Origin of the sequence: Sinorhizobium fredii USDA 205, from assembly GCF_001461695.1 — a bacterium.
Taxonomy (GTDB): Bacteria; Pseudomonadota; Alphaproteobacteria; order Rhizobiales; family Rhizobiaceae; genus Sinorhizobium; species Sinorhizobium fredii.
The window spans coordinates 1-222,395 of the sequence record NZ_AUTC01000024.1 but is presented as its reverse complement, the minus strand read 5'-3'; the positions used below and the strand labels follow the sequence as shown (position 1 = coordinate 222,395).

Sequence of the window (222,395 nt, the reverse complement as noted above, 5' to 3'; positions counted from 1 at the left end):
GATGCCTCCGGTAAGCTCAGCGTCTCGGATGTCGACGCCGGCGAGGCGGCGTTCCAGGCCCCGGTCTCGCTTGCGGCGATCTACGGTAGTTTCAGTTTCGATGCAGCGACGGGCGAATGGGATTACATACTCGACAACGAGCGGGCGGCGACCCAGGCGCTGAGCGCGGGCCAGGCCGTCAGCGACACGCTGACGGTCACCTCGCTCGACGGCACCGTCAACCACGCCATCGTCGTCGACATCACCGGTGCTGATGATGCGCCGCCGAGGCAGGCGCCGGTCGATATTAAGCTGACGCCGGTCGCGCCAACGGATGACGCACCCAACTTCAACGGTTTTCAATTCAGCGGCTCGTTGAGCGCGACTGATCCCGATGCGGGCGCATTCGTCTTCAGCATCGCTTCCCAGTCGCATGCCGGCTTGTTCTCAATCAGCGGCAATACGCTCAATTCCGGCGGACTTGCCCAGAACGGCACCTTTTCGGTAACGGTAAAGGCGACACAGATCGGCGATCCCACTGGACCGGCGTTCGAGAAGACTGAAACTTTTACGATCATCACTGGCCGCAACGGCAATAACGAAGATACCCGAACGGGGGTGTCGGGTGATGATGTGCTCTATGGCGGCGGCGGCAACGATACGATTTACGGCCTTGGCGGAGATGACTCTCTTTTCGGCCAGAGCGGAGATGACACGTTGAACGGAGGCGCTGGCAACAATGTGCTGAACGGGGGTGGAGGAAACGATACCTTTGTCTTCCAGAAGCTCTCCGGCACCACCAATCATGTCACCGATTTCAGTGCCGGGGCGAACAACACAAGCGTCGACAAGCTCCAGTTCGACGTCGGCAGCGGGACGTTTGAATTCGCCGTCGGCAACAACAATACAGCAGTTGACGGTTTCAAATCGGGGAGCAACGGGACGATCAATGCAACCGGCACGGAACTGGCGGTGAAGACGGACGCAGATGTGTCCAATGCAACGGTCCAGAGTACGATCGACGGCTACGGCAACATAACGACCGGCGCGTTGTTCGTGTTCTACAACACCGATCTCGGCCATGCAGCCGTCTACTACGATGCGAATGCAAGTGTGGCCGGCGGCGCGGTGCTCGTCGCTGAACTGGACAACATCACGCCGCGTAACGCTCTCGGAAGCTTCAATTTCGGCGACTTCCTGTTTGTGTAGTCGCAGTTGGCGGGCGGCGAGTCCTGTTGCTGATGATGGAAGCCAGCGTTCGCCTGGCTCCCTCTTTTTCGACCGAGGGAGAAGTGGAGCTGGCGTATCGATGCTCATCCGGGACGCCAGCCGGCGGAGACTTTCCGGTTTCAGAGGCCTTGTTCGGCGAACCAAGGGCGAATCACTGCGACGTCTTCCGGGCCGATGCCGTGCCCCGTGTCGAGATCGATGGCCTCGAAATTCGCGCCGCTTTCGCGCAGCTCCGCCTTCAACTGCGGCGCGTGCTTGCCATAAAGGTCGTCCTTGCCGGTCAGCATCAGCACGTTCGTACCCGCAAGATCAGCCTTCGGCGCATCTTCGAGTGCCGCCATCGCGCGCATCAACACGGCATTCTTGATGGTGCCCGGGTGAAGCAGCATGACAGCCGCCAGCAGATTGGCGCCGTTCGAATAGCCGATGAACACCGTCTTGCCGAGATCGAGCCCGTAGGCGTCGCGCGCCTCGTCGACGAAGGCGGCGAAGGCCTCCGCTTCCGAGCGGATGTCCCGCTGGTCGAAGGTGGTCATCGACAGGCGGCGAAACCAGCGGGGGAAGCCCTCCTCGGTGCTGCGTCCGCGCACGCCGACGAGTGTCGCGCGCGGATCGAGCTGGTGGCCGAAGGGGAGCATGTCGGTCTCGTTGCCGCCGCTGCCGTGCAGCAGCACGAAGGTCCGGTCGTTCATCCGATCCGGATGGTAGAAGCGGTGGACGAAAGGCAGGTCGCGAAGCGTCAGCCGCGGCTCACCCGGCAGCGCGAATTGCGGCAACCGGACCACCGTCGCGGCGGGATCGCTGCTGAGATGCGGTGGAAGGAAAAGCTTCGAACCGAGCGCGTCCGGAAGTTCATCGACCGCAAAGCCGGGGCCGTCTGTGGCCAGCTCGTAGAGCGAGCCGCCGGGCTCACGCACATACAGCGAGAAGAAATATTTCCGGTCGTGCGCGTTGGTGGCGCCGGCGTGCTCCTGCTCGAGATCGGCGCGCACGGCAAGCACCGTCGCCTCGTCCGGGGCGCGAAAAGCGATGTGATCGATCGTGCCGGTGCCGGGTGCGGCAGCCCAGAAGCCGGCCGCGTCGCGCACGTCGACGACGTCGCCGGATGACGAGACGAGGCGATGAATCGTCTCCGTCGCGGCCGCCTCGCGGTAACCGAAATGGCTTTGAAGAAAATGCGCCGTTTCCTTGGGCTTCTCGGTGAGCATCGTCGTGCCGCGCATGCGCCTGATCGAGTCTGCTTCGGGTATATCCCGGTTCGCCCAGGGCGCCGGCTCGGCAAGCGCGTCGGTGCCGACGAGCTTGACGATGACCCCGTCCGGGTCCTTGAGCCGCAACACGGGTTCACCGAACTCCTGCGCCGGGCCGGTCGCCTGGATGTTGAACTGCAGGGCGCGCGTCAGCCAGAAGCCGATGCTTTGCGGCGGGATGGCGAAGGCGATCTCGCTCGGCTGGCCGTAACCGACGCGCCCCGGCGAGCCATCCTCCCAGATCAGGAAGGAGACGAGCGAGCCGGGCGATCCCGACGCATCCCCGTAAAAGAGATGCAATTGATTGGGATCCTCGAAACCGCCGGTTCGCTTGACGAGGTGCAGGCCGAGGAAACCGACATAGAAGTCGACATTCGCCTGGACCCTGCGGCTGATCAGCGTGATGTGGTGAATGCCGCTGGTCACGGTCTTAGCCCTCCTGCCGCCGTTGAAGGCGGTTCATGCTTGAAGATCGATCAACTCGGAACGTCGATCAATCCCGTTTTCCGGCGAGGAAGGAGCGAAACGCCTCGCCGTGGTCCGGGTGCCAGCGCGAGAGGGGAGGACGGTTCTCGACGATGTCGCCGGCGGCCCACAGGATGCGCTTTTCGTCGGTGGATCTTTCCACTTCGTTATCGGGGCAGAGGATGTAGAAATCGCCGCCGGCGAGGCTCTCCAGCATGAAATCGACTGTCTGCTCCGCCGTCCAGGCGCCGGCCGGCTTTTCGGGGCGGCCGTGGGCTGTCAGCGCCGTGTGGACGAATCCGGGTATCAAGAGATGCGCATTGACCTTGCAGTTCTCGGTATTGCGCAATTCGTGCTGCAGCGCCTCGGTGAAGACCTTCACGCCCGCCTTCGAGACATTGTAGGCAGGATCGCCGGGCGGCGTGGTGATGCCCTGCTTGGAACCGGTATTGATGATCAGCGCCGGCTCGCCATGCGCGATCATGGCGGGCGCGAAAATGCGCGCGCCGTTGATGACGCTCCACAGATTGACGCCGATCACCGCTTCCCAGTTCTCGAGCGGGCCGAACATCGAGCTGCCGGGCTGGATGCCGGCATTGTTCATCAGCACATGCACATGGCCAAAACGCTCGCGCGTGGCCCGCGCCAGCGCGACGAGCTCGTCGGCCCGGGAGACGTCTGTCGCGATCGCGGCGATATCGGCCGCTCCGCCCGGGGCAAGCTTCGCCACTTCCGCGGCGGCCGCCCGCAGCCGCTCGCCGGCGAGATCGGCAAGCACGACCTTCATGCCGCGATCGGCGAAACGCTTTGCGGCGGCAAGCCCGATGCCGGAGGCGGCGCCGGTGACGACGGCGACATTGTTTTTGGCGATGGCGGAATAGGACAACATGGTTCACAATCCTGCTTGCGACGGACGACCGAGGAGAGATAGGGCTCGGCGGCGCACAAGTCCATGAGGGGCGAGCGCCGACATTTCTTCGAAGCGTCATCTTCGTTGTTCGATCGCTGAGTGAGTGCGTTCACCCCGCCGCGAGACATTCCATGGCTGTTGAAGGCAAGTTCGGCAAAGGCACCCCCTGTCAGGACTGTCCCCTGCGGCCGCTCGCCGTGTTCCGTCCGTTCACGCCCGAGGAACTCGACTTCGTATCGGACTTCAAGATCGGCGAGCAGGCGGTCGGAAGGGGCGGGACCATCCTTGCCGAAGGCGAGACGAGCGCGCATCTTTTCACCGTGCTTTCCGGCTGGGGGTTCCGCTACAAGATGCTGGACGACGGGCGCCGGCAGATCCTGAACTATGTGATGCCCGGTGACATGGTCGGGCTGCAGGGGAGCCTCATGGGCGAGATGCAGCACTCGATCGAGGCACTCTCGCCGGTCACCCTGTGCGTGTTCAAGCGAAGCAGGCTCGGCCAGCTCTACCGGCGCTATCCCGATCTCGCCTATGACCTGACCTGGATTGCGGCCCGCGAGGAGCGCATATTGGACGAGAACCTTTTAAGCATCGGTCGGCGCTCGGCGATCGAACGGGCGGCCTATCTCCTCGCCTTTCTCTATCAGAGGGCGGAGATACTGGACCTGTTCCGCGGGGGCCGCATCGCCATTCCGATCACCCAGCAACATCTTGCCGACACACTCGGCCTGTCGATCGTCCACACCAACAAGACACTGAGGAAACTGGCCGCGCTGAAGCTCATTCGCTGGGCCGAAAAGGGATGCAACGTCCTGAACATCGACGGCCTATTGGAACTGGCCGGGTGGGAGGGGTTCAGGGAACCGAAGAGGCCGCTGATTTGAGCCGCAATAGGCCGGCTCAAAGGAGCGCAACATGTCTTATTTAAATGCCACGATTCTCCGTCTGGCCTAGCGTGCACGAAATGGTCGGATCTGGGCAGAACGAAGTGACCGAGGGATGCAAATATAGATGACAGATCAGATTTCGCCGGCGATCGAATCCGTTCTCGTTGTCGAGGACAATTTCCTCATCGCCATGGATATGGGGGAAATCCTCAGTGCTCTCGGGGTTAAGGGCGTGCATATCGCCGCGACCGTCGAGAAGGCGATGGAAATCGTCGCGGCACATCCGATCGACTTCGCCATCCTCGATATCAATCTCGGCGACGAGACGAGCTTCACCGTGGCCGAGTCGCTGATCGCACGGGGCATCCATTTCGGCTTTACCAGCGGCTACGGCGATTTGTTGGCCCTGCCCGGCCACCTGCGCGGTATCCCGCGGATCGAGAAACCCTTCAGCGAGGGGAGTCTCAGCAGTCTCATAGCGGCCGCGTTCCGGCCGGGAGATCCTGAGATGTCGAGCGGCTAGCCCTTGCCGCGCGCGATGAACCAGGGATTGGCGAAGTCGCTGTCGTTCGGCTGGTTGCGCTTCCCATAGGCGAAAGGGTTGCCGTCGACCAGCAGCGTTTCGCCACCCGCCGCCCTGAGGATCGCATCGCCGGCGGCCGTATCCCATTCCATCGTGCGGCTGAAGCGCGGATAGATGTCGGCATACCCTTCGGCAAGCAGGCAGAACTTCAGCGACGAGCCGATGGCTTCGCAGTCGGTGATGCGGTGTTCGGCGAGATAGGCGAGGGTTTCGGCGCTGTTGTGCCAGCGGCTGATTAGGGCAACCGGACGGTGGCTTGTCTTGCGGCATTCAATCGGCTGCCACGATCCTGCGATCCGGCCGGCTTCGACGACTGCCTTAACAGCCATTTTGCCGGTGCCGGCATAGATCACCCCGAGCGCCGGCGCATGAACGACACCGGCGACGGGAACGCCGTCTTCGATGAGCGCGATGTTGACCGTGAAGTGGCTGTTGCGCTCGACGAACTCCTTGGTGCCGTCGAGAGGATCGACGAGAAAGAACCGTTTGCCGGCAATGTCGGGGACATGCCCGGCGGCAACGGCTTCCTCGGCGATGACCGGAATATCGGGAAACGCATCGGCAAGATCGTCAAGGATGATGCGCTCGGCGCGATGATCCGCGTCGGTCACCGGCGAGGTGTCCGCCTTGTAGGTCACGGCCGGTCCGGCATTATAGATCGCCATGATCGCCCGCCCGGCCGCGATCGACGATCGTTGCAAAATCTCCAGCATCGTTCCTTGTTCTCTAAGGTCCTTACGGCATCGACTCCTGGGTGATGCCTCAGGCTTTAGATCACGATGATTTCTCGCGAAGCAACCGAAAAACTACTGCCCGGGACGTCATACTTTTTCGTCATGGGTTGATGACGCAGGGGGCCGCGGTTTTCGCGTTTCCGGGGTGAAATTTGATCATTTTCCAAGCGAAGGCTGCAAATTTTTCGATTATTCTGGCACGAAAAGCGTCAAATCGATTTTATCTTCCGAAGAATCGGTAGGCGGCGCAATTTTTGACTTTCATTTTCGCTTGAAAGAGGTATGAAATCGGCTCAGAGGACGCTCGTGAAGCAAAACTAATAAAAAGAGATCGGACCAACAGGATCCGTTCCAGGGGAAGATTGATGGAGTATTTTATCCAGCAGCTCGTCAACGGGCTGACGCTTGGGTCTATTTATGGTATGATCGCGATCGGTTATACCATGGTCTACGGCATCATTGGCATGATCAACTTCGCCCACGGCGATATATTCATGCTGGGCGGCTTTGCCGCGTTGATTGTCTTCTTGCTTCTCACAACATTCATGGCAGGCGTGCCGGTTGTGCTGGCGCTTCTGCTTATGATGATCGTCGGGATGCTGACGGCGGCACTTTGGAACTGGACTATCGAGCGGGTGGCTTACCGTCCGCTGCGTGGATCCTTCCGCCTCGCGCCGCTGATCACCGCGATCGGCATGTCGATCGTCCTGTCGAACTTCATCCAAGTGACGCAGGGACCGCGCAACAAGCCGATCCCGCCGCTCGTCTCGTCGGTCTACGAGCTGTTCGGGATCACGGTCTCCCTGAAGCAGATCGTCATCGTGGTCATCACTGCCGTCCTGCTCTCTGTTTTCTGGTATATCGTCAACCGGACGCCGCTCGGTCGTGCCCAGCGTGCTACCGAACAGGATAGCAAAATGGCGGCGCTGCTCGGCGTCGACGTCGACCGCACCATCTCGGTGACCTTCATCATGGGCGCAGCGCTGGCGGCCGTCGCCGGTACCATGTATCTCATGTATTACGGCGTCGTCGTCTTTACCGACGGTTTCGCTCCGGGGGTCAAGGCGTTTACCGCCGCCGTTCTCGGAGGCATCGGCTCGCTGCCGGGCGCCGTTCTCGGCGGACTGCTGATCGGCCTCATCGAGTCGCTTTGGTCGGCCTATTTCACAATCGACTACAAGGATGTCGCGACCTTCTCCATTCTCGCGATCGTCCTGATCTTCAAGCCGTCGGGTATTCTCGGACGACCGGAAGTCGAGAAGGTATAGTTCCATGGCAAATGTTGCATCTACTACCGCAAGCGCCGGCAGTGAGCTGACGGCGCGGGCCCTGCGCGAGGCTGTCTTCTCGGGGCTCATCACGCTCGGGCTGTTCGTGCTGTTCGTCGGTCTCAAGAGCGATCAGAACATCCGCAACGAGCTGATCCTTACCCAGCGCTGGGGCCTACTGGCGATCTTCGTGATCGTCGCCATGGTCGGCCGCTTCCTGATGGTTGCCTATGCCCAGCCGTGGCTCGCCCAGCGCAAGGCGGCGAAGGCTGCTGCTCCTGAAGTGGCGAAGGAGGAGACCTTCTTCAGCCGCAACTTCTCGAAGATCGCGATCCTCGCGCTGGTGCTGTACCCGCCGGTCATCGTCGCGCTCGTCGGCGTCCAGGGTTCGCTCAAATGGGTGGACAATTTCGGCGTCCAGATCCTGATCTATGTGATGCTTGCCTGGGGTCTCAACATCGTGGTGGGCCTCGCCGGTCTGCTCGACCTCGGCTACGTGGCCTTCTACGCGGTGGGTGCCTATTCCTATGCGCTGCTCTCCAGCTATTTCGGCCTGTCCTTCTGGGTGCTGCTGCCGGTCGCCGGCATTCTCGCCGCCTGCTGGGGCGTGGTGCTTGGCTTCCCGGTGCTGCGATTGCGCGGTGATTACCTGGCGATCGTGACGCTCGCTTTCGGCGAAATCATCCGCCTCGTGCTGATCAACTGGACCGAGGTCACCAAGGGCACGTTCGGCGTGTCGGGCATCGCCAAGGCGACGCTGTTCGGCATCAAGTTCGATGCCTCGAAGGACGGCTTCGCGGCGCTGATGGGGCTACCGATCTCGTCGGCCTACTACAAGATCTTCCTGTTCTACCTGATCCTTGGCCTCGCGCTGTTGACGGCTTTCGTCACCATCCGGCTGCGCCGTATGCCGGTCGGTCGGGCCTGGGAAGCGCTTCGCGAGGACGAGATCGCCTGCCGTTCGCTCGGCATCAACACGACGACCACGAAGCTCACTGCCTTTGCCACCGGTGCGATGTTCGGCGGTTTTGCCGGATCGTTCTTCGCGGTGCGCCAGGGGTTCGTCTCGCCGGAATCCTTCGTGTTCCTCGAGTCGGCCGTCATCCTTGCCATCGTCGTGCTCGGCGGCATGGGCTCGCTGACCGGCATCTTCGTCGCTGCGGTAGTGATGATCGGCGGTACGGAGATTCTTCGCGAACTCACCTTCCTCAAGATGATCTTCGGACCGAACTTCACGCCTGAACTTTATCGCATGCTGATCTTCGGGCTTGCCATGGTGGTCGTCATGGTCTGGAAGCCGCGCGGCTTCGTCGGATCACGCGAACCGACCGCATTCCTCCGCGAGCGTAAGGCCGTCTCCGGCAGCTTTACCAAGGAAGGGCACGGCTGATGGTCATCGAGACAACGACAATGACAAAAGACCCCATTCTCAAGGTTGAGCACCTGTCGATGCGCTTCGGCGGTCTGATGGCCATCAACGACTTCTCCTTCGAAGCGGCGCGCGGCGAGATCACCGCGCTGATCGGCCCGAACGGAGCGGGTAAGACGACGGTGTTCAACTGCATCACCGGCTTCTACAAGCCGACGATGGGTATGATCACCATGAAGCAGAAGTCCGGTGATGAGTTCCTGCTGGAACGTCTTCCCGATTTCGAAATCACCAAACGCGCCAAGGTGGCGCGAACCTTCCAGAATATCCGGATGTTCTCGGGCATGACGGTGCTCGAGAACCTGCTGGTCGCGCAGCACAACAAGCTGATGCAGGCGTCGGGCTATACAGTGCTCGGACTGCTTGGATTTCCCACCTATCGGCAGGCCGCCAAGGATTCGACGGAACTCGCCCGGCATTGGCTCGAGAAGGCGTCGCTGATCGATCGCGCCGACGATCCGGCCGGGGACCTCCCCTACGGTGCACAGCGGCGGCTGGAGATCGCCCGGGCGATGTGCACCGGTCCGGAGTTGCTCTGCCTCGATGAGCCTGCGGCCGGTCTCAACCCGCGTGAATCGCATGCGCTCAATGACTTGTTGCAGAGCATTCGCGCCGAAACCGGCACATCCATCCTGTTGATCGAGCACGATATGTCCGTGGTGATGGAGATTTCCGATCACGTCGTGGTGCTCGAATACGGTCAGAAGATTTCCGACGGCAACCCGGATTTCGTGAAGAACGATCCAAGGGTCATCGCGGCCTATCTGGGTGTCGAGGACGAAGAGGTTGAAGAGGTGATCGAACAGATCGAGGAAATCGAAGGCGAGCACGGAGGCACCAAGCAATGACCGCTCCGCTGCTGAATGTAAGAGGCGTCGAGACCTATTACGGCAACATCCGGGCGCTGAACGGCGTCGATGTCGAGGTTCACCGTGGCGAAATCGTTTCGCTGATCGGTGCCAACGGCGCCGGCAAGTCGACGCTGATGATGACGATCTTCGGCAAACCGCAGGCACGCACCGGTTCGATCTTTTTCGAAGGGAAGGACATCACGCGCCTGCCGACGCACGAGATTGCCCGGCTCCGGATCGCCCAGTCTCCTGAAGGACGCCGCATCTTCCCGCGCATGACGGTTCTTGAAAACCTGCAGATGGGCGCCAGCCTCGACGACCTGAAGCACTTCAAGGAAGACGTGGAGAAGGTCTTCACGCTGTTCCCGCGACTCAAGGAGCGGCAGGCGCAGCGCGGCGGGACGCTGTCCGGCGGTGAACAGCAGATGCTGTCGATCGGCCGCGCGCTGATGGCCCGTCCGAAGCTGCTGCTGCTCGACGAGCCGTCGCTCGGCCTTGCGCCGCTGATCATCAAGGGCATTTTCGAGGCGATCAAGAAGCTCAACAAGCAAGAGGGCCTGACCGTGTTCCTGGTCGAGCAGAACGCCTTCGGGGCGCTCAAGCTTTCCGACCGGGCCTACGTCCTCGTCAACGGCCGGGTGACGATGAGCGGATCGGGCAAGGACCTGCTCGCCAATCCGGAGGTCCGCGCCGCCTATCTCGAAGGCGGCCGCCATTGATGCGTGCTGGAGTTAAGTGACATGCAGGGAATTCTCTACGAAGAAGCCTCCATCTGGCAGTTTCTGTTCATCACCTGCGTTCTCGGCGGCTGGACCGCGTGGCGCACCGGAAAGAGCGTTGCGGAAAGCTGGGGACAGGTTCCGCGGCTCATCGTCTACGTGGCGCTGCTGGGACTTGCTATCCGCTTCGTGCACCACGCACTTTTCGAAGGCACGATGTTCAGCCCCCAGTACTATGTCGTAGACACGCTCGTGCTTTTGTTGTTTGCTACCGCCGGTTACCGGTACTACCGGACCAAGCAGATGGCGAATATGTACTACTGGCTCTACGAGAAGACCTCACCTTTCTCCTGGAAGGCCAAATAAGGGAACAGCGCGTGCCGGTCGGGTGCGGCCGGTGCGAAGGAACACCGGCGCAATTATGGTGGGCATTGCGCAGGCTTATGAAACGAGACCCGCTCGAATAATTGGGAGTAACAAAATGAAAAAGTCTCTCCTGTCGGCTGTGGCGCTGACAGCAATGGTCGCCTTCAGCGGCACCGCATGGGCTGATCTGCTGGTCGGCGTCGCTGGTCCGCTGACCGGCCCGAACGCCGCGTTCGGCGCCCAGCTCCAGAAAGGTGCTGAGCAGGCGGTTGCGGACATCAACGCAGCAGGTGGCATCAACGGCGAACAGATCAAGCTCGTACTCGGCGACGACGTCTCCGACCCGAAGCAGGGCATCTCGGTCGCCAACAAGTTCGTTGCTGACGGTGTGAAGTTCGTGGTCGGCCACTTCAACTCAGGCGTGTCGATCCCGGCATCGGAAGTCTATGCCGAAAACGGCATCCTGGAAATCACGCCGTCTGCGACCAACCCGCAGTTCACCGAGCGCGGCATGTGGAACACGTTCCGCACCTGCGGCCGTGACGACCAGCAGGGTGCAGTTGCCGGCGCCTACCTCGCTGCCAACTTCAAGGACGCGAAGATCGCCATCATTCACGACAAGACGCCTTACGGCCAGGGTCTTGCCGATGAAACCAAGAAGTCGACGAACGAAGCGGGCCTCACCGAGGCTCTCTACGAAGGTATCAACATCGGCGACAAGGATTTCTCGGCGCTGATCGCCAAGATGAAGGAAGCCGGCGTCTCGGTCGTCTACTACGGTGGTCTGCACACCGAAGCCGGCCTCATCATGCGCCAGATGAAGGACCAGGGCCTGAAGGCAACCTTCATGTCGGGCGACGGCATCGTTTCGAACGAGCTGGCTTCGATCGCCGGCGACGCCGTCGACGGCACGCTGATGACCTTCGCTCCGGATCCGCGCAAGAACCCGGCTTCCAAGGAACTCGTCGAGAAGTTCCGCGCCGCCGGCTTCGAGCCGGAAGCCTACACGCTCTATTCCTACGCGGCCCTGCAGGTGATCGCGGATGCCGCCAAGGCTGCCGGCGGCAACGATCCGCAGGCCGTTGCCGAAGCGATCAAGGCCAAGGGTCCGTTCAAGACGGCGATCGGCGAACTCGGCTATGACGAAAAGGGCGACATCACCCGCCCGGACTACGTCATGTACACCTGGAAGAAGGGTGAGGACGGCAAGTTCAGCTACTTCCAGAACGAATAGTTTCGTTCCGACGCTTTGACATCGAATGCAGGGCCCGGCGTGCAAGCGCCGGGCCTTTTGCTTTGCGCGTCCAATTGGACGGGCGGCGCTGTAGTGCCGGCGACATGAATGCTGAATATCTCCGATAGGCGGTTGCGCCCCTCTCACTTAACAAACTATAGATAAAATCAAATTCTATCTATATTGGTGTTCGACAACAGAGGGGATAGCCACGAATGCGGGACGCGATCGTAACGAGCGGAGCTGATTCTGTGAACTCCGGAGCCGGTGGGACACGTTGGAATCTCGCCGAGGCAAGAAAAATCTATAATTCGCCGTTTAACGACCTCCTGTTCCGTGCCCAGTCCATCCACCGCGCCCATTTCGATCCGAACGCCGTGCAGATGAGCCGGCTGCTGTCGATCAAGACCGGCGGCTGCGCGGAGGATTGCGGCTATTGCAGCCAGTCGGCGCATTATCCGACCGGCCTCAAGGCGTCGAAGCTGATGGAGGTCGAACGGGTGATTGCGGAGGCGCGCAGGGCCAAGGAAGGCGGAGCGACGCGCTATTGCATGGGGGCCGCCTGGCGCAGCCCGAAGGAACGCGACATGGAGGCGATCGTCGCCATGGTCAGCGGCGTCCGGTCGCTCGGCATGGAAACCTGCATGACCCTCGGCATGCTGTCGCCACAGCAATCGAAGCGGCTCGCAGAGGCCGGGCTCGATTACTACAATCACAATGTCGATACCTCGGAGCGCTTCTACAGCGAGATCATCACCACCCGCACCTTCGCCGACCGGCTGGACACGCTCGACAATGTCCGCGAGGCGGGCATCAAGGTCTGCGCTGGCGGCATATTGGGGATGGGCGAAACGGTCGACGACCGGATCTCGATGCTGGTGACGCTCGCCAATCTTCCGGCGGCGCCGGAAAGCGTGCCGATCAACATGCTGATCCCCATCCCGGGGTCGAAGCTCGCCGACGCAGCGCCCGTCGATCCGATCGATTTCGTCCGGACGATCGCGCTCGCCCGCATCCTGATGCCGCAGTCCCATGTCCGCCTTTCGGCCGGCCGCACGGAGATGAGCGACGAGATGCAGGCGCTCTGTTTCTTCGCCGGGGCGAATTCGATCTTCGTCGGCGAAACGCTGTTGACTGCCGACAATCCCGGTGAAGACCACGATGCGGCGCTGTTCCGCCGCCTCGGGCTCAAGCCGATGGCACTGGAACGGGCCGAGATGGAGCCCGCCGAATGATCTCGCACGGTCTCGGCCGCTACGAGAAAACCCTGACGGGACTCGAGCGCAAGGAGCGACGACGAGGGCTCGTCGCCCAAGGGGGGCTGGATTTCACCTCGAACGACTATTTGGGCCTTGCCAACTCGCCACGCCTAAGGGCGGCGATCGTGTCGGCGCTCGAGCGCGGCGTTCCGGTCGGGGCGGGCGGATCCCGACTGTTGCGCGGCAACCACCCCGAGCACGAAGCACTCGAGGCGGAGGCGGCCGAATTCTTCGGTTCGGATCGGGCACTGTTTTTCGGCAGCGGCTATGCCGCCAATGTTGCGCTGTTTTCAACCCTGCCGCAACGCGACGATATCATTGTCCACGACGCGCTGATCCATGCGAGCGCCCATGAGGGGATCGCTGCCAGCAAGGCGCCGGCGGTCGCCGCAAGACACAACGACGTCGAGGCCTTCGCCGACGCGATTCGCAGGTGGCGCGGCGCCGGCGGAACGGGGCATCCATGGATTGCCGTCGAAAGCCTCTATTCGATGGACGGCGACCGGGCGCCGCTCGTGGAGCTTGCCAGGCTTGCCGAACAGAACGACGGCTTTCTGGTCATCGACGAGGCGCATGCCACGGGCGTTTTCGGTCCCGGCGGCCGCGGGATTTCTGCGCCGCTCGAGGGCCGGGAAAATGTGGTCGTGCTGCATACCTGCGGCAAGGCGCTCGGCGTCTCCGGCGCGTTGCTCGGTGCCAGCGCAATCCTGTGCGACTATCTCGTCAACCGCGCCCGCGGCTTCATCTATTCGACCGCGCCATCGCCGCTGACCGCGGCGGCAGTGCGCGAGGCGTTGCGGATCGCCGCGGACGAGCCGCAGCGCCGAACGGAATTCGATGTGCTCAGCACCTTTGCCAATGCGGCGCTTGCGGCAACGCTCGGCGTCGAAGGCAGCGGATCGCAGATCCTGCCGGTGATGATCGGCGACAATGGCCGGGCCGTGAAGATTGCGGATCGCTTGCGCGACGAGGGCTTCGACATCCGGGCGATCCGTCCGCCAACCGTCCCCGAAGGCACGGCGCGGCTCAGGATCGCCATCACGCTGAATGTCGACAGGGCGGCGATCGCGCGGGTGCTGGAAAGCCTGAAGGTGGCGATGGCGGAGGAACGATGATGACATCCCGCATCGTCATCACCGGCACCGACACCGGTATCGGCAAGACCGTCTTTTCCGCCGCACTCACCGATGCGCTTTCGGGCTGCTACTGGAAGCCGGTGCAGGCCGGGCTCGACGGCGAAACGGACAGCCAAGCTGTCCGGCGGCTCGGCCGGATAGAGGCTCGCCACATCCTGCCGGAGGCCTACAGGCTCGCCACACCGGCTTCGCCGCATCTCTCTGCCAGGCTCGACGGCGTGACGATCCTGCCGGATAGCCTTTCTTCACCCCCTCTGGTCGATGCGCCGCTTGTCATCGAAGGGGCGGGCGGGTTGCTGGTGCCGCTGACGGAGCGGACCGTCTTTGCCGATGTCTTCCAGCGTTGGCGAATCCCGGTTGTTCTCTGCGCCCGCACAGAACTCGGCACGATCAATCACACGCTGCTGTCGCTCGAAGCGCTGCGGGTCCGATCGATTCCGATTGTCGGCGTCGCCTTCATCGGCGACGAACGGGCGGACACGGAGAGTATCATCGGAAAACTGGGGCATGTCCGAGTGCTCGGGCGGCTGCCGCGACTCGATACGCTAAACCCGGACACTCTTCGGCATGCGTTCCGCGAGCATTTTGAAATCGACCAAATCCGCGAGGCGTTGGCATGAGCGGTTCTCCGGTCTGGCACCCCTTCACCCAGCACGCGCTGGAACCGGTGATGAAGCGTATCGTCCGCACAGAGGGCGCCTATCTCATTGACGAGGATGGAACGCGCATTCTCGATGCGATCTCGTCCTGGTGGGTGATCACCCACGGTCATCGGCACCCGTCGATCATGGAGGCGATCCGGCGCGCGACCGAAACCTATGACCAGGTGATCTTTGCCGAATACACCCACGCGCCGGCGGAGGACCTGGCCAGGGGGCTGATCGAGATCGCGCCCGCCGGCTTGAGGCATGTCTTCTATTCCGACAGCGGCTCGACCGCAGTGGAGGTGGCGCTGAAAATGGCGCTTGGCTTCTTCCACAATATCGGCGCGCCGCGCAGCCGCGTCTGCGTGATGGAGCACAGCTACCACGGCGATACGATCGGCACGATGTCGGTCGGCGAGCGCGGTGTCTTCAATGCCGCCTACGAGCCGCTTCTGTTCGCCGTCGACCGCTTACCGTTTCCCGAAGCCGGTCGCGAACAGGAGACGCTCGACGCCTTCGAGGCGTGCTGCGCTTCCGGCCAGGTGGCGGCGTTGCTCGTCGAGCCGCTGATTCTCGGCGCCGGCGGAATGAAGATCTATCCGGCCATCGTCCTTGCCGAGTTGAAGCGGATTGCCGAACGGCACGGCAGCCTACTGATAGCCGATGAGGTGATGACCGGCTGGGGCCGCACCGGCCCGCTTTTCGCCTGTGAACAAGCGGGGATCGCGCCCGACATCCTCTGCACGTCGAAGGGCTTGACCGGCGGCGCGCTGCCGCTGGCGGCAACGCTTTGCACGGCCGAGATATTCGACGCGCATCTGTCGACCGACCGGCGCCGGACGTTCTTCCATTCCAGCTCCTATACGGCCAATCCGATCGCCTGCGCGGCGGCCGTCGCCAATCTCGCCGTCTGGAAGGCGGAGCCGGTCGGCGAGCGCATCGAAGCGCTCGCCGCGAAACAACGGCACCACCTGCAGCGCTTCGGCGCCGATCCACGCTTCAGGAATGTTCGCCAGGCCGGTACGATCGCCGCGCTCGATCTTTGCGTGCCGGCGGGCGGCTATCTGTCGGAGGTCGGACCGCGGCTCCGGGCGTTCTTCCGCGAACGCCAGCTGCTCATCCGCCCGCTCGGCAACGTCATCTATCTGATGCCGCCCTATTGCGTCACCGATGCCGATCTCGACCGGGCCTATGACGCGATCGACGCGGCGGCGGCAGCCTTCAATGCGGGGCGGCTATGAGCATCGTCCGGTCATCCCGCCTTGCCGGCTTCGGCCACTCAGTGCCGGCGCGGCGCGTCGACAATGCCGAAATCGAAGCGCAACTCGGCCTCGAGCCGGGCTGGATCGAGCGCCGCACCGGCATCCGCGCACGGCGCTGGGTCGAGGAGGACGATACGCTGAGCGGCCTTGCGGCCAAGGCCGGCGAAGCGGCACTTGAGGATGCGGGGATTTCGCGGGGCGATATCGCTTTGACGCTGCTAGCGACCTCGACGCCCGATCATCTTCTGCCGCCTTCGGCGCCGCTGCTCGCCCATCGCCTCGGACTGGCCAATTCCGGCGCGATCGACCTGGCCGGCGCCTGTTCGGGCTTCCTCTACGCGCTGACGCTCGCCGACGGTTTCGTTCGCGCGCAGGCAAAACCGGTCCTCGTCGTTGCCGCCAACATTCTGAGCCGCCGCATCAACCCGGCGGAAAGGGCAAGCGCCGTGCTCTTTGCCGATGCGGCCGGCGCCGTTGTTATTGCGCCTTCGAACGATCCGGACAAGGGGCTCGTCGGCGTCGACCTGGCGTCGGACGGGAGCGGCTACGATCTGATCACGATTCCGGCCGGCGGCAGCAGCCGGCCGTTTGCGTCGGGCATGCCGGCGGAGGATGTGCTGATGACGATGCGCGACGGGCGGGAGGTGTTCGTCCGGGCCGTCGAGATGATGTCGACTTGCGCTACGCGCGCGCTCGCCGCGGCGGGCCTTGGCCCGGCGGAGGTCAGCCGCTTCGTGCCCCACCAGGCGAATGTCCGGATCTTCGATGCTGTCTGCGGCAATCTGGACATCGATCCGTCGAAGACCGTGCGGACCATCGAGGAATACGGCAACTCATCGGCAGCGACGATTCCGCTGTCGCTCTCGCTCGCGCGCAAGGCAAACCCCTTCGCTTCCGGGGAAAAGCTTTTGCTGACGGCGGCCGGCGCGGGGCTGACCGGAGGGGCGGTGGTCGTCGGACTTTAGAGCGCGCCCGTATTCCGTTCTCGCCTACCGCAGCAGCGAGGCGCGGAGTGCTGCGATTTCCTGCTTGAGTCGGCCGATCTCCGTGGGCTGCATTCCGATCGCATCAATGATGCCACACGGAACGGTGCTGGCCTTTGCCTTCAGCGCCAGGCCAGTCTCGGTCAGGCGCACGCGCACTTGCCGCTCATCAGCCCGGTCACGGACCCTCGAAACGTACCCTATGGCCTCGAGTCGCTTCAGCATCGGCGTCAGCGTGCTCGACTCAAGAAAGAGTTTCTCGCCGAGACTTCCGACGGTCTGGTCGTCTTTCTCCCAAAGGACAACCATCACGAGATATTGTGGGTAGGTGAGGTCCAGTTCGTCGAGCAGCGGCTTGTAGACCCGCGTGAACGCATGATTCGCGGAATAGATCGCAAAGCACAGGAAATTATCCAGCTTCATCAACTCTTCGGGGGAGGGGGTGTCTGCTTTCGCCATGGCCTTTTCCAACGTTCCGTTAAAACACAATAAATCGTTCGCGATATAATCGCAAGATATTGACATGGCCAATCAACCGCGATAAATATCGTGCACGATTGAATCGACAGCGATGCAAGCCCGTCACTATCCCACGAAGAGATTCATTGACGTCAATTTATATCGTGCACGATTTAATAGCGGTCTCGCGAAAGGAGCAATTCGATGACGAAGGTTCAGAACAGCACAGCCACCGTTTCCAGGAGAGAGATTCTGGCGGGAGCACTCGGGGCCGCCAGCGCAGCCGCCACACTCTCCGTCTCCCCGCCGGCTGCCGCAGCGGATAAGGTGAAGCCATCGACAACGGAAGGAGCAAGGACCATGGGAAGCAGGATCACCACTCGCGACGGCGTTGAAATCTATTACAAGGACTGGGGGCCGAAGGATGGTCCGGTCGTCATCCTCAGCCACGGCTGGCCGCTGTCATCCGATAGCTGGGAAGCTCAGGCCTTTCATTTGGCCAACAACGGCTTCCGCGTCGTCACGCACGACCGCCGCGGCCACGGCCGGTCCAGCCAGCCCTGGGACGGCAACGACATGGACCACTATGCCGACGACCTTGCCGAGCTGATCGAGCAACTGGATCTCAAAGGCATCTTCCTCGCCGGCTTCTCGACCGGCGGCGGCGAAGTCGCTCGCTATATCGGTCGCCACGGTACCGGCCGCGTTGCCAAGGCCGGCTTGATCTCGGCAGTGCCGCCGCTGATGGTCAAGACCAACAAGAACCCCGGCGGCCTGCCGAAGGACGTGTTCGATGGTCTGCAGGCGGCAAGCCTCGCCGACCGCTCGCAACTCTACAAGGATATCGCTTCGGGGCCTTTCTTCGGCTTCAACCGGCCGGGCGCAAAGCCGTCGCAGGGCATGATCGACAGCTTCTGGCTGCAGGGCATGACCGCCGGCCACAAGAACACTTACGATTCGATCGTCGCCTTCTCCCAAACCGACTTCACCGAGGATCTGAAGAAGTTCGACGTGCCGACGCTCATCGTCCACGGCGACGACGACCAGATCGTGCCGATCGACGCCGCCGCCCGGTCATCGAAAAAACTCGTCCCGCATGCGGAACTGAAGGTCTATCCGGGTGCGCCGCATGGCATCACGGACACCCACAAGGAGCAGTTGAACAAGGAGCTGCTGGAGTTCGCCCGGTCCTAGCGCGGCGCGTGTCAGAGTGGCTGATGGGAGGGCGCTGCATGCCGGCGCTCTCCCTCTCTTTGGTAAAGCCGCCCGCCCCGCTCAGCCTTCGTTTCTGTCGGAAAGCCAGATTGTGCTTGCAAAACAGAAGCTTGACTTTCATCATGCCATTTCAGACGATGCCGCATCACGATGCACGTCGCAGGGGCGTGGCGGCAGGGACATCTGAAGACCTTGAGTGACGCAGCGATCATCGCTCCTCAAAGGGCGTGGGGTAAGGGGCGGCTGGTTGCCAAATCCGAAAGGGGGGGCACGCGCATCGCCGAGCTCTATCAGGAAGGCTGCGCCAAGATCCGTCTGCCGAAGACCTTCGATGCCTCAATGGAAGCCGTGCTGATCAACTCCTCGGGCGGCGTCACCGGTGGCGACCGGCTCGAATGGAGCTTCGCGGCTGGCGCGGGGACGAGCCTGACGCTGACCACGCAGGCCTGCGAGAAGATCTACAAGGCGAGCGCCGGCACGGCCTCGATCACGACACATATCTCTGTCGCCGCCGGGGCTCGCGTCGACTGGCTGCCGCAGGAAACGATCCTTTTCGATCGCGCCTCGCTGTCTCGCTCGCTGGAGGTAGATCTGGCGCCCGACGCGAGTTTCCTCGCGGTCGAGGCGGTCCTCCTCGGCCGCAAGGCGATGGGCGAGGCGGTGCATGCTGGCCTTTTCCGTGATCGCTGGCGGGTACGGAGTGGCGGCAAACTGGTTCATGCCGAGAACCTGACGCTTGCCGACGATATGGCGAAGCTTGCCGCGAGGCCTACAACGCTCGGCGGCGCGGCGGCCTTCGCCACGCTTCTCTATGCCGCGCCAGACTGCGAAGCGATGCTTTCGAAGCTGCGCGGAATGCTCGCACCGGTCGTGCAGGCAGGCGTCAGCCACTACAAGGTCGGCGGTCGCGACAAGCTCGTCGCCCGCCTCGTCGCTGCCGATGGCTTCGAGCTTAGAAAAATCCTTGTTCCGCTCATTTCGCACTTGCGTAAGGACGCGTCTGTGCCGAAAGTCTGGACTCTCTGACCCCGCAATCAATCCGGATAGCGACGCATGAATCTGACCCCGCGCGAAAAAGACAAACTGTTGATTTCCATGGCGGCGATGGTCGCGCGCCGGCGTCTGGAGCGCGGCGTCAAGCTCAACCATCCCGAGGCGATCGCCTTGATCACCGATTTCGTTGTCGAGGGCGCACGCGACGGTCGGTCCGTTGCCGAGCTGATGGAGGCCGGCGCGCATGTGCTGACCCGCGACCAGGTGATGGAGGGCATCGCGGAAATGATCCATGACATCCAGGTCGAGGCGACCTTCCCGGATGGGACGAAACTCGTCACCGTTCACGAGCCCATCCGCTAGGAGACTGACCATGCTGAGCCTGCGCCCGAACTGTGAATGCTGCGATCGCGACCTGCCGCCCGAAGGCAGGGAGGCGATGATCTGCACCTTCGAATGCACCTTTTGCGCCGATTGTGCCGAGGAAAAGCTTGGTGGGATCTGCCCGAACTGCAGCGGCGAACTGGTACGCCGCCCGGTGCGCCCGGCTGCAATGCTGAAGAAATATCCGGCCTCGACCGAGCGCGTGTTGAAGCCGCAAGGCTGCGCGCCAGACAAGGCCGCGTAAGGAGACACGAACATGATACCGGGCGAGATCATCGCGGCCGCTGGCGACATCGAACTCAATGTCGGCCTTCCGACTGTCACAATCGAAGTCTCCAACTCCGGCGACCGGCCGGTGCAGGTCGGCAGCCACTATCATTTTGCGGAAACGAACCCGGGACTGATCTTCGACCGCGAGGCGGCACACGGCAAGCGGCTCGATATCCCGGCGGGCACGGCCGTGCGCTTCGAGCCCGGGCAGACGCGGCAGGTCACGCTGATCCCGCTTTCCGGCAAGCGCGAAGTCTTCGGCTTCCGCCAGCAGGTGATGGGCAAGCTATGAGAGTGGTCGCACCCGCCATCGGGCTGCTTCTCGTTCTTGCGACGTCCGGCTTCGCTCAGGAGCCTGAGGTAGACTGCCAAAAGGCGGAGACGCAGATGGATTTGAACATGTGCGCCGATCAGGAGTACCAGGCGGCGGACGCGGACCTCAACAAAGCCTACCGCAAGGCGATCGCCGCGATGCAGGAAACCGACAAGGAGCTCGGCGGTATCGACGCCGCCTATGTCGGTGCGGTCGAAGCCCTGAAAAAGGCACAGCGGGCCTGGATCGGCTACCGCGACGGCCAGTGCGAGCTCGCCGGCTCCGAGGCGCGGGGCGGATCGATGGAGCCTATGCTGGTCTCGGGGTGCCTCGCCGAGCTGACACGCAAGCGCACGGCCGAACTCAAGGAACTCCTCGAGGCTCAAGGGAACTGACCGTTGCAAAGCCGGCGCTTCATCATGATCGTTGGCAATGGCGAGGTGCCGAAAGGCGCTGCCGCGACGATCGATGCCGCCGACCTGGTGATCCGCTTCAACGATTGCCGTTCGGTCGGCCGAGGCGGAACCAGGACCGACGTGGTCGCCGTCTGCAACACCGGTCGCCCCGCCTTGTCGATGCTCGGCGGCGGGCGCTGGAAGACGAGCGAACCGGTGCGGCAGGCGCGCGAGTTCTGGAGCGTGCGCTCCGGCGCGAAGTTCGCCGCGATGCGGGCGGCGCTTGCCAAAGCCCATCCGGATCTCGACGATTTCTGCGACGACTACACCGTCGGCTTCGAGAGTTTCGCGCGGGCGACGGGACGGCATCACCGGATCGTGCCGGCCGCGACGCATGAGTGGCTAGAGCAAGGCCTCGCTCGGTTCGCGCCGGCGCCCTACGTCGTCCCGTCGAGCGGCCTCCTGGTGATCGCCGAGGTCCTGTCCGGCATCGCTTCCGCCGGCGACGACATCGTGCTCACCGGCTTCGGCCATAGCGGCTGGGAGTGGCACCCCTTCGCCGCCGAGCGACGCTATGTCGATGCACTTGCCGCCGAGCGGCGGCTGCGTCGCCTCGATCCATCGCCCTCGTCAGACTTGTCCCAAGGAGCCTGAACCTATGTCCTACAAAATGTCGCGTGCGGCCTATGCCAACATGTTCGGACCGACCGTCGGCGACAGGGTGCGGCTTGCCGATACGGAACTCTTCATCGAGGTCGAGAAGGATTTCACGACCTATGGCGAAGAGGTGAAGTTCGGCGGCGGCAAGGTCATCCGCGACGGCATGGGCCAGAGCCAGGTGACGCGCGAGGGCGGCGCGGTCGACACGGTCATCACCAATGCGCTGATCGTCGACCATTGGGGGATAGTCAAGGCGGATATCGGCTTGAAGGACGGCCGGATCGTCGCGATCGGCAAGGCCGGCAATCCGGACACGCAGCCTGGCGTGAATATCATCGTCGGCCCGGGCACCGAGGCGATCGCCGGCGAGGGCAAGATCGTCACGGCCGGTGGCATGGACAGCCATATCCATTTCATCTGCCCGCAGCAGATCGAAGAGGCGTTGATGAGCGGGTTGACCTGCATGCTGGGCGGCGGCACGGGGCCGGCACACGGCACGCTGGCGACCACCTGTACGCCGGGACCGTGGCATATCGCCCGGATGATCGAGGCGGCCGATGCGTTTCCGATGAACCTTGCCTTCGCCGGGAAGGGCAACGCCTCGCTGCCCGGCGCGCTCGTCGAAATGGTGCTCGGCGGCGCCACCTCGCTGAAGCTGCACGAGGATTGGGGCACGACCCCCGGGGCGATCGACTGCTGCCTCTCGGTTGCCGACGAATACGACGTGCAGGTGATGATCCACACCGACACGCTGAACGAGAGCGGCTTCGTCGAGGACACGATCGCAGCGATCAAGGGGCGGACCATTCACGCCTTCCACACCGAAGGGGCCGGCGGCGGCCATGCGCCAGACATCATCAAGATCTGCGGCCAGCCGAACGTCATCCCGTCGTCGACCAACCCGACGCGGCCCTACACGCAGAACACGCTGGCCGAGCATCTCGACATGTTGATGGTCTGCCATCACCTGTCGCCGTCGATCCCCGAGGACATCGCCTTTGCCGAAAGCCGCATCCGCAAGGAGACGATCGCCGCGGAAGATATCCTCCACGACATTGGCGCCTTCTCGATCATCTCCTCCGACAGCCAGGCGATGGGTCGCGTCGGCGAGGTGGCGATCCGCACCTGGCAGACGGCCGACAAGATGAAGCGGCAGCGCGGCCGGTTGAAGGAAGAGACCGGCGACAACGACAATTTCCGCGTCAAGCGCTATGTCGCCAAATACACGATCAACCCGGCGATCGCCCACGGCCTCAGCCACGAGATCGGTTCGCTCGAAGTCGGCAAGCGTGCCGACCTGGTCATCTGGAACCCGGCCTTCTTCGGCGTCAAACCGGACATGGTCCTCTTGGGCGGCACGATCGCGGCCGCGCCGATGGGCGACCCGAACGCCTCGATCCCGACGCCCCAGCCGGTGCACTACCGGCCGATGTTCGGCGCCTATGGCCGGAGCCGGACCAACTCCTCGGTCACCTTCGTCTCGCAGGCGTCACTCGATGCCGGGTTGGCGGGAAGGCTCGGCGTCGCCAAGGAACTCGTCGCCGTCCAGAACACCCGCGGCGGCATCGGCAAGGCGTCGATGATCCACAATAGCCTGACGCCGCATATCGAGGTCGATCCGGAAACCTATGAGGTGCGCGCCGACGGCGTACTGCTGACCTGCGAACCGGCGACCGTGCTGCCGATGGCGCAGCGCTACTTCCTGTTCTAGACGGCTCAGGTTTTCTCTCAGTCTCTGCAACTGATTGCCGGCCACGGGCTCCGACCCGAAGGAGCCATGCAGCGACCGCAAGGCTGCCATGCGACGCCGACTGAATCGGCGCTTTGATGCTGCACCGCAGCGGAATCTTCGGTAGAAGGGGCCTTCCCTTTCGCCGGCTGTCGTTTCCTCCCACGACTGACGCGGCCGGCAGCCCCACTCGAAGGAGATGATCATGTTCGGCAGAAAAGTTCCCGTTGTAACCTTCCGTACCCGCATCCGCGACGAATCCGTCGGCGGCCCTAATCCGTTCCGCTGGCAGGACGTCTCGTCGAACGACTATTTCGCCGGCAAGCGCGTCGTGCTGTTCTCGCTGCCGGGCGCCTTCACGCCGACCTGCTCTACCTATCAGCTGCCGGATTTCGAGAAGCTCACGTCCGAGTTCCGGGCGCTCGGCATCGATGAGATTTATTGCATCTCGGTCAACGATGCCTTCGTCATGAACGCCTGGGGCAAGTCGCAGGGGCTCGAAAACGTCAAGCTGATCCCGGACGGTTCGGGCGAGTTCACCCGCAAGATGGGCATGCTGGTTGCCAAGGACAATCTCGGCTTCGGCATGCGGTCCTGGCGCTACGCTGCCGTCGTCAACAACGGCACGGTCGAGCAGTGGTTCGAAGAGGAAGGCTATTCCGACAATTGCGATAGCGATCCCTATGGCGTCTCCTCGCCCCAGAACATTCTCGACGCGCTGAAGTCGCAGAAGATCGCCGCCTGATCCGGCAATGTGACCGTTAAGGCCCCGGCTGCCGCAATGAGGTTTGAAAGTCTCCGGATTTTCGCCTTCTTGCTGGCGCCGGGGCTTTTTCTTGCTAGAGTAAAGCCCGTCGGAGACATGGAATTCAATGGTTTACGTCATCGCATATCTGACAGCGCATGCGGGGAAGGGCGACGACGTCGTGGCGCTCGCCGCACCGCTGATCGACGCCACCCGCAAGGAAGAGGGCTACATCAGCTACGATCTGTATCGCAAGCCCGCCGAACCGGACTCGCTGGTTTTCGTCGAGACCTGGAAGAGCCGGGCGGCTCTCGATGTCCACTTTGCCGAGCCGCATCTGAAGACGTTCAAGGCGGCCATGGCCGATCTTCTCGTCGAAGCGCGCGTCGAGGTCGTCCATCCGGAAAAGATCGAGGTCATCTGACGTGCCCTACCGGTCGACGGAAATTCTTTCTCCCGGCCCTACCGACAAGGCGCCGCTTCACCGCGTGACGCTCACCCACGACCAGCGGCATCTGCGCCGCAAGCTCCTGCATCTCGAAAACGACGACGTCGTGATGCTCGACCTCAAGGAACCGGTGATGCTCGCCGACGGCGATCTGCTGGTGCTGGAGGGCGGCGGCTACATCGAAGTGAAAGCGGCTGAGGAGGCGCTCTACGAGATCCGTCCGCGCGACAGGCTGCATCTGATCGAACTCGCCTGGCACCTCGGCAACCGGCATCTGCCGGCGGCGATCGAGGAGGGGCGAATCTTGATCGCCCGCGATCCGGTCATCCGCGCCATGCTCGAGGGCCTCGGCGCGACGGTGAGCGACGTGGTCGAGCCATTCCACCCTCTGCGCGGTGCCTATCACGGCACCGGCGGCCACCACCATGGGCATGGTCACGACCACCATCATGGCTGAAGAGGCCGTCGTGCAGGCTCTGCTGCGCCTCGTCACCTGGCTCTCGCCAGCCTTCCCGGTCGGCGCCTATTCCTATTCCGGCGGCTTGGAGCAGGCGGTTCACGATGGGCTGGTGACGAATGCCGACGATCTGCGGCTTTGGCTGGATACGCTCATGAATCACGGCCCGCTCTGGAACGATGCGCTTCTTCTCGCCGAAAGCTTTCGGGGCCACGCCGATCCGGCACGACTGCAAGCGGTCGCCGAACTGGCCGAGGCGCTCGCCGGCTCACGCGAACGGCACATGGAAACCATGCTACTTGGCGAAGCATTTCTCGCCGCCGCCGGCCACTGGCCGCATCCGGTGCTGGAGACGCTCGGACCAACGGCCGCCTATCCGGTGGCGGTCGGCGCTGTCGCCGGCGCGCATCGGACCGGGCTCGAGCCGACGCTCGCGGCCTATCTCAACGCGACGGCGTCAAGTGCCGTATCGGTGGCCATCCGCTGCGGCGTCATCGGCCAGCGAGACGGCGTCGGCGTGCTCGCCGGTCTGGAGGCGGGAATTGCGGCGGTTGCCTCCCGTGCCGCGCGCGGCTCGCTGGACGTCTTGGCTCAGCGGCCATCATCGCCGACATTGCATCTCTGAGACATGAGACCCTGCATTCGCGCCTGTTCCGCTCCTAGCGGGGACCGCGAACGCCGCGTTTTATGCAGTAGAAAGGACACAGAAAATGCCATCGAAAAACGGTCCCCTTCGCGTCGGTATCGGCGGCCCGGTCGGGTCCGGCAAGACGGCGCTGACCGACAAGCTGTGCAAGGCGATGCGCGAGAAATATTCGGTCGCCGTCGTCACCAACGACATCTATACCAAGGAGGATGCCGAGGCGCTGGTGCGCATGCAGGCGCTGCCTTCGGAGCGGATTGTCGGCGTCGAGACCGGCGGCTGCCCGCACACGGCCATCCGCGAGGATGCTTCGATCAATCTCCAGGCGATCGCCGACCTCAACCGCCGTATCCCCGATCTCGACGTGGTCTTCATCGAATCGGGCGGCGACAATCTCGCGGCGACCTTTTCGCCCGATCTGGCGGACCTGACGATCTACGTGATCTCCGTCTGCCAGGGCGAGGAAATTCCCCGCAAGGGCGGTCCGGGGATCACCAAGTCCGACCTCCTGGTCATCAACAAGAAGGATCTGGCCCCCTATGTGGGCGCCGATCTCGAGGTGATGGAGCACGACGCGACGCGAATGCGGGCTGAAAAGCCCTTCGTGTTTTCCGACATGAAGCGCGGCGAGGGCGTCGAGAGAATCGTCGAGTTCCTCACCGTGCAGGGCGGTCTCTGAAAGGGTTCAAAACTGTTCCAGCGCTTGGCGGTCGCGAATTTCGATCATCCGGCCCTTCACCACAACGCCCGACCGGCGCAGCGTCGAGAAGGCCCGCGACAGCGCCTCGGGGGCGAGGCCGAGTTTGCCGGCGAGCACGTTCTTCTGGAATGGCAGGCGGAAGGAGAAGCTCTCTGACCCGATCGGGCAATGGCTCAGAATGTAGTTCGCGACGCGCTGGGGCGCGGTGAGCAGACGGTCTTCGGCAAGGCAGTCCTCGGCCATCTTGCCGTGATGGCAGAGGAGCTCGAGAAGCGCCTGGGCGACGCCCGTGTCTTCGGCGGCAAGCTGGCGCAGTTTGCCGCTTTCCAACCGCGCGACGATCGACGGTTCGGCGGCCTGGGCATTGGCGGTGGCGCGGCGATCCAGGAACATGGCGTTCACCCCGATCAATTCGCCTTTCTGGAAGACGGCGACATCGGCTTCGCGCCCGTCCTTGCCGAGGCGATAGAGACGGACGAGTCCTGAGAGGACGACGAGGACATCGTCGATAGGATCGTCCTGGCGGAACAGGGTGTCGTGCGCTTCGTGCGTCGAGACAGTGGCGCCCTCGAGAATTGCCTCTTGTGCGGTCCGTGGCAGCCGCGAAAAGAAGCGCAAATTGATGAGGATGGCCCGGTCACTGGAGGTTAGTCGCAAAGTCTTCATACCGCTTGTCCCGAAAAATCGTGACCAAGCTAGCGGTTTCTCGCGGGTCATGAATTGACCCGCATCAAACAACTTCGCGAAAGAGACGCTGCTGCCCGTCCTCATCCGAACCCCGCAGCAGCGCTGTTTCTCAAGGAAACGCCTATTCGGCGGCGAGCGCCGGATGGCTGATGATCTTGCGGTCGGACTTGCCGCGCCGCTCCGCCTCCAGCGTCTTGACGCGCTCCTCGAGGTTTTCGATCGTGATGCCCTGTTCGGCGGCGAGCTTGCTGAGCGCCTCGCGGTCAAGCGGCAGATCTTCCTCCTCTTTCTTGCCGACCATGCGGCCGAAGATCCAGGCGAGAAGTCGCGACAGGTCGTCCATGATCAGGAAGAAGGAAGGCACGACGACGAGGCTCAGGACCGTCGAGACGATGATGCCGCCGATAACGGCGATCGCCATCGGGGCGCGGAACGAGCCGCCTTCGCCGACGCCGAGGGCCGAGGGCAGCATGCCCGCCGACATGGCGATCGAAGTCATGACGATCGGGCGGGCGCGCTTGCGGCCCGCTTCGACCATCGCCAGCGTCCGGTCCATGCCGTGGTGCATCATCTCGATGCCGAAGTCGACGAGCAGGATGGCGTTCTTGGTGACGATGCCCATCAGCATCAGTATGCCGATCAGCACGGGCATCGAGAGCGCGTTCTGCGTCAGGATAAGCGCTGCCGCCACGCCGCCGATCGCCAGCGGCAGCGAGAACAGGATGGTGAAGGGCTGGATGACATCTTTGAACAGCAGGATGAGCACGACCAGCACCATCATCAGGCCCAAGAGCATGGCGTTGCCGAAGCTCTGCTGCATCTCCGCCTGAACCTCGGCATCGCCGCTCTCGATGAACTGAACCGTATCCGGCAGCTCGGCTTGCGCGGCGATCTCCTTGAAGCGGGCAGAAGCCGTGTCGAGGGCTACGCCCACAGGCAGATCGGCGCCGAGCTTCACAACACGATAGCGGTCGTAGCGCTTGATGGAACTCGGTCCTTCCGCATAGTTGATGTCCGCGACACTCGAGAGCGGTACCGTGGCACCGGAGGCTGTCTGGACCTTCAGGTTGCGGATTGCTGCCAGATCGGTACGGAAATCGCGATCGAGCTGGACCCGGATCGGGATCAGGCGCCCGTCCAGCGCAATCTTCGTGAGCAACGCGTCGATATCGCCGATCGTGGCGACCCGAATGACTTCGGATATCTGCGCCGTCGTGATGCCGAGACGGGACATCTGTTCGTCCCGCGGGCGGATCTGCAGTTCCGGCCGTGGCAGGGCGCCGTCAGGGCTGACATTGGCGAGTAGCGGGTCCTTGCGCAGCTTTGCTTCAAGATTGGCCACGGCCTGGTCCAGATCTGCTTCCTTGCTGGAAAGCAGGTTGAACGACAGATCGCGCTCACCGCGATCGTTGAGCTTGGTGACCCGGACGTCCGGGATCGATCGAAGCTCAGCGAGGATTTCCTTTTCGATCTGCGACTGTGGCTTGATGCGGCCCGCCGGCGGCAGCTTCGGCAGGTATTCACCGATCAGCGGCGTCCCGCCGATGACGTCGTTGACCACTTTGTTGACGAGCGAATGGTCGAGCTTCTCGAGAAGCACGGTGACGGCAGCGCGCCTGAGCTCGAGATCGCCCTTCGGCGAGGCGCCGCCTAGCACGAAGACGTTCTCGACGCCATCGATATCCTTGATGCGGTTATAGATCTCCGTCGTCGTCCGGTCCGTGTCCTCGAGCATCGCATCCGGCGGCAATTCGATCGACAGGCTGACGCGCGAATTGTCCTCCGGCGGCAGGAAGCTGCCGGGAACCTGCAACAGGAAATAGACGGAAATGGCGAGGCATCCGATGGCGGCAAGCAGCGTCGTGTAGCGCCAACGGGTCGTCACGCGGATGATGCCGGTATAGAACTTCATGATGGCGCTGTCGTCGTCACCATGATGGCCGCCGCCGACATCCGTCGGCTGCATCAGATAGGCGGCCATCACCGGCGTGATCAGGCGGGCGACGAGCAGCGAGAAGAAGACGGAGACGGCGACCGTCAGACCGAACTGGATGAAATACTGCCCCGGAATGCCCGGCATGAAGGAGACGGGCACGAAAACGGCGATGATCGTGAAAGTGGTGGCGATGACGGCGAGGCCGATCTCGTCGGCCGCCTCGATCGCCGCCTTGTAGGGCGACTTGCCCATGCGGATATGCCGCTCGATGTTCTCGATCTCCACGATCGCGTCGTCGACCAGGATACCGGTCGCGAGCGTCATCGCCAGGAAGCTGACGAGGTTCAGCGAGAAGCCGAGGAGCTCCATGATCCAGAAGGTCGGGATGGCCGAGAGAGGCAGGGCAACGGCCGAGATCAGCGTGGCGCGCCAGTTGCGCAGGAACAGCATCACGACGACGACGGCGAGAAGCGCGCCCTCGATCAGCGTGTGAATTGCCGCTTCGTAGTTGCCGTAGGTGTAGTAAACCGAATCGTCGACCATCTCGATGGTGACTTCGGGGTGCTTGGCGCGGATTTCGTCGAGCGTCTTGGCAACGGTTTCGGCGACGCTGACTTCGCTCGCGCCCTTGGCGCGGAATACCGCGAAGGTGACGCCGGGATGGCCGTTGAAGCGCGAGAACGACTTCGGCTCCTCGTAGGTATCGGTTACCTTGCCGAGCTCCGACAGACGAACGAAGCGTCCGTTCGGCAGCGAGATCATCGTATTGGCGAGCTGGGAAACATCGCGGGCATCGCCGAGCGTGCGGATCGCCTGTTCGCTGCCGCCGACCTGACCGCGGCCTGAGCCGAGATCCATGTTCATGCGGCGGAGCTGGCCGTTAACGTCGGCAGCGGTGATTCCGAAGGAGTTCAGGCGATCTTCATCGAGTTCGATGCGGACTTCGCGATCGGACCCGCCATAGCGGTCGACGCGGCCGATACCGCTCTGACCCTGGATGGCGCGCTTGACCGTGTCGTCGACGAACCAAGAGAGCTCCTCGAGCGTCATGCCGGGCGAGGAGATCGAGAAAGTCTGGATCGCCTGACCCTCGACATCGACCTTCGAGACGATCGGTTCGTCGATCGAGGTCGGAAGATCGCCACGAATACGGTCGATCGCATCCTTGACGTCCTGCACCGCCTGTGTCGTCGGCACTTCCATGCGGAAGATGACGGCGGTGGTGGATGTGCCGTCGGTGATCGTCGACTCGATATGGTCGACGCCGGAGATGCCGGCGACCGCGTCCTCGATTTCCTTGGTGACCTGGGTCTCGAGTTCGGCAGGCGCGGCTCCGCTTTGCGTGACCACGATCGAGACGATCGGCACGTCGATGTTCGGGAAGCGGGTGATCGGCAGCGAGTTGAAGGACTGCCAGCCGAGCACGACCAGCACGAAAAACGCCAGGATCGGCGCGACCGGATTGCGGATGGACCAGGCGGAGAAGTTCATGGTCTCTGTTCCCGTCAATTGGTTATCGGCTGGTCGGACTTGACCGGATTGATCCGATCGCCGTCACGCACATAGGCGCCGGCCTTTGCCACGGCCTGCTCGCCCGGCTTGAGGCCGGAAAGGATCTCGACGAACTGCCCGTCCTGGATGCCGGTCTCGACAGGGACCAGGTGTACGATGCCGTTTTCGACCTTGCGGACGATGGTCTTGCCATTTTCAGATGTAACAGCGGTTTGCGGCAAAACGACCGTCTGCTTCTCTTCGACGGTGACCACCGCGCTCGCATACATGCCGGCGCGCGCCTCGGTCGTGTCGGTAAGGCTGATGTGCACCTTGCCGAGACGCGTATCAGGATCGACGGTCGGCGCGATCAGTCGAATCTTGCCCTCGACCGTCGTGCTGCTGCCGGCGAGCTTGACTGTGGCGGATTGCCCGACGGCAAGCTTGATGATGTCCGCCTCGGCGACGTCGGCCTTCATCTCGATCGCGCCGTCGCGGATCATCGCGAAGAGCGGCTCGCCCGTGCCGCTGGCAATCGCGCCGACCTTGGCGTTCTTGGCGGAGATCACGCCGCTCACCGGCGCCTTGACCTCGGTGCGGGCGAGCCTGAGGTCGATATCGTCGATCTGCGTCTCGACAACCTTGATGTCGGCTCTGGCAACACCGACCGATTGTTCGGCCGAGCGAAGGCGGGCGCGCGTGGCGGCGGCGAGGGCCTTCAGGCGGTCCGCCTCGGCGGTCGAGACAGTGCCGTTTTCCGAAAGCCGTACGGCGCGATCGGCGACACGCGTCGCCTCTTCGGAGTTTGCCGTGGACTCTGCGAGTTGGGCGTTCAGTTGCGCTAGCGAGGCCTCCGCCTTGGCGAGATTGGCCTCGAGCTGGCTTTTCTGCAGGAGCAGCGCGTCGTCGTTGAGAACAGCAAGCGTACTGCCTTCTTCGACCTGGTCGCCGACATCGACATTCAACGAGCGTATGGACAGGCCCTCGACGAGCGGTGCGACATAGGTTTCCTCGACCGCCTCGATCGAGCCGGTGGCAAGGATGCGGTCGCTGATCTTGCGTTCTACCGCTTCCGTAACGACGATCGACGGCAGTACCTGCGATGGCTGCGGTTTTGCGGCCTCCTCGGCCGAAACGCTCGAAAATGCGCCGAGCGTCATCGCTGCACACGCGCCGAGAAGAGGGAGGAGTTTCTGAGCCATCGGCCTATCGTCCTGACACAAATAAATCATGCCGCATCGCCATTCATCAAGGGCGAAGATCCGGCTGCAATCATGCTGTTCCCGCGTGTTCCGCGCCGGTGTTGCAGGCCCGTTCGCGATCCACGCATTCGTAAATGTCCGGCGCCACGGTCTCAAACCGAGGGCGCTGGCCTGCTGCATGCTTCCTTAAATCGTAGCCGATTTAGGGATAGACATATGCAGCGCTTCAAGATGCCACAGCGCCCTTTGTGCGTCTCATAAGACGCACGGCGCTGTGGGAGAAATTTGCTCAAGGAAACGATTTCAACGAAAACCGGTTTCTCCCTGCGCCTGCTCTCCAGTCAAACGTTCCGGGCTATGTAAGCGCGGTAGCAAATGCTTACAAGAGCCCGGAAGCGATGGTGCCTCAATGTTTTTATCTGCCGTCTTTCGCGAGGCTATAGTGACGCGAGCTAAATGCAAGCTTAACAACCGGAACGGGCCGGCAAGAAGCGCGCGGCATACTGCCGCGCGCTCCTAGATTAGCCACAATGCGACGGCTTATTTCAGCGCTGCGTCCGTAACCTCGTGAGTCCAGGCGCCTTCAGGCTCCTTGGAGATGACCGGATCGGAACCGCCGGCGAGCAGCGACTGGACGGTGCGCTTGAAGTCGGCCTCGTCGAGTGCGCCGTTCGAACCCGCCGTCAGCTTGGCGATCTCGCCCATCATGCGCTTCTGGTGCTTCTCGGTCTGGGCACCGGTCGAATCGTTCTCGAGCACGAGATCGGCTGCCTCGTCCGGGTTCTCCTCGGCATATTTCCAACCTTTCATCGTGGCGCGGACGAACTTCACCATTCTTTCCTTGAAGGCCGGATCCTTGAGCTTGTCCTCAAGCACGTAGAGGCCGTCCTCGAGCGTGGCGACGCCCTGGTCTTCATATTTAAAGGTGACGAGATCCTCCGGCTTGATGCCGGCGTCGATGACCTGCCAGTACTCGTTGTAGGTCATCGTCGAGATGCAGGCGGCCTGTTTCTGGATCAGCGGATCGACGTTGAAGCCCTGCTTCAGGACGGTCACGCCATTCGGCCCGCCATCGGTCGGGATCTTCAGATGCGACATCCAGGAGAGGAACGGATATTCGTTGCCGAAGAACCAGACGCCGAGCGTCTTGCCCTTGAAGTCCTCGGGGGACTTCACGCCGGACTCCTTGAGACAGGTGAGCATCATGCCGGATTTCTTGAAGGGCTGGGCAATGTTGACGAGCGCCACGCCCTTTTCGCGCGTGGCCAGCGCGGAAGGCATCCAGTCGACGATGACGTCGGCGCCGCCGCCGGCGATCACCTGGGCCGGGGCAATATCCGGGCCGCCCGGCTTGATCTCGACGTCGAGGCCCTCTTCCTCGTAGAAGCCTTTGTCCTTGGCGACGTAGTAGCCGGCGAACTGGGCCTGCGTGACCCATTTCAGCTGCAGCGTGACCTTGTCGGCGGCATTGGCATGGAAAGCGGCAAGCGAAAAGACGCCCGCTGCCAGCAGAGATGCAAGTTTCTTGTTCATGTCAGTTCCCTCTTATCATTGCCTCATTTTCAGCCCCGGCCAATGCGGATGGACGGATGCCAGAAGGTGACGGCCCGCTCGACGAGCGCAACCATCCCGTAGAAGGCGGAGCCAGCCACCGCCGCGACGGCGATTTCGGCCCAGACCATGTCGACGTTCATGCGCCCCACTTCCGTGGAGATCCGGAAACCCATGCCGACAATGGGCGTTCCGAAAAATTCGGCCACGATCGCGCCGATCAGCGCCAGCGTGGAGTTGATCTTCAGTGCGTTGAAAATGAAAGGCCAGGCGGCCGGCAGCCGCAGCTTGACGAGCGTCTGCCACCAGCTGGCGGCATAGGTGCGCATCAGGTCGCGCTCCATGTGGCTCGCGGCGGCAAGGCCCGACACCGTGTTCACCAGCATCGGGAAGAAGGTCATGATGACGACGACGGCAACCTTCGACTGCCAGTCGAAGCCGAACCACATGACCATGATCGGCGCGACGCCGATGACGGGGAGGGCGGAGACGAAGTTGCCGAGCGGCAGCAGACCCTTCTGGAGGAAGGGCGAGCGGTCGATGAGGATCGCTACCAGGAAGCCGAGCCCGCAGCCGAGCGCATAGCCGGTCAGCACGGATTTCAGGAAGGTCTGGCGGAAATCGGCGGCGAGCGTCGGTACCGAATTGACGAGCCGAGCCCAGATCATCGACGGTGCCGGCAGCAGGACCGACGGAACGCCGAAGCCGCGGACGATGCCTTCCCACAGGACGAGGATCGTGACGCCGAAGAGGAGCGGCACGGCGAAGCGCGCGGCATTGCCCAGCGTGCGGTTTGTAAAATGCTGGCGGACCAGCCATTCGTTGAGGGCCCAGGCGATCAGCCAGAAAAGGATGGCGCCGGCGAGAGCGGGAAGGTTCATGGCTTGGCTCCCATGCGCTTCAGGACGGCGGAGTGCGCGAAGCCGACGATCATGACGAGCACGGCGGCGAGTGCGGCGGCCATGAACAGCGCTGCCCAGATCTGCACGGTCTGGCCGTAATAGGAGCCGGCGAGGAGCCGTGCGCCGAGCCCGGCCACTGCACCGGTCGGCAGTTCGCCGACAATGGCGCCGACGAGAGAGATGGCGACGGCGACCTTCAGCGAGGTGAATAGATAGGGCATGGAGGAGGGCCAACGCAGCTTCCAGAAGGTCTGGGCCGGCGAGGCATTATAGGTATGCATCAGATCGAGCTGGATCGTTTCGGGACTACGCAGGCCCTTGACCATGCCGACCACGACCGGGAAGAACGACAGATAGGTGGAGATCAGTGCCTTCGGCAACAGGCCGGCAATGCCGATGGCGTTCAAGACGACGATGATCATCGGCGCGATCGCCAGGATCGGTATCGTCTGGCTGGCGATCACCCAGGGCATCAGCGAGCGGTCCATGGCGCGATTGTGGACGATGCCGACGGCGAGGAGCACGCCGAGCGCTGCGCCGATGCCGAAGCCGAGCAGGGTGGCGGAGAGCGTGATCCAGGCGTGGTAGACGAGGCTGCGCTTCGACGTGATCGGCTTGTTGACGGTCGTGTCCCAGATCTCGGCAATCACCTGGTGCGGTGCCGGTAAGACGGGCCTTTCTTGCGCCATCGTGTTCCTGACGATGTCGGAGAATCCAATCTCGGTGCCGGCGCGTGCCGCCGTGTCGCGCTCGAAAGGCGTGTTCAAGAAGATGGCGGCGACATACCACACGACGATCAGGATCGCGACGACGGTGCTGATCGGAAGCAGCTTGTCTCGGAGGAAGCTTGGCTTATGCATGGTCGCCTCCGCCGGTCGGAAGAGGCGTTTCTCTGCGGAAACGCGCGCCCAGGGGGCGAAGATCGCGCAGCATGTTCCACATCGCTGCTTCGGCCTTGGTCATTTCAGTGCGGAGTTTCTTGGCGCGTTGTCTGATCTTCGGGTCGATGTTTGAGTGTGCCGAAGACCCCTCCCGGTTCGCTGCGCTCACCACCCTCCCCACAAGGGGGAGGGAGGCCCAAGCCGCACCGTCATCGGCAAGCCACCCAGAGGTGATACGGAATTGCTTTCCCGAAAGGCTGCGCCGCGTAAGATTGGAGTTCAAGCGAGCGGCATACGCGACCAAGCCACTCCCCCTTGTGGGGAGGGGCTGGGGAGGGGTCAAAACACAACAGCTATTCATCATAGCTATGCCCCGCTCTCAGCCCCTCGCGCACCCGATGGGCTATTTCCAAAAACTCCGGCGTTTCGCGGATGCCGAGGGGGCGTTCCCTCGGCAGCGTCGATTCGATGATGTCGGTGACGCGGCCCGGCCGAGGACTCATGACGACGATCTTGGTCGAGAGATAGACGGCCTCCGGAATCGAGTGGGTGACGAAACAGATCGTCTTGTCGGTTCGCGCCCAGAGCTTGAGGAGCTGTTCGTTCAGGTGGTCACGGACGATTTCGTCGAGGGCGCCGAAGGGCTCGTCCATCAGGAGAAGATCGGCGTCGAAGGCGAGAGCACGAGCGATCGACGCCCGCTGCTGCATGCCGCCGGAAAGCTGCCACGGGTATTTCTTGCCGAAGCCCGTGAGGTTGACGAGCTCCAGTGTCCGTTCGAGGCGAGCTTTCTGCTCGTCCTTCGCGTAACCCATGATCTCGAGGGGGAGTGCGATGTTCTTTTCGATCGTCCGCCACGGATAGAGCGCTGCCGCCTGGAACACGTAGCCATAGGCGCGGTTGTGGCGGGCCTCCTCCGGCGTCATGCCGTTGACGGCGATCGCGCCGGCGGTCGGCTTCTCGAGGTCGGCGATGATGCGCAGAAACGTTGTCTTTCCGCAGCCGGAAGGGCCGATGAAGGAGACGAAGTCGCCCTTCGCCACGTCAAGATTCACGCCCGTCAGCGCATTGACCGGCCCGTCGCTGGTCTGAAACGTCAGGCCGAGATTTCGGGCCGAGACCACGGAGGCGGGACTGGATGTCATGGATGGATTCTCATTGTCATTTGTCTGTGCCAGACTGCTATTCGGGCCGGCAACATGCAATCGCGGATTTGCCGCAGAAGGCTCTTTGTCAAGGTTTTTCAGCGAATTCTGGAGAACGGTCATGTCTCGATCATCCAATCCTGGCTGTCGCGTGGTGCGGCCGGGCAGCGGCTATGCCGGCAAGCAGGGACTCAATTATTTCGAAGGCATCGCCGCGGAGACAGTGGGCTCCACCGGCATCTGCATGCATCTCGTCACCATGCCGCCCGGCGCGCGCGCCAAGGCGCATCTGCACGAGAGCCACGAGACAGCGATCTATGTGCTCGCCGGCGAAGCCTACACCTGGTTCGGCGACCGGCTCGAAGAGCACGTGATCGTCAAGGCCGGGGAAATGCTCTACATCCCGGCTGGCGTGCCGCATATGCCCGCCAACCTTTCCGACAGTCCTTGTACGGCGGTCATCACCCGGACAGATCCGAAGGAGCAGGAGAGCGTCGTGTTGCTCCCGGAACTGGACGGGCTGGTGCCGGCCGATCCCCTCGCACATAGCGTGTGACGAATGCAGCATCTGCACTCCGTCACACTCCGGTTGCCGGAATGCCGGTGCGCTGCACGGCGCGCGGTGCCGTCACTTCCTTCCAGGCCGACAGCGCCGTGCTGACCGCCGGGAAGGGATCGCGCCGGACGAATTCGCCATGGCCTTCCTGGGTCTTCACCGCCCCTTCCTCGATCGCCACGACGCCGCGCGTCAGCGTGAAGCGGGGGAGGCCGGTGACGGTCTTGCCCTCGAAGACGTTGTAATCGATCGCCGATTGCTGCGTGTTTGCCGAGATCGTCTTCGAGCGCTTCGGATCCCAGACGACGAGGTCCGCATCTGCCCCGACGAGGATCGCGCCCTTCTTCGGATAGATGTTGAGGATCTTGGCGATATTGGTGGACGTCACCGCCACGAATTCGTTCATGGTGATGCGGCCGGTATTGACGCCATAGGTCCAGAGCATCGGCATGCGGTCCTCAAGCCCGCCCGTGCCGTTCGGGATCTTGGTGAAATCGCCGACACCAGAACGCTTCTGCGTCGTCGTGAACGCACAGTGGTCGGTCGCGACCACCTGCAGCGAACCGGAGGCGAGACCGGCCCAGAGGCTGTCCTGGTGCAGCTTGTTGCGGAAGGGCGGCGACATCACCCGGCGGGCCGCGTGATCCCAGTCCTTGTTGAAGTATTCACTCTCGTCGAGCGTCAGGTGCTGGATCAGAGGCTCGCCGAAAACGCGCATGCCCTTGGCGCGGGCGCGCCGGATCGCCTCGTGCGCCTGCTCGCAGGACGTGTGGACGATATAGACCGGACAGCCGGCCATGTCGGCGATCATGATGGCGCGGTTGGTGGCTTCGCCCTCGACCTCGGCCGGCCGCGAATAGGCGTGCGCCTCCGGGCCGTTATTGCCTTCGGCGAGCAGCTTCGCCTGAAGCTGCGCCACCACGTCGCCGTTTTCGGCGTGGACCAGCGGCAGGGCGCCAAGCGCCGCGCAGCGCTGGAACGATGAGAACATCTCGTCGTCGTCCACCATCAGCGCGCCCTTATAGGCCATGAAGTGCTTGAAGGTGTTGATGCCCTTTTCCTTGACGATCGCCTCCATCTCGTTGAAGACCTGCTCGCTCCACCAGGTGATCGCCATGTGGAAGGAATAGTCGCAATTGGCGCGGGTCGACTTGTTGTCCCACATGGTCAGCGCCTCGAGCAGCGACTGGCCGGGCGAGGGGAGCGCGAAATCGACGACCATGGTCGTGCCGCCGGCAAGGGCCGCGCGCGTGCCGCTCTCGAAATCGTCCGAGGAATAGGTGCCCATGAAGGGCATTTCGAGATGCGTGTGGGGATCGATGCCGCCCGGCATCACATAGCAGCCGGTCGCGTCGAGCGTCTCGGTGCCGGAGAGATTAGGCCCGATCTCGACGATCTTGCCGCCTTCGACCTTCACATCGGCCTTGTAGGTCAGGTCGGCGGTAACGATGGTTCCACCCTTGATGACAGTGCTCATGGTTTCGTTCCCTCGCAATGGTGCATTCGACGGACGCGGCCGCCCACGAAAAAGGGCGGAACTTGGTTCCGCCCTGAAATCTCATTCGACGACCTCTGCCGTTTCGAGAACGGCGTGGAAGAGGACGTCGGCGCCTGCGGCGGCCCAATCCTTGGAAATGTCCTCCGCCTCGTTGTGGCTGAGCCCATCGACGCAGGGGCACATGATCATCGTGGTCGGTGCGACCTTGGCCGCCCAGCAGGCGTCGTGGCCGGCGCCTGAAATGAGATTCATGTGGCTGTAGCCGAGCTTCTCGGCCGCGCCGCGCACGGTCGCGACCAGCTTCGGATCGAAGGTGACCGGATCGAAATGGCCGACCGCTTCGATCGAACAGCCGACGCCGAGTGCCTCGGCGATCTTCGGCGCCTCGGCTTCGATCCGGGCGCGCATGCCGTCCAGTTTGGCCTGGTCCGGCGAGCGGATGTCGACGGTGAAAACGACCTTGCCGGGCAGGACGTTGCGGGAGTTGGGCGAGAAGAACATCTGGCCGACGCCGCCGACGGCGCCCGGCTGGCTTTCCATCGCGACGGTCTGCACCATTTCGAGGATCCGCGCCATGGCGAGACCGGCATTGACGCGCATGTTCATCGGCGTCGAGCCGGTATGGGCTTCCTTGCCGGTGAGCGTGAATTCCAGCCACCACAGGCCCTGACAGTGGGTGACGACGCCGATCTGCTTGTTCTCGGCCTCGAGGATCGGTCCCTGCTCGATGTGATATTCGAAATAGGCATGCATCTTGCGGGCGCCGACCTCCTCGCCGCCCACCCAGCCGATGCGCTTCAACTCGTCGCCGAAGGCCTTTCCCTCCGGATCCTTGCGGGCATAGGCGTAGTCGAGCGTGTGGACACCGGCAAAGACGCCGGAGGCGAGCATGGCCGGCGCGAAACGAGCGCCTTCCTCGTTGGTCCAGTTGGTGACGACGATTGGATGCCTGGTCTTGATGCCGAGGTCGTTCAGCGTGCGTACGACCTCAAGGCCGCTCAAGACGCCGAGCACGCCGTCATACTTGCCGCCGGTCGGCTGGGTGTCGAGATGGGAACCGATATGGACGGGGAGCGCATCCGGGTCAGTGCCGGGGCGTGTCATGAACATGGTGCCCATCTTGTCGACACCCATGGAGAGCCCAGCCTTGTCGCACCAGGACTGGAAAAGCCGGCGGCCTTCGCCATCGGCGTCCGTCAGGGTCTGGCGATTGTTGCCGCCGGCGACGCCGGGGCCGATCTTCGCCATTTCCATCAACGAATCCCACAGGCGGTCGGCATTGACGCGCCTATTCTCGCCAGGTGCAGCCATGGCGCTCTCCTCTTTTTCCGGCTAGACCCTCCCCGGGGATAGCCTCATGTTCCCGTGGCCAAATCGGAGCTTTGTCTTTGTGCCCTTCGATCAGCCGTTGCCTTTGTCGGCAATCTGACTGATAATTTGACCGGTTGGTAAACATTACAACTTCCGTAGCGGCACTCAAGCGGGAAAAAGAAAAAAACCAGTTTGTTGCCCAAGTAAATGGCGCGTCCGATTTTTGGGCAGAGGGTGCTCCACGCGACCTAGCGTGTGGGCATTGGCAGGGGGCGAGATGGTACTTCCAAGAGCGGCGAAAACCCAGAGGCGCACACGCATCCAGGAGGAGAAGGAGGAGCGGATTCTCGAAGCGGCGCTCGAGGTCTTTTCGGCGAGCGGCTTCCGCGGCTCGACCATCGATCAGATCGCTGAAGTCGCGGGCATGTCGAAACCGAACCTGCTCTATTACTTCCGCACCAAGGAAGCCATGCACCGCGCGCTGATCGACCGCGTCCTCGACACCTGGCTCGATCCGCTGCGTGAATTCAATGCGGAAGGCAATCCTGTCGCCGAGATCCGCAGCTACATCCGCCGCAAGCTCGAAATGGCGAGGGACTTTCCGCGTGAAAGCCGGTTGTTTGCCAATGAGGTGCTGCAGGGCGCCCCCCATATCGAGGACGAGTTGAAAGGCCCGCTGAAGCAATTGGTCGACGAAAAGGCCGAGGTCATCCGCGCCTGGGCGAAGGCCGGCAAGATCGCCAATTGCGATCCCTATCACCTGATCTTCGCCATCTGGTCGACGACGCAGCACTATGCCGATTTCGACGTGCAGGTCCGCGCGGTGCTGGGCCAGGAGCACGCCGGCGATGGGCGCTTCGAGGATGCAGCGCGCTTTCTCGAGCGGCTCTTCGTCGACGGCTTGCAGGTCCGCGAGTAACGTCAGTCCTGCGCCGGCATGACTTCGGAAAGCCGCGTTGCATCGTCGACGATCCAGGTTTCAAGCGTCGCCTGCCTACCGCGCAGGTTTATCTCCATTCGCCTGTTGCCTTCCAGGCTGAGGCCGGCGCGTTCAACGAGTTCGACCGAAACGGCAAGCTCGGCATCGTGTTCCTTCGCAAAACCCTCCAGCCGGCTCGCCGTATTGATCGTGTCGCCGACCGCCGTCAGCGAGGTCGCCTGACCGTAGCCCATCTCGCCGACGATGGCAGGCCCGGCATGCAGCCCGATTGCAACCCTGAGCGGCTGTTCGAGTTCGTCCTCGAATGTCTGATTAAGCGTGCGAATGCCCACCGATAGGCGGGCGGCGGCTGCAAGCGCCTGGCGGCACGCTTCCGGAAGTGGGGTCTTCAACCCGAAGATCGCCAGCGCCCCGTCGCCGATGAACTTGTCGATGACGCCGCCGGAGCCCTCCACCGCCTCGCCGATCACTTCGAAATAGCGGTTGAGCAGGAAGACCGTGTCATAGGGCAGCTTGTGCTCGGCGATGCGGGTGAAATCGCGCAGGTCGCAGAAGAGCACGGCCACCCGCCGCTCGCGCCCGCCGCCGTTCTGCCGGGCAAGCTGAGTTTTGATGCCGAGACTGTCGGTGTCGAGAATGGGTACGACGGTGACATTATGGGTGGGCCGGAACTGGCAGGCCAGACGCACGTTTGCCGGAGCGCCGATCCGGCTGAGGGTCGTCAGTTCCGCTGCTTCCGGCGCCGGCTGGCCGTCGAGGCCCTCGATGACGCGCACCCGGCAGGTCGAGCAGCGGCCGCGGCCACCGCAGACCGAGACGTGGGGGAAACCGGCGGCGCGGCTTGCCTCGAGCACGCTGAAGCCGCGGCTCACCGCCGCCACTCGCCCGTCGGGATAGCGCACGCGGATGCGGCCGCGCGCCGGCATGGCGCGCAGCGCCAAGGTCCCGCCGATCAGGCCGGCAAATCCCGCATAGAGGGCGAGCCGGATGTTCTCGGCTAGGGCAGGATCGACCCGCGGCCGCATCTCACTCACATAGGCCCTGTCGCCGTAGCCGCCATGTTCCGCATAGTCGCGACCAAGAGAACGGGCGCCGTTGACGAAGCCAAGCAGCGCGAAGATGGGCACGAGCAGGGCAACGGTGTAGAGCAGGAATTCGTGGCGCGGAAACCAGTCTCGGCCGCGCATCCAGAACCAGGCGCCGAGACAGGCGTGGCTCCATACGAACAGCAGCGCGATCGTCTGGCGGGTCGTGCCCGCCGAACTCGACCAGAGCCCCCGCAGAATTTGTGGATAGTCGGCAGTGACTCCGGTCAGGAGCGGCTCCACCCGGGTGGCGACCACGTGGGGTATCAGCAGAAAGGGCAGGCTCAGGCCGAAGATGATCTTCAGCGCTTCGCCCACCGGCATGCGGAGCGTCTGGCGACGATAGAGACTATCGAGCGCCATCAGGAAGTGGAGGAGCAGGGCGCCGTAGAGCAGGATCGTGCCGGGTATGCTCTGCCAGACAAAGGCGAACACGCGCCTGCCGGACTCCATCGCGCCGATCGAGATCAGGCCAAGCGAGTGATTTGTGAAATGCGAGAGCACGAAGACGGCGAGCACGGCCCCGGAAATCAGGTGCGTCTTCTTGCGCGCATTAAAGGAAATGATCGTCAAACAGTCTGCCCGGGTCTGCCGGCGGCCGCCGGGCCGCTGCTGGATTTCCCCTTATCGACCAGTTTGCCTGCGGCGACAACTTACGTTTTCTACACAATGTGTTTAGCGGTCGGCTTCGCTGGACAATCCCCTCAATCTGAGGAATATCCAGGCGTTCTAACGCGTTAGCGTGGGCGGTGGAACTATTCCATGATGCGCGGCAGTCCCGCGGCAAGCGTGTCGATCGCCAGGCGTAGTTTTGGCAGTGGCCGCCGCGTTTGCGGCCATACCGCGTGGACCTTGAAAACGAGACCTGGCCGATCGGTCAGCACGCGCACGAGTTCGCCGCGTTGCACTCGCTCGCGCACCAGCCAGCATGGTAGCCAGGCCAGGCCGAGGCCCTCGGCAGCCGCGTCCGCGATTGCCGCAAGATCGTCGAGCCGCAGCCGCGTATTCGGCAGGATTGTCTCGCTGGTCCTGCCTTCGACAGGAAAGGACCATGGTCGCTGTTGGCCGCCGCGGTAGTAGACCACCGCATCGTGCGCCGCGAGCTCGCCCACAGTTTGCGGCGCGCCGCGCGCCGCAAGATAGGTTGGAGAGGCGCAGACTGTCATGCGCTGTTCGGCGACAGCGCGCGTCATAAGCCCTGAATCGTTACCCAATGAACCATTGCGGATGGCGAGATCGAAGCCTTCGTCGAGGAGATCGACGACACGGTCGTTGAAGGACATATCGAGCTCGAGATGCGGGTGCCTGCGCAGCAGGTCGCGAAACAGCGGCGCCACGCATTGCCGGCCGAAGAGAACCGGCATGGAGATTCGCAACCGGCCGCGGATTTCCTGTCTCCCGGATTCGAGAAGGGCTTCGGCCGTTCGGATCTCACCGAGCGCCTTCTGGCAGCTCTCGTAAAAGAGCTGGCCTTCCTCGGTCAGGCTCTGCGCTCGCGTGGTGCGATGGAAGAGGCGGACGCCGAGCCTCTGCTCGAGCCGGGCGATGGTCTTGCCCACGGCGGAGCGCGAAAGGTTCAGCCGCTCGGCCGCGGCGGAGAAGCCGCCCGCCTCCGCCGCCTCGACAAACACCGGGATGCCGTTGAGATGCTCCATTCGATTGTGTCCGTTTAAGAACCAATGATGGGAATTCTTATCGCAACTGGCGACCCATTTTCAACATTATGTTCGTTCCAGCACAACAACTGGAAAGGAACAAACATGTCGAAATGGATGCAGGAATGGAGCACCGAGGCTGTTGGCCCGCATAATCTAAAGATCGAGGAGCGCAGATTGCCCGAAATCGGCGACCTTGACGTGCTCGTGCGCACGACGGCGGTGTCGCTCAACTATCGCGACAAGCTGATGCTGGAGAGCGGCATGGGGCTGGATCTCACCTTTCCCTTCGTGCCGGCTTCGGACATGAGCGGCGTCGTCGAAGCGGTCGGCAAGGGCGTGACCCGCTTCAGGCCCGGCGACCGCGTCATCTCGACCTTCGCGCCCGGTTGGCTTGACGGCCTGCGGCCGGGAAACGGCAGGACGCCTGCCTACGCCACGCTTGGCGGCGTGCATCCGGGTGTCCTGTCGGAATATGTCGCCTTTCCGGAAGACTGGTTTGTCGCCGCGCCCACGAGCCTTGACGCCGCTGAGGCGAGCACACTTCCCTGCGCCGGCCTGACTGCCTGGTTCGCGCTGATCGAGAAGGGCCATCTGAAGCCCGGCGATCGCGTCGTGGTTCAGGGCACGGGCGGCGTCGCACTGTTCGGTCTGCAGATTGCCAAGGCTGTCGGCGCCGAGGTGATCGTGACATCGAGCAGCCGGGAAAAGCTCGAGAAGGCGCTTGCGCTTGGCGCGGCCCACGGCATCAACCGTCTCAGCGAGGACTGGGTGGAGCGCGTCTATGCGTTGACGGGCGACCATGGCGCCGACCATATTCTCGAGATCGCCGGCGGCGCCGCTCTCGGCCAGTCGCTGAAGGCGGTCGCCCCGGACGGGCGAATTTCGGTGATCGGCGTGCTCGAAGGTTTCGAGGTTTCCGGTCCGGTTGCGCCATTGCTGCTGAAATCGCCGGTGCTGCAGGGCATCAGCGTCGGACATCGCCGGGCGCTCGAGGACCTGGTCGGTGCGGTCGACCGCATCGGATTGAAGCCAGTGATCGACAAGCGCTACAAGTTCACCGAGGCCCGTGAGGCATTGGCGCATCTCGATCGCGGCCCCTTCGGCAAGGTGGTGATCGAGTTCTGAGGTCACAGAAAATGCAGAAGGCCGCCGGTGGTTTCCGGCGGCCTTCTCGTTCGTCGACTTCCCGCTTACTCGGCGGCCTGGCGAGCCATCGGGTTGTTCGGATGCGTCGTCCAGTTGGCGTAGTTCGGATCGACCGGCTTGCCGGTGCGCTTGTCGAGTGTCCCGGCGGCGAGTGGCTCCAGGGTGATGCAGTTCTCGACCGGACAGACGTTGACGCAGAGGTTGCAGCCGACGCATTCCTCCTCGATCACCTCGAAATGGCGCACGCCATTGACGAACTGGGTGATCGCCTGGTGCGACGTGTCCTCGCAGGCGATATGACAGCGGCCACACTTGATGCAGGCGTCCTGATCAATCTTCGCCTTGGCGACATAATTGAGGTTGAGGTACTGCCAGTCGGTGACGTTCGGCACGGCGCGGCCGCAGATGTCGTCGAGCGTCCTGTGACCCTTGGCGTCCATCCAGTCGGAAAGGCCGGAGATCATTTCCTGGACGATCTTGAAGCCGTAGGTCATCGCCGCCGTGCAGACCTGCACGTTGCCGGCGCCGAGCGCCAGGAATTCGGCCGCATCGCGCCAGGTGGTGATGCCGCCGATGCCGGAGATCGGCAGGCCGTAGGTCTCCGGATCACGGGCGATCTCGGCGACCATGTTGAGGGCGATCGGCTTCACCGCCGGGCCGCAATAGCCGCCATGGCTGCCCCGCCCGTCGATCGAGGGCTCAGGCGAGAAGGTATCGAGATTGACCGCGGTGATCGAGTTGATCGTGTTGATCAGCGACACCGCGTCGGTGCCGCCGGCCTTGGCGGCGCGCGCCGGCTTGCGGATGTCGGTGATGTTGGGCGTCAGCTTGGTGATCACCGGCATGCGCGTGTACTGTTTGCACCAGCGCACCACCATCTCGATATATTCGGGCACCTGGCCGACCGCGGAACCCATGCCGCGCTCGGACATGCCGTGCGGACAGCCGAAATTGAGCTCGATGCCGTCCGCCCCGGTTTCTTCGACGAGCGGCAGGATCGCCTTCCAGGCGTTTTCCTCGCAAGGAACCATGATCGAGGCGATCAGCGCCCGGTCAGGCCAGTTCATCTTCACCTGCTTCATCTCGCGCAGGTTCACATAGAGGTCGCGGTCGGTGATGAGCTCGATATTGTTCAAGCCGAGCAGGCGGCGGTCGGCGCCCCAGATCGCGCCATAGCGCGGGCCGTTGACATTAACGACCGGCGGCCCTTCCTCGCCGAGCGTCTTCCAGACGACGCCGCCCCAGCCCGCCTTGAAGGCGCGCTCGACGTTATAGGCCTTGTCCGTCGGCGGCGCCGAGGCGAGCCAGAACGGGTTCGGGGATTTGATGCCGACAAAATTGTTGCGAAGATCAGCCATTGTTCTCTTCCTCTCGATCCTGCTCAGGCAACGGCGCTCGCCAGCGGGGCGTCCGCGGCGAGGGCCTGGTTGATCGATTCGGCGCAATCGCGGCCCATCGCGACGGCGGAAACCGTCAGGTCCTCTCCGCCGAGCACGCAGTCGCCGCCCGCCCAGATCTTGGCGAGCGAGGTGCGGCCTGCTGCATCGACGACGATGCGTCCGCTCTCCATCTGCAAGGCACCAAGGCCGGAGGCCTGGAAGGTCTGGCCGATCGCCTTGAAGATTTGTTCAGCGGCAATGATACCCGTTTCCCCGGTCGTCGTCAGCTTGCCGTCCTCAAGGGCGGTGTATTCGAGCTCGATGCCGGCGACCTTGCCGTCCTTCACGGCAATACGCTTCGGCTGCAGCCAGTGGCGGATGGTGACGCCCTTGGATGCTGCCAGGTCCTGTTCGAATTCGGAGGCGTTCATGTGCTCCTTGCCGCGCCGGTAGCAGATCGTCACTTCCTCGGCACCGAGCAATTTCGCTTGGACGGCGGCGTCGATCGCGGTCATGCCGCCGCCGAGCACCACGACACGACGACCGACGGGGATGTCGGCCTTGGTCTTCGACTGGCGCAGCGCCGCAATGAAGTCGACCGCATCCTCGACGCCCTCGGCATTCTCGCCCTCGATCCGGAGCGCGTTGACGCCGGCAAGGCCGAGACCGAGAAAGACGGCATCATATTGTTCGGTCAGGTCGGCAAGCGAGAAATCGCGGCCGAGGGCCTGGCCGTGGCGCACTTCGATGCCACCGATCGACAGGACGTAGTCGACTTCCTTCTGGGCAAAATCGTCCACCGTCTTGTAGGCGGCGATGCCGTATTCGTTGAGGCCGCCGGACTTTTCGCGCGCGTCGTAGATGACGACGTCGTGGCCCTTGACGGCCAGCCTGTGGGCGCAGGCAAGGCTCGCCGGCCCCGCACCGACGACGGCGATCCGGCGCCCCGTAGCGGCGGCGCGCGCATAGAACTGCTTGTTCTCCCGCATCGCGACGTCGGTCGAATAGCGCTGCAGGCGCCCGATCTCGACCGGGCGCTCCTCCGCCGTGTTGCGCACGCAGGCCTGCTCGCAGAGCGTTTCGGTGGGACAGACGCGGGCGCACATGCCGCCCAGGATATTCTGGTCGAAGATGGTCTTTGCCGAGCCGATCGGATTGCCCGTCGCGATCTGCCGAATGAACAACGGGATGTCGATGGAGGTGGGACAGGCCGTCATGCAAGGCGCGTCATGACAGAAATAACAGCGGTCCGCGGCGACCAGCGCTTCGTGCTTGTCGAGTGGCGGATGGAGGTCGGAGAAATTGGCTTCGTACTCCGCGAGCGGCAGTCGCCCGTGAAGAATCCCAGATTGCGTCGTTCCCATTTTTGGCTCCCAATGTATCCTCAGGATAGGAAACGGTAACACGCTTTATTTTTTTATCAAACGGTAAAATTTTGGTCGCGTTTTCCGCGATTCTGCGTGCTGCGGGTGTTTTTGCCTGCGGTGTGGTTTTGCGCTTGTTTGACAGTGCAAGGCAAATAGTGGCAGCAAATCGAGGCAAGGAGACTCGGTGACGATGGCGCGCAGGGCGGAGAGCAATAACAGGCTGGACGATGCGGCTCGGGCTGGCTGGCTGTACTATGTGGCCGGACGGACGCAGGACGAGATTGCGTCGATCATGGGAATTTCGCGCCAATCGGCGCAGCGCCTCGTATCGCTCGCCATGGCCGAGCGGCTGATCAAGGTGCGGCTCGATCACCCGATCGCCGCCTGCCTCGAAGCCGCGGCGCGGCTCAGGGAGAAGTACGAGCTTCGGCATGTCGACGTCGTGCCGAGCGATCCAGGATCGAGTTCGACGACTGTAGGCATCGCGGAAGCCGGGGCGGCAGAGATCGAGCGCTGGCTGAAATCGACCGATCCGGTCGTGCTCGCCATCGGCACGGGGCGGACTTTGAAGGCGACGATCGACCAATTGCCTTCGATGGAGTGCCCGCAACACCGTGTCGTGTCTCTCACCGGCAATATTCGGCTCGACGGTTCGGCCGCCTACTACAACGTCATCTTCAGCATGGCGGACACCATCAATGCGCGGCATTTCCCGATGCCCCTGCCGGTGCTCGTCTCGTCGGCCGAGGAGCGCGAAGTGCTGCACAAGCAGAGCCTTGTCAGGATGGCCCTGGAACTCGGCGCCGAGGCCGATGCTGCCTTTGTCGGCGTCGGCGAACTCGGGCCGAATGCGCCGCTTTGCGAGGACGGGTTCCTTGCACGGGAGGAGATGGCGCGGCTAATGGCGGCGGGCGCTGCCGGCGAGATTTGCGGCTGGATGTTCGACCACGACGGTGCCTTGCTCACCGGCAGCATCAACGAGCGCGTCGCCTCCGTGCCGCTGCCGCCGCGCGACCGCGCCTCGGTGATCGGCATCGCCAAGGGCAAGCGCAAATACGAGGCGCTCAGCGCAGCCTTGAAGGGCCGGATCATCAACGGCCTCATCACCGATGAGACGACGGCCGAGTATCTGCTCGGCGCATAAGCTGGCCCTGAGGCCGTACGATTCGTCGAAACGCCCGCGTCCGCGCAAATCCTCGACTGTAGAAAAAAGTTACTCAATACAGGCGCTTAGCGTGTTCGTTGCGTCGCAGCGACGAATGCGCATTGACATTTTTCGGGGAAAAGTGAGTAATTGCCCACGAGCAAGGCAAATGCTCAATTTCTTCTGGGAGGAAGTCGATGAATTTGAGAACTTTCCTGCTGGGCACGTGCTCGGCAGTCGCTCTGGCAGGCCTGGCCCAAGCAGAGACCCTGACCATTGCGACCGTGAACAACGGCGACATGATCCGGATGCAGAAGCTGGCGGACGACTTCACGTCGAAAAATCCTGACATTCAGCTCGAATGGGTGACGCTCGAGGAAAACGTGCTGCGCCAGCGCGTGACGACCGATATCGCCACCAAGGGCGGCCAGTACGACATCATGACGATCGGCACCTATGAAGTGCCGATCTGGGCCAAGCAGGGCTGGCTTCTGCCACTCGACAAGCTCGGCCCCGACTATGACGTCGATGACCTGCTGCCGGCGATCCGCAGCGGCCTCACCGTTGACGACAAGCTCTATGCCGCGCCGTTCTACGGCGAGAGCTCGATGGTCATGTATCGCAAGGATCTCTTCGAGAAGGCCGGGCTCACCATGCCCGAGGCGCCGAACTGGGAGTTCATCGCGGACGCCGCCCGCAAGATCACCGACAAGAATAATGAAATCTATGGCATCTGCCTGCGCGGCAAGGCCGGCTGGGGCGAGAACATGGCGTTCCTCACCGCGACCGCCAATGCCTTCGGGGCGCGCTGGTTCGACGAGAACTGGAAGCCGCAGTTCGACCAGCCGGAATGGAAGAACGCCCTCGATTTCTACGTCAAGCTGATGAACGATGCCGGCCCGCCCGGCGCCTCCTCCAACGGTTTCAACGAAAACCTGGCGCTGTTCCAGACCGGCAAGTGCGGCATGTGGATCGACGCAACAGTGGCCGCCTCCTTCGTGACCAATCCGCATGAATCTACGGTCGCCGACAAGGTGGGCTTTGCTCTCGCCCCCGACACCGGCTTGGGCAAGCGCGGCAACTGGCTCTGGGCCTGGAGCCTCGGGATCCCGGCGGGCTCGCAGAAGGCGGATGCGGCGCAGAAGTTCATCGCCTGGGCAACCGGCAAGGACTATCTGAAGCTTGTCGCCGAGAAGGAGGGCTGGGCGAACGTGCCTCCCGGTACCCGCAAGTCTCTCTATGAGAACCCGGAATACCAGAAGGCGGCGCCGTTCGCGAAGATGACGCTCGACTCGATCAACGCGGCCGACCCGAAGAACCCGGCGGTCAAGCCCGTGCCCTATGTCGGCGTGCAGTTCGTGGCAATTCCTGAATTCCAGGGACTTGGCACGGCGGTCGGCCAGGTGTTCTCGGCCGCGCTCGCCGGTCAGATGAGTGTCGATCAGGCGCTTGCCAGTGCGCAGCAACTGGCCACGCGTGAGATGACCAAGGCCGGTTATATCAAGTGAGGCTCCCAAGGGGCCGGGGTGCTGTCCGGAAACGGCCGGCAGCTCCGGCCACCTCCAGAGCGGGACGAGGAAAGGGGCGTAGCCCGCCTTCGGCCCAAGTCCCGCTCTGACTTTTTTGGCTTTGCGAGCGCGTTTGGCGCGCACGATGCGCATGCCTCTTTTGGAACCAGCGTTGACACCACATGGGGGACGCCATGGCGACCTTGCATACCCGCTCCGCCGCGCGGCTGATGATCGCACCGTCTGTGCTTCTGCTTCTGGCCTGGATGGTCGTGCCGCTGGCGCTGACGGTCTATTTCTCGCTCCTGCGCTACAACCTGCTGATGCCGGGCATGGAGGAGTTCGCGGGCCTTAGTAACTACACCTATTTTCTGACGGATCCGGCCTTCTTCCAGGCCGTCTTCAACACGCTCGCGATCGTGCTCGGCGTGCTCTTCATCACGGTCGTCGGCGGCATTGGGCTTGCGCTGCTGCTCGACCAGCCGATGTTCGGGCAGGGGATCGTGCGGATCCTGGTGATCGCGCCCTTCCTGATCATGCCGACGGTCGCGGCGCTCGTCTGGAAGAACATGTTCATGAACCCGGTGAACGGGCTCTTCGCCTGGCTCGCCAAGCTCGTCGGCCTGCAGCCCTTCGACTTTCTTGCCAACGCGCCGCTCTTTTCGATCATCCTGATCGTCGCCTGGCAATGGCTGCCCTTCGCGACGCTCATTCTGCTCACGGCGCTGCAGTCGCTTGACGAAGAGCAGAAGGAGGCGGCGCAGATGGACGGCGCCGGTGCCTTGAGCCGGTTCATCTATCTCGTCCTGCCGCATCTTTCGCGCGCCATCACCGTCGTCATCCTCATCCAGACGATCTTCCTGCTGTCGGTCTTCGCGGAAATCCTCGTCACCACCAATGGCGGCCCCGGCACCCAGAGCACGAACCTGACCTTCCTGGTCTATGCGCAGGCACTCCTGCAGTTCGACGTGGGCGGTGCATCCGCCGGCGGCATCATCGCAGTCATCCTCGCCAACATCGTCGCATTCTTCCTGATGCGCATGATCGGCAAGACGCTGGAGGCTTGAACAATGGCACGCAATGTCTCGACCCAGCGCAAACTGGTCACCACGGCCGTCGCCTGGACGATCGGCATCCTGATCTTCTTTCCGATCCTCTGGACCTTCCTGACGAGCTTCAAGACCGAGGCGCAGGCGATCGCCTCGCCACCGGCCTTCCTGTTCTTCGATTGGACGACCGAGAACTATTTCGAGGTGCAAAGCCGCTCGGACTACTTCAAGCACTTCATGAACTCGGTGGTGATCTCCTTCGGCTCGACGCTGCTCGGCCTCCTGATCGCCATTCCGTCCGCCTGGGCGATGGCCTTCTCGCCGACAAAACGCACCAAGGACGTCCTGATGTGGATGCTCTCCACCAAGATGATGCCGCCGGTCGGCGTGCTGGTGCCGATGTATCTGATATTCCGCAATACGGGGCTGCTCGACACGCGCACCGGACTGGTGATCGTGCTGACGCTCATCAACCTGCCGATCATCATCTGGATGCTCTACACCTATTTCAAGGAGATCCCGGGGGAGATCCTCGAAGCAGCCCGCATGGACGGGGCCTCGCTTGCCAAGGAGATCATCTACGTGCTGACGCCGATGGCGATCCCCGGCATCGCCTCGACGTTGCTCCTCAACATCATCCTCGCTTGGAACGAAGCGTTCTGGACCTTGAACCTGAGCGCGGCAAAGGCGGCGCCTCTGACTGCCTTCATCGCCTCCTATTCGAGCCCCGAAGGCCTCTTCTACGCGAAGCTGTCGGCGGCCTCGACGATGGCGATCGCCCCCATCCTCATTCTCGGCTGGTTCTCGCAGAAGCAGTTGGTACGCGGCCTCACCTTCGGCGCGGTCAAATAAGGGTCAGACTCATGGGAAGCATTACACTCAAGAACGTCTCGAAGGTCTTCGGTGCTCACGCGGTGATCCCGTCGATCGACCTCGACATCAACGATGGCGAGTTCGTCGTCTTCGTCGGCCCTTCCGGTTGCGGCAAGTCGACGCTTCTGAGGTTGATTGCCGGGCTCGAGGACGTCAGCGACGGCACGATCGTCATCGACGGCAAGAATGCCACGGAGCTGCCGCCGGCCAAGCGCGGCCTTTCCATGGTGTTCCAGTCCTACGCTCTCTACCCGCATATGAGCGTGCGCGCCAATATCGCCTTCCCGCTGAAGATGGCGGGTGAGGACAAGGTGGTGATCGACAAGAAGGTGGCGGATGCGGCGCGCGTCCTGAACCTCACCGATTATCTCGACCGCAAGCCGCGCCAGCTTTCCGGCGGCCAGCGCCAGCGCGTCGCGATCGGCCGGGCGATCGTCCGCCAGCCGGAGGCCTTCCTGTTCGACGAGCCGTTGTCGAACCTCGACGCGGCGCTGCGCGTCAACATGCGGCTTGAGATCAGCCAGCTTCATCAGCAGCTGAAGACGACGATGGTCTATGTCACCCACGACCAGGTGGAGGCCATGACCATGGCCGACAAGATCGTCGTCCTCAATCGCGGCCGCATCGAGCAGGTCGGCTCGCCGCTCGAACTCTATCACCGGCCCAACAATCTCTTCGTCGCCGGCTTCATCGGCTCGCCGAAGATGAACTTCATATCAGGTGGCCAGGCGGCCAGCCATCAGGCTCACACGATCGGCGTCCGGCCGGAGCACCTGGTGCTTTCGAAAGACCATGGCACATGGCAGGGCACCGTCGGCGTGGCAGAGCATCTCGGTTCAGACACCTTCCTGCATGTGAACGCCGATGGCATCGGCACGATGACGGCGCGTGTCAGCGGCGACTTCGCCGTCACGCATGGCGACCGCGTCTTCCTGACGCCGGACCCGCAGCGCCTGCACAAGTTCGACGAAAAGGGACTGGCAATTCGATGAAACGTCTTGAAGGAAAGAGCGCGCTGATCACCGGATCGGCGCGGGGAATCGGCCGCGCCTTCGCGGAAGCCTATGTGCGCGAAGGCGCTACCGTGGCGATTGCCGATATCAATATCGAGCGGGCAAGCCAGGCTGCCTCGGAGATCGGGCCGGCGGCCTATCCGGTCGAGATGGATGTCACCCGGCAGGAGTCAATCGATGCGGCGATCGCCGCGGCCGTCCGGCAGGCCGGGGGGCTCGACGTCCTCGTCAACAATGCGGCGCTCTTCGATCTCGCGCCGATCGTCGAGATCACGCGCGAAAGCTATGAGCGGCTCTTCTCGATCAACGTCGCCGGCACGCTCTTCACGCTGCAGTCGGCGGCGAAGCAGATGATCGCGCAGGGGCGGGGCGGCAAGATCATCAATATGGCGAGCCAGGCGGGCCGGCGGGGTGAGGCTCTGGTCGGGGTCTATTGCGCGACGAAGGCGGCGGTCATCAGCCTCACCCAGTCTGCCGGGCTCGACCTCGTCAAGCACCGCATCAATGTGAATGCCATCGCCCCGGGCGTCGTCGACGGCGAGCATTGGGACGGCGTCGATGCGCTGTTCGCCAAATACGAGAACCGTCCCCTTGGCGAGAAAAAGCGGCTGGTAGGCGAGGCGGTCCCTTACGGCCGTATGGGCACGGCCGAAGATCTGACCGGCATGGCGATTTTCCTCGCTTCTTCCGAAAGCGACTACGTGGTTGCACAGACCTACAACGTCGATGGCGGACAATGGATGAGCTGAAACCGGTCCGAAGGATGGGTTCGAAAGGACTGTTAGGATGACGACGAAACTCTCGCTTGCGACGCTCGGCGCGATCAAGCCCAAGGCTGGCGTCCCGAACTATGATCGGCATGCTCTTCGAGCCGGCATCGTCCACTTTGGCGTCGGCAACTTTCATCGCGCTCATCAGGCCGTCTATCTCGACGATCTCTTCAATCTTGGGCGCGATCACGATTGGGCGATCATCGGTGCCGGTGTCCTTCCATCCGACGAGGTGATGCGCGCCAAGCTCGAGGCGCAGGACTTTCTGACCACGGTGGTCGAGCAGGACAACAACCGCACCGGCGCGCATGTCACCGGTGCGATGATAGCCTATCTCAAGCCCGGCGATGTTACGGCCATCGTGGCACAATTGGCGAGCCCGCATATCCGCATCGTTTCGCTGACCATCACCGAGGGCGGCTATTTCATCGATCCGGCCTCGGGCGCGTTCAATCCGGCCCACGCGGCGATCGTCGAGGATGCTCGCAACCCGACATCGCCGAAGACGGTCTTCGGTCTCATCCTGGCCGGCCTTGCCGAACGCAGGGTGCGGGGCATACCGCCCTTCACTGTCATGTCCTGCGACAATATTCCCGGCAATGGCGAAGTGACCCATGCGGCCGTTTCCGGTCTGGCACGCCTTTCGGACCCGGCTTTCGCCGACTGGATCGATGCGAATGTCGCCTTTCCGAACGGCATGGTCGACCGCATCACGCCAGCGACGGGGGATCGCGAGATCGGCTTCGTCGCTTCGGATTATGGCATCGACGATGCCTGGCCGGTCTTTTGCGAAGAGTTCAAGCAGTGGGTGCTGGAGGACCATTTCCCGCAGGGTCGCCCGGCGCTCGAGAAAGTCGGCGTGCAGTTCGTGCCTGACGTCGCGCCCTATGAGCACATGAAGATCCGCATTCTCAATGGCGGACACGCGGCGATTGCCTACCCGGCGGCGCTTCTCGACATTCATTTCGTCCATGAGGCGATGGAGGAGCCGCTGATCCGCGCTTTCCTCGCCAAGCTGGAACAGGAAGAGATCATCCCGGTCATCCCGCCGGTGCCGGATACGGACCTGAAGGACTATTGCAAGCTGATCGAGACTCGCTTCGCCAATCCGAAGATCGCCGACACGATCGCCCGGCTGGCACAGGACGGCTCGAACCGGCAGCCGAAGTTCATCCTGCCGTCGACCGCCGATCGCCTGCGCCGCGGCGAGGACGTGGTCGGGCTCTCTCTCGTCTCGGCGCTGTGGTGCCGGTATTTCGCCGGCAAGTCCGATAGCGGCAGGGACATCGTTTTCAACGATGCGAGCGCCGACCGATTGCAGGCGGCGGCGCGGGCGGCCAAGGACGATCCGATGGCCTTCCTCGCGCTTTCCGACATTTTCGGAGACGTCGCGCGTTCCGACCTCTTTCGCCGCCGTTTTGCCCATGCCTTGAAAACACTTTGGGAAAAGGGTACGCGCGCTACGCTGCAACTTTATCTGGACGACAAACTCGGGGAATAACCATGGCGGAGCACGCCTCCAGACTGGTCATTTTCGACTGCGACGGCGTGCTTGTGGACAGCGAACCGATCTCGCTCGGCGTGCTGGTCGAGGTGCTGGACGCAGCCGGCGTTTCGATGACGACGGAGGAGGCGAGCGAGCGCTTCCTTGGCCGCAGCCTCCAGAGCATGTCGGCAATCCTGCATGACGAGTACGGGCTTGCGACCGACACCGCATTTCTCGAAGCAATGCGGATGCGGCTCTATGCGCGCTTCCGACAGGAGCTGAAGGCCGTTCCCGGCATACGCCAGGCAGTCGAGCAGCTTGATGCAGCCTGCTGCGTCGCTTCTTCAAGCCAGCCGGAGCGTATCCGCCTGTCGCTGACCGTGACCGGTCTCATCGATCTCTTCGAGCCGCATATCTTCAGCGCCACCATGGTGACGCACGGCAAGCCGGCGCCCGATCTCTTCCTGCATGCGAGTGCGCAAATGGGTTACGCCCCGGCCAATTGCATCGTCGTCGAGGACAGTCCGGCCGGCATCGAGGCGGCCAAGGCGGCGGGCATGCGGGTCTTTGCCTTCGCGGGCGCCAGCCATGCCCGAAACGAGCGGCATCGGCAGGCGCTTGCCAATCTTGATCCCGACGTGCTGTTTGACGACATGGGCGAATTGATACAGTTTGTCCGGCAATAGGGAGAGCAGGGGAGGCGCGGCCCCCGGGCCGCACGGTCCTCGCAAGCTGAAAGCCCAATCATCATCTCGGGACGGGGTCATCCATTGATGCGCGAACATGTCGTGGCGGTCGATATCGGAACCGGCAGCGCCCGTGCCGGAATTTTCGATCGGAAAGGCATGCTGCTGGCCCGTGCCGATCGGGCCATTGCCATGAACCGGCCGCAGGAGAATCACGCCGAGCACGATTCCGAGGACATCTGGACGGCCGTCTGCGAAGCCGTGCGGGCGGCGCGCGAAAAGGCGGGAATAGGCGCTCAGAGCATCGCGGCAATCGGCTTCGATGCGACCTGTTCGCTGGTCGTGCGCGACCGTGACGGCGCGCCGCTCTCGGTCAATCGCCGGGGCGAGCCGCGTTGGGACACGATCGTCTGGCTCGACCACCGGGCACTTTCGGAGGCGGATTTCTGTACGGCGACCGAGCATCCGGTCCTCGATCATTCCGGCCGGGTGATGTCGCCGGAGATGGAGATGCCGAAGCTGATGTGGCTGAAGCGAAACCTGCCGCATCAGTGGGAGAGGGCAGGTTATTTCTTCGACCTCGCGGACTATATGTCCTGGCGGGCGACGGGAAGCATTGCCCGGTCGCGCTGCACGCTGACGGCGAAATGGAACTATCTCGCCCACAAGGAGCGCGGTTGGCAGCAGGACTATCTCGAACGGATCGGTCTCGCGGATCTTCTCGAACGCGGCGGATTGCCCGAGGAGTCGCTGCCGGTAGAGCAAGCCGTCGGGAACCTGACGGCGACCGCGGCAGCGCAACTGGGTCTCGACACCGAATGCCGGGTCGCACCGGGCCTGATCGACGCCTATGCGGGAGCGCTCGGGGTGCTCGGAGGTTTCGCCGGCGATCCGACAAAGCTCGAACGCCAGTTGGCGCTCATCGCCGGCACCTCGAGCTGTATCGTCGCCTTTTCGAAGGGGATGAAGCCGGGCTTTGGCATGTGGGGCCCCTATTTCGAGGCGGTTCTGCCCGGCTTCTGGCTGATCGAGGGCGGTCAATCGGCGACGGGGGCATTGCTCGATCATGTCGTGCGTCTGCATGGAGGCGGGCTGCAGCCGACCGCCGAAACCCACGGGGAGATCATCGAACGCGTGCAGGAATTGCGCAGCGAGCACGGTGACAGCTTCGCCGACCGCTTGCATGTGCTGCCCGATTTTCACGGCAACCGTTCGCCTCTCGCCGATCCGCATGCGCTTGGCGTCATTAGCGGCCTGGCGCTCGATTCGTCCTTCGACGCACTTTGCCGCCTCTATTGGCGGACCTGCGTCGCCATCGCGCTCGGCATCCGCCACATTCTCGAGATGATGAAGGAGGCGGGCTATGACCTCGATACGCTGCACGTGACGGGCGGCCACGTGCGCAATCCTCTTTTGATGGAACTCTACTCCGACGCCACCGGTTGCCGCGTGGTGGTGCCCCAGGCGCCGGATGCTGTTCTGCTCGGGACGGCCATGGCCGCCGCCGTGGCCGGCAACCTCTATCCCGACCTCGCGCATGCAGGTGGTGCCATGGCCTCGACCGGCCAGGAGCGCCGACCGAATCCGGCGCTGCGCGATCTCTACAACCGCGACTACCGACGCTTTCTGGCGCTCTATCGCCACCGTGCCGAGCTGGAGTCGATCGAATAGCGGAAACTTTGAGTCTTTCGCGGAACCTTTTTTTGTATCGGGCATTATTGCTGATAGCCGAGCGGTGACGCACATCGCCCCCAATGTGACGTCGGAGGCATACCGCCGGTTGCCAACTCACATCCCCCTCAGTGAGTTGCATAACCTCAGCCAGTGCCCTTCCCTCGGCACTGGCTGTTTTATTTGCAGGATCAAATCGTCGCCAACGGCCAACGCCCTGCCGAACCTTGTTCCGGCAGGGCGTATTCTTCAGGCGTGATCGGGATGCCCCTAGTCTAAGCAGCGGCCTTCGTCGATTCATTGAAGAACAGCGCCTGGCTGATCAGCGCCTTGACCATTTCGGGATTGAAGGGCTTCGTCACCAGAAATGTCGGTTCGGGCCTTTCGCCGGTCAGCAGCCGCTCGGGGAAGGCGGTGATGAATATCACCGGCACGGCGCTTGTCTTGAGGATTTCGTTGACCGCGTCGATACCGGAACTGCCGTCGGCGAGTTGGATATCGGCGAGCACCATTCCCGGCTCGGACGTCTTGAAAAGCGCAATGGCCTCGTCCTTGGTCCGCGCGATGCCCGTCACCCGATGGCCGAGGCTTTCGACCATCTGCTCGATGTCAATCGCAATCAGCGGCTCGTCCTCGATGATCATGACGTCGGTTGCAACCTGACGGGAGATCTCCTGCGAAGCACGGTCGAGCAGGGCGGTGAGCTTGGCGGTATCGACGTCGAGAACTTCGGCCGACTCCTGCGGGGTGAAGCCTTCGACGGATACGAGCAGGAAGGCCTGGCGCGCGACCGGAGACACGGCCGCAAGATTGACGGAGGCACGCTGCTCCCAGGCAAAAGGCGAGATGGGTTCGGGAACGAGCACCGACGAAGAGCCGAACAGCGATGTGAAGAGACGAAACAATGCCACCCTGTCGCTGCTGGCCTCGGGGAAAATGGAGGTATCGGCGATCAGCGCTTCGAGCACCGCCGCGACATAGGCGTCACCGGACGTCTGGGACCCGGTCAGGGCGCGCGAGTAGCGGCGGAGATAGGGAAGAAATGGAGCGATGCGGGTGGACAATTCATGCAGGACTCCCTCGATCCGTGTCTTTTAAACTTTGTTCCGCTGCGGAAACGTCCCGGCGAAAAAAAGGTTCCCGAGCGGAACATTTCATTTTTCCGCTGCGTTATGGTGCATGCGAAGTTTCAAGGGCGGCAGTTATAATGAGATATACTTCAGGGGCAGGGCGGACGGTCAGCATGCGTCCGAAGTCTGACGATCCGAACGCGCAGATCGCGGCGAAGTTGAAAGCACTTTACCTGTCGGTCCAGGAAGAGGGAATTCCGGCTCGCTTCCTCGATCTTCTGGAAAAGCTTGAGGTCGTGGAAAAACGAGCCATGCTGGATGGCAAGGAGTGAGCGCCGGGATGTCGGAAAACCAAGAGTTCAAGCGTGAGATGCTTGCGGCCCTGCCGAGTCTCCGCGCTTTCGCCATGTCGCTGATCGGGCGGCACGACCGGGCCGACGATCTCGTGCAAGACACCATCATGAAGGCCTGGGCAAAGCAGGACCATTTCGAGATGGGCACTAACATGAAAGCCTGGCTCTTCACGATCCTGCGCAACGAACTCTATAGCCAGATGCGCAAGCGCGGCCGCGAGATCCAGGACAGCGACGGCCATTTCACGGAGACGCTGGCGCATCATCCGGAGCAATACGGTTCGCTCGACCTTCAGGATTTTCGTCGGGCCCTCGACCAACTGCCACCCGACCAACGCGAGGCGATCATTCTCGTCGGTGCCTCGGGCTTCTCCTATGAAGAGGCCGCGACGATCTGCGGCTGCGCGCTGGGCACGATCAAGAGCCGCGTCAACCGGGCGCGCCAGCGCCTCCAGGAAATTCTCCAAATCCAGGGCGAGAACGACTATGGGCCGGATGAGACCTCGGCGCCCATTACGTCGCGTGCGTTCGTGTCCTGACGCATCCTCCTTCCCACACCACTTCCTTCCTTATTTCTGCTTTGCAATGCGCGTTTACTCGAAGCAAAGATTGCGGCGGCGTCTTGAGTTGCTGCATAGTTCCGCCGGCCAGTCCTTAAAGGGGAGGGCATCATTGCCCTTGAAGAATGAGCCCGGGCGTTCCGGACCATTCGATCCTGCTGGCGAACGCGGCTTTGGAGTTCGGGCCGAATGCAAGAGAAGGCAAGAACAATGCTTCCGGCAATGACTGAGACGCTCGGTTCGCGAGAGCGGCTCGGTGTCCTGCATGCGGCCGTGCCGGATATGGCTGTCGCCGACAGCGACTTCGAACCGCTGGCGAAACTGGCCGCCAGCCTCTTCGAGGCGCCGATCGCTCTCGTCACGCTCGTCGATCATGAATGGGAATGGTTCAAAGCGGTCGTCGGGACGACGGAAACACGTAGCCCCGCCGACGAATCCTTCTCGGCCCATGCGATTGGCGATCATGGCGCGTTTCTTGTGCTGGACGCGTCTTTGCACCCGCTCTTTCGCCACAACCGCAAGGTTGCGCAAGCGCCGCTTCTGCGTTTCTACGCTGGGGCACCGATCATCCTGGAAGGACAAGCGGTCGGCACGGTTTGCGTCCTCGATCAGGCACCACGCGCCGAGGTGGCGGCAAAACAGCTTGAGTCGCTGCAGCGGATCGCCGACGCTGCCGCCTCGCTGCTCAAGATCAAGGACGAGGCGCGCCGGCGCGCCCTGAAGGAGGCCGCACTTTCGCGCGAAGAGCAACGGCTCGCCATGGCGCTTGATGCCGCCAATGTCGGCAGCTGGCTCTGGGATATTCGCGCCGGAACCGTGGCCGGCAACGGCGCGATGATGCGCATGTTCGAGCTGCCGGCGGAGCGGACATTGACCGCCAAGTCTGTCTTCGGCGCGATCCATCCGGACGATCGCGGCGCGACCTTCTCGAAGCTCAGGCAGGCGATGGCGGCCAACGAGGAATATGACGGCATGTTCCGGATTCGCTCGAGCGGGCGCTGGCTGCTCGGCCGCGGCCGGGTGCACGATCGGGACAGCAAGGGTGCGGCGCTGACCTTTCTCGGCATGACGATCGATGTCTCCGAACAGCAGGCTTCCGTGCAACGGACCAGGCTGCTGCTGAAGGAATTGAACCACCGGGTCAAGAACACGCTGGCAATGCTGCAATCGCTCGCACGCCAGACCCTGCGCCAGACCAGCGATCCGGCCGAGTTCATGACCGCCTTTGCCGGCAGGCTGCAGGCGATCTCCGAGGCACATGGGCTGCTTTCCGACTACGAATGGGGAACGATCCGCCTCGCGGAACTGATTTCCAAGCAACTGAAGCCCTATGTCAGCGACTATGCGGAGCAGGTGGAAATCCACAAGGACGAGGTCCTGCTCGGACCGGACCAGGCGGTCGGCCTCGGCCTGGTGCTGCACGAGTTGGCGACCAATGCGGTGAAATATGGTGCCCTATCGGTACCGAAGGGCAAGATCGTGCTGACGGCGCGCAGCGTCGTCGAGGAAGGCGGGGCCGTCCTGCATCTGACCTGGACGGAAGTCGGCGGGCCGCCGGTTCGCGAACCGCGCCGGCGCGGCTTCGGCTCGCTGCTGATCGAGCGGAGCCTCGACAAGATCATCGGCAGTTCCGTCAAGGTCGAATATCTGCCGGCGGGCGTCACCGCGCTGATCCGGCTGCCGCTCTAAGCGTGGTCCAGGCGAGCCCGCCGCCAATCAACGCCGGTCGCTGCGGCGCCGCCCTTTGCCGAGGCCGAGCAGCAGCCCCACGGCGATCGCCGTGCCCACGCCGATGAGCGGCTGCTTCTTCAGGATGCTTGTGGCGGCGGCAAGCGCGAGGTTCGTCTGAAGCATTGAACGACGGCGGCGTTCGTCCAGGATACGGCGGTCGCGGGCGTTCAGCGCGGCCATTACGGCAACGACGACAAGGGCCGTCGCGAGGAGCGCGATCGCAATCGCCACGGTGGCGACGACCGGCGAATAGCGGTCGGCGAGAGTAAGGGCAATCGCCACGAGCGCGAACACATAGGCGGTGCCGAGAAGCACGGCGACGATCGCCCATAGGAGCGCGTTACGCTTGTAACGGGAGGCCGCGGCGCCGAAGTCGGCTGCAAGCAACGCGGTTAAGACGGCCCCTAAGGTCTGCATGCGATTTTCTCCCCAGCGCATCGCGCCCAAGGCGCGTGACATCCCTTCCGGCCGTTTGCCGGCTAACGCCGCAGAAGGACTGCCGCGATGAGACCGATTGCCGCCGCGGCGCCGAGCGTGGCGACCGGATGTTCGCGCACCGCGCGCCGCACCTGCCTTTCCGTGTCCGCATAACGGCTGCGCAGATCCGAAAGCAGTTCTTCCCCGCTCTCAAGCAGGTCCTGCAGGTCCGATTCGGCTTGCTTGCGGGTGCTGCGTGCCTTGGCCTTGGCCTCCCGCGACGCCGCCACGCCCCGATCGGCGATCAAGGCGACGAGTTGCGCGATGTCTTCCCGGATTTCATGGAGCTGGTCCTCGATCGGGGTGTCGGCTGCACTGCCGTTGCGTTTCCTCGTGCTTGAACTAGAAAAGAGACCCGTCGCCATCCTGTCGCTCCCTTCGCTTCGCTGTCATGTCGGCCGAAAGCCGACGCATTTTCGCTAGCGCACCCACCGGAGTTCGCACGCCGGAGATCAACGCATGAGGGAGAAATTTGTTTCGGCAAATCTTGACGTTGCCGCGCGACGCGCAGATCAGAGCGACGCCGTTTGCGGCAGCACGAAGGGGACATCGCGGGCCGGCGCGATGCCGACCTGCATCCGGCATCCGAACACCGCTTCCATGGTCTCGTCGGTGAGGACATCCTTCGGCGCGCCGCAGGCGCGGATGCGGCCGGCTTTCATCATCACCATCTGGTCGGAGAACATCGCCGTCAGGTTGAGGTCGTGCATCACCGCAATGACACCGCCGCCTTGTTCGCAGAATTGCCGTGCCAGCTGCATGATGGTCAGCTGGTGGCGGATATCGAGGCTCGACACCGGCTCGTCGAGCAGGAGGTAGCGCGGCTCGCCGTCGCTGACGGGTGCGGCGATCTGGCAAAGCACGCGAGCAAGTTGGACGCGCTGTTGCTCGCCGCCCGACAGCTCCTGGTAGAAGCGGCCGGAAAAGCCGGCGAGATCGACCGCTTCGAGCGCATCATCGACGGTGCGGTCATTGCCCGCGACTTCGGCACCGCTTGTTGAAAGGCCGAGGCCAACGATCTCCCGGACCGTGAACGGGAAGGAGATGACCGTCGATTGCGGCAGGACGCCCCTTTTCAAGGCAAGTTCCCAGGGCTTCAGCCGGGCGATGTCACGACCGTTGATGGTCACCTTGCCCTTGGTGAGGTGCAGCTCGCCGGAGATCGCCTTCAAGGTCGTCGTCTTGCCGGAGCCGTTCGGACCGACGATCGCCGTCATCCTTCCGGGCGCCGCTTCGAACGAGACGCCGTGGAGCACGGGCCGGCCGGCGAGGCTGACGGAGAGTTCGGAAGCGCGGATCATCTTAAGTCAGAGCCCCATATTCGAGCGACGGCGGAGCAGAACCCACAGGAAGAACGGCGCGCCGACGAAGGCGGTGATAATGCCGATCGGCAGCTCGGCCGGAGAAACGATCGTGCGGGCCAGCATGTCGGCGAAGATCAGCATGGTGCCGCCTAGCAGCGCCGACGCCGGCAAAAGGTAGCGGTGATCCGGGCCAATGACGAGCCTGAGGAGGTGCGGCACGACGATGCCGACAAAGCCGATGCCGCCGCTGACCGCCACGGAGGCGCCGGTCGCCGCGGCGACGCTGAAAATGGCGATGTTCTTGAGGCGCTGCACCGGAACGCCCATGTGGAAGGCGGCCGCCTCGCCGAGCGTGATCGCGTTCAGGCCCCGCGCCAGAAAGGGGACGACGCCAAGCGACAAGAGGATGATCGGGCCGGCGGCCAGGATCTTCGTCCAATTGGCGCCGGCCAGCGAACCGAGCCCCCAGAAGGTCAGATCACGCAACTGCTTGTCGTCGGCAATGAAGACGAGCACGCCGGTTACCGCACTGGCGAGTGCACCGAGGGCTATCCCTGCAAGCAGCATCGTCGCCACCGAAGTCTGACCGCTGCGCGTGGCGATGCGGTAGAGGAGCATGGTCGTGATAAGGCCGCCGCAGAAGGCGCCGAGCGGCAGCGCGTAGAAGCCGAAGATGGCAAAGACCGGACCGAACGCGGTGCTGCCGAGAACGATCAGCAGCACGGCGCCGAGGCTCGCGCCGGAGGACACGCCGACAAGGCCGGGATCGGCGAGCGGGTTGCGGAACAGCCCCTGCATGACGACGCCGGAAACGGCGAGTGCGGCGCCGACCAGCATGCCGAGCACAGCGCGCGGCAGGCGGATATCCAGGATGATGATCCGATCCCGCATGCTCAAGGCCTGGTCGGCTGCGGTCTCGCCGGCAAGCCACCGGACTACATTGCCGAGCGAAGCGTCGGCGGCGCCTGTCATGATCGAGGTCGCGAAGGTCGCAGCGGCAAGCACGGCGAGGGCGGCAATGAGCATGCGCGCCAGACCGGAGCGGTCGCCTTCGCGCCGCGCATGGGCGATGCTTGCAGCCAAGGCACGCCCTCGCGCGCCGCTCAAGGCCTCACTGCGAGGCATTGGTCTTCTTTCCGTAGATTGCCGTGTTCAGTTCGCGGATCGCGCTTGCGGTGCGCGGGCCGAAACCGAGCAAGTGCAACCCGTCCATGCGGACAAGCGCCTTGTCCTTCGCCGCCGGCGTCAAACTCAGAGCCGGAAGAGCGAAGAGTTCATCGGGGCTTGTCGCATGGCTTCCGCTCCGATCCATCATCAGGATGACATCCGGCTTTGCCTCAATGATCGCCTCGTCGGTCAGCGGCTTGTAGCCGGGGAAATTCCCGGTGGCATTGATCGCGCCGGCAAGCTCGATGATGCCGCTGGCGGCTGTGCCGGTGCCCGAGGCCATGATCTTGTCGCCCTGGGCGCTCAGAATGAAGAGGACGCGCTTGCGCTCGCTCTCGGGGCGAGCGGCGCTGTCGGCAAGGGCGGCGTCCAGATCCTGCGCGACTGACTTGGCAAGAGCTTCGGCCTTGTCGGGAACGCCGAGGAAAGCGCCGACGGCGCGAATCTTGGCAAGGATGCCCGTCTTGTCGTAGGCCTCGGCGACCGTCGTGAAGGGGATGTTCGCCTGCTTCAGCACGGCAAGCGCTTCGGGCGGGCCGCTCCCGTCGATCGCCACGATCGCCGCTGGGTTGACCGCGATTATTCCCTCCGGCGCCAATTGCCGCATATAGCCGACATTGGGGAGCTTCGCCGCGGCCTCGGGGTAGGTGCTGGTCGAATCGCGGCCAACAAGCCGGTTTTCTTCGCCGAGCGCATAGATGATCTCGGTCACCGCGCCGCCGATCGATACGACTCGGGACGTGTCCGGCTTCTCGACGGTCTCGGCCATTGCAGGGCTTATAAGAGACGCCGAACCAGGCGCGAGCGCCGGCAGCAGGAAGGGCGTCGAGAGCGCGAAAACGGCGAGCGCCGATTCCCAGCGGCGCAGGCGGCGGAAGTCGAAGCCGTTCATCCCGTGTCTCCTCAGGCTGCGGCGATGTTATCGAGGCGCGCCAGGCTCTCGGCCAGGCTGCGCCACTCCGGTCTTTCGGCAAAGCCTTCCTTCCGCTTGCCGAAGAACTGAATGACCATTTCACCCTTGGAGTCGAGCGCTTCGAGCGAAGTCACATGGCCGTCCGACGTCGGCTTGCGCACCGCCCAAAGCTCGGCGATGTGATCCGTGCGCAAATGCAGGTGGAAGGTCGGGTCCATGACATTCAGCCACGGCCCCATGGTGGCGATATTCGCGACCGGGCCGGAATGGATCTGGATGACCCCGGCACTGCCGACAAAGCACATGATGGGCAGCTCGATCTCGGCGCTGCTCCGCATCATCGTCTCGATGCCGGCCGCATCGAGCTGCCACGCCAGATCGTCTCCGACGGCATGCAAGGCCTGGCGCCTGCCGATCTTCAAGTTGCGCAACATGCCGTGGAACTGATGGGTGTCGGTCAGCTTCGTCCAATGGTCGCGCAGCACTTCCGTATCGACGGTGCCGATTGCACTGTCGCCCGCCGGCGCGGTGACCTCGGCAGCAAATTCCTGCGACTGGTCGTCGAGGCGGAGGTCCGCGACAATCCTGTCATAGGCTTCGAGGTCCGAATTGGGGCGCAGGTGGACCTTGTGAACCGCATTACCCCATTTGTCGAAGAACTGCAGGCTGCGGCGGACATCGCCATTGGCATCGGTCTTCGACACGGCAAAACCATGTGCCCAGGCGGAGGGGAAGACGCGCAGATCGATTTCGGATCCGAGCACCAGGCTTGCACCCGGGCCTGGCTTGACGTGCTCGTAGACGCCGATCTTCTCGTGGACGGCGGATTCATTGCGGGTGAGCGCCATGACCTCGCCCAGCCCCTCGGCACGCATCAGGAAGCGATTGGCGTCGGCATCAATGCGGATTGCCGTCAGCCCGCATTCGGCGGCAACGAGGGCCGCTTCGGAAATGCCGAGCTGGGCGGCGATGTCGCGCTCGCGCAGCGTCGGGTGCGCCGCGCGGTAGGCGCGGATCTCGGTCGGGGTGGGGCGCGTGCTGTCGGTCATCGGTCGTCTCGCTACTTGTTCAGAATCAACTTGCCCTGTCGGGTGATCCGCATCCGGTAGATCGCGCCGTCATGGGAAATCAGGATCTCGCTGGCGCCGCGGAATAGCTCGTGGCTGTCCACGATCGGTTGCGAGCGGTGGGTCGCTCTCGGCGCCGGCGAAGATTGGGGGGTGTCGGGGTCGTTCGGTGTCACGGTTTCGGCCAGTCCACGAGTGGCGGAAACAAGGCGATATCCCCTCATTCCTCTCGCGCATTCCAATTACTATCTTGACTCCATTACTCATATTTCTTTAAGGACGCAATACCGGATAGTTGCAGTCAAGTTAATTGATCGCTCCCGCTGCCTAGAAGATCGGCGGCTCGGATGCGGAGCATGGTGGTGTGATGATGGCCTGTCTTTCCCGTTTCGCTTTCTCGTCTGCAGCGCTGGTCCTGTCGCTAACAGGAGCGGCCGGGGCACAGGAGGCAACAGCTCCCAGCGGGCTGACGATCGAGCTCAACGAGATCGCTCCGTCCGAGAAGGGATGCAAGCTCACCTTCGTCGCCGGCAACGGCCTGCAGCAATCACTCTCCAAGGTTTCCTTCGAATTCGTGCTCTTCGACCAGAAGGGGCTGGTCGAACGCATGGCCGTCCTTGATTTTCGCGACCTGCCCGCCGGCAAGACGAAGGTTCGGCAGTTCGACCTCTCGGGAACGAAATGCGAGGCAGTCAAGAGCCTGCTGATCAACGATGCGCCGGCCTGCGTCGGCGTGGGCGTCGACAAGGGTGCCTGCATGACGGGGCTCAAGACCGGCTCCAAATCGGCGGTTGAACTCAAGGGCTGACATAGCCCGATCGCTGAAGTGCCGATGGAAGGCGGGCTCGGATGAAGCAAATCGTCAAATGGACCGGTGCGGTCGGTCTCTCGCTGCTGGCGCATGCCGGCGGAGCAATGCTGCTGGAGCCCAGCAAGGACGATTTTCAGATGGCCGGCGGGGCGGCGACCGAGGTTACGCTGCTCGGGAACGCCTTCGACGAGACGCTGCAGGCAGGCGATCCTTCGGACGTCGTCGAACCCACGGAAGACCCGCCGGAAGAGGTGAAGCCAAGCGAGGTTCCGCCGACGGAAGAGGCGGCGGAAGAGATTCCGCCAACGACGCCGGAGAGTGTCTCCGAGCAGCCGTCCGACATTGCGCCGATGGAAGCGGATGTGATCCTACCGGCTGACGAAATGCCGGTGACCGAGGTCGCCGAGGCGCCGGTCACTGCCAGTGTCGCGCCCGTCGAAACGGTCGTTCCGGAAGAGAAGCCGGAGCCGGAGAAGATCGAGAAGAAGGTCGAGAAACCGGAGCCCAAGAAGGAGCCGGTAAAGAAGAAGAAAATTGCACGTAGTAAGGCCGGCGAGCGGGGCGAGCAGGCGAATACACAAACAAGAGGCCAGGCGGACGGCGCGGAAAATGCAACGGCCAGCGTGGCCACTGGAGCAAGACAGGGCTCCGTTGCCCGTGAAGCGGGCAACGCCGCTGTCGACAACTACAAGGGCAAGGTGCAGCGCAAGCTGACTCGGGCGACACGCTATCCCGCCGAGGCCAAACGCCAGGGGCTGCGCGGCGTCGCCCACGTACGCTTTACTGTCACATCCAATGGCGGGCTCGCCGGCGTCAGCCTTGCGAAAAGCTCGGGCTCGCCAATTCTCGACCAGGCAGCGCTCGATACCGTCCGTCGCGCCGCGCCTTTCCCGGCGATCCCCGCCGAGGCCCGGCGCGACAGCTGGCCGTTTACCGTTCCGGTTACATTCAAGCGGTAATTTCCTGCGGGTACAGGGGCGGAGCTGTTGCCGATTTGCCCGAAATTAATATGATTAAAAAACTCAAGTTTATACTTTACTCTGATTATCAAGTTTAATAAGTTGCCGCCGTCGCACAACCGTTCGGTGTGTGCCAACGAATTCTGATGGCGATCAGTGGCAGCAAGCCCGCGCATCGCCGACAAGACGGAGAGACGGATGCGCGGCAAGCGGCACCAGAATGCAGGCAAGGGCGGCAAGGGAAGGGCAAGGGAGGAAGGCTCCGCAGTGCAGCCCAATGGCGGCAAGGCGACGCTCGAGGGGCGCAGCTTCCTCTATGTCGGCGGCCGCGATTGCCAGGTTGCCCACTTGCGCGAGATCGCCAGCTCCTATGGGGCGGAACTCATCCACCATGACGGCGGTTTACGAGAGGCCGTGTCGCGCATCGACCGGGTTCTTCCCTCCGTCGACTGCGTCTTCTGCCCCATCGACTGCATCAGCCACGATGCGTGTCTGCGCGTGAAGACGGGCTGCAAGAAGTGGGGCAAGGCTTTCGTGCCGCTGCGCAACGGCTCGAAATCGAGCCTGGAGCGAGCCCTTCAGGACCTGTCCACAAGCACCGGCGAGAACTGAACCTTTGACGAGAGAGCGACGGCGGCAATCTTCTCCCTGGTTGTCGCCGCACGGAGTATCGATGATGAACGACGAACGTCCCGATCAAATGATGATGATCGGTCTTCACAAGCTTGCCTCGCAGCTCGGTGATGGGCTCGTGTCGGAACTCTACGAAGTACTGACGCGCCGCACACGCCTGCTGGAGGACAATCCCAACGTGACGGAATTTCCGGCATGGCAGGCCCGCTCCCCGCTCCGCGAGCCATTCGGGCTTGAACCATCGTCGAACGCCGTTATCCTGCCGTTCCCGCGCAGCGATGCCGGGGTCTCGGAAAAGAAGGCGCGTGAAAGGTAGCCGCATGTTTGTCGCCATGAACCGTTTCCACGTTGCCGTCGGTCAGGAAGAGGCATTCGAGGCCGTTTGGAAGCGGCGCGATTCGAGCCTTGCGGACATGCCCGGCTTCATCGATTTCCATCTGCTGCGCGGCGACAGCGTGCCGGAAGAGGGCTACACGCCGTTCATCTCGAAATCGAACTGGGAAAGCCGAGACGCCTTCGTCGCCTGGACGAAATCGGAAAACTTCCGGGCCGCGCACCGCAACGCTGCCGACAACCGTTCCATGTATCTCGGGCCGCCCAAATTCGAAGGCTACACCGTCGTCGAGGGCGCCTGAGCGGTCTCTTTGCGGGGCAGGAACGCCCCCATGGCGACGGCGAGCCACCCACCCATCATCATCAGGCCGCCGAGCGGCGCCGACATCGGAAAGAGGCCGTGGCCTAGGAAATGGCGCAGGGCGAGGTCTGCCGCGAAGACGGCGGTTCCGGCTGCGAGCAACAGGGCGGAGGCGGCGGCCGTACGGAAATGCGCCCATCCGGCATGGAGCGCGACGAGTGCCGGCGCATGGGCGAGGCACATGGCGGACGCCCCGCCGAGCAGCCGCGGATCCGTACCATGCGAGGCGGCTGCAGCGGCTGCGACCCCGAAAACGCCCATCAGGCCGGCGATGAAAAGCACGCTCCCACGCATTCCGCGGTTCGGCATTTGACGATCATTCCTTGTTCTGCATGTGATGGGCGAGCCGCGTGATCGGTTCGAGGATGACTTGCCGGAGCTGCGGGTGGGCAACCGTCTCCTCGAGAGCGCGCGTGAAGCACAGCAGCCATTCATCCCGTTCGGCCGGGCCGATCTCGGCGATGAAGTGCCGCCGGCGCAGCATTGGATGGCCGCGCTTTTCCACATAGATCGGTGGTCCGCCGAGCCAGCCGGTCAGATATTCGTAGAGCTTCTCCTCGCTGCCGGAAAGGTCCGGCGGATGCACGGCGCGGCAGCGGGCCGCCTCCGGCAGGCTGTCCATGAGCTCGTAGAAGCGCTGCGTCAGGGCGCGGACCGCGGCATCGCCGCCAATCGCCTCGTAGAGCGTCGTGGTTTTCGTTTCCGTCATGATCCTGTCCTTTGCCGATTTTCGTATAGCGGCTCGGCGCCGGGCACAATGGCTGCCCATGGCTTGCGGCGTTTCATCGCGTCGCACGTCGCCTCATCTGTCAGGGCTTGACAAAACCGTCCAGACGGTATCTTTTGTGTGGCATGACGAACGCCTATCAGAGAAAGAAGCAGCCGGAGCGGGTCCGCCAGCAATTGCTGGACGTCGCGGCGCGGCTGTCGCTCGAGCAGGGGATTGCCGCGGTCACCCTTGAAAAGGTGTCGCAGGCGGCAGGCGTCAGCAAGGGCGGGCTGCTGCACCATTTCCCCAACAAGCTCGCCTTGCTGGATGGCTTGTTCGACGAACTGATCGGCCGCTTCGACCGGGCGATCGAGGCGGCGATGGCGGACGATGAGGTGGACCAGGGGCGGTTCACCCGCGCCTATCTCACCGTCTGCTTTGCGCTCGACGCGGAAGCGGAAGGGCAGGGCTGGCGCGTGCTGACGATCGCGTTACTTGCGGAACCGCATCTCAAGGCGCGCTGGCGGCAGTGGGTCGAGCGACGGTCGGCCGAGTTTGCCGCGACCGACAGTTCGCCAGACTGCCTGCTTGCCCGGTTCGCCGCCGATGGCATCTGGCTGGCAGACCTCATGCAGAGCCATGACATCGATGCACCCACGCGGGCCGCGCTGCTTCGGAAGCTCAAGGCGCTTTCACTGCAGTGAGGTCGCCGGCCGACAGGCTATCCATCTTACTCGAATTTTTCGGAGACGTGCCGTGAACCCCGCCATGCTCTACACCGTTCTGGTGATCGCCATCGTCTTCGAGGTGCTCGGCACCTCGGCCATGCAGGCGGCGCAGCATTTCACGCGGCTCGCGCCGACCGTGCTGATGGTGGTCTGCTATGCCGTCGCCTTCTTCTTCCTGTCCTATACGCTGCGCTACATTCCCGTCGGGATCGCTTATGCGCTGTGGAGCGGCCTTGGCATCGTGCTGATTTCAGGGGTCGGCTACATTACGTTCGGCCAGAAGCTCGACCTCGCTGCGATCCTCGGCCTGGCGCTGATCATCGCCGGCGTCCTGGTTCTCAATCTCTTCTCGAAGTCGACCTTCCATTGAGCCGGCCCCGGTCGCCCCAGAGCGGCGCTTCCAGCCTCACGGCGTCACGGTCGAACCGACAGTGTTCCCCACCGATTGGCCGAAACGACGGAGTTGAGCGTCGTAATTTCGCCGGGTGCGCGGATCGAAGATCATGATCGGCGTCGAAACGGCGACGCTCGCGGCGCTGCCGACGGTCTGTGCGGTGCCGAGCGCAACGGCGCCCACGCGTTCGCCGAGGCCGACATCCGAATCCGTCACGGTTTGTCCGGCGATCAGCCGGTTGCCGAGCAGCCGCACGACTTCCGGGCTTTCGGCGAACTTGCCGTGGTTGAGCCTGTCGCCGCCCTTGAGCGCCGTCAGGTCGAGCACGGTGATGCCCGCCCTCTCGAGCTGGCTCCGATAGGGCTCGACCGAGGGGTCGATCTGCCCGAGCCGGTCGATATTGCCGGAGATCCGCCGCGAGAGGGTCAAGGCTCGGTCGTCGCGAGAGACGAAGAGCGTGAACTTCGGCCGCGACTTGCCCATGGCCTGCATTTGCTTGGTGAAGACATCGACGTCGAGATCGGGCGAGGCGAGAATGACGTCGGTGATCTTGGGCGCGACGCGGCCGTCGCGGATCGCCATCTGCCGGAGCGCTTCGACGGTGACCCACGACCCCATGGAATGCGCCATCAGGGTGATCTCGCCGACCGATGGGTTCTTCGAGGCCCGCTGCAGCAGCTCTTCGAGGGCGTCACGCGAATAGTTGGTGCTTTCCTTGTCGTAGTTGTAGTCGAAGATGCTGGCGCGCGACGGCCAGGTGAAGATCACCGGTGCGACGTCGGCGCCGGAATCGTGGACGATCTGGGCGTAGCGATAGACAGCATCCTCGAAGCGGTTGTTGAAGCCGTGGACGAAGATCAGCACGCGGCGGTTCTTCGGCAGATGGCCGTGGAGCCAGGCCTGCGTCTCCGGCCCGGGATCCAGCGGCTTGACGCTGACGGTGGAAAAATCCCGGGTCGGATCGGCCGGCAATTTCTTCGGCCACTGGACCTGGCCGACCTTACGGTTCTTCTCGGGGGGAACCGAGACGACGATTTCGGTCAGCGAAAGCTCCGGGGCGCGCTCGCCGCTGAAGAGGACGCCAGGATCGTCGGACTGGGCACGGGTAGTCGCCACCAGGAGGTCCACTTCCGAAGCGCCCGCGGCGGTGCCGGAGGGAACAAGGACTCCGACCGGCCGTCCGCCGCAGCCGGAGAGGGAAAGCATCAGCCCCACGCAAAGTAAGGCGCGACCCATCCGCGCGGTCAGGCTTGCATCAGCGATCGACGGCACCCCGAGCCCCCTCTTGAGCACAACTCGCACCGGTCGTCATGACCGGCGACTATCGGACAGCGTTCGCTCTTCCCGGAAGGAATGGCAGATTTTTACCGATCAGGACACCCTGCCTGACGTTTTTTCTCATTGGCCCGGACTGCCGAGCTCCGGTCGATCTCCGTGGGCAGGCAACTTTTCGCTACAGGGCCCGACCCGGAAATCCCCCGGAAATTCATTGAAATGGCGGATGTCTTTCACTAGCATCGCCACATCCTGACCGGATGCGGCAACTGTGAATGATCCATCCGATCTCCCTGAAATGGTGAAGGAATCTTGGGAATGCAGGCGGTTTTCGACGGCCATAACGACGTGCTTTTGCGCCTTTGGCAGCATGCGCGCGGTGGAACCGACCCGATAGCCGAATTCATCGAAGGGACCGACAAAGGTCATATCGACGTGCCGCGCGCCAAAGCGGGCGGCCTCGCGGGCGGCCTGTGCGCCATCTACATTCCATCGGGCGATCTGGTCTTGAGAATGCCGGACAGGAACGGCCACTACGTGACGCCTTTGTCCGAGCCGCTCGACCGCTTGCCGTCGCTCGTTACGGCGATCGAGCTCGCGGACATCGCCATGAGGCTTGACCGGGCCGGGGCGTGGCGGCTCTGCCGCTCGACCGGCGAAATACGCCGGGCCATGGCTGACGGCATCTTTGCGGCCGTCCTGCATATGGAAGGCTGCGAGGCGATCGGGCCGGACCTCGCCGCGCTCGAGACCTTCCATGCGGCCGGCTTGCGGTCGCTCGGACCGGTCTGGAGCCGCCACAATGTTTTCGGCCATGGCGTGCCCTTCGCTTACCCCTCGTCGCCGGACACGGGTCCGGGTCTCACCGAGGCCGGGTTCGAACTGGTACGCGCCTGCAATCGGCTCGGCATCCTGATCGATCTCGCCCACATCACCGAAAAGGGATTCTGGGACGTGGCGGAGACCACCGACCAGCCGCTCGTCGCCAGCCATTCCAATGCCCATGTTCTGACGCCGGTCGCCCGCAACCTCACAGACAGGCAGCTCGATGCCATCCGCGAGAGCCGCGGCCTCGTCGGGCTCAACTATGCGACGACCATGCTGCGGGCCGATGGTCAGGAAAATGCGGCCACTCCGCTCTCCGACATGGTGCGTCACGTCGACTACATGGTCGAGCGTGTCGGCATCGACTGCGTGGCCCTCGGCTCGGACTTCGACGGGGCGACGATACCCGAGGAAATTGCCGATGCCGCAGGCAATCAGAAGCTCGTTGCCGCGCTGAGGAGCGCCGGATATGGTGACGGCGAGCTGACAAGAATATGCCGCGAGAACTGGCTGAGAGTTCTGGGAGAGGCTTGGCACGAGGCTGCCTGAACCCATGAAGAAGAGCCCGAAAAGGGCTAAAAAGAGGGAAGCGCAAAATGATGCATAAGCTCAATGGACGTTTTCGACTTCTGACTGCTTCCGCGGCGCTTGCGCTCGCGATGGGCGCCGCCCAGCCGGCATTTGCTGAAACGCCGAAGGACACGTTGGTCGAAGGATTTGCGTTCGACGACATCATCACCATGGATCCGGGCGAAGCCTTCGAGCTTTCGACCGCGGAAGTGACCAGCAACACCTATAGCCTTCTCGTCCGTCTCGACCTCAACGACACCTCCAAGGTGGTCGGCGATCTCGCCGAAAGCTGGACGGTCTCCGACGATGGCCTGACCTATACGTTCAAGCTGAAGCAGGGCATGAAGTTCGCCTCCGGCAATCCGATCACCGCCGAGGACGTCGCCTATTCCTTCGAGCGGGCCGTCAAGCTCGACAAGAGCCCGGCCTTCATCCTCACGCAGTTCGGGCTCACCGGCGACAACGTCACCGAAAAGGCCAAGGCGGCGGACGAGCAAACCTTCGTTTTCACCGTCGACCAGCCCTATGCGCCGAGCTTCGTGTTGAACTGCCTGACTGCCACCGTCGCCTCGGTCGTCGACAAGAAGCTGGTGCTCGAGCACGTCAAACCCGTGACGCCATCGGCGGAATACAAGTACGACAACGATTTCGGCAATGAATGGCTGAAGACCGGCTATGCGGGTTCGGGGGCGTTCAAGCTGCGCGAGTGGCGCGCCAACGAAGTCGTGGTTCTGGAGCGCAACGAGGCTTATTACGGCGAACCGGCGAAGCTCGCCCGCGTCATCTATCGCCACATGAAGGAAAGCTCCGGGCAGCGGCTGGCGCTCGAGGCGGGGGATATCGATGTTGCCCGCAACCTCGAGCCGGGCGACTACGAGGCGGTCGGGAAGAATGCCGATCTCGCAACGACCAGCGCGCCGAAGGGTACGGTCTACTATATCAGCCTCAACGAGAAGAACGAGAAGCTGGCGAAGCCTGAGGTGCAGCAGGCATTCAAATATCTGGTCGATTATGACGCGATCGGCGCCACTCTGATCAAGGGGATCGGCGAGATCCACCAGAGCTTCCTGCCGAAGGATGTTCTCGGAGCTTTGAACGAGAACCCCTACACCTTCGACGTTGCCAAGGCGAAGGAACTCTTGGCCAAAGCCGGCTATCCGGACGGGTTCACCGTCACCATGGATGTGCGCAACACACAGCCGGTCACGGGTGTCGCCGAATCCTTCCAGCAGACGCTGGGGCAGGCCGGCGTGAAGCTCGAGATCATTCCCGGTGACGGTAAGCAGACGCTGACCAAATACCGTGCCCGCAATCACGACATGTATATCGGCCAGTGGGGCATGGATTATTTCGATCCTCACTCGAATGCCGACACCTTCACCAACAATCCAGATAATTCCGACGCGGGTACGAACAAGACGCTCGCCTGGCGCAATGCCTGGGACGTTCCGGAACTCAGCAAGAAGACCAAGGAAGCGCTTCTCGAGCGCGACAGCGCTAAGCGGGCGGAGATCTACAAGGAACTGCAGAAGAGCGTTCTCGACGACAGCCCCTTCGTGATCATCTTCCAGCAGACGGAGGTCGCGGGTCTTCGAGGTAACTTGAAGGGCTTCAAGCTGGGTCCGAGTTTCGACACCAATTATGTTTGGAATGTCTCCAAGGAATAGTCGAAAGGACCGTTCCCTTGAGCATGAGCGATACAGTGCGAATGAGCGGGCGCCGACGCGCCCGTTCCCGCAAGGCCATTGCCGCGGTGCTGCAGTTTCTCGTCGTCGTGGCGACTACCTATCTCGGCCTTCTTGCCGTCACCTTTTTCATCGGTCGCGTGATTCCGATCGATCCGGTGCTTGCCGTTCTCGGCGACCGGGCGCCGCAGCATGTGGTCGAACGGACGCGCGAGGCGATGGGGCTCAACCTGCCCCTTTACCAGCAATTCTTCATCTACTGCCAGCAGGCGCTTTCCGGCGATTTCGGGACCTCCGTACTGACGACCAATCCGGTGATGACGGATATCCGCCGCGTTTTCCCCGCGACGATCGAGCTTGCAACGCTCGGCACGGTGATCGGCGCCCTGATCGGCGTACCCCTCGGAGTCCTTGCGGCGGTCAAGCGCGGCAGTATTGCCGATCAGATTGTCCGCGTCATCGGCCTCGTCGGCTATTCCGTGCCGATCTTCTGGCTGGCGCTTCTCGCCCTCCTGGTCTTCTATGCGCGGCTTAGATGGGTTGCATATCCCGGCCGCATCGACATCGTCTACGAGTATACCTTCTCGCCGATCACCGGCTTCTACCTCGTCGACGCGCTCTGGCAGAGGCAATGGGACGTGTTCCGCGACGTCTTCCGTCACATCATCCTGCCGGCCTCGCTGCTCGGCTATTTCTCGCTCGCCTATATCAGCCGCATGACCCGCAGCTTCATGCTGAACGAGCTGCAGCAGGAATATATCGTCGCCGCCCGGGCGAAGGGGCTTTCCGAAGCGCGGATCATCTGGGCGCACGCGCTGCGCAATGCGGCCGTGCCGCTCGTCACGGTGATCGCGCTTTCCTATGCCGGGTTGCTCGAAGGCTCGGTGCTGACCGAGACCGTCTTCGCCTGGCCGGGGCTCGGCCTCTACATCACCAATTCGCTGCAGAATGCCGACATGAACGCCGTGCTCGGCGGCACGATCATCATCGGTTCGGTCTTCATCGGCATCAATCTCCTGTCCGATCTTCTCTACCGGACGCTTGACCCGAGGACGCGCGCCCGATGAGCCTTGCCACGGAAACTCGCCCGTTGACGCGCCGCGAGTGGCTGCTCTCCGACCGGCCGCAGTCGCGGCTGCAGGCGCGCCTCGGCCGCGCCTACATGACCTGGCGCCGCTTCTCGGCCAACCGCCTCGCGGTGGTCGGCCTTCTCATTCTCCTGGGGCTATGCTTCGTCGCCGCATTTGCCGATCTCCTCGCGCCGCATTCGCCGGTGATCGGCAATCTCGCCGGCGCGCGGCTCCTGCCGCCGGGCAGCGAGGGATACCTGCTCGGCACTGACGACCAGGGCAGGGACATCCTGTCGCGGCTCATCCATGGCTCCCGACTGACGCTTGCCGTCGTCGTCCTCGTCGCCATCATCGCGGCGCCTGTCGGGCTGATCGTCGGTGCCGTCGCCGGCTATGCCGGCGGTTGGATCGACGCGATCCTGATGCGCGTTACCGATATTTTCCTCGCCTTCCCGAAGCTCGTCCTGGCGCTCGCCTTCGTCGCGGCGCTCGGCCCCGGCATCGAAAACGCCGTCATCGCCATCGCGATCACCTCCTGGCCGCCCTATGCGCGCATCGCCCGCGCCGAGACGCTGACGGTGCGCAATTCCGACTATATCGCCGCCGTGCGCCTGATGGGCGCGTCGCCGGCGCGCATCGTCTTCCGCCACGTGGTGCCGATGTGCATGTCGTCGCTGATCGTGCGCGTCACCCTCGACATGGCCGGCATCATCCTGACGGCGGCGGGCCTTGGTTTCCTCGGCCTCGGTGCGCAGCCGCCGCTTCCCGAATGGGGTGCGATGATCGCCTCCGGCCGCCGCTTCATCCTCGATCAATGGTGGGTCGCGACCATGCCCGGCATCGCCATCCTGATCGTCAGCCTCGGCTTCAACCTGCTCGGCGACGGCTTGCGCGACGCACTCGATCCGCGGGAGAGCGGCCAATGAGCGCCTTGTTGACGGTCGAAGATCTCCGCGTCCGGTTCCCAACCCGCACCGGTGTCGTCGAGGCGGTGCGCGGCGTCTCCTTCACCCTCGGACGCGAACGCCTCGGCATCGTCGGCGAGAGCGGTTCCGGCAAGTCGCAGACGGGCAGGGCGGTCATGGGGCTGACGCCTGCGCATGCGCAAGTGACTGCAAAGCGGCTCGCCTTCGACGGCATCGACCTGCTTTCGGCCCCGCCAAAGCTGCGACGCGATCTGCGCGGCAAGCGCATTGCCATGATCCTGCAGGATCCGAAATACTCGTTGAACCCGGTAATGAGCATCGGCAAGCAGATCGTCGAAACGCTGCAACGCCATGAGAAGGTCGGCCGTGCGGAAGCACGCAAGCGGGCCCTCGACATGCTGGCGGCCGTGCAGATCCGCGATCCGGCCCGCGTCTTCGATCTCTACCCGCACGAGGTTTCGGGCGGCATGGGCCAGCGGGCGATGATCGCCATGATGCTGGTCGCCGGCCCAGAATTATTGATTGCCGACGAGCCCACATCGGCTCTCGACGTGACCGTACAACTCGAGGTGCTGTCGATCCTCGACAAGCTGGTCGCCGAGCGCGGCATGGGGCTGATCTTCGTCTCGCACGATCTGAGGCTCGTCTCGTCCTTCTGCGATCGGGTGCTCGTCATGTATGCCGGCCGGATCGTCGAGGAGATTGCCGCATCCGAGCTTTCCAATGCCAAGCACCCCTATACCCAGGGGCTGTTGAACTGCATGCCGGTGATCGGCGCCGATCGCCATCCCTTGCCGGTCCTCGATCGCAAGCCGGAGTGGGCTCTATGACGGTGGCCGTTTCCGTTGAAAACCTCAGCGTCGTCTATGACGATTTCCGGGCGCTCGATACCGCCAGCGTAGAAGTCGAGGCCGGCGAATCCTTCGGTCTCGTCGGTGAATCCGGTTCAGGCAAGTCGACGCTGCTCAGGGCGATCGCCGGGCTTGCCCCGGTCAGCGATGGTGCCATCCGCGTCCAAGGCCGCGAACTTCGGGGCGCGCGCCGAAACAAGGCATTTTACCGTTCGGTCCAGATGGTCTTTCAGGACCCCTATGGTTCGCTGCATCCGCGCCAGACCATCGACCGGCAACTGGTGGAGCCGCTGGCGATCCACGGCATCAGTGACGGCGAGCGCCGCATCCTGAAGGCGCTCGACGAGGTGGGCCTCGGCTCCGGTTTCCGCTTCCGGTATCCGCATCAGCTTTCCGGCGGCCAGCGTCAGCGTGTCGCGATTGCCCGGGCGCTGATCCTCGAACCTTCGATCCTGCTGCTCGACGAGCCGACCTCGGCCCTCGATGCGTCGGTGCAGGCGGAGGTGCTGAACCTTCTCGAACAGGTGCGCCGCGACCGCAAGCTGACCTTCCTCATGGTCAGCCACGACCTCGGCGTCGTCACCCATATGTGCGGTCGCCTGGCGGTGATGCAGGGCGGGCGCGTGGTCGAGCGGCTGACCTCGGCTGACCTCGTCGCCGGCCGCATCGCCGAGGACTATACGCGCAATCTGATGGTGGCGAGCAAGGGGTTCCGGCGGAAGACGGCGTAAAGCTTCTGATTGGATGATGCTCAGACATTTGAAGCGCCGTCTCCGATCTGCCGAGGCCGGCACCCCCCTCTGCCCTGCCGGGCATCTCCCCCACAAGGAGGGAGATCGGCAAGGGTCGACGCCTTCGTCGGTCGGCAACGTCGCAGATTGGGCAAAGGGCTTATCGTGCCGCCTCTACTTCGCGCTTAATGCTGTCGGAAAGTTGAAGTAGGAGCTGGCGTCTTGCCAATCTCCCCCCTTGTGGGGGAGATGCCCGGCAGGGCAGAGGGGGGTATCGACACCCGCTTCCCGATTAGAGCAAGCTAAAGGCGCGATCGCGCTCGGACATCTGCGTCACGTCGAGCGGCCAGGCGATGGCGAGGCGCGGGTCGAGCGGGTTGAGCCCGCCTTCCGCGCCCGGCGCGTAAGGTTTGTCGTGCAGGTAGAGGAGCTCGCAGTCCGCCGTCAGCGTCTGGAATCCATGGGCGAAGCCACCCGGGATCATCATCGAGCGGGCGTTTTCGGCGCTGAGGATCTCGCCGTGCCATTGGAGATAGGTCGGCGAATCCGGCCTGATGTCGACGGCTACGTCGAAGACGGCGCCCGAAAGGCAGGAGACGAATTTCGTCTCGTCGTGCGGCGGCCGCTGGAAGTGCATGCCGCGGATCGTTCCCTTGTTGCGCGTCGAAGTGTGGTTGATCTGCGCAATCGAACCGTCGGCGCCGAAATCACGTAGCTCGTCGCGGCAGAAGAAGCGCGAGAAGAAGCCGCGCTCGTCGCCTAGCTGCTTACGCTCGATGACGACCAGACCGGCAAGAGGGGTGGGGAGGCGATTGAAGCGCGACATGACATTCCTCGACGATGGTACTTTCCCTCGGCGTTACTTGCACGATCAAGCGTTGACGCGGCAAGCGGTAACTGGAAAAGAGTGCCGAACGACATTGGAGCCACCATGATCGACGTGCATCCGACGGCGAAAATCAGCCCGCTCTCAGACATCGAGGATTCCGTTCGCGGGACCCGGATCGTCGTCGGCGAGGCGTCGGTCATCGACAGCTTCGTCAAGATCAAGCCGGCCGGTGGTTCGGGCGACCTCACGATCGGTCGCTTCTGCTATGTCAACAGCGGCTGCGTCTTCTATACCGGCAACGGCATTCACATCGCCGACAATGTCTTGATCGCCGCCAGTTGCACCTTTGCGCCGGTCAATCACGCCTTCAAGGACAAGGGTCGTCTGATCCGCGAGCAGGGTTTCGAGCCGAGCCGCGGCGGTATCGTCGTCGAGGAGGATGCATGGATCGGGGCGAATTCGGTGATCCTCGACGGCGCCATCCTCCGGAAAGGCTGCGTCATTGCCGCTGGCTCGATCGTGCGCGGCGAAGTCGAGGCCTACACGATCTGCGGCGGCAATCCGCTGCGGCGGCTCGGCGAGAGGTCGTGATGTTCACGGTTCTCGGCGGCTCTGGCTTCATCGGGCGCAACCTGGTCCGCCGGTTGCGCGAACTCGGACATGTCGTCAATGTCCCCAGCCGTGCCGAGTTGCCGCTTGCCGGCCAGGATCTCGGCCACGTCATCTATGCGATCGGCCTGACTGCCGATTTCCGCACCCGGCCGTTCGACACGGTCGAGGCCCACGTCTCGCTCGCGGCGGACATTCTGCGACGGAACGCCTTTTCCTCCTTCCTCTATCTTTCCTCGACACGGGTCTATGCAAACGGCACGGATACGCGCGAGAGCGCCCACCTGTCGGCTGCTCCACTCAATCCATCCGACCTCTATAATCTTTCCAAGCTGACGGGGGAGGCGATCTGCCTTGCCTCGGGGCGCGAAAACGTGCGGGTGGCCCGGCTGTCGAATGTCGTAGGCCCGGATGAAGCACAGGCGGATACGTTCGTCGGGGCGTTGTGCGGGGAAGCGAGGACCGGGCACATCCAGCTTCAGACGGCGTTCGAGTCAGCCAAGGACTATATCTGGATCGACGATGCCGTCGATCTCTTGCTCAGGATTGCCGAGCAAGGGCGACATTCGGTCTACAACGTGGCGAGCGGCAGGCAGACCAGCCACGCGGACTGGTGCAGGGCCATGCAATCCCGGACGGGATGCACTGTCGCCGTGAACGACAAGGCATCGACCGTTTCTCTGGCGCCGATTTCCATCGACCGGGTGCAAGACGAGTTCGCTTTTGCAGCCGCACCTGTGCTAGAGCGCATCTCTGAAATTCTAGGCATGAGCGGATCGGAGACCGATCTCGATCTGCGGCCTTCCACTTGAAGACAGGACCCGACATGGACCCTATCGAACAATTCCGCTCCGAACGGGCAGCCACGGTCGACGGCTATGGTCGCGACGGTGAATTCCAGGCACTTTCCGATCAGTGGCGCGAAGCCTCGATGGCGAAGCGCTACGTCTATAATTTCGACTGGCTCGGCCGTCCGATCATCCAGTATCCGCAGGATATCGTGGCGATGCAGGAATTGATCTGGTCGACCCGTCCGGATCTGGTCATCGAAACCGGCATCGCCCATGGCGGCTCGCTGATCCTCAGCGCCTCGCTGCTCGCCATGCTCGACATGTGCGACGCGATCGAGGCGGGCGTTTCGTTCGATCCGAGCCAATCGAAGCGCAAGGTGATCGGCATCGACATCGACATTCGCGCGCATAATCGTGCGGCGATCGAAAGCCACCCAATGGCAAGCCGCATCCAGATGTTCCAGGGCTCAGCGATCGATCCCGAGATCGTCCAGCAGGTCCGTGAGGCATCGGCAGGCTACAAGCGCGTCATGGTCTGCCTCGATTCCATGCACACCCACGCGCATGTGCTTGCCGAGCTCGAGGCCTATGCGCCTTTGGTGACACCCGGCTGCTATTGCGTCGTGTTCGACACGCTGGTGGAAGACCTGCCGGCCGGTTTCTTCAGCGATCGTCCCTGGGACGTCGGCGACAACCCGAAGACCGCCGTGCACAGCTATCTGCAGTCCCATCCGGAGTTCGACATCGACAGGTCGGTTCACAACAAGCTGATGGTCACCGTTGCGCCGGACGGTTTCCTGAAGAGGCTGTGATTGCTGATCGGCTGCTGCGAAGAGCCGGTCTCGAAACATTCAAAAGCGGCGTCCGCGAATGCGAGCGCCGCTTTTTCCATTGGGCTCGATGGCCTCTGAAAGGTCAGATCACCCGCACTTCCGGGATCGCCACGACGAAGCGGCCACCCCAGCTGCGGATATAGGAATGGGCGTTGACGATCTCGTCGGTGAGGTTCCAGGGCAGGATGACCACGAAATCGGGCTTCGCCGCTTCGAGCCTGGCCGGTTCGTGGATCGGGATATGGCTGCCCGGCGAAAGCTTGCCCTGCTTCAGGTCGTTGCGGTCGACGATGAAAGCGATGTCGGCCGCGGTGACGCCGCAGACGTTGAGGAAGGTGTTGCCCTTGGCGGCGGCGCCATAGGCGGCCACCCGCTTGCCTTCGCTTTTCGCCTTTCGCAGGAAGGCGCGGAAACCCTCGCAAACGGCGGCGATCCGGTCGCCGAAGGCGACATAGGTCGCCATGTCGGTGAGCTGCGCTTTTGCCTCGTCGGCCCTGATCTTGGCGAGCCCCTCGGTTGCTGCCCGAGTGCCGGTCAGCGGCTGGGCGTAGACGCGCAACGAGCCGCCATGGGTCGGCAGTTCTTCGACATCGAACACCTTCAGCCCGCAAGCGGCGAAGATCCGCTCGACGGCGACGAGCGACAGATAGGAATAGTGCTCGTGATAGATCGTGTCGAACTGGATACCCTCGATCAGCCGCAGCAGATGCGGGAATTCGAATGTCGCGACGCCGTCGGCTTTGAGGAGGATGGCAAAGCCGCTGACGAAGTCGGCGATATCCGGGACATGGGCGAGAACATTGTTGGCGGCCGTCAGGTCGGCGCGGATACCGCGACCGACGAGTTCGTTCGCCGTGTCGCGGCCGAAGAAGGCGATATGGGTCGGTACGTTGCGGTCCTCGGCGATCTTCGCGGCATTGGCGGCCGGCTCGATGCCGAGCACCGGGATCTGCTTGGCGGCAAAATATTGCAGCAGGTAGCCGTCGTTCGAGGCGACCTCGACGACCCGCGATGCGCCGTCGAGACCGAAGCGCTCGGTCATCTTCTCGGCATAGCGCCGGGAGTGCTCCAGCCAGCTCGTCGAAAAGGACGAGAGGTAGTGATAGTCGGCATTGAAGATCTCGTCGGCCGGCACCGTCTCGGTGGTCTGCACGAGCAGGCATTCCGAACAGACCATCACCTTCAGCGGGAAGGCTTTTTCGCGCGCAATCGCTTCCTCGGTCGGCTCGAGAAACGAGTTCGACCAGGGCGTTGCGCCGAGATCGGCGACTACGGTTTGAAGCGGGCTCGAGCAGAAGCGGCAGGAGTGGGACATCAGCGGCCTTTCGTGAATGCGTCGATCTGATCGAGCGTAAGTTCCAGCGGCGCCTTGCCCCGGCGCCAGCCGTCGTACCAGCGGGCGGTCCAGTCGATTGCCTGCTGCTGAGTGAACTGGGCGCGCCAGCCGAGGCGCTCGCCGGCAAGCGCCGGGTCCAGGCCGAGCGTCTGCATCTCGCGGGGTTGCTTGAGCGACGAGACGTCGTCCCATTCGGCTTCGAGCCCCATTGCCGCCTGGATGGCGTTCGCCACATCGCGCACCGGGACCTGCGGCTCGGCGGGCGAGGGGCCGAAGTTCAGGGCATCGACGGCGCTTGCGCCGCTATAGAGCGCTTCGGCGAAGAGGAAATAGCCGTTCAGGCAATCAAGGACGTGCTGCCAGGGACGCGTTGCAAGCGGGCTGCGGATGTTGAGCCTGGTGCCGGAAAGGGCGGCGCGGACGATATCGGGCACGAGCCGGTCGGCCGAAAAGTCGCCGCCGCCGATCACATTGCCGCCGCGGGCCGTGGCGACACGAATGCCGCGTTCGTCGAAATAGGCAGAGCGCCAGGTCGCCACCGCGACCTCGCAGGCCGCCTTGGAGCCGGAATAGGGGTCGTGGCCGCCGAGCGTGTCGCCTTCCTGAAAATGCCGGCCGCTCTCGTCGTTGCGATAGACCTTGTCGGTGGTCACGACGAGGATCGCCTTCACCGAAGGCACCGCGCGGGCCGCCTCGAGCAGGTGGATCGTCCCCATGACATTGACGTCGAAGGTCTCGGCGGGCGTCACGTAGCTTTCGCGCACCAGCGGCTGGGCCGCCATATGCAGGATGATCTCCGGCTCGCTCTTTCGTGTGACCGCGGCGAGCGCCTCGCAGTCGCGGATGTCGCCGAGCTGCCCGTCCGGCAGGCCGTCCGCATGCAGCAGCGCATGGAGCGACGGGTCGGATGCGGGCGGCAGGGCGTAGCCGGTGACCCGGGCCCCCATTGTCGTCAGCCACAGGCCGGCCCAGCTGCCCTTGAAGCCGGTATGGCCGGTCAGCAGGACGCGCTTTCCTCTCCAGAAATTCGGATCGGCCAAATGGCTCATGACCAGAGCTTCCACGGCGCGCGGTTCTGTTGCCAGAGCTCTTCGAGCTGGTTCTTGTCGCGCAGCGTGTCCATCGGGCGCCAGAATCCGTCATGCGGGAAGGCCATCAGTTGGCCGTCACGCGCCAGCCCTTCGAGCGGCGCGCTTTCGAAGGCCACGTGGTCGCCTTCGATGCGGTCGAGCACGGAGCGGTTCAGCACGAAGAAGCCGCCATTGATGCGGCCGTTGTCGCCGGCCGGCTTCTCGGTGAAGCTTTTCACCTGTCCGGACTCGATCGCCAGCGCGCCGTAGCGTCCCGGCGGCACGACGCTGGTGACGGTCGCCTCGCGGCCGTGACGGAGGTGGAAATCGGTCAGCGCGCGGATGTCGATGTCGGCCACCCCGTCACCATAGGTAAGGCAGAACGTGTCGCCGAGATATTCGCCGACGCGCTTCAGTCGCCCGCCGGTCATGGACTCAGGCCCCGTGTCCACCAGCGTCACGCGCCAGGGCTCCGCCTTGCTCGAGTGGTAGATCGTCTCGCCCGTCGCCATGTCGAAGGTAACGTCGGACAGATGCAGGATGTAGTTGGAGAAATACTCCTTGATCATGTAGCCGCGGTAGCCGAGGCAGATCACGAAGTCGGAAAAGCCGTAGTGGCTGTAGATCTTCATGATGTGCCAGAGGATCGGCCGCCCGCCGATCTCGATCATCGGCTTCGGCCTGAGGTGGCTTTCCTCGGAGATGCGGGTGCCGTATCCGCCGGCGAGAATGACGACCTTCATGCCCAACCCTGCCTCTACCAAATCTGCGGCCCATCTGGCCGGCGTTCCGGCGGTTCCTTGGAGCATTTTCAGCGCGATTGCAACAATAGCGGTGCCCATGTGGGGTTCGCAAGCTCTGCCTGGCTAACCCAAAATGAGTACCGACCCCGGCCGGCGGCGTCGCTTGCCGCACGCTCGGCAAAGGCGCAGAATGCCGCGCTGCTGGGGCATGGTTCACCGAGGGAGGATCGAATCATGAACGATATGAGCCTCACCAATCTGCAAGCAGGAAAGACAACGATCAGTGCTGCGGCCATCGAGGCCCTTGCGGGGCGGCTGCGCGGGCGGGTGCTGGACGCGCGCGACCCGGCCTATGAGGAGGCGCGCACCATCTGGAACGCGATGGTCGACCGCCGGCCCGGCCTGATCGTGCAGGCAGCCGGCGCTTCCGATGTCATCAATGCGGTTCGCTTCGCGGCGGAGAACCAGTTGCTCGTCGCGGTGCGCGGCGGCGGACACAATATCGCCGGCAATGCGGTCTGCGACGGCGGGTTGATGATCGACCTCTCGCCGATGAAATCGGTGCGCGTCGACCAGACGACGAAGCGGGCCTGGGTCGAGCCCGGCGCGACGCTTGCCGACGTCGACAAGGAAACCCAGGCTTTCAGCCTGGCGTTGCCAACCGGCATCAACTCCACCACCGGCATCGCCGGCCTGACGCTCGGCGGCGGCTTCGGCTGGACCACCCGAAAACTCGGCCTGACGATCGACAACCTGCTGTCGGCCGACGTGGTGACGGCAAACGGCGAGCTGGTACGGGCCAGCCAGACGGAGCACCGCGACCTCTTCTGGGGCCTGAGGGGCGGCGGCGGCAATTTCGGCGTCGTCACGGCGTTCGAATTCCAGCTTCACGAGCTTGGCCCCGAGGTTCTTGCTGGCCTCGTGGTGCATCCCTTTGCCGATGCGGAAAGCGTCCTTCAGCAATACAGGCAGGTGCTCGAGACCGCGCCGGACGAGCTCACTTGCTGGGTCGTCATGCGGCAGGCGCCGCCGCTACCGTTCCTGCCGGAGGAATGGCACGGCAAGGAAATCCTCGCGCTGGCGATGTGCTACTGCGGCGACCTCGAGGCCGGTCAAAAGGCGACGGCGGGCTTACGCGGAATCGGCAAGCCGATCGCCGATGTCGTCGGTCCCGCTCCCTTTGCCGCCTGGCAGCAGGCCTTCGATCCGCTGCTGGCGCCCGGCGCCCGCAACTACTGGAAGAGCCATGACTTCATGGAGCTTTCGGATCAGACGATCGGCATCCTTACCGATGCCGTCCGCCAATTGCCGGGACCGGAATGCGAGATCTTCGTCGGCCATGTCGGTGGTGCTGCCGGCCGGGTCGCCGCGGAGGAGACCGCCTTCCCGCAGCGCAGTTCGCATTTCGTCATGAATGTCCACGCCCGCTGGCGCGAACCGCAAATGGACCAGGCCTGCATCGAATGGGCACGGCGGCTCTTCGAGGCAGCCAAGCCCCATGCCGCCGGCACGGCCTATATCAACTTCATGCCCGAGGACGAGGGCGACCGGGTCGAGGCGGCCTATGCCGGCAACTACCGGCGTCTCCTCGAGGTCAAGGGCCGCTACGATCCGCAGAACCTGTTCCGGATGAACCAGAACGTCCGCCCGGCCGGGCTGCGCGGCGCGGCATGAGCGGAGAGGAGAGGCGCCGCATGGATGACGGATCAGTTCGTGACCTCTTTCGCCGCGCGGCCGATCATGCCGCGCGGTTCCGCGATACGATTTCCGATCGTCAGCAAAGGCCTGAGGTCTCCTATCTCGGCTCGCTGGAGGCGTTCCGCGAGCCGCTTCCGGAGGACGGGGCCTGCGGGCCCGCGGTGATCGATGATCTCGTCGCCAGGGCGGAACCCGGGCTTCACGCCATGACCGGACCGCGCTTTTTCGGCTGGGTGATCGGCGGTTCGCATCCGGTCGGGGTCGCCGCCGATTGGATGGCCGGCGCCTGGGGCCAGAATGCCGGCAACCACCACGCGACGCCGGCGGCCGCTGCGGCGGAAGCAGTTGCAGCCGATTGGCTGCTCGATCTACTCGATCTGCCGCGGGAAAGTTCCGTAGGTTTCGCCACCGGAGCGACGCTCGCAAATTTCGTCTGCCTGGCCGCCGCACGCGGCGCGGTCCTGAGGCGTGTCGGCTGGGATGCCGAGGCGCAGGGTCTCTTCGGGGCGCCGCCGGTCACCGTGCTGATCGGCGACGACGCGCATGCGACGGTCTTCTCGGCGCTGCAGTTTCTCGGCTTCGGACACGATCGCCTCGTCCGGCTCAAGACCGACGACATGGGCCGCATCAGCGCATCGGATTTCGGCGAGGCGGCGGGGAAAGTTTCCGGCCCGTCGATCGTCATCCTGCAGGCCGGGCAGATCAATACCGGTGCTTTCGACGATTTTGCAGCTCTCATTCCGGTCGCCCGGCGCATCGGCGCCTGGGTCCATGTCGACGGCGCCTTCGGGCTTTGGGCGCGTGCCTCCCCGGCGAAGCGGGCGCTTGCCGAAGGAGTCGATGAGGCCGATTCCTGGGCGACGGACGGCCATAAATGGCTGCAGACGCCCTATGATTGCGGCTATGCCATCATTCGCGACGAAGAGGCCCATCGCCGGGCGATGACGATCGCCGCGAGTTATCTGCCGCCGAGCTTCGAGGGCGAGCGGGACCCCAGCCATTTCGTGCCGGAACTGTCGCGCCGCGCTCGCGGCTTTGCCACCTGGGCGATGATCAAGCACCTCGGCCGCCAGGGTATCGCAGCCATGGTCGAGCGGCATTGCCGGATTGCCCAGGCGATGGCCGAGCGGTTGCGCAGCGAAGACGGCATCGCCGTTCTGAACGAGGTCGGGCTTAATCAGTTCATGGTCCGCTTCGGGGCGGGTCGGCCGGAGGAGGAAGCCGACCGGCTCACGCAACAGACGGTCGAGAGGCTGCAGGCCGACGGCGTCTGCTTCGCCGGCGGCGCCACTTGGCGCGACCGGAAGGTGATGCGCGTGTCGGTCATCTCGTGGCTGACCGACGACCGGGCGGGAGAGGTTGCCGCGGACGCGATGATCGCCGCCTGGCGGGCCGTTCGCTCTGCGGCGCCTGGTCGAAGATAAGCATGGCCGACCACCGCGACCCGGCGCGGGACGTACCTTTGCCGGATGGCGAGGTCGCTTGACCCAGCCAGCCGGACTGCATCGAACGAAAGGAGGAAATCCCATGTCATCGATGAGATTGCCAACCGCGGCCGCCCTTGCGGCGCTGATGATCGTCAGCCCAGCCGGCTTCGCCGCCGCGCAGACGCCCGCACCGATGCCACCGGCCGGGCAAGCGCCGGACCAGGACCAGGACGCGCAGGCGGATCGGCCGGATATGCAGCGCGACGACGGGATGCGCGACGGCCGGCGCGGGGAGCGCATGCGCGACCGGATGCGGCACGGCGAGATGATGCGGAGAGGGATGATGCACCGGCAAATGATGAAGATCATGTTCGCCATCACCGATGCGGACAATGACGGCGCGCTGTCCTTCGAGGAGATCAGCACCATCCATAAACGGATCTTCGACAAGGTGGACGTCAACCGCGACGGCAAGGTCACGCCCGAGGAAATCCAGGCGTACTTCCACAACTAGCGAAGGTCCGCTACGTTCGCCTGTTGCCGGGCGGTGACGACCGGCCCGGGACTTCCTTGCGGGGATCGGATGGCATCACTCAAGCTGAAACGTGTCTACGAGGCGCCGGAAGCCTCGGACGGAGCGCGCATCCTCGTCGACCGCCTGTGGCCGCGCGGCATCGCCAAGGAGAAAGCGCGGATCGACCTGTGGCTGAAGGACATCGCGCCCAGCGACGCGCTGCGCAAGCGCTTCCATGGCAAGCCGGAGGATTGGGACGCCTTTCGCGAAGCCTATGCCGAGGAGCTCGAAGGCGAGGCGGCGCAGGCGGCGGTGAAGGAACTGCGCGAACGTCTCGGCAAGGGACCGGTGACGCTGCTCTACGCGGCGCGGGACGAGAGCCACAACAACGCGGTGGCCCTGAAGCGGTGGCTGGATGAACATCGTGGAAGGGGCTCATCACCATAGACGTGCGGACCGCAGGAACGAAGCATGCGGCCGTCACATCGATGCAGCGATTCAAAGTGCGACAGCGTCCTGAGTGCGTCTGAACCCACTACACGACAATAGCGTGATTGGGCCTGGCGAAATGCGCTTTCGCCCTCATCCCTGTGCTTGTCACAGGGATCCAGCAGCGCCGCGTCCGCGGCGCGAAAGAGACTTTGCAGCCCAAGGACTTGGGCTGACTGGATTCCTGTGACGAGCACAGGAATGAGGACGGAGGAGAAGCCCTGCCGTACCGCAACCGACGAAGCGCAATACGCTTCTCTCGTGTACAGTGGCGTCTGAAGAGACGCACGGCGCTGTAGCCGGAACGACCGGAAACCAGGGAGAACCGTTCAGATGGAATCGACCGCTCGCATCTGCCGTGGCTGCTGGGATCAGATGCACGTCCCTATCCCGATCCGGGGTCCGCTGGCGCTTCCGTTTCGTGCTTTCGGCATCACCAGGAGCAAGATGAACCCGAACATCTGCACGATCTGCGAGCGTTCCTTTCGATACGTCAAGAAGCAGCGCCATATCTCTGCCACCGCAACGATCCTGTTCGCCGACATTCGCGGTTTCACGCTCCTCTCGGAGAGGATGGACCCGGTCCTCTTGAGTGAAATCGTCAGCGCCTTCCAGGACCGATGCGCTCAGGCGGTCTGGGCTCACGATGGGATAGTCAACAAGCAGATGGGCGACGGCCTGATGGCGATCTTCAACTTTCCGATCAAGATCAAGCATCATGTCGACGCGGCGCTCGCGGCTGCACTCGACATCCAGCGATCGTGCACTTCGGCCCTTACGAGCCTGGATTTGCGCCTCGATGGACCTTCGCTCGACGCGCTGGGCGTCGGCGTGGGGGTTCATACCGGTCAGGTCGAGATCGGCGAGTTCTCGACATGCCGCAGCGACTTCACGGCAATCGGCAGTGCGGTCAATCTGGCCGCAAGGCTTGAATCCCAAGCGGCCGCAGGCGAGATATTGGTCTCGGTCGAAGCAGCGGCACAGGCCCCGGACCTGATGGCCGGCACGCAAACGCGAACCTTCACGCTCAAGGGCATCGAGCATCCCGTGCCGGCGCACGTCCTGTTCAAGAGTTGATGTGTTCCGATCGCCCATGCTGCGGAGGCGCGGGGAACGGGCGGCGCTGCAAGAGCTGCTCGATTTCTATTTCAACGAAAGAACAACCGATCCCGCCACCGGATCGGTAACGCCCAACCCACCACCCAGGTCCTCGAGCGACTCGCGAAAGCTGTCGAGCGTGGCAATCATCTGCGGCCGGGCCGCGGCTAGCGCCTCCATGCTCTCCCACTCAACGATAATGCAGTAGCGCCCTTCACCGGTCTTGACGATATTGGCGTGACGCATGCCCGCCCAATCCGCCGCGACGTTGCGGTGCGCATCGAGGAAGACGTCCTCCATGCCGGGCTTTACCTTGAAACGAACGACGTTGAACGCGGTCATGATTGCCTCGGGTGAGTAAGACGGGAGCGCCAGGTGCTGTGGAACGCTGAACCAGCGTCCCCGAAATTGGTTCCGGTGCCTATTGCTTCAGATTAGCGTGACGCGGGGAGGTGGAGAAGGAGAAAAATCGCGTTGGCGCAAGGCTGGGGCTTATTTGGCGCTTCGTAGTTGTTGCGTAAGCATAGCCAAACGGGCTTCGGAGGAACGTTGGCCGACATTTCCCGTCGTGTCGAGAATCAGAGTGTAATGGTAACTATGACCAAGAAGGGACGACGCGTGAGCACACCCAAACGGCACCACTTCGTGCCACAGATGCTGCTACGGCGATTTTGCGACAATGGCGGCAGGCTTTGGTACTACACCAAGAAGGCACCGCATATTGGCGTCGCATCAGGGACGCCGGAGACACTTTTCTATCAAACGAATTTCTACACTTTGAATGAGGGTGGCGTCAGGGACTTTTCGTTAGAGAGCTATTTCTCTCAGCTTGAAAGTGAAGCAAACACCGTGATCGAGAAGATTTGCGCCGCTGCGCGCGCGGGAAAGGGCCGGGTCTGACATTTCAGGAAAAGCGGGTCTGGGACCTGTTCCTCTACTACCAATGGAAGCGTACCCCGGATTCCATCGGCTCGACGATGAGTCATGCCGAGTTCGAAGAATTACTTACAGAATCTGTAGCCGAGTTCGAGCAACGTTTTCGGCCACTCACGGATGAAGAGCGCGAGCGCTTTCTGTCCAATGCCGGTAAGAAGAACCTACGCAAGAACGCACGTGTGAAAGCCACGGGTGATCCCGGCGCTGTCGTACAATCCGTCCTGAACAACATGGGCATTGGGATCGCAGTCATACGCAAGCCCAACAAGGCCTTCGTCATCGGCAGCAAGCCCGTCGTCACACTCACGCAGCCGGGTCAAACCCGCTTTGGCAGGCCGGGCGTCGAAGTATGGCTTCCGATTGCGGCCGACATAGCGGTCTTCGTAATTGCCGGAAAGGGGAAGGAGATCGTCATCACGCTAAATGACGACACATGGCTTCGAAGCTTCAACGCAGCCATTTTCCATGAATCGACGGTGATCGGCGGACGCTCAGAAGCGCTCATCAAGTCCTTGGTATCGGCGCGATAAGTGCGCCCGGTCCGAATCCCTCGTGCCAACAAAAATTCAGGTGGCGACGTCTGGTAAGACCTCCGACCCTTTGCGATGAATGATGAACATCAGCGATCTGGCCAAGTTTCGATACAAATCTTGGATCAGTTTCGGGGCGTCGTCGTATTCGCCTACAAGCGTGAAGTCAGGAACGCGATTGGCGATAGCGATAGGGCGCGTGATGAGGTCTCGGAATACGTGCTCGGCAAGATAAGCCAAGTTGCACAGGCTCCTTTTTTCGGTAGTCAGTTCTTCGTTCGCGATGATGATGTGCCTGTCATCTAAGTCTTCCAACGCCTCGCTGATTACATCCAGCATTCGCTCCGGATTGTATTCGATTTTCTTGAAGAGAGATTGTATCGGCTGGTCAGAAAAACTTGCCTTGAACGCCCTGTGCGCGAATTCATTTCGAATCTTGCGAAAGCAGTCCAATTTCTGTTTCGTGTCTGCGCTAAGCCATCCGAGGTGGTAGGCTAGAAGAGTTCTGCCGCCGAATGTTGCCAGCGGTCCAGTCGGACCGAACAAAGCGCTTTCAGCGTTTTTGCTCTCAAGGTGACGCATTCTGACCTTGATGAGGCTGCTAATGCGATCCTCTAGGTATGATCCGAAAACCAGGACCTGCGCCGTCTCGCTTTCACGAGTAAGTCGATGGAACACATCCGGCATATCGGAAACGTCAAACTGTAATGCGTCTACCTCTCGTCGTGCGCGCGCAATAGCCTCTTTGAAAAGCGCATCGGCCACTCGTTGAACTGGCGAATTTTTGCTCACATCCAAACCCATCGGTTAGGTATGGAGTGAGAGAGCACGCGTTCGCGGACCTCAATCGACCGAAATCGTAGAGGAACGCGTTTGCGCAAGTGATACGTCACACCGCGAAGAAAAATTGCCATGCCGAATAAATATCGCTCGACAAGTGCGCTCGCAACCAGCCCATGTGCACAAAATGGCGTTGCGAATGTGTTGTAGAAATCCGCGCTGAAACACCTAAGCGCTGCTTTTATTGTTGTATTTTAGTAATGATGGCGCACCCGACAGGATTCGAACCTGTGACCTTTGGAATCGGAATCCAACACTCTATCCAGCTGAGCTACGGGTGCATCCGTTGGCGGCAGGGCCGCCGAAGCAGGCTGTGAGCGGTTCTTAGCCTAGCTTGCGTGCCGCTTCAATGGTCAATCGCAAGAGATTGTGGGGGAACCTCGCTTTCCGCCGGCGGGCTGTGGTCGCGGCGCATCGCTCGGCGTGCGGCGCTCGCCAAGAAAAATGCCGCATCCGGGGATGCGGCATCGAGGCGTGAGCGGATAGGCCGCAGCGGTGTTCGGGCCTTCGCTTCAGGCCTTGGTCGACCGCCCAGCCTCAAGCCATCTGCATGGCGCCGGGGCCGGGGATCGCCTTGGCCGGCACCTTGCCCATGATGATCATGCCGAGCACCTCGTCCTTGGTGACGTCCTCGGTGCGGGCGTGGCCGACGACCTGGCCGTTCTTCATCACTGAGACGCGGTCGGCGAGGTCGAAAACGTCGTGGATGTCGTGGCTGATCAGGAAGATGCCGATGCCCTCGCGCTTCAGCTGCTTGATGAGCTCGCCGACCTGGGCGGTCTCCTGGGGCCCAAGAGCGGCCGTCGGCTCGTCCATGATCAGGATGCGGGCGTTGAAGAGGATGGCGCGGGCGATCGCCACCGATTGCCGCTGGCCGCCGGAGAGCGCCTTCACCGGCTCCTTGAAGCGCTGGAAGTTGGGGTTCAGGCGGCCCATCACCTCGCGGGCCTTCGCCTCCATCGCCACGTCGTCGAGCGTCCCCCAGGGGGTGCGCAGTTCCCGGCCGAGATAGAGGTTGGCGGCGGCGTCGACATTGTCGGCTACGGCGAGCGTCTGGTAGATCGTCTCGATGCCGTATTTCTTGGCGTCGCGCGGATTGTTGATGTCGGCCGCCTCGCCATTGATCAGGATCTCGCCGGCATCGCGCCGGTAGGCGCCGGAGAGGATCTTGATCAGCGTCGACTTGCCGGCGCCGTTGTGGCCGAGCAGCGCCACGACCTCGCCGGGGTAGAGATCGACGGAGGCATTGTCGACCGCGTGGATGCCGCCGAAGGAGATGGAAATGTTCTTCATTTCCACGAGCGGAGTGCGTTGTTCAGTCATTGTTCGAACTCCTGATTACTTGGCGCGGGCGCGGTAGACGGTGTCGAGCCAGACGGCGGTGACGAGCACCATGCCGACGACGATGCGCTGCAGCGGGCTGTCGATGCCGAGCAGCACCATGCCCGACTGCAGCGACTGCATGACGAGCGCGCCGAGCATGGCGCCGGCGATGGTTCCCATGCCGCCGGCAAGGGAGGTGCCGCCGATGACGGCCGCGGCAATCGTGTAAAGCTCGTCAAGCTCGCCCTGCGCATTGGTGGAAGCATTGAGGCGCGCGGTCGAGATCGCCGCGGCGACGGCGCAGAGCATGCCCATCAGCGCGAAAATCCGGACGGTGACCCAGCGCGTCTTGATGCCGGCAAGCTCGGCCGCTTCCGGGTTGCCGCCGAGCGCGAAGACGTAGCGGCCGAAGCGAAGACGCGTGGCGATGAAGGTCATGATGATGCCGATCAGGATGGCGATCAGCACGGGAATGGCGATACCGTGGGCGATGAACAGGCCTCCCTCCGGCCAGGCGATGCCGTTGGCGTCGGCGTATTTGCGGGCGATGTTGGTTGGCCAGGGATAGTAGTTGGCGACCGCCACGGCGCCGAGCACGAGGGCGCAGCCGACCGTCGACAGGAAATACTCGGCCCAGATCGGGCGGCGCGGAAAGCCGAAGCGTTTGCGCTGCTTGCGCGAATGGATGATGCTGGCGACGATCGCGACGCAGGCGATGAGCCCGACGATCCAGCTCGCCGTCGCGCCGATCGATCCCTCGGTGCCGCCGCCCATCAGGCGGAAGGTCGAGTCCATCGGTGCGACGGTGCGGCCGCTCGTGACGAACCAGGTGGCGCCGCGCCAGACGAGCAGCCCGCCGAGCGTGACGATGAAGGACGGCACGTTCAGGAAGGCGATGATCACCCCGTGCAGGGCGCCGATGCCGGCGCCGAGCAACAGGCCCGCCAGCAGCGTGATGATCCAGGTGGCCGGGTGGTTGAAGCCGAGGAACTGCGGCAGCAGCTCCGCCTGCAGCACGCCCATGATCATGCCGACGAAGCCGAGAATCGAACCGACCGAGAGGTCGATGTTGCGCGTGACGATGACCAGCACCATGCCGGTCGCCATGACGGCGATCGAGGCGGTCTGCACCGACAGGTTCCAGAGGTTGCGCGCCGTCAGGAACAGACCGCCGGACAAGAGATGGAAGCCGATCCAGATGATCAGCATCGCGCCGACCATGCCGAGCAGGCGCGTGTCGATTTCGGTGGCGCGGAAGAAGCGCTTCACCGGGCTTTCCTCCGCGCTGCGGGCGCGATTGAAATGTGCGGTATGTGTTGTCGTATCGGCCATGGCCGCCGTCCCCCACTGATTTTACGTGTTACCGGTCGCTCACGAGGCGTCGCCGCAATCATACCACCCGCGCGCAGAACCGTTCCGCCCTCATGGAAACGCCGCAACGGGTGACGTTGCGGCGTTTTGAAGGTCAATGCAAAAGCCCGTCCGTCACTTGCAAGCGGCGACGGAGTCGGCAGCCACGCCCTGGCAGGCGGCGTCCTTGGAGATCCAGCCGGCGTCGATGACGAGGTTCAGATTGTCCTTGGTGATCGCCACCGGTGTCAGGAAGACCGACTTCATGGCGACGCCCTTCGGGCCACCGTTGAAGGTCTCAACGCCTTCGATCTGATCCATGGTCTTGCCGCCGGCGAGTGCCGCGGCGATTTCGGCCGCATTCTTGCCGAGATCGCGGGCGTCCTTCCAGACGGAGACGGTCTGCGTGCCGAGCGCCACGCGGTTGAGCGCCGCATGGTCGCCGTCCTGGCCGGAGACCGGAACCGAGCCGGCAAGACCCTGGGCCGAAAGCGCCGCGATCGCGCCGCCGGCGGTGCCGTCGTTCGAGGCGACGACCGCATCGACCTTGTTGTCGTTGGCGGTCAGGAACTGCTCCATGTTCTTCTGGGCGTTTTCCGGCTTCCAGCCGTCTGTATAGGCCTCACCGACATTCTTGACCTTGCCGGCGTCGACCGCTTCCTTCAGCACTTCCATCTGGCCGGCGAAAAGGAAGTCGGCATTCGGGTCGGAGGAGGAGCCCTTGATGAAGACGAAATTGCCTTCCGGCTTCGCCTTGAACACTTCGCGGGCCTGCAGGCGGCCCACTTCCTTGTTGTCGAAGGTGATGTAGAAGGCGGCCGGGTTCTCGATCAGGCGGTCGTAGCCGACGACCGGAATGCCCTCGGCAGTGGCCTTTTCGATCGCCGGCGCGATTGCGTCGGAGTCCTGCGCAAGCACGATCAGCGCATTGGCGCCCTGGGCGATCAGCGATTCGATGTCGGTGAGCTGCTTGGCGGCAGAGGACTGCGCGTCAGCGGAAATGTACTTGTCGCCGGAGGCCTCGAGCGCTGCCTTGATGGCCGCCTCGTCGGTCTTCCAGCGCTCTTCCTGGAAGTTCGACCAGGACACGCCGATGACGAGGTCCTTGGCGACCGCTGCGGAATGCATGGACGCGATGATGGCAGCCCCTGCCATCAGCTTCAAAACGGATTTCATTCTATCCTCCCAAGTGGCTCACCGCGCGTACGAACCTCCCGCACGCATCCCCAACGAGCCCGTGAATTGCTGCCGCAAACATCGCCGCCGCATCTGCAGGGCTTTTTTCTCGACAGTCGAGAAAATAAATGTCAGAGTTTTAGAAGGCTGTCAACAAGGCCTGTCCCGTCTTGTTTCGCCATGCGGCAAATGCTTTGAGAGAGTACGTGAGCGAACAATCCGCCAGGGCCGGGAACGTGCAATGCTGACCAAGTCCAGCACCGAAGTCGTGCGTCAGCAAAACAGTGCACTGGTGCTTTCGGCGCTTCGGCGAAAGGGTTCGCTCTCGCACACGGAGATCGCCGAGCAGACCGGCCTCGCCTCGGCGACCATTTCCGTCATCACGGCGGAACTGGAGCGGTCGGGGACGATCGCCAAGACGGAACAGCATGTTCAAGGCGGCAGGGGGCGGCCGCGCGTCCTCTTTGCGCCGCGGCGGGACTGCGGCTACGTGATCGTCGTGCGCATCTCCTCCGACATCGTTCAATATTCGCTGGCCGATTATGGCGGCGTCCTGCTCGATCGCTTCGAGGAGGCGCGCAGCCAAAACGTGAGCGGCACCGCGGCTTTCGGCCAGGTCTTCGTCGCGGCGCTCGAGCGCCTGCTGCAACGCTCGCGCCTCGACAAGCAACGGGTGCTCGCCGTCTCGATCAGCAGCAAGGGGCTGGTGGCCGGAGACGGAGCGCGGCTCCTCTGGTCGCCGGTCTTCGGCCGCGAAGAGCTCGATTTCGCGACACTGCTCGGTGAGGACTGGCGCGCCCGGATCATGCTCAGTAACGAGACATTGCTCGTCGCCCAGGCGCTGGCCGCCAAGGCGGAAGAGAAGGGCGACACCTTCAAGGGGCTGGCGGCCATTTCGCTCGGTCACAGCATCGGTCTCGGTCTTGCCCGAACGGGGCGGGCGGGCGAGCTCGACGTTTCCGCGCCGAATTTCGGGCACATGCTGCACGCACCGTCGGCCGGGCTCTGTCGCTGTGGCTCTTATGGCTGCATCGAGGCGGCGGCCGGTTTCTACGGCATCCTGCGCGCCGCCTTCGAAGTGCCGTCCGACACGATCCCGGCGAAGTTCGTGCCGCTTGCCGAAATGGACAAGATCGCCGCCGGCGCGCGGCAGGGCCAGCGCATGCCCGGCTACGCCTTCCGCCAGGCCGGCATCGCGCTCGGCAACGGCATTTCGCGTCTGCTCAGCCTCTATGAAGCGGTGCCGATCTACGTCACGGGCCAGGGGACGCGCTATTTCGATCTGCTCCACAAGGGCGTGGAGGAAGGGCTTGCGCAATCCTTGCAGGTGCGGCTCGAAGGCCTGCCGGAGATCACCGTCGTCGGCGACGAGCAGGGGCTTGTCTTTGACGGCCATCTCGACCGGGCTCTCAGCGCCGTCGACAGCGACATCACCGCGGCCGGGCATGCTTGAGGGTCACCACCGCATCGCCATCAAGCATTCCAGAGGCGAATTTTTGTACTAACTCAATTTACAGTTATTTAGCGACTGCTTGCCAAGCTGCTTCCGAGGCGGGAGACAGCCATGTTCTCAGTAATTTCGTGCATAAGCGATCGCCACGACTGGCGCCTGGTTGCAGTGGCGGCGATCGTCTGCCTGGCCGGCAGTGCGGCGACGATGCTCCTCTTGCAGCGCGCCGAGCGCAGCCAAGGCTGGCGGCGGCACCTGTGGACCGCGGCCTGCGCCTTCGCCTGCGGCGTCGGCGTCTGGTCGACGCATTTCATCGCGATGCTCGCCTATGATGGCGGCGTGCCGATCGCCTACGATGCCTGGGGCACATTGTTTTCCGCGCTGGTTGCGGTGGTTGCGTCCGGGATTGCTTTTGCGACCGCGCTTGTCGGCACGTCCCGCTACATTTTCCCCGGCGCCGGAATCTTTCTCGGCCTCGGCATCGCCGCCATGCATGTAACGGGCATGCGCGCCGTCGAGGTGCAGGGGCGAATCGACTTCGATCCGCAGATGGGCTTCGCCGCGGTCCTTTTCGGGCCGCTGATCGCCGCCTTAGCACTGCATGCCTTTCAGGTTCTCGAGGGCGCGCGCAAGCTGATCGTTCCGACGCTGCTGCTCGTTCTTGCAATATGCGTCCTGCATTTCACCTCGATGAGCGGCGTCACCCTGGTGCCGGACCCGAGTGTCGCGGCGACGGATGCCTTCGATCCCGTCTGGCTCGCCGGCGGTGTCGTCGTCGCTTCGACGACGCTGATCCTCACGGCACTGGGTGCACTCTTCATCGATCGACACCTCACCGACCTCCGGGGCCTCGCCAATGCCTCGCTCGAAGGGATGGTGATCGTCTGCAACGGCCGGATCATCGATGCGAACGAACGTTTCGTCGGCCTCTACGGCGCGAAGGCTGCCGATCTCATCGGCCGAAAGCCGGAGGAACTCTTCGCGTCATCGCAGGGGCGCGAGCGCCAGATCGACAATGGTTCCGCGGAAGTCGAGCTCATCGCCGCCGACGGGCGGCTTGTGCCGGTCGAACACGTCTCCAGGACGATCGAATATCGCGGCCGGCAATCCGACGTGATCTTCGTGCGCGACCTCAGCGCCCGCAAGGAGGCCGAGAGGACCATCGAGCATCTCGCCCACCACGACGCGCTGACGGACCTTTCCAACCGCAGTTCCTTCGAGAGGCGCCTGAGCCAGGCGCTGACGGTCGCCGCCGCGCGGAACGAACAGCTCGCAATCTTCTGCCTCGACCTCGATCGCTTCAAGGCCGTCAACGACATCTTCGGCCATGCCGAGGGTGACCGCATCCTGCGCAAGGTTGCCGATATTCTCCGTGCCGCCGCTGGCGATGCCGACACGATCGCGCGGCTTGGCGGCGACGAATTCGCGATCCTGCAGACCGGCGCGGCCCAGCCGGAGGCGGCGCGGCAATTGTCGGACCGCATCCTCCGGATCTTTGCCGAGGAGATGGATACGCACCGCGATCCGATGGCCGTCGGCGTCAGCATGGGGGTGGCCGTCTACCCCTGCGACGGAACGACGGCCGAGCGGCTCTGCAACAATGCCGATACGGCGCTCTACCGCGCCAAGCAGACGGGCAAGGGAATCGCCTGCTTCTTCGACGCCGAAATGGACGACGCGGTGCGCTCGCGCCGGCAGATGGAGAGCGACCTCCGGCATGCGATCCTCCGGCGTCAGCTGTTCCTCGAATACCAGCCGCTCGTCGATGTCGGTGACGATCGGGTGGTCGGATACGAGGCGCTGCTGCGCTGGAGACATCCGGAGCGCGGCCTCGTTGGACCGAACGTCTTCATTCCGATCGCCGAGGAAAGCGGCTCGATCATCCAGATCGGCGAATGGGTTTTGGAAGAGGCTTGCGCCGAAGCGGTGCGCTGGACGGAGCCGCTGCCCGTCTCGGTCAACATATCGCCGGTTCAGTTCCTCGTGCCCAGCCTCTTCGACCAGATTGCCGGCATCCTGCGTCGCACCGGCCTCGAGCCTCGACGGCTGGAACTGGAACTCACCGAAGCGGCGCTGATGCACAACAGGGAAGACGTTCTGGCGGCGCTCGTTCGGCTGCGGCTGCTCGGCGTCAGGATCGTCATGGACGATTTCGGCACCGGACATTCGTCGCTCGCCAATCTCCAGACCTTCCCGTTCGACAAACTGAAGATCGACTGCAGCTTCACGGCGGCGCTCGACAAGGATCCCGCCGCCCATGCGATCATCCGGGCAATCATCGCCCTTGGCCACAGTCTCGACCTGCCGGTCGTGACCGAGGGCGTCGAAACCGAGCGGCAGAAGCAGATCATCGTCGGGGAGGGCTGCCGGCAGATTCAGGGCTTCCTGACCGGCCGGCCGGGTGTTGCGCCGAGTGCGGGAGCGAACTCGTTGTCGGACGCCCCGGCACTTCAACACGCCGAGGCGTAGCCAGTCTTGGAAACGACAAAGGCCGGGGAAGCCCCGGCCTTTGTGATTCACTATCGCTGAAACCTCAGGCGACGCTGATCTGGCGCTTTTCCGCGACCGAGCGGACGGCCGCGTCGGCAAGGGCGAGTGCCGCGAGGCCATCCTTGCCGGACGGGGTGATTTCCGCGCCCTTCTCGATCGCGGCGATGAAGCTCTCGATCTCGTTGGCATAGGCTTCGGTGTAGCGCGTCATGAAGAAATCGTGCAGCGGCGGGCGCGTATAACCCTCGCCGGTGGCGATCTCGATCGACACGGGGCGCTGGTTCTCGGCCGCGACGGCGCCCTTCGAGCCATGCACCTCGATGCGCTGATCGTAGCCGTAGGTGGCGCGACGCGAGTTGGAGATGACCGCCTGCTTGCCGGATGCCGTCTGCAGGATCACGGAGACGCTGTCGAAGTCGCCCGCTGCGCCGATCGCCTTGTCGACCAATACGGCGGCGGTGGCCGTCACTGAAACCGGCTCCTCGCCGAGCAGGAAGCGCGCCATGTCGAAATCGTGGATCGTCATGTCGCGGAAGATGCCGCCCGACCGCTTGATATAGTCGACCGGCGGGGCGCCCGGATCGCGCGAGGTGATCGTCACCATCTCGACGTCGCCAATCGTGCCGGCGTCGATCGCCTTTCGCACGGCCATGAAATGCGGGTCGAAGCGGCGGTTGAAGCCGACCATCAGCTTCGCCCCGGTTTCGGAGACCACCTTCAGGCAGGCCTTGACGCGATCGACGTCGAGATCGATCGGCTTTTCGCAGAAGATGGCCTTGCCGGCCCGGGCAAAACGCTCGATCAGGTCGGCATGCGTGTCGGTCGGCGTGCAGATGACCACGGCGTCGATGTCGGAGGCCGCCTCGATCGCCTCGATGCTGCGAACCTCGCAGCCATAGGCCTTGGCGATTGCTTCAGCGGCGGCCGGAAAGGCATCGGCAACCGCCACGAGCACGGCGTCCGGATTGCCGCTGACGGCTTTCGCGTGAACCTTGCCGATGCGTCCGGCGCCCAGAAGACCAAATCTCACTGTCATCTTCGTCTCTCTCGAATTCCGGTTCCAGACCGGGTGGGTGCGCGATGATATTGACGCTCACCGCGCAGAGGCGTTGCGGGCGCGATTGCGTCCGCGGATTTACAGATCAATGAGAGGGTAGCGGCCGATTCCTCCCGCGCCAGGCGCCTCTCTCCCATGCCGTCACGTCCGATCCTATATCCAACCAAATCGGAATGAAACGGCCGCGGTTCGCATTTTCGGAATTTTTATTCCATTTGTCGGTCCGGCGTCAAGTCGGTGGCGGCGCCTGTCGACGGCGTTGCATCTCTTCCTGGCGCGCTCCCTCAATGCCCAGAACTGCCGGACAATTATGTCCTTTAGCCCGTATCGATTTGGAGGATTATACGATAGACGGGAGCAAGCCGCGCAGTTTCATCAGAGGCAATGCTCATGTTCAAGTTCATCGACCCGGATCACCCTTTCTATCGGCCCCTGTGGATCCGCGTGCTTATCGTTGCCCTGTGCGCGGCGTGGACGGCCGTCGAGTTCTACGGCGGCCAGACGATGTGGGCGACGATCTTTCTCGTCGTCACGGCCTATGCCGGAGCGGCTCTCCTGATCTTCTACAAGCCGAAGCAGCCGGACGAAAAACGGACTGAAGCGGGCGACCAGTCGAAATAGCGGCTAGCGCGCGGAGAGCCTTCGCGACGCTTCGTCGATCAGCATGTTGGCGAGTTTCATTCGGATGGTGGCGTTCGCGCGGAACTCCGGCGGCAGACGGTCGGGATGGTTAGCGGCCGCAAAGCGGCGGCGCTTGGCAGCGAGCGTCAGCCCGGTTTCCCGTTCGCCGAGGTCAAGCTCGGCGGCGACATCGGCCAGGCTCGTGCGCTGCAGGTGGTCGGGCATGACGCGCGGTTCTTGGGTCTGTTCGGCGGCGGCGAAATCGCGATAGGCACTCTCGACGGCGCCGAAAGTGGCGGTCGCCCGTGCCGGCGTCTCGACCAGGAAAGGTTGCGAACGGGCGAGCGGCGGTTGCAGCCCGTCGCACGCCGCCCCCACTCCCTGGGGCTGCGTGTCTTCATCGATGATCTGCTCGGCCTTCAGGCGCTCGAGCACCGATTGAAACACCGACATGCCGAACATGGCGTCTCCCGTGACCTGCGGCGCGCAACGATTCGCACGGCAACTGAAGGTCCGCGCGAGCCAAGCCGACCATGCCTATCGAGGATTATGCGGGCCTGATCACGTCCGGCTTTGCTTGAGGATCAGGTCGTAGAGCAGTTTCGCGCTCGGGGGGAGAGCCCGGCCTTCGGCGGTGATCAGGCCATAGGGCTTGATGCGGATCGGGAACTCAGTCGGCAGGATGCGGATTTCGCCGGCCTGGGTGCCATTGCTGGCAACGAGCTTCGCCACATCAAGGGCGACCGGGGCAATGGCATTCGTGTTGCGGACGATCGACAGGGTCAGGATGATCGAAGACGTGTTGATGACGGTAGAAGGCAGCCGGACGCCGGCCGAGATGAAGCTGTCCTCGACGGCGCGGCGCAGCAGCGTGCCTGGCGGCTGAAACACCCAGTCAAAGCCCGGCAGGTCGTCAGCGCTGGCGGAGGCGTGGTCGAGCAGCGGGTGGCCCTCGCGGACGATCAGGCAGACCTCCTCGAAACCGATTTCGACCAGGTTGAACAGGCGGGGATTGAGGTCGTCCGGGATACGACCGACCACGAAGTCGTGGCGCGCGGCGAGCAGCTCGCGCGTCAAGACGTTGCTGTTGTCGATCTGCACGTTGATCTCGATCCCGGGATAGGCCGTCGAAACCTGGCGGATGGCGGGCACGGCGAGGTTGAGGGCGGGGCCGGTGACGGAGCCGAGCGACACCGAGCCGCCACTTCCCGTCTTCAACTCGCTGAGTTCGCGGGCCGCCTCGCGCAGTTCGAGAAAGATCGTCCGTGCCCGGCGGGCGAGAGCTTCGCCGTAGCGGGTCAGTTCGACACCGCGGGCCACCCTCGCGCAGATCGGGGCCTTCACGATCGCCTCGATTTCGGCGAGCATGCGCGAGGCGGCCGGCTGGGAGACGCCGAGCGAATCGGCCGCGGCGCTGATGCGGCGATGATCGTCGATCGCCAGAATCAGCCGCAGATGGTTGATCTTCAGCCCCGACCGGAAGAGGCCGGTGTCGAAGGAGTCTCCCGCCGGTGTCGCGACGCTTGGCTTGCTGTCGAGGGTCATTTTCCGGCCCCAGTATTCAAGAGATTCATAAATCACACTCTTTAACAGTCGTATATCAATTTTGGTATGCATGCAAAGCGATATTGTATTTGACAGTTATGGCAATTGATTCCAGTTTCCACCCATGTGCGTCAGCGCATGCGGGAGTATGCTAAGACAGGGAGGACCTTCCTTCATCTTGAAACGCCGCCGGGGATGGTCTCTCCGGGCCGGTGAATCGCTGCGCATATGACGGGGGCTCCGGCCGCCGGCTTCAACACTCAGGGAGAGATCTGATGAAATTGATTACTTCGCTTCTCGCAGCCGCGGCTATGTCCGTCGCAGCTTTCGCTGCGCCGGTATTCGCCCAGGACAAGGGCACGGTCGGCATCTCCATGCCGACGAAGACGTCGACCCGCTGGATTTCCGACGGCGAAACCATGGAGAAGCTGTTCAAGGAAGCCGGCTACACGCCGGACTTGCAGTTCGCCGACGACGACATTCCGAACCAGCTCGCGCAGATCGAGAACATGGTGACGAAGGGCGCGAAGGTTCTGGTCATCGCCGCCATCGACGGCACGACGCTCTCCGATATCCTGCAGAAGGCCGCCGACGCTGGCGTCAAGGTCATCGCCTATGACCGCCTGATTCGCGATTCCGGCAATGTCAACTACTACGCGACCTTCGACAACTTCCAGGTCGGCGTGCTGCAGGCGACCTCGCTCGTCCAGGGCCTGAAGCTCGACAGCGCCAGCGGACCGAAGAACGTCGAACTGTTCGGCGGTTCGCCGGACGACAACAACGCCTTCTTCTTCTATGACGGTGCTATGTCGGTCCTGCAGCCGCTGATCGACAGCGGCAAGATCGTCGTGAAGTCCGGCCAGACCGGCATGGACCAGGTCGGCACGCTGCGCTGGGACGGTGCGGTTGCCCAGGCCCGCATGGAAAACCTGCTGTCGTCCACCTACACCGATGCCAAGGTCGATGGCGTTCTGTCGCCCTATGACGGTCTGTCGATCGGCATCATCTCGGCTCTGAAGGGCGTCGGTTACGGCTCCGGCGACATGCCGATGCCGGTCGTCACCGGTCAGGATGCGGAACTGCCGTCGGTCAAGTCGATCCTTGCCGACGAACAGTATTCGACGGTCTTCAAGGACACTCGTGAGCTCGCCAAGGTGACCGTCGGCATGGTCAACTCGATCATGGACGGCAAGGAGCCGGAAGTGAACGACACCAAGACCTACGAGAACGGCGTCAAGGTCGTTCCCTCCTACCTGCTGAAGCCCGTTTCCGTCGACAAGACCAACGCCAAGGACATTCTCGTCGGCTCCGGCTACTACACGGAAGACCAGATCAACAACTGATCTGGCTCAAGGGTCCGCGGCTAACCGCGGACCCTATCGCCTGATGCGACGTGCATCTTTGCAGACGCACCATGGTCGCTGTGATAATTTGAACTGCTCATCGGCTCCCCGGATCTCGACCGATCCGGGCGCCATGCAGCGGGAGGAAGCCTGCAGTCTCTCGCAGATTGCCGCTGGAATGGCTGAATATGGACAACATCATTCTTGAAATGCGGGGCATCACGAAGACGTTCCCAGGCGTCAAGGCGCTGGACAACGTCTCGTTCAAGGTCCGCGAAGGCGAGATCCATGCCCTGGTCGGCGAAAACGGCGCCGGCAAGTCGACCTTGATGAAGGTGCTGAGCGGCGTCTATCCGGCCGGCACCTACGAGGGCGAGATCCATTATGATAACGAGGAGCGTCGCTTCGGCACGATCGCCGACAGCGAAGAGCTCGGCATCATCATCATCCATCAGGAACTGGCGCTCGTTCCGCTGCTGTCGATCGCGGAGAACATCTTTCTCGGCAACGAGATCGCCGACAAGGGCGTCATTCATTGGCCGCAGACCTTCTCCCGGACGCAGGCGCTGCTCAAGAAGGTAGGCCTCACCGAATCCCCCGCGACGCTGATCACCGACATCGGCGTCGGCAAGCAGCAACTGGTGGAAATCGCCAAGGCGCTTTCCAAGAAGGTGCGGTTGCTGATCCTCGACGAGCCGACCGCTTCGCTCAACGAAAACGACTCCGACGCGCTTTTGAAGCTGCTCATGGAGTTCCGCAATCAGGGCATGACCTCGATCATCATTTCGCACAAGCTGAACGAGATTAAGAAGGTCGCCGACCAGATCACCATCCTGCGCGATGGCGGCACGGTTGAGACGCTCGACTGTCACAAGGAAGACATCAGCGAGGACCGGATCATCAAGGGCATGGTCGGTCGGGCGATGGAAGACCGCTACCCGCCGCGCGAGCCGAAGATCGGCGATACGCTGCTCGAGGTGAAGAACTGGAACGTCTTCCACCAGCATCACCGCGACCGGCAGTTCCTGCACGATGTCGGCTTCAAGGTTCGGGCCGGCGAGGTCGTCGGCATTGCCGGTCTGATGGGCGCCGGCCGCACCGAGACGGCGATGAGCATCTTCGGCAAGTCGTGGGGGCACAAGATCACCGGCGAGGTGACGATGCGCGGCCAGCCGGTGGACGTCAGCACGATTCCCAAGGCGATCAAGGCGGGCCTCGCCTATGTGACGGAGGACCGCAAGCAGCTGGGTCTCGTGCTGATCAACAATATCAAGGAGAACACGACGCTCGCCAATTTGAGCGCCGTGGCTGCGAATGGCGTCATCGACGAACGACAGGAGAGGAAGGTCGCGGGTGACTACCGCAACAAGCTCCGAATCCGTTCGCATTCGATCTATCAGGAGGCGGTCAACCTTTCGGGCGGCAACCAGCAGAAAGTCGTGTTGTCCAAGTGGCTGTTCACCAATCCCGAAGTCCTCATACTCGACGAGCCGACCCGCGGTATCGACATCGGCGCGAAATATGAGATCTACACCATCATCAACCAGCTCGCAGCCGAGGGCAAAGGCATCCTGATGATCTCGTCGGAGATGCCGGAACTGCTCGGAACCTGCGATCGCATCTATGTCATGAACGAGGGCCGCATCGTGGCGGAGCTTTCCAAGGAGGAAGCGAGTCAGGAATCGATCATGCGGGCCATCATGCGTTCAGGGGAGAAACACTAATGGTCGCCGATACGAGCACCCACACCACCAAACCGTCGATCGGGGACTACCTCAGGAACAACATCCGCGAATACGGCCTCCTGGTCGCGCTCGTGATCATCATGCTGTTCTTCCAGTTCGTCACCAGCGGCGTCCTCTTCAGACCGGTCAACCTCACGAACCTGGTTCTGCAGAACTCCTTCATCGTCATCATGGCGCTCGGCATGCTGCTGATCATCGTGGCCGGTCACATCGATCTGTCGGTCGGCTCGATCGTCGCCTTTGTCGGGGCGATTTCGGCGATCATGCTGGTAAAATGGGGTCTGCCGGCCATCGTCGTCGTTCCCGCCTGTCTTGTCGTCGGCGGCATCATGGGGGCGGCGCAGGGCTATTGGGTGGCCTATCAGAAGATCCCGTCCTTCATCGTCACGCTCGCCGGTATGCTGGTGTTCCGCGGCTTGACCTACGTCGTGCTGGGCGGACGTCCGATCGGGCCGTTCCCCAAGGATTTCCAGATTCTCTCGACCGGCTTCGTTCCTGATTTTCTCTACTTCCTCAACCCGAGCCCCGAGGTCATCAAGAACATGGTGGCGCTCGTCGCGGTCCTGGCGCTGGTCGGATATGCGATCTATGCCGGCCTGCGCAATCGTCGCATCAATGACCAGCACGGTACCGAGAACGAGCCGTTCGTCTTCTTCGCGGTCCAGATGGCGGTGATCGGCGTCGTCGCCCTGTTCATCGGTTTCCAGCTTTCGACCTATCGCGGCCTGCCGAACGTCCTCATCGTCATGGGCGTGCTGATCGCCGCCTATACCTTCATCACGACGCGCTCGACGATCGGTCGCCGGGTCTACGCCATGGGCGGCAACGAGAAGGCCACCAAGCTCTCCGGCATCAATACCGAGCGGCTGACCTTCTATGCCTTCGTCAACATGGGCGTGCTCGCGGCGCTTGCCGGCATGATCATCACGGCGCGGCTGAATTCGGCGACCCCGAAGGCAGGCGTCGGCTTCGAGCTCGACGTCATCGCGGCCTGCTTCATTGGCGGCGCGTCGGCCTCGGGCGGCGTTGGCAAGATCACCGGTGCGGTGATCGGCGCCTTCATCATGGGCGTGATGAACAACGGCATGTCGATCATGGGCATCGGCATCGACTACCAGCAGCTCATCAAGGGCCTCGTGCTGCTCGCAGCCGTGTTCTTCGACGTCTACAACAAGAACAAAGGCAAGGGCTGATCGGATTTCCGGTCAGCTCCCATTGACCACATCATGAATGGGCAGCTGGCGAGGCTGCCATAGCTGGGTGGCGCGAGCCACTCTCGAGGCGGAGCATTGTCTTTCCTCATGGAAACACATGTCCGAAGCCAACTCGATCAGGAAGGATAGAAACGTGCTGATTTCCCAAGTCAGGAAGCAAGACGGATCGATTGCAGTCGCAGTGCGGGTGCCGGGCGAAACGGCGCACGTCGTCAAGGGCGCGGAAAGCGTCTACGCATTGGCAATGGAAGCGGCAAATGGCGGCAGGAGCCTCAAGGAGGTGATTGAAGCCAAGGGTCTCGGAGAGGCGATCGATCTCGATGAGGTCTATGCCGAGGGGCGGATGCTGCCGCCGATCACCCACCCCGATCCGGGGCACCTGCATCTGACGGGCACCGGGCTGACGCATCTCGGTTCCGCCGCAACGCGCGACGCGATGCACAAGAAGACGACCGAGGCGGCCGAGGAAACGCTGACCGACTCGATGAAGATGTTCCGCATGGGGCTCGAGGGCGGCAAGCCGAAGCCGGGCGAAAAGGGCGTCCAGCCGGAGTGGTTCTACAAGGGCAACGGCACGGCCGCGGTCGCCCCGGGTGAGCCGCTGACGTCGCCTTCCTTTGCCGAGGACGGCGGCGAGGAGCCGGAAATGGCCGGCATCTACGTCATCTCCGACAAGGGCGTGCCCTATCGTCTGGGCTTTGCGGTCGCCAACGAATTCTCCGACCACAAGACCGAGCGGGTCAATTATCTGTGGCTGGCGCATTCGAAGCTCAGGCAGGCCAGCTTCGGCCCGGAAATCCGCATCGGTGCGGCGCCGAACGACATCCGCGGCACTTCGCGAATCCTGCGCGGCGGCAAGGTCCTCTGGGAAAAGCCGTTCCTCTCGGGCGAAGCCAACATGTCGCACAGCTTCGCCAACCTGGAATATCACCACTTCAAATACGGTCTCTTCCGCGCACCCGGCGACGTGCATGTGCACATGTTCGGAACTGCGACGCTGTCCTTCGGCGACGGCATCCGCACCGAAGCGGGAGACGTCTTCGAGATCGAGGCCAAGGATTTCGGCCTTGCGCTGCGAAATCCGCTGGCAATCGCCGCTGAAGAAGAGATCGCCATACATCAGCTCTGATATATCTGTTATAGCACGGCAGGCCGCGACGGGCGGCCGCTTGCGACAAGAAGACAAGGAAGGCTGAAGCCCATGACACTCCACCAGAACCTGATTGCCGGCGAATGGGTCGGCGGCGATGGTATTGCCAACGTCAACCCCTCGAACACCAACGACGTCGTTGGCGAATATGCCCGCGCCAGCGCCGAAGATGCTTCAGCCGCGATCGCCGCGGCGAAGGCCGCCTTTCCGGCCTGGTCGCGCTCCGGCATCCTCGAGCGCCACGCCGTCCTCAGGAAAACCGCCGACGAAATCCTCGTCCGCAAGGACGAACTCGGCCGACTCTTGTCACGCGAAGAGGGCAAGACGCTCGCCGAAGGCATCGGCGAGACGATCCGCGCCAGCCAGATCTTCGATTTCTTCGCCGGCGAATGCCTGCGCCTTGCCGGTGAGACGCTGCCGTCGGTGCGCCCGAATATCGGCGTCGAGATCAGCCGCGAGGCGGTCGGCGTCGTCGGCATCATCACGCCATGGAACTTCCCGATCGCCATCCCGGCCTGGAAGATCGCCCCGGCGTTGGCTTACGGCAATACCATCGTCTTCAAACCGGCCGAACTGGTGCCGGGTTGCTCCTGGGCGATCGTCGACATCCTCCATCGCGCCGGCCTGCCGAAGGGCGTGCTGAACCTCGTCATGGGCAAGGGCTCGGTGGTCGGCCAGGCGATGCTCGATAGCCCGGACGTCCAGGCGATCACGTTCACCGGTTCGGTCGGCACCGGCAAACGCGTCGCGATGGCCTCGGTCGAGCACAATCGCAAGTTCCAGCTCGAGATGGGCGGCAAGAACCCGTTCGTGGTGCTCGACGATGCCGATCTTTCGGTTGCCGTCGAGGCGGCGGTCAATTCGGCCTTCTTCTCGACCGGCCAGCGCTGCACCGCCTCGTCGCGGGTCATCGTCACCGAGGGCATCCATGACAAGTTCGTCGCGGCAATGGGGGAACGGATGAAGGGGCTCGTCGTCGACGACGCCCTGAAGGCCGGCACCCATATCGGGCCGGTGGTCGATCAGAGCCAGTTGAACCAGGACACCGACTATATCGCCATCGGCAAACAGGAAGGCGCCAGGCTCGCCTTCGGCGGCGAGCTCATTTCGCGCGACACGCCCGGTTTCTATCTGCAGCCGGCGCTGTTCACCGAGGCGACGAATGCAATGCGGATTTCCCGCGAGGAGATCTTCGGACCGGTCGCCGCCGTCATCCGGGTGAAGGACTATGACGAGGCGCTGGCCGTCGCCAACGACACGCCGTTCGGGCTTTCCTCCGGCATCGCCACGACGAGCCTCAAGCATGCGACGCATTTCAAGCGCAACTCGGAAGCCGGCATGGTGATGGTCAACCTGCCGACCGCCGGCGTCGATTTCCACGTGCCGTTCGGCGGCCGCAAGGGCTCCTCCCACGGCCCGCGCGAACAGGGCAAATACGCCGCCGAATTCTACACAACCGTCAAGACAGCCTACACGCTGGCTTAAAACCCAAGAGCGGGATGCGGAGGGCAGATGCCTTCCGCTTCCCGCTCCAAGCCGACGTGTTCCCGCCCGCCCCACGGGCCCGAAGGAAGGAAAACATGAAGAAGAAAGCTGAGTGGCCGCGCAAGCTGCGTTCGCAGGACTGGTTCGGCGGTACGGGCAAGAATGCCATCATGCACCGCTCCTGGATGAAGAATCAGGGGCTGCCCGCCGATACCTTCGACGGCCGGCCGATCATCGGCATCTGCAACACCTGGTCGGAGCTGACCCCCTGCAACGCGCATCTGCGCGACCTTGCAGAGCGCGTGAAGCGCGGCGTCTACGAGGCGGGCGGCTTTCCTGTTGAATTCCCGGTGTTTTCGACCGGCGAAAGCACGCTTCGCCCGACGGCGATGATGTTCCGCAACCTCGCAGCCATGGACGTCGAAGAGTCGATCCGCGGCAATCCGGTCGATGGCGTCGTGCTGCTCGGCGGCTGCGACAAGACGACCCCCAGCCTGCTGATGGGCGCGGCGAGCGTCGACATTCCGGCGATCGTCGTTTCCGGCGGCCCGATGCTGAACGGCAAGTGGCGCGGCAAGGACGTTGGATCCGGCACGGCGATCTGGCAGTTCTCGGAAATGGTCAAGTCCGGCGAGATGACGCTGGAAGAGTTCATGGATGCCGAACAAGGCATGGCCCGTTCGGCAGGAAGCTGTATGACCATGGGTACGGCCTCGACGATGGCGTCGATGGCCGAGGCGCTCGGCATGACGCTCTCCGGCAATGCCGCCATTCCGGCGGTCGACGCCCGCCGGCGGGTGATGTCGCAGCTTACCGGCCGCCGCATCGTCGAGATGGTCAAGGAAGACCTGAGGCCCTCGGACATCCTGACCAAGCAGGCTTTCGAAAACGCCATCCGCGTCAACGGCGCGGTCGGCGGCTCGACCAATGCCGTGCTGCATCTGCTCGCACTTGCCGGCCGTATCGGCGTCGATCTTTCGCTCGACGATTGGGACAGGCTCGGCCGCGACGTGCCGACGATTGTCAACCTTCAGCCCTCCGGCAAGTATCTGATGGAGGAGTTCTACTACGCGGGCGGCCTGCCGGTCGTCATCAAGGCCGTCGCCGAGATGGGGCTCCTGCACAACGATGCCATCACCGTCAGCGGCGATACGATCTGGAACGACGTCAAGGGCGTTACCAATTACAACGAAGACGTGATCCTGCCCAAGGAAAAGGCGCTGACGAAGTCCGGCGGCATCGCGGTGCTGCGCGGCAATCTGGCGCCGCGGGGCGCCGTCCTGAAGCCGTCCGCCGCCTCGCCGCATCTGATGCAGCACAAGGGCCGCGCGGTGGTCTTCGAAAGCATTGAGGACTATCACGCCCGCATCAACCGCGAGGATCTCGACATCGACGAGACCTGCATCATGGTGCTGAAATATTGCGGGCCGAAGGGATATCCGGGCATGGCCGAGGTCGGCAATATGGGCCTGCCGACCAAGGTCCTGAAGAAGGGCATCACCGACATGATCCGCATTTCGGACGCGCGCATGTCGGGGACGGCCTACGGGACCGTCATCCTCCATACCGCACCGGAAGCCGCCGAAGGCGGGCCGCTGGCGCTTGTCGAAAACGGCGACCTGATCGAAGTCGACATCCCCAACCGCACGCTGCAGCTCCATGTCTCCGACGAGGAGCTTGCCCGTCGCCACGCGGCCTGGGTTTCGCCGGTCAAGCCGCTCACCGGCGGCTATGGCGGCCTCTACATCAAGACCGTCATGCAGGCCGACACCGGCGCCGATCTCGACTTCCTGGTCGGGGCGCGGGGCGACCGCATTCCGATGGATCGCGACAGCCATTGATGGAGCGGACGCTCGTCCGTCTCCTCGGGTTTAACCCGAGGACTAACCCTCTCCCCGTTCTGACGGGGAGAGGGGACTGAGCGGGCGCCACGAGTCTCCTTCGCCCCGCCTGCGGGGAGAAGGTGGCCGGCAGGCCGGATGAGGGGCAAACGCTCGCGTCGATTTTCGGCGCCAATGCCCCTTCGCCATCACTGGCTCTGCGTCTGGCTCTGTTCACCTCGGCCCTGGCTTTGCGACTGCTGCTGCCCCTGCCGCTCCACCGTAACCGCCACCTTCAGAGTCTCGCTGGCGACGCCGTGGACCAAGCCGGAGACGGGCGCGGCATCGCGGTAGCAAAGGCCAGTGGCGACTCGGACATAGCGATCGTCAGGGCAGATCTTGTTGGCGGGATCGAAGCCGACCCAGCCGAGGCCGGGTAAGTGCACATCGGCCCAGGCGTGGCTTGCTGTCTGCTCGGGATGGCCTTCGACCATCAGATAGCCTGAGACGTAGCGAGCCGGCAGGCCGAGGGTGCGCGCCGCCGAGACGAGGATATGGGCGTGATCCTGGCAGACGCCCTTGCCGCGTTCCAGTGCCTCCTCGGCGGTGGTGCCGGCCTGCGTCTCACCCGGTTCATATGCGACGCTATCGTGAATGATCCCCATCAGCGCGTGCATGCGCTCGAGATCCGTTGAACCCTCTGCGGCTTTCGCAAGCTCGCGGATCAGCTTGCCCGCCTTGCTGAGTGGGGTCTCGCGGGCATAGAGCCAGAGCGGCACGTAGGACTGATGCGCCCCGAAGACGCCGGACCGGTCCTCTGTCTCCACTTCGCCGCTCGCCTCGATGCGGAAGGTCGTCCGATCCGCGTCGACACTGACGAGGTGGGTGCGGTTGCCGAAGTGGTCGTCGTAGCTGACTTCGACCGCGGCGCCTTCGACGAGCGTCCGCCAGTTCAGGACCGTCTGACCGGGCTGCGTCGTTGGGGTCAGCCGCAGGCGCTGCAGCGCATAGGGCACCGGCTCGTCGTAGTGGTACTCGGTCGTGTGGCTGATTTTCAGATGCATTCCACTCTCCCGGGCCTCATTGGTAGAACCGGTAGCCGTCGGTGATTTCCTGGCCGAGACGGTTGTTGTGGCTGATGAATTCTTCCAGATATTCGTGCAGGCCGCGGTCCATGATGTCGCTGATCGACTGGCTGCGAAGCGAAGCGAGCGTCTCTTCGGCGGTCTCGTGGGCGGCATGCCGGTCGCCGTATTCGCGCGCGAGATAGCCGAGATTGCTGACGATCTTTTCGTAGCAGTAGGCCAGCGAGCGGGGCATGCGGCCGTTCGAGATCAGGAAGTCGGCGATATTGGCCGGCCTGAGCTCCGCATCGTAGACCCAGCCATAGGCGCGGTGCGCCGAGACGGATCGCAGGATCGATTCCCACTGCAGGTTGTCCATCGACGACCCGACGGCCGAGACGGCCGGCAGCAGCACGTAGTATTTCACATCGAGGATGCGGGAGGTGTTGTCGGCCCGCTCGATGAAGGTGCCGATGCGCGAGAAGTTGAAGATTTCGTTGCGGAGCATCGTGCCGTGGAAGGCGCCGCGGATGAGACCGGCCCGGCGCTTGATGGCGTCGATGATCTCGGGCATGTCGGCCGGCCGCGCCTTCTTGGCGAGCATCGCCTTCATCTCGATCCAGCATTCGTTGGTGGCTTCCCAGGTCTCGCGGGTCAGCGCCGTGCGGACCATGCGGGCGTTGTGGCGGCCCGCCTCGATGCAGGACATGACGCTCGACGGATTGGCGCGGTCGCGCAGCAGGAAATCGATGGCATCGCCGCTCGTCAGCGTGTCGTGCACTTCGTCATAGAGTTCGCGCACACCGGCGCTCTGCAGCACGCCGTCCCAGTCCCCCTCGCTCGACTCGCTGCGGGTCAGCGACATGCGCAAGCCCGCGTCGATCAGGCGGGCGCCGTTCTCGGCGCGCTCGATATGGCGGAACATCCAGTAGAGGCCGTTAGCAGTTCTTCCCAACATGGCCTCAGTCCTCCAGTACCCAGGTATCTTTGGTGCCGCCGCCCTGGCTGGAATTCACCACCAGCGAGCCCTCCTTCAGCGCGACGCGCGTCAGGCCGCCGGGAATGATCTGCACCTTGTCGGAGACGAGGACGTAGGGACGCAAGTCGACGTGCCGAGGCGCGATGCCCTTGTTGACGAGGATCGGCACGGTCGACAGCGACAATGTCGGCTGGGCGATATAGTTGTTTGGGCGCTCCTTGAGTTTCTCGGCGAAGGCGGCACGCTCCCTCTTGGTCGCCGTCGGGCCGACGAGCATGCCGTAGCCGCCGGAGCCATGCACTTCCTTGACGACGAGTTCTTCGAGATGCTCGAGCACGTATTTGAGGCTCTGCGGCTCGGAGCAGCGCCAGGTGGGGACGTTTTCGAGCAGCGGCTTGCGGCCGGTATAGAACTCGACGATTTCCGGCATGTAGGAATAGATCGCCTTGTCGTCGGAAATGCCGGTGCCGGGCGCGTTGGCGATGGTGATGTTGCCGGAGCGATAGACGTCCATGATGCCGGGAATGCCGAGTGCCGAATCCGGACGGAAGGTGAGGGGATCGAGGAAATCGTCGTCGACGCGGCGGTAAAGCACGTCGATCGCCTCGTAGCCGCGCGTCGTGCGCATCTTTACCTTGCCGTCGATGACCCTGAGGTCCGATCCCTCCACCAGTTCGACGCCCATCATGTCGGCGAGGAAGGCGTGCTCGTAGAAGGCGGAATTGTAGATGCCGGGGGTGAGCACGGCGACGCGCGGCTTGCCGGCGCAGCCGGGAGGCGCCAGCGACGACAGGCTCTGGCGGAGCAGATAGGGGTAGTTCTCCACCGGTCGGACGCGGTTCTGATGGAAGAGTTCCGGGAACATCTGCATCATGGTTTCCCGGTTTTCCAGCATGTAGCTGACACCGGAGGGCGTGCGGGCATTGTCTTCGAGCACGTAGAACTGGTCTTCGCCGGTGCGCACGATATCGGTGCCGACGATGTGGGTATAGACGCCACCAGGCGGCCGGAAACCGATCATCTGCGGCAGGAAGGCGTCGTTCTTCTCGATCAGTTCGCGCGGGATTCGCCCGGCGCGGATGATTTCCTGCTTGTGGTAGATGTCGTCGAGGAAGGCGTTGAGCGCAATGACCCGCTGTTCGATGCCCTGGGCGAGGCGGCGCCATTCACGGCCGGAAATGATGCGGGGAATGAGATCGAAGGGGATGAGCTTTTCGGAGGAATCAGCGTGTCCGTAGACCGCGAAAGTGATGCCCGTCTTGCGGAAGATGGTTTCGGCTTCTTTCGATTTCGCTATGAGCCGGTTTCTGTCCTGGCTGGCATACCATTGATGATAGGTTGAATATGGCTGGCGCGGGCTGCTGTCCGCATTGATCATTTCGTCAAATGCCAAAGGCGTAGTCCCCTTATTTTTGCCCATTTGAGTACAACGTTTGCCGCAATGCAAGAAGCGTGCACGTTCGCCGACGAAGAATCTTGGGCCCGCCCCGGTCCGCAATTTGAAAACGCTTTCGCTCTCCCAACATACCCATTCGGCGCCAACGGATTTCTTCCCCTGATCCGTAAATAGGCAGATGCCGAATATTCGGCGCTTCACCGGGTTATCGTCGCGTCGGCGAGCGTGGCGCTTTGCCGATCTTGTTCGTCGATGGGGCAGGAGTAAAATGCCCCCGCCGGTCAGATGGTGACCCGGGCAGAAACGGCATGGACGCAATATACGAGATCGCCGAACGGCCGGCGCAACGCATCACTGGCCGGCTCTGGGATGGCACCTTCGTCGAAGCGGCCGACGGTGCCATCCATCGGCTGATTGCCGAGACGCAGGAACATCGCCGGCGCACCCACCCTCGGGATCATGCCGCCCTCATCGGCCTTTCCTGGAATGCTCGGCCGGAGGGCTTCAGCTATCTGATCGGCTATGTCGGCGAAGACCGCGCGACCTTTGCCGCGCCCGAGCACATGGACCTGCCGGCCATGCGCTTCGCCACCACGATGCATCACCCCGAAGGAGGGGATGTTTTCGTCCAATACCGCAAGATGTTCGATTGGATCGCGGCGGCGGGATACGCCGCGGATCAGACCCATCTTCACTATCGCGAGGAATATGAGGCTGGCTTCGTTTCTCCATCTGCATCGTCTCTCCGCCTGATGGTTCCGATTCGCTGATCGCAGCCATCAGAAAAATTGCTTTGACCGTATGCGGTACGCGGTCTATCGCCGCGGCGACGGCCTCGTTTCGGATCTTCGTGACCCGTCTCGCCTGATCCGTCTCACTTGGCCCGCCTCACTGGGGAAACACCGATGATGCTTGCCCGCCTGGCTCCGGCCATCTTCGTGCTGCTCTGGTCGACCGGCTGGGTGGTTGCGAAATACGCCGCCTTCTTTGCCGATCCGCTGACCTTCCTGGTGTTGCGGTACAGCGTGGCGATCCTGCTGTTCATCGGTTTCTGCGCTGCGACCGGTGCGCGCTGGCCGCGCTCCTGGAGCGTCGTCGGCCACGCGGTCGTCTCCGGGGTCTTTCTTCACGGTCTCTATCTTGGCGCGGTGTGGTGGGCGATCGGGCAGGGGGTGCCCGCGGCCATATCCGGCATCATTGCCGGGCTGCAGCCTTTGATGACGGCCGCGGTCGCGCCTTTCCTGATCGGCGAGTATCTCAGTAGGCAGCAGCGGCTCGGGCTTGTGCTCGGCTTCTGTGGTATCGCGCTCGCCGTCTTGCCGAAGACGCTGGCGATCGACACCGCCTCGACGCCCATCCATTTTTTACCGGTGGCCGTCAACGTCCTCGGCATGGCGGCGGTGACCTACGGTACGCTTTACCAGAAGCGGTATCTGCAGAACGGCGACATCCGGTCGATCGCCGCCCTGCAATATGTCGGCGCCCTGATCGTCACCGTGCCGCTTGCCTTGATGCTCGAGGATCTGCGCGTCACCTGGAACCTCCAGCTCGTCGCCGCCCTTGCCTGGTCGGTGTTGGGACTGTCGATGGGCGCGATCGCACTCTTGCTTTATCTCATCCGCCGCGGCCAGGTTTCGCGCGCCGCATCGCTCATCTATCTGGTGCCACCTCTCGCGGCGCTTCAGGCGGCGCTGTTCTTCGGCGAGGCGCTGACCTGGCCGATGATCGTCGGCACTGTTATCGCGGTGACCGGGGTTTACCTCACCAATCGCAAGACCGGGAGCGAAGCCCCTGCGGGAGGCCGTGCGAGCAATGCGGCGGCAGGCTCGGTGAAATAGAGGCGTTTCGATGAGCAAAGCACTGCTGATAATCGACCTACAAAACGCGATCCTTTCGGGAAAGGGCGCGATAGAGCGACAGCCGCATATCGATCAGGCGTTGAACGAAACGGTCGCGCGGCTCCGGGATCTCAAGGAAAGAGCCAGATCTGCCGGCATCCCCGTGGTGCTGGTTCAGCACGACGGAAATGTGGAGCATCGGCTGGCTGTCGGGACGCAGGGCTGGGCCATTCGCGCCGAAGTCGCGCCGGCCGCAGGCGACGTCGTCGTTCACAAGACAAGCTGCGACTCGTTCTTCGAAACCGACCTGGCCGAGCGCCTTAGGGAGCGTTCGATAACGCATCTGATGATCGGCGGATGCATGTCCGAGTTCTGCGTCGACACCACCGTGAGGCGGGCCGTTTCGCTCGGATATGACGTGACGCTGGTTGCCGACGGCCACACGACCGCGGATTCGGGATCCCTCTTGTTTCCCGAGATCGTTGCGCATCACAACGAAACGCTTGATGGGTTCGATGCAGGCAAAGCGAGGGTCGAGCTCCGGCCCGCTGCCGAAATAATCTTCTGAGGAAATAGGACTGAGCGCCAACTAACTTGGCGGGGACTTCATAGCAAAACTCGACCGCGGAGAAAGGTCCACGGCCGAGTTCGTATAGATCGGCATCTTATCGAAGCCGGCCTTCGACGGCCGGCCACAATGTCATCGCAGCGCGTCAGCCCTGGCGGCCGCCATTGTCGGCGCGGCGCATGCCTTGACCGCGCCCACCGCGATTGCCGGGCTCGCCGTCACCGTGGCGCCGGCCGTCTTGCTTCGGGGCTGGGCGGCCATGGTGCTTCCGGTTTTCGTGATTGCGGTTGCCTTCCGTCCGGCCGTCGTGATGGCCGGTGCCCGCGGCGCGGTGATCACGGCGCTCGTGTTTTTGCGGGCGGTCGTCGCGCAGCAGATCGTCGCCGGCAAACCCACTCGTCGGCGTCTCGTGCGCCGACCGCCTGGGCGGGCGACCTCCGTCGCGACGCTGGCCACCGCCATTGCCGCGATGCTGACCACCGCCGTTGCCGCGATGTTGGCCGTTGCCGCGACCGCCGCGACCCTTGGAGGGGCGGGCCTGGTCGGCTGGCGCCTCGCCGCTGGCGACGGCGATCTGGATGCCCATCAGCTTTTCGATGTCGCGAAGAAGACGGATCTCATCCGGCGCGCAGAAAGCGATCGCTATGCCATCACGGCCGTTGCGGGCCGTGCGGCCGATACGATGCACATAGGCATCCGGCACTTCCGGCAGGTCATAGTTGTAGACGTGAGTGACACCAGGGATGTCGATGCCGCGGGCGGCGACGTCGGTGGCGACGAGCACGCGGATTTCGCCATCGCGGAAACCTTTCAGCGCCCGTTCGCGCTGGCCCTGGCTCTTGTTGCCATGGATCGAAGCAGCCTTGAAGCCGACATGGTCCAGATGCTTCATCAGCTTCTCGGCGCCATGCTTCGTGCGGCTGAAGACCAACGACAGACCATCGGGATTGTCGGTCAGCGACCGCTTCAGGATCGTCGTCTTCAGATCCTTGCCTGGAACGAAATGGACATATTGCTCAACCTTGTCAGCGGCCTTGCCGGGAGGCGTGACCTCGACCTTGACCGGATCGGTCAGGTACTCGCCGGCAAGCTCGGCGATCAGCTTCGGCATCGTTGCCGAGAAGAGCAGCGTCTGTCGGTTCTTCGGCACCAGCTTCGAAATCTTGCGCAGGTCGTGGATGAAGCCGAGGTCGAGCATCTGGTCGGCCTCGTCGAGCACGAGGTAGCGGCCCTGCGTCAGCGTCACGGCCTTGCGGGCAACGAGGTCGAGCAGCCGGCCGGGTGTTGCGACGAGAATGTCGACGCCGCGGGCGAGCTGTTCGGTTTGCTTGTTGATCGAGACGCCGCCGACCACGACGCCGACCTTCAGCGGGCTCTTCTTCACGAAGAGCTTGAGGTTGGCGGCGATCTGGTTGACGAGTTCGCGGGTGGGGGCAAGCACGAGGGCGCGGATGTTGCGCGGGTCGGGGCGCTTGCCGTCGGCGACGAGCTTCTCGATCATCGGCAGGCCGAAGGCGGCCGTCTTGCCGGTGCCCGTCTGGGCGAGACCGATGAGGTCATGACCCTTGAGGACAAGCGGAATGGCCTGCGTCTGAATGGGCGTCGGCTTCTCGAAGCCATTGGCGGAGAGGGTCGCCAGGATGTCCTGCGAGAGACCAAGCTCTTTGAAAGTGGACAATGCATATACCTTTCGGGGCGCCAAACGCTGTCGCCGGAATCGCCTCTTGCAATTCCGGTGTCGTCTGGCGTCAAGAACCCCGCGTGAATTGGGAACTTGTGGGTTAAGAGAAAATCGTCAAGCGCCTGTGCTGCCGCCGATTGCGGCGTTGTCTCGCGCTATTCCTTCTTCACGGCTGAAGTGTCTGCCGAGGGCGCGCTCACGCGGCGGCCGGAAGGTGACGCGCTGTCCATGTCGTTGTTTTGGACCGAAAAGTCAAGCTGCATCTTTCGCGAGTGCGAAAATAAGGGTTCTGCATCCGCTTCGTCCGAAGGTGCTTCGCCGGTGAGAGTCGCGAGAGAGGCGTGTCAAGCATCCTGCATGAAAGCCTTGCAGAAGATGCGCCGGAGCGTACAATTCTGCGGCTCGGCTTCAGCGCTCTCAGGCAGCTTGGTGCGAATAGTGCCAGGAAAGAAAAGTTCCAGGTCGGCAGGAGCTGAGCGACACGAGGCCGACCCTAGTTCGATGCCTATCTCGCGCGCTTTGCAGCCAAGCCGCGCGACATTGCACAAAAAGGACCTTCGGCGATTGGGAACCTGACGCGACCTCAACCGTTCCGTCCCTTGAGTCTTCGCCGACCTATCTGCCAACCGAGACACAGGAGAGGAACCAGTGCGGAACCGGATTTGGATACTGGCAGCCGATGGCAATGCGGCGCGCATCGTCAAGGACGTCAACCTGCTGAAGGATGGTCGTCAGCAGCCGGAAGTGGAATCCTACGAGATCGAACGAAGACGCGCTCAAGACATCATGGCCGACAAACCGGGGCGCAGCCATTCGTCGGTCGGACATGGCCGCTCGGCGATGGAATACAGCAGCGATCCGGTCCGCGAAGAGCAGCACCGCTTCGCAGTCGAGATCGCCGGGAAGCTCGATCACTATGCTTTGGAAAACGCCTTCGAGAACCTGGTGATCTGCGCCGCGCCGCAGACCTTGGGCGACCTCAGGAAGCTGCTCTCCCATCAGGTCAAGGAAAAGACCGTCGCCGAGATCGATCGCAACTGCGTCGCCGTACCGACCGAGCAACTGATCGCGACGGTCAAATCGGTGGTCTTTCCGGGCTAATGCATGTCGCCCAAAAGTGTGCAGCGGTTTTGGGATGACGACATGCACAAACAAAGACCTAAAGCGCGCCGCGTGAGTTCGTTCGAACGCGACGCGCTTTAGCAGGCTTCAGGGCTTATCGCCGCGCAGCATCTCGCGCTTGCCGGCAAAGCCCGGAAGACGCTCGACGACGAAGCCGGCGGCGGCGAGATTGCGGCGGACGAACCCCGCCGCAGCATAAGTGGCGAAGGTGCCGCCTTGCACGGTCTTGTCGAAGACCGCCTGCATGAGTTGCTGCGACCACATGTCGGGGTTGCGCGACGGCGCAAAGCCGTCGAGGTACCAGGCGTCGAAGTCTTCCCGTAAGGCGGAAAGACCATGGAGCGCCGCGCCGCAGATCACAGTGAGCCGCACGTCGTTGAAGTCGATGTCGATGCGGCCGGCCTGAGCTTCCGGCCAATGGGCGACCAGCGCCTGACGCTCTGCCTCGATCTCCGGCCAATGGGAAAGTGCCCGGTCGATCTCGCCGGCACGCATCGGAAAGCGCTCGAACGAGACGAAATGGAGCTCGCCCGTAGAGATCTTTGCCTGCTTCCATTGCCGCCAGGTCTCACAGAAATTCAGGCCGGTTCCGAAGCCGAGCTCGCCGATCGTGAAGGTGCCGCCCGTGCTCCAACGCGCCGGCAGCCGGTTGCCGCTGAGGAAAACATGGCCGCATTCCAGCCGGCCATCGGTGCGGCAGTAAAAGTGATCGCCAAATTCCACCGAATAGGGCATATCGCCCGCGTGCCATTCAAGGCTCTGCTGTGCCGGCGGCTGGCTCTGGCGGCTATCAGGTTCTGTCATCGCAATCTCGTTGGTCTTGCCGCCCTGCATCGCCGCGCGTTCCTTGAATCGAATTCGATCTACGGAATTATGCAGGAGAAGGTCAATCGATGAGCGAAGTTTTGATCGTTGGTGGTGGTATCATGGGGCTCTGGGCGGCGCTCATGGCTGGCCGTGCCGGCATCGAGACGCGCCTCCTCGAGCGAAAGAACATCGGTGCAGGAGCGAGCGGCGGTCTGCTCGGCGCGCTGATGCCGCATATGCCGGACCGCTGGAACGCCAAGAAACAATTCCAGTTCGATGCCCTGGTTTCCCTCGAGAGCGAGATTGCCCGGCTTGAAGCCGAGACCGGCCTTTCGGCAGGTTATCGCCGCTCGGGCCGGATCATGCCGCTCGGCCGGCGGCATCTCCGTGAAATTGCGCTCGGTCACGAGCAGGACGCCGAGCGCTACTGGATTGCGGGCGACCGGCGTTTCCACTGGCGCCTCGGCGACGCCGGATTCGACGGGTGGCTAGCAGCGGATTCAGCACCTTTCGGGATCGTCCACGACACCCTTGCGGCACGCGTGGCGCCGCGAAACCTGCTGGCGACCCTTCGCGCGGCACTCGTTCAGTTTCCCCATGTCCAGCTCGAAGAGGGGGCCGAGGTCTCCACGATCGATCCGCAACGCGCCCGGCTGGCGCTCGCCGACGGGAGCGAGGTGACGTTCGGGCATTGTATCCTCTCCGCGGGCGTCGCGAGTTTCCCCATGATCGACCGATTGGCGGAGCGGCCGCAGGCGCCAAGCGGCGGGGCGGTCAAGGGACAGGCGGCGCTGCTTCGCGCCGAAATCGATCCGGCCGCGCCGATCATCTTCACCGACGGCCTCTATATCGTTCCGCATGAAAACGGCCATGTGGCGGTCGGCAGCACCAGCGAGAACCAATTTGCCGAGCCCTTCTCGACGGACGCGCAACTGGATGCTCTGATCGATCGGGCCGTTGCTCTGGCTCCGATCCTGCGTGACGCGCGGGTGATCGAGCGTTGGGCCGGACTGCGCCCAAAGGCCACGGGCCGCGAGCCGATGGTCGGCCGACATCCCGATCATCAAAGGCTGTCGGTGCTGACCGGCGGCTTCAAGGTCAGTTTCGGAATGGCGCATGTTCTGGCCGGCCTCGTCATCGACGAGATCACTGGGCAGACGACCATCGACCTTCCGCAATCGTTCCGATGCGAAACCCATATCGCGGGCCTGCAATAGCCCCCATTCGACTTCGTCAATCTGTCACGCAAATCACCTAAGAGGCGGCTATCGATTGAATTTCGGAGCGTCGCAATGCGGTACGCCATTTGTTTTACGCCGCCGATGGCATCCCCGTTGTCTGCGGCGGCGGCGAGTTGGCTCGGCCGCAACGTCTACTCGGGCGAGCCCATGGAGCCGCCGCCGATCGCCGGCCTTCGCGTTTCGGAGATTGCGTTCCACACGGCGGTTCCACGCCGTTTCGGCTTTCACGCCATGATCATGGCGCCGTTCCGCCTTGCTGACGGCGTCGATGAAGCGCACCTCTTGAGGGCGCTGATGCACTTCACCAGCGCCGAGACGTCGTTCGCGATCGAGCGGCTGGAGGTGGCACGCCTCAGCCAGTGTCTTGGTTTGCGGTCACCGGTGCCGAACCATCAGATGCATATGCTCGCGGCGCGGGTCCTGCAGGCGTTCGACGGGTTCCGGGCGCCACTCAGCGAGGAGGAGATCGAACGCTCCGATCCCGATCGGTTGACGGCGCCGCAATTCGCCAACCTGCATCGCTGGGGCGATCCCTACGTGATGGAAGAATACCGTTTTCACCTGAAGCTCACCGGCCCCCTGGGCGCCGATGTCGGGCAACGCTTGGAGGCGCCGTTGCGAGAAGTCTTCGAACCGCACCTGGCCAGGCCGCTCGCGGTCGATAGCCTTGCTTTGTTCGTCGAACCGGAGAAGGGGGCGCCGATGCGCGTCCATTCCCAGCATCCGCTCGGCAAGATTTCCGCCCGTCCACGCGGCGAAAGGACGGTTCGGGCCGAGGCGGAGCGCCGCGCCGCGGGCGATGCCGGAGGCTCCCTGCCGCACGTCGCCAATTCCCTTTCCGCGATTCGCTAAGCTCCTCTCCCGCCGTCATTTCATCTCGACAATCCGGTGTGCGGTGTTACCGTTTCGGAAAAATCGAAGGTGATTTCATGGCCGAGACTTCCTATCCGCGCGACCTCATCGGCTACGGGCGAACGCCGCCCAATCCCCGTTGGCCGGGCGATGCACGCATCGCCGTGCAATTCGTCCTGAACTATGAGGAGGGCGGCGAAAGCTCAATTCTCGATGGCGATCCGGCATCCGAGTGCCTGCTGTCGGAAATCGTCGGTGCGCAGCCCTGGCCGGGTCAGCGCAACCTCAATATGGAATCGATCTACGAATACGGAGCACGGGCCGGCTTCTGGCGCCTGTGGCGCCTGTTCACGAGCCGCGGCGTGACCCTGACGGTCTACGGAGTGACGCTTGCCATGGCGCGCAATCCCGAAGCGGTTGCAGCGATGAAGGAGGCCGGATGGGAGATCGCCAGTCACGGGCTGCGTTGGCTCGAATACAAGGATTTCCCGGAGGAGGTCGAGCGCGAGCACATTCGCGAGGTGGTGCGGCTGCATACGGAGCTAACGGGCGAGCGGCCGCTCGGCATCTACCAGGGCAAGCCTTCGGTCAACACGCTGAAACTCGTCCTGGAGGAGGGCGGCTTCCTCTATTCCTGCGATTCCTATGCGGATGAACTTCCCTATTGGGTCCAGGGCATGACGGCCGACAAGCCGCATCTCATCATTCCCTATACGCTCGACGCCAACGACATGCGCTTTGCCACCAATCAGGGCTTCAATTCCGGCGACCAGTTCTTCACCTATCTCAAGGACACGTTCGACGTCCTCTATGAGGAGGGCAGGGAAGGCAGTCCCAAGATGATGAATGTCGGCCTGCATTGCCGTCTCGTCGGCCGGCCCGGACGGGCGGCGGCGTTGGCCCGCTTCATCGACTACGTCCTGTCGCATGACAAGGTATGGGTGCCGCGGCGCGTCGATATCGCCCGCCACTGGTACGAGCATCACAAACCGGAAGGACCGCGCTGATGTCGGAACGCGAGGATTTCGTCCGCCGCTTCGGCGGCATCTTCGAGCATTCGCCCTGGGTGGCGGAGCGTGCGTTCGATCATGCCGCCTCGTCGGGGCTGACGGCCGGCAGCGTCCATTCGGCGCTCTGCAATGCCTTTCGGGCCGCGTCGCCTGCGGAACGTCTCGCGGTCTTGCGCGCACATCCCGATCTCGCCGGCAAGCTGGCCATTGCCGGCAAGCTCACAATCGACTCGAAGTCCGAACAGGCATCGGCCGGCCTCGACCGGCTTTCTTCGGAAGAGCATGCGCGTTTCACGCAGCTCAACGCGGCCTATACGAAGAAATTCGGCTTTCCTTTCATCATCGCGGTAAAGGGACTGTCGAAGGAGGAGATCCTCGCTGCCTTCGAGCAACGGATTGACAATTCCGCCGAAGAAGAATTTGAAGCCGCCTGCGCGCAGGTGGAGCGGATCGCCCGGCTGCGCCTCGGTTCCATGCTTCCGGGAGAAAACAATGCCTGACAAGACCGTTCTCGAACTGCCGGCCGGCGCCGTATCGCGCTTTGGTCTCAATGGCTGGAGAGCCGGGGCCCCAGCCTGATGTCGCCTCTTATTTCGATCGAGCCTCTGACCAAAGAGGCTTTCGCCCCGTTCGGCAGCGTCATCGAGGCCGACCCGTCCTCGGCGCGATTCATCAATGGTGGCAATACCGAGCGGTTTCATGCGCGTGCCGAAGTCGACGTCGTCGGGGAGGGCGCTCGGGTGATCATCAACATCTTTCGCGGCCAGCCGCGGACCTTCCCCTACCGGCTCGCCATGATGGAGCGCCACCCGCTCGGCAGCCAGAGCTTCTCGCCGCTTCACGATCGGCCCTGGCTGGCGGTCGTCGCCGAGGACGAGGGCGGACGCCCGGGCAAGCCGCGGGCCTTCCTGGCAAGCGGCCGGCAGGGGGTCAACTATGGCCGCAACGTCTGGCACCATCCGCTGATGGCGATCGATGCGGCCAGTGATTTCCTCGTCGTCGATCGCGCCGGACCGGGCGACAATCTCGAGGAATTTTTCTACGAAGAACCATTCGTCATCCCAGATCTGCCGTCAAAGGAAACAGCCCGATGAGCAAGAGCGGCCGCCTGACGACCCATGTCCTCGATACCGCCCTCGGCAAGCCGGCCGAGGGGCTCAGGATCGACCTCTTTCGGCTGAACGGGGAGGAGCGGCAGTTGATCCGCACGGTCCGCACCAACAGCGACGGCCGAGTCGACGCGCCGCTTGCGGAGGGCGAGATTTTCAAGGCGGGCCACTACGAGTTGGTCTTTCACGCCGGCGACTATCTGCGTGCGGCCGGGGTGGCGCTCTCGGATCCGGCTTTCCTAGACCTTATCCCACTGCGCTTCGGCATCGCCGACGCTGCCAGCCACTATCACGTGCCGCTGTTGCTCTCGCCCTACGGCTATTCCACCTATCGCGGCAGTTGAGCCCGGACGAAGGGATGCGGGCGGGCAATGCCCGCCGCTTGACACGTTACATCGCGTAGTCGGCGATGACGTCGCGGCCCACATCGGTGATGTTGCGCTTGCCGCAGAGCGCCATGGTGATGTCCATCTCCTTGCGGATGATGTCGAGGGCGAGGGTCACGCCATCCTTACCCATCGCCCCGAGACCGTAGAGGAAGGGGCGGCCGATGAAGGTGCCCTTGGCACCGAGCGCGACCGCTTTCAGCACGTCCTGGCCGGAGCGGATGCCGCCGTCGAGATGGACCTCGATTTGATCGCCGACGGCATCGATGATCTTCGGCAGCATGCTGATCGAAGACGGCGCCCCGTCGAGTTGGCGGCCGCCGTGGTTCGAGACGATAATCGCGTCGGCGCCGGTCTTCGCCGCCATTTTCGCGTCTTCCGGATCGAGAATACCCTTCAGGATGAGCGGGCCGCCCCAGCGCTCCTTGATCCACTCGACGTCTTTCCAGGAGAGCTGCGGATCGAACTGCTCCGCAGTCCAGGCATGAAGCGAGGAGAGGTCGGTGACGCTCTTGGCGTGGCCGACGATATTGCGGAAGGTGCGGCGGTTGGTGCCGAGCATCTTCATGCACCAGCGTGGCCGTGTCGCCATCATCCAGAGATGCTTGGGCGTCATGCGCGGCGGTGCCGACAGCCCGTTGCGAAGATCCTTGTGGCGCTGGCCGAGAATCTGCAGGTCGAGTGTCAGGACGAGCGCCGAGCATTTTGCCGCCTTGGCGCGGTCGATGAGGTTGAGCACGAATTCGCGCTCGCGCATGACATAGAGCTGGAACCAGAAGGGTTTCGTCGTGACCGACGCGACGTCCTCGATCGAGCAGATGCTCATGGTCGAGAGTGTAAAGGGAACGCCATGGGCCTCGGCCGCCTGAGCCGCCAGCATCTCGCCGTCGGCATGTTGCATGCCGGTGAGGCCGGTGGGGGCAAGCGCCACGGGCATCGACACATTCTGGCCGATCATCGTCGTTTCGAGCGATCGATTGGTCATGTCGACCAACACCCGCTGGCGCAGCTTGATCTTCGCGAAATCCTCTTCGTTGGCCCGATAGGTGCCCTCCGTCCAGGCGCCGCTGTCGGCATAGTCGAAGAAGAGCTTCGGAACGCGCCGCTTGGCGAGCGCCTTGAGGTCGCTGATGTCGAGGATTTGCGTCATGGATCGCCCTCATCGAATGGAGATGACGGACGCCTTATCATCTTTTCGAAAGGGGTGTAATAGACGCAACAAGCAAGAGGTCAAAAAAATTGACCTCTTGCATCAAGTCGTGCCGAGCGCCGATTTGGCCGGCTTGCCCGCCACATAGGTCTCGACGATCGAGCGGTCGTCGCCCATCGTCTGCAACAGGAAAAGCTCGTCGGCGAGCGAACTGACCACTTCGGCCCTGAGCGCCATGGCCGGTGTCGCCCCCATGTCGAGCACCGTGAGGTCGGCATCGGTGCCCGGCTCCAGCGTGCCGATGCGATGTGCAAGCGACAGCGCTTCGGCGTTGCCGCGGGTCATCATGTGGAAGCTGTCGAAGGGGTTCAGTCGCTCGCCCTGCAACTGCAGGATCTTGTAGGCCTCGTCGAGCGTCTTCAGCATCGAATAGCTGGTGCCGCCGCCGATATCGGAGGCGACCGAGACGCGCACCGGCTTCTCGCGCCGCGTCAGGGCGCGAAGCGGAAACAGGCCGGAGCCGAGGAAAAGGTTGGATGTCGGGCAGAAGACTGCGACCGAGCCCGTCTCGCTCATCGCGTCGGCTTCACGTTCCGAGAGATGAATACAGTGGCCGAACAGGCTCTTAGATCCGAGCAGGTCATAGCGGGCATAGACGTCGGTATAATCCTTCGCTTCCGGATAGAGTTCGCAGGTAAACGCGATCTCGTCTCGATTTTCCGAGAGATGCGTCTGCACATGCAGGCTCGGAAACTCCCGGACCAGCGATTTCGCCACCTCCATCTGCTCCGGCGTCGAGGTGATGGCGAAGCGCGGCGTGATGGCGACGTGGTTGCGGCCCTTGCCGTGCCAATCGGCAATCACCGCCCGCGTCTCGTCGTAGCTCATCTCAGGCGTATCGAGCAGGCCCTGGGGGGCGTTGCGGTCCATCATCACCTTGCCGGCGACCATGCACATGCCACGCCTCAGGCTCTCGGCGAAGAAGGCGTCGGCGGACGCCTTGTGCACCGAGCAATAGGCCGTTGCCGTCGTCGTGCCGTGGCGCACCATCTCGTCGAAGAAGCGAGCGGCGATCCGCTCCGCATGCGCCGTCTCGACGAAGCGGCACTCCTCCGGGAAAGTGTAGGTGTTCAGCCATTCGAGCAGGTTGGCGGCATAGGAGGCCATGACCTGCATTTGCGGGAAATGCAGGTGCGTATCGATGAAGCCTGGGACGATGAAATGCGGCCGATGGTCGATTTCCACCACCTCTTCCGGTGCTGCGGACTTGACCGTCGCGTAGGGACCGGCAGCCCTGATGACACCAGCTTCGACGAGGAGCGCGCCGTCGCTCTCATAGGTATAGGCGCCGCTGTCGTCGATGCTCTCCGGCGCGCGGTGGAAACTCAGCGTGCGGCCGCGGATGAGGGTGGATGTCATTGTGTCTCCCCGACGGCGCTCTCGAACCAGGCCGTCAGCAACCTGCGTTCGTCCGCCGTCATATCGGTTAGGTTGCCTGGCGGCATGGCGTGACTGCGTCCGGCCTGGATATAGATTTCACGCGCCAGGGCGGCAATCTCGGCGTCGCTCTCGAGTATGACGCCCTTCGGGGCGCGGGCAATGCCCTCGTAAACGGGCTCGGCGGCATGACACATGCTGCAGCGGGTCGCGATCGCATCCTTGACGGCGGGGAAATGTGCATTTTCGGCAAAGCGCTTGAAGGTGGGTGCGGCCTCGGCCTGCTCTCCTCCAGTCAGCACCTTCGGCACGGTCGAGAGCCATATGATCAGGATGAAGAGGATCGCCGTCGCGAGCCAGGTCCAGGTCGGTTTGCCCTTGCGCGCGTGAGTGGTGTTGAACCAGTGACGGATCGTCACGCCCATCAGGAACACCAAGGCAGCTATGATCCAGTTGAAGGCCGTCGCGAAGGCGAGCGGATAGTGGTTCGACAGCATGAAGAAGATGACCGGCAAGGTCAGGTAGTTGTTGTGCAGCGATCGCTGCTTGGCCTGGGCACCGAGCCTCGGATCGGGCGTGCGCCCGGCGATCAGGTCGGCGACGACGATCTTCTGGTTGGGGATGATGATGAAGAACACATTGGCCGACATGATCGTCGCCGTGAAGGCGCCGAGATGCAGGAAGGCGGCCCGGCCGGTAAAGACCTGCGTATAGCCCCAGGCCATGGCGACGAGTACGACATAGAGCAGCGCCATCAGCCCCCAGGTGTTCTTGCCGATCGGCGACTTGCAAAGAAGATCGTAGAGAACCCAGCCGACGCCAAGTGACGCAAGCGAGATCAGGATCGCCGTCGTCGCCGAGATGTCCAGCACATGCCGGTCGACCAGGAACAGATCGGCGCCGCCATAGTAGACGATGCAGAGCATCGCGAAGCCGGTAAGCCACGTCGAATAGGACTCCCATTTGAACCAGGTGAGATGCTCCGGCATCGTCGCCGGTGCCACCAGGTATTTCTGGATGTGGTAGAAACCGCCGCCGTGCACCTGCCATTCCTCGCCATAGGCGCCGGGCGGCAGGTGGTCGCGCTTCACGAGGCCAAGGTCGAGTGCGACGAAATAGAAGGATGAGCCGATCCAGGCAATGGCCGTCACGGCATGCAGCCAGCGAACGGCAAAGGCCAGCCATTCCCAGGCGATCGCGAATTCGTACATTCAGGTCCCCTTTCTCTCCGACGTTGCAGATTGCGAGAAAAAGCGGGAACGGGGAAGGGCCGATTTGATTGCCGGAGCGAATTCACGGGCTACGCCTACGAGCGCGAAATCGATCTTTTCCAAAAGGTTAGCGGAGCATCCTTCGTGATGTGATTCAATCTCTTCAGAGCCGGTTTGAAGACGGGTTGAGCTCGCCCAGGATCCAGTCGCGAAAGGCGCGAATCTTCGGGGCGTTTCGGCGGGCATGCGGATAGGCCAGCCAATAGTCGCGATCCTTGCAGCGCAGATCGAAGGGCTGGTAGAGCCTGCCCAGCGCGACGTCGTCGCTATAGAAATCCGGCGTCAGGATGGCGACGCCCTGGCCGGCGACCGCGGCGCGTGCCTCGAATGTCTGGGCGCCTAGCCGGCTGGCGGGGCGGCCGGCAAGGTCCGGATTTTCGACGCCGGCGGCGCGGAACCATTGCTCCCACCAGGGGTCGTTCGGATCGATGATCCTGAGCTTCAGAAGGTCGCGCGGCTCATGCACGCCGCCTATGGTCTCGGCGAGCGCCGGGCTCAGCATCGGCGTGAACTCCACCCGCATCAACGGATGGCTGGCGAGACCCGGCCAATTGCCGTCGCCGTAGCGGATGGCAATGTCTGCTGCTTCCTTGCCGAAGTCGATCACCTTGTCGGCCGTCGTCAGGCGTACCGAGATATGCGGGTGGGCGATCTGAAACGTGCCGATATTGCGCGCCAGCCATTGCGAGGCAAAAGTCGGCGTCGAGTGGATGAAAAGTGCCGTATCGGCATCGACGCGCGCCGAAGCGACGGCCTCCTGCAACAATTCGAAGGCTTCCGTGACCTTCGGCGCCAGCCGCTGGCCGACCTCGGTCAGCGTCACCTGGCGAGGACGCCTCAGGAAGAGCGGCTCGCCGACGCTCTCTTCTATGAGCTTGATCTGGTAACTGACCGCGGTCTGGGTCATGCCCAGTTCCTCGCCCGCCCTCGTGAAGCTGCCGAGCCGGGCGGCGGCCTCGAAGACCCTCAGCGCATTCAACGGAAACTGCTTCGACATCTTCATGGATAAGTTCTCTTGATGCATGCAGACGGATGTTCGATTGGAATTCGAGCACGTTCGGCGGCATGCTGCAAGTCAACTTCATCGTCTTCGAATGGATGTTCAGATGATTTGCGATGTATTGGAATATGCTGAAAGAAAGCCGCTTTTCTCATTCAGCGGCGCGATGCGGTTTGCCGCATCAGCGCTTCGCCGCGTCAGCGGGCGAAGCCGGAAACTCGACCTCGAATCGACATCCAATTACATGAAAAAAGACCTGGGTTTCCTCGACGGGCGTATGCCCCGCTGCGACGATAAGATGCTGCGATAGGTTGGCGCAGCTTGCCCCTCATCCGGCCTGCCGGCCACCTTCTCCCCGCAAGCGGGGCGAAGGAACCTTGCCGCGCCGCTTTCGTCCCCTCTCCCCGCTCCCCCGCGTGCGGGGAGCGGGTTAGGGTTAGGGGCATTCTCCACAGCGCGCCTTACCGTCCCCTGAGCCGCTCCACCGCCATCAGGATGCGCTCCGGTGTTGCCGGCGTATCGAGGCGGGGGCACTCCCTATAGTCGGCGATGCTGGCGACCGCCATCGACAGCGCCTCGAGAACCGAGATCGGCAGCATCAGGGGCGGCTCGCCCACTGCTTTCGAGCGGCCGATCGTCTTTTCGGCATTTTCCGACCATTCGGCGAGGCGCACGTTGAAGATCTTCGGCCGGTCCGAGGCGAGCGGAATCTTGTAAGTCGAGGGGGCATGCGTCCTCAGCCGCCCCTTCTCGTCCCACCAGAGTTCTTCCGTCGTCAGCCAGCCCATGCCCTGCACGAAGCCGCCCTCGATCTGGCCGAGGTCGATCGCCGGATTGAGCGAGCGGCCGACGTCGTGCAGCACGTCGACCCGGTCGACCAAGTATTCCCCGGTCAACGTGTCAATCGACACTTCGGAGACCGCGGCGCCATAGGCGAAATAATAGAAGGGCGTGCCCCGTCCGGCTGAACGATCCCAGTGGATCTTCGGTGTCTTGTAGAAGCCGGCCGCCGACAACTGCACGCGCGCCGCATAGGCCTGGCCGATGAACTCGGCGAAGGGCACGAGCTCCTCGCCGATCTTGACGTGGTTCGGCACGAAAGTGACGTTCTCGGCGGTCGTCTGCCAGCGCTCGGCGGCAAAGGCGACAAGCCGTTCCTTGATCTGGCGAGCGGCGTCGAAAGCGGCCATGCCGTTCAAGTCGGAACCGGAGGAGGCGGCCGTTGCCGAGGTGTTCGGCACCTTGCCGGTCGTCGTCGCGGTGATCTTCACCCGGCCGATATCGATCTGGAAGCTGTCGGCCAGAACCTGCGCCACCTTGGTGTAGAGGCCCTGGCCCATCTCGGTGCCGCCATGGTTGAGATGGACCGAGCCGTCATTGTAGACGTGGACGAGGGCGCCGGCCTGATTGAGATGGGTCAGGGTGAAGGAGATCCCGAACTTCACCGGGGTCAGCGCGATGCCCTTGCGGATCACTCGGCTCGATCTGTTGAAGTCGATGATCGCGGCCCGCCGCGCCTGATAGTCGGCGCTCGTTTCCAGTTCGTCGACGATCTGTCGGATGATGTTGTCTTCGATCGTCTGATGATAGGGCGTGATGTTGCGACCCGAGTTCCCGTCGCCATAGAAGTTCAGCTTGCGGATTTCGAGCGGGTCCTTACCGAGCGCATAGGCGACCTCCTCGATGATCCGCTCGCAGCCGACCATGCCTTGCGGCCCGCCGAAGCCGCGAAAGGCGGTGTTGGAAACCGTATTGGTCTTCAGCGGTTGCGAGGTCAGCTTCACATGCGGATAGAAGTAGGCGTTGTCGGCGTGGAAGAGCGCCCGGTCGGTGACCGGTCCGGATAGATCGGCGGAGAAACCGCAGCGCGCCGCATAGGTCGCGTGGACCGCCAGGATCTGCCCGTCCTCATCGAAGCCGACATCGTAATCGACGAGGAAGTCGTGGCGCTTGCCCGTCGCCGTCATGTCGTCGTCGCGGTCGGGGCGGAATTTCACGGCGCGGCGCAGCTTGCGCGCCGCAACCGCAGCGAGTGCGGCGAACTGGTTGCCCTGCGTTTCCTTGCCGCCGAAGCCACCGCCCATGCGGCGGACATTGACGGTAACGGCGTTTGACGGGACGCCGAGTACCTGCGCGACCATGTGCTGGACTTCGCTCGGATGCTGGGTCGACACCCAGACGGCCATCTCGTCGTCCTCGCCGGGAACCGCCAGCGCGATGTGCCCTTCCAGATAGAAGTGCTCCTGGCCACCGATCCGCATCCGGCCCTTGAGCCGGCGTGGTGCGCGCTCCAATTCGCCCTCCGCATCGCCGCGCTGCAGTGTCAACGGCGGCGTGACGAGCTCGCCGCCCCCGGCCATCGCATCGGCAACATCGATCATGTGCGGCAGGTCGCGATAGGTGATCTTCGCAAGCCGCGCGGCCCGGCGCGCAATGTCGCGCGTCTCGGCGATCACCGCAAAGGCCGGCTGCCCGTGGAACTGTACGCGGCCGTCGGCAAGCACCGGCTCGTCGTGCAGGTGGGTGGGGCTGATGTCGTTCGAATGCGGCATGTCCTTTGCGGTCAGCACGCAGACGACGCCGGGGAGGGCGGCAGCCGTCGAGAGGTCCATGTCCGTGATTTCGGCGTGTGCCCGGTCCGTGAGGCCAAGCGCACCGTGCAAGGTTCCGGCGGGTTCCGGGATGTCGTCGATATAATCGGCGGTCCCGGCGACGTGCTTGTGGGCACTGTCGTGGCGGAGCTCGCTGTGCATCGGGCCGGCGATGGTTTGGCGTTCTTCGAAGGTGGATTTATCCATCTAGGCCCTCCTGCCGAAGGAATTGCTGCCCCTCATCCGGCCTGCCGGCCACCTTCTCCCCCCGCGCGGGGAGAAGGGAACGCGCGGCAGCGCCCCAACGTCCAAAGTCCCCTCTCCCCGCAGGCGGCGAGAGGGTTAGTCCTCGGGTTAAACCCGAGGAGAGGGGCAATCGCGCCTCGCAAACTTCGAAGTCAGCACTCATGCCACATCCTCGAAGCGCTGAAGCTGGGCCTCCTCTCCAATGCTCTCCAGGAAGAAGCGCATCAGCAGGTTCTTTGCCGCCAGCATGCGGTAGGCGCTGGTGGCGCGCCAGTCGTCAATCGGCTGGAAGTCCGTCTCGAAGGCAGTTTGCGCCGAGCGCACCGTGTCCTCCGTCCAGGGCTGGCCGAGCAAGGCCGCCTCGACGGCCTTCGCCCGCTTCGGGGTGGCGGCCATGCCGCCGAAGGCGATGCGGGCGGTCTTCACCCGGTCGCCTTCGAGCGAGATACGGAAAGCGCCGAGCAAAGCGGAGATATCCTCGTCGCGGCGCTTCGTCACCTTGTAGGCGGCGAAGCGGTCGCCGGCCGGCAGCGCCGGCACGAAGATGCTTTCGAGGAATTCGCCAGGGCGACGGTCCTGCTTGCCATAGGCGATGAAGAAATCCTCGAGTGGCAGCGGGCGCGTGCCGTCCTTCGACCGCAGCGTGACGGTTGCGCCGAGGGCGATCAGCGGCGGCGGACTGTCGCCGATCGGCGAGCCGTTGGCGATGTTGCCGCCGATCGTGCCCATGTTGCGCACCTGCTCGCCGCCGATGCGGTCGAGCAGCGCCCCGAAAGTCGGGTAGGCGACAAGAGCCTCGAAGGCGGCCGTATAGCTGACGCCGGCGCCGATCGTCAGGCCGGCTTCAGAGCTTTCGATTTTCTGCAGTTCGGCGATGCCGTTGATGAACACTGCCGGATTGATCGGGCGCATCTGCTTCGTCACCCAGAGGCCGACATCGGTCGCACCGGCGACGATCGTGGCCGCGGGATGTTCGGCCAGCACCGTCGCAAGCCCGGCGGTATCCGCCGGAACGATAAGACAGTCTTCGCCCTTGCCGATGACGATCGTTTCCGTCGCCCGTAGCGCCTTGAGCCGCGCCGCTACCGTCTCGCGCGTCCGGGTAATCGGATCAAAAACCGCCGACGGCCGCTCCTTTGCCGCGGCCTCGGCCGCGCGGATGATCGGCTCGTAGCCGGTGCAGCGACAGAGATTGCCTTGCAGGGCCTTCTCGATCGCCGCGCGGCTCGGATTGTCTTTCGTCAGCCACAGCCCATAGAGCGACATGACGATGCCGGGCGTGCAGAAGCCGCATTGCGAGCCGTGAAAATCGATCATTGCCTGCTGCACCGGATGCAGCGTTCCGTCGCTTGCGGCCAGATGCTCGACGGTGACGGCATGCGTCGCGTTCAGTGAGCCGACAAAGCGGATGCAGGCGTTGACGGTTTCGTAGACCAGGCTCTCGCTGTTGCCGGTGAGCCGGCCGACGAGCACGGTGCAGGCGCCGCAGTCGCCCTCGGCACAGCCTTCCTTGGTGCCGGTCAGGCGACGCTCAAGCCTGAGAAAGTCGAGCAGCGTGTCTGTCGGCGCAACATCGGAAAGCGCGACCTCCCTGTCGTTCAGGATGAAGCGGATGCTGTCGGATGCCTGTGCCATGCGTCCTTCTCGATCCCGCTCTATTGCGCCGTCCAGCCGCCGTCCATCGAGACATGCGTGCCGGTGATCTGGGCGGCCTCGTCGCTGGCAAGATAGAGCGCCAGCGAGGCAACTTGCTCGACGGTGATGAATTTCTTGGTCGGCTGGCCCTTGAGCATCACCTCGTTGATCACCTGTTCCTCGGTGATGCCGCGCGTCCTTGCCTGGTCCGGTATCTGCTTTTCGACGAGCGGCGTCAGCACATAGCCGGGGCAGATCGAGTTCACGGTGATGCCGTTTTCCGCGACCTCGAGCGCCACGGTCTTGGTGAGCCCCATGATACCATGCTTGGCGGCCACATAGGCGGACTTGAAGGGCGAGGCGACGAGGCCATGCGCCGAGGCGATATTGACGATGCGGCCCCAGCCCTTCTGTTTCATCGCGGGAATCGCCGCCCGGATCGTGTGGAAGGAGGAGGAGAGGTTGATGGCGATGATCCGGTCCCATTGCTCGACCGGAAAATCCTCGATCTTTTCAACGAACTGCACGCCGGCATTGTTGACGAGGATGTCGGCACCGCCGAGGCGGGCGGTGGCGGTCGCGATCAGGTCGGCGATCTCGGCCGGCTTCGTCATGTCGGCCGGGTGGTGAAGCACCGTGCCGGCGCCGAGACCCGCCACCTCGTCCGTCACGGTCCTGATTTCGTCGGCCGAACCGAAACCGTTCAGCACGATGTTGGCGCCGGTTTTCGCAAAGGCCTTGGCGATTGCCAGGCCGATGCCGCTCGTCGAACCCGTTATGACCGCTGTTTTCGTCATTCTCGATCTCTCCCTCGGTGCCGCAGACCCGTCCCATCGTGCGATGGGACAAAGTGCAGACCGTGCCGCATTCTTATCCGCTCGGCGCCCTCGTTTTGCGACGCAACAGCCGCAGCCTACGCGCAAAAGCGCGGCGGTGACAATTGTGTTTTTCGGGGCGGCGACGCAGAGTTGGTGCCGCGGTGAAAAGGGCGGAAGAGTTGCGTTTTGTTTTCGTTTGACATTCGTTTATCCGTCGTATTCAAGTCTTCCGAAGGTTGCCGCTAGAGGAAGGGCGGCGGCTGTTGCGTGCCGAGGAGGGGCATATGGGCGGATATATTCTCGCGATCGATCAGGGTACGACGTCCACGCGGGCGATCGTTTTCGACGGCAAGCAGCAGGTCGCGGGCGTCGGCCAGAGAGAATTCAGGCAGCATTTTCCGAAATCCGGCTGGGTGGAACACGACCCGGAGGAGATCTGGGAGACAGTTCTCTTCACCGCTCGACAGGCGATCGAGAAGGCCGGCATTTCCACGAGTGAAATCGCTGCGATCGGCATCACCAACCAACGCGAGACGGTGGTGGTGTGGGATCGCGCGACGGGCAAACCGATCCACAACGCGATCGTCTGGCAGGACCGCCGCACCGCTTCCTTCTGCGATAAGCTGAAGAAGCAGGGCCTCGAAAAGACCTTCACCAAGAAAACCGGGCTGCTGCTCGATCCGTATTTCTCCGGCACGAAGCTCAACTGGCTGCTCACCAATGTGAAGGGCGCGCAGGCGCGCGCCGCCAAGGGCGAACTCTGCTTCGGCACCATCGACACGTTCCTCATCTGGCGGCTCACCGGCGGCAAGTCCTTCGTCACCGACGCGACCAACGCGTCGCGCACGCTGATCTACAACATCGTCGACAATAGCTGGGACGACGAGCTCACCGACATCCTGCGCATCCCGCGGGCGATGCTGCCGGACGTGAAGGATTGCGCCGCCGACTTCGGCGTCACGGATGCGTCCCTCTTCAGCGCGGCGATCCCGATCCTCGGCGTTGCTGGCGACCAGCAGGCGGCAACGATCGGCCAGGCCTGCTTCAAGCCCGGCATGCTGAAATCCACCTACGGCACCGGCTGTTTCGCGCTGCTCAACACGGGGAAGGATATCGTTCGTTCCAAGAATCGGCTGCTCACCACCATCGCCTATCGCCTCAATGGCGAGACGACTTATGCGCTCGAAGGCTCGATTTTCGTGGCCGGCGCTGCCGTTCAGTGGTTGCGCGACGGGCTCAAGGTCATCAAGGCGGCACCCGACACCGGTACGCTTGCCGAAAGCGCCGACCCGACGCAGGAGGTTTATCTCGTGCCGGCCTTCACCGGCCTCGGTGCGCCGCACTGGGATCCGGATGCCCGCGGCGCGATCTACGGGATGACGCGCAACACCGGCCCGGCCGAATTCGCCCGTGCCGCTCTCGAATCCGTCTGCTATCAGACGCGCGATCTGCTCGACGCCATGCACCGGGACTGGCGCAGCAACGGCAAGGACACGGTGTTGCGTGTCGATGGCGGCATGGTCGCCTCCGACTGGACGATGCAAAGGCTGTCCGATCTGCTCGACGCCCCGGTCGACCGGCCGGTCATCCTCGAGACGACGGCGCTCGGCGTCGCCTGGCTCGCCGGCAGCCGCGCCGGAGTCTGGCCCACCCAGGAGGAGTTCGCCAAGTCCTGGGCGCGCGACCGGCGCTTCGAACCGAAGATGGACGGGACGACGCGCAAGGGCAAGCTCAAGGGCTGGCGCAGCGCGGTGAAGCGGACGCTGATGGCGGCGTAGGGCGCCGCCTTTCGTCTGCGACGTTGCCCTCTAAACATGTCCTCACTGAAAGGCGCATAGCGCAGGCAACGTGGCGCGCGTCGCTGCGAGCACGCACGATCGATGACGATGATGCGTCATGCATAGCCAACTGGATATAGTTCTTCAAGAACGCGCGTTGAGGAGTGGTGCTCACGCGAAATTTCGAGATTGCTTGAAAACAGATATGTCTGGTCATTTGCCATGAAGTTTCAACGCCAACAGACGGGCGGTTCGCCCGTCTTGGCTACCGTGACGAGGACTCTCGGTGAGTCGGGGTTGACTCATTCATACCTCGTTGGCTATATATCGATTAATAGCCAACGGGGTATTGATCCCAAATGTCGGAGACTCACGATTTACTCTTCAGGACGCTTGCCGATCCGACGCGGCGTGCTCTCTTCGAGCGATTGTGCCGCGAGGGAGAAAAGTCGGTTGGCGCTCTGACGGCGCGGGCCGGGGTTTCGCAACCGGTCGTCTCAAAGCATCTCGGGATCCTACGGGAGGCTGGGTTGGTGCGCGACCGGCACGAAGGTCGCCACACCTACTACAGCGCGCAACTCGGCGCGCTTGTCCCCCTGGTCGATTGGACAAGCGAGATGGCTGGATTCTGGCAGCGCCGCTTCGACGATCTGGAAGATCTACTGAAAAGGATGGACCAATGAACGAAACGCGCGCAGTCGTCGTCGAACGTGAAATCCCGCATCCGCCCGAAAAGATCTGGCGTGCGCTCACCCAACCACACCTGATCGAGGAGTGGCTGATGAAAAACGACTTCAGCCCGGTGGTGGGTCACCGTTTCAATCTGCGCGGCGAATGGGGCGGCGTTTTGGACTGCGAGGTGCTTGCCGTAGAGCCGAACAGAAGGCTGACATACACTTGGAACTTCGCCCACGAGGATGCGGCCTTCGACCTCAAAAGCGTGGTGACGTTCATCCTCACGCCAACGACCACAGGGACCCAGCTACGCATGGAGCAGTCGGGCTTCCGGCCGGAGCAGCGCCAGGCCTTTGGTGGCGCCAAGGCCGGGTGGCAGCAGTTCCTTGCAAATCTGGAGCAGGTTCTGGCACGGCTCGATTGAAACTGGCGAGAACCGTATGTGATCGAATTTCCTGGGAGGTTTTAATGAGTGCTTGGATTCGGCAAATTCACCGCTGGCTGTCGATCATTTTCACGGCGACCGTGATTGCCAATTTCGTCGCCATGGCGCTGGGTGAGCCGCCCGCCTGGATCGTCTATTCGCCGCTGCTTCCTCTGTTCCTGTTGTTGTTCAGTGGCCTCTATATGTTCGCGCTCCCCTATGCCACGAGATGGCGGAGCGGTCGGTCCTCCGCTCAAGGGAGGTGAACACAACGGTCCGCCGACATCGATCGACTTGTTCGGGAAACGATGTGTTTCCCGGATGAGCATTTGCTGCCCGTGCGTGCGCCAACTATCTGTTGTCAAAACAGAAACAGGACGGGCAGCATGGAACTCGGGCTTTACACATTCGCGGATGTCGATCCGAACGCCGAAAGCAAGGGCAGGGAAGGGCGCCGCCGGCTTGCCAACCTCATCGAAGAGATCGAGCTTGCCGACCAGGTCGGCCTTGATGTCTTCGGGCTTGGCGAACACCACCGCCCCGACTACGCGGCCTCTGCGCCGGCGGTCATTCTGGCGGCGGCGGCGGCCAAGACGAAGAACATCCGGCTGACGAGCGCGGTGACGGTGCTGAGCTCCGACGATCCGGTCCGCGTCTTCCAGCAATTCGCGACGCTCGATCTCGTCTCCAACGGTCGCGCGGAAATCATGGCCGGGCGCGGCTCCTTCATCGAATCCTTCCCGCTGTTCGGCCAGTCGCTGGACGATTACGACCGGCTTTTCGCCGAGAAGTTGGACCTCTTGCTGGCGATCCGCGACAGCGAGAAGGTCACCTGGTCCGGCGAGATGCGGCCGCCGATCGACGATCGCGGCGTCTATCCGCGGCCGCTGCAGGATCCGCTGCCGCTCTGGATTGCCGTCGGCGGCACGCCGCAGTCGGTCGCCCGCGCCGGCGCGCTCGGCCTGCCGATGGCGCTTGCGATCATCGGTGGAGAACCGCGGCGGTTCGCACCGCTCTTCGATCTCTACCGCGAGGCGGCGCGGCGCGCCGGACAGGATGCATCGAAATTGAAGACGAGCATCAACGTCCACGGCTTCATCGCCGACACGACCGATTTGGCGGCCGACCGCTTCTATGGACCGCAGGCGGAGGTGATGAACCGCATCGGCCGAGAGCGCGGCTGGGGACCGACGAACCGCGCCCACTATGACCAGGCGCGCAGCCCGACCGGCAACCTCTTCATCGGCGACCCGGAGACGGTCGCGCAAAAGATCGTCGCGCACCAGAAGCTCTTCCGCAACGATCGCTTCCTCTTGCAGATGGCGATCGGCCCGATGCCGCACGGTGAGATCATGCGCGGCATCGAGCTCTACGGCACCAAGGTCGCGCCGCGGGTCCGCGAGATGCTGGCGGACGAGCGTCAGTAGCTGCGCTCGCGTGGTCGGTACTGGCATCGCCAGCGTCGGCACGCTACATGTGGCCGCGAAAGCGAGACATCATGACCCTCAACAACGACGAAGATCTTGAGCGGCTGAAGGAAATCGGCCGCATCTGCGCCAATGCGCTTCAGGCGATGGGCGAGGCGCTCGAACCCGGCATCACCACGGCGGAACTCGACGCGATTGGCCGCCGGGTGCTCGAGGATGCGGGCGCGCGTTCGGCGCCGGAGCTCTGCTACAAGTTCCCCGGTGCGACGTGCATCAGCGTCAACGAGGAAGTCGCCCATGGTATTCCGGGCAGCCGGGTGATCCGCGCCGGCGATCTCGTCAACATCGACGTCTCCGCCGAGAAGGACGGTCTGTTTGCCGATACCGGCGCCTCCTTCCCCGTGCCGCCGGTCACGTCCGCCATCGACCGGCTCTGCCGCGATGGCAAGCGGGCCATGTGGGTGGGCTTGAAGCAGGTGCGGCCGGACCAGTCGTTGGCCTCGATCGGCAACGCCATCGGCGAATTCGCGCGCAGGAACCGCTATTCGCTCGTCACCAACCTGGCGAGCCACGGCATCGGCCGGTCGTTGCACGAGGATCCGGCCGAGATCGCCACCTGGCCGGATCCCTCCGAAAGGCGCCGGATGAAGGAAGGCATGGTCTTCACCGTCGAACCGTTCCTGTCGATGGGCGCGCATTGGGCCGAGGGCGGCGACGATGACTGGACGCTTTACAGCGAACCACGCGCTCCGACGGTGCAATACGAACATACGGTCGTCGTCACCCGGACCGGGCCGCTGGTGGTAACGCTGCCAGGGTGAGCAGAGCAGATGCAGCCGTGCCGTCGCGGCTGCGACCGTTCGATTCCATTAATCGAAGGTTCAATCATAATGATTTGTCGCCTTGTTGCTGCGATGCAATAAGAAGGGATGAGTACGCTCCACAGATTACCGGACCGCGACGAAAAGCACGTCGGCATGACCGACCGCACTGATCCGCGTCGAACGGGGCACTTGGAGGAACCGTCGTCTCCTGCGCCTCGTGAGGCGTCACGCAGCAGCCTCGCCGCGACGGCGATCGCAGGGGCCGTTGCCATGGCCGTCGCCATGGGCTTCGGCCGGTTCTCCTATACGCCCATCCTGCCGGCGATGATGGCCGATGCGGGGCTTTCGCCGGCGGATGCCGGGCTGATCGCCTCGGCCAACTTCGTCGGCTATCTCGCGGGTGCCGTGCTTGCCGCCTATGGCTGGGCCTACGGGCATGAGCGGCGGATCGGCCTTGCTGCGCTTGGCGCGACAACACTCTTGCTCGCGGCGATGGGGCTCACCTCGTCGGTTCTCGTCTATTCGATCGTCCGCCTCCTTGCCGGACTGGCGAGCGCCTTTGCGATGATCTTCCTGTCCGGGATCGTGCTGGGGCAGGGGCTGCGCGCGAAATCCGAACATGTGCCCTCGGTGCATTTCGGCGGCGTCGGTTTCGGCATTGCGCTTTCCTCGATCTGCGTCTGGGCCGCACCGCTTGCGGGCGTCGCAGGCCTCTCCGCCTCACAAGGAGATTGGTTCACCGGCGCGCTTGTGGCGCTCCTGGGTACGGCTCTTGTTGCCGCTCTGCTGCCCGGCAGCGATCACGTGGGGAAGGGCGCCGGGCGCGAGGCGCCGCTTACCTGGACCCGGCCGCTGACCGTGGTCACGCTCACCTATGGCTTCTTCGGCTTCGGCTACGTCATCACCGCGACGTTCCTCGTTGCCATGGCGCGCGGCGACAGCGGCGGGCACAGTGTCGAGTTTCTCGCCTGGCTGATCACCGGTGTCAGCGCTGCGCTGTCGATCTATCTGTGGCGTTTCGCCGTGCCGCGCCTCGGGCTGGCGGGCGTCTATGCCGCGGGCCTCCTGGTCGAGGCTGTCGGCCTCCTGCTGACCGTTTCTCTGCCGGTGTCCGTGGCGCCGCTTGTCGGCGGGCTGATGCTCGGCGCTACCTTCATGATGGTGACGGCCTATGGCCTGCAGATCGGCCGTCAGCTTGCGCCCGAAAGTCCGCGGAGGGCGCTCGCCCTGATGACCGCGGCTTTCGGCATCGGCCAGATCATCGGACCGGTGGTGGCTGGGTGGCTGGCGGAGCGGACCGGAAGTTTCGCACTGCCGACGCTGGTTGCTGCCGTTGTTCTGTTCTGCTGCGGTATGGTGGTGGTGCTGGAACTGCGCAGGATTCGGGCTGCGTTGGCACGGTGAAGTTCTGACGATTTGCGGGCGCTGGGGACGGCGTTCCCCGGGCGGGAGCTTCATGAAATAACAGTAACATTGGGATTGCGTAATTGTTGCCGCGCGCAATTTGCCCTAGTTTCGGCCGCATCAGGAGGCAAGTCGTTGCCCTCCGAAGAAAAGCGAGTGCCGTCCCTTGTTCCAATCCTTCTTCCCCAAGCCGAAGCAGTTCTTCATCTCCGTCGTTATCTGGTCGCTGATTGCCGTTGCCTTCTGGTATGGCTGGGGTGAAAGGATCGGCGCCTTCGTTGGCTTGCCCCCCGCGCCGGCTGATGCCCCGCCGATCGTCGGTATCTCGGCCTTCTGGTCGCCTGCCTTCCTCTGGTTCTATATCTACTTTGGATTGGTGGTGGCTATTTTCGCCGCCTTCTGGCAGGTCTACTCTCCGCATCGCTGGCAGAGCTGGTCTATTTGGGGATCCGCTCTCATCCTTTTCGTCACCTACTTCCAAGTGCAGGTGAGCGTGGCGATCAACAACTGGTACGGTCCGTTCTGGGACCTGATCCAGGCCGCGGTTTCCAAGGCGGCTGTTGTCACGGCCGAAGAGTTCTACGCTCAGATCGGCACCTTCCTCGGCATCGCCATGGTCGCCGTGGCAGTCGCGGTCATGACGCGTTTCTTCGTCAGCCATTACATCTTCCGTTGGCGTACGGCGATGAACGAATACTACATGGCCAACTGGGGCAAGCTGCGTCACATCGAGGGTGCCTCGCAGCGCGTACAGGAAGATACGATGCGCTTCTCCTCGACGGTCGAAGGGCTCGGCGTCAGCCTGATTGACAGCGTCATGACTTTGATCGCCTTCACGCCTGTGCTGATCCGACTTTCGGAGAACGTCACCGAACTACCGATCGTCGGCAGCATTCCTTACCCGTTGGTCACGGCAGCCGTCCTGTGGTCGCTTTTCGGTACCGTGTTCCTCGCCCTGGTCGGGATCAAGCTTCCGGGACTGGAGTTTCGCAACCAGCGTGTGGAAGCCGCCTACCGCAAGGAGCTGGTTTACGGCGAGGATCACGTCGATCGCGCCCAGCCGGAAACCGTTGCGGAGCTTTTCAGCAATGTTCGCATGAACTATTTCCGGCTGTATTTCCACTACCTGTACTTCAATATCGCGCGCATTTTCTATCTGCAGATCAACAACATCTTCTCGTTGCTAATCCTCGCGCCTTCGATTATCGCGGGTAAGATTTCGCTTGGCGCGCTAAACCAGATTTCCGGTGCGTTCGGTCAGGTGAGCTCCTCTTTCCAATACCTGGTCAATTCCTGGCCGACGATCGTCGAGCTGCTTTCGATCTACAAGCGTCTTCGCGCCTTCGAGTCGGTGCTCGATGAGCAGCCGTTGCCGGAGATCGACCAGCAGTTCATCGAAGCGGGCGGCCAGGAAGAACTCGCGCTGTAATAGCAAGCCATATCAGAAGGCGGAGCGATCCGCCTTCCTCCTGGCATCCTCGATCATCGGCAAGGCGTCGGCATAGCTGACGCAGGCGACGTCCGGCTTCTTACAGGTTTCCGTCAGGAAGCGGTCAAGCGCCCGCCAATAGGCGCCGCCGTTCATCTCGACGAAGTGGAAGCCGAGTTGCAGCGGGATGCGCTCGCCGTCATATTCCTTGCGGAAGGCCTCGCGATAGGCGGCGAGCGTGCGTTCCTCGAAGCGGGCGCTGTCCTTCTTGTTTTCGACGCCCATCGAATGGCGGATGAACAGGTTGTAGTCCATGCCGATCACCGGGCGGTGCGAGGGTCCCTCCGGGATGAGCGGCAGGCCGAAGCGCGGCATCCCGTCCCCGGTCATGGGCCAGCCCGGCCCCTTGGTGACGAGACTCGCATCATAGGTGAACTTGAAGGCTTCTAGCGCCGGCATCAGACCGCTGCTCAACGAAAGGTAGGGCGCGCGAAAACCCTTGACGTCATTGCGGGCGAAGTCCGCCCAGCCTTGCGGTTCGGCTTCCGGTTCGCCGGCCTTTTTCCAGGCGTCGACGAGAGCGGTACGGAAAGCGGCAAATTCGCTCTCCCAGTCGGCAGCGCTCCAGCCCTTGCCGTCGAAATGGCCGCAGGCATGGCTGCCGATGTCGTGGCCCTCGAGATGCGCCTGCCAGATATGGCCGGCACGGATGGCGATCTCCTCGCGACTCTGGGCGAAGCCGACATTCGAGCGACCGGCCTTCTGCCCCGGCGCCTTGTAGCTCTGTCTCCCATCCGCCTTCGTCATCAGGAAGGTGCAGGAGAGAAAATAGGTGAAATGCGCGCCGGTACGCTTCGCCATGGCGAGACTCTTTTCCCACAGCGCGTTGTCGTGCGCACCATCGAAGGAGACGATGACGAGCTGCGTTTCCTTGGCGGGCGGCGGTGCCGCCGGCGGATCGGCGAATGTCGCCGTGGGAAGAAGACAAAGCGAGAGCGCGAGGATCTTGCGTGGCATAGGGACGGCTTCTCGGGAGAATCAGCGGATGCGACGAGTGGTTGTTGCCGTCCCTTGTTCAACAATGCGGCAATCCTTTGATCCCGCTGGAATTTGCAGGGGATATCGTTATGCGATGGTAAACAAAGGAATAAAGCGGGATCAGCGAGGCTCGAAGCGGCGAAGCGCTTGCATCGCGCTGAGATTTGTTGATCGATGGCGTTCGAAATCCGGGTGTCCGGAAGCGGCAAAATCTAGCGTGGGTGAGTTATGACTCTTTTGGTCCTCGGTATCGTGATATTCCTCGGCATGCACCTCGTCCGCGTGGTTGCGCCCGATATTCGCGCTAGCTTCATCGAGAACCGCGGCAAGGGCGCATGGATGGGACTTTATGCGCTCGTCAGCCTCGTCGGTCTCTGTCTTATCATCTACGGATTCGGCCAGGCGCGCGGCGAAACGGCGATGCTCTACAATCCGCCGGTGTTCCTGCGCCACATTGCCCTTCTGCTGATGTTGTTTGCCTTTGTCTTGCTCGCCGCGGGCTTCCTGCCGGCGGGGCGCATCGCCGCCGCGGTCAAGCATCCGCAGATCCTGTCGATCAAGATCTGGGCGCTGGCACATTTGCTTGCGAACGGCGAGACGTCATCGGTGCTGCTCTTCGGGTCCTTTCTCGCTTGGGCGGTGATCCTGCGTATCTCGCTGAAACGACGCGAGCGCGCCGGCGAAACCGTGCTGCCGGTGTTCAAGTCGACGCAGAACGACATGCTGGCGATCCTTATCGGCCTCGTTGCCTATGTGCTCTTCATCTGGAAGCTGCACGATTGGCTGATCGGCGTCGCGCCTATCGTGATGGGCTAAATGTCGCCAGCCCCCTTACAAGCGGCGCAAAATCGGGTAGAAGGCGCAAAATCCACATAGAGCGACGCGTGTCCGTCTGGACGCGCAACGGATGCTCGAACATTTGAGATTGCGCGTATCCTTTCCGGACATCGGTGTCGATTGTCGGGGGGCTACGTGCCAGCGTGCAGGCAAGGCCGGGGCGAAAGATGGCAAACCAGGACGACAGCTTTATCCGCGAGGTCAATGAAGAACTCCGCTCGGACCAGATGAAGGCCATCTGGACGCGCTTCGGCGGCGTCATCATCGGGATTGCGGCACTCATCGTCCTCGGCACCGTCGGCAAGGTCGGCTATGACTATTGGCAGGAGAGCTCCTCGTCGCAGTCGGGCGACGCCTTTCTCGTAGCCCTCGATCTCGCCAAGGAAAACAAATCGGAGGAGGCTCTCGGCGCACTGACGAAGCTGGAGCAGGAGGGTTACGGCTCCTATCCGGTTCTGGCGCGGCTCCGTTCGGCGACGCTTAAGGCCCAGAAGGGCGAAACGGAAGCGGCTGTTGCGGCGTTCACCGAGATTGGCAAGGATACCCGCATTCCGCCGGCACTCCGCGATGCGGCGCGGTTGCGCGCGGCATACCTGCTCATCGATACAGGCACCTACGATCAGGTCTCGGCCGAGGTCGAACAGTTGGCCGTGCCGCAGAACGCCATGCGCCATTCGGCGCGCGAGGCGCTTGGCCTTGCGGCCTATAAGGCAGGCGACTACGCCAAGGCGAAGGGCTGGTTCCAGCAGATCGCCGACGACACCGACAGCCCGCGCGGCGTCGTCAATCGAGCGCAGATGCTGCTTGATGTGATTGCGGCGAGCGGCAAAGCTTGAGGCATTTGATATGAGTTTCACCGTCGCCATCGTCGGGCGTCCCAATGTCGGCAAGTCGACCTTGTTCAACCGCCTGGTTGGCAAGAAGCTGGCGCTCGTCGACGACACGCCGGGGGTGACGCGTGACCGCCGCCCCGGCGACGCGAAACTCGTCGATTTGAAGTTCCGCATCATCGATACCGCCGGTCTCGAGCAGTCGGCCCCCGACAGCCTGCAGGGGCGGATGTGGGCGCAGACCGAACAGGCAATCGACGAGGCGGACCTGTCGCTGTTTGTCATCGATGCCAAGGCAGGCCTGACGCCGGCCGATGAAACGCTTGCCGAAATGCTGCGCCGGCGCGGCAAGCCCGTCATCGTCGTCGCCAACAAGTCAGAGGCGCGCGGCTCCGATGGCGGCTTCTACGACGCCTTCACGCTCGGCCTCGGCGAGCCGTGCCCGATCTCGGCCGAGCACGGCCAGGGCATGCTCGATCTCCGCGACGCGATCGTCACCGCGCTCGGCGAAGAGAGAGCCTTCCCGCCCAGGGAAGACGTCGCCGAGACCGATGTCGATATCCGCCCGACCGGTGCAGGCGGGGGGGAGGACGAAGAATCCGAACCAACCTATGACGAGACGAAGCCCCTGCGCGTCGCGATCGTCGGTCGGCCGAATGCCGGCAAGTCGACGCTGATCAACCGCTTCCTCGGCGAAGACCGGCTGCTGACCGGCCCCGAAGCCGGCATCACCCGCGATTCCATCTCGGTTGAATGGGAATGGCGCGGCCGCACGATCAAGATGTTCGACACGGCCGGCATGCGTCGCAAGGCCAAGGTGCAGGAGAAGCTGGAAAAACTTTCGGTTGCCGACGCGCTCCGAGCGATTCGCTTTGCCGAAACGGTGGTCATCATCTTCGATGCGACGATCCCCTTCGAGAAGCAGGATCTGCAGATCGTCGATCTGGTCATGCGCGAGGGGCGTGCAGCGGTACTCGCCTTCAACAAATGGGATCTGGTCGAGGACTGGCAGGCGGTACTTGCGGACCTTCGCGAAAAGACCGAACGACTGCTGCCGCAGGCTCGCGGCATCCGTGCCGTGCCGATTTCCGGCCACACGGGTTATGGGCTCGACCGGCTGATGCAGGCGATCATCGAGACGGACAAGGTCTGGAACCGGCGCATCTCGACGGCGCGGCTCAATCGCTGGCTGGAATCGCAGCAGGTCCAACACCCGCCGCCGGCCGTCTCAGGCCGTCGCCTGAAGCTCAAATACATGACCCAGGTGAAGGCCCGCCCGCCGGGCTTCATGATCTCCTGCACGCGCCCCGAGGCGGTGCCGGAATCCTATGTCCGCTACCTGATCAACGGGCTGCGCAACGATTTCGACATGCCGGGCGTGCCGATCCGCGTCCATTTCCGCGCCTCGGACAATCCTTTCGAATCGAAGGCGCGCAAGAGGCGCTGATCGCGTCGGTCCGCCCCTCATCCGGCTGCCGCCACCTTCTCCCCGCAAGCGGGGCGAAGGGAATCGCGGCGCGCGCTTAGGTCCCCTCTCCCCAGTGCGGGGAGAGGGCTAGGGTGAGGGGCAATTTTCCCGATTTAATCCGCTTCAGGCAACTTCTCGCGTTCCACCAGCGCCCCATGATGGCCGATCACGGCCGCCGCGACGCGGGCGGCGAAGGCGGCGGCGTCGGCCGGATTGTCGCCGGCTGCGAGGCGCGCCAGGAACGAACCGTTGAAGCTGTCGCCGGCGCTCGTGGTGTCGACGACATGAGAGACAGACGCGGCCGGAACATGCCGGCGCTCGGCTTCGCCGAACTGCAGCGTGACGCCGTTGGCGCCGTCCTTGACGGCAATGTCTTTGACGCCGAGGCCGCGATAGCGTTCGATCGTCTCGCCGACGGACGCATCGCCGAAATGCGTTGCCTCGTCGTCATAGCTTGGCAGCAGCATGGTCGCCGCCCGCGCGCCGGCTTCAAGCGTCGCCCGCATCCTGACCGCGTCGTCCCAAAGGCGCGGGCGGATGTTCGGATCGAAGACGACACGCTTGCCGCTCGCCTTTGCCCGCCGCAGTTCCGCCAGCAAGGTTTCGACCGCATCCGGGGCAAGGATTGCGAGCGTGATTCCGGAGAAGAAGACGATATCGCCCTTTTCGATCGCCGCCCGCAACCGTTCGGGATCGTCGGCGAGCAGCTTGGCTGCCGAGGTCGAGCGCCAGTAGGAGAAGCTGCGCTCGCCGTCCTTGAGGTGAATCATGTAGAGCCCCGGCATGCGGCCCTCGATCCGGGCGATATGCGCGGTGCCGACCCCGGTGCCTTCGATGAATGACAACATCTCGTCGGACACGACGTCGGTGCCGACGGCGGTCAGATACTCGACGGCCCATCCGGCCGGTGCGAACAGACGGGCGTAATAGGTAGTATTGAAGGTGTCGCCGGCATAGCCCTTGCGCAACATGCCTCCTTCCGCCTGCATCAGTTCGACCATGCATTCGCCGATTGAAAGCATGCTGCCGGCCATTCGTGCTTCTCCTCCATTTGCGTCGCTCATGGGTTAGCGATCTGTCGGCCTCGCAGCAAGCGAATGTTGCAAGCGCCGTTTACTCGGTGAATTCGCGGCGATACATCTCTCATCGAGCAGTTGGAACGGCGGGGTTTGCGGATGGCGATTGAATCGGGGTCTGGCGACGATTGGTGGCGCGGCGCGGTGGTCTATCAGGTCTATCCGCGGTCTTTCCAGGACACGGATGGCGACGGCATCGGCGACCTCAACGGTGTGACCCGGCGTCTGTCGCATGTCGCCTCGCTCGGCGTCGATGCCATCTGGCTGTCGCCGTTCTTCAAGTCGCCGCAAGCGGATATGGGCTACGACGTTTCCGACTATTGCGACGTCGACCCGATGTTCGGCACGCTTGCCGATTTCGACGCTTTGATGAGGGAGGCGCACCGGCTGGGGCTGAAGGTCATCATCGACCAGGTAATCTCGCACACCTCCGACCGCCACCCCTGGTTCGTCGAAAGTCGCTCGAGCCGCACCAATGCCAAGGCGGACTGGTATGTCTGGGCCGATCCGAAGCCGGACGGCACGGCGCCGAATAATTGGCTGTCGATTTTCGGCGGCCCGGCCTGGGAATGGGACGGTGTGCGCAAGCAGTATTACATGCACAATTTCCTGTCGTCGCAGCCGGACCTCAATTTTCACGAACCCGCGGTCCAGGAGGCGCTGCTCGCCACCGTCCGTTTCTGGCTCGACCGCGGCGTCGACGGCTTCCGGCTCGATACGGTGAACTACTATTTCCACGATCGGCACTTGCGGGACAATCCGCCGCTGATCCCGGATCCCGATGCGACCAGCCATGATGCGCCGGAGGTCAACCCCTACGGGATGCAGGATCATCATTACGACAAGACCCAGCCTGAGAATGTTGCGTTCCTACAGCGCTTGCGGGGCTTGCTCGACGAATATGGCGGCCGCGCAACGGTCGGCGAGGTCGGCGACGGCGCCCGTTCGCTGAAGACCGTTGCCGCCTATACGAGCGGCGGCGACAAGCTGCATATGTGCTACACCTTCGACCTGCTCGGCCCGGAATTGTCGGCACGCCATGTCCGGCGCTGCGTCGAGAACTTCCAGGCGATCGTTACCGATGGCTGGGTCTGCTGGGCCTTCTCCAACCACGATGTGATGCGGCATGTCAGCCGTTTTGCGCTGCGCGAGGCCGACCGGGAACGGGTGGCGAAGCTCGCCATCTCGCTGCTCGCCAGCCTGCGCGGAACGATCTGCCTCTACCAGGGCGAGGAATTGGGCCTACCAGACGCGGAGCTCACCTATGAGGAGTTGCGCGACCCCTATGGCATCCGATTCTGGCCGGCCTTCAAGGGCCGTGACGGATGCCGGACGCCAATGGTCTGGGAACGGGACGAGGCGAATGCAGGCTTCTCCTCCGGCTATCCCTGGCTGCCGGTGCGCGATGACCATCGGGTCCTGGCGGTCAATACCCAGGAGGGTGTCGCGGGGTCGGTGCTGGAGCATTACCGCCGGACGCTCGCTTTCCGTCGCGCGCATACGGCCCTCCTCGATGGCGACATGTCATTTCTTGCCACCAATCAGGATGTGTTGGCCTTCACCAGGAAAAAAGGCAGCGAGACGCTGCTTTTCGTCTTCAACCTGACGGGGGAGCCGCAGACGGTTCAGCTTGCCGCCGACATGGTTGTTGCCGAGGCGCTGCCGATGCCGGGCTTTGGAGCGACCATAAGCAACGGTGGAATCCGGCTGGATGCGCTGGATTTATTCTGTGGGAGGATGGCGTCCAATCTCTCAAACCGGACCAGCAGGTGACGATGTCGCCGTCGTCTGCGGCCTCAGCCGATACGATGCACGTAAAGTATAGGTCAGGATAGCGACAATGCCCCAGAGCCGAATGTATGAAAACATTAAGATCCAAGCGACAAATGCGAGATATTTCGTCTGGCCGTAGCCGGGGCCATCAAATAATGGCGAGAGCAACTTTGCGACCTGTGTCTGCAGGAACGTCGCGGCTATCAGAAACGCGCAATTGTAAACGACCGCGCGCGAGAGGTGTCGGCCATGAAATCTGAATTCACGTAGAACGCCGACGAAACGGGGCCGGCGATCCATTCCCTTTTCAACGACCAGCATGAACGCGATCATCGAAACAATGGCGATCCATAGCTGAAGCGGGCCTTGCCACCAAGGATAAGCAATACCGTCAAAGCCAAACCAAAGCTGAGCTGCGGCGAACCTGTCGATGCCGGCTAAATTGGCTGCGCAAACAGTCAAGAAAAACAGCGACAAAAGCCGCCAGATTACCCGCCAGCCGAAAACCACCTGTTCCCTGAATGCGAGTCGCGAAAGCGAAGTCCAGCCATTTGCCAGTTCAATCATTTTCTGACTAGCGAGAAGAAACGCAATAAAAACTGCAAGCTGGACCAATATCATTCCCAAGAGGGCGAGGGCGTCAGGCATCGCCTTTGCATAGGTCCGGAGTACCGTTGCCAATAATAGCCAGGGCACGGTGTGTAGAAGTAAATATGGCCCATAGGTTGGAACGGAACGGAATACGCGGCTTGTCCGGCTAGACGCAATTGCTGTTTCGACGTTCTCCATCGGCGCATTATAGCGGGAATACATAAAGCGCCGTTTATCGCATTCGTTAAAATCCAGACGACCGTCGGATTTTCAAGCCGCCAGGCAGCCTTTCAGCCTCACCCAATCAGCGCGAACTTGTCGACATCCACCAGGCCGCGATCCGAAATCTTCAGGTGCGGGATCACCGGCAGCGGCAGGAAGGCGAGCTGCAGGAAGGGTTCCTCCAGCGTCGCGCCCAGCGCGAAGGCGGCCTGGCGCAGATGGTGGAGGATGTCGCGCACCCGCTCGTAAGGCTCGATGCTCATCAGGCCGGCGATCGGCAAGGCGATCTCGCCGGTCACCCGGCCGTCCTCGACGACGACGAAGCCGCCCTTGATCTCGCCGAGCCGATTTGCGGCCAGCGCCATGTCCTCCTCGTTGACGCCGACGACGCAGATATTGTGGCTGTCATGTCCGACAGTGGAGGCGATTGCGCCCTTCTTCAGGCCGAAGCCCTGGACGAAGCCGTTGGCATGGTTGCCGTTGATGCCGTGGCGCTCAATGACGGCAACCTTGATGATGTCGCGGCCGAGATCGGGGCCGGCCTGGTTGCCCTCGGCCGGCAGGCGGTAGCGACGATGCTCGGTGATGATCTTGCCGGGCAGCACGCCGATCACCGAGGTCTCGCCCTCGCTGTAGGGCACCGCGAAATCCGCCGGCTTGATCTCACTCGCCTTGACGCTGTCGAGTCCCACCGGCTCGACCGGCTTGCGCCGGGCAAAGAGCGCATCGGTGACGCGTTTCCCGCCGGAATAGACCATCTCGGCCTTGCAGTTCTCCAGGCTGTCGATGATGACAAGATCGGCGCGCCAGCCGGGCGCAACCAGACCGCGGTCGCGCAGCCCGAAGGCACGCGCCGCCGAGATCGAGGCGGCGCGGTAGATTGCCAGCGGCTCGACGCCCGCGGCGATCGCCGTGCGGATCATGTGGTCGATGTGGCCCTGCTCGGCGATGTCGAGCGGATTGCGGTCGTCCGTGCAGAGCGCCAGGTAGGGTGACAGCCGCTCGGTGATGATCGGCATCAGGGCATGCAGGTCCTTCGACACCGACCCTTCGCGCACCAGGATGTGCATGCCCTTGCGGATCTTCTCGAGGGCCTCCTCGGCGCTGGTGCATTCGTGGTCGGTGCGGATGCCGGTTGCCAAGTAACCGTTCAGTTCCTTTCCACGCAACAGCGGCGCATGGCCGTCGATGTGGCCGTCCTGAAAGGCTTCGAGCTTGGCGAGGCAGACCGGGTCCTTGTGGATGACGCCGGGGAAATTCATGAACTCGGCAAGGCCGATCACCTTCGGGTGATGGCGAAAGGGCGTCAGCCGCTCGATCGGCAGATCGGCACCGGCGGTTTCCAGATGCGTTGCCGGGACGCAGGAGGAAAGCTGGACGCGGATGTCCATGATGGTTTCCATCGCCGAATCCAGGAAAAACTGGATGCCTTCGGTGCCGAGTACATTGGCGATCTCGTGCGGATCGCAGATCGCCGTGGTGATGCCGAGCGGCAGGACGCAACGGTCGAATTCGTGCGGCGTCACAAGCGAGGACTCGATGTGGAGATGCGTATCGATGAAGCCGGGGACGACGATGCGGCCGGAGACGTCGATCTCCTCGCGGCCCTCGTAGGCGCCGCAGGTACCGACGATCCGATCGCCCGAGATGGCAACGTCGGACGCGACGAGTTCGCCGGTGACGAGATCGAAGAACCGCCCGCCCTTGAGCACGATGTCGGCCGGCTCGCGGCCGACGCCCTGATCGATAAACCGTTCCAGCGTCTCGGACATTCTGCACCTCGCCCCTTCTGCTTTGCCCGATGAGAATAACCCTCTCCGCGCGGACGGGGAAAGGGTTCGAGAAGCGTGAGGCCGAGTTTTCAGATATTGTTCTTCAGAACGTCGCGCAGCTTGTCGATCAGCTCGTCGATCTGGTGTTTCTCGATGATCAGCGGCGGCGACAGAGCAATGATGTCGCCGGTCGTGCGGATCAGCAGCCCTTTCTCATAGGCCTTCAGGAAGGCGGAGAAGGCGCGCTTCGTCGGCTCTCCGGCGATCGGCTCGAGCTCGACTGCGCCGATCAGGCCGATATTGCGGATGTCGATCACATGCGGGCAGTCTTTCAGCGAATGCAGCGCTTCTTCCCAGTAGGAGGCGAGTTCTGCGGCGCGCGTCAGCAACCCTTCCTCCTTGTAGGTGTCGAGCGTTCCGAGTGCTGCGGCTGAAGCGATCGGGTTGCCGGAATAGGTATAGCCGTGGAAGAACTCGATGAGGTGTTCGGGCCCGGTCATGAAGGCGTCGTGGATCTCCGAGGTGACGAACACCGCGCCCATCGGGATGACGCCGTTGGTCAGACCCTTGGCGGTGGTGATGATGTCCGGCTTCACGTCGAAATACTGCGCGGCAAAGGGCGTGCCGAGGCGGCCGTAGCCGGTGATCACCTCGTCGAAGATCAGCAGGATACCGTGCTTGGTGCAGATTTCGCGCAGCTTCTGGAGATAGCCCTTCGGCGGGATGAGCACGCCGGTGGAGCCGGCGACCGGCTCGACGATGACGGCGGCGATCGTCGAGGCGTCGTGGAGCGTGACGATCCGCTCCAGTTCGCTGGCGAGATCGCCGCCATGCTTGGGCTCGCCGCGGGTGAATGCGTTCTTGGCGGGCAGGTGAGTGTGCGGCAAGTGGTCGACGCCGGTCAGCAGCGTCCCGAACATCTTGCGGTTGGCGACGATGCCGCCGACCGAAATGCCGCCGAAGTTGACGCCGTGATAGCCGCGTTCGCGGCCGATGAGGCGGAAGCGCGAGCCGTTGCCCTTGGCGCGGTGATAGGCGAGCGCCACTTTGAGCGCGGTATCGACCGATTCCGAACCGGAATTGGTGTAGAGCACATGGTTCAGGCCCTCGGGAGCGATATCGACGAGCCGGTTGGCGAGCTCGAAGGCCTTCGGATGGCCGAGCTGAAAGGCCGGCGCATAGTCGAGTTCGCCCGCCTGCTCGCGGATTGCCTCGGTGATCTTCGGCCGACAGTGACCGGCATTGACGCACCAGAGTCCCGCCGTTCCATCGAGCACGGTTCGCCCGTCATGGGTGGTGTAGTACATGTCCTTGGCGCCGACGAACAGACGCGGCTCTTTCTTGAACTGCCGATTGGCGGTGAACGGCATCCAGAAGGCGCTGAGATCGTTCGGGGTGGTGTTCAGACGGTTCGACATGTCCTGTTCTCCTCGGCGGAGCCTGTGGCGGGCAGCGCGAGCGGCCGACCGGCTCCGGAATCTTTTACTCATTGGTCAAATTATCAGCGCCCCTGTGAGCGTCAAGCCTGCCGACGGCCTGCGGCTTTTCGCTTCTCAACGAAAAAGCCCCGCGATTGCTCGTCGGGGCTTTGGGCATTCAGCTCTTGTCGGCGTCTTGGGAGTCAGGCCGACTTGCGCACGAAAGGCTTTTCTATCACGACGCTCGTGGCTGCGCCGTAGATCTCCGAGAGTGCGCCCAAAATCTTCATGACGGAGTCGGACGAGCTCGAATAGTAGATCGTCTGAGCGTCACGTCGGGTACTAACCAGATTCTGGGCACGCAACTTCGAGAGGTGCTGGGAAAGAGCCGATTGGCTCAGCCCGACCTTGTTGGCCAATGCGCCTACCGCCATTTCTTCTTTGACCAGCGAGTCGAGAATGAGCAGGCGTTTTGGATTTGCCATGGCCGAGAGGAAACCAGCTGCTATTTCGGCTTCCTCATGTTTTTCAGGCGAAAGTGGCTGCATTGCGTGCTCCATGCGAGAATTACATCACACGTCGTTATGTTTTACGAAGCACGATAATTAGACGTGATGCATAAAAGGGCAACCACCCACTGCAAGAATTGGGGGTAGCTAAGTGTCGATTAACCGTTAAGTTTTTTCAAAACAGGCCGCAACTGCGCCGTGTCCTCGATAACCGCATCGAAGTCGAGACGTCGCAATCTCTCTCCGTCGGAAAGGTCGACACCGGCGGCATCAATCCCGACGATCTTCCAGTCGCCATCCCCGGCACGGCAGTGGACGGCCGCATAATGCTTCACGGCGTCTCGGTGATCGGAATTCATGTGGTCGATGGCGCTGCCTTCCATCTCGGCGAGCGCGGCCAGGGCGGGCGACGCGATGACAAGGTCCTTGTTGGTCAGCACATAGGCGCGGCCGAAGCCGCCATTGAGGCTGGCGCGCAGCGGCACAAGGCGGAAAAAGCCGAAATCCGGAAAGTCGACATAGAGCCGGGCCTTGGGGTGGCGGCGAAGAAACCGTTCGCGGATGCGGCCATGCGCGGCGCTGTCGCGCGGAACCTCCTCGGCCTCGCACTGCACGGTAAGGCGCGGATGGGGAGGGGATCGCCCTTGCCGGGCTCGCCGGTCAGCAGGGATGCGCGCCGGTCGGCAAGCAGCGCCTGGGTGTGGGTCGAAAGCCGCGAGACGAGAATGACCGGCACGCCGTCAATGTCGATGCCGATCAAGGCACGGCTGACGAAGGGGAAGCCATTACCTTCAGGTTCGAGCACAGCCAGCGCGCCGCTGCGCGCCGACCGGAGCAACACTCGGGCAAGCTGGCGCGCTTCGTCGTCGGTCTCACGCAGGACGTTCGGTTTGTCGCTCATGGTGCGCTTCCTCGCCTCGAGCCCGAATGAAAAAGCCTGGAGCAGCTACTCCAGGCTTCTTTTGAACCCCGCAGTTTTGCGCGTCAATCTTTGCTGCGGTGTCGCGTCAAACCTTCGACGATGTTTTGCGCGTCGATGGTGCCGACCACTGCGCCGTTATCGACGACGCCGATGCTGCCCGGCTGGCGGGACATGGCGTCGAGGATGTCGACGAGCGGCGTCGTCGGTTTGGCGGTTGCCGTCACGCCAGTACTGGCAGCGGTCCGCCCGACGCCGGTCTGCATGACGTCCTTCGCCGTCAGCATGGTGATCGGGTTCATGTGCTGGACGAAGTCGGCCACGTATTGGTTGGCGGGGTTCTTGACGATCTCCTGCGGCGTGCCGCACTGGATGATCCGCCCGCCCTCCATGATGGCGATGCGATTGCCGATGCGGAAGGCCTCGTCGAGATCGTGGCTGACGAAGATGATCGTCTTCTTCAGCCGCCGCTGGAATTCGAGCAGCTCGTCCTGCAGGCGCGTCCGGATCAGCGGGTCGAGGGCCGAGAACGGCTCGTCCATCAGCAGGATCGGGGCGCCGGTGGCGAAAGCCCGCGCAAGGCCGACCCGCTGCTGCATGCCGCCCGAAAGCTCGTTCACCTTGCGGTCTGCCCACTTGGTCAGATTGACAAGTTCAAGCTGCTCGCCGACGCGCTTCTTTCGCTCCGCATCGCCAACCCCGGCCAGTTCGAGGCCGAAACCGACATTGTCGGCAACCGTCCGCCAGGGAAGCAGGGCGAACTGCTGGAACACCATCGACACGGTGTGCATGCGGAAGTCGCGCAAGGCTTTGGCATTGCATCGATAGGGGTTCAGCGATCCGGTCGGCGTCTTGACTTCGACCTCGCCGCGCACCACCGGGGCTAGGCCGTTGACGGCTCTCAACAGCGTCGATTTGCCGGAGCCGGACAGGCCCATCAGCACGAGGATCTCGCCTTCGTGGATGGCCAGCGAGGCGCCGGCAACGCCGAGCACCAGGCCGGTGGCAGCACCGATCTCGTCGCGGGTCTTGCCCTGATCGACCATCTGCAGGGCCGGCTGCGGGTTCTTGCCGAAGATGATGTCGACATTCTTGAAAACGACGGCTTCGGTCATGCGCCTTCTCCTTCGTCGGACGTGCGGAAAAGACGATCAAGAACGATGGCCAGGATGACGATACAGAGTCCGGACTCGAACCCCCTGGCGATATTGACGGTGTTCAGCGCCCGAAGGACAGGCACGCCGAGGCCGTCGGCACCGACGAGTGCCGCAATGACCACCATCGACAGCGACAGCATGATCGTCTGCGTCAGCCCCGCCATGATTTGCGGCATCGCGAAGGGAATCTCGACCTTGCGCAGCACCTGCCATGGCGTGGCGCCGAAGGATTCGGCCGCCTCGACCAGCGACGGCGGCGTCGAGATGATGCCGAGGCGCGTCAGGCGGATCGGCGCGGGAATGGCGAAAATGACGGTGGCGATCAGCCCGGGCACCATGCCGAGACCGAAGAGGATCAGCGCCGGAATGAGGTAGACGAAGGTCGGGATCGTCTGCATCAGGTCGAGGATCGGCCGCATGATCGAGTAAACCCAGGCACGCCGCGCAGCCACGATGCCAAGGGGCACCCCGACGGCCATGCTGACGAAGCTCGCCGCGAGCACCAGCGCCAGCGTCTCCGTGGTTTCCTGCCAGTAGCCCTGATTGACGATCAGGAGCAGCCCAAGACAGGTAAAGGCGGCGATGCCGATGGAACGGCGGAACCACCACGCAAGGGCGGTCACGATTACGATGACGATGAGCGGGTGCGGCGTCTGGAGGATGTAGAGCAGGACGGAAATGATGCCCGAGAGCAGATTTGCAAGCTGGTCGAAGAACAGCTCGAAATTCGTTGTCAGCCAGTCGACGAACGCTTTAGCCCAGCCGCCGATCGGGATGCGATTTTCTGTCAGAAATTCCACGAACTGGATCCCTCTTGTCAGGGTCAAACACTTGGATCGCATGAAGCGGTGGAAAAAGGCGGGGAGTTTCCCCGCCCGACTGCATGTTTCCTTCAATCAGAGCCGATTCAGGAGAGTCATGCAGCAATTCAGAGTGCTGCAGCGACCTTTGCGCGCCTTATCGGACGCGCGGCGCTACGGCAATCAGAGACCGAGCTCGGTCTTCACCGCAGCCAGTCCTTCGCCACCATCCTTGGTGGTCACGCCGGCAAGCCAGGGCTCGATGGCGGAGGGGTTGTCCTTGAGCCAGGCGGCAGCCGCCTTCTCCGGATCTTCGCCGTCGTTCAGGATCTTGCCCATGATCTCGTTCTCCATCTGGAGCGAGAAGTTCAGGTTCTTGAGCAAGGCGCCGACATTCGGGCATTCGGTCGTGTAACCGGCGCGCACATTGGTGTGCACGGTGGCGCCGCCGAAGTTCGGGCCGAAGACGTCATCGCCGCCGGAAAGATAGGTCAGCTTGAAGTTGGCGTTCATCGGATGCGGCTCCCAGCCGAGGAAGACGATAGGCTCGCCATCCTTCTCGGCGCGCGCCACCTGCGCCAGCATGCCCTGCTCGGAGGATTCGACGACTTCGAAGCCCTTGAGATCGAACATACTCTTCTCGACCATGTCGATGATCAGGCGGTTGCCGTCGTTGCCGGGCTCGATCCCGTAGATCTTGCCTTCGAGCGCATCCTTTTGGGCGGCGATGTCCTTGAAGTCCTTGATACCGAGTTCAGCGCCCTTGGCGTTGGTCGCCAGCGTGTATTTGGCGCCTTCGAGATTTTGGCGGACGGTCTCGACCGACTTGTCGTCGCGATAGGGCGCGATGTCGGCTTCCATCGTCGGCATCCAGTTGCCGAGGAAGACGTCGATATCCTTGTTCTTCAGGGACGTGTAGGTAACGGGGACCGAAAGCACCTTGACGTCCGTCTCATAGCCGAGCGCCTTGAGAAGGGTGGTTGCCGTCGCGGTCGTTGCGGTGATGTCCGTCCAGCCGACGTCGGAGAAGCGGACGGTGCCGCAGCTTTCCGCCTCGGCCGCGGCCGCATTGCCCGCGCTCAAGGCCGCCATGCAGATGGCCCCCGCCAGCATGAATTTGAGTGAGAATGTCCTTGTCATCGTTATCGTTCCCCTGCCTGTGTTCTTTTTTTAGCCAAACACCAATGCGCCCCGAATTCAAGGCCTTGGCGCGAGGGAAGTGTATTGCCTCAATCCGCTGAGGGGATGCACAGAGCGACGCCGAATGTCGCAATGGCCACGAAATGACGATCGTCAGTACTCATCGTGCAGCCGTGGAGCGAAGGCAGTCCGGCTGAAAATCTGTGGGTGGCGTCTCCGCGCTCTGGTCATTGCGCGCAAGCCTCGTCATTTAGCGGGGGCACCACGTCTGGGAACCGTGACCATGGCCAAGCTCTATTTCAGCTATGCGACGATGAATGCCGGCAAGAGCACGCTGCTCCTGCAGGCCGCCTACAACTATCAGGAGCGCGGCATGCGCGTCGTGATGCTGATCGCCGCCTTCGACGATCGGGCTGGTACCGGACGAATCGCATCGCGCATCGGGCTTAAATCGGACGGGATCCCGTTCCATGGCGGCGACGATCTTTACGGCCTCATCGAACGCCTGAACAACGACGGTTCCGGCGAGATTGCCTGCGTTTTCGTCGACGAGGCGCAATTCCTCGACGAGGACCAGGTCTGGCAGCTCGCGCGCGTCGCCGACCGCCTCGGCATTCCGGTCATGGCCTATGGCCTCAGAACGGACTTTCAGGGGAAGCTTTTTCCCGGCTCCATGGCTTTGCTTGCGCTCGCCGACGAGCTGCGCGAGGTCAGGACGATCTGCCATTGCGGACGCAAGGCGACCATGGTCGTGCGTCTCGACGGCGACGGCAATGTCGTGCGCGAGGGCGCGCAGGTCGATGTCGGCGGCAATGAGAAATACGTGTCCTACTGCCGGCGGCATTGGGAAGACCGGATGCGCGACGGTTGAGACGACATGCCGTCCCCTCAACAGGAGTCCCAACGATGCGATCCTTCGTCGTCGCTGCGCTGCCGGCCATTGAACGGAGTCGTCCCGGCCGGTTGAAAAAAGCCCGTCGGCGTCTCTTGTCCTGACCTGCTAAACACCCTTTATATAAGTGCAATCAAGGGCTGAGCAGTTTGGTTCACGGGCGCGATGCCCGGATGGACGAAGGGGATAGGAAATGGCTACTCTTCAGAATTTTGACGCCGAGATCGCCAAGACGCGGAGCGTCGTCGACGAGATGCGCGGCAAGCTCGAACAGTCAGGCGTCGTCCTCGAGCAGTTCGCCAAGGCGGACACCAAGCTCGGCGACGTCAATTTCGACATCGAAAACGCCCGCATCCAGGACGTCCTCAAGCAGCAGAAGGCGATGGAAGCCAATATCGCCGATCTGATCATCGGGCTTGAAGATGCGACGAACGTTTTCGGTGCCGAGTTCGAGAGCATGAAGAGCTACACCGGCTACGAGAAGTTCGTCGGCTTCTTCTCCAAGCAGTCGATGCAGCGCATGCGTACCGACCGGGTGCGCAACATGTCGCTCGCCGGCAATCTCCAGGAGCTGCTCGTCAAGTCCGACACCATCGTCGGCATCCTCAAGGAGCAGAAGGCGATCCTCGATCAGCGCTACAAGACGTCCGAGCAGAGCCTCATCCAGGTGATCGAGCGCCGCAAAGGTACGATGGCTGCGCTCGTGGAGACACAGAAGCGCATCGAGGAGCTCAATCCGCTGCTGCTCGACATCGAGAACCGGATCGCGGCTTCCACGGATCAGACGACCCGTACCGATCTCGAGGCGGAGCGTTCGCGTCTCGCTACCGAATATAACGAGAAGCAGGCCAAGGAACAGGAACTGCTCGCCGAGAGCCAGACGCTCGAGCGCTACACCGCGATGTTCCAGACCTTCGTCGATTCGCTCAACAACCAGATCGCCGCGCAGAACACGCTGATCAACAAGCTGACGATCGATACCGAACAGCGCATCGTGCTCTACAAGTCGCTGGAGGATTCGCTGAAGACGGCGGCACAGCAGGATGTGGCGCACAAGATCAACACGCTCGGCAGCCAGGTCGACACCGCCGCCGAGGAAACGATGGCTGGAATTGGCGCCGCGGCCCAGCGCCATATCGGCGATCTGCTCGAGATGCATGAAAAGAACATGCTTGCGACGCAGGATATCCAGCGGCGCAAGAAACTGGCCGACGACGCCTTTGCCCGTCGCTTCCAGACGGTGATGGACAAGCACAATGCCGCAAACTACGTGAAGCAGTGATCGGCAAGGCGGCAATGACCAGCTTTCCGACCGCCTTTCGGCATTTGCCGGAGGGGTTTCAATGAATACAGCCGTCTCCCCCGCCGTCAGGCAATATTTCACCTCGATCCGGGCCGCGCTGGCGGGGCTCGAACTATTCCTCGGCGACCGCAATTCGCCGCTCTATCGCAACACGGTCGTTGGTGAAGTCATCGTTCCGTATCTGGCGCGGCTGAAGGCGTCGGTCGCCTGCTGGGAAAACCGCATAGGCTTCGTCGAGCACTTCCGGATCTCGCGCGCCGAGAGCGGCTTTCCGGTGTTCCAGAATGTGCTGGAGCTCGAGAACGACCGGCAGAGCGCCGAGAAGCGACTGGCGAGCATCCCGCCCGCCGATGCGCTGCGCGAGGAAATGGTCGATTTCATCCTGCGGCAGAAGGCCTTTCCGGAGGCATTGCAGGCCCGCATGGCGGAGCGGCTCTATCTCGAGCAGATCGGCAAGGGTGACATCTTCTCGCCCTTCATCCTGCCGCAGACGATCCGGGTCGCCGTCAATCCGAAGACGATGCGGCCCTATTACGTCGTTGCCTGGGGGGCCTTTGACGGCACGCAGACGCTTCCGCTGATCTACATGGCGACGATCGAGGACTCTTCGGAAAATATCGTCGAGATGCTGGTAACCGAGGACGGCAAGCTCAATCTGGAGATCGAGATCCCCCTGCCGGTCGGCGGACTGCTCAATCCAGAGCTTGCAAGCCGTTTCGACGATTTCGCCTCGAAGAACAGCGCCTATTCGCTCACCCCCGTGACGATCGCCACCAATCTCGACAAGGATTTTCCGGAACTGCATCCGAAGCAATTGAGGCGCATCGTCCTCGGGCCGTTCTATTCGGCCGGCATCACCGAGAACAATGCCAGGATCAACGACATCCTCTCGAAGGTGCGCAAGACGGAGAATGCCTGGCTCTTGACCTGGACGGTGCAGGAGGTCTTCTCCAAGGCCGAGCGCCCCGCCGAGCGCGGCTTCTGGTCCTCGACGCCGGCGCAGGAAGAGTTTCACATCGATACCGACAACCTCGAGGCGGCGCGCATGGGCGTCAGCGCTTATGAGAAACATGCGCTGGTGCCGCACGATGCCTACCAGGCGCTCTACGCGGCCGGCGAGGCGACGCAGGTTTTCGGCGACTACAAGGTGCATGTGATCTCCGGCAACCAGGTGGTAAGCGAGGTTTGAGATGACGCTGAATACGGGCCTGACGACGCTGCACGAGGACGACATCGCCAAACATCAGGCGGTGGCGCAGAGCCTGGTGACTAAGCTCGCCCTCCTCGAGCGGGACGAGCCTTCGGCGGGCACGCCGCTTGCGGGCACCGGCCGCCGCTTCGTTTCGAGCGTCTCGACCGGCGGCCAGCGCCGCACTCGCGAGGTGGAGCTCGCCCGGACGATCCAAACGGTGCGCGGTGCCGATCCGCTGCTGTCGCCGGCACAGCATGGCGTCCTCTACCGCACGCGGCGCGGCATCCAGGTGGCGCTGGCGGTGGCGGACGTGTTCGCGCGGCAGACGAACCTCGAACAATTGCAGGCGCGCAATGCCGCCACCCCGCTTGCCGGCGAAGACGCGAGCCATTTCAAGGCGCTGCTTTCGGCAGCCGCCTATGTCGCCGCTTTCACGCTGGCCGCCTATCTCGGCGCGACGCTGCAGGGGGAGGGGGAGCCGGTCGACGATGCCGCCGAGCCGGACTTCCTCTTCGACACGCCGCAGGACGCGTTGAAAAGCATGGTCGCCGCACTCGACAGGAGCATTGCTGGCGCCCCGGACGATCTTGCCCTGACGGCCCGCGCCCGCGCCTTCTCCCGCGTCGCGATCGAGGGCCTGCTCGCGCGCAAGGCGCGCTTCAGCGGGCTGCAGAACTTCGAGAACGTCCACCTCCGGCTAGACCAGGACGATTTCACCTTGAACGGTTTCGATGTCGCACCCGGGCAGAAGCGTAAACCCCTGGTGATGACCTTCAAGAAGCCGGACGAGATCATCGGCAACCACATCGCCAAGTATCAGGCGCTGAAGCTTGCCAAGATGCTGATGGCCTACGACTTCGACCGGCAGATGAATCCCTTCGTCGAACTCGGCGGCTTCCTCTTCACTTTCATCGGCGACGGCATGCCGGGCACCGGCAAGACCATATTGATCCAGATGCTTGCCGGCATGCTGCACGACTATTGCGGCGTCGCCGGCTATGCCTTCCACTACGAGAACTTCGGCGTCGACCAGATATCCTCCTACCAGGGCAAATCGGGCCAGAACTGCAAGGAGTTCGTCAACAACGTCATCAACCCGCGGGCGATCGGATTCGGCACGATCGACGATGTCGACCAGGTGACGGCGAAGCGCTCCGACGACCGCGCCTCGGCCGGCCAGCACGAGGTGACGGCGGTGCTGATGGAGAGTTTTGCCGGTGCCTCGACCGTGGTGCGCGGCAATTGCACCTTCGGCATGTTCTCCAACTACCCGGAGAATGTCGACGATGCACTCCGCCAGCGGGCCGGCGCGCGCTGGCTGGTCGACGGGCCACAGACGGAAGGTGATTACATCGACATTTTCGCGCTGCTGGTCGGCAAGAACCACAAGATCCCGCTCGGTCAGCACGACCTCTTTGCCGGCCAGGAAATCAAGCGCGCCGTGTCGCAATCCTACGCGGCGCATGCGCGGCCGCAGGAGGAGGGCCTCGCCACCGTCTGGGAGCGTTACGAGAAGGAGAAGGGCAAGATCGCCTCGCTCGCCGATGTCGGCGCCTATCTGCACATGATCAAGGAGGCGGAACCCCGCTTCACCGGCCGGGCGATCCGCAACATCACCGACGCGATCAAGATGCGGGCGATGGACGTCGAGCTGCCGGACGACTGGTTCAGGGACGCAGGTTCCTTCATGCACAAGTCCTACGACGAGAAGAAGGCGATGATCGAGGAACTGCGCGGCCCGATCACCATCGACATGGTGCTGCAGGAAATCAACCGCTACGCCGACAGCGAATTCCGCTACACCGACAAGTCGGATGACGCCGCCATCGCCGAGATCATCCGCCGCGAGCGCCAGCGCGAGAAGGCGATCCGCGAGATCGAGACGATGAAGCGCGAGGGCAGGTGGCAGGGATGATTGATTGCCTTGTTGCCTTGGGCTTTGTTAGCGCCTTGGGCTTTGCCCCTCACCCTAGCCCTCTCCCCGCTCGCGGGGAGAGGGGACATCGCTGGGCAGGACAGCGCAGGTTCCTGCCACAAATATCCGTTTCTCGCGTTCTCCACGAAAGACCCGATGTGCCGACAGCGATGGAAATGGGTGAGGCGCGAACGCGGACCTCGTCCCCTCTCCCCGCGAGCGGGGAGAGGGCTAGGGTGAGGGGCAACTCTCCGGCTGCGAGGCGCCAATGAGAGGAGCCAACGAAAGCCGGACGCAGCGCGCCAGAGATCTCAGACAAGGCGACAACGACGCAGAGTCGATCCTGTGGTCGGAACTGCGAGACAGGCGTCTCAACGGCTTCAAGTTCGTTCGGCAACTCCCGATCGGGCCGTATTTCGCTGATTTCGCTTGCCGCGACGAGCGTCTGGTCGTTGAAGTAGACGGCAGCCAGCACGCCGAGAGTAGCCGCGATGCTGCGCGTGATAAGTACATGCTCCTGAACGATTGGAGCGTGGCTCGCTTCTGGAACATGCACATATTCAACGATCGGGCCTCCGTTCTTGAAACAATCGTCGCCATTCTGGAGAGGCGTCTGACGGCTGAGGTGAGTGCAGTGGATTTAACGTTCATTCCGGCGGGTGGAAGAGATGGTTGACGTATCGGGATTTGTCGCGCCCTCTGCCCCTCACCCTAGCCCTCTCCCCGCTCGCGGGGAGAGGGGACGTGGCCCCGTGGGCGAATTGACCGGCGCGAATCAACGCTGCAGCATCCCCCCTCCCCGCGAGCGGGGAGAGGGCCAGGGTGAGGGGCAGAGCGTGCCCCGCGCCGCGCCCCGGAGAATTTCCGCATGAAACGTCTCCTCGAAGCCGAGCTCATCTATGGGCGGCTGCTCGACGTTTCCGAGCCGCACCTCGTCGCGCGCTATAACAAGGCGCTCGAAGGCTTCGGGTTGAAGTCGACGGCGCTCGAGCGATTCAGCATCGATATGACCGGCTTCTCGCCGGAGATCGCTCAGGAGCTGGGAGACCGCGACTATCTCGATCCGAACCGGGTCAACCGGCGCTTCATCGTCCTGACGCCCGCCCAGGCGGAACTGCCGGTCGTCCATACGAGCTTTTCCAACACCGCGGCGCTGATGCACGAGTTCTTCAACGCCAACATGCGCGCGATCAACGCCGTCACGATCAAGGACGCGCTTTACGGCGAGATCGAGGATTCGGTGTCGGTGGTCGAGGACATCGACGATCTCCTGTCGATCAACGAGGTCCGCTTCCGGGTGCTTTCCGCCGAGGACATGCTCGGCAAGGCGGCGGAGCTCCGGGAGCTCGTGGATCGGCTGAAGAAGGTGCCGACCGCCTGGTCCGACGACGCGATGCTGGACCGGATGGTGGAACTTGCCAAGTTGACCGGCGACATCCGTCAGAATGCACTCGTCCCCGAGGAGCTGGTCTTCCGGCACGAGGCTTTCTGGGCCAATCATTTCGGCGGCGTCTATGTCTTTCTCGACCAGAAGACGACGACGGTGATCTGCGATCCTTCGGTGCCAGGCTTCCGGCGCTCGCGGCCCTGGCAGGTGAGCTATATCGCCATCAGCGATCACGCACGCATCTACGATTTCCTGGCGTCGACCAACCGGCTGCAATTGCCGCAGGCCTCCTGGGTGCAGGAATCGGGCCTGTTCCAGCACCGGGCGGACATGGCTATCCGCGGGCTGATCAACGAAGCCGATCCGGACGCCGATCTCCTCAATGCCGACCGGATCTGGCTGCAGACCTGGATCCATCGCAATGCCGCGCTGGTGGCGCGCGACGGCACCTATCCGTTCCTGCAGGAAATCACGCGGGCGATCGCTGCGACGGGCACGATCAAGATGCAGGAGATCGCCCCCGAAAACCGCTTCCTGCTGGTGCGGGCTGCGCCCGACCATCCGGACAAATGGCTGGTCAACCAGCTCATCTCACAGCTCGTGCCGCGCGACTTCGTGTCGCGCTTCGTGTTCGATAAGCAAGGCTTTTATGGTGCCTACGAGCACTACGGCGAAAAGTTTCGCGAATATGTTGTGGCAACACTGACGGGCACATATCTGAAAGACAAGGCCGCCTTCCGCCACAGGCTTTACGGTCTCAAAGAGGAATAGAACATGCTCGATCCGATCGTTGTGTTTTTTCAGCGCGTGTTCACGGCGATCGGCCGCGGCATAGGCCTGGCGGTTGCCTGGCTCCTCTGGCCCTTCGTGGCGCTCGGCAACTGGTATCGAGGAAGGAGCTGGATCATCAAGGGCCCTATCGGCCTGGTGCTGCTCGCGCTGGTCTTCTTCTACGGCTACTTCGTCTGGCAAACGCAGGCCTGGACCAATTTCGATCCGGATTACGTTGATCGTTACAAGCTGTCCCAGCGCAAGGTGCCGGCCGGGTCGCCGATCAGCGGCCCCGGCGCCACGACGGGACAATCCGGTAGCGCGGCGCCTGCCAGCCAGGCCGCCGTAGTGGCCCCCTCCGACGCGTCGACGACCGAAGCGCTCGATATGGCGCAGCTGCCGGCCGGCACGGTCTGCCAGACTTCGGCGGTGGTCGATGTGGCGGCCGATCTCATCGACCTTAACGTCAACCAGAACGCCTGGATCTCCTCGATGCTCGCCTACAAGCTCGGGCTGTTCGGGCTCGACTGGGACGACACGCCCTGGCTCGACAACCAGGCGTCGTTCCAGCGCGGCATCAACCAGGCGGTGCGCCGCACCACTGTCGAGCTGGTCGACTCGCTTGGCCGGGTGCGCGGCACGTCCGGCGTCAACAACGACCTGCAAAGTGCCCGCGGCAACATCCAGTTCGACGAAGAAACCTGGTATTTCGGCCTCAATCCTTTCGGTCCGAAGACCCCGACCCCAAGTTTCTATCGCGCCGCGATGCGCGATCTCCGGAAATTCAATGTTTCGCTCGGCAAGTGCGAGGCGATCTTCGACGGCCGGTCCGACAATATGGTGGAGTTCCTCGACCGTATTGCCAATGACCTTGGCAACACCTCGGCGATCATCCGCGAGCGTTCGGAATTCCACAATGGCGGCTGGTTCGATACGCGCGCCGACGACCGCTTCTGGTTCGCCTTCGGTCAGCTTTACGGCTACTACGGCATCCTCTCCGCGGCCGGCGCCGATTTCCAGAACGTCGTCGCGCAGCGCGGCCTGTCTCCGATCTACACGGAAACGATGAAGCAGCTTCGCTCGGCGCTCCGCATCCAGCCGCTCATCATCTCGAACGGCCGCGAGGACGGCTGGATCATGCCGACGCATCTGGCGACGATGGGATTTTACATTCTCCGCGTGCGGTCCAACCTCGTGGAGATGCGCGACATCCTTGCCCGTTGACGGACGGCATGGCAGCGTAAGCGCAAAGAAACGAAGCGTGCATCTCGCAGAGGAGGCGGGCTGCGCGCAGCAAAGAGGGGGGAAGCCATGCCGGAGGTCAAGTCCGATATCGAGATCGCGCGTGCTGCACGCAAGCAACCCATCATGGAGATCGGCGCGAAACTCGGTATTCCGCCGGAGCACCTGCTGCCCTACGGCCATGACAAGGCTAAGGTGAGTGCCGAATTCATAGCGGCGCAGAAGGGGAAGAGAAGCGGCCGGCTGATCCTCGTGACGGCGATCAACCCGACGCCGGCCGGCGAGGGCAAGACGACGACGACCGTCGGCCTCGGCGACGGGCTCAACCGTATCGGCAAGAAGACCATCGTTTGCATCCGCGAAGCCTCGCTCGGCCCCTGCTTCGGCATCAAGGGGGGCGCGGCCGGCGGCGGTTACGCCCAGGTCGTACCGATGGAGGACATCAACCTACATTTCACCGGCGATTTCCATGCCATCACCTCGGCGCACAACCTGCTCGCCGCGCTGATCGACAACCATATCTACTGGGGCAACGAACAGGCCATCGACATCCGCCGCATCGCCTGGCGGCGGGTGATGGACATGAACGACCGGGCACTGCGCCAGATCATCGGCTCGCTCGGCGGCGTCGCCAACGGCTATCCGCGTGAGACGGGGTTCGACATCACCGTCGCCTCGGAGGTCATGGCGATCCTGTGCCTTGCCGCCGACATCAAGGACCTGGAAAAACGCCTCGGCAACATCATCATCGGCTACCGGCGTGACAAGAGCCCCGTCTACGCGCGGGACATCAAGGCGGACGGGGCGATGGCGGTCCTGCTCAAGGATGCGATGCAGCCGAACCTGGTGCAGACACTCGAGAACAACCCGGCCTTCGTTCATGGCGGCCCCTTCGCCAACATCGCGCATGGCTGCAATTCGGTCGTGGCGACGACGACGGCGCTGAAGCTTGCCGACTATGTCGTGACAGAAGCGGGTTTCGGCGCGGATCTCGGCGCGGAAAAATTCTTCGATATCAAGTGCCGCAAGGCCGGCTTGAAGCCGGACGCGGCCGCCGTCGTTGCCACCGTCAGGGCAATCAAGATGAATGGCGGCGTGAAGAAGGACGACCTCGGCAAGGAGAATCTCGAGGCGCTCAGGAAAGGATGCGCCAATCTCGGGCGCCATGTGCAGAACGTCAAGAAATTCGGCGTGCCGGTGCTCGTCGCGATCAATCACTTCACCTCCGATACGGAGGCCGAGATCCAGGCGATCAAGGATTATGTCCGCACGCTCGGTTCCGAAGCCGTCCTGTGCCGGCACTGGGCTGAGGGCTCGGCCGGCATCGAGGAATTGGCGCACAAGGTCGTCGATCTGGCCAATGCGGGACACTCACAGTTCTCGCCGCTTTATCCGGACGACATGCCGCTCTTCCACAAGATCGAGACGATCGCCAAGGACATCTACCACGCCAATGAAGTCATTGCCGACAAGCTGGTGCGGGAGCAACTCAGGACCTGGGAAGACCAGGGCTACGGGCACCTGCCGATCTGCATGGCGAAAACCCAATATTCCTTCTCCACCGACCCCAATCTGCGCGGCGCCCCGAGCGGCCATGCGGTGCCGATCCGCGAAGTCCGCCTTGCGGCCGGCGCCGGCTTCGTCGTCGTCATCACGGGCGAGATCATGACGATGCCGGGCCTGCCGAAGGTACCGTCTTCGGAGAGGATCCGCCTCAATGAAGCAGGCTACATAGAGGGCTTGTTCTGACGACGGTGCAGCCCACCGTCGTCAATCGAGGCCGCCGATAAAGTCCGCCTTGCCGATCGGCACGCCCTTGTGGCGCAGGATGTCGTAGGCTGTGGTCAAATGGAAATAGAAGTTCGGCAGCACGAACTTCAAGAGGTAGTCGTCGCCGCTGAAGTTCACCTTCAAATTCGGAAAGTTGAGGGTCACTTCGCGCTTCTCACTGCCATCGAGGTCTTCCGGCGTGACGTTTGCGAAGAACGCCACCGTCTTGGCAATCCGCGCGCGCAGATCGGCGAAGCTCTGCTCGTCGTCGGGAAAACGCGGCACCTCGAGCGTCGTCAGCCGTGCGATCGCGTTCTTGCTCGTGTCGCTCGCCCGCTGGATCTGGCCCGACAGCGGCAGCATGTCCGGAGCGAGCCGTGCGTTGAAGAGATCGTCGAGCGGCGTGCCCGATTCGACGGCAAAAGCCTCGGCCTTGTCGAGGAGCCCGCCGAGCGCGGAAAAGCCGCGCGTGAAGACGGGAATCGAGAGCGTGTACATTGTCAAAGGCATGGGATTTCCTCGCTTAAGGCTTTGCGGACGGTGCCGCTGATAGATCGTATCGAGCGGGGTTGGGTTCAACCAGCCGCGGAAATCTTTGCCGATCCGAAAGAGAATTCGTGCTCTGCTCGATTTGCGCCCGGTGGCGCGCTACCTTGGAAACACAATGACACCTTCGGAACTTCAGGCTTATCTTCATGCGCATATTCCTCTCTCCGCTGCCATGCAGGTGGAAGTGGCGGCAGTGGCGTGGGAACATGTCCTCCTTCGCGCACCGCTGGCGCCGAATATCAATCATCGTGAAACGGTTTTCGGCGGGAGCGCTTCGGCATTGTCGATTCTCGCGGCCTGGTCGCTGCTGCATGCCCGGCTTCGCTCGAGCGGCATTGCCAGCCGCCTGGTGATACAGAGCAACCGGATGGATTATCTGTTGCCGATCGCCGGTCCTTTTTCGGCGCGCTCGAGTCTCGAAGACCCTGATCAATGGCCAGGATTCATGCGCCTGCTCGAACGGCGGGGCAGGGCGCGTCTCAAGGTGACGGCCGAGCTCATGGCCGAGAGCGGGGTTGCCGGTCTGTTCTCCGGCGAATTCGTGGCGCTTGGGTATGAGACGGCGCGGATATAGCTATCGACAATAGCGATAGCCGTTCTTCCGTTCGATGACGTCGAGATGCAGGTGGTCCTCATGCGCCGCATCGCTGCCCGGATCGAGCACGGTCTTAAAGTACAGACAGGCGGAGGCGGTGACGGCGCGCTGGAAGGCGCCGGTCAAGGTGCCGTCTTCGTCGCGGGGCTGGATCTCGATGGTCTTGCCATCCGACAGGCTGAAGGAAGCGATGTCCACCGCGTTCCCACGGGCGTGCTCGGAGATCTTGCCGGTATTCGCATTGTTGCGCAGCCGGCAGACGTAGGTTGAAGCCTGGTTCAGGGCTGAAAGACGAGCGTCGGGCCCGAAAGCGGTCTGGGCGGCTGGCGTGGCGGTCTCCCTGGTCCAGCGGGCGAGCGCCAAGGCGGTCTCGCAGCGCATCACGCCCTCCGGCTTTAGCGCGACGCCCGGCAGTACCGACGTTACGCGGATTGGCTTGTCGATCCCGCAGCCCTTCCCGTCATCGACGCGAGCGGTCTCCGCAAAGGCAGCGCCGATCTCCTTGAGTGCCGCGAGACAGGATGCATAGGCTTTCGGCTCCTCGGTTTCGATCTTGAGAACAGTCTCCTCGGGGCGCACAACATCGTCTTTCCAGCCAGGTGGCAAGCCTCGCCCGGGCTCCACTTTTCCGCGCTCGCTCGCTTGACGCCCACCCTCAGGGGCAGGCTTTGGTGTGGGTGTTGGCTGCTCGCCTTGAACCGCTTCGGGCCTCGGCACCGGCAGTGGGCCTCTCTTCGGAAGAGTCGCCCCGGAAAGCACCAAGGCAGACATCAGAATTGCTCCGACAGCGCGCATGCAGGTCCTTCCTGTCTGTCATGATCAAACGCACGAGAGAGCATTCCTGTTTCAAATTGTGCTGAAACTGAGGAAGGGGCGCGTGGTACAGCGTTTGCTAATGCAGCCCCTAAAATTATATTGACTTTTTCACTCATGTTTTTTATGTGGCCTAAATAAGGCGACGGCATGGCCGTCTCGCCCGAAACCCGACACCTGCCCAGCCAGCCCTTGAGTGCCGCTCAACAGCAAGCCCGGCCAACATTTTCAAAGGACTGGTCCATGCTCAACCGGCATCATCGCCTGGCTCTTCTCGCATGCACGGCGACACTCGCGTTGTCCGTCGCCTCCAACAGCTTCGCGCAAAGCGCGACGGCGTCCCAGCAGACGGAGGCCGAAGAGGCAGAAAAGAAGGGCGAGACCTATCTCTCGCCGATCGTCGCCAAGGGCGGGCGCGAGGCTGATCCCTATGCGAAGCCCGGTCCGTCGAGCGTCGTCAGCACGGACGAAATCGAGCTTCAGGCCGGCCAGGAGACCGACGATCTCCTGCGCAGCGTGCCCGGCACCTCGACGGCGAACAACCCGCAGAACCCCGGCGTCGCCGTCAATATTCGCGGTTTCGAAGGTTCCGGCCGCGTCAACATGATGATCGACGGCGTGCGCCAGAACTTCCGCTTCACCGGCCACGAGGCCCAGGGCTTCGCCTATGTCGATCCCGCCTTCCTTTCCGAGATCGATCTGACCCGCGGCGCCGTCACCGGCGTCGGCGGCGGTGCGCTGGCCGGTTCGGTCAACTTCAAGACCTACGACATCGAGGACCTGATCCAGGACGGCAAGAACTATGGCGGCCAGGCCGTCGCCACCTATGGCAGCAATGGCGCCGGCTGGTCGGAATCACTGCTCGGTGCCTATCGCTTCAACGACGTCTTCTCGGTGCTCGGCGGTATCAGCAAGAGCGATCCGGGCAACTACGACAATGGCGACGGTATAGAAGTGCCGTTCACCGAGGAGGATCTGCTCTCCGGGCTCATCAAGGCCGAGATCACGCCGGACAAGGACCATTCGTTCAAGTTCAGCGCGATGTCCTATGACAATGACTTCTTCGCGAACTCCTATTTCCAGAACGTGACGAACCAGACCGTCAGCGCCAACTATGCCTATACGCCCGACAACGAACTGATCGATCTGCGCGCCAACGCCTACTGGAACAGGCTGCGGATGAAGTACGATACCAATCTTCTGGGCGCCGGCGCGGCGGCCGGGCGGCGGATCACCGACACCGGCACCGGCTTCGACATTTCGAACACCTCGACATTCGACCTCGGCGAGGTTACCGTCCGCTCCAACTACGGCGTCGAGTATTTCCAGGATGACTACGACGTCATCAACAGCGCGGCGCAGCCGACCGGCGGTGTCAACGGCAGCGGCAAGAACGCGACGACCGGAATTTTCAATTCGACGACCTTCACCCATGGCATCGTCGATTTGACCACCGGCCTGCGCTATGATCGCTTCACGATCGACGGCACCGGTTCGGTCAGCGCCGGCAATCCGCTCGGCATGCCGGCGGGCGCCTATAGCGTCGACGAATCGGATGGCCGCCTCAACCCGAGCATCACGCTGGCCGTCAATGCCACCGAATGGCTACAGCCCTACGTGACCTATGCCGAGACCTCGCGCGCTCCGACGGTCAACGAGATATTCGTGGGCGGTTCGCATCCGGGTGGATTCCAGATGTTCTTCCCCAACCCGTTCCTTCAGCCGGAAATATCCAAGGGCTGGGAAATCGGGGCGAACATCAATCTGGACGACCTCATTGCTACGGGAGACAGCTTCCGCCTGAAGGCGAACTATTTCCACAACAGGGTGGACAACTATATCACTGCGGCCTTGGCCGGCGGCGGGATGCAAATATTCTTTGTCAACAATCCCGGGATATCTACGGTTCAGGGCTTTGAACTGCAGGCAGCCTATGATGCGGGCTACGTCTTTGGCGACCTTGCCTACACGCATACGGAGAGCGATCTCCCGTCACAGGTCAATGGCTTTGGCGTACAGAGCTTCCTTCCTGACGACATCGTAAGTGCGACCCTCGGGGCGCGCTTCCTCGAGGAACAGCGCCTCACGGTAGGTACGCGTATCTATGCCGTTTCCAATGCCTTCATCGGCGAGGAGAACGCGGGGGCAAGCGGATCCGCCACCGTCCCCGGTTATGGGCTCGTCGACCTCTTCGCGAACTACAAGTTCGAGAACGGTCTCGAACTCACCGGCAGCGTCACGAACGTTTTCGACAAGACCTACACGCCGGCCTCGAGCACGATCGCCGGCAGCACGGTCGACACCGGTCGGGGCCGGACGTTCCTCGTAACGGCGAAGGCGAAGTTCTGAGCTTCGATGCGTCGGCGACTGCGCAGGAGGCGGCTCGAAGGGCCGCCTCTTTTCTTTGAGGCGCGAACGGCCGGCCCCGGTGTCGTTTTCCCGCTTGCGTGAGACCACGAGCCACGCTAACACTTCGCCCATGGCAAACACGCAGAACATTTCGATCTGGTGGTGGGCTCGCTGAGGCGGCCTTGACCAGTCATGCGTGATTGAGACATGAAGCCGCCCGGAGATTTCGAGGCGGCTTTTTCGTATTCGGGCCGCGTGGAATGACCGGGCTTTTTTTACGGAGCGAGACGAATGGCAACGGTAATTCTGGACGACGGCGCGGAGAGTTACACCACAACGGGTGGCATCGTCGTGACGCGCAGGCGGCGCGATGCCTCCTACGCGGACGCGATCGCCTCCTATGTGGACAAGCTCGACGAGCGTCGCGGTGCGGTCTTCTCGTCGAACTACGAGTATCCGGGCCGCTATACCCGCTGGGACACCGCCGTCGTCGACCCGCCGCTCGCCATCTCCTCCTTCGGTCGTTCGCTCTGGATCGAAGCCTATAACGAGCGCGGTGAAGTGCTGTTGGCGCTGATCGCCGAACACCTGAAAAGCGTTGTCGACATCACGCTCGGCGCCTCGAACCGCCGCCGTCTCGATCTCAGCATCAATGAGCCCGATCGTGTCTTCACCGAGGAAGAGCGCTCGAAGATGCCGACCGTCTTCACCGTGCTTCGCGCCGTGACGAACCTGTTCCATTCGGAGGAAGACGCGAGCCTCGGCCTCTACGGCGCCTTCGGCTACGACCTCGCCTTCCAGTTCGACGCGATCGACCTGAAGCTCACCCGGCCGGACGACCAGCGCGACATGGTGCTCTTCCTGCCGGACGAGATCCTCGTCGTCGACCACTACGCTGCCAGGGCCTGGATCGATCGTTACGATTTCGCCAAGGACGGGGTCTCGACGGAGGGCAAGGCGGCGGATATCGCGTCCGACCCGTTCCGCACCGTCGACAGCATCCCGCCGCACGGCGATCATCGTCCCGGCGAATATGCCGAGCTCGTCGTCAAGGCGAAGGAAAGCTTCCGCCGCGGCGATCTCTTCGAAGTCGTGCCGGGCCAAAAGTTCTACGAGCGCTGCGAAAGCCGCCCCTCGGAGATTTCCAACCGGCTGAAGGCGATCAACCCGTCGCCCTATTCGTTCTTCATCAATCTCGGCAACCAGGAATATCTGGTCGGCGCCTCGCCGGAGATGTTCGTGCGCGTTTCCGGCCGCCGCATCGAGACCTGCCCGATCTCCGGCACGATCAAGCGCGGCGACGATCCGATCGCCGACAGCGAGCAGATCCTCAAGCTTTTGAATTCGAAGAAGGACGAGTCCGAGCTCACCATGTGCTCGGACGTCGACCGCAACGACAAGAGCCGCGTCTGCGTGCCGGGCTCGGTGAAGGTGATCGGCCGCCGCCAGATCGAAATGTATTCGCGGCTGATCCACACGGTCGACCATATCGAGGGCCGGCTGCGCGACGACATGGACGCCTTCGACGGGTTCCTCAGCCACGCCTGGGCCGTCACCGTCACCGGCGCGCCGAAGCTCTGGGCGATGCGCTTCATCGAGAGCCATGAGAAGAGCCCGCGCGCCTGGTACGGTGGCGCAATCGGCATGGTTGGCTTCAACGGCGACATGAACACCGGGCTGACGCTGCGCACGATCCGCATCAAGGACGGCATTGCCGAGGTGCGGGCGGGTGCGACGCTGCTCTACGATTCCAATCCGGAAGAGGAAGAAGCCGAAACCGAACTGAAAGCCTCCGCCATGATTGCAGCCATTCGCGACGCGAAATCCGCCAACAGCGCCAAGGCGGCGCGCGACGTCGCCCCCGTCGGCGCCGGCGTCAACATCCTGCTGGTCGACCACGAGGACAGCTTCGTCCATACGCTGGCGAATTATTTCCGCCAGACCGGCGCGACGGTGACGACCGTGCGCACGCCGGTCGCCGAGGAAATCTTCGACCGGGTCAAGCCTGACCTCGTCGTGCTTTCTCCCGGCCCCGGCACCCCGAAGGACTTCGACTGCAAGGCGACGATCAAGAAGGCGCGGGCGCGCAGCCTGCCGATCTTCGGCGTCTGCCTCGGCCTGCAGGCGCTGGCCGAGGCCTATGGCGGCGATCTCAGGCAACTGGCGATCCCGATGCATGGCAAGCCGTCGCGCATCCGCGTGCTGGAACCGGGCATGGTCTTCTCCGGTCTTGGCAAGGAAGTGACGGTGGGGCGCTATCATTCGATCTTTGCCGACCCATCGACCCTGCCGCGCGATTTCATGATCACCGCCGAAAGCGAGGACGGAACGATCATGGGCATCGAGCACGCCAAGGAGCCGGTGGCCGCCGTGCAGTTCCATCCGGAATCGATCATGACGCTCGGCGGCGACGCCGGCATGCGGATGATCGAGAACGTCGTGGCGCATCTGGCGAAAAGGGCGAAGATCAAGGCCGCTTGACGCCCTCGCAGGCGGGTGGCTGGAGCAGAAGCGCGAAGTTGCGATCACGCCTTTGACAAGCCGTTCATTATCGCCCATATGATGCATGAATATCCGCCTGCGCGAAAACCCGCGCGGGCGGTTTTGCGTTTCAATGGGCATGCATTTGCAACTCGTTTGCATCTGCACGAGGAATGAAGATGACCGCGTCCGACAACCGAACGGTTCTAAGGCTCGCCTTTTGGGGCATTCCGCTTTCGCTCAGCGTCATGGGGCTGAAGTTGCTTGCGTGGTGGGTGACGGGGTCGGTCGCACTGCTGTCCGACGGCCTGGAATCCCTGGTCAATGTCGTCGCTGCGGTGATCGCCTATGCGATGATCGGCTACGCAGCGAAGCCGGCGGACGCCGGCCACCCCTTCGGACATCACAAGGCGGAGTATTTTTCGGCGGTCATCGAAGGTGTTTTGATCGTCGTGGCGGCGCTCTTGATCCTCTGGGAGGCGGTGCCCGAAATGATGGCGCCGTCGCTGCTGAACGCCCCGGCACTCGGCCTTGCGATCAACTTCGGTGCGGGTGTTGTCAATGCGCTCTGGGCCTATGTCCTGATCCGCGCCGGCGAGGCGCACCGGTCGCCGGCGCTGAGCGCCGACGGGCATCACATCCTCTCGGACGTCGTCACCTCGGCGGGGGTGCTGGCGGGCCTTGTTCTTGCCATCGCCACCGGCTATGCCATCCTCGATCCCCTGCTTGCGGTGGTCGTGGCCGGCAATATCCTGTTCCAGGGCTGGACGGTCATCTCGCGCTCGATCGACGGGCTGATGGACAAGGCCGTGCCGGTGGAGGAAGAGGAGGCGATCAAGCAGGCGATCGCCGCCGCTGCCGGCGGATCGCTTGGCGTCCATGACCTGAAGACACGACAGGCGGGTCCGGCGACCTTCGTGGATTTCCACATGGTCGTGCCGGAGACGATGCCGGTCGGCGACGCCCATGATATCTGCGACCGGATCGAAGATGCGATCCGCGCCGTTCATCCGGGCGCGAGGATCGCCATTCATGTCGAGCCGGAAGGCGAAAAGGCGCACGGCGTGCGTGTCAAGACTACAGCGTCGCGCGTCTGACCAGACGCGCAGAGTGGAGCATCACGGAAATGACGAAGACGGACGTATCAGGACTTTCACAACTGGGAACAAAGGTCGACCTGCCGCAGAGCCCCGAGGAAGCGGTACTGGAACGGGTGCCCAGCGGCCATGAGGGCACGGATTTCGTCGTCCGCTTCACGGCGCCGGAATTCACCTCGCTCTGCCCGATGACCGGACAGCCGGACTTCGCCCATATCGTCATCGACTACGTGCCGAACGGCTGGCTGGTCGAATCGAAATCGCTGAAGCTGTTCCTGCATTCGTTCCGCAACCACGGCGCCTTCCACGAGGATTGCACGATCGACATCGCCAAGCGGCTGGTGTCTCTGCTGTCCCCGAAGTGGCTTCGGATCGGCGCCTACTGGTATCCGCGCGGCGGCATCCCGATCGATGTGTTCTGGCAGACCGGCAATCCGCCGGAAGGCGTCTGGCTGCCGGACCAGGGCGTGCCGACGTACCGCGGCCGGGGGTGAAGCGGCGGGGAGTTCCCGCCGCCTACTGCATGTGTCCTTAAATCGAGCCGATTTAAGGACACAAACATGCAGCGATTCAAAGTTCTACAGCGACCTTTGTGCGTCTGAAAGGACGCACGGCGCTGTAGAGCACCACAGCGATGCCCGTCAGCCGAAGATCAGGGCTGCTCCGGCCAGGGCGGTCACACCGCCGAGCAGGCGGGCAAGGGTGCCGGTGCTCGAAAGCCTCGCGAGCGCAATGCCGAGGCCGACGCCTGTAGCATGCAGCAATGCGGTCGCGATGATGAATCCCATGGCGAAAGACCAGGCGCCGGCCGGCCCCAGTTCGCCGCCATGGGCGTGGCCGTGGAAGAGCGCGAAGATGCCGACGATCGCTGCGGCAGGCGCCACATCGAACCGCACGGCCATTGCGACGATCAGGCCGAGGGCAACGACCGAGGCGAGGATTGCCGGCTCGACGAAGGGCAGGGGAACGGCGGCAAGCGCTAGGCCGAAGCCGACAGCCATCATGGCGACGAAGGCGGCAGGAACCGCCCAGAGGGCGCGGCCGCCGATCTGCGCCGCCCAGAGGCCGACCGCGACCATGGCAAGCACATGATCCGCGCCGAAAAACGGATGGGAAAGGCCCGCCGCCAGTGCGCCGTGCTCGGCCGGCTCGAGATGCGCGAAGGCGGGTGCGGCGGAAGCGCCGAGCGCTGCAGCGGCAATGAGCATGCGTGTCTTCATTCTGATCCCCACTTGTCGACAGGCTTGGGAGGCGGCCCGTCCGCTCTGATGACGCGCTGATCTTATTGGGCTTTTGCCCGCTGTCCATACGGCATTTGACGGGGCTCGCATTTACCATCGCGGCAGCGCTGTCGGTCCCAACCTTTCTTCGCCAGCCGGTTTGCATTGTCATCGGCATCGAGTCGCATTATCTGACCTTGAGACATTTCACGAGGAGTCCGAAGAATGCGGATGAACGACGACGACCAGGAAGAAAAGAAGACCGAGCTGCCGTTGGGCAAGGAAACCGAGGCGAACCTTTTCAAGTCGCGTTCGATTTTCATCTACGGAACGATCACCCAGGAACTGGCCCAGAAGGTCTGCTCGCAGCTTGTGGCCCTTGCCTCGGCCAGCGACGAAGACATTCGCATCTTCGTCAACTCACCGGGCGGCCACGTCGAATCCGGCGACAGCATTCACGACATGATCAAGTTCGTGAAGCCGAAGGTCTGGACAATCGGCACCGGCTGGGTTGCCTCGGCCGGCGCGCTCATCTTCGTCGCTCCGCCGAAGGAGCAACGCCTCTGCCTGCCGAACACCCGCTTCCTGCTGCACCAACCGTCCGGCGGCACGCGCGGCATGGCCTCGGATATCGAGATACAGGCGCGTGAAATCATCAAGATGAACGAGCGGTTGAACAAGATCTTCTCCGAAGCGACCGGCCAACCGGTCGAGAAGATCGCCAAGGACACGGACCGCGATTACTGGCTCGGCGCCGACGAGGCGAAGTCCTATGGGCTCGTTTCGCGGATCGTCACCTCCGTTGCGGAGATCTAATCGGCCCTGTTTTCCAACGGGTTCCCATTGAAGGGCATCGGCTAAGGCCGGTGCCCTTTTCATTTGCAAACGGAGCAGCGGACTGAGAGGGGCAGGATATTTCTCGATCTCCCTTGCTCCGGTCGGGCCGGGCGTGTATAGGCACTCCCATGACCAAGGCTTACGCGCATAAGATCGCAGCGATCTTCTCCGGACACGATCACGATCGTGCCCCCTCGCGTGCCTTTGCCTCGCTTCTTCTTCTCGGCCTTACTCGCGGTTGCCGGGTCCGGTGAGGAGCGCCCGGCGGCCGAAAAGCCCTGCCGGCGGATTGCTCCTCGAACTCCCAAAAACTGAAACAATGGCGTCGGCATCAGCCTCGCAATATCGTCCGTGATCGGCTATTGCATCCGGCAAGCCACGCTCCAGCGACGAAGAGAAGCTGCACATGATACTGAGATCGCATCCCATCAAGACCGGCATGCCAGAGGCCGCGGTGAAATATCAGGCCTATCCGCAGGTGGCGCTGTCGGACCGCACCTGGCCTTCCAAGACGATCGACAAGGCGCCGATCTGGTGCTCGGTGGACCTGCGCGACGGCAATCAGGCGCTGGTCGACCCGATGGGACACGACCGCAAGGCTCGCATGTTCCATCTGCTCGTGGACATGGGGTTCAAGGAAATCGAAATCGGCTTCCCATCCGCTTCGCAGACCGATTTCGACTTTGCCCGCTGGTGCGTCGAAGAGGGCAATGTGCCGGCTGACGTTTCGCTGCAGGTGCTCGTGCAGTGCCGGCCGGAGCTGATCACCCGTACCTTCGAGGCGCTTGACGGCGCCCACCGGCCGATCGTGCACTTCTACAACTCCACGAGCGAGCTGCAGCGCCGCGTCGTCTTCGCCAAGGATGTCGCCGGCATCAAGCAGATCGCCACCGACGCCGCCAAGATGATCACCGACATGGCTGCCAAGGCCGGCGGCGGCTATCGTTTCGAATATTCGCCGGAGAGCTTCACCGGCACGGAACTCGAAGTGGCGCTGGAGATCTGCAACGCGGTCATCGAGATCGTCAAGCCGACGCCGGACAACAAGCTGATCATCAACCTGCCGTCGACCGTCGAGATGGCGACGCCCAACGTCTATGCCGACCAGATCGAGTGGATGTGCCGCAACCTCGACAACCGCGAGAACCTGCTCATCTCGCTGCATCCGCACAACGACCGCGGCACCGGCATCGCCGCCACGGAACTCGGCCTGATGGCCGGCGCGGACCGCGTCGAAGGCACGCTGTTCGGCAATGGCGAGCGCACCGGCAACGTCGACGTCGTGACCCTGGCTCTCAACATGTTCACGCAAGGCGTCGACCCGAAGCTGGATTGCTCGGACATCGAGAGGATCAAGGAAGTCTACGAATACTCGAACCAGATGGTCATTGCGGAGCGTCACCCCTATGTCGGCGAACTGGTCTACACCGCCTTCTCCGGCTCCCACCAGGACGCCATCAACAAGGGCATGAAGGCGTTGAAGCAGGCCAACAGGCCCACCTGGGAGGTGCCCTATCTGCCGATCGACCCGCGCGACGTTGGCCGCAGCTACGAGGCGATCATCCGTATCAACTCGCAGTCGGGCAAGGGCGGCATCGCCTATATCATGCAGGAGGACTACGGCATCAACCTGCCGCGTAAGCTGCAGATCGAGTTCCGTGAGGACATCCAGCGGATCACCGACGAGGAAGGCAAGGAATTGCCGTCGAAGCGCATCCATCAGCGTTTCATCGAGCGCTATGTCGAGCAGCCGGGAGCACGCATCAAGTTCGTCGATCACCACACCTATCCGGTGGGCGACCACAAGGGCCTGCGCGTGGTGGCTGCCGAGATCACCGACCGCGGCGAGACGAAGCGGATCGAAGGCAAGGGCACCGGTCCGATCGACGGCTTCATCAATGCGCTGTCGATTTATCTCGGCGTCGAGCTCTCGGTCGCGGACTATTGCGAGCACTCGCTGCAGCACGGCTCGAACGCCGCCGCGATCGCCTATGTCGAGGCGGAGTATCCGGGCGGCACGTTGTTCGGAGCCGGCATCAACACCAACATCGTCGCGGCCTCGCTCGAAGCGATCGTTTCGGCCGCCAATCGTGTTTTGGAGACGTTGGGGAAATAGCCGCTGGGGAAGGTGGACGCCAAAGGCGGGGTGCGTCTTGATTTGCCCCTCTCCTCGGGTTTAACCCGAGGACTAACCCTCTCCCAGCATACGGGGAGAGGGGACTTTAGGCGGCGAGGCGAGTCTCCTTCGACCCGTTGGGGAGAAGGTGGCCGGCAGGCCGGATGAGGGGGCCGAAACCGCGACTTCCGACGAGATCAGATGACCGCCGCCACCGTGTGGGCGAGATCCTGCAAGCCGGCGGCCGATGACGGCCCGACGACGACGAAGGAGGAGCCCTCCTTCTGCCAGGAGACGAATCCCAGATCGCCGCGGATCGTTTCGCTGAACTCGTTCCCCTGCGTCCCGTCGCCGCCTCTCAAGAAACAGATGGCGAAAATCTCGCCCTCCTGGTCGCGATAGACGAGCTGCGCCACCGGCTTGCCGTTGGCGACCAGCAGCCTTGCGCCTTCGAAGACGAGGCTCTTGCGCGTCAGATCTGGAACCTTGAAGGAAACGCCGACGCTCGAGGTCAGCCAGGTTTCTATATGCGCCGCTTGCGAGGCTGGCACCTCGACGAGATGCGCCTTCTGGCGCGAATAGATGCGATGGTAGTCGGCAATCTCGTTGATCCACGGGGTTGCGGCCGCCTCGCCGCCCGGCTCGACGAAATTGGCCGTGCTGCCGAGGATGAACCCGGCGACGCCTCCCGCGAGCAGCAGGCCAAGCGATGCCGCCACCAGGCGTGGCAAGACGCGGGCGCTTCGTTTCGGAAGGTTCGACGTCGTGACCCGCTCCAGCTTCGGACTGATGCCGCCGCCTTGCTTGATGTGCCGCACCAAAGCCAATGGCACCGGGTCGTGAAGGAAATCCTCGAACGCCCGGTTTCCGAATGCGCTGCCGGCCTTCAGTTTCTCGAGCAGCGCCCTGGCGTCGTCATCGCGCGCCAAAAGGGCGTCGAGCTCGGACCTTTCCGCCTCGCCAAGTTCGCCGTCGATATAGGCGGACAACCGCACTTCGAGCGCCAGCCCCTTCGTCTGCTGCAACGGTCAGGCCCTCCTTTCCGTATCCTCGGACAACATCGCCGCGAGCCGCAGGCGCGCTGTCGAGAGCCTGCTCATCACCGTGCCGATCGGGATGCCGAGGATCGTCGCGGTTTCCCGGTAGCTGTGACCTTCGACGTTGACCAACAGGAAGACGCTTGCCAGTCCTTCCGGCATGGAGAGGATCATCTTCTGCAACTGGTTGGCATAGACCGCCTTCTCGGCCGTGGCTTCGACATTCAGTTCGTCCTGCTCGAATATATCGACCATGCTGCCTGTGCCGCGGACCTTCCGCTTGCGGACTTCGTCCACCCAGAGATTGCGGGTCATCGTATAGATCCAGCTCTCCAGCCGGCCCTCGCCGTTCCACAGGTGGCTGCGGCTGATCGCCCGCTCGCAAACTTCCTGGACGAGATCGTCGGCATCGTTGGCATTGCGCGTCAGCGTCATCGCGAAACGGCGCAATTTGGGCAGCAGGCTGACCAAATCCCGTCTGAAGTCCTTCATCTCTGCCGCTGGGCGCATTTCTCTTCCAGTGAGACGTGCCGGATCATCCGTCTATTCGCCGTGCGAACGCACGGCTCATGATATGAAACTTGATCCGAAGTCTGCAAGGGAAGAGCCGGATCGCAAAGAGTTTTTTCCCGTTCCGGAATTCCCAGGCGATTGGCGCGCCTGCAGCGCGGCAGAAAGGAAGATCGCGTGTCAGTATTGACGAATTCCTCCGAGCGACTGGAGCAAGGCCCTGTATGCCCAACTGTCTTCGCCGCCGCGGTCGCGAATCTCCACAAGCTGCGCTCTCGCTTCCTCGACGCGCCCCTGCTCGACCAGAGCCTGGCCCATATAGGAGCGCGCGAGAATGTAATTCTCGTCGGCCTGAATGGCGCGCCTGTAGTATTGCATGCCGAGTTCCATGCGCCCGGCCTTGCGGTTGGCGTAGCCCATATAATTCAGGACGCGGGCGCTCCGCTGCTCCCTCATGGCATCCAGAACCTTGATCGCATTCTCGTATTGGCCGGCATAGGCGAGCTCGCGCGCCGCGTCGAACAGGATATCGTCACCGAGATCGCTCCGCTTTGCTTCGACGCATCTGTTCCTCTTGGCATCCCAGATCTTGCCGTCCTTGCACTGGGTGGTCGTCTTCGTCTTCTTTGGCGGCTCGCTGTTATTGTCGCCGACGGCCCAGGCCGCGGAGCCCGCCATCGACGCCGCGAAGGTTGCAAGAGTGAAGAGGATGATCTTGCGGTTCATGATGCCTTTTCTCCTGTGGACACTGCGGCGGCCGGTGACCGGTCGACGCAAATATCGCTCCGGCGGCGCTCGACCTCCAACGCGAAATAGACGCCGGAGCCTAGCCGATTATTCGGCGGTCGGCGAAAAAAACCGCTAGGGCCATTCCGTACACTACCTTCCGGGCGCCCCTCAAGCGTTGAACCGGGTTGTTTCGGCAAGGCTGACGGTCTTGGCGTCGGCGCCGAGGGCGAAGCGCTCGCGCGTCAGTCTCCAGGCTCCCGGTTCGCCGGCGATCGAGAAAAGGTTGTAGGCTGCGACCGGCTTGCTGCCGCCCGGCCCCTGCGAAGCGGAGGCGATGCCGACGACCGGCACCGGCGCCGCGTGCCCTCTCAGCCAATAGACCGTGTTGAGATGGGTGTGGCCGTGGATCACCAATTCGGCACCTCCCGACGAAATGGTCGCGGCGAAACGGCGGATGCCGATCATGCGCTTGTGCATGGATGTCGCACCGCGAATCGGCGGATGATGGATCATGACGACCCGGAACAGGCCGGCCTCACCGGCCGCGCGCAAGAGGTTGACCGTGGCGCGCGCCTGCCGCGGACCGAAATAGCCGCTTGCCGCAAAGGGGGGCGTGGCGACCGCCGTCGAGCAGCCGATGAGGGCGACGGAACCGCGCACCCGCATATAGGGAAAGCAGTGATGATCCTTGATCCATCCGGCAGGGCCGCTATCGCCGCGCATGAAAGGAAACCAGGCGCGTGCCGTCTTCTCGTAGGCGCCGGGCACATAGGCGTCGTGATTGCCCGGCACGACGGAGATGTCCTGCGGGTCGCCGGCCTCGGTGAGCCATTCGGTGACGGCCCCGATCTCCAGGGAGGAGGCAAGATTGACGAGGTCGCCGGTGATCGCCAGATGGTCCGGATCGCGTTTTTCGATATCGTCCATCAGACATGCGAGCGTTCCGGGAAAGAGGTGGCGCGCCCGGTTCCTGTGCCAATTGACGAAACCGGTGATGCGCTTGGAGGCGAGTTCGCGAAACGACAGGTCGGGCAGCGGGCCGAGATGGACGTCAGAAATATGCGCAAGTTTGAACATCGCTTCGGTCTAGAGCCTTTCCTGGTTAAATTGAACCATTCTGTTGGCTCAAGCGGAGCGGAATGTTTGCTCGGCTGGCGTGCGTCGTAGCCCAAGCATACGGCCAAGCCAGCCGAGCAAACAGGCCGCCCGCTTCAGCCAACCCGAAGGGCCGGGCATCTTTCCGCCAGGCTCAGAGGCGATCGCCTCGGCCGTACCTTCAGGTACGACCTTCGACAATCGCCTCTGCCCTGACGAAAACCTGCTCCGGCAGAATGCTTCAATTTAACCAGGAAAGGCTCTAGCGCATATTCCGCGGCAGGGGAATCACTTGTATGGGTTATCCCGACGTGCCGCTAGCCGCCTAAAAGGTCGCTTTCGCACTACAGCGCCGCGCGCCTTATCAGGCGCGCAAAGGTCGCTGTAGCAATTTGAATTGCTGCATGTCTTTGTCCTTGGATCGAGGTCGATCCAAGGAGACATGCGGTAGGAATTGCCGGGGAGGAGAAGCCAATGGACCAGGACCGCCCGCGAGAGGCGCGCAACTGGCTCTACCCCCTGACGCGGCTCGCTCACATCTATTTCGCCGTGTCGCGCGGCATGACGCTCGGAGTTCGGGCGGCCTGTTTCGATGACCAGGGCCGGGTGTTTCTCGTCAGGCACTCCTACCTGCCCGGATGGCATTTCCCGGGCGGGGGCGTCGACCGGCGCGAGACGGCCGTCGACGGGCTTGTTCGCGAACTTCGGGAGGAAGGCAATCTGGAACTGACGGCACCGCCGCTCCTCGTGCAAGTCTATTACAACCCCGGGACCAGCAAGCGCGATCATGTCGTCTTTTTCCGCTGTGACAACGTTCGCCAGCAGCGGCCGAAAGTTGCAGACCTGGAAATTGCCGCGGCCCGCTTCTTCCCGCTCGACGATCTGCCCACCGACGCCACCCCGGCGACCCGCCGCAGGCTTGCCGAGCTCGCCGGAACCGTCAAGCCGGATACGGTGTGGTAGCCCAAAGCGCGTCGCATTCAAATGTATTCACGCGGCGCGCTTAGAGCCTTTCCTGGTTAAATTGAATCATTGTGTTGGCTCAAGCGGAGTGGAATGATTGCTCGGCTGGCGCGCGGCGTAGCCCAAGCATACGTCCAAGCCAGCCGAGCAAACAGGCCGCCCGCTTCAGCCAACCCGAAGGGCCGGGCATCTTTCCGCCAGGATCAGAGGCGATCGCCTCGGCCGTACCTTCGGGTACGACCTTCGACAATCGCCTCTGCCCTGACGAAAACCTGCTCCGGCAGAATGCTTCAATTTAACCAGGAAAGGCTCTGGGTTTTTGTTTTTATGCATGTCGTTACCCCAAAACCGCTGCGCATTTTTGGGCGACATGCACTATGGATTGTCGCGGCCGTGCGGCACCTCGAGATCGAGCTCCGGCCCGACGGGCACGATTCCGGTCGGATTGATCATCCTGTGGCTGCGGTAATAATGCTCCTTGATGTGGCGCATGTTGACCGTCTCCGCGACGCCCGGCACCTGATAGAGATCACGCAGGTAACCGCTGAGATTCGGATAGTCGGCGATGCGGCGGATATTGCACTTGAAATGGCCGACATAGACCGGGTCGAAGCGCAGCAACGTCGTGAACAGGCGCCAGTCTGCCTCCGTCAGCCGGTCGCCGAAGAGATAGCGTTGCGAGGCAATGCGGCTCTCCAGCTCGTCCAGCAGGGCGAACAGGGCCGTGACGCTCTCCGCATAGGCTTCCTGGCGCGTGGCGAAGCCGGCCTTGTAGACGCCATTGTTGACCCTGTCGTAGATGCGGGCATTGAGCGCATCGATGTCTTCCCGCAGGTCCTCCGGATAGAAATCCGCCGTCGAGCCGGTGAGATGGTCGAAGGTGGAATTGAACATGCGGATGATTTCGGCGGATTCGTTGGAAACGATCGTGCCCTTCTTCTTGTCCCAGAGCACCGGGACGGTGACACGTCCGGAGTAGTTGGGGTCTGCGCGCGCATAGACCTGCCAAAGCGCCTTGGAGCCGAAGAGGTGGTCGACGGTGCCGCCGTTCTCGCCTTTGAATTCCCAGCCGTTTTCCAGCATCAACGGATCGACGACGGAGAGCGGGATCATATCCTCGAGCTTCTTGAGCTTGCGGAAGATCAGCGTGCGATGCGCCCACGGACAGGCAAGCGACACATAGAGATGGTAGCGGTCCGCCTCGGCCGCGAAGCCGCCTTCTCCCGAGGAGCCGGGCGAACCATCGGCGGTCACCCAGCTGCGAAATTGCGACACGCTGCGCTTGAAGTGCCCGTTCGTCTCGACGGTATCGTACCAGACGTCCTGCCAGACGCCGTCCACCAGCCTGCCCATGAGCGCGTTCCTTCCTGTTCTTTCTCACACGATAGATAACGCGCGATCGCCTCGCCGATAGGTGCGAAATTCTGAACAGTGCGTTTTGGGCTTTGACAGGCGGCGATTTTCTGCTATCGGCGATCCGAAGCTTTTTCACTCTGGAAACGATCCCATGATCCTGTCGGGAAGCCTGCGACGACGCTGATGCCGCTAACGCCCTTGAGGCGCGCCATCCCTATTGTCCGTTCGCATGCCGGTTCTCGACATCCATGAAAAAGCACGATCTCGTCTATCTGACCGAAGACGCCTCCCACGACGCAGCCATCGAAATCATCAATGAGGAAGCCTTCGGCCCCGGTCGGTTTGCCCGCGCCGCCGCTCGGATCCGCGAGCAGGGCCCGCACGACCGGTCGCTGTCCTTCATCTGCACCGACAATGGCGAAACGATCGCATCGGTGCGGATGACCCCGGTGAACGCCGGCTCCGTCAAAGGACACCTGCTCGGCCCGCTCGCCGTCCGCCCCTCGCACAAGAACAAGGGCATCGGCCGGCAACTGGTGCGGATTGCCGTCGAGGCGGCGCGGCGCAAAGGTTCCGAGGCGGTCATCCTGGTCGGCGACCCGCCCTACTACCAGCCGCTGGGTTTCGAGAAGGTCCGGTATGGCGCGCTCGAGTTCCCCGGTCCGGTCGATCCGGCCCGGGTGCTGGTCGTGCCGATCGCAGCCGGCGTCCACGCGCGGCTTGAGGGCGTGATTGCCTGGCGGGACGACGGTGCTGTGCCTGCTGTTGAGGTCGTTGTGCAGCCACCGGCGGAAGGCGCTGCCGCCTGATCTCATCAAGCGGGCGAAAGCGCCTTCTTGAGGAACACTCGGTTGCGGCCTTTCGGAAAATCAGGAAGCTCGCCGAAGGGGACATAGCCCTGTCGCTCATAGGCCCGGCGTGCCGCAGGGTTGAAGGTGTCGATCCAGGCACTGTGGCAGCCGCGGCGGCTACCAGAAGTTTTCCGGCAAGGCCCTGGCCACGTAGGGCTTCCGGCAACCAGAGCCATTGCACGAAAAGCCAGCCCCAGCCAGTATAGCCGCTGAGGCCACCCTTTCTCCCATTGAGCTTGGGGCCGCCAATGAGCACTGCCAGCGGCCGGCGTTCGGAGGGGCCAACGTCGGCGTCATTGAATTCGAGAGGCCGTTGCCAATGGCCTCGATAGCTCCGGCGGCGGTGTATCGGTTATCTCGAACATGAGATTTTCGAGATCGTCATCCTGCATCGACTTTTCGACCTCATTCTCAACGGGGGCAGACACAAGTCACCGACCCTCGCGGTACCACATTGCCGAGATCAGGAAGAGCAGGGCGGCGAGGCCGAAGAGGCCGGCGAACAGCGACAGCGAATTGACGCCCTTGAGCACCGTCTCGTCGGTCATGCGCAGCGACAGGCGCTGGTCGTCGGCGACGCGCACGGCGCCGCGGACCGGCAGGATGGAGGGCAGGTCGACAGGGCCATCCGCATCCGCGAGCCTGCGGACGATGCCCTTGGTCTTGTCCACCCAGGGCTTCAGTTTTTCCTCCGTCGAGATCGCCGCCTTGAACTCCGGCGCATCGACATTGCCGACATGGACCAGCGTCGTCAGCTCGTCATTGGCGACCTCGAAGAGTCCGATCTCGCCTGTCTTCACTTCCGCCTTGTAGAGCCCCGGCTCGCGTTCGGTGAGCCCAATCTCCTGCGTTCTGCCGGAGGGGTAGGTGAGCGTTGCTTGGCCCGGGTCGCCTTCAATCGTCTGCCGGGTGATTTCCAGTGTCCGTCCCAAGGCGCGTGCGGTCAGCGCCTCTTCCTCGAGCGCCGGTTCCTGCATCAGCCAATGGGCGGTGCGCCGGTAGAGCGAGATGTGCGGCCCGCCGCCCTCAAAGCCGCGCGCCCAGAGCCAGCCCTGGTCGGAGAGCAGCATGGCGACGCGACCCTTGCCGACGCGGTTGAGGACTAGGAGCGGCTTGCCATCCGCTGCCTCCATGACCGTCTGGCCGAGCGGCCGGTCGACGTCGACGGTGCGGAACCAGCGCCCCCAGCCGGGCGGCTCGCTCGAGCCGCCTTCAAGGCCGCGGGTCACAGGATGTTTCTTCCCTTCCTCCGACAGCCGCGGGAAGAAGGCCTTTTCATTCATGACGCCGGTGGGGTTCGCCGGCAGGACGGTCGAAAGCGGCGTTGCCGCGATCGAATCGTCGCCGGCATGTTCCGGCCCCGCCGCGATCAGCAGCGCGCCGCCGTTCTGCACGTACTGGGCGATGTTGTCGTAGTAGAGAATGGGCAGCACGCCGCGATGCTGGTAGCGATCGAAGATGATCAGATCGAACTCGCTGATCTTGTCGACGAAGAGTTCGCGCGTCGGAAAGGCGATGAGCGAGAGTTCGTTGATCGGCGTACCGTCCTGCTTTTCCGGCGGACGCAGGATGGTGAAGTGCACGAGGTCGACGGCGGCATCGGATTTCAGAAGATTGCGCCAGGCGCGTTCGCCTGCATGCGGTTCGCCGGAGACGAGGAGGACGCGCAGGTTCTCGCGAATGCCATCCAAGACGTAAACGGCGCGGTTGTTGACCTCCGTCACTTCGCCCTGGATCGGATTGACCGCGAACTCGAGAATGTTGTTGCCGCCGCGCGGCACGGTGAAGCTGAATGGGACATCCGTTCCCGGTTCCACGTGTTCCGTGGCGATCTCGTTGCCGTTGAGGCGGATGGTGACTTCGGCACTGCCGCCGTTGGCCGCCCCGTCGTCGACAACGCGGAAGGTCAGCCTCTGTTGCTCGCCGACGATGCCGAAGCGCGGTGCATTGACGATCTCGATGCGTCGGTCGACCTCATCCGGCTTGCCGGTGATCAATCCGTGGATCGGCGCCTCAAAACCGAGCTTCTGGTTGATGTCCGGCACGTCGTGGACCTGGCCGTCGGTGATGAAGACGGCGCCGCCGACGCGGGCCGGTGGCACATCGGCTATGGCCGTCGCGAGAGCGCCGAAGAGCTTGGTCGAGGGCGCCTCGGTCTCCTCGCCATCCTTTGCCTCGACGACGCGTGTCTCGATCTGCGGGAAGCGGGCGAGCCGCTCCGTGAGGTCGGCAAGCGCCTTGTCGGTCTGTTCGCGCCGGCCGGCATTGTCCTGGCTCTGGCTGCGGTCGACGACGACGGCGGCGATGGTCGAAAGAGGCTCGCGCTCCTCCTGGAAAAGCACCGGATTGGCAAGTGAAAGGCAGAACGCCGCTAGTGCCGCGGCCCGGAGCCAGGCGCCGCGAACGCCCCGCCAGATGCCGAACGCCGCCAGAACCAACGCAACGAGCGCCAGTGCGGCAAGGTAGGGCCAGGGAAGGAGCGTTGAAAAATCGATCGTCATCGCTGCCTCATTGTCCAAGCCGCTCGAGCAGGGCGGGGACGTGTACCTGGTCGGCCTTGTAGTTGCCGGTCAGCATGTACATCATGATGTTCACGCCGGAGCGGAAGGCAAATTCGCGCTGCATCTCGTCCGGCGGGACAGTCGGCAGCAGGGCGGCGCCGTTGGCGTCCACCGCCCAGGCACCGGCGAAATCGTTGCCGGTGATCATGATCGGCGTGACACCGTCGCCCGAACGGGCCGGTCGGTTGCTCGGCTCGTCGCGATTTTCGAACTGCGCCTCGATCCAGAGCGGGCCGCCGGTGTAGCGGCCGGGGAAATTCGTCAGGAGATAGAAGGCCTTCGTCAGGACGTGGTCGGCGGGTACCGGCTCCAGCGGCGGGATATCCAGGTTGGCCAATATGGCCTGCAGCCGTTCCGTGTTGGGGCTGGTGCCGCCCGAGGTGGCGCCGAGCGAGGAGAACTGGTCGCGCGTGTCGAACAGGACGGTGCCGCCGGCACGCATATAGGCGTCGATGCGGCTGACGGCTTGCGGGCTCGGCATCGGGGCACCGGCCGAGACCGGCCAGTAGATGATCGGATAGAAGCTGAGTTCGTCCCTCATGATGTCGAGACCGACAGGCGCGCCGGGTTCGAGCGTCGTGCGGTAGGTGAGGAAATCGGTCAGGCCCCGAAGCCCGCTTTCCGAAAGCCGGTCGACATCGTCCTCGCCCGTGACGACATAGGCGAGATGCGTCGTGTCCAAACGTTCGAGAATACGCTCGTCGTCGGGTCGCGTATCGTCCGCAAAGGCTTGTGGCGGCGTGAAAAGGGCGATTGCGACAACCGCGAAGACCAGCACCGAAGCGCTACGCGCCATGCGCAGGCGAGAGAAGGCGCCCCCCATGAAGAGCACGATGACGGCGTCGGCGATGAGCAGAAGCAAAGCGAGGGTCAGCAGGGCCGGCTTCAGCGACCAGCTCTCTGCACGCACCAGCCGTTCCACAGTATGGGATCCCGCAAGAGTCGTGTCGATCCGCTTGAGTTCGGCGTCGCGCGGCAACAGGTTCAGGGCCGTGAAGCCGTCCTCGGAGCCATAGAGACCCGGCGGGTTGTCCGGCGTGGTGGCGGGAGTCTTACCCGGCTCCATCTCCAGCGGGCGGGCATTGCCGGTTTCCGCGACCAGCACGCCGTCGGCATTGAGAAGCCGGAAGGGCGCCAGCGTGTGTGCCTGCGCCGCCTTGCTTTCACCGGCGACGCCGCCGCTGCGCGAAAGCTGGACGCTGCGGCGAAGCATCTCGACGAAATGCCCGGAGATCGGCAGGTTCGACCACGTCGCCTCGGCGCTGACATGGAAGAGGACGATGCGACCGGTGCCGCTCGCTGCCGTAGTCACCAGAGGCGTGCCGTCGGCGAGGCTCGCCCAGGTGCGCTCGACCAGATCCGCAGTCGGCTCGGCCAGAACCTGCCGCTTGACCAGAATGTCGCTCGGCCGTGCCATGCCCGCGAAGGGACTGTTGGCGGGATAGTCCGCAAGCGGCTGCGGCTCCGACCAGGAAAGTGCGCCGCCGAGCGCCCGCTCCCCCTGCCGGAGGGTGACCGGAACGAGCGGATCGTCCGCGGGTGCGGCGGCAAGGCGCGGACCGGCGAAGCGGATCAGCATGCCGCCGCTCTCGATCCACTTCGCCAGAAGCGGATAGGTCTCCTCTGGCAACCGGCCGATGTCGGCCATGATCAGGACGGAGGGGCGCTGTTCCAGGAGCTCGGGAATGGCCACCGCGAGGTCGGTCTCGCGCGGTTCGATGAGGTCCGCATAGGGGGCGAGCGCGCGATTGATGTAGTAGAGCGGCGACAGCAGCGGTTGCGACAGGTCGCGCGCCTCGCCGCTCAGCAGCGCGACACGACGCCGGCGGAAGCCATCGTCGAGCAGATGGGTGGCGCCGGCGCTCGCCGCGCCTTCGATGCCGAGGCGGGCGAAATCGTTGCGCAATTCGAACGGGGCTTCGATCGTTCCCTTGGCACCAGCCGCTCCAGGGGAGAAATCGATCGTGCCATCGGCGATGGCACGGCCGCGGGCATCGTAAGCGACGATCGAAAGGGACCGACGGTCGTCCGTCTTCAAGCGGGTTGCCGTCACCGACATGCCGCTCGACTCGTTGCTCGTGCTGGTCAGTGCCACGGCCTGGCCGCCGTCTGCCTCGATCACCCGGAGTTCAGCCGCGCCGATCTCGTTCAGCGCCGTCATGGTCTTTTGATCGGCCGATTCGATGCCATCGGTGAGGAAGGCGATCGTCCCGGGCGGGAAGGCATCGAAAGCCGTCCTGAGTGCCGCCAGAGCCGATCGCCGATCGGTGGGAAGCGGCACGGGTGAAGCGGCGGCGAGCCGGGTGCGGGCGGCGGCAGCCGAGGCAGGCGTTGCATCGTGCTGGCGATCGCCGGTGAAAAGGACCGAAACGGCCAGATCCCTCGCCTCGGCATCGTCGATCAACCCCGACGCAGCCTCGACCCTGCGCTCCCAATCGGGTGCCGTCGCCCAGCTGTTGTCGATCAGCAGCGCCAAGGGGCCGGACGAGGCGAGCGTGTTGCTGCGCGGATTGAAGACCGGGTCCGCGATCGCAAAGATAACCGCGGCAGCCATCAGCATCCGGAGAAGCGTCAGCCACCAGGGGCTTTTCGAGGGTGTCTCCTCGCGTTTCATCACCGAGGCCAGGATGCGCAGCGGCGGAAAAACTTCCGCTGCCGGTCGCGGCGGCATCATGCGCAGCAGCCACCAGATCACGGGCAACGCCGCGAGGGCTGCCAGTATTGCGGGATTGGCAAAGGCGAAGGCGAGGCCGCCGATCATAGCTGCCCCCCGTGTGTGGCGCGGGTGGGCATTCCCGAAAGATACATATGCACGGCGACCAAGGCCTCCGATGCCGGCCGGTCGGTCCGGTGCGGAATGAAGGTCCAGCCGAGGTGGCGAAGGCCGGAGCCGAGGCTGTCGCGACGGGCCCGGTAGGCGCGCTGATAGTCCTCGCGCAGGATCTCGGCGCGGCCAGCCGTCAGTTTCTCGCCGGTTTCCGGATCGGTGAATTCGGTGCGGCCCGCATAGGGGAAGACCTCTTCGGCCGGGTCGGCGATTTCCACGACATGGCCGCGCAATCCTCTTCGGGCGAGCGGACCGAGCCGCTCCATCACCGTGTCGGCCGGATCGAGAAAGTCGCCGATCAGCACCAGGTCGCTGGCGCCTCGGATCATGCCGGTCTCGGGCAGGCCGCCGCCAAGCGGGCTCAGCATGATCGCAGCCGCGAGGCGCTCGGCGGCGTTGCGCGCCGACACCGGCTCCATGACCCCGGGGCAGCCGATCCGCTCGCCGGAGCGGGCGAGGATTTCGGCAAGCGCCAGCATCAGCACCAGCGCACGGCTTTCCTTCGAGACGGCGCCGAGTGTCGACTTGTACATCATCGAGGGTGAAAGATCGGCCCAGAGCCAGATCGTGTGCGCCGCTTCCCATTCGCGGTCGCGAACATAGGTGTGATCGTCACGGGCGGAGCGGCGCCAGTCGATGCGCGACAGGCTTTCGCCCTGGCTGTACGGGCGGAACTGCCAGAAATTCTCGCCGATGCCGCGCTTGCGCCGGCCGTGCCAGCCGGCAATCACCGTATTGGCGATGCGCCGGGCCTCGACAAGGCAGTCGGGTACGAGCATCGCGCGTTGCTGGGCGCGCGACAGGACTTCTCCGGACGGTGTACGCGCGACTGTTTGCCCGATCGAGGCCATGCGCTATCCCTTGGCTCGCTTCACAAGGTCAGCAATGACATCCCGCACCGTCATGCCCTCGGCGCGGGCGGCGAAGGTCAGCGCCATGCGATGCTGCAGCACGGGTTCGGCAAGCGCGAGGATATCGTCGATCGAAGGCGCCAGCCGGCCGTCGTAAAGCGCGCGGGCCCGGGCACAGAGCATCAGCGCCTGGCCGGCACGCGGACCCGGTCCCCAGGCGACGTTCTTGTCGGTGGCGGCGTTACCGTTGCCCGGCCGGGCGGATCGGACGAGCGACAGGATGGCGTCGACGACCTTCTCGCCGACCGGCATCTGGCGAATGAGGTTCTGAAGTTGCTGAAGGCGTTCTGCATTGATGACGGGGCGGGCTTCAGCCTCAGTTACACCCGTTGTCTCCAGCAGAATCTGCCGCTCGGCGGCGAGCTCCGGATAGCCGACATCGACCTGCATCAGGAAGCGGTCGAGCTGAGCCTCGGGCAGCGGATAGGTGCCCTCCTGTTCGAGGGGATTCTGGGTCGCCAGCACGTGGAAGGGATGCGGCAGGTCCTTGCGGGCGCCGGCAATGGTGATGTGGTATTCCTGCATGGCCTGCAGCAGCGCCGACTGGGTGCGCGGCGAGGCGCGGTTGATCTCGTCGGCCATCAGAAGCTGGGTGAATATCGGACCGGGAACGAAGCGGAAGGATCGATGGCCGGCAGCATCCTGGTCCATCACTTCGGAGCCAAGGATGTCCGAGGGCATCAGGTCCGGCGTGAACTGAATGCGGCTGTTGGCGAGCCCCAGAACGGTTCCGAGCGTGGCGACGAGCTTGGTCTTGGCGAGGCCGGGTACGCCGACGAGGAGCGCATGGCCGCCGGAAAGCACCGCCAGCAGGGTCTGCTCGACGACGCTCTCCTGGCCGAAGATAACCTTGCCGACCTCCGCGCGAATGAGCGCAATTTCCCCGAGAGCCGCCTCCGCGGCAGCGACGATCGCCTTCTCGTCAGCCGTTTCGGCCGCGGTTTTCATAACACTCATCGCCTGTCTCCCGCTCGTGCGCGTCGAACCGATTCGGCATTACCCGCCTTCGGTTCCCCTTTTTTCAATTTAGACCCTGGCAGACGGCTGACAAGCCGCCGCCAACGCACTATCTCGTGAGCTTCAAGAAGCCCCGAAGCATACCGGTGTTTCTCGGCGAAGCGCGAAGTGCGGTCAAGGTGCTCGTAACCGATGACGAACATCCCGCACGTCTCGTGGACGCGCTATGCTTCCGAGGCAAGATTGGGGCCAAACGGGACAGAACAATGGCAGAAACCAAGATTCAGCAAACGGGCGATGCGGCGGGACTTGCCGCCCTGATCGCGCGCGCTGCCGGCCAGACTGGGGGCGAAGCGAGAGGACTGCCGCCGGTCGATCGCTGGAATCCGCCATTCTGCGGCGATATCGACATGGAAATCCGCGGCGATGGAACGTGGTTCTACATGGGCACGCCAATCGGCCGCCAACCGCTGGTGAGGTTGTTTTCCACGGTGCTGCGCAAGGACGACGACGGCAGGACCTATCTGGTCACGCCGGTGGAAAAGGTCGGCATCCGTGTCGCCGATGCGCCGTTCGTCGCCGTCGAAATGAGCGTGACGGTGAGGGACGGCAAAACCGTGCTCACCTTCCGCACCAATGTCGGCGACGTGGTGGAGGCGGGGTCGGAGCATCCGCTGCGCTTCGTCATCCATGGCGACAACCGCGAACTGAAGCCCTATCTGCACGTGCGCGGACGCCTTGAGGCGCTCGTTTCCCGGCCGGTCATGTACGACATCGTCGAACTCGGCGCGACCGCCCTGATCGACGGCGTCGAGATGTTCTGCGTCGGATCCGCGGGGGCCGTCTTCCCGATCATGCCGGCAGCCGAACTGGAAGCGCTGTCGCGATGAACCATCCGCTGTTTTCCGCCGACGAGTTCCGCCGCCGCGCGCTCAGGCAGACAGGCGGTCCGATCGAGACCGCCTGGCGCGACCACGGCGACTTTCTCCTCAACCCCGGCATCGTGTCCTATGTCGAGTCCCTGCATCTGAAGGATGCGGCGGTGCTCGTTCCGGTCGTCGACGACGGCGACGATGCGAGCGTCATCTTTACACAGCGCACCTCGCATCTGCGCAAGCATTCGGGCCAGGTGGCCTTTCCGGGCGGCGCTGTCGATCCCGAGGATCATTCCATCGAGGTGGCGGCGCTGCGCGAAGCGCAGGAGGAGATCGGCCTCGATCCGCGTTTCGTCGAGACGATCGGCCGCCTGCCGCACTACATGGCGATGTCCGGCTTCCGCATCACGCCGGTGCTTGCCGTTGTCCAGCCCGGTTTCGAGCTCGTGCCCAATCCCGAAGAGGTCGAAAGCGTCTTCGAAGTGCCGCTCTCCTTTCTGATGGATCCTCGCAATCATGGGCGCGGAAGCCGCCACTGGGAGGGCGCGGAACGGCATTTCTACAGGATGCCCTATGGCGAACGGAACATCTGGGGGATAACGGCCGGCATCGTCCGCATGCTTTACGAAAGGCTTTATGCATGACTTCGATCGCCGCCGAACCCTGGTTCAAGGCTCCTTCGCTCGGCCGCGTCTTCGAGCTGTTGAACGCCGACGGCGGCGAAGTGCGGGTCGTCGGCGGCGCCGTCCGCAACAGCCTCCTCGGCCTCCCGGCCGGTGACGTCGATCTGGCGACGACCTGGCGCCCGCAGGATGTGGTGGAACGGGCGAAGGGTGCCGGCATCAAGGTGGTGCCGACGGGCATCGACCACGGCACCGTCACCCTGGTGATTGACGGAATACCCTATGAGGTGACGACGCTGCGCCGCGACGTGGCGACCGACGGCCGCCGCGCCGAAGTGGCCTTCGGCATTGACTGGAACGCCGACGCGGAACGCCGCGACTTCACCATCAACGCCCTCTATGCCGACGCCAAAGGTGAGATTTTCGACTATGTCGGCGGGCTGCCCGACATCGAGCGCCGGACGCTGCGCTTCATCGGCAGCGCCGCCGAACGGGTCGCGGAGGACTATCTGCGCATCCTGCGCTTCTTCCGCTTTTTCGCGCATTACGGTTCGGGCCGCCCGGATGCGGAGGGGCTGAGGTCTTGCGCGCAGGCGCGCGCGAAGCTTGCGACACTTTCGGCCGAGCGCGTCTGGGGCGAGATGAAGAAGCTGCTTGCGGCCGAAGATCCGGGTCGCGCCCTGCTTTGGATGCGCCAGGCAGGCGTGCTCGGCGAGGTCCTGCCGGAAACCGAGAAATGGGGGATCGACGCCATTCCGGGCCTGATCGCGGCCGAGAAAATTTTCTCCTGGGTGCCGGAGCCGCTTTTGCGGCTGGCGGCCATCGTCCCGCCCGACGCCGATCGGCTCGAGGCGATGGCGGCGCGGCTGCGCCTGTCGAAAGCGGAAGCGGCCTTTCTTGCTCGATTTGCCGAGACTCCGGCCATTGCCGCCACGCTCGCCGACGCAGCGCTCGACCGCGAACTCTATCGGAAGGGTGCCGAGGGCATTGTTGCGCGCCTCAAGCTTTCGCTCGCGTCAGCGCGGCGCAAATCGGAAACGGATCCGGCCTTCCTGGCCGAGACTGCCGCCTTTCAGCGGCTGTTGACGCGGGCGGAGAAGTGGCAGCGTCCCGTCTTCCCCCTGAGCGGGGTCGATGTCCTGAAGGCGGGCGTCCCCGCCGGACCAAAGGTCGGGGAACTGCTGACGGAACTCGAAAATTTCTGGATCGACCGCAACTTCAATATCGACCGGGCGACGCTTGTCGCCCGGCTCGAATCCTGGCTGCGTCCGGACTGAACGACCGTGTCGCAGTCAGGCAGCCTGGGTCTCGTCGACGATGCGAGCCTTGATGTTGTCGACCATGTTTTCGCGGATGACCGTCTCCCCATGGGTGTCGCGCATGTGCTCGACGACCCGGCGGACGATTTCCGCATCGTTGTCGGCACGGGTATGCCAGGGGCAACCCGGAACGAGAGAACCGCATTCGAATAGGCGCATGGTGTTCTCCTTTCTCTGGACCAGCATGCTTTCGCATCAAGCCAAAGCTGCGTGATCTCATCCAAGAAGTCGGTGCGGGATGCGGGCGAAAGACCGCCGCCACCTTTTCATCCCGCTCTGTCATATTGCAAGTGAACAGAGCCGCGGCCGGGAACTGTCAAGGTCAGCGTAACATCAACCCGAGGTCCGGCCAAATTGTTCCGGCCGGCCGTTGCGCAAAGAATTCCCTGTGAACAAGCGTCTCGATGGTGCTATGGCTTTGCCATCCTCAAGACTTCCAAAGGCCGTTTCCACATCATGATCGCTGTCCAATCGGAACTGACTGCCGCCATCCGTAGCATTCCGGATTATCCGAAGCCTGGCATCGTGTTTCGCGATATCACGACGCTGCTCGGCAATCCGAGGACGTTCCGCCGGGCGATCGATGAACTCGTCCATCCCTATGCCGGAACCAAGGTCGACAAGATCGCCGGCATCGAAGCGCGCGGCTTCATCCTGGGCGGCGCGATCGCGCATCAACTGTCGGCCGGCTTCGTGCCGATCCGCAAGAAGGGCAAGCTGCCGCACGAGACGGTGAGGATCGCCTATAGCCTCGAATACGGCGTTGACGAGATGGAGATGCACAAGGATGCGATCGAGCCCGGCGAAAAGGTCATCCTGGTGGATGATCTGATCGCCACCGGCGGAACCGCCGAGGGCGCCACCAAGCTCCTGCAGCAGATGGGCGCCGACATCGTCGCCGCCTGCTTCATCATCGACCTGCCGGAACTCGGCGGGCGCAAGAAGCTCGAAGCACTCGGCGTCAAGGTCCGTACGTTGATCGAGTTCGAGGGGCATTAGAGCGGGATGAGGAAAAGTGTGCGCGGTTTTCCGCCCACATCCCGCTCCATCGTGGGAGCTGGGCACTCGTTCTGCGCTCGCCTTACGTGAATTCGATGACCCTGCTTTGGAAGCGGATCACTGGCTCGCCGCGTTGGTTCTCGCCCTCGCAGAGGATCGTGTTGATGCGCCAGCCGGGACGGGAGGCGAGGGCGCGGGCTTCGAGGAGCGTGACGGCATAGGTGACGGTGTCGCCGGCATAGACCGGCTTCAGCCACTTGAGCTCCCGGAAGCCGGTAGCGGGTCCGAGTTTCGGCGCGTGCAGTCCTTCTGCCGCGAGCCGCCGGACCTCATCCGTCCAGAAGCGGACGAAGCACTTCATCCAGCCGGCGCTGGTGTGCCAGCCGGAGGCGCATAGACCGCCGAGAAGCGAGTGTCTGGCCTTCTCCTCGTCGAGATGGAAAGGCTGCGGATCGAAATCGCGGGCGAAGCGGATGATGTCCTCCGCCGTGAATGCCAGGCTGCCGACGACGGTCTTGCGGCCGGCCTGATAGAGTTCTTCGAGCGTCATCATGGCTGATGTCCACTCTCGCGGCGTCGAAATATTACCGTAGCTTCGGAAACCGCGACCGGTTCGCCACTCTGATTGCTGATTTCATTGCGGAACTTGACGAAACCGACGCCGGGCTTCGATTTCGACGGGCGCGACTCCAGCACCAGGCTGAAGCCGGAAAGCACATCTCCCGCCAGGACGGGCTTTTTCCAGTCCATGAATTCGATGCCGGGCGAGCCCTGCGAGGACGAGTTACCGAGAAAGGCGTCGATCATCATCCGCATGCCGATAGCGCTCGTATGCCAGCCGGAGGCCGAAAGGCCGCCAAGGATGCTGCGCCTACCGGCTTCTTCGTCGAGATGCATCGGCTGCGGGTCGAACTCGCCGGCAAAGGCGATCATGTCCGCAGCCTGCATTTCTACCGGTCGATAGTCGAAACGTCGCCCCGGCGTGAAATCCTCGAAGTAGAGCATGGCGCCCTCCATGTTAGCCGGACGGATGCGGCTCGCATGTCACGTGTTGAAGCGGAAGTGGATCACGTCGCCGTCCTGTACGACATATTCCTTGCCTTCGTCGCGTGCCTTGCCGACCTCCTTGGCGCCGGTCTCGCCGTTATAGGCAATGTAGTCGTCATAGGCGATCGTGTTGGCGCGGATGAAGCCGCGCTCGAAATCCGAGTGGATGACGCCGGCCGCCTGCGGCGCCTTGGTGCCGCGCGGGATCGTCCAGGCGCGCGTCTCCTTCGGGCCGACCGTGAAATAGGTGATGAGGTCGAGCAACTTGTAGCCGGCGCGGATCAGCCGGTCGAGGCCGGCTTCTTCCAGTCCCAAGGCGGCTAGGAATTCCTTGGCTTCGTCTTCCGGCAATTGGGCGACCTCGGATTCGATCGCCGCCGAGATGACGACGCTTTCGGCGCCCTGGGCCTTGGCCATTTCGGCGACGGCGCGGGTGTGTTCGTTGCCCTCTGCCGCATCGGCTTCGGCGACGTTGCAGACGTAGAGAACCGGATGGGCGGTCAGAAGGTTGAGACCCTGCAGGATGCGCAGCTCCTCGGCATCGAGCTTCGGCAACAGGGTGCGGACCGGCTTGCCTTCCTGCAGGAGCTTCAGCGAGGCATCCATGATCGGAAGCTGCGCCATCGACTCCTTGTCCTTGCCGATCGCCCGCTTGCGGGTCTGCTCGGTGCGCCGCTCGAGGCTATCGAGGTCGGCAAGCATCAGCTCGGTCTCGATCGTCTCGGCGTCCTCGACCGGATGGATGCGGCCTTCGACATGGGTGATGTCGTCGTCCTCGAAGCAGCGCAGCACATGCACCACCGCATCCACTTCGCGAATGTTGGCGAGGAACTGGTTGCCGAGGCCTTCTCCCTTGGAAGCGCCGCGCACCAGGCCGGCGATGTCGACGAAGGAGATGCGGGTCGGAATGATCTCCTTCGACTTGGCGATGTCCGCAAGCTTGCGCATGCGCGGGTCGGGCACCGCGACCTCGCCGGTGTTCGGCTCGATCGTGCAGAAGGGATAGTTCGCCGCCTGCGCCGCCGCCGTCTTGGTCAGCGCGTTGAAGAGTGTGGACTTGCCGACATTCGGCAGCCCGACGATACCGCATTTGAAGCCCATGGCCTAAACCTGTCGTTCTCGAATTTCTTGGGCGTGGCTATGGGATAAAGGAGAGGAGCGGTCAAGGTCTTCGCGCGCTTCGGCTGGAACTCAGCCGGCTTCGACTTGAATGCCGGTGCCGCGCGCGCGATACTGGGTCCGACCCCACCGCATGTCATCAACCGGTGAGTTTTCCGATGAGTGACAATGAAGTCGCCCCCAAACGAAAAACGAGGGTGAAGCCCAAGCTCGAGCGGCCGAGGCTCTATAAGGTGATCCTCGTCAACGACGACTATACGCCGCGCGACTTCGTGGTGATGGTGTTGAAGGCCATTTTTCGCATGAGCGAGGAGGCCGGCTATCGGGTGATGATGACCGCCCATAAGCTCGGCACGTCGGTCGTCGTCGTCTGCGCCCGGGATATCGCTGAGACCAAGGCCAAGGAAGCGACAGACCTCGGCAAGGAAGCCGGCTTTCCCCTGATGTTCACGACGGAGCCGGAAGAGTGAGCCTCGGGGGCTCGCTGAATCCGGTCGAACTTTGGGCGAGATTACGGTAGCAATTCAAAGTTCTACAGCGATCTTTTGAGCGTCTGATAAAACGGGCGGCGCCGCAGGACCGGTGCCGGGAGCGAGGCGGCCTGCTATGCCATCGTGGTCTACCGGGGTGGCTTTCGTCGGCTCGCTCGTATCGAATGGGCATCCTATCGATAGCTCCGGGTCCATGCGGGCGCGCATCTTCGCCTCGAATTCTTCCCGGACCCGCACGATTTTCTGGCGCAGCCACTGGTGAGCGGGATCGCCATTATGGCGGGCGTGCCAGAATACGCTGATATTCGTTGTCGGGAGCGGCACGGGCGCGTTGTAGATTTTCAGGCCCAGATGCGTGGCCATCAGTTCCGCAAATTGGCGCGGAACAGTGGCGAGATGCAGAGAATGGGCGGTCGCAATGGCAACACCTAGCGTATGCGGCAGGATTAGCGCCACATGGCGCTTGCGTCCAACCTTGGCGAGCGCTGGATCCACCACACAGTTCAGCGCGCCGCTGGATGATCTCACCACATGATGAAGTTGGCAAAACAGATCAAGGGGGATCACCTCGCGCGGGGCAATGCCTGCCGCAGCAATACCAGGATGCTTGGCTGAAGCCACGACGACATAGGGCGCAGACAGGAGATGCATGCTGGAGACCCATTCGGGGACATCGAGTTCGGTTTCCAGGGCGATGTCGACCGCGTCTTCCTGGAGCAGCCTCTCGGCATTTCCCCAAGCGTTGTCAACGAGTTGAAGCGAAATAGCCGGGGCTTCCTCAGCGCAGCAACGGGAGAGAGCCGACATCATCATCACCGAGAACACGTCCGAACCAAGGAGCGTAAACCGGCGCTGAATCGTCCCCGGATCGAAGTGCTTTCGCTTGTGCAAGGCAAGCTCGATCTTCCCTAGCGCATCGCGGACAGGCGAGCCGAGCTCCACCGCGCGGGGCGTCGGAATCATGTCGTTGCCACGGCGGATGAAGAGCTGGTCATCAAGGAGGTCGCGCAGCCTTCTGAGCGCCGCGCTCACCGCCGGCTGACTAAGACCGATCTGGTCGCCGGCGCGGGTCACGCTGCGCTCACGGATGAGCGCATCGAAAACCCGCAGGAGATTGAGATCGAATGCATTCAAATTCATCGGTATCCCCACGCTGCAGCGATTTCCCCTCCCCGGAGCAGCCCCAGGGAACGCATCTCTGGCCGATCGGTTTTCGTCGCCATGGACGGGACAGAGAGTGAATTCGTATCCAGAGCGAGGTCGTGCACGCAAGTGCAAATTGCATTCTCGGCAGCCCGACGACAAAACTCGACTTCAACCCGCATCTATCGCATCGTCGCCGCGCTGCGCCGTGCCCGAGGGAACAGGTCGAAGACGGAGCGAGCGGCCCAGCCCGCCGCAGAGCTCCATTCACGGCGTGGATGCGGCACATGTGAATATTGAATTTCACAAAGGCCCGATCGCTTCTTAAACGATGGGTCCAACACGAGTCCGAGCAAGGAACAAGCAGGTCTGACCTGCCGGAGTTGTTTCCGGTTGTATCCAAGGCTGTTGCCGAGGGCATAGGCCGGAATGGACGGGCCGTCTCGCGTCGGCCCGCGCCGTCCACCAATTGCAGCGATCCTGGAGCCGCCCGGCTGTGACGGGCGGGCAAGGCGATCGTGCGTCCATCAAGGAGGGAATGAGGCAATGGCAACGAATCCGGGCACCGACCAGCAGGATTTCATTCTAGGTACGAATACGGCCGATACCCTTTCCGGCGGCTTCAGCTCGGATCAGATATTCGGGCTCTCCGATAATGATGTGCTGTCCGGCGGTTTCCAGAATGACGTGCTCCACGGTGACGACGGAAACGACGCAATCAGCGGCGGTTCCGGCTCCGACAACATTCAAGGGGGAGCCGGAGCCGATTCGATCAATGCCGGTACCGGCGACGACATGATCATGGATTTCGAGCCCGGTGAAAGCGACGGGGATGTGGTTGATGGCGGATTGGGATTCGATACGTTATCGCTGATGTTCATGGATGACGCGACCGCGCTGACCTTCGTCGCGCCGGATCCGATTGCGCAATCGACCCTTGCCGGCGGAATCAAGGTCACCAACGTCGAGCAGTTTATGATTGTCGGCACGAATTTCGCTGACACGATCACCGGCGGCCGTTGGAACGACTTCCTCAACGGCGGCGGTGGAAACGACACGCTGAACGGCGGCATCGGTCGCGATATGCTCGACGGCGCCGACGGCGACGATACGCTCAATGGCGGCAACGGGTTCGATTTTCTGAGTGGCGAAGCTGGCGCGGACACGATCAGGGGCGGCTACGGCATAGACGTCGCCGATGGCGGCGACGGCAACGACAAGCTCTTCGGCGAGGCCGGCAACGACAATCTCACCGGCGGCAACGGGGCTGACGCGCTTTCGGGCGGCGACGGCGACGATACGCTCTACGGCGATGTCGCCTTCAACCTGACCCAGAGCGGAAACGACACTCTCGACGGGGGGAGCGGCAACGACTATCTCAACGGCGGCTTAGGTCTCGACACCGTCACTGGGGGAGACGGCAACGACCGTGTCGGCGTTACCATCGGCCACGGCCGGGACACCATCAACGGCGGCACGGGCACCGATATTCTCGAAGTCATGAACATTAGCGGCACCTTCACCGCCAAGGCGTCCAATCTCTCCAACACCCTGTCGGATGGCACGACCTTCATCAACATGGAGGCCTATTCGCTCGACAGCGGCATGGGCAGTTCAACCGTTGACAACTGGACTACGGGTGACGGCAACGACACGATGCGCGCCCACGACGGGAACGATACCCTCAGCAGCGGCAAGGGCAACGACTCGATCGATGCCGGGAATGGCGTCGACATCGTCAACAGTGGCGACGGCAATGACACGATTGAGGTCGGCAACGGCGGCAAGGACACGATCAGGGCCGGTGCCGGCACGGACACAGTGACGATCGTTCGGCGCGATGCGACCACGGCGCTTACCTTTTCGATCACCGGCGTGACCGGCACGCTCAACGACGGCACAACTGTCACCGACGCCGAGCACTATGCGATCCGGGCGGGTTCCGGCAACGATACACTCACCGCAGGCACGGCGCTCTCCGTCAAGTTCTACGGCGCCAACGGCAACGACAGGCTCAGCGGCGGAAAAGGCAGCGATCTCCTGGACGGGGGAGCGGGCAACGATACGCTCAGTGGTGGCGACGGCAACGACACGATTATTGACGACGGCGGTGCCAACACGATCGATGCGGGGACCGGCAACGACTTGGTGGAACTCGAGATCGCGTCAGGCACCGCTGCCAATTCCATCCTGCTGGGAACCGGCAATGACACGGTGACCATCAACTCGTTTCGCGGGCTCACCGCGGGCAAATTCACCGTCGACGGAGGCACCGGAACGGATACGGCTTCGGTCAACCGCTCCATGGGCACCGCCAACATGAGCTTCGTGCTGTCGCCAAATGCGGTCCTGACCAATGGCGACGTGACACTCAAGAACATCGAAGCCGTGCAGATCTGGACCGGATCGGGCACCGACAGCCTGACGGGCGGCGCGCTCAGCGATCTCTTCCATGGCGGCGCCGGCAATGACACGCTCAAGGGTCTTGCCGGCAATGACAGGCTCTATGGCGGGGTGGGGGCCGACCGGCTCGAAGGCGGTGACGGCAACGATACGCTTCAGGCGACCTACAGCACGCAGTTCGACACCCAGGCCGACAAGCTCTACGGAGGTGCCGGCAATGACAGCCTGCGGATCAACCAGGGCGACTATGCCGATGCGGGCACGGGCACCGACCGCGTCTATGTCGATCTCGCCAATCAGACGACCGGCGTGAGCTTTGCCTTCTCGAACGGCACCGTGACGGTCAACTCGACAACCAAATTTGCCGGCGCCGAAAGCCTGGAATTCTACGGCACCAGCGGCAACGACAGCGTCACCGCCGGCGCTCTCAACGACGTGCTCAAGGGCAATGGCGGCAACGATACGCTGCGAGGCGGCGCGGGCGACGACCGCCTCGAGGATGGTGCCGGCAACGACAAGCTCTATGGCGACGCCGGCAACGACACGCTGATCCGCACCAATGAGACCGGCACCGACAGTTTCGACGGCGGCGCCGGCACGGACACACTGAGGTTCGGCTTCGGCTCGTCCATGTCGGTGAAGCTCGACCTTGCCAACAACGCCAACAATGGCGGCATGGCCAAGGGGTTGACGGTCACCGGGGTCGAGGTCGTCTACGGTTCGGCACAGGACGACGACATTCGCGGCACGTCCGCCAACGAGAAATTCTTCGGCGGCGGCGCGGACGACTTCCTCTTCGGCGGGGCCGGAGACGACGTCCTCGAAGGCGGTGCGGCCGGGGATCTGCTGCAGGGCGGCACCGGCAAGGACCAGTTCGTGTTCCACAGCGACGGCATCGGAACGGGCGACCAGATCGTTGACTTCACGCGTGGCCAGGACAAGCTGGTCGTCGACCGCTCGGATTTCGGCATTGCCGCAAGCGGCAATCCCGGGTTGGTGGTCGGCGCCAACCCGACCGCATCGGGAACGGGGCCGCAATTCCTCTTCGAAACGGACAATGGCCGCCTCTGGTACGACCGCGACGGCACCGGCAACAATTATGACGCCGAACTGATCGTGACGCTGGCAAACAGCAGCACGCACGTATCGACGCTGGCGCTCAGCGACTTCCTGTTCGTCTAGCTTCCGCTGGGGCGGGGCCGGCGGCTGTCGAGGCGCTTGCGGACCATGCCTCGGCGGCCGCCGGAGAGGTCACCGCATCAATCGTCGGGTCGGGCCAGATGGCCGACCCGCATCGAATGAGCCCGCGATGAATGAGCGTCGCGGGTCCTTCATCCACTTGAATCAGACAAGGCCCGCCTGTCGTTCGGCAAGACGATCTCAGCCATGCCACCGCGCAAGGCGAGGCGGCACTAAATTTTGAACCCCGTGAAGGGAGAGACATGATGGCAACGAATCCAGGAACCGACCAGCAGGATGTCATCTTCGGCACCGATACGACCGATACCCTGTCAGGCGGTTTCAGCTCCGATCGGATATTTGGGTACTCCGATAATGATGTGCTGTCCGGCGGGTTTCAAGGTGACGGGCTCAACGGGGACAATGGCAACGACTCAATCAGCGGCGGCTCCGGCGCCGACACCATTCAGGGGGGGATCGGAGCCGATACGATCGATGCCGGCACGGGCGACGACCTAGTGATAGCTTCGCGGACTGAACTTGACGGGGACGTGGTTGATGGCGGATTGGGGTTCGATTCGTTGTGGCTGTCCTTATGGGATCATACGACCGCGCTCACCTTCGTCGCCCCGGACCCGATTGCGCAATCGACACTGCTCGGTGGGATCAAGGTCACCAACGTCGAGCAATTTACGATTGTCGGTACGAGTTTCGGCGACACGATCACCGGTGGCCGTTGGAATGACGTCCTCAGCGGCGGCGATGGAAACGACACGCTCAGCGGCGGCATCGGTCGAGATTCGCTCAACGGCGGGACGGGGGACGACACGCTCAACGGCGGCAACGGCATCGACGTTCTAAGTGGCGATGCCGGCGCGGACACGATCAGGGGCGGCTACGGCAACGACAGCGGCGATGGCGGCGACGGCAACGACGAGCTCTACGGCGAGGCGGGCAATGACAATCTCACCGGCGGCAATGGGGATGACGCGCTTTCGGGCGGCGACGGCGACGATGTGCTGTCGGGCGACTACGGGTCGCCCCAGGGCGGGAGCGACACTCTCGACGGGGGTAGCGGCGACGACATTCTCTATGGCGGCGCCGGGACCGACTCCGTCACTGGCGGAGACGGCAACGACTATGTCGGCGTTACGATCGGCAACGGCGAGGACACCATCAACGGCGGCGCGGGCATTGATACTCTCGAAGTCCGGAAACTGAGTGGCACCTTCACCGCCAAGGCGTCCAATCTCTCCAATACACTGTCGGATGGCACGACCTTCATCAACATGGAGGCATATTCGCTTACCAGCGGTTTCGGCACTTCAACCGTTGAAAACTGGACTACGGGTGACGGCAACGACACGATGTACGCCTTTGACGGGAACGATATTCTCAGCAGCGGGAAGGGCAACGACTATATCGATGCCGGAGTTGGCGTCGACATCGTCAACAGTGGCGACGGCAATGATAGAATTGTGGCCGGCAACGGCGGCAAGGACACGATCAGGGCTGGTGCCGGTACGGATACGGTCACCATCGAGCGGCGCGATGCGGCCACGGCGCTCACCTTTTCGATCACCGGCGTGACCGGCACAATCAACGACGGCACGACCGTCTCCGACGCTGAGCATTATTCCATCTATGCAGGTTCCGGGAGCGATACACTGACCGCAGGCGCGGCGCTTTCCGTCAAGTTCTATGGCGCCAACGGCAATGACAGGCTGACGGGCGGAAAGGGCAGCGATTGGCTCGACGGGGGAGCGGGCAATGATACGCTCACAGGTGGAGACGGCAACGACACGATTTATGACGAGGGCGGCGCCAACACGGTCGATGCGGGCACCGGCAACGACCTAGTGGACATCGAGATCGGCTCGGGCACCGCTGCCAATTCGGTCCTGCTGGGAACCGGCAATGACTTGGTGAAGATCAACTCCGTAGACGGACTCACCGCCGGCAAATTCACCGTCGACGGAGGCACGGGAACGGATACGGCTTCGGTCAACCGCTCCATGGGTACCGCCAACATGAGCTTCGTGCTGTCGCCAAATGCGGTCCTCACCAATGGCGATGTGACCCTCAGGAATATCGAAGCCGTGCAGATCTGGACCGGATCGGGCACCGACAGCCTGACGGGCGGCGCGCTCAACGATCTCTTCCATGGCGGCGCCGGCAATGACACGCTCAAGGGCCTTGCAGGCAATGACAGGCTTTATGGCGGGGTAGGAGCCGACCGGCTCGAAGGCGGTGACGGAAACGACACGCTTCAGGCGACCCATGGCACGCGGTTCGACACACAGGCCGACAGGCTCTACGGTGGTGCCGGCAATGACAGCCTGCGCATCAACCAGGGCGACTATGCCGATGCAGGCACGGGAACCGACCGCGTCTATGTCGATCTCGCCAACCAGGCGACCGGCGTAAGCTTTGCCTTCTCGAACGGCACCGTGACGGTTAACGCGACAACCAAATTTGCGGGCGCCGAAAGCCTGGAATTCTACGGCACCAGCGGCAACGACAGCGTCACCGCCGGCGCTCTCAACGACGTGCTCAAGGGCAATAGCGGCAACGATACGCTGAGAGGCGGCGCGGGCGACGACCTCCTCGAGGATGGCGCCGGAAACGACAAGCTCTATGGCGATGCTGGCAACGACACGCTGATCCGCACCAATGAGATTGGCACCGACAGCTTCGACGGCGGCGCCGGTACGGACACACTGAAGTTCAGTCTCAGCTCCACCATGTCGGTGAAGCTCGACCTTGCCAACAGCGCCAACAACGGCGGCATGGCCAAGGGGTTGACGGTGACCGGCGTCGAGGTCGTCTATGGTTCGGACCGGGACGACGACATTCGCGGCACGTCCGCCAACGAGAAATTCTTCGGTGGCGGCGCCGACGACTTCCTTTTCGGCGGTGCCGGGGACGACGTGCTCGAAGGCGGTGCAGCCGGGGATCTGCTGCAGGGCGGCACCGGCACGAACCAGTTCGTATTCCACAGCGACGGCTTCGGCACGGGCGACCAGATCGTCGACTTCACGCGCGGCCAGGACAAGCTGGTCGTCGACCGCTCGGACTTCGGCATCGCGGCAAGCGGCAATCCCGGTTTCATCATCGGCGCCAACCCGACCGCATCGGGAACCGGGCCGCAATTCCTCTTCGAAACGGACAATGGCCGCCTCTGGTACGACCGCGACGGCACCGGCAACAACTATGACGCCGAGCTGATCGTGACGCTGGCGAATGGCAGCACGCACGTATCGACGCTGGCGATCAGCGACTTCCTGTTTGTGTGAAATCGTCGGTGCCCCGCCGGGCCTGCTCGGCGGGCACCGCAGCAGTGGGGATCATTCATCATTGCGAAGATCTGCACCGATGACGCCCGAACGCTTTGCTGAATGCCTTGTCAGTTTGAGATGGACGACGATCGAGCTGACATCCGCGCTTCAATGCCAGCTCTCATGGGTGGAAGCCATGGAGAGCGGCCATACGGAGATCCCGGAGGATCTCGCTCTCTGGCTCGATCGGCTGGCCCGATGCCATGAAACTGCGGCGGTCCCCACGTCCTATCGCGGCCTGGCGGGGTGATGACACTCTCGACTTTTCCGGAGGAAAACGGATGCACCGTTCTGATCTCTGGCTCCTGCTCGTTTCCGGCTTGCGCATCTTCACGGTGATGCGCGTTCGGCAAATACCGCGGGAATCCCCTCGTGAAACGAAGCCTCTTTCGGAGCGCGAGCAGTTTTCCGCGAGCGGTACCAGATCGGAGGGCTAATCCCCTTTCGAGCCGAACATCTTCTTCAGCATGTCGGCCATCGGACCGGTTGCCGGCAGCTTTTTCGGCTGGGCGGCGTTGCGGGCCTTATGGATATGGGATTGGCCGACCTGCTTCTTCGGCGCCTGCGGCTCTTCCGCGTCGGGCTTACCGCCCGTGGCAAGGGCGATCTTGTTCATGAGTTGTGAGTCCTCGCCTTTGACGAGCATGCCGGCATTATCCGCGATGGTGTCGAGAAGGGCCGAAACCCAGGCCTGATCGGCTTTGGCGAAATCGCCGAGCACATGCGCATGAACCAGATCCTTGACGCCCGGATGACCGATCCCGAGGCGCAGGCGGCGGTACTCCTTGCCGCAATGCGCGTCGATCGACTTGATGCCGTTGTGGCCACCATGACCGCCGCCGATCTTGATCCGCGCCTTGCCGGCGGCAAGGTCCAGCTCGTCATAGATGACGGTGATGTCCTTCGGTGCGAGCTTGTAGAAGCGCATTGCTTCGCCGACCGCCTCGCCGGAAAGGTTCATGAAGGTCTGCGGCTTCATGAGCAGCACGCGTTCGCCGGCGATCTCGCCCTCGGCGATTTCCGCCTTGAACTTCTTCGACCAGGAGGAGAAACCCTGGCGCCGCTGGATGGCATCGACCGCCATGAAGCCGATATTGTGGCGGTTACCGGTGTATTTGGACCCTGGATTGCCAAGTCCGGCGATGATCAGCATGCGGCCGACTCCTGATGCTTCCTGCTTCGCGGAAACGGGCACTGAATTCAGAAGGCGTGGACGCGCTTTCTTCTACGTCCGCCCCTCATCCGCCTGCCGGCACCTTCTCCCGCTCGCGGGGAGAGGGCTAGTCCTCGGGTTTAACCCGAGGAGAGGGGCATTCACCCGTATCCCGCAACTCAACCCCAAACACCGTCATCCGAGCAAGTCAATCTCTATTTCGCCGCCTGCCTTATTCCGTCGGGACGAAGGCCATACTGCTCGTAGATCCGATCCTGGCTTCCCGCGGCGATCAGGCGGTTGAGTTCGACCTGCATGCGGGTGACGATATCATCGGGCATGTCGATGTGGCAGGCGATGCCGTATTGCTTGCCTTCAAGCACCAGCGCCGCTTCGACAGGCTTTCCGTCGGCCTGCATCGTCTCGAAGGTCTTTTCCGAGGTCATCATCAGGTCGACGCGGCCGGCGATGAGCTTCTTGAGCGTCGAGTCGAGGCTGGAGGCATAATCGATCCTCTGAAAGCCATGCTCCTTCAGATAGTTGGCGGAAAAGTCCTCGCGCTGCGTCCCGACGATGAACTGTCTGGCCTCATCGAGAGAATCAAGCTCGATGGCGGAATCCTTGTGGCGCACCATGATCATGTGATCGACGAGAAGCGGCTCGATCCACTTGAACTTCTTGTCCCGCTCGGCATCGTGGCCGGTCGTGAAAACGCAATGGAAGGGTTTGCTTTCTGCAAGCGCAAAGGCGCGCGCCCAGGGCAGGACCTCGATCTCGTACGGCAGCTTGACGGCCTTCATGATCAGGGCGATTTGGTCGACCGAGGCGCCGCTCGCTCCCTTGTCGGTCGAGAAATTGTAGGGCGGGTACTCTTCGGTGACGAAATGGATGGTCTCGGCGTGAGCGGCGGCGGAGAGACCGAGGAAGAATGCCAGGATCAGTTGCTTCACGCCTTATCTCCTTCTGGCCCACTCCTAGGCAGGAGTGCTGGCCTTCGCTTCGGATTCGTTCTCCAGCATGGTCAGCATACCGTCGATCGGCATCGGCCGGCTGAAGAGATAGCCCTGGCCATAATCCACACCGAGCTTGCGCAGGAGTTGCCACTGCTCATCCGTCTCGATGCCTTCCGCGACGACCGTGCAGCCCATCTGGTGGGAGATCGTCCGAATGCCCTTGATCAGCATGCGGCTCTTGCGCCGGACATCGGCGGCGCCGGAGCTCAGGGAGCGCGTGAAGGACTGATCGACCTTGACGATATCCACCGGGAAGCGGTTGAGGTAGCTGAGCGACGAATAGCCGGTGCCGAAATCGTCGAGCGCGATGCGGCAGCCGAACTCGTTCAGCTGTTTCAGGACTGCGTGGACTTCCGGATTGTCGAGCATCAGCACCGCTTCGGTGATCTCGACGACGATGCGCTGCGGCGAAATATGATGCTTGAGAAGGAGTGCTGCGAGCTTGTGGGGCAGGGTCAATTCGAACTGCAATGGCGAGAAGTTGACGGCGAGATAGGTGCTCTGGGTTCCGTCCAGCGCGGAGATGGCAGCAAGATGCCGGATCGCCTTTTCCAGGACGCGGTCGCCGATGCGGCCGATCGTGCCGGTCTCCTCGGCAATGCCGATGATCTTGCCCGGCGGCATCAGGCCCTTGTCCGGATGATTGAGGCGCATCAGCGCTTCGAACCCGACAATCTGCCCGTCGTCGAGGCTGACGATCGGCTGCAGCCAGGCCTCGAACCAGTCTTCCTTCAGGCCGGCCTCTATGCATTGCTCGATCTCGTGGCGCTCGCGCGCCGCGTCGAGCATGCCGGCATCGAAGACCTGCAGGCCATTCTTGCCGTCGCGTTTGCGGGCATACATGGCCATGTCTGCCTTGAGCAGCAGATCGGAGGCGCCGGAGGCGTGGGTCGGGTAGACCGAAACGCCGACGCTGGCGCTGACGAAGAGCTCGTTTCCGGTAATCGGCATCGGTTCGTGCAGCGCCGCGCAGATGCTCTCGCCGATCTCGCTCGCCAGGGCAGCGACGTCCGCTGCGGCAATGAGAATGGCGAATTCGTCGCCGCCGAGCCGCGCGATCACATCTTCAGGTCGAAGCGCCGCCTGTATGCGCTCCACCGTCTGGCGCAACACCGCATCGCCGGCGGCGTGGCCGAAATTGTCGTTGATCCACTTGAAGCGGTCGAGATCGATGAACAGGCAGGCGAGCTGCATGCCGCATTGGTCGGCGCTTAGAATTGCCTCGTCGAGTGCGTTCTCGAACCCTTGCCGATTGAGGAGCCCGGTCAGGTGATCGGTGATCGCCTGGGTGTGGTTGCGGCTTTCGGCCTGTTTCAAGGCCGTGACGTCGGTCATCACCGAGAGCGAGATCCCTCCGCCGCTCGTTTCAGTCTCCAGGATGAGTACGGTCATGAACTCGCCATCCGCCTTGCGGAAGGGCAGGGTCAAATCGCTGATGTCGTGACCATCCGCCGCTGCCGCTTTTGAGCGCTGGTGGTAGGCTTCGTGCCATGAAGGATCGATGAAATCGGTGAAGCTTCGCCTGATCACTTCGTCGCGGAGATAGCCGGTCGCCAGCAGCCAATAGTCGCTGACCGCGCTCAGCCGACCTGCGGCGTCGAGGGAGAAGAGCATGGCAGGCGTCAGATTATACGTCTCCGTCGCGCGATCATGCGCGCTCTTCAACTCCTTTTCCTCGCGCTCGAGCCGGTCCTGCATCGCGTTGAAGTTACCGGCCAAGGCGCCCATCTCGTCGTCCGAGTTCCAGTCGACCCGATGGCGCGATCCGAGGCGCCGCGTCGCTTCGACTGCAGCGGTGAGCCGCATTAGCGGCCGGATCACGATGAAGCGGTTGCCGATCAGCGCCGCCGCGAAGACCGTTGCGACGGCAAACAGGAGGATGCCGAGGATCGCCCACTCGTCCTTGCTGAAGCGTAGCAGGAGGCCGGACGTGGGAACCACGACCGTCAATCCGCCGACGGGTACGGGTCCTTTGACGCTGTCATAGGAAATCGCGGTTTCCAAGGACTTGCCGTCCACAGCGTCAAGGCTTCCCGGGGGCAGTTCGGCAAGGATGTTTCCCGCAGTATCGCGGATCGTGACGGCGCGAACGTCGCTGGCGTTCATCAGCGAAAGAGCAATCCGCTCGATGCCGTCCTGATCGAAGTCCCAGAGCGGCTTGCCAAGCGCTTCGCCGCTTGCTTCCATCAACAGCTCGACGTTCTGCAGTCGCTCCCGCGCGACGCGCTCGCTGGATATGGCGAGGAACAACGCCAACAAAGGCGCAACGAATACAAGCATTGCGCTGCAGACAATCGCAATAAACCGGCTTTCCACCGAGTGCATCATCGGATGCTCCCGGCGGCGCACGTCACCATTCTCAACATTCGGATTCTCTTGCACTGCCACGCTTTGTCCCCCGCGCGCAGCACATCATCAAAACCTTAAATGTTGCTGAAATTGCACGCCGAGATTTCATGAGGCGCGACGGTGCTTCGCGGTTTGCGTGCGGTGCGCAACGAAAAAACCCGCCCCTGGCTATGGGACGGGTCTCTCGAATGCTGCGACCGGAAGGGCGTCAGCCGCTGACGGTGATCGAGGATCAAGCTTCCGCTTCGCCCTCGGCCTCTTCGGCTGCTTCGACTTCCTGCGCGCGGCCGGCGATCGTGGCGACCGTGAAGTCGCGATCGGCGATGACCGGGGTCGCGCCTGCCGGAAGCTTGACGTCCGAAATGTGAACGGTGTCGCCGATCTTGAGGCCGCTGAGATCGACGCTCAGGAACTCCGGAATGTTGTCGGCGGAAACGTTCAGTTCGACTTCATGGCGAACGATGTTCAGCGTGCCGCCCTGCTTGAGGCCCGGAGACTTCTCTTCGTTTTCGAAGTGAACCGGAACCTGGACCGACACCTGGCTGCCCTTCGAGACGCGCAGGAAGTCGACATGCATGGTGAAATCACGAACCGGATCCAGCTGGTAGTCCTTCGGCAGGACGCGGATCTTCTCGCCATTGACGTCGATCGTCGCGACGGTGGTCATGAAACCGCCGGCGTGGATCTTCATCGTCACTTCCTTGGTGGAGAGCGTGATGGAAAGCGGGGCCTGCTTGTCACCGTAGATGACAGCCGGGATAAGACCGTTGCGGCGAAGTTCGCGGGAGGACCCCTTACCAACCCGTTCGCGCGTCTCGGCCTTGAGCTCGTAAGTCTGGCTCATGGATAGACCTTTCTGGTTATTTGGAGAGTTCGTCCGCAACGGGCGGAAAAACCTGAAGCCGCACGCAGCTTCATCCGCGTTGCCTCCAAGGGTGTCTGCGCGGACGCCGGGTCCATAGCGGAGAACCGGCCGAAATGCAAGAAGCGCCGCGCCTGTCAGCTTTTGCGCCGGGAAAAACGCGTAAGCGCCAGCATGAGGCCGCCGGCGACGAGGCCCCAGAAGGCGCCGGAGACGCCGGCAAAACTGACGCCCGATGCGGTGACGAGGAACGTGATGGCGGCGGCTTCGCGGGTCCGCGCTTCGGTGAAGGCGGCCACGGCGGAACTCGAAAAGGCGCCGATGAGCGCCAGGCCTGCGACGGCCTCGATCAGCACCGGCGGCGCCAGGCTGACGAAGGTGGTGACGGCGCCGGCGAGCAGGCCGAATATGATATAGGCAATGCCGGCGTTGATCGCCGACCAGTAACGGCGTTTGCGGTCCGGATGGGAATCGGGACCGGCGCACATGGCCGCGGTGATCGCCGCCAGGTTGACGGCGTGGCCGCCGAACGGTGCGCTGAACAACGAAAAGAGCCCCGTCGTCGCGAAGAGCGGGCCGGGATTCGGGTGATAATCGTTGACCTTCAACACCGCGATGCCGGGAATGTTCTGTGACGCCATGGTTACGATGAAGAGCGGCAGGGCGATGCTGATCATCGCCGCGGCATTGAAAACCGGCGGAACGAATTCAGCCTTGGGGACGAGAGCGGACGAGAGCTTCGCGAAGGCGCCGTCCGGCATCTCGACGCCGAAGGCGATCACAAGAACGAAGGCGAGAAGCGCGGCGGGAACCGCATAGAGCCTGTTGACGCTGCCGACGATCGCCCAGGCGAGGATGATCGGCAGACCGAAGAGGGGATTGAAAGCGATCGCCTTCACCGGCGCGAAGCAGAGGCTCAACAGCACACCGGCGAGCATCGCGTTTGCCAGGGCCGGCGGAATGGAGGACACCACCCGGCCGAGCGGCTTCCAGAGGCCGGCGACGACGATCAGCAGGGCGCAAACGAGGAAGGCCCCGACAGCGGCGTTGAAGCCTCCCTGGACGGCTCCTGTCGTTGCCAGCAGCGCCGCACCGGGAGTCGACCAGGCGATGCTGACGGGAAGCCGCGTGACGGTGCTGATGACGATCGCGCAGACACCCATGGAAAGAGACAGGGCCATCAGTCCCGAGGCTGCCTGGCTTTCCGTGGCGCCGACGCCGGCGAGGCCATGCAGAATGACGGCGAAGGAACTGGCGAAGCCGACAAAGGCGATCAGGACGCCCATGAAGAGGCTTTGCGCTGAGAAATCTCGAAGCATGGCGGACGACCGGTGTTGCGGGCGGGTGTTGCGGGCGGGTGTTGCGGGCGGGTGTTGCGGGCGAGTCACGGGAACTGGCCGACGGCGTAGCACATCGGCGGCCCGGTCGATACTGCCGGCCGGCATGCGGACGAAGGGCTGCGCTCGCCCGACCTTCGTCTGGGTAGACCCGCCGCGCGGTCTCAGCCATAGTGGCCGCCGATACGGCTGTACCGAACCGGGAGATCGGTGCAGGCGATTTGCCGCCGGAGGACGCTTTCAGGGAGGGAGCGAATGCCTGCAATCAGGGACCATACGGAACACGTCTACAGAACGGCGCAACAGTCGTCGGCCGCCGTCAGTTCGCCGGTCGCCGCCTCGTGGCGGCGCTGCATGACCCTGCACGGTCTGGCCCCTGAGGAGGCGCGCTTGCCATGGCGCCTCACGGATGGCGAGTTTCGGCAGGCGCGCGGACGCTCCGAGGTGCTGATTGCGGAAGCCGTCGGCGAACTCGACCGGTTGTTCGCCGTCATCGTCAAGTCCGGATGCTGCCTGTTGCTGACCGACGACAAAGGCATTGCGCTCGAGCGCCGCGGGGCAGACGGGGACGATGCGGATTTTCGCGGCGTCGGGCTTTGGTCGGGGACCGTGTGGAGCGAGGCGAGCGTCGGAACCAACGGCATCGGCACGGCGATTGCCGACGAGCGCCCCGTCGTCATCCATCGCGACCAGCATTTCTTGAGCCGTAATATCGGCTTGAGCTGCGTGACAGCGCCGATCCGCGACGAAGCCGGGCGCATTGCCGCGGCGCTCGACATTTCCACCTGCCGCGACGACGCCAACGAGGCGACGCTCGCGATCCTTTCGCAAGCGGTGCGCGATGCGGCCGCCCGTATCGAGGCAAACCTGTTCCGCCGGGCCTTTGCCGAGGCGCGGATCGTGCTGGTGCCGGCCGATCGCCAAGGTCCGGCGCTGCTCGCCGTCGATCGCGACGACCTTGTGCTCGGCGCAACGCGCGCGGCCCGGCAGTGGCTCGGGCTCGACGACAAGCGCATTGCAGCCGGCGTTCCCGCTTCCGACCTGCTTCAGGAGGGTGTTCCCAGGGAGGGTGCCGAATTGCCGGATGCGGAACGCGCGGCGTTGCGCCGGATGCTGTCGCGCACCAACGGCAATGTGTCGATGGCCGCCGACCTGCTCGGCATCAGCCGTGCAACGCTCTACCGCAAGATGAAGCGGCTTTCGTCGAATTGAGTTGCCGATCTTATCCTAAAAAATGGCCCTCTCCTCGGGTTTAACCCGAGGACTAACCCTCTCCCGTTTTGACGGGGACAGGGGACTGGCACCGGCGCGGCATCACCCCTTCTCCCCGGGCCCGGGAGAAGGTTGCGGCAGCGGGATGAGGGCAGTCCCGCCGATTGCTGCGATGCAGCACAACGATGGACAATAACCTGTCTCAATTCTGAAACAGATGACATCGCAGGCTGCTGCGGTGCACTACCGAAAATCCGCGCTCGGCCTCACTCTACCTTCCACAGCAAATTGGAGTGCTGTTTTTCCAAGGGAGGAAGCGATGCTGCATCAGAAGATTCTCGATAACCCGTTCAAGCACAAGTACGGAAATTTCATCGGCGGTGAGTGGCGCGAGCCGGTCGCCGGCCGCTATTTCGACAATACCACGCCTGTCACCGGCGGGTCGCTCTGCCAAATTGCCCGTTCGGATGCCGCCGATATCGAGCTCGCGCTCGATGCCGCCCATGCCGCCAAGGAGAAGTGGGGCCGGACCTCGACCACCGAGCGCTCCAACATCCTGATGAAGATCGCGGCGCGGATGGAGGACAATCTCGAGCTTCTGGCACGCGCCGAGACTTGGGACAACGGCAAGCCGGTCCGCGAGACCATGGCCGCCGATATACCGCTGGCAATCGATCATTTCCGCTACTTTGCCGCCTGCATCCGTGCGCAGGAAGGCACGATCGGCGAGATCGACCACGATACCGTCGCCTATCATTTCCACGAGCCGCTTGGTGTCGTCGGCCAGATCATTCCGTGGAATTTCCCGATCCTGATGGCCGCCTGGAAGGTGGCGCCGGCACTTGCCGCCGGCAACTGCGTCGTCCTGAAGCCGGCCGAGCAGACGCCGGCATCGATCCTCATACTCGCCGAATTGATCGCCGACCTGTTGCCGCCGGGCGTGCTGAACATCGTCAACGGCTTCGGGCTCGAAGCGGGCAAGCCGCTGGCGACCAGCCCGCGCATCGCCAAGATCGCCTTTACCGGGGAGACGACGACGGGGCGGCTGATCATGCAATATGCCAGCCAGAACCTCATTCCCGTCACACTCGAGCTCGGCGGCAAGTCGCCGAACATCTTCTTCGCCGACGTGCTCAATGAGGACGACGACTATTTCGACAAGGCGCTGGAAGGCTTCGCCATGTTTGCGCTCAACCAGGGTGAGGTCTGCACCTGCCCGAGCCGGGCGCTGGTGCAGGAAAGCATCTATGACCGCTTCATGGAGCGGGCGGTGAAGCGGGTGGAGGCGATCCGGCAGGGCAATCCGCTCGACACAACAACAATGATCGGCGCACAGGCGTCGGGCGAACAGTTGGAGAAGATCCTCTCCTATATCGACATCGGCAAGCAGGAAGGCGCCGAGGTCCTGACCGGCGGCGGGCGCAACGTGCTCGAGGGCGACCTCTCGGGTGGCTACTACGTCAAGCCGACGGTCTTCCGCGGGCATAACAAGATGCGCATCTTCCAGGAGGAGATCTTCGGCCCGGTCGTGTCGGTGACCACCTTCAAGACGGAGGACGAGGCGCTCGAGATCGCCAATGACACGCTCTACGGCCTCGGTGCCGGCGTGTGGAGCCGCGATGCCAATCGCTGCTACCGGTTCGGCCGCGAGATCCAGGCCGGCCGCGTCTGGACCAATTGCTACCATGCCTATCCGGCGCATGCCGCCTTCGGCGGCTACAAGCAATCGGGCATCGGCCGCGAGACGCACAAGATGATGCTCGACCATTACCAGCAGACGAAGAATATGCTGGTGAGCTACAGCCCGAAAGCGCTCGGCTTCTTCTGATCGCCGGCGTCAGAAATCAGGCGGGATTGCGGGCGGCAGACCGCTCACACTTCCTCATCCCGCCTGTGCCGGCGATCCTCCCGGCAGGCTCCCGATGTTCCATCGGGAGCCGTCGGCGTCCAGGAAGGAGCAAACGGTGACGGAAACACATGGCGAGCCGCGCGTGCTTGCGACCGACGCGGCGATCGATCTCATCCGCGAAATCCGGCGCGATCATCCGGATATCCTGTTCCACCAATCGGGCGGCTGCTGCGATGGCTCGTCGCCCATGTGCTACCCGGCCGACGACTACATCGTCGGCGACAACGACGTGAAGCTTGGCGAGATCGACGGCGTGCCGGTCTATATCAGCGCCAGCCAATACGAGGTCTGGAAGCACACCCAATTGATCATCGACGTCGTGCCGGGGAGGGGCGGCATGTTCTCGCTCGACAATGGGCGCGAGAAGCGTTTTCTCACGCGCTCGCGCCTCTTCGGCGGCGGCGAGGCTTGTGCTGTGCCGCCTCGGGCTTTGCCTCGCCGCGAGACATAGTCTGCATTGGGTGGCAAGCGGTCGCCCGCAGCGACCAGCACGAAGGGACGCGATGCGGGACAAAGCTGCCGTTCAGCGTGGCCTGATTCATTTCGGATCTGCGAAGATCCTTGGGCCGACCGCAAAGATCAAAGATTCTGCCAAGCGGTGAGTTCGGGAAACCTATGATGCATAGCGAGAGAGCGGTCGCTTAACCGATTTTTGCAGGCTCGGACGCACCACCACTGACAGGCTAGCGCCTTAAGGCACGCGGTCAGGTGCAATTATACCGCCTTCATTCTCAAGTATGTCGATACGTTTGGCTTCAGATTTTGAGAATTTCAGGCGCACGCCGATGCCCCCGCCATTGTCAGGAATGAAGACGGCGCCGCCTCTTTCCAGAGCTGATTGCAAGGCAAACACTTCATCATCATTCGGTTTGTCGAGCTTACGTTCAAAACGAAGGATGGTTTCCACGCCAACATCGGCAGATATTGCGAGGCGCTCGCGCGAGAGGTCGGTAAGTGCACGTGCCGCACGACATTGGGACCCAGTAATCATGGTCTATTTGTCCTTTTCTGCAAATCGGACCGCCTACCATGGGAGCGATCAACCGTGGCCATTCGGCCAGCAAAGCAAAGCACCAATGCCGGCCGCGCTCGAGCCGCTGAAAGGGTCCGCACATCAGCGATGATCGTTCTCTGCTTTGCAAGAAGGCTTCATGGCTCGGAGGAACGGAAGGCTTCGCTTCCGCCCGATGCTTGGTAACTGCCAACATCGTCAGTTTGTGCTGCCTATCATCCCGACCGGTCCAGCCCATCGTCTGACCGGCTGACAAGCCGAGAAGGGCAGTTCCGATGGGTCAGGACGGATATCTTTCCTGCCGAAATATCCGCGTCTTTCGGGAACACAAGCGTCACTGCTCGCCCATCTCCGGCTCACTGTGCGCCATCACCAGACCTCTCCGGTTCGCTCGAAGACGAGCCACGCGGTTCCCTTTTGCGCG

210 protein-coding genes, 1 tRNA gene and 3 pseudogenes are annotated in these 222,395 nt (G+C 63.0%); 126 read left to right on the top strand and 88 right to left on the bottom strand.

Annotated features, from left to right (window positions below; genetic code table 11):
- Positions 1 to 1,188, top strand: a 1,188-nt coding sequence (locus tag N181_RS04335; protein WP_060563252.1) for a VCBS domain-containing protein, incomplete at its 5' end; no start/stop codon positions are given.
- A gap of 140 nt (positions 1,189 to 1,328) precedes the next feature.
- Here N181_RS04335 and N181_RS04330 read toward each other — a convergent pair.
- Together N181_RS04330 and N181_RS04325 are read right to left on the bottom strand one after the other, a co-directional pair.
- On the bottom strand, positions 1,329 to 2,885 hold the full coding sequence (locus tag N181_RS04330; protein ID WP_014329319.1) for a VOC family protein: 1,557 nt from the start codon (positions 2,883 to 2,885) through the stop codon (positions 1,329 to 1,331).
- Positions 2,886 to 2,952: 67 nt separating this feature from the next.
- Positions 2,953 to 3,813, bottom strand: a complete 861-nt coding sequence (locus N181_RS04325) for an SDR family NAD(P)-dependent oxidoreductase (RefSeq protein WP_014329318.1) — start codon at positions 3,811 to 3,813, stop codon at positions 2,953 to 2,955.
- Between the two features lie 152 nt (positions 3,814 to 3,965).
- Between N181_RS04325 and N181_RS04320 the strand changes: the two genes are divergently transcribed.
- Positions 3,966 to 4,718: a Crp/Fnr family transcriptional regulator gene (locus tag N181_RS04320; RefSeq protein WP_014329317.1), complete on the top strand. Its 753-nt coding sequence runs from the start codon at positions 3,966 to 3,968 to the stop codon at positions 4,716 to 4,718.
- Positions 4,719 to 4,845: 127 nt separating this feature from the next.
- A complete protein-coding gene (locus tag N181_RS04315) occupies positions 4,846 to 5,244 on the top strand; it encodes a response regulator (RefSeq protein ID WP_014329316.1) in 399 nt (132 codons plus the stop codon).
- Here N181_RS04315 and cysQ read toward each other — a convergent pair.
- Positions 5,241 to 6,017, bottom strand: a complete 777-nt coding sequence (gene cysQ, locus N181_RS04310; RefSeq protein WP_014329315.1) for a 3'(2'),5'-bisphosphate nucleotidase CysQ — start codon at positions 6,015 to 6,017, stop codon at positions 5,241 to 5,243. The two genes, N181_RS04315 and cysQ, sit on opposite strands and share 4 nt — an antisense overlap.
- A 386-nt stretch (positions 6,018 to 6,403) precedes the next feature.
- On the opposite strand from cysQ, the gene N181_RS04305 reads away from it, so the two are divergent.
- The 11 genes from N181_RS04305 to N181_RS04255 all read left to right on the top strand — a co-directional run bounded on the left by N181_RS04305 (position 6,404) and on the right by N181_RS04255 (position 17,171).
- The gene (locus N181_RS04305; protein ID WP_014329314.1) at positions 6,404 to 7,306 is read left to right on the top strand and encodes a branched-chain amino acid ABC transporter permease; all 903 of its coding nucleotides are present in this window, start codon (positions 6,404 to 6,406) and stop codon (positions 7,304 to 7,306) included.
- Positions 7,307 to 7,310: 4 nt separating this feature from the next.
- A complete protein-coding gene (livM, locus tag N181_RS04300; RefSeq protein WP_014329313.1) occupies positions 7,311 to 8,696 on the top strand; it encodes a high-affinity branched-chain amino acid ABC transporter permease LivM in 1,386 nt (461 codons plus the stop codon).
- Entirely contained in the window at positions 8,696 to 9,583 is an 888-nt protein-coding gene (locus N181_RS04295; RefSeq protein WP_014329312.1) for an ABC transporter ATP-binding protein, read from the top strand. Before livM ends, N181_RS04295 begins: the two co-directional genes overlap by 1 nt.
- Positions 9,580 to 10,305: an ABC transporter ATP-binding protein gene (locus N181_RS04290; RefSeq protein WP_037394372.1), complete on the top strand. Its 726-nt coding sequence runs from the start codon at positions 9,580 to 9,582 to the stop codon at positions 10,303 to 10,305. The genes N181_RS04295 and N181_RS04290 overlap by 4 nt, the downstream gene beginning before the upstream one ends.
- Positions 10,306 to 10,326: 21 nt before the next feature.
- Positions 10,327 to 10,671 (top strand): DUF6867 family protein, encoded by a 345-nt coding sequence (locus N181_RS04285; protein WP_014329310.1) that lies wholly within the window; start codon positions 10,327 to 10,329, stop codon positions 10,669 to 10,671.
- Positions 10,672 to 10,786: 115 nt separating this feature from the next.
- Positions 10,787 to 11,905 carry a branched-chain amino acid ABC transporter substrate-binding protein gene (locus N181_RS04280; RefSeq protein ID WP_037394374.1) on the top strand — a complete coding sequence of 373 codons (1,119 nt, stop codon included), beginning with the start codon at positions 10,787 to 10,789 and terminating at the stop codon, positions 11,903 to 11,905.
- Between the two features lie 215 nt (positions 11,906 to 12,120).
- On the top strand, positions 12,121 to 13,140 hold the full coding sequence (gene bioB / locus N181_RS04275) for a biotin synthase BioB (protein ID WP_014329308.1): 1,020 nt from the start codon (positions 12,121 to 12,123) through the stop codon (positions 13,138 to 13,140).
- Positions 13,137 to 14,279 carry an 8-amino-7-oxononanoate synthase gene (locus N181_RS04270; RefSeq protein WP_060563251.1) on the top strand — a complete coding sequence of 381 codons (1,143 nt, stop codon included), beginning with the start codon at positions 13,137 to 13,139 and terminating at the stop codon, positions 14,277 to 14,279. The genes bioB and N181_RS04270 overlap by 4 nt, the downstream gene beginning before the upstream one ends.
- Complete coding sequence (gene bioD, locus N181_RS04265) at positions 14,276 to 14,920, top strand: dethiobiotin synthase (protein WP_080577420.1); 645 nt, start codon at positions 14,276 to 14,278, stop codon at positions 14,918 to 14,920. The genes N181_RS04270 and bioD overlap by 4 nt, the downstream gene beginning before the upstream one ends.
- Positions 14,917 to 16,185 (top strand): adenosylmethionine--8-amino-7-oxononanoate transaminase, encoded by a 1,269-nt coding sequence (locus tag N181_RS04260; protein WP_060563250.1) that lies wholly within the window; start codon positions 14,917 to 14,919, stop codon positions 16,183 to 16,185. The genes bioD and N181_RS04260 overlap by 4 nt, the downstream gene beginning before the upstream one ends.
- A complete protein-coding gene (locus N181_RS04255; protein ID WP_037394397.1) occupies positions 16,182 to 17,171 on the top strand; it encodes a beta-ketoacyl-ACP synthase III in 990 nt (329 codons plus the stop codon). The genes N181_RS04260 and N181_RS04255 overlap by 4 nt, the downstream gene beginning before the upstream one ends.
- 24 nt (positions 17,172 to 17,195) lie before the next feature.
- On the opposite strand, the gene N181_RS04250 is transcribed toward N181_RS04255, so the two are convergent.
- Positions 17,196 to 17,648, bottom strand: a complete 453-nt coding sequence (locus tag N181_RS04250; protein ID WP_037394400.1) for a MarR family winged helix-turn-helix transcriptional regulator — start codon at positions 17,646 to 17,648, stop codon at positions 17,196 to 17,198.
- 204 nt (positions 17,649 to 17,852) lie between these two features.
- Between N181_RS04250 and N181_RS04245 the strand changes: the two genes are divergently transcribed.
- The 13 genes and pseudogenes from N181_RS04245 to ureG all read left to right on the top strand — a co-directional run bounded on the left by N181_RS04245 (position 17,853) and on the right by ureG (position 26,579).
- Complete coding sequence (locus tag N181_RS04245) at positions 17,853 to 18,842, top strand: alpha/beta fold hydrolase (protein ID WP_037394403.1); 990 nt, start codon at positions 17,853 to 17,855, stop codon at positions 18,840 to 18,842.
- A gap of 213 nt (positions 18,843 to 19,055) precedes the next feature.
- Positions 19,056 to 19,889 (top strand): urease accessory protein UreD, encoded by an 834-nt coding sequence (locus N181_RS04240; protein ID WP_037394406.1) that lies wholly within the window; start codon positions 19,056 to 19,058, stop codon positions 19,887 to 19,889.
- 27 nt (positions 19,890 to 19,916) lie between these two features.
- Positions 19,917 to 20,219 (top strand): urease subunit gamma, encoded by a 303-nt coding sequence (locus N181_RS04235; protein WP_003525618.1) that lies wholly within the window; start codon positions 19,917 to 19,919, stop codon positions 20,217 to 20,219.
- A 10-nt stretch (positions 20,220 to 20,229) separates the two neighbouring features.
- Positions 20,230 to 20,484 carry a DUF1272 domain-containing protein gene (locus N181_RS04230; RefSeq protein WP_037394415.1) on the top strand — a complete coding sequence of 85 codons (255 nt, stop codon included), beginning with the start codon at positions 20,230 to 20,232 and terminating at the stop codon, positions 20,482 to 20,484.
- A 12-nt stretch (positions 20,485 to 20,496) separates the two neighbouring features.
- Complete coding sequence (locus tag N181_RS04225) at positions 20,497 to 20,802, top strand: urease subunit beta (RefSeq protein ID WP_014329299.1); 306 nt, start codon at positions 20,497 to 20,499, stop codon at positions 20,800 to 20,802.
- A complete protein-coding gene (locus N181_RS04220; RefSeq protein WP_037394418.1) occupies positions 20,799 to 21,218 on the top strand; it encodes a lysozyme inhibitor LprI family protein in 420 nt (139 codons plus the stop codon). Before N181_RS04225 ends, N181_RS04220 begins: the two co-directional genes overlap by 4 nt.
- Before the next feature lie 3 nt (positions 21,219 to 21,221).
- The gene (locus N181_RS04215) at positions 21,222 to 21,872 is read left to right on the top strand and encodes a hypothetical protein (RefSeq protein WP_014329297.1); all 651 of its coding nucleotides are present in this window, start codon (positions 21,222 to 21,224) and stop codon (positions 21,870 to 21,872) included.
- A 4-nt stretch (positions 21,873 to 21,876) separates the two neighbouring features.
- Entirely contained in the window at positions 21,877 to 23,589 is a 1,713-nt protein-coding gene (gene ureC / locus N181_RS04210) for an urease subunit alpha (protein WP_014329296.1), read from the top strand.
- Between the two features lie 223 nt (positions 23,590 to 23,812).
- A complete protein-coding gene (locus N181_RS04205; RefSeq protein WP_014329295.1) occupies positions 23,813 to 24,352 on the top strand; it encodes a peroxiredoxin in 540 nt (179 codons plus the stop codon).
- A 127-nt stretch (positions 24,353 to 24,479) separates the two neighbouring features.
- Positions 24,480 to 24,776 carry a putative quinol monooxygenase gene (locus N181_RS04200; protein ID WP_037394421.1) on the top strand — a complete coding sequence of 99 codons (297 nt, stop codon included), beginning with the start codon at positions 24,480 to 24,482 and terminating at the stop codon, positions 24,774 to 24,776.
- 1 nt (position 24,777) lies between these two features.
- Complete coding sequence (gene ureE / locus N181_RS04195) at positions 24,778 to 25,257, top strand: urease accessory protein UreE (RefSeq protein WP_037394424.1); 480 nt, start codon at positions 24,778 to 24,780, stop codon at positions 25,255 to 25,257.
- Positions 25,250 to 25,920 (top strand): annotated as a pseudogene (locus tag N181_RS04190) (urease accessory protein UreF). The gene ureE and the pseudogene N181_RS04190 overlap by 8 nt, the downstream one beginning before the upstream one ends.
- Before the next feature lie 47 nt (positions 25,921 to 25,967).
- A complete protein-coding gene (gene ureG, locus N181_RS04185; RefSeq protein ID WP_037394427.1) occupies positions 25,968 to 26,579 on the top strand; it encodes an urease accessory protein UreG in 612 nt (203 codons plus the stop codon).
- Between the two features lie 6 nt (positions 26,580 to 26,585).
- On the opposite strand, the gene N181_RS04180 is transcribed toward ureG, so the two are convergent.
- From N181_RS04180 to N181_RS04150, 8 genes are all read right to left on the bottom strand, one after another.
- Positions 26,586 to 27,266, bottom strand: coding sequence for a Crp/Fnr family transcriptional regulator (locus N181_RS04180; RefSeq protein ID WP_037394430.1), 681 nt, complete (start codon positions 27,264 to 27,266; stop codon positions 26,586 to 26,588).
- Positions 27,267 to 27,408: 142 nt separating this feature from the next.
- The gene (locus N181_RS04175; RefSeq protein ID WP_037394432.1) at positions 27,409 to 30,714 is read right to left on the bottom strand and encodes an efflux RND transporter permease subunit; all 3,306 of its coding nucleotides are present in this window, start codon (positions 30,712 to 30,714) and stop codon (positions 27,409 to 27,411) included.
- Between the two features lie 14 nt (positions 30,715 to 30,728).
- Positions 30,729 to 31,916, bottom strand: a complete 1,188-nt coding sequence (locus N181_RS04170) for an efflux RND transporter periplasmic adaptor subunit (RefSeq protein ID WP_037394435.1) — start codon at positions 31,914 to 31,916, stop codon at positions 30,729 to 30,731.
- A gap of 540 nt (positions 31,917 to 32,456) precedes the next feature.
- Complete coding sequence (locus N181_RS04165; RefSeq protein ID WP_037394438.1) at positions 32,457 to 33,449, bottom strand: ABC transporter substrate-binding protein; 993 nt, start codon at positions 33,447 to 33,449, stop codon at positions 32,457 to 32,459.
- Positions 33,450 to 33,478: 29 nt separating this feature from the next.
- Entirely contained in the window at positions 33,479 to 34,348 is an 870-nt protein-coding gene (locus N181_RS04160) for an ABC transporter permease (protein WP_037394441.1), read from the bottom strand.
- On the bottom strand, positions 34,345 to 35,229 hold the full coding sequence (locus tag N181_RS04155) for an ABC transporter permease (RefSeq protein WP_037394444.1): 885 nt from the start codon (positions 35,227 to 35,229) through the stop codon (positions 34,345 to 34,347). Before N181_RS04155 ends, N181_RS04160 begins: the two co-directional genes overlap by 4 nt.
- Positions 35,222 to 35,611: a DUF559 domain-containing protein gene (locus tag N181_RS35165; RefSeq protein WP_255878313.1), complete on the bottom strand. Its 390-nt coding sequence runs from the start codon at positions 35,609 to 35,611 to the stop codon at positions 35,222 to 35,224. Before N181_RS35165 ends, N181_RS04155 begins: the two co-directional genes overlap by 8 nt.
- The gene (locus N181_RS04150) at positions 35,604 to 36,395 is read right to left on the bottom strand and encodes an ABC transporter ATP-binding protein (protein ID WP_037394472.1); all 792 of its coding nucleotides are present in this window, start codon (positions 36,393 to 36,395) and stop codon (positions 35,604 to 35,606) included. The genes N181_RS35165 and N181_RS04150 overlap by 8 nt, the downstream gene beginning before the upstream one ends.
- A gap of 121 nt (positions 36,396 to 36,516) precedes the next feature.
- Between N181_RS04150 and N181_RS04145 the strand changes: the two genes are divergently transcribed.
- Positions 36,517 to 36,951, top strand: a complete 435-nt coding sequence (locus tag N181_RS04145) for a cupin domain-containing protein (protein WP_037394450.1) — start codon at positions 36,517 to 36,519, stop codon at positions 36,949 to 36,951.
- Between the two features lie 22 nt (positions 36,952 to 36,973).
- Here the strand turns inward: N181_RS04145 and hydA are convergent, their stop codons facing one another.
- A complete protein-coding gene (gene hydA, locus N181_RS04140; RefSeq protein WP_037394452.1) occupies positions 36,974 to 38,428 on the bottom strand; it encodes a dihydropyrimidinase in 1,455 nt (484 codons plus the stop codon).
- 81 nt (positions 38,429 to 38,509) lie between these two features.
- A complete protein-coding gene (locus N181_RS04135) occupies positions 38,510 to 39,760 on the bottom strand; it encodes a Zn-dependent hydrolase (protein WP_037394455.1) in 1,251 nt (416 codons plus the stop codon).
- A 277-nt stretch (positions 39,761 to 40,037) separates the two neighbouring features.
- On the opposite strand from N181_RS04135, the gene rutR reads away from it, so the two are divergent.
- A complete protein-coding gene (gene rutR / locus N181_RS04130; protein WP_014329280.1) occupies positions 40,038 to 40,679 on the top strand; it encodes an HTH-type transcriptional regulator RutR in 642 nt (213 codons plus the stop codon).
- Between the two features lie 2 nt (positions 40,680 to 40,681).
- Here the strand turns inward: rutR and N181_RS04125 are convergent, their stop codons facing one another.
- Both N181_RS04125 and N181_RS04120 read right to left on the bottom strand, forming a co-directional pair.
- A complete protein-coding gene (locus N181_RS04125) occupies positions 40,682 to 42,358 on the bottom strand; it encodes an adenylate/guanylate cyclase domain-containing protein (RefSeq protein ID WP_060563249.1) in 1,677 nt (558 codons plus the stop codon).
- 182 nt (positions 42,359 to 42,540) lie between these two features.
- Positions 42,541 to 43,440 (bottom strand): LysR family transcriptional regulator, encoded by a 900-nt coding sequence (locus N181_RS04120; RefSeq protein ID WP_037394461.1) that lies wholly within the window; start codon positions 43,438 to 43,440, stop codon positions 42,541 to 42,543.
- Between the two features lie 105 nt (positions 43,441 to 43,545).
- Between N181_RS04120 and N181_RS04115 the strand changes: the two genes are divergently transcribed.
- A complete protein-coding gene (locus N181_RS04115; protein WP_037394462.1) occupies positions 43,546 to 44,568 on the top strand; it encodes a zinc-dependent alcohol dehydrogenase family protein in 1,023 nt (340 codons plus the stop codon).
- Between the two features lie 65 nt (positions 44,569 to 44,633).
- Here the strand turns inward: N181_RS04115 and preA are convergent, their stop codons facing one another.
- Both preA and N181_RS04105 read right to left on the bottom strand, forming a co-directional pair.
- Positions 44,634 to 45,947 carry an NAD-dependent dihydropyrimidine dehydrogenase subunit PreA gene (gene preA, locus N181_RS04110; protein WP_014329276.1) on the bottom strand — a complete coding sequence of 438 codons (1,314 nt, stop codon included), beginning with the start codon at positions 45,945 to 45,947 and terminating at the stop codon, positions 44,634 to 44,636.
- Between the two features lie 23 nt (positions 45,948 to 45,970).
- A complete protein-coding gene (locus N181_RS04105) occupies positions 45,971 to 47,332 on the bottom strand; it encodes an NAD(P)-dependent oxidoreductase (protein WP_060563248.1) in 1,362 nt (453 codons plus the stop codon).
- Positions 47,333 to 47,525: 193 nt separating this feature from the next.
- On the opposite strand from N181_RS04105, the gene N181_RS04100 reads away from it, so the two are divergent.
- The 9 genes from N181_RS04100 to N181_RS04060 all read left to right on the top strand — a co-directional run bounded on the left by N181_RS04100 (position 47,526) and on the right by N181_RS04060 (position 57,535).
- Complete coding sequence (locus N181_RS04100; RefSeq protein WP_014329274.1) at positions 47,526 to 48,479, top strand: sugar-binding transcriptional regulator; 954 nt, start codon at positions 47,526 to 47,528, stop codon at positions 48,477 to 48,479.
- Between the two features lie 197 nt (positions 48,480 to 48,676).
- Complete coding sequence (locus tag N181_RS04095) at positions 48,677 to 49,987, top strand: ABC transporter substrate-binding protein (protein ID WP_037394487.1); 1,311 nt, start codon at positions 48,677 to 48,679, stop codon at positions 49,985 to 49,987.
- Positions 49,988 to 50,181: 194 nt separating this feature from the next.
- Entirely contained in the window at positions 50,182 to 51,054 is an 873-nt protein-coding gene (locus N181_RS04090) for a carbohydrate ABC transporter permease (protein ID WP_037394537.1), read from the top strand.
- Positions 51,055 to 51,057: 3 nt separating this feature from the next.
- On the top strand, positions 51,058 to 51,888 hold the full coding sequence (locus N181_RS04085; protein WP_014329271.1) for a carbohydrate ABC transporter permease: 831 nt from the start codon (positions 51,058 to 51,060) through the stop codon (positions 51,886 to 51,888).
- Positions 51,889 to 51,899: 11 nt separating this feature from the next.
- Entirely contained in the window at positions 51,900 to 52,901 is a 1,002-nt protein-coding gene (locus N181_RS04080) for an ABC transporter ATP-binding protein (protein ID WP_037394490.1), read from the top strand.
- Complete coding sequence (locus tag N181_RS04075; RefSeq protein ID WP_037394493.1) at positions 52,898 to 53,671, top strand: L-iditol 2-dehydrogenase; 774 nt, start codon at positions 52,898 to 52,900, stop codon at positions 53,669 to 53,671. The genes N181_RS04080 and N181_RS04075 overlap by 4 nt, the downstream gene beginning before the upstream one ends.
- 37 nt (positions 53,672 to 53,708) lie before the next feature.
- A complete protein-coding gene (locus tag N181_RS04070; RefSeq protein WP_037394496.1) occupies positions 53,709 to 55,193 on the top strand; it encodes a mannitol dehydrogenase family protein in 1,485 nt (494 codons plus the stop codon).
- 2 nt (positions 55,194 to 55,195) lie between these two features.
- On the top strand, positions 55,196 to 55,864 hold the full coding sequence (locus N181_RS04065) for an HAD family hydrolase (RefSeq protein ID WP_037394499.1): 669 nt from the start codon (positions 55,196 to 55,198) through the stop codon (positions 55,862 to 55,864).
- An 87-nt stretch (positions 55,865 to 55,951) separates the two neighbouring features.
- Complete coding sequence (locus tag N181_RS04060) at positions 55,952 to 57,535, top strand: FGGY-family carbohydrate kinase (RefSeq protein ID WP_037394502.1); 1,584 nt, start codon at positions 55,952 to 55,954, stop codon at positions 57,533 to 57,535.
- Positions 57,536 to 57,810: 275 nt separating this feature from the next.
- On the opposite strand, the gene N181_RS04055 is transcribed toward N181_RS04060, so the two are convergent.
- The gene (locus tag N181_RS04055; protein WP_060563247.1) at positions 57,811 to 58,599 is read right to left on the bottom strand and encodes a response regulator; all 789 of its coding nucleotides are present in this window, start codon (positions 58,597 to 58,599) and stop codon (positions 57,811 to 57,813) included.
- Positions 58,600 to 58,742: 143 nt separating this feature from the next.
- On the opposite strand from N181_RS04055, the gene N181_RS04050 reads away from it, so the two are divergent.
- The 3 genes from N181_RS04050 (at position 58,743) to N181_RS04040 (ending at position 61,207) form a co-directional block, all read left to right on the top strand.
- On the top strand, positions 58,743 to 58,937 hold the full coding sequence (locus N181_RS04050; protein ID WP_014329264.1) for a NepR family anti-sigma factor: 195 nt from the start codon (positions 58,743 to 58,745) through the stop codon (positions 58,935 to 58,937).
- A gap of 8 nt (positions 58,938 to 58,945) precedes the next feature.
- Complete coding sequence (locus N181_RS04045; protein ID WP_014329263.1) at positions 58,946 to 59,497, top strand: RNA polymerase sigma factor; 552 nt, start codon at positions 58,946 to 58,948, stop codon at positions 59,495 to 59,497.
- A 210-nt stretch (positions 59,498 to 59,707) separates the two neighbouring features.
- Positions 59,708 to 61,207 (top strand): sensor histidine kinase, encoded by a 1,500-nt coding sequence (locus N181_RS04040; protein ID WP_014329261.1) that lies wholly within the window; start codon positions 59,708 to 59,710, stop codon positions 61,205 to 61,207.
- Positions 61,208 to 61,234: 27 nt separating this feature from the next.
- Here the strand turns inward: N181_RS04040 and N181_RS04035 are convergent, their stop codons facing one another.
- From N181_RS04035 to hemP, 7 genes are all read right to left on the bottom strand, one after another.
- Complete coding sequence (locus tag N181_RS04035; protein WP_037394508.1) at positions 61,235 to 61,666, bottom strand: hypothetical protein; 432 nt, start codon at positions 61,664 to 61,666, stop codon at positions 61,235 to 61,237.
- 62 nt (positions 61,667 to 61,728) lie between these two features.
- Positions 61,729 to 62,091, bottom strand: a complete 363-nt coding sequence (locus tag N181_RS04030) for a DUF883 family protein (RefSeq protein ID WP_037394510.1) — start codon at positions 62,089 to 62,091, stop codon at positions 61,729 to 61,731.
- Positions 62,092 to 62,238: 147 nt separating this feature from the next.
- A complete protein-coding gene (locus N181_RS04025) occupies positions 62,239 to 63,027 on the bottom strand; it encodes a heme ABC transporter ATP-binding protein (RefSeq protein WP_037394513.1) in 789 nt (262 codons plus the stop codon).
- A 6-nt stretch (positions 63,028 to 63,033) separates the two neighbouring features.
- The gene (locus tag N181_RS04020; protein ID WP_037394516.1) at positions 63,034 to 64,155 is read right to left on the bottom strand and encodes a FecCD family ABC transporter permease; all 1,122 of its coding nucleotides are present in this window, start codon (positions 64,153 to 64,155) and stop codon (positions 63,034 to 63,036) included.
- Entirely contained in the window at positions 64,142 to 65,089 is a 948-nt protein-coding gene (locus N181_RS04015; RefSeq protein ID WP_014329256.1) for a heme/hemin ABC transporter substrate-binding protein, read from the bottom strand. Before N181_RS04015 ends, N181_RS04020 begins: the two co-directional genes overlap by 14 nt.
- Positions 65,090 to 65,100: 11 nt before the next feature.
- On the bottom strand, positions 65,101 to 66,159 hold the full coding sequence (locus tag N181_RS04010; RefSeq protein ID WP_014329255.1) for a hemin-degrading factor: 1,059 nt from the start codon (positions 66,157 to 66,159) through the stop codon (positions 65,101 to 65,103).
- Between the two features lie 11 nt (positions 66,160 to 66,170).
- Complete coding sequence (gene hemP / locus N181_RS04005) at positions 66,171 to 66,401, bottom strand: hemin uptake protein HemP (protein ID WP_153451558.1); 231 nt, start codon at positions 66,399 to 66,401, stop codon at positions 66,171 to 66,173.
- Positions 66,402 to 66,547: 146 nt separating this feature from the next.
- Between hemP and N181_RS04000 the strand changes: the two genes are divergently transcribed.
- From N181_RS04000 to hmuQ, 5 genes are all read left to right on the top strand, one after another.
- Positions 66,548 to 66,985: a hypothetical protein gene (locus tag N181_RS04000; RefSeq protein ID WP_037394543.1), complete on the top strand. Its 438-nt coding sequence runs from the start codon at positions 66,548 to 66,550 to the stop codon at positions 66,983 to 66,985.
- A gap of 41 nt (positions 66,986 to 67,026) precedes the next feature.
- Positions 67,027 to 67,947: an energy transducer TonB family protein gene (locus tag N181_RS03995; protein ID WP_014329252.1), complete on the top strand. Its 921-nt coding sequence runs from the start codon at positions 67,027 to 67,029 to the stop codon at positions 67,945 to 67,947.
- A 198-nt stretch (positions 67,948 to 68,145) separates the two neighbouring features.
- Positions 68,146 to 68,559 carry a DUF2325 domain-containing protein gene (locus tag N181_RS03990; protein WP_014329251.1) on the top strand — a complete coding sequence of 138 codons (414 nt, stop codon included), beginning with the start codon at positions 68,146 to 68,148 and terminating at the stop codon, positions 68,557 to 68,559.
- 64 nt (positions 68,560 to 68,623) lie between these two features.
- A complete protein-coding gene (locus N181_RS03985; protein ID WP_037394545.1) occupies positions 68,624 to 68,896 on the top strand; it encodes a hypothetical protein in 273 nt (90 codons plus the stop codon).
- Between the two features lie 4 nt (positions 68,897 to 68,900).
- Complete coding sequence (gene hmuQ / locus N181_RS03980) at positions 68,901 to 69,215, top strand: heme-degrading protein HmuQ (protein WP_014329249.1); 315 nt, start codon at positions 68,901 to 68,903, stop codon at positions 69,213 to 69,215.
- On the opposite strand, the gene N181_RS03975 is transcribed toward hmuQ, so the two are convergent.
- Positions 69,191 to 69,583 carry a DUF423 domain-containing protein gene (locus N181_RS03975; RefSeq protein WP_014329248.1) on the bottom strand — a complete coding sequence of 131 codons (393 nt, stop codon included), beginning with the start codon at positions 69,581 to 69,583 and terminating at the stop codon, positions 69,191 to 69,193. The genes hmuQ and N181_RS03975 overlap by 25 nt on opposite strands.
- A gap of 7 nt (positions 69,584 to 69,590) precedes the next feature.
- Entirely contained in the window at positions 69,591 to 69,983 is a 393-nt protein-coding gene (locus N181_RS03970) for a globin domain-containing protein (RefSeq protein WP_014329247.1), read from the bottom strand.
- 143 nt (positions 69,984 to 70,126) lie between these two features.
- Here N181_RS03970 and N181_RS03965 point away from each other — a divergent pair, with 143 nt between their 5' ends.
- Positions 70,127 to 70,687: a TetR/AcrR family transcriptional regulator gene (locus N181_RS03965; protein ID WP_014329246.1), complete on the top strand. Its 561-nt coding sequence runs from the start codon at positions 70,127 to 70,129 to the stop codon at positions 70,685 to 70,687.
- Positions 70,688 to 70,751: 64 nt separating this feature from the next.
- The gene (locus tag N181_RS03960; RefSeq protein WP_012708963.1) at positions 70,752 to 71,081 is read left to right on the top strand and encodes a DMT family transporter; all 330 of its coding nucleotides are present in this window, start codon (positions 70,752 to 70,754) and stop codon (positions 71,079 to 71,081) included.
- A 36-nt stretch (positions 71,082 to 71,117) separates the two neighbouring features.
- Here the strand turns inward: N181_RS03960 and N181_RS03955 are convergent, their stop codons facing one another.
- Entirely contained in the window at positions 71,118 to 72,341 is a 1,224-nt protein-coding gene (locus N181_RS03955; RefSeq protein ID WP_037394525.1) for an alpha/beta hydrolase, read from the bottom strand.
- Between the two features lie 357 nt (positions 72,342 to 72,698).
- On the opposite strand from N181_RS03955, the gene N181_RS03950 reads away from it, so the two are divergent.
- From N181_RS03950 to N181_RS03925, 6 genes are read left to right on the top strand one after another with little or no spacing between them, the layout of a single operon-like run.
- Positions 72,699 to 73,754 carry a dipeptidase gene (locus tag N181_RS03950; RefSeq protein ID WP_037394527.1) on the top strand — a complete coding sequence of 352 codons (1,056 nt, stop codon included), beginning with the start codon at positions 72,699 to 72,701 and terminating at the stop codon, positions 73,752 to 73,754.
- 47 nt (positions 73,755 to 73,801) lie between these two features.
- On the top strand, positions 73,802 to 75,442 hold the full coding sequence (locus N181_RS03945; protein ID WP_037394531.1) for an ABC transporter substrate-binding protein: 1,641 nt from the start codon (positions 73,802 to 73,804) through the stop codon (positions 75,440 to 75,442).
- A 41-nt stretch (positions 75,443 to 75,483) separates the two neighbouring features.
- Entirely contained in the window at positions 75,484 to 76,527 is a 1,044-nt protein-coding gene (locus N181_RS03940; protein WP_037394534.1) for an ABC transporter permease, read from the top strand.
- A complete protein-coding gene (locus tag N181_RS03935) occupies positions 76,524 to 77,456 on the top strand; it encodes an ABC transporter permease (protein WP_014329241.1) in 933 nt (310 codons plus the stop codon). The genes N181_RS03940 and N181_RS03935 overlap by 4 nt, the downstream gene beginning before the upstream one ends.
- On the top strand, positions 77,453 to 78,286 hold the full coding sequence (locus N181_RS03930) for an ABC transporter ATP-binding protein (RefSeq protein WP_014329240.1): 834 nt from the start codon (positions 77,453 to 77,455) through the stop codon (positions 78,284 to 78,286). Before N181_RS03935 ends, N181_RS03930 begins: the two co-directional genes overlap by 4 nt.
- Positions 78,283 to 79,038, top strand: coding sequence for an ABC transporter ATP-binding protein (locus tag N181_RS03925; protein WP_014329239.1), 756 nt, complete (start codon positions 78,283 to 78,285; stop codon positions 79,036 to 79,038). The genes N181_RS03930 and N181_RS03925 overlap by 4 nt, the downstream gene beginning before the upstream one ends.
- Before the next feature lie 292 nt (positions 79,039 to 79,330).
- Here the strand turns inward: N181_RS03925 and rfbC are convergent, their stop codons facing one another.
- A complete protein-coding gene (gene rfbC, locus N181_RS03920; RefSeq protein WP_014329238.1) occupies positions 79,331 to 79,864 on the bottom strand; it encodes a dTDP-4-dehydrorhamnose 3,5-epimerase in 534 nt (177 codons plus the stop codon).
- 105 nt (positions 79,865 to 79,969) lie between these two features.
- Here rfbC and N181_RS03915 point away from each other — a divergent pair, with 105 nt between their 5' ends.
- The 3 genes from N181_RS03915 to N181_RS03905 are packed head-to-tail and all read left to right on the top strand — an operon-like array spanning position 79,970 to position 82,079.
- Positions 79,970 to 80,458 (top strand): acyltransferase, encoded by a 489-nt coding sequence (locus N181_RS03915; RefSeq protein WP_037395949.1) that lies wholly within the window; start codon positions 79,970 to 79,972, stop codon positions 80,456 to 80,458.
- Positions 80,458 to 81,288, top strand: coding sequence for an NAD-dependent epimerase/dehydratase family protein (locus tag N181_RS03910; protein WP_037395951.1), 831 nt, complete (start codon positions 80,458 to 80,460; stop codon positions 81,286 to 81,288). Before N181_RS03915 ends, N181_RS03910 begins: the two co-directional genes overlap by 1 nt.
- A gap of 14 nt (positions 81,289 to 81,302) precedes the next feature.
- The gene (locus N181_RS03905; protein ID WP_037395953.1) at positions 81,303 to 82,079 is read left to right on the top strand and encodes a cephalosporin hydroxylase family protein; all 777 of its coding nucleotides are present in this window, start codon (positions 81,303 to 81,305) and stop codon (positions 82,077 to 82,079) included.
- Between the two features lie 103 nt (positions 82,080 to 82,182).
- Here the strand turns inward: N181_RS03905 and N181_RS03900 are convergent, their stop codons facing one another.
- The 3 genes from N181_RS03900 to rfbF are packed head-to-tail and all read right to left on the bottom strand — an operon-like array spanning position 82,183 to position 85,249.
- Positions 82,183 to 83,415, bottom strand: a complete 1,233-nt coding sequence (locus N181_RS03900; protein ID WP_037395955.1) for a class I SAM-dependent methyltransferase — start codon at positions 83,413 to 83,415, stop codon at positions 82,183 to 82,185.
- Positions 83,415 to 84,485 (bottom strand): CDP-glucose 4,6-dehydratase, encoded by a 1,071-nt coding sequence (gene rfbG, locus N181_RS03895; RefSeq protein WP_060563246.1) that lies wholly within the window; start codon positions 84,483 to 84,485, stop codon positions 83,415 to 83,417. The genes N181_RS03900 and rfbG overlap by 1 nt, the downstream gene beginning before the upstream one ends.
- Positions 84,482 to 85,249 (bottom strand): glucose-1-phosphate cytidylyltransferase, encoded by a 768-nt coding sequence (gene rfbF / locus N181_RS03890; RefSeq protein WP_060563253.1) that lies wholly within the window; start codon positions 85,247 to 85,249, stop codon positions 84,482 to 84,484. The genes rfbG and rfbF overlap by 4 nt, the downstream gene beginning before the upstream one ends.
- 234 nt (positions 85,250 to 85,483) lie before the next feature.
- On the opposite strand from rfbF, the gene N181_RS03885 reads away from it, so the two are divergent.
- The 5 genes from N181_RS03885 (at position 85,484) to N181_RS03865 (ending at position 90,454) form a co-directional block, all read left to right on the top strand.
- On the top strand, positions 85,484 to 86,923 hold the full coding sequence (locus N181_RS03885) for an FAD-binding oxidoreductase (RefSeq protein WP_060563245.1): 1,440 nt from the start codon (positions 85,484 to 85,486) through the stop codon (positions 86,921 to 86,923).
- 20 nt (positions 86,924 to 86,943) lie between these two features.
- A complete protein-coding gene (locus N181_RS03880) occupies positions 86,944 to 88,371 on the top strand; it encodes a pyridoxal phosphate-dependent decarboxylase family protein (protein WP_014329232.1) in 1,428 nt (475 codons plus the stop codon).
- Between the two features lie 103 nt (positions 88,372 to 88,474).
- Complete coding sequence (locus tag N181_RS03875; protein ID WP_014329231.1) at positions 88,475 to 88,888, top strand: EF-hand domain-containing protein; 414 nt, start codon at positions 88,475 to 88,477, stop codon at positions 88,886 to 88,888.
- A gap of 69 nt (positions 88,889 to 88,957) precedes the next feature.
- On the top strand, positions 88,958 to 89,335 hold the full coding sequence (locus tag N181_RS03870) for a DUF488 domain-containing protein (protein WP_014329230.1): 378 nt from the start codon (positions 88,958 to 88,960) through the stop codon (positions 89,333 to 89,335).
- A gap of 375 nt (positions 89,336 to 89,710) precedes the next feature.
- A complete protein-coding gene (locus N181_RS03865) occupies positions 89,711 to 90,454 on the top strand; it encodes an adenylate/guanylate cyclase domain-containing protein (protein ID WP_037395977.1) in 744 nt (247 codons plus the stop codon).
- A 66-nt stretch (positions 90,455 to 90,520) separates the two neighbouring features.
- On the opposite strand, the gene N181_RS03860 is transcribed toward N181_RS03865, so the two are convergent.
- Complete coding sequence (locus N181_RS03860; protein WP_014329228.1) at positions 90,521 to 90,817, bottom strand: antibiotic biosynthesis monooxygenase family protein; 297 nt, start codon at positions 90,815 to 90,817, stop codon at positions 90,521 to 90,523.
- Positions 90,818 to 91,093: 276 nt separating this feature from the next.
- Between N181_RS03860 and N181_RS03855 the strand changes: the two genes are divergently transcribed.
- A complete protein-coding gene (locus tag N181_RS03855; RefSeq protein WP_210172810.1) occupies positions 91,094 to 91,375 on the top strand; it encodes a DUF4238 domain-containing protein in 282 nt (93 codons plus the stop codon).
- On the top strand, positions 91,339 to 91,941 hold the full coding sequence (locus N181_RS03850; RefSeq protein ID WP_060563243.1) for a DUF4238 domain-containing protein: 603 nt from the start codon (positions 91,339 to 91,341) through the stop codon (positions 91,939 to 91,941). Before N181_RS03855 ends, N181_RS03850 begins: the two co-directional genes overlap by 37 nt.
- Before the next feature lie 36 nt (positions 91,942 to 91,977).
- Here the strand turns inward: N181_RS03850 and N181_RS03845 are convergent, their stop codons facing one another.
- The 5 genes from N181_RS03845 to xylF form a co-directional block, all read right to left on the bottom strand.
- The gene (locus N181_RS03845; protein WP_157783870.1) at positions 91,978 to 92,733 is read right to left on the bottom strand and encodes an MltR family transcriptional regulator; all 756 of its coding nucleotides are present in this window, start codon (positions 92,731 to 92,733) and stop codon (positions 91,978 to 91,980) included.
- A 252-nt stretch (positions 92,734 to 92,985) separates the two neighbouring features.
- Positions 92,986 to 93,062, bottom strand: a tRNA-Arg gene (locus tag N181_RS03840).
- Positions 93,063 to 93,318: 256 nt separating this feature from the next.
- The gene (locus N181_RS03835) at positions 93,319 to 94,104 is read right to left on the bottom strand and encodes an ATP-binding cassette domain-containing protein (protein ID WP_037396011.1); all 786 of its coding nucleotides are present in this window, start codon (positions 94,102 to 94,104) and stop codon (positions 93,319 to 93,321) included.
- A 15-nt stretch (positions 94,105 to 94,119) separates the two neighbouring features.
- On the bottom strand, positions 94,120 to 95,436 hold the full coding sequence (locus N181_RS03830; protein ID WP_037396013.1) for a sugar ABC transporter permease: 1,317 nt from the start codon (positions 95,434 to 95,436) through the stop codon (positions 94,120 to 94,122).
- 153 nt (positions 95,437 to 95,589) lie between these two features.
- The gene (gene xylF, locus N181_RS03825; protein ID WP_014329224.1) at positions 95,590 to 96,630 is read right to left on the bottom strand and encodes a D-xylose ABC transporter substrate-binding protein; all 1,041 of its coding nucleotides are present in this window, start codon (positions 96,628 to 96,630) and stop codon (positions 95,590 to 95,592) included.
- A gap of 241 nt (positions 96,631 to 96,871) precedes the next feature.
- On the opposite strand from xylF, the gene N181_RS03820 reads away from it, so the two are divergent.
- Together N181_RS03820 and N181_RS03815 are read left to right on the top strand one after the other, a co-directional pair.
- On the top strand, positions 96,872 to 98,083 hold the full coding sequence (locus tag N181_RS03820; RefSeq protein ID WP_037396015.1) for an ROK family transcriptional regulator: 1,212 nt from the start codon (positions 96,872 to 96,874) through the stop codon (positions 98,081 to 98,083).
- 111 nt (positions 98,084 to 98,194) lie between these two features.
- Positions 98,195 to 100,549 (top strand): bifunctional diguanylate cyclase/phosphodiesterase, encoded by a 2,355-nt coding sequence (locus N181_RS03815; RefSeq protein WP_014329222.1) that lies wholly within the window; start codon positions 98,195 to 98,197, stop codon positions 100,547 to 100,549.
- Positions 100,550 to 100,613: 64 nt separating this feature from the next.
- On the opposite strand, the gene iolG is transcribed toward N181_RS03815, so the two are convergent.
- Positions 100,614 to 101,606 (bottom strand): inositol 2-dehydrogenase, encoded by a 993-nt coding sequence (gene iolG, locus N181_RS03810; RefSeq protein WP_014329221.1) that lies wholly within the window; start codon positions 101,604 to 101,606, stop codon positions 100,614 to 100,616.
- A gap of 411 nt (positions 101,607 to 102,017) precedes the next feature.
- Between iolG and N181_RS03805 the strand changes: the two genes are divergently transcribed.
- The gene (locus tag N181_RS03805; RefSeq protein WP_014329220.1) at positions 102,018 to 102,248 is read left to right on the top strand and encodes a hypothetical protein; all 231 of its coding nucleotides are present in this window, start codon (positions 102,018 to 102,020) and stop codon (positions 102,246 to 102,248) included.
- 3 nt (positions 102,249 to 102,251) lie between these two features.
- On the opposite strand, the gene N181_RS03800 is transcribed toward N181_RS03805, so the two are convergent.
- Both N181_RS03800 and N181_RS03795 read right to left on the bottom strand, forming a co-directional pair.
- Positions 102,252 to 102,710 carry a hypothetical protein gene (locus N181_RS03800; RefSeq protein WP_014329219.1) on the bottom strand — a complete coding sequence of 153 codons (459 nt, stop codon included), beginning with the start codon at positions 102,708 to 102,710 and terminating at the stop codon, positions 102,252 to 102,254.
- A 99-nt stretch (positions 102,711 to 102,809) separates the two neighbouring features.
- Positions 102,810 to 103,793: a LysR family transcriptional regulator gene (locus N181_RS03795; RefSeq protein ID WP_014329218.1), complete on the bottom strand. Its 984-nt coding sequence runs from the start codon at positions 103,791 to 103,793 to the stop codon at positions 102,810 to 102,812.
- Positions 103,794 to 104,068: 275 nt separating this feature from the next.
- Between N181_RS03795 and chvE the strand changes: the two genes are divergently transcribed.
- From chvE to araD, 6 genes are all read left to right on the top strand, one after another.
- Complete coding sequence (chvE, locus tag N181_RS03790) at positions 104,069 to 105,136, top strand: multiple monosaccharide ABC transporter substrate-binding protein (protein WP_014329217.1); 1,068 nt, start codon at positions 104,069 to 104,071, stop codon at positions 105,134 to 105,136.
- 188 nt (positions 105,137 to 105,324) lie between these two features.
- Positions 105,325 to 106,860 (top strand): multiple monosaccharide ABC transporter ATP-binding protein, encoded by a 1,536-nt coding sequence (gene mmsA / locus N181_RS03785; protein WP_014329216.1) that lies wholly within the window; start codon positions 105,325 to 105,327, stop codon positions 106,858 to 106,860.
- Positions 106,860 to 108,074 carry a multiple monosaccharide ABC transporter permease gene (mmsB, locus tag N181_RS03780; RefSeq protein ID WP_014329215.1) on the top strand — a complete coding sequence of 405 codons (1,215 nt, stop codon included), beginning with the start codon at positions 106,860 to 106,862 and terminating at the stop codon, positions 108,072 to 108,074. The genes mmsA and mmsB overlap by 1 nt, the downstream gene beginning before the upstream one ends.
- 154 nt (positions 108,075 to 108,228) lie before the next feature.
- A complete protein-coding gene (gene araD1, locus N181_RS03775; protein WP_037396023.1) occupies positions 108,229 to 109,224 on the top strand; it encodes an AraD1 family protein in 996 nt (331 codons plus the stop codon).
- Between the two features lie 72 nt (positions 109,225 to 109,296).
- Positions 109,297 to 110,730 carry an aldehyde dehydrogenase family protein gene (locus tag N181_RS03770; RefSeq protein ID WP_014329213.1) on the top strand — a complete coding sequence of 478 codons (1,434 nt, stop codon included), beginning with the start codon at positions 109,297 to 109,299 and terminating at the stop codon, positions 110,728 to 110,730.
- Between the two features lie 95 nt (positions 110,731 to 110,825).
- Positions 110,826 to 112,571, top strand: coding sequence for an L-arabinonate dehydratase (gene araD, locus N181_RS03765; RefSeq protein ID WP_037429073.1), 1,746 nt, complete (start codon positions 110,826 to 110,828; stop codon positions 112,569 to 112,571).
- A gap of 188 nt (positions 112,572 to 112,759) precedes the next feature.
- Here araD and N181_RS03760 read toward each other — a convergent pair whose 3' ends face one another.
- From N181_RS03760 to N181_RS03750, 3 genes are read right to left on the bottom strand one after another with little or no spacing between them, the layout of a single operon-like run.
- Entirely contained in the window at positions 112,760 to 113,614 is an 855-nt protein-coding gene (locus tag N181_RS03760; protein ID WP_037396033.1) for a transglutaminase family protein, read from the bottom strand.
- Between the two features lie 16 nt (positions 113,615 to 113,630).
- On the bottom strand, positions 113,631 to 114,572 hold the full coding sequence (locus N181_RS03755) for an alpha-E domain-containing protein (protein WP_014329210.1): 942 nt from the start codon (positions 114,570 to 114,572) through the stop codon (positions 113,631 to 113,633).
- A gap of 4 nt (positions 114,573 to 114,576) precedes the next feature.
- Complete coding sequence (locus N181_RS03750; protein WP_048655303.1) at positions 114,577 to 115,971, bottom strand: circularly permuted type 2 ATP-grasp protein; 1,395 nt, start codon at positions 115,969 to 115,971, stop codon at positions 114,577 to 114,579.
- A gap of 326 nt (positions 115,972 to 116,297) precedes the next feature.
- On the opposite strand from N181_RS03750, the gene N181_RS03745 reads away from it, so the two are divergent.
- From N181_RS03745 to N181_RS03735, 3 genes are all read left to right on the top strand, one after another.
- Complete coding sequence (locus N181_RS03745; protein WP_037396035.1) at positions 116,298 to 116,759, top strand: GyrI-like domain-containing protein; 462 nt, start codon at positions 116,298 to 116,300, stop codon at positions 116,757 to 116,759.
- Between the two features lie 138 nt (positions 116,760 to 116,897).
- Positions 116,898 to 117,827: a DMT family transporter gene (locus N181_RS03740; RefSeq protein ID WP_234885863.1), complete on the top strand. Its 930-nt coding sequence runs from the start codon at positions 116,898 to 116,900 to the stop codon at positions 117,825 to 117,827.
- Positions 117,828 to 117,837: 10 nt separating this feature from the next.
- Positions 117,838 to 118,395, top strand: a complete 558-nt coding sequence (locus N181_RS03735; protein ID WP_014329206.1) for a cysteine hydrolase family protein — start codon at positions 117,838 to 117,840, stop codon at positions 118,393 to 118,395.
- Between the two features lie 145 nt (positions 118,396 to 118,540).
- On the opposite strand, the gene N181_RS03730 is transcribed toward N181_RS03735, so the two are convergent.
- Positions 118,541 to 120,073, bottom strand: coding sequence for a DEAD/DEAH box helicase (locus N181_RS03730; protein ID WP_037396037.1), 1,533 nt, complete (start codon positions 120,071 to 120,073; stop codon positions 118,541 to 118,543).
- Between the two features lie 651 nt (positions 120,074 to 120,724).
- Between N181_RS03730 and N181_RS03725 the strand changes: the two genes are divergently transcribed.
- Positions 120,725 to 121,177 carry a host attachment protein gene (locus tag N181_RS03725; protein WP_014329204.1) on the top strand — a complete coding sequence of 151 codons (453 nt, stop codon included), beginning with the start codon at positions 120,725 to 120,727 and terminating at the stop codon, positions 121,175 to 121,177.
- A 108-nt stretch (positions 121,178 to 121,285) separates the two neighbouring features.
- Here the strand turns inward: N181_RS03725 and mnmC2 are convergent, their stop codons facing one another.
- On the bottom strand, positions 121,286 to 122,002 hold the full coding sequence (mnmC2, locus tag N181_RS03720; RefSeq protein ID WP_037396083.1) for a tRNA (5-methylaminomethyl-2-thiouridine)(34)-methyltransferase MnmC2: 717 nt from the start codon (positions 122,000 to 122,002) through the stop codon (positions 121,286 to 121,288).
- Between the two features lie 89 nt (positions 122,003 to 122,091).
- On the opposite strand from mnmC2, the gene N181_RS03715 reads away from it, so the two are divergent.
- From N181_RS03715 to uraH, 6 genes are all read left to right on the top strand, one after another.
- Positions 122,092 to 123,222, top strand: a complete 1,131-nt coding sequence (locus N181_RS03715; RefSeq protein ID WP_014329202.1) for an NAD(P)/FAD-dependent oxidoreductase — start codon at positions 122,092 to 122,094, stop codon at positions 123,220 to 123,222.
- A 75-nt stretch (positions 123,223 to 123,297) separates the two neighbouring features.
- Positions 123,298 to 124,098: a DUF1045 domain-containing protein gene (locus tag N181_RS03710; RefSeq protein ID WP_014329201.1), complete on the top strand. Its 801-nt coding sequence runs from the start codon at positions 123,298 to 123,300 to the stop codon at positions 124,096 to 124,098.
- A 77-nt stretch (positions 124,099 to 124,175) separates the two neighbouring features.
- Positions 124,176 to 125,105 (top strand): allantoinase PuuE, encoded by a 930-nt coding sequence (puuE, locus tag N181_RS03705; protein ID WP_014329200.1) that lies wholly within the window; start codon positions 124,176 to 124,178, stop codon positions 125,103 to 125,105.
- Positions 125,105 to 125,608, top strand: a complete 504-nt coding sequence (gene uraD, locus N181_RS03700) for a 2-oxo-4-hydroxy-4-carboxy-5-ureidoimidazoline decarboxylase (protein ID WP_014329199.1) — start codon at positions 125,105 to 125,107, stop codon at positions 125,606 to 125,608. The genes puuE and uraD overlap by 1 nt, the downstream gene beginning before the upstream one ends.
- A gap of 78 nt (positions 125,609 to 125,686) precedes the next feature.
- Positions 125,687 to 126,202 (top strand): ureidoglycolate lyase, encoded by a 516-nt coding sequence (locus N181_RS03695; RefSeq protein WP_037396040.1) that lies wholly within the window; start codon positions 125,687 to 125,689, stop codon positions 126,200 to 126,202.
- On the top strand, positions 126,199 to 126,561 hold the full coding sequence (uraH, locus tag N181_RS03690; protein WP_014329197.1) for a hydroxyisourate hydrolase: 363 nt from the start codon (positions 126,199 to 126,201) through the stop codon (positions 126,559 to 126,561). Before N181_RS03695 ends, uraH begins: the two co-directional genes overlap by 4 nt.
- 46 nt (positions 126,562 to 126,607) lie before the next feature.
- Here uraH and N181_RS03685 read toward each other — a convergent pair whose 3' ends face one another.
- The 4 genes from N181_RS03685 to N181_RS03670 all read right to left on the bottom strand — a co-directional run bounded on the left by N181_RS03685 (position 126,608) and on the right by N181_RS03670 (position 131,464).
- Complete coding sequence (locus N181_RS03685; RefSeq protein WP_014329196.1) at positions 126,608 to 127,753, bottom strand: alpha-hydroxy acid oxidase; 1,146 nt, start codon at positions 127,751 to 127,753, stop codon at positions 126,608 to 126,610.
- Positions 127,754 to 127,855: 102 nt separating this feature from the next.
- Positions 127,856 to 129,172, bottom strand: coding sequence for a guanine deaminase (gene guaD, locus N181_RS03680; RefSeq protein ID WP_014329195.1), 1,317 nt, complete (start codon positions 129,170 to 129,172; stop codon positions 127,856 to 127,858).
- The gene (locus tag N181_RS03675) at positions 129,169 to 130,401 is read right to left on the bottom strand and encodes a urate hydroxylase PuuD (protein WP_037396043.1); all 1,233 of its coding nucleotides are present in this window, start codon (positions 130,399 to 130,401) and stop codon (positions 129,169 to 129,171) included. The genes guaD and N181_RS03675 overlap by 4 nt, the downstream gene beginning before the upstream one ends.
- 163 nt (positions 130,402 to 130,564) lie before the next feature.
- Positions 130,565 to 131,464, bottom strand: coding sequence for a LysR substrate-binding domain-containing protein (locus N181_RS03670; RefSeq protein WP_037436613.1), 900 nt, complete (start codon positions 131,462 to 131,464; stop codon positions 130,565 to 130,567).
- 37 nt (positions 131,465 to 131,501) lie between these two features.
- On the opposite strand from N181_RS03670, the gene N181_RS03665 reads away from it, so the two are divergent.
- Positions 131,502 to 131,771 carry a hypothetical protein gene (locus N181_RS03665; protein ID WP_080577556.1) on the top strand — a complete coding sequence of 90 codons (270 nt, stop codon included), beginning with the start codon at positions 131,502 to 131,504 and terminating at the stop codon, positions 131,769 to 131,771.
- A gap of 151 nt (positions 131,772 to 131,922) precedes the next feature.
- Here N181_RS03665 and xdhB read toward each other — a convergent pair whose 3' ends face one another.
- The 3 genes from xdhB to N181_RS03650 all read right to left on the bottom strand — a co-directional run bounded on the left by xdhB (position 131,923) and on the right by N181_RS03650 (position 136,730).
- On the bottom strand, positions 131,923 to 134,259 hold the full coding sequence (gene xdhB, locus N181_RS03660) for a xanthine dehydrogenase molybdopterin binding subunit (RefSeq protein WP_014329191.1): 2,337 nt from the start codon (positions 134,257 to 134,259) through the stop codon (positions 131,923 to 131,925).
- A 198-nt stretch (positions 134,260 to 134,457) separates the two neighbouring features.
- The gene (gene xdhA, locus N181_RS03655) at positions 134,458 to 135,933 is read right to left on the bottom strand and encodes a xanthine dehydrogenase small subunit (RefSeq protein WP_060563242.1); all 1,476 of its coding nucleotides are present in this window, start codon (positions 135,931 to 135,933) and stop codon (positions 134,458 to 134,460) included.
- 20 nt (positions 135,934 to 135,953) lie between these two features.
- Positions 135,954 to 136,730, bottom strand: a complete 777-nt coding sequence (locus N181_RS03650; protein WP_037396047.1) for a 3-hydroxybutyrate dehydrogenase — start codon at positions 136,728 to 136,730, stop codon at positions 135,954 to 135,956.
- Positions 136,731 to 137,035: 305 nt separating this feature from the next.
- Here N181_RS03650 and glpK point away from each other — a divergent pair, with 305 nt between their 5' ends.
- The 8 genes from glpK (at position 137,036) to sbmA (ending at position 144,712) form a co-directional block, all read left to right on the top strand.
- Entirely contained in the window at positions 137,036 to 138,529 is a 1,494-nt protein-coding gene (glpK, locus tag N181_RS03645) for a glycerol kinase GlpK (RefSeq protein WP_037396049.1), read from the top strand.
- A 359-nt stretch (positions 138,530 to 138,888) separates the two neighbouring features.
- Positions 138,889 to 139,212 carry an ArsR/SmtB family transcription factor gene (locus N181_RS03640; protein ID WP_014329188.1) on the top strand — a complete coding sequence of 108 codons (324 nt, stop codon included), beginning with the start codon at positions 138,889 to 138,891 and terminating at the stop codon, positions 139,210 to 139,212.
- On the top strand, positions 139,209 to 139,628 hold the full coding sequence (locus N181_RS03635) for an SRPBCC family protein (protein ID WP_037396051.1): 420 nt from the start codon (positions 139,209 to 139,211) through the stop codon (positions 139,626 to 139,628). Before N181_RS03640 ends, N181_RS03635 begins: the two co-directional genes overlap by 4 nt.
- 44 nt (positions 139,629 to 139,672) lie before the next feature.
- Entirely contained in the window at positions 139,673 to 139,894 is a 222-nt protein-coding gene (locus N181_RS03630; protein WP_014329187.1) for a hypothetical protein, read from the top strand.
- A 120-nt stretch (positions 139,895 to 140,014) separates the two neighbouring features.
- Positions 140,015 to 141,055, top strand: coding sequence for an LLM class flavin-dependent oxidoreductase (locus N181_RS03625; protein ID WP_037396053.1), 1,041 nt, complete (start codon positions 140,015 to 140,017; stop codon positions 141,053 to 141,055).
- Between the two features lie 71 nt (positions 141,056 to 141,126).
- Entirely contained in the window at positions 141,127 to 141,876 is a 750-nt protein-coding gene (map, locus tag N181_RS03620; RefSeq protein WP_037396056.1) for a type I methionyl aminopeptidase, read from the top strand.
- 273 nt (positions 141,877 to 142,149) lie between these two features.
- A complete protein-coding gene (locus tag N181_RS03615) occupies positions 142,150 to 143,283 on the top strand; it encodes an MFS transporter (protein WP_086018619.1) in 1,134 nt (377 codons plus the stop codon).
- A 166-nt stretch (positions 143,284 to 143,449) separates the two neighbouring features.
- Positions 143,450 to 144,712: a peptide antibiotic transporter SbmA gene (gene sbmA, locus N181_RS03610; protein WP_014329183.1), complete on the top strand. Its 1,263-nt coding sequence runs from the start codon at positions 143,450 to 143,452 to the stop codon at positions 144,710 to 144,712.
- 12 nt (positions 144,713 to 144,724) lie between these two features.
- On the opposite strand, the gene N181_RS03605 is transcribed toward sbmA, so the two are convergent.
- The gene (locus tag N181_RS03605; protein WP_037436614.1) at positions 144,725 to 145,729 is read right to left on the bottom strand and encodes a polysaccharide deacetylase family protein; all 1,005 of its coding nucleotides are present in this window, start codon (positions 145,727 to 145,729) and stop codon (positions 144,725 to 144,727) included.
- 249 nt (positions 145,730 to 145,978) lie between these two features.
- Here N181_RS03605 and N181_RS03600 point away from each other — a divergent pair, with 249 nt between their 5' ends.
- From N181_RS03600 to der, 3 genes are all read left to right on the top strand, one after another.
- Positions 145,979 to 146,566 carry an NnrU family protein gene (locus tag N181_RS03600; protein ID WP_037396060.1) on the top strand — a complete coding sequence of 196 codons (588 nt, stop codon included), beginning with the start codon at positions 145,979 to 145,981 and terminating at the stop codon, positions 146,564 to 146,566.
- 188 nt (positions 146,567 to 146,754) lie between these two features.
- Positions 146,755 to 147,423 (top strand): tetratricopeptide repeat protein, encoded by a 669-nt coding sequence (locus tag N181_RS03595; protein WP_014329180.1) that lies wholly within the window; start codon positions 146,755 to 146,757, stop codon positions 147,421 to 147,423.
- 10 nt (positions 147,424 to 147,433) lie between these two features.
- A complete protein-coding gene (gene der, locus N181_RS03590) occupies positions 147,434 to 148,864 on the top strand; it encodes a ribosome biogenesis GTPase Der (protein WP_037396062.1) in 1,431 nt (476 codons plus the stop codon).
- Between the two features lie 134 nt (positions 148,865 to 148,998).
- Here the strand turns inward: der and N181_RS03585 are convergent, their stop codons facing one another.
- Entirely contained in the window at positions 148,999 to 149,919 is a 921-nt protein-coding gene (locus N181_RS03585) for a sugar kinase (RefSeq protein ID WP_037396064.1), read from the bottom strand.
- A gap of 141 nt (positions 149,920 to 150,060) precedes the next feature.
- On the opposite strand from N181_RS03585, the gene bglA reads away from it, so the two are divergent.
- Positions 150,061 to 151,734, top strand: coding sequence for a beta-galactosidase BglA (gene bglA / locus N181_RS03580; protein WP_037396066.1), 1,674 nt, complete (start codon positions 150,061 to 150,063; stop codon positions 151,732 to 151,734).
- Here bglA and N181_RS03575 read toward each other — a convergent pair.
- The 8 genes and pseudogenes from N181_RS03575 to N181_RS03540 all read right to left on the bottom strand — a co-directional run bounded on the left by N181_RS03575 (position 151,714) and on the right by N181_RS03540 (position 160,262).
- Positions 151,714 to 152,382, bottom strand: a complete 669-nt coding sequence (locus N181_RS03575) for a hypothetical protein (RefSeq protein WP_037396067.1) — start codon at positions 152,380 to 152,382, stop codon at positions 151,714 to 151,716. The genes bglA and N181_RS03575 overlap by 21 nt on opposite strands.
- Positions 152,383 to 152,621: 239 nt before the next feature.
- Positions 152,622 to 154,319 (bottom strand): adenine deaminase, encoded by a 1,698-nt coding sequence (gene ade / locus N181_RS03570; protein WP_037396069.1) that lies wholly within the window; start codon positions 154,317 to 154,319, stop codon positions 152,622 to 152,624.
- Positions 154,320 to 154,408: 89 nt separating this feature from the next.
- Positions 154,409 to 155,737, bottom strand: a complete 1,329-nt coding sequence (gene aptA / locus N181_RS03565) for an omega-aminotransferase AptA (protein WP_037396071.1) — start codon at positions 155,735 to 155,737, stop codon at positions 154,409 to 154,411.
- A 203-nt stretch (positions 155,738 to 155,940) separates the two neighbouring features.
- The gene (locus N181_RS03560) at positions 155,941 to 156,285 is read right to left on the bottom strand and encodes an ArsR/SmtB family transcription factor (protein WP_014329174.1); all 345 of its coding nucleotides are present in this window, start codon (positions 156,283 to 156,285) and stop codon (positions 155,941 to 155,943) included.
- A gap of 119 nt (positions 156,286 to 156,404) precedes the next feature.
- A pseudogene (locus tag N181_RS03555) lies at positions 156,405 to 157,147 on the bottom strand (HugZ family pyridoxamine 5'-phosphate oxidase).
- Positions 157,148 to 157,230: 83 nt separating this feature from the next.
- Entirely contained in the window at positions 157,231 to 158,280 is a 1,050-nt protein-coding gene (choV, locus tag N181_RS03550) for a choline ABC transporter ATP-binding protein (protein WP_014329172.1), read from the bottom strand.
- A complete protein-coding gene (gene choW, locus N181_RS03545) occupies positions 158,277 to 159,122 on the bottom strand; it encodes a choline ABC transporter permease subunit (protein ID WP_037396090.1) in 846 nt (281 codons plus the stop codon). The genes choV and choW overlap by 4 nt, the downstream gene beginning before the upstream one ends.
- A 183-nt stretch (positions 159,123 to 159,305) precedes the next feature.
- Entirely contained in the window at positions 159,306 to 160,262 is a 957-nt protein-coding gene (locus N181_RS03540) for a choline ABC transporter substrate-binding protein (RefSeq protein ID WP_037396076.1), read from the bottom strand.
- A gap of 283 nt (positions 160,263 to 160,545) precedes the next feature.
- Between N181_RS03540 and N181_RS03535 the strand changes: the two genes are divergently transcribed.
- The 8 genes from N181_RS03535 (at position 160,546) to N181_RS03500 (ending at position 170,713) form a co-directional block, all read left to right on the top strand.
- Complete coding sequence (locus tag N181_RS03535; RefSeq protein ID WP_037396078.1) at positions 160,546 to 161,133, top strand: thymidine kinase; 588 nt, start codon at positions 160,546 to 160,548, stop codon at positions 161,131 to 161,133.
- 214 nt (positions 161,134 to 161,347) lie between these two features.
- The gene (locus tag N181_RS03530; RefSeq protein ID WP_037396079.1) at positions 161,348 to 162,436 is read left to right on the top strand and encodes a hypothetical protein; all 1,089 of its coding nucleotides are present in this window, start codon (positions 161,348 to 161,350) and stop codon (positions 162,434 to 162,436) included.
- Between the two features lie 61 nt (positions 162,437 to 162,497).
- Positions 162,498 to 163,646 carry a hypothetical protein gene (locus N181_RS03525; RefSeq protein WP_037396081.1) on the top strand — a complete coding sequence of 383 codons (1,149 nt, stop codon included), beginning with the start codon at positions 162,498 to 162,500 and terminating at the stop codon, positions 163,644 to 163,646.
- A gap of 1 nt (position 163,647) precedes the next feature.
- Entirely contained in the window at positions 163,648 to 165,564 is a 1,917-nt protein-coding gene (locus N181_RS03520) for an AAA family ATPase (RefSeq protein WP_060563241.1), read from the top strand.
- A 268-nt stretch (positions 165,565 to 165,832) separates the two neighbouring features.
- Positions 165,833 to 166,240: an endonuclease domain-containing protein gene (locus N181_RS03515; RefSeq protein ID WP_014329165.1), complete on the top strand. Its 408-nt coding sequence runs from the start codon at positions 165,833 to 165,835 to the stop codon at positions 166,238 to 166,240.
- 192 nt (positions 166,241 to 166,432) lie between these two features.
- The gene (locus N181_RS03510; RefSeq protein ID WP_037396098.1) at positions 166,433 to 167,722 is read left to right on the top strand and encodes a DUF6638 family protein; all 1,290 of its coding nucleotides are present in this window, start codon (positions 166,433 to 166,435) and stop codon (positions 167,720 to 167,722) included.
- A 3-nt stretch (positions 167,723 to 167,725) separates the two neighbouring features.
- On the top strand, positions 167,726 to 168,946 hold the full coding sequence (locus N181_RS03505) for a DUF2333 family protein (RefSeq protein WP_014329163.1): 1,221 nt from the start codon (positions 167,726 to 167,728) through the stop codon (positions 168,944 to 168,946).
- 87 nt (positions 168,947 to 169,033) lie between these two features.
- Positions 169,034 to 170,713 carry a formate--tetrahydrofolate ligase gene (locus tag N181_RS03500; protein WP_037396100.1) on the top strand — a complete coding sequence of 560 codons (1,680 nt, stop codon included), beginning with the start codon at positions 169,034 to 169,036 and terminating at the stop codon, positions 170,711 to 170,713.
- 21 nt (positions 170,714 to 170,734) lie between these two features.
- On the opposite strand, the gene N181_RS33635 is transcribed toward N181_RS03500, so the two are convergent.
- Positions 170,735 to 171,244, bottom strand: a complete 510-nt coding sequence (locus N181_RS33635; protein WP_037396102.1) for a DUF1993 domain-containing protein — start codon at positions 171,242 to 171,244, stop codon at positions 170,735 to 170,737.
- 154 nt (positions 171,245 to 171,398) lie between these two features.
- On the opposite strand from N181_RS33635, the gene N181_RS33630 reads away from it, so the two are divergent.
- Positions 171,399 to 171,857, top strand: coding sequence for a YiiD C-terminal domain-containing protein (locus N181_RS33630; protein ID WP_014329160.1), 459 nt, complete (start codon positions 171,399 to 171,401; stop codon positions 171,855 to 171,857).
- Here N181_RS33630 and N181_RS03485 read toward each other — a convergent pair whose 3' ends face one another.
- The gene (locus tag N181_RS03485) at positions 171,858 to 172,673 is read right to left on the bottom strand and encodes an extensin-like domain-containing protein (RefSeq protein ID WP_037396104.1); all 816 of its coding nucleotides are present in this window, start codon (positions 172,671 to 172,673) and stop codon (positions 171,858 to 171,860) included.
- A 261-nt stretch (positions 172,674 to 172,934) separates the two neighbouring features.
- Here N181_RS03485 and N181_RS03480 point away from each other — a divergent pair, with 261 nt between their 5' ends.
- From N181_RS03480 to queF, 5 genes are all read left to right on the top strand, one after another.
- The gene (locus N181_RS03480) at positions 172,935 to 175,040 is read left to right on the top strand and encodes a TonB-dependent receptor domain-containing protein (protein ID WP_037396106.1); all 2,106 of its coding nucleotides are present in this window, start codon (positions 172,935 to 172,937) and stop codon (positions 175,038 to 175,040) included.
- A gap of 130 nt (positions 175,041 to 175,170) precedes the next feature.
- The gene (gene trpLE, locus N181_RS33930; RefSeq protein WP_178385068.1) at positions 175,171 to 175,215 is read left to right on the top strand and encodes a trpE operon leader peptide TrpLE; all 45 of its coding nucleotides are present in this window, start codon (positions 175,171 to 175,173) and stop codon (positions 175,213 to 175,215) included.
- Positions 175,216 to 175,331: 116 nt separating this feature from the next.
- The gene (locus N181_RS03475) at positions 175,332 to 177,521 is read left to right on the top strand and encodes an anthranilate synthase (protein WP_037396108.1); all 2,190 of its coding nucleotides are present in this window, start codon (positions 175,332 to 175,334) and stop codon (positions 177,519 to 177,521) included.
- Positions 177,522 to 177,700: 179 nt separating this feature from the next.
- Positions 177,701 to 178,618, top strand: coding sequence for a cation diffusion facilitator family transporter (locus tag N181_RS03470; RefSeq protein ID WP_037436620.1), 918 nt, complete (start codon positions 177,701 to 177,703; stop codon positions 178,616 to 178,618).
- Between the two features lie 29 nt (positions 178,619 to 178,647).
- A complete protein-coding gene (queF, locus tag N181_RS03465) occupies positions 178,648 to 179,112 on the top strand; it encodes a preQ(1) synthase (protein WP_014329155.1) in 465 nt (154 codons plus the stop codon).
- Positions 179,113 to 179,259: 147 nt separating this feature from the next.
- Here queF and N181_RS03460 read toward each other — a convergent pair whose 3' ends face one another.
- Positions 179,260 to 179,838 (bottom strand): HupE/UreJ family protein, encoded by a 579-nt coding sequence (locus N181_RS03460; RefSeq protein ID WP_037396117.1) that lies wholly within the window; start codon positions 179,836 to 179,838, stop codon positions 179,260 to 179,262.
- 231 nt (positions 179,839 to 180,069) lie between these two features.
- Between N181_RS03460 and N181_RS03455 the strand changes: the two genes are divergently transcribed.
- Both N181_RS03455 and leuA read left to right on the top strand, forming a co-directional pair.
- Complete coding sequence (locus tag N181_RS03455) at positions 180,070 to 180,654, top strand: ATP-dependent Clp protease proteolytic subunit (RefSeq protein ID WP_037396119.1); 585 nt, start codon at positions 180,070 to 180,072, stop codon at positions 180,652 to 180,654.
- A gap of 427 nt (positions 180,655 to 181,081) precedes the next feature.
- The gene (gene leuA, locus N181_RS03450; RefSeq protein WP_037396121.1) at positions 181,082 to 182,791 is read left to right on the top strand and encodes a 2-isopropylmalate synthase; all 1,710 of its coding nucleotides are present in this window, start codon (positions 181,082 to 181,084) and stop codon (positions 182,789 to 182,791) included.
- Positions 182,792 to 182,988: 197 nt separating this feature from the next.
- Here the strand turns inward: leuA and N181_RS03445 are convergent, their stop codons facing one another.
- From N181_RS03445 to N181_RS03430, 4 genes are all read right to left on the bottom strand, one after another.
- Positions 182,989 to 183,816 carry an anti-sigma factor family protein gene (locus N181_RS03445; protein ID WP_037396124.1) on the bottom strand — a complete coding sequence of 276 codons (828 nt, stop codon included), beginning with the start codon at positions 183,814 to 183,816 and terminating at the stop codon, positions 182,989 to 182,991.
- Between the two features lie 3 nt (positions 183,817 to 183,819).
- Complete coding sequence (locus tag N181_RS03440) at positions 183,820 to 184,338, bottom strand: RNA polymerase sigma factor (RefSeq protein WP_014329149.1); 519 nt, start codon at positions 184,336 to 184,338, stop codon at positions 183,820 to 183,822.
- A gap of 180 nt (positions 184,339 to 184,518) precedes the next feature.
- The gene (locus tag N181_RS03435) at positions 184,519 to 185,064 is read right to left on the bottom strand and encodes a tetratricopeptide repeat protein (protein ID WP_014329148.1); all 546 of its coding nucleotides are present in this window, start codon (positions 185,062 to 185,064) and stop codon (positions 184,519 to 184,521) included.
- Between the two features lie 171 nt (positions 185,065 to 185,235).
- On the bottom strand, positions 185,236 to 186,144 hold the full coding sequence (locus tag N181_RS03430) for a metallophosphoesterase family protein (protein WP_014329147.1): 909 nt from the start codon (positions 186,142 to 186,144) through the stop codon (positions 185,236 to 185,238).
- A 492-nt stretch (positions 186,145 to 186,636) separates the two neighbouring features.
- Between N181_RS03430 and N181_RS03425 the strand changes: the two genes are divergently transcribed.
- On the top strand, positions 186,637 to 187,125 hold the full coding sequence (locus N181_RS03425; protein WP_014329146.1) for an NUDIX domain-containing protein: 489 nt from the start codon (positions 186,637 to 186,639) through the stop codon (positions 187,123 to 187,125).
- A 375-nt stretch (positions 187,126 to 187,500) separates the two neighbouring features.
- On the opposite strand, the gene N181_RS03420 is transcribed toward N181_RS03425, so the two are convergent.
- Positions 187,501 to 188,478, bottom strand: coding sequence for a glutathione S-transferase family protein (locus N181_RS03420; RefSeq protein WP_014329145.1), 978 nt, complete (start codon positions 188,476 to 188,478; stop codon positions 187,501 to 187,503).
- Between the two features lie 251 nt (positions 188,479 to 188,729).
- Between N181_RS03420 and N181_RS03415 the strand changes: the two genes are divergently transcribed.
- Positions 188,730 to 189,290 (top strand): GNAT family N-acetyltransferase, encoded by a 561-nt coding sequence (locus N181_RS03415; RefSeq protein ID WP_014329144.1) that lies wholly within the window; start codon positions 188,730 to 188,732, stop codon positions 189,288 to 189,290.
- A 5-nt stretch (positions 189,291 to 189,295) separates the two neighbouring features.
- On the opposite strand, the pseudogene N181_RS34495 reads toward N181_RS03415, so the two are convergent.
- The 5 genes and pseudogenes from N181_RS34495 to N181_RS03395 all read right to left on the bottom strand — a co-directional run bounded on the left by N181_RS34495 (position 189,296) and on the right by N181_RS03395 (position 196,588).
- Positions 189,296 to 189,697, bottom strand: a pseudogene (locus N181_RS34495) (GNAT family N-acetyltransferase).
- 66 nt (positions 189,698 to 189,763) lie between these two features.
- Positions 189,764 to 191,833 carry a hypothetical protein gene (locus N181_RS03410; RefSeq protein WP_060563240.1) on the bottom strand — a complete coding sequence of 690 codons (2,070 nt, stop codon included), beginning with the start codon at positions 191,831 to 191,833 and terminating at the stop codon, positions 189,764 to 189,766.
- 7 nt (positions 191,834 to 191,840) lie between these two features.
- Positions 191,841 to 194,654 (bottom strand): DUF4159 domain-containing protein, encoded by a 2,814-nt coding sequence (locus tag N181_RS03405; protein ID WP_014329141.1) that lies wholly within the window; start codon positions 194,652 to 194,654, stop codon positions 191,841 to 191,843.
- Positions 194,651 to 195,571 carry a DUF58 domain-containing protein gene (locus N181_RS03400; protein ID WP_014329140.1) on the bottom strand — a complete coding sequence of 307 codons (921 nt, stop codon included), beginning with the start codon at positions 195,569 to 195,571 and terminating at the stop codon, positions 194,651 to 194,653. Before N181_RS03400 ends, N181_RS03405 begins: the two co-directional genes overlap by 4 nt.
- 3 nt (positions 195,572 to 195,574) lie before the next feature.
- The gene (locus N181_RS03395) at positions 195,575 to 196,588 is read right to left on the bottom strand and encodes an AAA family ATPase (RefSeq protein ID WP_037400794.1); all 1,014 of its coding nucleotides are present in this window, start codon (positions 196,586 to 196,588) and stop codon (positions 195,575 to 195,577) included.
- A gap of 266 nt (positions 196,589 to 196,854) precedes the next feature.
- Between N181_RS03395 and N181_RS03390 the strand changes: the two genes are divergently transcribed.
- Genes N181_RS03390 through N181_RS03380 form a run of 3 tightly spaced genes read left to right on the top strand, consistent with a single transcriptional unit; the run spans position 196,855 to position 199,363 of the window.
- The gene (locus N181_RS03390) at positions 196,855 to 197,478 is read left to right on the top strand and encodes a DUF1285 domain-containing protein (protein WP_014329138.1); all 624 of its coding nucleotides are present in this window, start codon (positions 196,855 to 196,857) and stop codon (positions 197,476 to 197,478) included.
- A complete protein-coding gene (locus tag N181_RS03385) occupies positions 197,475 to 198,107 on the top strand; it encodes a CoA pyrophosphatase (protein WP_014329137.1) in 633 nt (210 codons plus the stop codon). The genes N181_RS03390 and N181_RS03385 overlap by 4 nt, the downstream gene beginning before the upstream one ends.
- Positions 198,104 to 199,363: a CCA tRNA nucleotidyltransferase gene (locus tag N181_RS03380; RefSeq protein ID WP_014329136.1), complete on the top strand. Its 1,260-nt coding sequence runs from the start codon at positions 198,104 to 198,106 to the stop codon at positions 199,361 to 199,363. Before N181_RS03385 ends, N181_RS03380 begins: the two co-directional genes overlap by 4 nt.
- Before the next feature lie 15 nt (positions 199,364 to 199,378).
- Here N181_RS03380 and N181_RS03375 read toward each other — a convergent pair whose 3' ends face one another.
- Positions 199,379 to 199,564, bottom strand: a complete 186-nt coding sequence (locus N181_RS03375) for a DUF1059 domain-containing protein (RefSeq protein ID WP_012708848.1) — start codon at positions 199,562 to 199,564, stop codon at positions 199,379 to 199,381.
- 297 nt (positions 199,565 to 199,861) lie between these two features.
- Between N181_RS03375 and N181_RS03370 the strand changes: the two genes are divergently transcribed.
- Positions 199,862 to 200,404: an adenine phosphoribosyltransferase gene (locus N181_RS03370; protein ID WP_037400797.1), complete on the top strand. Its 543-nt coding sequence runs from the start codon at positions 199,862 to 199,864 to the stop codon at positions 200,402 to 200,404.
- Between the two features lie 82 nt (positions 200,405 to 200,486).
- Here N181_RS03370 and N181_RS03365 read toward each other — a convergent pair whose 3' ends face one another.
- The 3 genes from N181_RS03365 to ychF are packed head-to-tail and all read right to left on the bottom strand — an operon-like array spanning position 200,487 to position 202,552.
- Entirely contained in the window at positions 200,487 to 200,957 is a 471-nt protein-coding gene (locus N181_RS03365; protein ID WP_014329134.1) for a MaoC family dehydratase, read from the bottom strand.
- Entirely contained in the window at positions 200,954 to 201,409 is a 456-nt protein-coding gene (locus tag N181_RS03360) for a MaoC family dehydratase (protein ID WP_014329133.1), read from the bottom strand. Before N181_RS03360 ends, N181_RS03365 begins: the two co-directional genes overlap by 4 nt.
- 39 nt (positions 201,410 to 201,448) lie before the next feature.
- Entirely contained in the window at positions 201,449 to 202,552 is a 1,104-nt protein-coding gene (gene ychF, locus N181_RS03355; RefSeq protein ID WP_014329132.1) for a redox-regulated ATPase YchF, read from the bottom strand.
- Positions 202,553 to 202,728: 176 nt separating this feature from the next.
- Between ychF and clpS the strand changes: the two genes are divergently transcribed.
- Positions 202,729 to 203,040, top strand: a complete 312-nt coding sequence (gene clpS / locus N181_RS03350; RefSeq protein WP_012708843.1) for an ATP-dependent Clp protease adapter ClpS — start codon at positions 202,729 to 202,731, stop codon at positions 203,038 to 203,040.
- A 54-nt stretch (positions 203,041 to 203,094) separates the two neighbouring features.
- Here clpS and N181_RS03345 read toward each other — a convergent pair whose 3' ends face one another.
- Positions 203,095 to 204,201, bottom strand: a complete 1,107-nt coding sequence (locus N181_RS03345; RefSeq protein WP_014329131.1) for a LysR family transcriptional regulator — start codon at positions 204,199 to 204,201, stop codon at positions 203,095 to 203,097.
- Between the two features lie 549 nt (positions 204,202 to 204,750).
- Here N181_RS03345 and N181_RS03340 point away from each other — a divergent pair.
- The 3 genes from N181_RS03340 to N181_RS03330 all read left to right on the top strand — a co-directional run bounded on the left by N181_RS03340 (position 204,751) and on the right by N181_RS03330 (position 211,374).
- The gene (locus N181_RS03340; protein WP_037400800.1) at positions 204,751 to 207,789 is read left to right on the top strand and encodes a beta strand repeat-containing protein; all 3,039 of its coding nucleotides are present in this window, start codon (positions 204,751 to 204,753) and stop codon (positions 207,787 to 207,789) included.
- A 263-nt stretch (positions 207,790 to 208,052) separates the two neighbouring features.
- Positions 208,053 to 211,082 carry a beta strand repeat-containing protein gene (locus tag N181_RS03335; RefSeq protein WP_060563239.1) on the top strand — a complete coding sequence of 1,010 codons (3,030 nt, stop codon included), beginning with the start codon at positions 208,053 to 208,055 and terminating at the stop codon, positions 211,080 to 211,082.
- 79 nt (positions 211,083 to 211,161) lie between these two features.
- Positions 211,162 to 211,374, top strand: a complete 213-nt coding sequence (locus N181_RS03330) for a hypothetical protein (RefSeq protein WP_037400814.1) — start codon at positions 211,162 to 211,164, stop codon at positions 211,372 to 211,374.
- Between the two features lie 183 nt (positions 211,375 to 211,557).
- On the opposite strand, the gene pth is transcribed toward N181_RS03330, so the two are convergent.
- The 5 genes from pth to N181_RS03305 form a co-directional block, all read right to left on the bottom strand.
- Positions 211,558 to 212,277 carry an aminoacyl-tRNA hydrolase gene (gene pth, locus N181_RS03325; RefSeq protein ID WP_037437113.1) on the bottom strand — a complete coding sequence of 240 codons (720 nt, stop codon included), beginning with the start codon at positions 212,275 to 212,277 and terminating at the stop codon, positions 211,558 to 211,560.
- Between the two features lie 215 nt (positions 212,278 to 212,492).
- Positions 212,493 to 213,227, bottom strand: a complete 735-nt coding sequence (locus tag N181_RS03320; protein WP_037400818.1) for a substrate-binding periplasmic protein — start codon at positions 213,225 to 213,227, stop codon at positions 212,493 to 212,495.
- A gap of 24 nt (positions 213,228 to 213,251) precedes the next feature.
- Entirely contained in the window at positions 213,252 to 215,618 is a 2,367-nt protein-coding gene (locus N181_RS03315; RefSeq protein WP_037400820.1) for an EAL domain-containing protein, read from the bottom strand.
- A 253-nt stretch (positions 215,619 to 215,871) separates the two neighbouring features.
- Positions 215,872 to 216,483: a 50S ribosomal protein L25/general stress protein Ctc gene (locus N181_RS03310; RefSeq protein ID WP_014329125.1), complete on the bottom strand. Its 612-nt coding sequence runs from the start codon at positions 216,481 to 216,483 to the stop codon at positions 215,872 to 215,874.
- Between the two features lie 155 nt (positions 216,484 to 216,638).
- Positions 216,639 to 217,820 carry a benzoate/H(+) symporter BenE family transporter gene (locus tag N181_RS03305; protein WP_014329124.1) on the bottom strand — a complete coding sequence of 394 codons (1,182 nt, stop codon included), beginning with the start codon at positions 217,818 to 217,820 and terminating at the stop codon, positions 216,639 to 216,641.
- A 273-nt stretch (positions 217,821 to 218,093) separates the two neighbouring features.
- Here N181_RS03305 and N181_RS03300 point away from each other — a divergent pair, with 273 nt between their 5' ends.
- From N181_RS03300 to N181_RS03290, 3 genes are all read left to right on the top strand, one after another.
- A complete protein-coding gene (locus tag N181_RS03300) occupies positions 218,094 to 219,050 on the top strand; it encodes a helix-turn-helix domain-containing protein (protein WP_060563238.1) in 957 nt (318 codons plus the stop codon).
- Positions 219,051 to 219,369: 319 nt separating this feature from the next.
- Positions 219,370 to 220,878, top strand: a complete 1,509-nt coding sequence (gene adh, locus N181_RS03295) for an aldehyde dehydrogenase (protein WP_014329122.1) — start codon at positions 219,370 to 219,372, stop codon at positions 220,876 to 220,878.
- Between the two features lie 94 nt (positions 220,879 to 220,972).
- A complete protein-coding gene (locus tag N181_RS03290; RefSeq protein WP_050984157.1) occupies positions 220,973 to 221,410 on the top strand; it encodes a DUF779 domain-containing protein in 438 nt (145 codons plus the stop codon).
- Between the two features lie 240 nt (positions 221,411 to 221,650).
- Here the strand turns inward: N181_RS03290 and N181_RS03285 are convergent, their stop codons facing one another.
- On the bottom strand, positions 221,651 to 221,950 hold the full coding sequence (locus tag N181_RS03285; RefSeq protein WP_037400824.1) for a helix-turn-helix domain-containing protein: 300 nt from the start codon (positions 221,948 to 221,950) through the stop codon (positions 221,651 to 221,653).
- Between the last annotated feature and the right edge of the window lie 445 nt (positions 221,951 to 222,395).

Bases quoted from the DNA above. Each gene is read 5' to 3' on its own strand.
- N181_RS03930 (WP_014329240.1), top strand. From the start codon at position 77,453: ATGAGCGCCTTGTTGACGGTCGAAGATCTCCGCGTCCGGTTCCCAACC.
- cysQ (WP_014329315.1), bottom strand. From the start codon at position 6,017: ATGCTGGAGATTTTGCAACGATCGTCGATCGCGGCCGGGCGGGCGATC.
- N181_RS03755 (WP_014329210.1), bottom strand. From the start codon at position 114,572: ATGTTGGGAAGAACTGCTAACGGCCTCTACTGGATGTTCCGCCATATC.
- N181_RS04030 (WP_037394510.1), bottom strand. From the start codon at position 62,091: ATGGCGACGGGTCTCTTTTCTAGTTCAAGCACGAGGAAACGCAACGGC.
- xylF (WP_014329224.1), bottom strand. From the start codon at position 96,630: ATGAAATCCGTTTTGAAGCTGATGGCAGGGGCTGCCATCATCGCGTCC.
- N181_RS03760 (WP_037396033.1), bottom strand. From the start codon at position 113,614: ATGCATCTGAAAATCAGCCACACGACCGAGTACCACTACGACGAGCCG.
- N181_RS03830 (WP_037396013.1), bottom strand. From the start codon at position 95,436: ATGGCCGATACGACAACACATACCGCACATTTCAATCGCGCCCGCAGC.
- N181_RS04250 (WP_037394400.1), bottom strand. From the start codon at position 17,648: ATGGCGAAAGCAGACACCCCCTCCCCCGAAGAGTTGATGAAGCTGGAT.
- N181_RS03985 (WP_037394545.1), top strand. From the start codon at position 68,624: ATGAACGACGAACGTCCCGATCAAATGATGATGATCGGTCTTCACAAG.
- puuE (WP_014329200.1), top strand. From the start codon at position 124,176: ATGGCCGAGACTTCCTATCCGCGCGACCTCATCGGCTACGGGCGAACG.
- N181_RS03400 (WP_014329140.1), bottom strand. From the start codon at position 195,571: ATGGCCTCGATCGGGCAAACAGTCGCGCGTACACCGTCCGGAGAAGTC.
- N181_RS04075 (WP_037394493.1), top strand. From the start codon at position 52,898: ATGAAACGTCTTGAAGGAAAGAGCGCGCTGATCACCGGATCGGCGCGG.
- N181_RS04200 (WP_037394421.1), top strand. From the start codon at position 24,480: ATGGTTTACGTCATCGCATATCTGACAGCGCATGCGGGGAAGGGCGAC.
- N181_RS03805 (WP_014329220.1), top strand. From the start codon at position 102,018: ATGTTCAAGTTCATCGACCCGGATCACCCTTTCTATCGGCCCCTGTGG.
- N181_RS04305 (WP_014329314.1), top strand. From the start codon at position 6,404: ATGGAGTATTTTATCCAGCAGCTCGTCAACGGGCTGACGCTTGGGTCT.
- mnmC2 (WP_037396083.1), bottom strand. From the start codon at position 122,002: ATGACAGAACCTGATAGCCGCCAGAGCCAGCCGCCGGCACAGCAGAGC.
- N181_RS04050 (WP_014329264.1), top strand. From the start codon at position 58,743: ATGAGATATACTTCAGGGGCAGGGCGGACGGTCAGCATGCGTCCGAAG.
- N181_RS04220 (WP_037394418.1), top strand. From the start codon at position 20,799: ATGAGAGTGGTCGCACCCGCCATCGGGCTGCTTCTCGTTCTTGCGACG.
- N181_RS03715 (WP_014329202.1), top strand. From the start codon at position 122,092: ATGAGCGAAGTTTTGATCGTTGGTGGTGGTATCATGGGGCTCTGGGCG.
- N181_RS03500 (WP_037396100.1), top strand. From the start codon at position 169,034: ATGCCGGAGGTCAAGTCCGATATCGAGATCGCGCGTGCTGCACGCAAG.
- N181_RS03695 (WP_037396040.1), top strand. From the start codon at position 125,687: ATGTCGCCTCTTATTTCGATCGAGCCTCTGACCAAAGAGGCTTTCGCC.
- N181_RS03945 (WP_037394531.1), top strand. From the start codon at position 73,802: ATGATGCATAAGCTCAATGGACGTTTTCGACTTCTGACTGCTTCCGCG.
- N181_RS03630 (WP_014329187.1), top strand. From the start codon at position 139,673: ATGAGTGCTTGGATTCGGCAAATTCACCGCTGGCTGTCGATCATTTTC.
- N181_RS03385 (WP_014329137.1), top strand. From the start codon at position 197,475: ATGAACCATCCGCTGTTTTCCGCCGACGAGTTCCGCCGCCGCGCGCTC.
- N181_RS03595 (WP_014329180.1), top strand. From the start codon at position 146,755: ATGGCAAACCAGGACGACAGCTTTATCCGCGAGGTCAATGAAGAACTC.
- N181_RS03955 (WP_037394525.1), bottom strand. From the start codon at position 72,341: ATGGGTCGCGCCTTACTTTGCGTGGGGCTGATGCTTTCCCTCTCCGGC.
- N181_RS04015 (WP_014329256.1), bottom strand. From the start codon at position 65,089: ATGAACGGCTTCGACTTCCGCCGCCTGCGCCGCTGGGAATCGGCGCTC.
- N181_RS03745 (WP_037396035.1), top strand. From the start codon at position 116,298: ATGGACGCAATATACGAGATCGCCGAACGGCCGGCGCAACGCATCACT.
- N181_RS03625 (WP_037396053.1), top strand. From the start codon at position 140,015: ATGGAACTCGGGCTTTACACATTCGCGGATGTCGATCCGAACGCCGAA.
- N181_RS03990 (WP_014329251.1), top strand. From the start codon at position 68,146: ATGCGCGGCAAGCGGCACCAGAATGCAGGCAAGGGCGGCAAGGGAAGG.
- N181_RS04160 (WP_037394441.1), bottom strand. From the start codon at position 34,348: ATGAACCTTCCCGCTCTCGCCGGCGCCATCCTTTTCTGGCTGATCGCC.
- N181_RS03770 (WP_014329213.1), top strand. From the start codon at position 109,297: ATGACACTCCACCAGAACCTGATTGCCGGCGAATGGGTCGGCGGCGAT.
- N181_RS03995 (WP_014329252.1), top strand. From the start codon at position 67,027: ATGAAGCAAATCGTCAAATGGACCGGTGCGGTCGGTCTCTCGCTGCTG.
- N181_RS03525 (WP_037396081.1), top strand. From the start codon at position 162,498: ATGAATACAGCCGTCTCCCCCGCCGTCAGGCAATATTTCACCTCGATC.
- N181_RS03510 (WP_037396098.1), top strand. From the start codon at position 166,433: ATGAAACGTCTCCTCGAAGCCGAGCTCATCTATGGGCGGCTGCTCGAC.
- N181_RS03900 (WP_037395955.1), bottom strand. From the start codon at position 83,415: ATGTCCCACTCCTGCCGCTTCTGCTCGAGCCCGCTTCAAACCGTAGTC.
- N181_RS04170 (WP_037394435.1), bottom strand. From the start codon at position 31,916: ATGGCTCAGAAACTCCTCCCTCTTCTCGGCGCGTGTGCAGCGATGACG.
- N181_RS03560 (WP_014329174.1), bottom strand. From the start codon at position 156,285: ATGCAGCCACTTTCGCCTGAAAAACATGAGGAAGCCGAAATAGCAGCT.
- N181_RS04040 (WP_014329261.1), top strand. From the start codon at position 59,708: ATGCAAGAGAAGGCAAGAACAATGCTTCCGGCAATGACTGAGACGCTC.
- preA (WP_014329276.1), bottom strand. From the start codon at position 45,947: ATGGCTGATCTTCGCAACAATTTTGTCGGCATCAAATCCCCGAACCCG.
- N181_RS03365 (WP_014329134.1), bottom strand. From the start codon at position 200,957: ATGATGACGCTCGAAGAACTCTATCAGGCCGGCCGCAAGACCGTCGTC.
- N181_RS04080 (WP_037394490.1), top strand. From the start codon at position 51,900: ATGGGAAGCATTACACTCAAGAACGTCTCGAAGGTCTTCGGTGCTCAC.
- N181_RS03670 (WP_037436613.1), bottom strand. From the start codon at position 131,464: ATGAAGATGTCGAAGCAGTTTCCGTTGAATGCGCTGAGGGTCTTCGAG.
- N181_RS04085 (WP_014329271.1), top strand. From the start codon at position 51,058: ATGGCACGCAATGTCTCGACCCAGCGCAAACTGGTCACCACGGCCGTC.
- hydA (WP_037394452.1), bottom strand. From the start codon at position 38,428: ATGAGCACTGTCATCAAGGGTGGAACCATCGTTACCGCCGACCTGACC.
- N181_RS04145 (WP_037394450.1), top strand. From the start codon at position 36,517: ATGTCTCGATCATCCAATCCTGGCTGTCGCGTGGTGCGGCCGGGCAGC.
- N181_RS03970 (WP_014329247.1), bottom strand. From the start codon at position 69,983: ATGACGGAAACGAAAACCACGACGCTCTACGAGGCGATTGGCGGCGAT.
- N181_RS03905 (WP_037395953.1), top strand. From the start codon at position 81,303: ATGGACCCTATCGAACAATTCCGCTCCGAACGGGCAGCCACGGTCGAC.
- N181_RS03405 (WP_014329141.1), bottom strand. From the start codon at position 194,654: ATGATCGGCGGCCTCGCCTTCGCCTTTGCCAATCCCGCAATACTGGCA.
- bioD (WP_080577420.1), top strand. From the start codon at position 14,276: ATGATGACATCCCGCATCGTCATCACCGGCACCGACACCGGTATCGGC.
- N181_RS33630 (WP_014329160.1), top strand. From the start codon at position 171,399: ATGACACCTTCGGAACTTCAGGCTTATCTTCATGCGCATATTCCTCTC.
- leuA (WP_037396121.1), top strand. From the start codon at position 181,082: ATGATACTGAGATCGCATCCCATCAAGACCGGCATGCCAGAGGCCGCG.
- N181_RS03615 (WP_086018619.1), top strand. From the start codon at position 142,150: ATGGCCGTCGCCATGGGCTTCGGCCGGTTCTCCTATACGCCCATCCTG.
- N181_RS03740 (WP_234885863.1), top strand. From the start codon at position 116,898: ATGCTTGCCCGCCTGGCTCCGGCCATCTTCGTGCTGCTCTGGTCGACC.
- N181_RS03650 (WP_037396047.1), bottom strand. From the start codon at position 136,730: ATGACGAAAACAGCGGTCATAACGGGTTCGACGAGCGGCATCGGCCTG.
- N181_RS03675 (WP_037396043.1), bottom strand. From the start codon at position 130,401: ATGTACGAATTCGCGATCGCCTGGGAATGGCTGGCCTTTGCCGTTCGC.
- bioB (WP_014329308.1), top strand. From the start codon at position 12,121: ATGCGGGACGCGATCGTAACGAGCGGAGCTGATTCTGTGAACTCCGGA.
- hemP (WP_153451558.1), bottom strand. From the start codon at position 66,401: ATGAGGGGATATCGCCTTGTTTCCGCCACTCGTGGACTGGCCGAAACC.
- N181_RS03520 (WP_060563241.1), top strand. From the start codon at position 163,648: ATGACGCTGAATACGGGCCTGACGACGCTGCACGAGGACGACATCGCC.
- N181_RS03910 (WP_037395951.1), top strand. From the start codon at position 80,458: ATGTTCACGGTTCTCGGCGGCTCTGGCTTCATCGGGCGCAACCTGGTC.
- N181_RS04230 (WP_037394415.1), top strand. From the start codon at position 20,230: ATGCTGAGCCTGCGCCCGAACTGTGAATGCTGCGATCGCGACCTGCCG.
- N181_RS03640 (WP_014329188.1), top strand. From the start codon at position 138,889: ATGTCGGAGACTCACGATTTACTCTTCAGGACGCTTGCCGATCCGACG.
- N181_RS03470 (WP_037436620.1), top strand. From the start codon at position 177,701: ATGACCGCGTCCGACAACCGAACGGTTCTAAGGCTCGCCTTTTGGGGC.
- N181_RS04000 (WP_037394543.1), top strand. From the start codon at position 66,548: ATGGCCTGTCTTTCCCGTTTCGCTTTCTCGTCTGCAGCGCTGGTCCTG.
- N181_RS03935 (WP_014329241.1), top strand. From the start codon at position 76,524: ATGAGCCTTGCCACGGAAACTCGCCCGTTGACGCGCCGCGAGTGGCTG.
- N181_RS03340 (WP_037400800.1), top strand. From the start codon at position 204,751: ATGGCAACGAATCCGGGCACCGACCAGCAGGATTTCATTCTAGGTACG.
- ureC (WP_014329296.1), top strand. From the start codon at position 21,877: ATGTCCTACAAAATGTCGCGTGCGGCCTATGCCAACATGTTCGGACCG.
- N181_RS04175 (WP_037394432.1), bottom strand. From the start codon at position 30,714: ATGAACTTCTCCGCCTGGTCCATCCGCAATCCGGTCGCGCCGATCCTG.
- N181_RS33635 (WP_037396102.1), bottom strand. From the start codon at position 171,244: ATGCCTTTGACAATGTACACGCTCTCGATTCCCGTCTTCACGCGCGGC.
- N181_RS03430 (WP_014329147.1), bottom strand. From the start codon at position 186,144: ATGTTCAAACTTGCGCATATTTCTGACGTCCATCTCGGCCCGCTGCCC.
- aptA (WP_037396071.1), bottom strand. From the start codon at position 155,737: ATGTCGAACCGTCTGAACACCACCCCGAACGATCTCAGCGCCTTCTGG.
- N181_RS04115 (WP_037394462.1), top strand. From the start codon at position 43,546: ATGTCGAAATGGATGCAGGAATGGAGCACCGAGGCTGTTGGCCCGCAT.
- der (WP_037396062.1), top strand. From the start codon at position 147,434: ATGAGTTTCACCGTCGCCATCGTCGGGCGTCCCAATGTCGGCAAGTCG.
- N181_RS03685 (WP_014329196.1), bottom strand. From the start codon at position 127,753: ATGACGCAAATCCTCGACATCAGCGACCTCAAGGCGCTCGCCAAGCGG.
- N181_RS04165 (WP_037394438.1), bottom strand. From the start codon at position 33,449: ATGAACAAGAAACTTGCATCTCTGCTGGCAGCGGGCGTCTTTTCGCTT.
- rfbF (WP_060563253.1), bottom strand. From the start codon at position 85,249: ATGAAGGTCGTCATTCTCGCCGGCGGATACGGCACCCGCATCTCCGAG.
- N181_RS04260 (WP_060563250.1), top strand. From the start codon at position 14,917: ATGAGCGGTTCTCCGGTCTGGCACCCCTTCACCCAGCACGCGCTGGAA.
- N181_RS03600 (WP_037396060.1), top strand. From the start codon at position 145,979: ATGACTCTTTTGGTCCTCGGTATCGTGATATTCCTCGGCATGCACCTC.
- N181_RS03345 (WP_014329131.1), bottom strand. From the start codon at position 204,201: ATGAATTTGAATGCATTCGATCTCAATCTCCTGCGGGTTTTCGATGCG.
- N181_RS03505 (WP_014329163.1), top strand. From the start codon at position 167,726: ATGCTCGATCCGATCGTTGTGTTTTTTCAGCGCGTGTTCACGGCGATC.
- clpS (WP_012708843.1), top strand. From the start codon at position 202,729: ATGAGTGACAATGAAGTCGCCCCCAAACGAAAAACGAGGGTGAAGCCC.
- N181_RS03480 (WP_037396106.1), top strand. From the start codon at position 172,935: ATGCTCAACCGGCATCATCGCCTGGCTCTTCTCGCATGCACGGCGACA.
- N181_RS04025 (WP_037394513.1), bottom strand. From the start codon at position 63,027: ATGATCCGCGCTTCCGAACTCTCCGTCAGCCTCGCCGGCCGGCCCGTG.
- uraH (WP_014329197.1), top strand. From the start codon at position 126,199: ATGAGCAAGAGCGGCCGCCTGACGACCCATGTCCTCGATACCGCCCTC.
- adh (WP_014329122.1), top strand. From the start codon at position 219,370: ATGCTGCATCAGAAGATTCTCGATAACCCGTTCAAGCACAAGTACGGA.
- N181_RS04225 (WP_014329299.1), top strand. From the start codon at position 20,497: ATGATACCGGGCGAGATCATCGCGGCCGCTGGCGACATCGAACTCAAT.
- N181_RS03415 (WP_014329144.1), top strand. From the start codon at position 188,730: ATGAAAAAGCACGATCTCGTCTATCTGACCGAAGACGCCTCCCACGAC.
- N181_RS04320 (WP_014329317.1), top strand. From the start codon at position 3,966: ATGGCTGTTGAAGGCAAGTTCGGCAAAGGCACCCCCTGTCAGGACTGT.
- iolG (WP_014329221.1), bottom strand. From the start codon at position 101,606: ATGACAGTGAGATTTGGTCTTCTGGGCGCCGGACGCATCGGCAAGGTT.
- N181_RS03330 (WP_037400814.1), top strand. From the start codon at position 211,162: ATGACGCCCGAACGCTTTGCTGAATGCCTTGTCAGTTTGAGATGGACG.
- livM (WP_014329313.1), top strand. From the start codon at position 7,311: ATGGCAAATGTTGCATCTACTACCGCAAGCGCCGGCAGTGAGCTGACG.
- N181_RS03435 (WP_014329148.1), bottom strand. From the start codon at position 185,064: ATGAACCGCAAGATCATCCTCTTCACTCTTGCAACCTTCGCGGCGTCG.
- guaD (WP_014329195.1), bottom strand. From the start codon at position 129,172: ATGACATCCACCCTCATCCGCGGCCGCACGCTGAGTTTCCACCGCGCG.
- N181_RS04065 (WP_037394499.1), top strand. From the start codon at position 55,196: ATGGCGGAGCACGCCTCCAGACTGGTCATTTTCGACTGCGACGGCGTG.
- N181_RS03950 (WP_037394527.1), top strand. From the start codon at position 72,699: ATGCAGGCGGTTTTCGACGGCCATAACGACGTGCTTTTGCGCCTTTGG.
- xdhB (WP_014329191.1), bottom strand. From the start codon at position 134,259: ATGGATAAATCCACCTTCGAAGAACGCCAAACCATCGCCGGCCCGATG.
- N181_RS03875 (WP_014329231.1), top strand. From the start codon at position 88,475: ATGTCATCGATGAGATTGCCAACCGCGGCCGCCCTTGCGGCGCTGATG.
- map (WP_037396056.1), top strand. From the start codon at position 141,127: ATGACCCTCAACAACGACGAAGATCTTGAGCGGCTGAAGGAAATCGGC.
- N181_RS03360 (WP_014329133.1), bottom strand. From the start codon at position 201,409: ATGCTCTACTTCGAGGATTTCACGCCGGGGCGACGTTTCGACTATCGA.
- N181_RS03335 (WP_060563239.1), top strand. From the start codon at position 208,053: ATGGCAACGAATCCAGGAACCGACCAGCAGGATGTCATCTTCGGCACC.
- N181_RS03305 (WP_014329124.1), bottom strand. From the start codon at position 217,820: ATGCTTCGAGATTTCTCAGCGCAAAGCCTCTTCATGGGCGTCCTGATC.
- N181_RS04280 (WP_037394374.1), top strand. From the start codon at position 10,787: ATGAAAAAGTCTCTCCTGTCGGCTGTGGCGCTGACAGCAATGGTCGCC.
- N181_RS03800 (WP_014329219.1), bottom strand. From the start codon at position 102,710: ATGTTCGGCATGTCGGTGTTTCAATCGGTGCTCGAGCGCCTGAAGGCC.
- rutR (WP_014329280.1), top strand. From the start codon at position 40,038: ATGGTACTTCCAAGAGCGGCGAAAACCCAGAGGCGCACACGCATCCAG.
- N181_RS04120 (WP_037394461.1), bottom strand. From the start codon at position 43,440: ATGGAGCATCTCAACGGCATCCCGGTGTTTGTCGAGGCGGCGGAGGCG.
- N181_RS04180 (WP_037394430.1), bottom strand. From the start codon at position 27,266: ATGAAGACTTTGCGACTAACCTCCAGTGACCGGGCCATCCTCATCAAT.
- ureG (WP_037394427.1), top strand. From the start codon at position 25,968: ATGCCATCGAAAAACGGTCCCCTTCGCGTCGGTATCGGCGGCCCGGTC.
- N181_RS03960 (WP_012708963.1), top strand. From the start codon at position 70,752: ATGCTCTACACCGTTCTGGTGATCGCCATCGTCTTCGAGGTGCTCGGC.
- N181_RS03795 (WP_014329218.1), bottom strand. From the start codon at position 103,793: ATGACCCTCGACAGCAAGCCAAGCGTCGCGACACCGGCGGGAGACTCC.
- N181_RS03290 (WP_050984157.1), top strand. From the start codon at position 220,973: ATGTTCCATCGGGAGCCGTCGGCGTCCAGGAAGGAGCAAACGGTGACG.
- N181_RS04010 (WP_014329255.1), bottom strand. From the start codon at position 66,159: ATGACCGACAGCACGCGCCCCACCCCGACCGAGATCCGCGCCTACCGC.
- N181_RS04035 (WP_037394508.1), bottom strand. From the start codon at position 61,666: ATGCAGACCTTAGGGGCCGTCTTAACCGCGTTGCTTGCAGCCGACTTC.
- N181_RS03455 (WP_037396119.1), top strand. From the start codon at position 180,070: ATGAACGACGACGACCAGGAAGAAAAGAAGACCGAGCTGCCGTTGGGC.
- N181_RS03475 (WP_037396108.1), top strand. From the start codon at position 175,332: ATGGCAACGGTAATTCTGGACGACGGCGCGGAGAGTTACACCACAACG.
- N181_RS03410 (WP_060563240.1), bottom strand. From the start codon at position 191,833: ATGACGATCGATTTTTCAACGCTCCTTCCCTGGCCCTACCTTGCCGCA.
- N181_RS04290 (WP_037394372.1), top strand. From the start codon at position 9,580: ATGACCGCTCCGCTGCTGAATGTAAGAGGCGTCGAGACCTATTACGGC.
- uraD (WP_014329199.1), top strand. From the start codon at position 125,105: ATGTCGGAACGCGAGGATTTCGTCCGCCGCTTCGGCGGCATCTTCGAG.
- N181_RS04070 (WP_037394496.1), top strand. From the start codon at position 53,709: ATGACGACGAAACTCTCGCTTGCGACGCTCGGCGCGATCAAGCCCAAG.
- N181_RS04315 (WP_014329316.1), top strand. From the start codon at position 4,846: ATGACAGATCAGATTTCGCCGGCGATCGAATCCGTTCTCGTTGTCGAG.
- N181_RS04105 (WP_060563248.1), bottom strand. From the start codon at position 47,332: ATGGGAACGACGCAATCTGGGATTCTTCACGGGCGACTGCCGCTCGCG.
- N181_RS03735 (WP_014329206.1), top strand. From the start codon at position 117,838: ATGAGCAAAGCACTGCTGATAATCGACCTACAAAACGCGATCCTTTCG.
- N181_RS03605 (WP_037436614.1), bottom strand. From the start codon at position 145,729: ATGCCACGCAAGATCCTCGCGCTCTCGCTTTGTCTTCTTCCCACGGCG.
- N181_RS04245 (WP_037394403.1), top strand. From the start codon at position 17,853: ATGACGAAGGTTCAGAACAGCACAGCCACCGTTTCCAGGAGAGAGATT.
- N181_RS04090 (WP_037394537.1), top strand. From the start codon at position 50,182: ATGGCGACCTTGCATACCCGCTCCGCCGCGCGGCTGATGATCGCACCG.
- N181_RS03485 (WP_037396104.1), bottom strand. From the start codon at position 172,673: ATGCGCGCTGTCGGAGCAATTCTGATGTCTGCCTTGGTGCTTTCCGGG.
- N181_RS03535 (WP_037396078.1), top strand. From the start codon at position 160,546: ATGGCCAAGCTCTATTTCAGCTATGCGACGATGAATGCCGGCAAGAGC.
- N181_RS03885 (WP_060563245.1), top strand. From the start codon at position 85,484: ATGAACGATATGAGCCTCACCAATCTGCAAGCAGGAAAGACAACGATC.
- N181_RS03820 (WP_037396015.1), top strand. From the start codon at position 96,872: ATGCTGACCAAGTCCAGCACCGAAGTCGTGCGTCAGCAAAACAGTGCA.
- glpK (WP_037396049.1), top strand. From the start codon at position 137,036: ATGGGCGGATATATTCTCGCGATCGATCAGGGTACGACGTCCACGCGG.
- N181_RS03425 (WP_014329146.1), top strand. From the start codon at position 186,637: ATGGACCAGGACCGCCCGCGAGAGGCGCGCAACTGGCTCTACCCCCTG.
- N181_RS04020 (WP_037394516.1), bottom strand. From the start codon at position 64,155: ATGCCTCGCAGTGAGGCCTTGAGCGGCGCGCGAGGGCGTGCCTTGGCT.
- N181_RS03710 (WP_014329201.1), top strand. From the start codon at position 123,298: ATGCGGTACGCCATTTGTTTTACGCCGCCGATGGCATCCCCGTTGTCT.
- rfbG (WP_060563246.1), bottom strand. From the start codon at position 84,485: ATGAGCCATTTGGCCGATCCGAATTTCTGGAGAGGAAAGCGCGTCCTG.
- N181_RS04155 (WP_037394444.1), bottom strand. From the start codon at position 35,229: ATGCATAAGCCAAGCTTCCTCCGAGACAAGCTGCTTCCGATCAGCACC.
- chvE (WP_014329217.1), top strand. From the start codon at position 104,069: ATGAAATTGATTACTTCGCTTCTCGCAGCCGCGGCTATGTCCGTCGCA.
- N181_RS04295 (WP_014329312.1), top strand. From the start codon at position 8,696: ATGGTCATCGAGACAACGACAATGACAAAAGACCCCATTCTCAAGGTT.
- N181_RS03285 (WP_037400824.1), bottom strand. From the start codon at position 221,950: ATGATTACTGGGTCCCAATGTCGTGCGGCACGTGCACTTACCGACCTC.
- N181_RS03440 (WP_014329149.1), bottom strand. From the start codon at position 184,338: ATGCGCCCAGCGGCAGAGATGAAGGACTTCAGACGGGATTTGGTCAGC.
- araD (WP_037429073.1), top strand. From the start codon at position 110,826: ATGAAGAAGAAAGCTGAGTGGCCGCGCAAGCTGCGTTCGCAGGACTGG.
- mmsA (WP_014329216.1), top strand. From the start codon at position 105,325: ATGGACAACATCATTCTTGAAATGCGGGGCATCACGAAGACGTTCCCA.
- N181_RS03915 (WP_037395949.1), top strand. From the start codon at position 79,970: ATGATCGACGTGCATCCGACGGCGAAAATCAGCCCGCTCTCAGACATC.
- N181_RS03380 (WP_014329136.1), top strand. From the start codon at position 198,104: ATGACTTCGATCGCCGCCGAACCCTGGTTCAAGGCTCCTTCGCTCGGC.
- N181_RS03815 (WP_014329222.1), top strand. From the start codon at position 98,195: ATGTTCTCAGTAATTTCGTGCATAAGCGATCGCCACGACTGGCGCCTG.
- N181_RS04325 (WP_014329318.1), bottom strand. From the start codon at position 3,813: ATGTTGTCCTATTCCGCCATCGCCAAAAACAATGTCGCCGTCGTCACC.
- N181_RS03420 (WP_014329145.1), bottom strand. From the start codon at position 188,478: ATGGGCAGGCTGGTGGACGGCGTCTGGCAGGACGTCTGGTACGATACC.
- N181_RS04060 (WP_037394502.1), top strand. From the start codon at position 55,952: ATGCGCGAACATGTCGTGGCGGTCGATATCGGAACCGGCAGCGCCCGT.
- bglA (WP_037396066.1), top strand. From the start codon at position 150,061: ATGGCGATTGAATCGGGGTCTGGCGACGATTGGTGGCGCGGCGCGGTG.
- ade (WP_037396069.1), bottom strand. From the start codon at position 154,319: ATGTCCGAGACGCTGGAACGGTTTATCGATCAGGGCGTCGGCCGCGAG.
- N181_RS03750 (WP_048655303.1), bottom strand. From the start codon at position 115,971: ATGATCAATGCGGACAGCAGCCCGCGCCAGCCATATTCAACCTATCAT.
- N181_RS03975 (WP_014329248.1), bottom strand. From the start codon at position 69,583: ATGCCGAACCGCGGAATGCGTGGGAGCGTGCTTTTCATCGCCGGCCTG.
- N181_RS03940 (WP_037394534.1), top strand. From the start codon at position 75,484: ATGAGCGGGCGCCGACGCGCCCGTTCCCGCAAGGCCATTGCCGCGGTG.
- N181_RS04135 (WP_037394455.1), bottom strand. From the start codon at position 39,760: ATGGCTGCACCTGGCGAGAATAGGCGCGTCAATGCCGACCGCCTGTGG.
- N181_RS04255 (WP_037394397.1), top strand. From the start codon at position 16,182: ATGAGCATCGTCCGGTCATCCCGCCTTGCCGGCTTCGGCCACTCAGTG.
- N181_RS35165 (WP_255878313.1), bottom strand. From the start codon at position 35,611: ATGAATAGCTGTTGTGTTTTGACCCCTCCCCAGCCCCTCCCCACAAGG.
- N181_RS03835 (WP_037396011.1), bottom strand. From the start codon at position 94,104: ATGACTGAACAACGCACTCCGCTCGTGGAAATGAAGAACATTTCCATC.
- N181_RS03370 (WP_037400797.1), top strand. From the start codon at position 199,862: ATGATCGCTGTCCAATCGGAACTGACTGCCGCCATCCGTAGCATTCCG.
- N181_RS03460 (WP_037396117.1), bottom strand. From the start codon at position 179,838: ATGAAGACACGCATGCTCATTGCCGCTGCAGCGCTCGGCGCTTCCGCC.
- N181_RS03575 (WP_037396067.1), bottom strand. From the start codon at position 152,382: ATGCCTGACGCCCTCGCCCTCTTGGGAATGATATTGGTCCAGCTTGCA.
- N181_RS03880 (WP_014329232.1), top strand. From the start codon at position 86,944: ATGGATGACGGATCAGTTCGTGACCTCTTTCGCCGCGCGGCCGATCAT.
- N181_RS03315 (WP_037400820.1), bottom strand. From the start codon at position 215,618: ATGATGCACTCGGTGGAAAGCCGGTTTATTGCGATTGTCTGCAGCGCA.
- queF (WP_014329155.1), top strand. From the start codon at position 178,648: ATGACGAAGACGGACGTATCAGGACTTTCACAACTGGGAACAAAGGTC.
- N181_RS03395 (WP_037400794.1), bottom strand. From the start codon at position 196,588: ATGAGTGTTATGAAAACCGCGGCCGAAACGGCTGACGAGAAGGCGATC.
- N181_RS04270 (WP_060563251.1), top strand. From the start codon at position 13,137: ATGATCTCGCACGGTCTCGGCCGCTACGAGAAAACCCTGACGGGACTC.
- N181_RS04100 (WP_014329274.1), top strand. From the start codon at position 47,526: ATGGCGCGCAGGGCGGAGAGCAATAACAGGCTGGACGATGCGGCTCGG.
- choV (WP_014329172.1), bottom strand. From the start codon at position 158,280: ATGACCGAAGCCGTCGTTTTCAAGAATGTCGACATCATCTTCGGCAAG.
- N181_RS03860 (WP_014329228.1), bottom strand. From the start codon at position 90,817: ATGACCGCGTTCAACGTCGTTCGTTTCAAGGTAAAGCCCGGCATGGAG.
- N181_RS03540 (WP_037396076.1), bottom strand. From the start codon at position 160,262: ATGACAAGGACATTCTCACTCAAATTCATGCTGGCGGGGGCCATCTGC.
- N181_RS04095 (WP_037394487.1), top strand. From the start codon at position 48,677: ATGAATTTGAGAACTTTCCTGCTGGGCACGTGCTCGGCAGTCGCTCTG.
- N181_RS03515 (WP_014329165.1), top strand. From the start codon at position 165,833: ATGAGAGGAGCCAACGAAAGCCGGACGCAGCGCGCCAGAGATCTCAGA.
- N181_RS03965 (WP_014329246.1), top strand. From the start codon at position 70,127: ATGACGAACGCCTATCAGAGAAAGAAGCAGCCGGAGCGGGTCCGCCAG.
- N181_RS04150 (WP_037394472.1), bottom strand. From the start codon at position 36,395: ATGACATCCAGTCCCGCCTCCGTGGTCTCGGCCCGAAATCTCGGCCTG.
- rfbC (WP_014329238.1), bottom strand. From the start codon at position 79,864: ATGTCGCGCTTCAATCGCCTCCCCACCCCTCTTGCCGGTCTGGTCGTC.
- N181_RS03870 (WP_014329230.1), top strand. From the start codon at position 88,958: ATGGCATCACTCAAGCTGAAACGTGTCTACGAGGCGCCGGAAGCCTCG.
- N181_RS03635 (WP_037396051.1), top strand. From the start codon at position 139,209: ATGAACGAAACGCGCGCAGTCGTCGTCGAACGTGAAATCCCGCATCCG.
- N181_RS04285 (WP_014329310.1), top strand. From the start codon at position 10,327: ATGCAGGGAATTCTCTACGAAGAAGCCTCCATCTGGCAGTTTCTGTTC.
- N181_RS03310 (WP_014329125.1), bottom strand. From the start codon at position 216,483: ATGAGCCAGACTTACGAGCTCAAGGCCGAGACGCGCGAACGGGTTGGT.
- N181_RS03375 (WP_012708848.1), bottom strand. From the start codon at position 199,564: ATGCGCCTATTCGAATGCGGTTCTCTCGTTCCGGGTTGCCCCTGGCAT.
- N181_RS04045 (WP_014329263.1), top strand. From the start codon at position 58,946: ATGTCGGAAAACCAAGAGTTCAAGCGTGAGATGCTTGCGGCCCTGCCG.
- N181_RS03390 (WP_014329138.1), top strand. From the start codon at position 196,855: ATGGCAGAAACCAAGATTCAGCAAACGGGCGATGCGGCGGGACTTGCC.
- pth (WP_037437113.1), bottom strand. From the start codon at position 212,277: ATGCTGATCATCGCCGGACTTGGCAATCCAGGGTCCAAATACACCGGT.
- N181_RS04205 (WP_014329295.1), top strand. From the start codon at position 23,813: ATGTTCGGCAGAAAAGTTCCCGTTGTAACCTTCCGTACCCGCATCCGC.
- xdhA (WP_060563242.1), bottom strand. From the start codon at position 135,933: ATGGCACAGGCATCCGACAGCATCCGCTTCATCCTGAACGACAGGGAG.
- N181_RS03865 (WP_037395977.1), top strand. From the start codon at position 89,711: ATGGAATCGACCGCTCGCATCTGCCGTGGCTGCTGGGATCAGATGCAC.
- hmuQ (WP_014329249.1), top strand. From the start codon at position 68,901: ATGTTTGTCGCCATGAACCGTTTCCACGTTGCCGTCGGTCAGGAAGAG.
- N181_RS03530 (WP_037396079.1), top strand. From the start codon at position 161,348: ATGGCTACTCTTCAGAATTTTGACGCCGAGATCGCCAAGACGCGGAGC.
- ychF (WP_014329132.1), bottom strand. From the start codon at position 202,552: ATGGGCTTCAAATGCGGTATCGTCGGGCTGCCGAATGTCGGCAAGTCC.
- N181_RS03925 (WP_014329239.1), top strand. From the start codon at position 78,283: ATGACGGTGGCCGTTTCCGTTGAAAACCTCAGCGTCGTCTATGACGAT.
- N181_RS04235 (WP_003525618.1), top strand. From the start codon at position 19,917: ATGAATCTGACCCCGCGCGAAAAAGACAAACTGTTGATTTCCATGGCG.
- N181_RS03585 (WP_037396064.1), bottom strand. From the start codon at position 149,919: ATGGCCGGCAGCATGCTTTCAATCGGCGAATGCATGGTCGAACTGATG.
- mmsB (WP_014329215.1), top strand. From the start codon at position 106,860: ATGGTCGCCGATACGAGCACCCACACCACCAAACCGTCGATCGGGGAC.
- N181_RS03300 (WP_060563238.1), top strand. From the start codon at position 218,094: ATGCCTGCAATCAGGGACCATACGGAACACGTCTACAGAACGGCGCAA.